Below are 178,941 nucleotides of genomic sequence, written 5' to 3'. Positions count from 1 at the left end.
CAAAAGCATAAAGCCCTTGCTGCGCGGGATAACAAATTGATCGCTCAACCTGTTTCCTGAAATTTCAAGGAAAAAACTTGTTTTTTGACACAGTACCTATGAGTAGTTGCGTGGGTTAGCACTTAACTTTGCAAGTACACACCAAACTGAAAATCCGCGAGGATTTTCAGAAGTAGGCGAGAACAAGCAATTACTTATAGCCATTGTTGGCTGTCAGGCTTTATTTACTTTTACCTTTAAATTCAGTTTCAAGAAATTTTTGTTTCCATTCTCCATTTTCATAAACTCCTACAATGAAGTCGTATGTTTTTTCATCTTTATAAATCCACATTTCCGTAACAAATGTTCCTCCGTAATCATACATGTATTTCAAGTTTTTTTCTTCGCTCTCCACAGTTCCTTCTGTTAGATTGCCAAAAACATCGAACTCCCAAAACCTTATTTTTTTTAATTTCTCGTCATATTGTCTGATTCCGTGATTTCTTAAACCGAACTCAGTTTGTTCTTTATTCGTGAATCCCAAGGATTCAACTATAACTATTTTGTTGTCTAATGAAAATTTCAAACTTATCTCTTGTTTGAATTTGCTTCCATCTCCCCAAGTTCCTTCTGCTTTCCAAGTGTAATTTTCCAATGATTTAAAAATTGTCAAAGAATTATCTTGTGCCATTAATACAACTGGCATAAGAAAAAGTAAAAGGATTAAATTTTTCATAATGTTCTTTCAATTGTTTCAGCTTGCAGCCAACGGTCATGTGTATGATTAGTTGCGGACTTTTCCAACGGAAAATGTCCGCCTGACTATAAAGATAATTGATTGCAGGAAATTCACTTGTTGAATTTCCGACCGCAATTAATTATACACTGTGTTGTGTGCTGTATTTTCTAGTCCAAGATATGCTCAAACTTCAGTTCGTTTTTTGATTTCGAAATGCTGACAATCTTGTAGGTTGGTGTATATCCCTGTCCATTCGGATAAAATATTTCCTTTCGGTACTCTCTTTCCGTCTGATAATTTACTTTCAATGTGTCTCCCTCATACCTATTTTCCGCCTCACTTGGCAGATATCTATATTCCTGAATTGAATCGGTGTAATCGGTTGAAGATTTTATTTGGTCAATTAACCTCTCCTTGTCCTTTCCACTAATTTCAAGACTAAAAGTGTGATAATAGTCCATAAGTCCACCATCTTCATTAGATAAAATTTTAAATCCGTCCACGAGTTCAATGTCCATTTCCGCCAAATTTTTTCTCGCATCCGATTTAAAGAATAAATAGTCATCGAAAATATATGCTAGTATTAAAAGCACAAATCCGGTGGCTAAAATTCCAGCGATGACTTTTCCTAGTTTTTTGTTACCACGTCTTTTTGGAATCCAATAACCCAGCCAAACAATTCCAGCCATTATTAGTAAAACGACAATCAATATGAGGATATAGAAGAAGAAAATGTCCATTCAGAAATTTCGGCGTTGTCAATATAGCACACAACGCAGGGCTATGTGAAGTCGTGCGTTTGGATTTTTGTTTGTCGTACCGAAAGGTACGTAAAAAGGAAAAATACAAGTGAGCACACCAGATTGCATATAGCTGTTGATCTGTACAGTTTTCCTCGATGGCGCCTGAAGGTGATAAAAATATGATGGTCCCTTATCCTACGGCCCTTGCAATCTGACATGGCCCTGCGATGATGCACGTTTCCCAAAGGGCGGGAATTGGAGCCTGGCGACAATGAAGCGATTTGGGTTCACCTTTAGGTGAATTGTGCATCATCGGCTGGCGGGTATGTACAGTTTTTGCAGGGCGGTGGCATTAAAGCTTGCTTTGAATGACAGGGAGCCCGAAAAAGCTGTCAAAGAAAAAAGCCCACAATTGCAAAGGGTTTTAGCCCTGCAGAAATTGTATATAACCGCTGATGTCTGCAGTACTTTTTCATACAAAACGAGATAATAATAACGAATTGGTAAATACAAAACTTTATATTATGAAATTTTTTAAATCAGATGAACAGGAAATAAGATTTTACATTGTTGTTATGATAGTGTCATTATCCATTCAATTAATTCTTTCAATCCTAAAATAGCAGCTGTTAAAGCTCCAAACCTTGCAATCCATTTAGTTTTTGGGTATTCTTTAAGCATTTGTTTGGCAAGTTGATACTCGACTATTTTTTTGTCTTTTTCTATGCCATCTAAGAGTGTTGTTTCTACCTCTCTAATACGTTCTTTTTCTTTGTGATTTGCCCAGCCACCGTTTTCGATTATTTCAATACCTAAATCGGTTAACCTGTAGGTGGAATCGCTTTCGTACTTTATTATTCCTTTGTCCGCTAAAAAAACAATTGTTTTAGTGTATTTAAAAAAGTCATCCTCGTTCTCAAAATTGTGATGACTTTGAAGAGTATGAAATGATGTTCTGTTTATGTTGTTAAGAAACTTAATTATTTCTTCATCCATAATAAAATATTTTAGTCGCCATCGCAGATGGTGCAAGGGCTTTTTTCTTTGAGTACCCGCCAGCCGATGTCGGCAACTACAAAACAGGAGAAACGTCAGTTTCGTTTTGTATGCGAGACCTCGTAACCGACTTGAAAAATTTTAGCGAAGCGAGGCAGAAATTTTTCAACAAAGGTTGAGGTTGAGGTATTGCCGACATCACGTAAATATATACAACTTTCTTTTAGTGAGTTAAAAACCCATTTTTTTGAAAGTATCACAAAATCAGGTGTTTATTAAATTTTAGTATTTGGCAATCTGTATATCAAATTATTATATTAGCAATTCTGATATACAAATTACCTAATATGAATTTTTCAAAATATTCTTTCAAACCCGACATTCATCGAGATAAAAGAATAATTCTTATCAAGTTTAAATATAACAAATTACTCCAAGAACAATTGCGCCAAAGGTTTCCGTCAGCAAGGTGGAGCAAGACTAAAAAAGCTTGGTATCTACCCGATTTACCCGTGATTCGAAGGGAGTTGAATATCGACCAAAAAAATAGTATTACAATAAAATCGGACAACATCAATATTGTAAATCGAGAGGCGTACATTCGATTACATGAACACTTACAATTAAAAGGGTATAGTCAAAACACGGTTCGCATCTATTTGGCTGAATTCAATCATCTGTTGAGTCTTTTAAAAAATTACCCGGTAGACAAGCTCGACGCTAAAAAGTTAAAAGACTATTTCTTGTACTGTTTAAAAACAGAGGGTATGGGAGAACGAAAAATAAACGGAAAAATAAATGCTATCAAGTGTTATTTTGAACAGGTTATACACCGTCCGAAAATGTTTTTCGATATTCCCCGGCCAAAGAAACCCTTGACACTGCCCAAAATGTTGGATAAATCAGAGGTGAAAAAAATATTGCAGGTTACAAAAAACCAAAAACATGCAATGGCACTGCAACTCTGTTATGGCATGGGCCTAAGAGTGTCAGAAGTGGTAAACCTAAAGGTCGAAGATATCGATAGCCAGCGAATGGTAGTGCATATAACCTCGGCCAAAGGAAAAAAAGACAGGTATGTGCCCTTGCCGGCCAGCGTACTGCCCAAACTCAGAGAATATTATTTAAAGTATAGACCCAAAGATTACCTATTAGAGGGGCAATATGGTGGGCGCTATTCCATAGGTAGTGTTCAACAAGTGTTTAAGACGGCGATGAAGAAGGCGGGTGTAAATAAACGAATAGGGGTTCATGGCCTACGGCACAGTTATGCGACTCACTTGCTAAAGGCAGGCGCCGATATGCGTTTTATTCAAGAGCTTTTAGGCCACAATAGTATTAAGACTACACAGGTTTATACCAAGGTAACCCCCAGAAGCTTGTCTAATATAAAGAGTCCGATAGACTCTTTATAAAGTATGTTGAATGAGTTGGGCAAAATTGTAACTGGCAAATTCTAAATTGGCAAAACTTTTTTTCATAGCCTGCTCTAAGGTCGAAATTCCCTTTATTATCGATGCTGCATAAACTATGCCCAGTTCGTTTTGTTGCGCTTGGGTGATGGCTACCGAACCGCAGAAAGCCGCCACCGGTATACCGTGTTTCGCTGCAGAGCTAACAACGCCATCTATTGTCTTTCCCGATAGGGTCTGCCCGTCGAGCTGCCCTTCACCGGTGATGATCCAATCGGCCCCCTCGATAACCTGATCAAAGTTGGCCAACTTTTTGACCAGTTCGATACCCGATTCCAATTCAGCATTCAAAAAAACCATCGCTCCGCCACCGATTCCACCAGCGGCCCCAGCACCTTTAATAGTTTGTAGGTCTGTTTTGTAAATTTCCTTGATCAGCTTCGAAAAATTTTGCAGGCCCTTGTCCAAATGAACAATATCTTCTGGTGAGGCTCCTTTTTGGGCACCATATACTTTGGCGGCTCCGTCATCCCCATAAAACACATTGGTAACATCACAGGCTATTTTAATAGCCGCTTTGGCGATTAGCGGATTCATCTTTGAGCTGTCTATGCTCTTGACCTTTATGAGATTACTTCCTACGGGCGATAACTCTTGGCCATTCGCATCTAAAAAACGGTATCCTAAGGCCGCGGCCATTCCCAGGCCACCATCGTTGGTAGCGCTTCCTCCTATGCCTAAAATAATTTCCCGTGCTCCGATATCCAATGCATCGGCAATAAGCTGCCCGGTACCAAAAGTTGTAGTGCGCATGCAATCACGTTCGCCACTAGATAGAAGTTTAAGGCCTGAAATTTCGGCCATTTCAATATAGGCGACCTTATTCTGCTCAGAAAAGAGGTATGAGGTTTCCAGGGGCCTGAATAGTGGGTCTTGGGCAGTTAGGGTAATGATTTCACCTTTAATATAATGTCGAACCACTTCCATCGTACCATCACCACCGTCGGCCAATGGCATTTTAATGATTTCTGCAGTATCGAGTACCGAATGTATACCATTGGCCACTGCATCGCAGAATTCAAAACCGGTCAACGAATCTTTAAACTTATCTGGGGCAACTATGAATTTCATCAAATTAGAGGTGTTCTGTGGTTAGTTTACTAGGTAAATATCGACCTGTTTAACTATTTTTTCTACGTTGAAATGCCAAAATTAAGCGTTCAACTACCAATTTTAACATAATTTAAGTGAAATTAGGCTTAAACCTATGAATTTTTATTAAGTACCAGTGAGCAGGTTTTAGTGAACTTTGTCGTCAGATATTAACCCCTAATCGAATTATTATGAAAAATTCGCTAACCTACAATGTGTTTTTCGCATTAGCAATTACCTGTTGCTTCAGTACGGCAACAGCACAGTACTCTACCAAATCAAATACTGTGGCCGACCGTCAAATCGAGAGAAAGATGGAACACTACAGAATTTTGAAGGATCAAGGCTACACAGACCAAGAGATTTTTGAAGACTTGGGCAATGCCAACTTTCTAAATGAGAATTATACGGCTGCCTCTTTTTGGTACGGGCAGTTGAAAGAATCTAAAAAGGGCGAGCCCCTGAGTAAGAGTTATCAAAAACGATACGACTTCGCCTTAAAGAAGTCGAACCAAACAGCTGATACGGCTTCGTTAGAAAGCAACGATTGGCTGGCCGAAGTTAAAAGTGACTATCAGATCAAAAAGAGAACAGTCGAAACTTTTCTAGATAGGCCGATTTCAGAACGATATAGAGAGCTTGATTTTCAGAGCTCGAACGGGTCTTTTGTGGTCGACGATCAAAAAGTGGCCGAACAAGGTCTTAAATCGATTATCGGAGATGATATCGACAAGAACCACCCCTATAAAATGCCTGTGGCGGTTACACCTGACGGAAACACGGCTTTCTTCAGCAAAACCGTAAGCGAGAAACCCTTGTATGGGTTATTTTCTAAAAAAGAGCAAATACACAAAATTTACCGTGCCGAACGAGTAAACGGAAAATGGACGAATATAGAAGAGGTTGCAGCTGCACCAAACCATTCATCGGCCAAACATCCGGCTATTTCCGCCGACGGTAGACGTTTGTTTTTTGCCTCTAATATGCCTGGCAGTTTCGGTGAGTTCGATATCTATGTATCAGAGATATTGAGCGATGGTAGCTTGGGCGTTGCCAAGAACCTAGGTAAAAAGGTAAATACCGAAAAGAACGACCTATACCCGAACGTAGTGGGTAACAAGACTTTGTTTTTCGCTTCTGAAGGAAGAAGGGGTTATGGTGGTCTTGACGTATATATGACCCAAGTTGATAATAGAAAAGTAGATTTAGCTATGAACCTGGGTAGCGAAATCAATAGCGACGATGATGATTTTGCCATTGCGTTCACCAGTCAGAGCGGTAAGGCCTATGTTATGTCGAATCGTGGCAAGAATAAAGGTGGTGTTGAACGTATAGCGTTCACATACGCTGATCAAGAAGAACCTTCGTACGATAAGAACGAATATAAATTGATGGAGGCTTTGAATTCAGAAAGCCAAATTCGATATACCTCTTCAATGTTTGAAGATGAATAAGCAAATGGGTCAATAGAGTAGGTCGTTCGGTTACCACCTGCGGCCTACATATTAAACTATGACCATTTGTAGGGCCTTGAACGCCCACCCCTTTAAATCCCAAATACTACTACCATGAGCTACAATAGTAATACTACCAAAAGATTTGGCCTACTTTTTTTGTTCTGTGCCATGTTGGGCTTTCAGATGAGCTACGGCCAAGAAGCACCGATTACCGAAATCAATTCAAAAAGCACCTATCACAACCAATTGTTTTATAATCGCTTTTTGATCAACCCGACCTTTTCGTTGGTGAGAGAAAACAAGTCATATATCAATATTCTGCATAGAAATCAATATGCAACTTTTGAAGATAACGATCAGAACTACTTTCTAGGCTTCAGTAATAAGCTGAACGAGAGTACCGCCTTGGGTATTAGTGTATATAGTCAATGGTCTGGTGTAGTTCAAGAGTTCGGTTTTAACGCCAACTATGCCACAGCGGTAAAGTTAGGTGATAAGAACAAGCTTACTTTTGGTACTAATCTTACCTATTATAATGAAGGGTTGGATCGCAATCGAATTGTAGCTGTGGAAAATGATAATAAAATACTTGACTCGAAAAAAGAAAGTAAAGTGGCAATTCAGCCAGGGGTAACCCTTTCATTGGGTAGTTTTGATTTTGGTCTATATGCGACCGATCTATTCAAATACAATCAGACCGCCAATACCTTTTTGACCAATATGAGTACGAAGAGTGTTAAGGCTTCTGTACAGTACAGTCACCAGTTTATGGCCAATCGCGGTATTTTTGCCGACGCAAGGTTGATGCCAATGGTACAAGTGGGCCAAAACGAAGATGGTAGTTTAGATTATGTGGGCTCTATGGTACTAGACCTACCGACCTTCGGCTGGTTTCAGGCAAATTATGATGATACCTATGGGCTGAGCACCGGTCTAGGGTTCAACTTGAGCAAAAGAATGTCTATTGGGTACCTATTGGAGAAAGACTTGAATCAAGACGATGCCGATTTAGGGTGGAACCATGAAGTTTCATTGGCCTATAATTTTCAAGACCATGGCTCAAAGGTCAATAGCCTGGTAGATGCTTCGAACGATGCACAGATAGATCGTATCGTTAGAAACTACGAAGAGCAGATATTGAGGTTGACCGCCGAGAACGAAAAGGCAATGAACAAAGAAAGAAAATCATTTAAAAAACAAGCGATAGAAGCAAATTCGGCCCTAGATGATCCTAATTCTTTGGCGTACGAGAACCGTTTGATACTAGATGAGATGATTTTAAGACAAGATTCTATCGATGCCGCCAGGGATGCTGCTTTTCAATCACGCTTAGAGAGTTTGGTAGATGTATTAAAGCAAGAAATACGTCAGTCTAAAGAAGCCGACGCTGAAATTAAGAAAGAGAAGACACCTAAGTTCAATACCGGCTTGGCCGAGAACGGTACAACAAAGACTGCAATCGCTAAAAAAGAGCTGGCCGTTGTTGAAGAAAGCCCTAAAGTTTCAGATAAAGAGGATGCTAACATAAGCTTGACTGCGGATGTCGACAACCAAGTAGCGGATGCGACCGTAGATAACGAAATACACAAATCAGTAGACACATTCTTCAACAAGAGAGAAGAGGCCATACAACGTCAAAGAGAGCACCGTGTGGCACAGGCGGAAGCTAAACCGGTGACCGGAAGCAACAACGATGTCTCAAAGATAAAAGAAGAAGTGAATCTGCCTATTCGAGTGCTGAACCAGGCCAATATCGTGGGAGCTCAATCAGGCTATTTCGTAATTGCAAATGTGTATAGCAACAAAAAATATATGAACGCCTTTATGGAGAGCTTGAAAAAGAAAGGTCTTAAAGCAGGGCAGTTCTATAACAAAGAAAACGGATTATACTACGTCTACTTGGCAGACTATAGCTTCAAACAAGATGCAAAAGATGCATATGTAACCAACTTAGATGGTAAGTACCAAGATGAAAAATGGATCATGCAGGTAGATGATCATTCTGCAATCGTTGATAATATGTACAACGACTATTAAAATATTAACTTATGGTTAGTGGGACCTGATTTTTTTGGTAGAAAATTAGGCAAAACAGCAGGGGAGGCCCTGCTGTTTTTTTTGTTTTTAGCCCTTTCAAACTAAAATTTCGTAGGTAATCATCAGGTTAAAACTGCTAAAAAAAGATATCGATTAAATACAAAAATGCCGATTAAATGCATTAAAATTGGGCTGTTTGGTGTAGTTTGACGAAAATGGGACGCAATAAAAGAGACGTGAAATAAAAATTATTATGTTTACTGAACCAAATCGAATTAACCTATTTATGAATCCCCAAAATCCCATGACCATGAATCATTTCCTACATCAATTCCGTAAAAGACGTGGCTGTAAAAACTCTAAAAAGAGTTTACATTATCTCAACTTCTGAGAAATAAAAAATTAAGCGTCATTTTGATTTTGATACACATCGGTATCGATATCTAAAAATTCACCCAGCGTAAAAGAATAACTGTTGCTTTTTTTGAGCAAAGACTTTCGGGAGTACCCTCCCTAGTGCCGTCTATGCCCTTAAGCAGAGTTTAATTGTGATACTTCTAGACCTAACCATCTAAGAAGAAGCACCTTTCTACGCCAAATTTTAAATAATTGCTTACCGGCAATACGATTAAAAACAAAAATTCAGTCCCAAATTTAACCTAGATATATTTCTGACAATTAAGTGGTTAGAAAATATATCGTTAATACCCACTACCATGAATACCACGTTACCAAAGATTATTGTGATCGATAATGATCGATTTTTACACGAGGCTTACCAAAAGTATTTTGAATCGTATCTCGAATATTCCCTTGGTGGAATTTACAGTACTATTTCTGAAGCTGTAGCCGAATTTGATGAAGTTAAGCCCGACATTATTTTTTCTGAAGTTGAATTGCCCGATACTTCTGGTATTGAGGGCATTCAGCTTTTCAGAAAAAAAGACCCCAACGTCAAAATTATCATGCTCAGTGAGAATAAAGAATATGAGCTGGTAAAAAAAGCGTTCAAGAAAACGGCCAATGGCTACCTTTCAAAACCGATTAACGAGCGAAAATTGTACAATGCCTTAGACTCCATCAAGAATGAAGGATCCACTATGAGCAATGATATCGTGAGTCAGATTATTTCAAAATTCCAACGAAAATCGAACGATTATTTTTCAGAAAGAGAAAATCAGGTCATCGAATACCTTTGCCAAGGGGCTACGTACAAGACTATTGCTGAGAAATTGTTCGTAACGGCAAGTGCCATTAATTTTCACATTCAAAACATCTATTTAAAGCTGAACGTGAATTCTAAATCAGAAGCATTGAGAAAGTTGCAAGAAATGGAAATTTCGCGTGCATTGATATAATATTAAAATATGATTTGGCTGGGCTTCACGAGGTGAAGACCTTACTCCTGTAAAGAGACCGTCAGTACTGGCGGTCTCTTTCTTATTTAATAGGGTCGATTTGCTAAAGCTTAAGCCCCCATTGCTTAGCTAAGAAATAAATTCGGGTTATTTTTGTTTCCCTACAATTAAAACCATCCTTTTCTAGGAAATTGGTTTTGGTTAGGTTTTCAAATTGACAGTAAGAATTGATCATGGCGAATACGATTAAGAACTTAGAATGGCGGTATGCAGTTAAGAAATTTGATGCTGACCGATTGCTTCCCGATGAAAAAATAGGGTGTTTAAAAAAGGCCTTTAACTTAACGGCAACTTCTTACGGTCTTCAGCCGATTACATTGTTGGTCATCCAAAATAAAGAAATTCAAGCACGCTTAGTACCGCATTCGTATCAACAAAAACAGGTGGCCCAAGCTTCTCATTTGTTGGTAATATGTACCCAGATCGCAATTGACGAAAAGTACATTCAAAAATATTTTGAACAGGTGAAGAGGGTGAGGGGCACTGCCGATGAAATACTAGACCCTTTTAAAAAGGCACTGATAAGTGATTTTTCAGTAAAAAAATTAGAAGAAGTACAGATTTGGACTAAAAATCAAGCCTATTTGGCCCTGGGAAATCTATTGGCCGTCTGCGCTATGGAAAAGATTGATTCTTGCCCCATGGAAGGTTTTATTCCTTCAGCTTATGATGAGGTGTTAAATTTAGCAGATATGGGGTTGACCTCTGCACTCGTCTTACCGGTGGGGTATCGTGCTGGGGACGATATGTTTTCGGAACTGAAAAAAGTGCGTAAGAATTTAGAAGACAGTATAATAGAATTCAACTAATAAACTCAAATAGAATACATGCCAGGATTCGAGCTTTTCGGGGATCGAGAGAGAGCCCAAGTACAAGATGTGATGGATTCCGGAGTGCTGATGCGCTACGGTTTTGACGGAATGAGAAATGGTCATTACAAGGCCTTGGAACTTGAAAAGGTCTTGGCCGAGAAAATGCAGGTCAAACATGCCCAATTGGTCAGTAGTGGTACGGCTGCCCTGACCGTTGCTTTGGCTAGTGCCGGTATTGGGGCAGGCGACGAGGTAATCATGCCCACATTTACTTTTGTCGCAAGTTTTGAATCGATTTTAGCGTTAGGCGCCATTCCCGTTTTGGTAGATGTAGATGACACTTTGACCTTGAGCCCAGAAGCAGTGGAAAAGGCAATTACCCAGCGTACAAAAGTAGTGATGCCCGTACATATGTGCGGTTCTATGGCCGATTTGAAAAAGTTAAAAACAATTTGTGACAAGCATGATCTATTGCTTTTTGAGGATGCATGCCAAGCCATCGGAGGCACTTTTGAAGGTAAACCGTTAGGCAGCTATGGTGACTTAGGTTGTTTTTCTTTTGATTATGTAAAAACGGTTACATGCGGTGAAGGCGGTGCGGTAATAACGAACAACGACCAATTCAAGTTGAATGCCGACCATTATTCAGATCATGGTCATGATCATGTGGGTAATGATAGGGGGGCGGAGACCCATCCGTTTATGGGGTATAATTTTCGAATATCCGAATTGCATGCCGCGGTCGGTCTGGCCCAAATTCAGCGATTGGATGAATTTCTATCGATTCAGAAAAGAAATTATATGATTATCAGGGAAGCATTAGCTTCCATCGAAGGATTGACATTTAGAAAAGTTCCTGACGGCGGAGTTGAGAGCTATGCTTTTTTGAGTTTCTTTTTACCGGATAGTGAAACGGCCAAGAGGGTACATGGGGCACTGGGTACAGCTGGCGTAGACGCTTGTTTTTACTGGTTTGACAATAATTGGCACTATTATCGTAAGTGGGAGCATTTATCGGCTAAAAAGTCACTTCCTAAAGTGTCATGGGAGGTCAATGAGCTTTTACGTGACTATTCGACCGTTGATTTTTCACAGTCAGACCATTGGGTGGGCCGTAATATTTCGTGTTTGATCAAATTGGGTTGGGCAGAAGATGAGGTTAGGGCTAGGGCCGATAAAATGGTAGCGGTTATTTCGAAATCCATCTAAAATAAATCAAACCCTAACCGACTTGATTTAATTATTTATATTTATTTCCGAATTAGTAATAGAACTTAAACAAACTATAAAATGAAACTGATTAAACTACCGATTCTTCTAATGACCTTTGTTTTCGCGGCTCAAATACAAGCACAAACAAAGTATACAAGTGTTCCTCCTGAAGAATCTCCAATGCCCATGAAACCTGAAATGACCGAAATTTGGGAACCCGAGGTCGAAGTAGTAACGCCGGCCAAGAAATTGGGCGACGCCCCTTCCGATGCCATTATTTTATTTGATGGTTCAACTTTAGACCAATGGGTAAGCCAAAAGGATCCCTCAAAACCGGCCCCATGGAAAATTGTTGATAATGACCATATGGAGGTGGTACCAGGTTCAGGTGGGATCAGTACAAAAATGAAGTTTGGCGATTGCCAGCTTCATGTAGAATTCAGCGCACCTGATAAGGTCGAGAGCGAAAGTCAGGGTAGAGGTAATAGTGGTGTATTTCTTCAAAACCGCTATGAGCTACAAGTTTTAGACTCGTACAATAACCGAACCTATCGAAATGGGCAGGCAGGTAGTATTTATAAAGACCATGCACCATTGGTGAATGCTATGAGAGGTCCGTTAGAATGGAATACCTATGACGTTATCTATAGAGCGCCTCGTTTTAAGGAAAATGGGGAAATCGATACCAAAGCGACCATTACCGTTTTGCATAATGGCGTCCTGGTTCAAAATAATGTAGCTATAAACGGAACCACTTTCTATATCGGACTTCATAACTACCCAGAAGCTCATGGTGATGATGTGATTTCGCTTCAGGATCATGGTAATAAGACCCAGTTTAGAAATATTTGGTTGAGAAAGCTTTAAGGTTTACCTACTTAGGCACACGAACCAAAAAAAAGGTGCAAGTTCTAAACTTGCACCTTTTTTTTATTTCCTGTATTTATAAACCAAGGTATTTAATATCCCACGTATTCGACAATTTCGAGTCCGTAACCTACGATACCCACACGCTTGGTTTCCGGTGAATTGGAAAGTACCTTCATCTTCACAATTCCTAAATCATGAAGTATTTGAGCTCCGATACCGAAGTCCTTAGAATCCATATCAATTTTTGGAGCTTTGTAAACTCCCTGTCTTTGTAGCTCTTTAAGCTCTGACAATCGTGCCAATAGATTCAAAGCTTTGGGGTTCTGGTTAATGAAAACGATGGCCCCTTTTTCTTCTTTATTAATGGCGTTGAACATATCTTCTAACTTTGCATCGACATTGTTCGTTAGCGTACCTAAAATATCATTGTTGACCATAGTCGAGTTGATGCGAGTCAATACTTTTTCATCTTTGTTCCAAGTTCCCTTGGTTAAGGCTAAATGTACATGGTCATTGGTAGTTTGTTGATAGGCGCGTAATCTGAAATTGCCAAAACGTGTGGTTATCTCAAAATCTTCTTTTTTGATAATAAGACTATCATGATCCATGCGATAGGCGACCAAGTCTTCAATTGAAACAATCTTTAGGTCAAACTTTTTCGCAACCTCATAGAGTTCTGGTAGGCGTGCCATAGAACCATCGTCGTTCATAATCTCTACGATAATACCGGCCGGTTTTAAACCCGCTAGGCGCGCAAAATCTATGGCGGCCTCGGTGTGCCCCGTTCTGCGTAAAACGCCACCTTCTTTGGCAATCAATGGAAAAATATGACCCGGCCGTGCCAAATCATGGGGTTTCGTTGCAGGGTCGACCAATGAACGAACCGTTTTTGACCTGTCCGAAGCGGAAATCCCCGTGGTGACTCCCTTGCCCCTTAAATCTACCGATACGGTAAAAGCCGTTTCCAAGGGGTCTGTGTTGTTGGTGACCATCATGTGAAGCCCAAGTTGTTTGCATCGACCTTCGGTCAACGGGGCACAAATCAATCCTTTACCATGAGTAGCCATAAAATTTACGGTCTCAGGTGTGGCCAGTTCCGCTGCGGCCAAAAAATCTCCTTCATTCTCACGGTTCTCATCATCGACCACTATAATGACCTTGCCGTTCTTTATGTCTTCTATAGCTTCTTCAATTGTGTTCAATTGAATTGTATTGTCAGTATCGGTAACTTTCATTCCTCTGATTTAGCCTTTTTTATAAAGAGTCTCTTTATTTTATCTATTCCGTTGCCAAAGCTCATCATACCTCTGTCAGCCGTAGCGCGTTGGGTCAAATAGACCCCCAAAGGTAACATTATCATTGAAGAAACCCATGCCCCGACAATAGGGTGAATATTGCCTTTATAGGAATAATTCTCGGCGAAAACCCCTATAAAGTAATAGGCCAAAAATAGTAAGATGGCGATTACCATAGGCAGGCCTATACCGCCTTTTCTAATAATTGCGCCTAATGGGGCACCTACGAAAAATAGAATTATGCATGAAAGTGCCAGGGCATATTTGTCGTGTAGAGAAAATATGTGCCTTCTGTGTATTTCATAGCGCTTGTCTAGTTCGTTCTTTTTACCATCGACCGAGGTCATAATGTTCGATACTGAATTTTTCGCCGCATTAATGATTTGACCTTGTTGGTAGTCTTTAAACAGCTCCATAATATCACCCGTAAAAGGTTCGGCAATTTTCGCTTCGGTATTTGAGTTTAAAGAATTACCTTCAGTAGTGTCAAGAACAGTATTTTCATCGATTACTTCTTTTGTAGATGGCACTACATGTGGTTTTTCTTCTGCTCTATTTGTAATGGATGAATCAATTTTCGGCAGTACCGCAAATGCTCCCATACGTTGAACGATATTCTTTGAAAAGGCGGTTACGATACGTTTATTGTCCTGCTCAATCGAGTCCATATCCTTTATAAGTCGAGACACGTTTTTCATCTTTTCCCGATTCGAAACATTCTCTTCTTCCAGGTCTTGGTCCATTTCCGGTACTTCGATATTCATTCTGTATATATCAAAATCAGATTTGGCAAAGGGGTATTTTCTTTTGGTGCTATTGTCTTTGTTTTCTACATCCCTGTAATAATGTCCATCTCTAAGAACCAATTGTATAAGCTCCGATTCTTCACTACTGATCAGTTCGCCCGTTTTAGCTTTGATTACTGTACTGTTGACATTGGCATCTGTTTTTTGGTGGATGATTACATTTTTCAAAAAACGGTCTTTTTCACCATATTTATCATCTACTTTTATGCTCATACCCTCAAAATCGCTAAAAACCCCTTTTTCAATAGCTGCGGCAGGCTTTACTTTAGCTATGTTCCGACGCATATTATAAATTTTTTGCTCGGATGCTGGTATTACATTATTGGCGAAATAAAAAGTAACTCCACCCAAAAGCACCATGAAAATTATCAAACTAAGCATAGAGCGCTGCAGCGATATACCCGAAGCTTTCATAGCAGCAAACTCGTAATTTTCAGCAAATGTTCCGAAAGTAAGAATAGAGGCCAAAAGCACGGTCAAAGGCAAAACTTTCTCTGTAAGGCTGGGCATCATATAGAAAAAGAACTTCCCTATAATCATGATATCTAGGCCTTTACCTGCGAAATCGTCAATGAATAGCCATATCGTTTGAAAGATGAATATGAACATCAGTATAACGAACGAACTCAGAAAATTATAAAGAAATCGCGATAAAATATATCGGTCTAGAATTCTCAAGGTAGCTTACTTAGTTTCTTACAATGTAGTAGCCGTCGTTTTTGTATTTGGCCTCGTCAAAAGTAAACAAGGTTTTTGACAATGGCTGATTCGTTTTGAAAGTATTAACTGTAATAGTGGTCGTTGTACCGTTATTTCCGGTCTCGATGACCTTATAGATATGTTTGGTCTCGGCATCGATACCTAGAAGTATATTCTTGATTTCAGAATCGGTATCAATGGGAGTCAACTTTATAAATTGAATTTTTCTTCCGTTTACATTCTGAAGAATATCCATTTCGTAATTGTGGCCTTCACGATAAAAAGTCAACATTTTATCAGGGGTAAGAGCATTGGAGTCCTCAGATTTATCTTCAATAGTAACTTCTTCATTTTCAGGAACTATAGTATATACCTTTGAACCATCATAAAGTTGTGTAGCCCCGAAAAAATTACCGATATATTTTTTACCTTCTAAGGTTACTTCACCACGGGTTTCTTGGTTGATGCCCGCCTCGGCGTTGTTCAATACATATTTGAAATCTACTTGTATATTGTCATAACTTTTAACTTTGCTGTACACATCTTCTAAAAGCGCTTTGGCCTTATCTGAATTTTGGGCACTCAACATATTTAAACCCACGAAAAGGGTAAGTAAAAAAGTAATTTTTTTCATTTTTAATTTAATTATGGCCCGTTATTTAGAGCCTTCGTTGCTTAATAATTGATCTAAGGCCAACAGGTCGGGCACCAATACCTGACGGGCCTTACTACCTTCAAACGGACCGACAATACCGGCAGCTTCAAGCTGGTCGACAATTCTGCCCGCTCTGTTATAACCTAATTTAAGTTTTCTCTGGATGAGGGAAGCCGAACCTTGTTGTGCCGTTACAATGACTTCTGCAGCATCGCGGAACATGGCATCTCTATCCGCTATTTCATAATCAATACTTGTGCCAGACTCTTCACCGGAATACTCAGGAAGCTCATGTGCATTCGGATAGGCCCTTTGCGAACCGATATATTCGGTTATTTTATCTACTTCAGGGGTGTCTACAAATGCACACTGAATACGGGTAACATCGTTACCTTGAGTGTAAAGCATATCACCACGCCCAATCAACTGATCCGCACCTTGGGCATCTAAAATGGTTCGAGAATCAATTTTCGAGGTTACCCGAAAAGCGATACGTGCCGGAAAGTTGGCTTTGATAATACCTGTAATAACGTTTACCGAAGGTCGCTGGGTAGCAATGATAAGATGAATACCAATAGCCCTGGCCAACTGTGCCAAACGGGCAATTGGGGTTTCTACCTCTTTACCCGCGGTCATGATCAAATCGGCAAATTCATCAATGACCAATACAATATATGGTAAGTACTTATGCCCATCGTTGGGGTTCAATTTACGCGCCTTGAACTTCGCATTGTATTCCTTTAAATTTCTGACCATAGCCGTTTTCAATAACTCGTAACGGTTATCCATCTCGATACAGAGGGAGTTCAAGGTATTGATAACCTTAGCGTTGTCGGTTATGATTGCCTCTTCTGAATCGGGCAATTTCGCCAGAAAGTGGCGTTCGATTTTATTGTAGATCGATAATTCTACCTTTTTAGGGTCGACCAATATAAATTTTACTTCGGCCGGGTGTTTTTTATACAATAGCGAGGTTAGTACCGCATTCAAACCTACCGATTTACCCTGGCCTGTGGCACCCGCCATCAAAAGGTGGGGCATTTTGGCAAGGTCGACAACAAAAGTCTCGTTGCTAATGGTCTTACCAAAGGCAATGGGCAATTGCATTTCCGCTTTCTGAAACTTGCTCGAAGCGATTACCGATCGCATGGAAACAATGGTCGCATTCTTGTTGGGCACTTCAATACCGATCGTACCCTTGCCCGGTATTGGGGCTATGATACGAATACCCAAGGCCGCTAATGATAAGGCTATATCGTCTTCTAGGTTTTTGATTTTTGAAATTCGTATACCGGCTTCCGGAACAATTTCATACAGGGTTACCGTTGGCCCAATAGTAGCCTTGATTTGTGAGATCCCGATTTTGTAATTCTTGAGGGTCTCGACAATTTTGTTCTTGTTTTCCTCAAGTTCCTCTTGATTGATGGTAATACCACCGGTTACCCCGTGGGGGTCTAAAAGCTCGATTGTAGGAAATTTGTAGTTGCCCAATTCAAGGGTAGGGTCGAACTCTCCGAAATCTTCTACTAGCTTATCGGCAATATTATCTGTTTCTTCTTTTTCCTCAACGATTTTTTCTACTTCCATAGAAAGACTATCCTCGGTCTCTTCCTCCACAGGAACATTCACCTCGAAATCGTCTTTAACCTCTTCTTTTTCTATAGATGGAATATCTTTCTTGTGGGTATAGGTATCAATTACAACGGGTGCCTCGTCTTCCTTTACTTCTATCACATCCGTAGAAGCTTTGGATTCCGTTGTATTGGCGTCTTTTTCTTTCTTAGATGTTGTCTTCCCCTTTCTAGAGAAAAACTGAATGATACTGTCCGGGGTAAAATTAAATAAGCGAACAAGAATCAGTACAAGACCGAACAGTAGAATAAGCACAACACCTATAGCACCTGTATAGTCTTTTAAAAAATCATTCATTTCATAGCCGACCAATCCGCCCAACAAAGGATGTGTTTCTGCGGCGAAACCTAATGCTATTGAAATCCACACCATGAAAATTAAGCCCCAGATCCACTTTCTTAAAAGCCCCTTTTTATCAAGGTTTAGAAAAAGGTAGAGTCCGGTGATACAGAGTAAAATGGTAAAAATTAGTGTAGCTATTCCAAAGCCCTTATATACAAAGAAATGGCTGACCGAAGCTCCGAACTTGTTCAGCAAATTTTTGGCTTCTTCGTTTCTGTCGCTAAATTCGGTAAGAAGGCTTTGGTCATCTTGCCAAGTAAAATAGAACGAAACAAAAGAAAAGAAAAGAGCCATGCTGAACAATATCAGCAAACTGCCCAATATAATTGTATTCTGTTTAGATGGCTTTAAGCTCACCTTTTTAGAAGCCGTCTTTTTTTTTGTAGTTGTTTTCTTTTTCGCCATTACATTTTTCAGCTGTGTGCAAAAATACGTATTACGAACTTTTCGACACGATGAATACTAAAAGTCTTTTCGTTTTGATACTAATTAAATCAGGGTAAATATTAGATTTCTAATTTAATTAACTGTTAATCAATAACTTATTTGAAATTGATGTAGTGCTCACTCAATTAAACACGATAATGAAATGATTATTGTTTAGTATTATGGGTGATTTGGCAAATGCTACGAGTTTGTAGACTAGGGTAAGTAGGCTTCGGAGAAGTTAAAATATTTTAGGCAAATAAATTATAAGCCCTACGATAATGGCACCTATGGAAACAAGCATTACGGCACCGGCAGAGACATCTTTGATAAAACCAATTCGCTTGTCAAATTCTGGGTGTATAAAATCGCACAATTTTTCAATAGCGGTATTTGCGCCTTCAATACCTACTACCAACGATATGGCCAATACTTGAAGAATCCACTCGGTATTCGATATTTCAAAATAAAAGCCTGCAAGGGTCACCAATATGGCCAAAGCCACTTGAATTTTGATACTGGCCTCGGTACGAATCAGAAGAAGGGCCCCGCGAAAAGCGAAGCCCACACTTTTAATTCTATTTTCAAGAAACGATTCTTTACGCATCGGCCAAGGCTTCAAGAGCAGCCTTATAATTAGGTTCGTCAACGGTCTCGGCAACTTGCTCTGAATAAATTACGTTGCCAGATTCATCGATTACTACAACAGATCTCGAGAGCAAAGGCATTAATGGTCCGTCGCTGAACGATACGTTGTATGCCTCACCAAAGCTACCGTCTCTAAAATCGGAAAGCATTTCGACATTATCGATTCCTTCGGCACCACAAAATCTAGCTTGGGCAAAAGGTAAATCTTTAGAGATACAAAGAACCACTGTATTTTCTAATTCAGCAGCCTCTTCGTTGAATTGGCGTACCGATTGGGCACAGGTGCCCGTATCCACACTGGGAAAAACATTTAAGATGACCCTTTTACCTGCAAAATCAGATAATGATGCACTCGAGAGGTCACTTTTGGTCAATGTAAAGTCAGGTGCCTTTCTTCCGTTTGCGGGAAGGCTTCCTACGGTATGTATTTCATTTCCTTTTAAGGTAACTGTAGCCATTTTTAAAAGATATTTAGATTAGGGGTGAAATTAAAAAAATTAATAATGAAAACTTGCATCCATAGACCATAAAAAAGAACTGGTTAGCTTCTTTTTGTATAAAATTAGCTAACCAGTCGTCACAGATGGTATTCTATAAATACCATCGATAATTAAATAAAAAAATTATTTGTCAATTGACCCCATCACTCTTTGCATAAACTCATTTAACGCCTCTTTCTGGGGCTTACCGTCTTTTATCGATTTGATGACCTCCACGGCACCGTACATATTAGAGATAAGTTCTCCGATCACATCCAACTCCTCATCTTTTAAAGAAGGTACTTCAGTCAAGGCCTCAAGGGTCTCAATGGTCTCGATGACATAGTCTTCGTCGTTCTCTTGTATAAAATTCGTAAGGTGTTTAATTACTGGCAACTTCATTGATCAAGTCTTTTAGAACATCATATTTGTTGGTCTGTACCTGATTTTTGAATGCTCCGTTCGAGAAGGATGCAAAAGTAGGAAGGTTATCGACCGTAGCCATTTTTCTGCTCTCAGGATATTTCTCCGCATCGGCAATTACAAAGGTGATATCTTCGTGAGTCGAGGCCTCTTTCTTAAATTTTGGCTTCATGATGCGACAATTGCCACACCAACCAGCAGAATATTGAACCACCACGTTTTTGTTCTCGGCAATAATTTCTTTGAGGTTGTCTTTTTCTAATTCTAATACCATAATCTTTTGTTTAAAGTGAAACAAAGTGCGTTTTGCCCAAAGGTAAAAACGCACTGTTTCAATTAATGGTTAAATCTTTTAGTTCGCGTGAACTGAAAGGTAATTTGCAACACCTTTTCTGTCAGCGGTCATCGCTTCTTTGCCTTCTTCCCAGTTCGCAGGGCAAACTTCACCTTTTTCTTGTACGTGCGTATAAGCATCGATCAATCGAAGATATTCGTTTACGTTTCTACCTAATGGCATATGGTTTATACCTTCATGAAAAACAGTACCTTCTTCATCGATCAAATAAGTGGCACGGTAAGTAACATTGTCACCTTCTACGGTAATTACACCAGTTTGTTCGTCATATTCTTCATTGGTGATGTCTAAAATACCCAAGGTAGAGGCCAAGTTTCTATTGCTATCAGCTAATAGGGGATAAGTAACACCTTCAATACCACCATTATCTTTATCTGTGCTTAACCAAGCAAAGTGTACTTCAGCAGTATCGCACGAAGCACCAATGACTAGCGTGTTTCTTTTTTCGAATTCACCTAATGCAGCCTGAAAAGCATGAAGCTCTGTCGGGCAAACAAAAGTGAAATCTTTAGGGTACCAAAAAAGTACCACTTTCTTATTGTTTTTTTGGGCTTCTTCCAATACGTTCAATTTGAAAGTGTCACCCAAGTCGTTCATTGCGTTTACACTAAGATTTGGGAATTTTTTTCCTACTAAGGCCATAATTTATCTGATTTTGTGATTTCTATTTGAATGTAAAATTACGTTCTTATCCCTCGTTTTATGCAGTAGTAGATTTAAAAAATCTATTGGCCGATAACTATTGCGAATGCTTGAGATGGTAAGTTAAAGAAGTTGTGATTGCCGTAAATTCGAGATTGCAATTTTGGCTTTTCAATAAGAAAGTCGAAGTCAAATTCCGAAATCGATAAAACAGTTTTTCAACTAAAATTTCAGTCTACTGTTTATTTATTTTTTTTCGAAACCAAATGTTTGATTTTGATATGCAATGCTGCAAAAACAAGAGTGGTTATGGGGCTGAGCCAGTTAAAAATGGCAAAGAAGGCATATTCCGCCGTACCGACGCCTAAAACACCACTGTGATAGGCACCACAGGTGTTCCAGGGTATTAAGACCGAAGTTACGGTACCGGAGTCTTCCAGCGTTCTACTCAAATTTTCAGGAGCTAACCCTTTATCTTCGTAAGCCTTACTGAACATCTTTCCGGGCACTACAATGGCCAAATACTGATCGGAAGCCGTGATGTTCAACGCCAAACAACTACCAACCGTACTGGCAAACAGTCCGAAAGTAGACTGCGCCATATTCAACAGTGATTTGGTAATGCGATCTAAGGCTCCTATACCATCCATTATACCTCCAAAGACCATGGCGCAAACGATTAGCCAGATAGTGCCCAACATGCCGGCCATACCACTGGCTGAGAAAAGATCGTTCAGCGCCTCATTATCTGTGGGCACTGCGGTATCGACTGTTATAGCCTTTAAAATTCCCTTATAACCATTTTCGAATGTCAACGTTCTTGATTCGGTTATACCTGCAACGATTTCCGGTTGAAAAATTAGAGCGAACAATGCACCTAACAAAGTACCGATTAAAAGAGCTCCTAGAGGGGGAGTTTTCTTAACGATGAGAAAGATTACGATTGCCGGAACGATAAAAAGCCATCCGTTGATCGTGAATGTAGCATCAATAGATGTTAACAGCGATCCTATTTCAGCGGAGCCACTGGTATCGATGTTCAGTCCAATTATGATAAAGACTATTAAGGTGACGCTAATTGTCGGTACAGTAGTGTAGAGCATGTAGCGAATATGTTCGAACAATTCACCGCCGGCCATTGCCGGGGCCAAGTTCGTAGTATCACTTAGTGGAGAGAGCTTATCTCCAAAATAAGCGCCCGAGAGTACGGCACCAGCGGTCATTCCCAAAGAAACGCCCAAAGCTTCGCCGATTCCGATAAGGGCAATACCTACAGTGGCAGAGGTCGTCCAGCTACTGCCGGTGGCGACGGATATAATGGCGCATATGATGACACAGGCGGCCAAGAAAATAGTGGGATTTAAAATCTGCAGCCCGTAATAAATCATGGCGGGTATAATGCCACTGATCAGCCATGTACCTGCCAAAGCCCCGACCATCAATAAGATCAATAAGGCTCCTGTAGTCGATTTAATGTTCTCGGAAACCTCTCCGATCATCTTTTTGTAGGAGACCTTGTTGCGAAAACCGACTATTGCGGCTACCGCGCCGCCAAGAAGAAGTATGAACTGGTTTGAACCGCTAAGGGCATCGTCTCCGAAAACATAAACATTATAGGCTAACATGGCCACCAAAGCAATAACGGGTATGAGTGCCTCAAAAATGTTTAACTCTCTGTTCTCTACGATATTTTCATCTTCTCGGTGCTCTCCTCCCTGTGAACTTTGCATAAAATCTGTGTTAGCTAATGCGTAATATTACAATTTTAGCCTGCTTTGTGCAACTCCTTTGTATAAATGGTAGAACGGTTCGCTAAAACAGAAATTAGTATTAATTTTGTATTTCAATTCAAAGAGAAATTTATGAGTCAATATGATGTGGCCGTTATCGGCTCTGGTCCTGGAGGATATGTAGCTGCAATTCGTTGCGCCCAATTGGGAATGAAAACGGCAATAATCGAAAAATATAGCACCCTTGGGGGTACTTGCCTTAATGTAGGCTGTATACCTTCGAAAGCTTTGTTAGATTCTTCCCATCACTATGAAGATGCCGTAAAGCATTTTGATACCCACGGAATCGAAATACCGGGCGACGTGAAGGTGAATCTTGAGAAAATGATTGCACGTAAGCAGGGGGTAGTTGATCAGACCACAAAAGGAATCGAGTTCTTGATGGACAAAAATAAAATCAATGTTTATGAGGGATTAGGAAGTTTTAAAGATGCCACACATATCGATATCAAAAAAAATGACGGTAAGTCGGAAACGATTGAGGCTAAGAATATTATCATCGCTACCGGAAGTAAGCCTTCAACACTTCCTTTTATAGAAATCGATAAGGAAAGAATCATAACTTCAACGGAAGCCTTAAAGTTGAAAGAAATACCGAAACACCTTATTGTTATTGGTGGAGGGGTAATTGGTCTCGAATTGGGCCAGGTGTACAAGCGATTGGGTGCCGAGGTAACGGTCGTTGAATATATGGACCGGATCATACCGACTATGGATGCTTCCCTTTCGAAGGAGCTTACCAAAGTGATGAAAAAGCAAAAGGTGAAATTCAACCTTTCGCACAAAGTGAAATCAGTAGAAAGAAGTGGAGACGAAGTAATCGTTAAAGCAGATGACAAGATAGGTCAAGAAATAGAGCTTAAAGGTGATTACTGCCTGGTTTCCGTTGGTCGTCGTCCGTATACAGATGGATTGAATGCAGAAGCTGCCGGAGTTAAAATTGATGAGCGCGGAAAAATTGAGGTCAACGACCATTTACAAACGTCAACTTCGAACATTTATGCCATCGGTGATGTGATACGAGGTGCAATGCTGGCGCATAAAGCTGAGGAAGAGGGTACTTTGGTTGCTGAGCAGTTAGCGGGTCAAAAACCGCACATCGATTATAACTTGATTCCAGGTGTCGTTTACACATGGCCGGAGGTTGCCGCTGTAGGCAAAACCGAGGAAGAACTAAAAGAAGCCGGGGTTGCTTACAAAACGGGACAGTTTCCTATGCGCGCTTTAGGCCGTTCACGTGCGAGTATGGATCTTGACGGATTTGTAAAGATATTGGCCGATAAAGAAACCGACGAAGTACTTGGGGTACATATGATCGGTGCACGTTGTGCCGATTTGATCGCCGAGGCGGTTACCGCAATGGAGTTCAGGGCCTCTGCTGAAGATATTTCAAGAATGAGCCATGCACACCCAACTTTTGCCGAGGCGGTAAAAGAGGCGGCATTGGCTGCTACCGATGACCGCGCTTTACATATTTAGAAAAAAAAGGTTTAAGCAAATTATAAAAGACTCGATAAAAATTTATCGGGTCTTTTTTTTAGTTGTTATGTGAACCGTCGCAATAGGGTGGAGTGTTGGTTTCTTTACAAGTGCATAACCAAGCTTCACGGTCTTCTTTAACCTCAAAAACCATGGGAGGGGTGGCCTTGTTGGCTTTGTGCGAACCATCGCAGAATGGTTGCTCATTACTAAAACTGCAGGTACACCAAGAGTAGCGTCTATCAGTTTTTAAATCGACTTGAATGGGATTGTAATTTTTATCGCTCATAGTATCTGTTCTGTTTTACCTTTAAGATACTAAATAATGGTGGTATTTAGTTTTTTACCAACCCGAACCTTCGAAGAAATCGAATAAAACGTGGTTTTGCCATTTCATATGCGGCAATAGCAAGAGTTTCGACTGAAGAGAAAACGAATTTGACTACGGTTGTTATATGTAGCTTTATTTCCTCTTTGTGTTGTTCGTAGCGCAGTGCAAAATAGGTGCTGAAGAACATAAATAATAACGCTCCTGGAATAGCGATATAGGAGTTTAAGGAGTGATGCAAGAAGCGATAAAGGCCCAATCCCGTAAAACTTCCATAGAGAATAATAAAATGAACTACGTAAATTGATAGCGTGCTTTGGCCAATTTTTAAGACCGTACTGTTTTTCATAAGGCCCCGTAACAACATAAAAACGGCGAACACTATAAAAACATCTCCTAAACGAATAAAGAGGTAGTTGTTAAAAAAGATATCGGCAAATAATTGAATGCCCGTAAATTTTGAAAACGCAAGAAATACATCCGAAGAGAAGTATATTAAAGAAAACCCTAAACTTGCAGCAGTGGTAATAGCAATCGGATAAAAGAACCTGATTTCTTTAAACCGTGTAAAAACCAATGACAAAGAGGCCCCAATGGCGGCATAACCGAACCATGGTATAATTGTAAAGACCGACCCGTTGGCCTTGGTCAGGTAGTTGGCAAAAGCGTTGGGTAAAAAAGAAAAGCCCCACTGTTTATACATAGGCTCAAAGAGAAAAAGTACTATTGCAATGCTGGCAAGGCTGATAGTAAAGACATGTTTTTTCTTCTGATAGGTGAGTAAATAGATACCAATGATTCCCAATAAGGATAGTCCGATGCAGTGTAATACATCTACCATGAAAAATGAATCATAGAGCTGCCCACTAAAAAGGCCTAACAAATTAGTTCGTAATAGGTATCCTATAAAAAGAAGTTCAAGTCCACGTTTGATACCTTTTTTAACTCTCGGATTTTTAAAACCAAGATTCTTGCCCCGAACCAATAGATAGGTGAAAATAAATCCGGATACGGTAAAGAAAACAGGTGCCGTGATGCCTCTGAAATATTTCCAAACATTAAAAACTGCATTCGAACTATCACGAAAGGCCGTATCAAGAAGTCCATCGATAAAATGACCCTGAAGCATCATGAGAATTGCCCATGCCCTCATTGCATCAATAAAATATAATCTGGTAGAAGAGTTGCTCACTGGTTGTTTTTTGATTTGATGACCTCTAGCCTATATACTTGTAAAACAAGGGTTTTGGATTTCTTTCGGGGCAAAATTAGATAAATTACTCGCAAATCAATTGTATTTGATATATTTTCGCTGAAACACTTAAATAAACTTACTATGGCTAAGATATTGGCATTTGCTGGCAGCAATTCTTCAAAATCTATCAATTATGAATTGGTGAAACATACGGTTTCGACCATTGAGGGCCATGAGGTACAGGTGTTGAATATGGCAAATTTTCCCTTTCCGATGTATAGTGAAGACCATGAGAGAGAAAATGGTTATTCAAATTCAATGATTGAACTGAAGAACGATATTTCCGAAGCCGATGGGGTGATTATATCTGTAAACGAACACAACAGTAATCCTTCAGCCTATTTTAAGAACCTTTTAGATTGGTTGTCTAGACTCGAACGCAATTTCTTGCAAGATAAACCGGTGCTGTTAATGTCGACCTCTAAAGGTAAGAGAGGTGCTGCCGGGGCAATTGGGGTGGTAGAGGCTTTACTGCCACGTTTTGGGGCTAAAGTGGTCGGTACTTTTTCGCTCCCAAATTTCTTGGATAATTTGGGTAGTGGCCAATCGATTGTAGATGCTGACTTAGCCCAGGCACATAGCACAGCCGTACAAAATTTTCTATCTAGAATCTAATTTTACTTGTTTGCGGGTTACCCAATTGTTTTCAGTTTCAGATATACCGCGTTTTAAGACCGATCTGCTGTCTTGGGCGCAACAATATGATGAAACCGTTTGGCTCGATAGTAATGGTCACCACGATAAGTATGGTACTTTTGAGGGGCTATTGGCAGTCGACGGATTAACCAGCATTCAAACAGACCATCACAATGCCTTTGATGAGCTAAAGGAGTACCGGAATCAAACGAATGATTATATCTTCGGATATCTTACTTATGATTTGAAGAATGATCTTGAAAAACTTTCGTCTAAAAACCATGACGGACTGGAATTTCCGGAACTGTATTTTTTTCAGCCCAAAAAAATAATTAAGATTATTGATGGCTCAGTAGAGTTCAGCTATATGAAAATGGTAGATGATGAGATAGAAGACGATTTCAAGTCTATCACTGAAGGAAATTCACCTGCTTTTCATGACTATGACCACTCCAAAGACATTCGCATAAAACTTCGTACGTTCAAAGATGAGTATTTTAAGCAAGTAAATTCATTATTGGCGCATATACAGCATGGAGATATTTATGAGGCCAATTTCTGTCAAGAATTTTATGCTCAGGATACTGAAATTAATCCCTATAAAACATACCAAAAACTGAATGCTATCTCTAGGGCACCTTTTGCTACCTATTTAAGAATATGGGATAAGCATCTTTTATGCGCTTCACCGGAACGATACTTGAGAAAAACCGGCAAGAAGGTGATTTCCCAACCGATTAAGGGTACGGCCAAAAGGGCTGAGGATGTGATAGAAGATACCGGATTGAAAAATAGCTTAGAGCAAGATGTAAAAGAACGGGCCGAAAATATTATGATTGTCGACCTGGTTCGTAACGACCTTTCTAAAAGTGCCTTAAAAGGAGGGGTAAAGGTCGAGGAACTTTGCAAAGTCTATTCCTTCGCACAAGTGCACCAAATGATTTCGACAGTTTCGGCTCAGGTAGCCGAAAACAAAAACCCAGTAGATATTATAAAGGAGACTTTTCCTATGGGGAGTATGACCGGAGCTCCGAAAATTTCGGCCATGCAACTTATTGAAAAGCATGAAAGTTTTAAACGGGGCCTTTATAGTGGTGCGGTTGGGTATTTTAGTCCTGATGGTGATTTTGATTTCAATGTGGTCATTCGAAGTATTTTGTATAATTCCACAAAGAAATATGTTTCCTTTTCGGTCGGCAGTGCAATTACAGCCAAGGCAGTACCGGAAAAAGAATATGAAGAATGTTTGCTCAAGGCCAAGGCTATGCGCGAGGTGCTTGAAAAATTGGGGTAGGTTACTGTCGGTTTATCGTGATTGTACCTCGGGCTACTTCCTTACCTTTGCAGCGTGTTAGCAAATTTCAAAAAACATATCGAAGATAACTTTCCTAATCTATTGCAGGAAAAATTTATAGTAGCCGCTAGCGGAGGGGTAGATAGTATGGTTATGATGGACCTATGTGCTACCCTTAAACTCGATTTTGCCGTAGCCCATTGTAATTTTAGGCTCAGGGGTGCCGAAAGTGATGCCGATGAAAAATTGGTGTCTGATGTTGCTGCCAGCAACAATAAATTTTTGTTCGTAACTCATTTTGATACAATAGGTTATTTGAATAAGAATAAACTTTCACTTCAAGTAGGGGCAAGGCAATTGCGGTATGAGTGGTTTGCTGATATTATGAGCGAAAGTGGTATCAATACCTTGGTTACCGCACATCATGCAGATGATAGCTTAGAAACGTTTTTAATCAATCTGTCTAGAGGTACCGGTATTGATGGTCTTTCAGGTATACCTGAAAAAACAGATTTTATTTCAAGACCCCTACTTCAATTTTCACGGCAACAAATTTTGGATCATGCTAAGGAAAGGGGTTTGCAATGGAGGGAAGACGCCAGTAATAAAGATACGAAGTACTTAAGAAACAAAATACGTCATCAATTAGTTCCAACTTTAAAAGAGTTGAGCCCAAATTTCTTGGATAATTTTAAATCTACCCAAAAATATTTATCTCAAACAGCTGAAATTGTTAAAGAAAGAGTTGCTTATCTAAAGAACAACTTATTTGTAAAAAAAAATGGCGTTGTACATATTTCAATTGAGGAATTGGATAAACTTCACCCTTTAGAGGGCTATCTATATGCACTTTTTCAAGAATACGGTTTTACGGAAATTAAGGATTTGGTTCAGCTAACAAAAACAATTAGCGGAAAAGAACTCATTTCTAAAACACATCGGTTAATAAAAGATAGGGGTGAGCTGCTCTTGACTGAAATGACTATTGAGAATAATGTCGAATATTCGCTAGAGGCCGACCAATTCGAGCTGTCAAATCCGATTTCATTGACTATTAAAGAGGTGGAAGAACTAGACGAAATAGGTGAACACATACTTTATGTAGATAAAGATGCGTTAAATTATCCCTTGACGATAAGAAACTGGCAAAATGGCGACTATTTTCATCCCCTGGGTATGAGAGGCAAGAAGAAGCTTTCAAAGTATTTTAAAGATGAGAAGGTCGATATTCTTACCAAAGAACAGCAATGGTTACTGTGCTCTCAAAACGAAATCGTTTGGGTAATCGGCAGACGTGCCGATGAGCGTTTTAAAGTTACTGATAAGACTAAAAAAATATTAAAATTTATATTGAATTAATGAAGCAGATAATTCTATCTATATCATTATTATTAAGTTTTTTACAGGCTTATTCGCAAAGCGATGAAGACCCTGTTCTTTTCACTACGAAGGTAGAAGAAATATCTGCTACGGAGTACCAGCTCATTATTTCGGCAGCTATTTATGAGGGCTGGCATGTTTATTCTCAATTCACTGCTGAAGGTGGCTCATTGCCCAGTGAGTTCAATTTTAAGAATGCGGGAGAAGACTATGAATTGATTGGTGAGACCACCGAGAGCGAAACGATTACCGAGTACAGCGATATTTTTGAGGTCGACGAAACGTTTTTTAAAGAGAAAGCGATTTTTACGCAACGAATAAAGTTGCTTAATCCTGATATTAATCAGATAAATGTCAATCTCTTTTATCAAGTCTGTAAAGAGGTTTGTATACCGGTAGATGTTGATTTTTCCTTTGTTTTAGATGGTAGTGAAGCGGTAAAGACTGAGCAGACTATTGATGAAAAGAGCGCGGCTAGGGCCAATTCTTTAAAATTGAACCTTAAGAACAAACAGCTACTTAAAAGCTCGGAAGAAACGGTAGGTGCCGGTTCAGAATTATGGATGATTTTTGGCCTTGGTTTCTTAGGCGGATTGATAGCCTTATTGACACCTTGCGTATTTCCGATGATACCATTGACCGTATCATTCTTTACAAAACATTCGAAACAGAAGGCCAAGGGTATAGCGAACGCCCTTTTGTATGGCTTCTTTATCGTGCTAATTTACTTCTTGCTAAGTCTACCTTTTCATTTATTCGATTCGGTTGATTCACAAATACTTAATACTATTGCAACGAATATATTGTTGAACATCGTTTTCTTCGTGGTGTTCGTGTTTTTTGCCTTTTCGTTCTTTGGTTATTACGAACTCACACTACCTAGTTCTTGGGCCAATAAAATGGATGCCGCTTCGGCGAAAGTTGGTGGGGGAATAGGTATTTTCTTCATGGCGGTGACCTTGGCGATAGTTTCGTTTTCGTGTACCGGTCCTATTTTAGGTGGACTCTTGGGCAGTACGGTCTTAGAAGAAGGTGATGTAGCGACCAATTTAAGTGCGGGCATGACTGGCTTTGGTCTAGCATTGGCCTTACCATTTGCACTTTTTGCACTATTTCCGGCGTGGTTGAATTCGCTTCCTAAATCTGGCGGATGGATGAACACGGTAAAAGTGGTTCTCGGCTTTTTAGAATTGGCCCTAGCCCTTAAGTTTCTTTCCAATGCGGATATGGTCGGTAATTGGGGCATCTTGAAAAGAGAAATTTTCTTGGGTATATGGATAGTTCTTTTTCTTCTTCTTGCCTTGTATTTGTTCGGTATATTCCGATTTCCTCACGATGGCCCCAACCAAAAACTATCTACAGGGCGAAAGGTAACGGGACTTATGAGTGTCGGATTATCCCTTTATTTAATTTTAGGTCTTTTTAATATCTCAAGTTTAAAGCTTCTTAGTGGCTTTCCGCCTCCTGCATTTTATAGTGTATTCGAGACGGAGAGCGATTGTCCCCTAGGCTTAAATTGCTTTAAAGATTTTGATGAAGGTGTAGTATATGCTAAAAAGGTGAATAAGCCCATTTTACTCGATTTTACCGGATGGGCTTGTGTTAACTGCCGTAAGATGGAAGAAAATGTTTGGAGCGAAGCTGAGATTTATTCGATTCTAAAGGAAGAATATGTGCTGATTTCACTTTATATCGATGATAGAAAAGAACTTCCTGAAGCAGAGCAGTTTGATTACAAGTTCGATTCAGGGCGGGTCAAGAGCATAGAGACCATAGGGGAGAAGTGGGGTACCTTTCAGACTATTAACTTTAACGCCGCCTCACAGCCTTACTATGTGCTGCTATCCCCAGAACTGGAAATTTTGAACAACGCTGTGCAGTATACTGATAGCGACACATATCTCGAATGGTTGAGACAAGGGCTTTCGAACTTTCAGAGTGAACAAGAAATAGTTTACAAAAGAGAAAAAGGCCGCCTAACGACAGGCGACCTTTAGCATAAAAGATTATAGTTCAACAGATTTTAAAGAATTGAATCTTCGATAATCAAGTCAAGTGTAGAAATGAAGGCGTCATGAACCTCTTGTTGACTCAAGATATGCCCTTTTTTCTTAGTGTTGTTTGCCAAGTTATAACCAGCTTTGGCCGCAGCTAGACGTTGCGCAGGAGTGCCGTGATGACCATCGCTCTCAAAGCCACAGTCTCCTATGAAATAGAAGGCCGATAGAAAGTCTTCTACGCGCTTCCAATTGTAAGTGGCACCGCGTTTGTGGGTCAAATAGTAGCCAGTTATAAAATCGGCCTCCAATTCAGTCATTCGAGTCGATTCCGGCGTATTATTAAATGCCGGTACGGGGTATTCCCACGAGCCAAAATTTAAAAACTGAATTTGATGCCCCCACTCATGGGCCAAAATACTTGACCATACCACTTTTGGGTCAAGTCCGGCCTCTTCAAGAAAGGTCACAATACCATCGCCAATGACTATGGTTCTATCAAAAGTGGCGAAGCCATCGGATGCAAAAAATGGATTTTCCGGAATTTGGTCACTATTTGAATTGAAATGTTCGGCTATTGCCATAATGTTTTCAATGTCTTCAGGAGTGGCATCAGAATAAACTTCGTAAATGTATTGTATGAAATCGAGGTCCTCTAAGGTAGCCGTGTGTTGACCGTTCACCTGTATCAGGTTAGACATTTCCCAGAACTTCTCCAAGCTTCTTACGTTTTTCTTCATAAAATTGGTGTACTCACCATTTGCTCCAAAATAATCGGTATTGTTGTTTTCTGTGGTGGCAGCAATTTGATTGATTACGAAGTAATCGCCGAGAATTATATCAATGGCTTCAGGGTTTCCGTCCCAAACGGAAATGAAGCTGTCGATCAATAAATTGTTGTAATAGGTAGCGACTTCATTGAAGGGGGTCGGACCGCACTCACTTGGTTCTACGGCCTCGGATAACTTTAATTTGAGGTCGAAATCATTGATCAGGCGTTCGGTGTCCAAATCAAAACGACTTGTCGGTTCGATGCTCAGTTCTTGTGAAGTTTGGGCACGAACTGCCGTTGTGGTCTTAACATCTTCTTGAACTATTTGTTCATCTGAACATGAACCTAGAATCAATCCGAAGGTTAGACTTAGGGGTAACAGTTTTGTAAATTTAATTTTCATATAGGTATTTGAATTTATTAGTTTCGATGAAAATATTAAGAAATATTAACAAGAAATGTTAAAATTGTAACAAATAATGTGGGAAAAAGTTTTTTAATTAATCTCAAAATAAAAAGGCTTATTTTTTTTATTTCGCCATTAAAACTATCTTGACCTTAACAATTATAAATTTCGACTGAATTGAAGAAGGTACTGTGGTGGTTTATTGGTCTGGTTATTTTAATCGTTATTTCTGGTTTATTGTTTGTAAACAGCATGAGGCCCGATTACCATGGACAGGTCAAATTAAAAAATCTTGATTCAAAGGTTAAGGCCTATTACGATCCTTACGGAATTCCTCATATCTACGGAGAAAATGATAAAGACGCTTTTAAAGCCCTGGGGTATGTGCATGCGCAAGACAGACTGTGGCAAATGGAGCTTTTGCGTCGAATAGGTAAAGGTAACCTATCGGAACTGTTTGGAAAAGAACTACTTCGAACCGATAAATTTTTTCTAGCCTTGGGCATCGATGAAGCCTCTGAAAAAACCGTAGCGAGCCTGAATTCTAAAGATCCCGGGGTGCAACTCACTCAAGCCTATCTTGATGGTATCAATGAGTTTATTGAACAGGGGCCAACACCAATTGAGTTCTATCTCACCGGAATCGATAAAGAACCTTTTGTTATAAAAGATGTGTATAATGTAATGGGTTATATGGCCTTTAGTTTTGCAATGGCTCATAAAACAGACCCATTGCTGACCAAAATTAAAGAAGAGCTAGGTGACGAATATTTGAAAGACCTAGCAATACCAAGCGATACGACAACGGTTTGGTTAAAGAACCATTCAAATAATAAGAACGATTCGGTAAATGATGAGTTAACCGCTGGAATTTTCAATGTTCTTCAAAAATATCATATTCCACAATTTGAAGGAAGCAATAGCTGGGTCTTAGGCGCAGAAAAAACGAAAAATGGAAAAGTGATTTTTGCAAACGACCCACATATTGGCTTTTCACAACCATCCGTTTGGTATGAGGCGCATGTAAGTACTCCTACCTATGAAAATTATGGTTATCATTTGGCCGGTGTCCCATATCCTATTTTAGGGCACAACCGTAAACTAGCCTATGGTATGACGATGTTCGAGAATGATGACGTCGATTTTTATTATGAGGATGTAAATCCAGATAACAACTTAGAATATAGAACTGCAATGGGTTGGCAAAATTTTGAAACTGTGACCAAAACCATAAAGGTCAAAGATTCTGGGAATATCGATTTCTCTTACCGAAAAACAAATCGAGGCCCAGTTTTAAACGGAATTGCAGATGGGGTAGAAGGAGAAAGGCCTATTTCTATATGGTGGATCTATACCCAGGAGGAAAATAGGGTTATGGATGCACTTTACGGTATGTCACATGCCGAAAATTTAGATGAGTTTGCTTCTTTTCTACAAGATGTTCATGCACCAGGGTTGAACATAATGTATGGTGACGCCGAAGGAAATGTGGCTTGGTGGGCTACGGCCAAGCTCTATCATATACCAGATAGTATAAATACCAAATTGGTTTATGAAAAAGATAATGTTTTGTCGGCTCAAAAAGAGTATTTAGATTTTTCTCAAAATCCGCACGCAATAAACCCACCATCGAATTTTGTTTATTCGGCTAACAATCAACCAGATTCAATTGCCGGTATGCTCTATCCGGGGTACTATTTGCCCGAAAACCGTGCAAAGCGTATCGTTCAGTTGCTCGAACCAAAAAATGATTGGGATAAAGAGTCTGTAGGCACTATGCTGAACGATGTTACTTCATCCGTAGATGTCGAAATTGTTAAGAACCTACTCAAACACATTGATACGGTAGGTTTGAACGATGAACAATTAGAACTTTTGGATAAGTTAATGAATTGGAACGGTACTTATAACCTGAACAGTACTGAAGCCACACTGTACCACAAGTGGGTCTATCTTCTCTTAAAAGATGCATTTATAGATGAGTTGGACCATGAAGTTTTCGACCAATTACTAAGTACTCATTTAATTAAGCGAACCATAGCGCCCCTTTTTGCCAATACAGAATCTATTTGGTGGGATAATATTAAGACTGATGATAAAATTGAAACATTAAAAGAACTGGTCAATTCGGCTTTTCGAAATGCATTTGACAATTTAAAAGAATCTTTAGATGATGATACTTCAAAATGGACATGGAATCGAGTTCATACTCTTGAGCACGGGCACCCTATTGGGCAGGTAGAGGCCTTACGTGATTTTTTCAATGTAGGTCCTTTTCCTGTTATTGGATCCCGTGAAGTAATCAATAATATGTTCTTTCCGTATTCAGATGATGGGGAGTATAAAGTAAGTTCGGGTCCGTCAACAAGACGTTTAGTAGATTTTTCAGATGTTGAAAATAGTATAAGTATTCTACCAACAGGGCAATCGGGCAATCCGTTTAGTAAGCATTATAAAGATCAGGCTCAAATGTATATTGATGGGAAGTTTAGAAAAATGATGTTGAACAAGACAGAAATAGAATCCACCTCAAAATCATTGCTCATATTTGAACCTAAATGATAGCACGGATCTCGTGAAAATGACAGTTAACCATTAAAATATGCTTAAGAAAGTTTACGGAAGTGCCGTATTTGGTGTCGAAGCGACGACCATAACTTGTGAAGTAAATGTAGATACGGGTGTTGGATACCACTTAGTGGGTCTACCCGACAATGCCATTAAAGAAAGTAATTATCGTATCGCTGCTGCACTATTGAATAATGGCTATCGCATTCCAGGCAAAAAGATTACGTTGAACCTTGCTCCGGCAGATTTACGAAAAGAGGGTTCAGCTTATGATCTGACAATGGCGCTAGGCATACTTGCCGCCTCGGGGCAAATTAAATCTGAGAATATTGAAAAGTTTATTATCATGGGCGAGCTGTCTTTAGACGGAAGCCTACATGCGATAAAGGGTGCTCTACCTATTGCCATCAAGGCAAGGGAAGAAGGTTTTAAAGGCTTTATACTTCCCAAAGAAAACGCCAAAGAAGCCGCGATTGTCTCTGATTTGAAAGTGTACGGAGTTGAAAATATCAGTGAGGTAATCGGCTATTTTGATAAAGGGGAAACGCTCGAACAAACCATTATCGACACTCGGGAAGAGTTTTATAAAAATTTAGATTTTCCAGAGTTTGATTTTTCTGATGTGAAAGGTCAGGAGAGTATAAAACGTTGTATGGAAATCGCTGCTGCCGGCGGACATAATATTATTCTAATCGGTCCTCCAGGAGCCGGTAAAACAATGTTGGCCAAACGTTTACCGTCGATTTTGCCACCAATGACATTGCATGAAGCGTTGGAGACAACAAAAATTCATAGCGTTGTAGGTAAAATAAAAAATATGGGTTTAATGAGTCAACGCCCTTTCCGTTCGCCCCATCACACAATTTCAGATGTCGCCCTTGTCGGTGGGGGTGCCTACCCGCAACCAGGTGAAATTTCGCTGTCACATAATGGGGTTTTATTTTTAGATGAGCTCCCAGAATTTAAGAGAGGGGTACTAGAGGTTATGCGGCAGCCTTTAGAAGATCGAGAAGTTACTATTTCAAGAGCACGTTTTACCGTCACATACCCGAGTAGTTTTATGTTGGTTGCCAGTATGAACCCAAGCCCCGGTGGTTATTTTAATGAACCCGATGCCCCGGTGACCTCTTCGCCGGCCGAAATGCAACGGTATTTAAGTAAAATTTCCGGTCCTTTATTGGATCGTATCGATATTCATATTGAAGTGACACCGGTGCCGTTCGAAAAATTATCGGAAGATAGAAAAGGAGAGAGTAGTGTTGAGATACGCAAACGGGTAACGGTAGCCCGCCAGTTACAGACAAAACGGTTTGCAGAACTTGAAAATGTGCATTATAATGCCCAAATGAACACCAAACAAATTCGTGAGTACTGTAAGTTAGATGATGCCTCGAAGGAATTGTTGAAGAATGCTATGGAAAGGCTCAATCTTTCCGCGCGGGCCTATGATCGTATTTTAAAGGTGGCTCGTACTATTGCAGATTTGGATAAATCAGAATCGGTAAACGGAAGTCATATAGGCGAGGCCATCCAATATAGAAGTCTTGATAGAGAAGGGTGGTTAGGGTGATTTAAAATAGTATAGTATATAAAACTAAAAAAGGCCCTGCTAAGTAAACAGGGCCTTTTTCGATTTTTAACGTTTTGTCTAACGTTCAATATCTTTCATTATTCTTAAGAACAATTGTCTTTCTTCTTCAAGTCTTTTCAATGCAAGTAGAATTACTTTCATGATACCGGGGTTAAATGAGGTTTCTATAGGTTCTAGGCAAATATATACTTTTAAGGCTATCGAGTAGACGAAATGCACTTTTTTTCGATGAAATACACTTATATTTTAAGTGATACCATAAAAAAACCACAACTATTAGTTGTGGTTTTTACCTTAAAGAAAAGCTACGATGGCATTTAAAAGTTTCTGTTTCACCCTACACTAGGTGCGATTGAGAACCAAAAAATGCTACCGCCAATTTTGTTTTTAGAAAGGATAACTATAAATCAAAAAAATAGTCATCGCAATTATAAATACAATGTTGAAGGCCACATAGATGTAGGTAAGTTTATCTTTAAATTTCATAATTAATGTGTCTCTTATACACTAACGAATTTAAAGACTAGATTAAAATACAACACCTAGAAAAACCCCAAAATTTTGAGGGAATAATCTTAAAATAGTTGGGGTTTTTCTTATTGAAGGTTTTTCAATTTGAACTCACGCTAGCCAGGTAGGCACTAAATTTTGATTAAGTTATTGGCGGCTGCAGATTTATAGACTGCTTCTACTACGCGAATATCTCTCAATCCTTCTTCTCCCGGTACCATTAATTCGGTCTTGTTCATAATTGCTGCCGCATCATCGTCCATTTGTCGAGCTTGTTGGTTCTCTATAGGAAAATTGATTTCAGTTCCGTTAGACATAACACCTTTATTTCCGTTGTAAGAAGAGTGTGGTTCCATTTGTAACCATCCTTTTTCATAGTTGATTTTTAGATAGTTCATCGAGATGCCAAAACTGGTATGGCAAGCAGCTCTTGCACCACTGGGAAATTCGAGCTGAAACATTGCGGTTTCTTCAACTTCGTGATAAATTTCCGGTCGATTGGTAAACGTCTGGGCCAATACCGAAATAGGTTCTTCTCCTGTGGCCAAACGAGCCCCTTGTATGGCATAAACTCCCATATCGCCCATTGCGCCACCACCCAAGGCTTTTTTCTGTTTCCAATGGTCGGTGCGGCCGTCAAAGTAGCCAGCTGCCGATGTAACCATATCGACCTTCCCGAAAGTTTTGTCCTTAGCGGCTTTCATATATGCCTGAATGTTGGGGTCATGCTGACATCGATACCCGATTGCCAATTTAACTTTATTATCATTACATGCCTTTATCATGGCTTCGCATTCTGCTACGGATGGTGCCATAGGTTTTTCGCACCAGACATGTTTTCCTAGATTGGCTGCCTTAATTACATATTCGGCATGCATTGATGGTGGTAAAACAATATAAATAACATCGATTTCATCATTCTTGGCGATGTCGTCAAAAGTATCATAGCTGTAAACGTTCTTATCGGCTATATTATACTTCTCTTGCCAAACTGGAATTTTTTCTGGACTACCGGTTACAATGGCTTTTAGCTCGCAGTTTTTTGTTAATTGTAGCGCAGGCGCCAAGAGGTCGGTACTATAGTAGCCTAAACCTACTAGGGCTACACCAAGTTTATCTTTTTGAGCGTTTGTCGCTGCCCATAGGGCATTTGGTGCAAAGGCGGTAGAGGCAGCGATAATGCCCGTTTTTTGTAAAAATGCTCGTCTCTTGTTCGTTTTCATATTGAATTTCTGATATAAGTTGAATTTAAGGTTAGAAATTACAATAAGAATTCGAATAAATCAATATTGGAATGTTGAAGCCTGCTTTTAATACTTTCTACGGGGTCATTCTAAAGAAAATTACATATAGAGACCAGAAGAAGCAAACGGCACAAAATATATAGATCAAATAATCATTAATAGTAGTTTTTTGTTTCATAAGATCAGGGTTTATTATAAAACGGAGATAGGTAATCAGTTTCGACTTTAGATCGTGCAACGGGCATTTAATTCGATTGTCTACCTAAATGTAGATTAACGGCAACTTTACTCCTTAAAGTAGATGTTCTTTCATTGTTAATCATCCTGAAAAACAGTGTTTTACCTTTTTTGTCTGAGTGCTACAGAAGTATAATTCTTAAGGCAAACATGCCAATCGTACAAAATAGATTACAATCTATACAAGTATCACTATTTAGTAAATCGAATTCATATACTTTAGAAGTAGACATTACTTTCATATTCTCATCAACTTTTAAAGATTCAACAATGAGAGATCAAAAAGAAATTCACTATTGCAACCTACCCAAAATGCCCGAGCCTGCATTTGACAGCCCAGTGGGGCCTATGAGAATGGAGGCCATAATAATCATGGCCAAAAAATGGGTGAACGGTACAAAATTGAAATATTCATTTTTTGAGAGAGATTCTTTTTTTACACCAGTTACCGATGCCAGTGGAAATCAATCTAAACTCTTTTGGAAAGGTACTAATGATGAAAAAGAAGCTGTAAGAAATGCATTTGCAACGTGGAAAAGCCATGAAATAGGACTGGAGTTTGAAGAGACCGATGATCACTTAGAGGCTTTGATACGGATAGGTTTCGCCAAAGGAGAAGGTTCTTGGTCTTATGTAGGTCGAGATGCTTGGGACATACCTAAAGAAGAGCGCACGATGAATTTTGGGTGGGATATTGTTTCCGATGAAGATACCATTCTCCATGAAATAGGGCACGCCATGGGTTTTCCCCATGAACATCAAAACCCTAAGGCTGGTATTGTTTGGGATGAGGAGGCCGTTTACAGTGCTTTGGCGGCAGCACCTAACTTTTGGTCACGTGAGCAAACTTTTCATAACATCATAAGAAAAATTTCACCAGATGATGTTCAGGGATCAAGTTGGGATCCAAATTCTATTATGCATTATCCATTTGGGGCCAATATGATAATAGCACCACCAAAGTATAAAGACGGGCTTTCACCGGAAGATGGTCTTTCTAATCGAGATATTTCTTGGGTAAAACAATTTTATCCGAAAATCGATAAACGAACTTTTGTAGCGTTAAAGCCTTTTCATTCGGAAATCATTTCAATCAATGCCGGTAATCAGATTAATTTAGAATTTTCACCAGAAGAGTCAAGGTATTACACGATTCGAACTTTCGGTAATATGGATACCGTTATGGTGTTATCGGAAGTGGTCAATGATGAAAATATATATCTCTCTGGAGATGACGATAGCGGAGAAGATAGAAATTCAGTGATTAAAGAAAAACTACTGAAAGGTAAAAAGTATGTTATTAATATTAGGTTGTACTATAAGACGAGTGCAGGCGATACCTGTGTAATGGCCTACTAAGGTAGCTTAAAGTAGAAACTCTTCGTTATTTCGGTCGTTGTTCTCGATTTTGTTCGAAGTAAAGATATCTTTTAAGATATACGCCGCAATAATGGTTACACCGAATACCAATAACGGAATAGCAAATTTCCAATTCATAACATTTAATAGGCTTCCGGTGATGATAGCCAATGCTCCGACGACCATAGCAAAATTCCAGATGACTTGAATTTTATGATTTTTGACTCTGCGATCTTCATCAAGAAAGTATGCTGTACCTTCCATAACGAACCAAGTAACAAAAGAGAGTCCGACTAAAATTTGAAGTATTAAGGTATAGGAAAGATCTAAGGTGGTAAGAACTCCGTTAATCGTCCAACTTAAAACTAAGACTAGTTTCACAAAATCGATGAATTTTTTATCCTTTTTATTGCCAAATCTAAAAAGGTACAGAATACCGGTATTGGCAAAACCAAAAAGAATGACTTCTGTTGCGTAGGGCCACTCAAGAATATTTAATAGCATACCTAAGAGTACGATAGTAATTGAAACTCTTAAGGGAACTTTCAGAATATTGTCTTTTTTGGGCATGATGAAAGCTTTTAAGTTAGATGGCCTTTATGTGTACACGAAGCCCTTCCATGATTCCAAGAATGTTATTAACGGTTTCTTTTAGATAATATTTTATGAGCACATGGGGTATTCGTATAGTTGTAAATCCGTTTTTAAAAGAATGCATAGCTTCCTCTAGATCATTAATGGCCTGTTCGTGGGTCATCATGTGATATTCACTATCGATTTCTATATTGAGTTTAACTCTTGAAATTGCGATATCAATAGATTTTGTTCCATCCCACCATTCTAGCATAGCGGTTACACCTGCCTCCTTGAGACCATAATAAAGCTGAATAGCCTCTTTTGGGGTGTTATGGCTCTTCATTAATTTAATCATTCGTTTGTAATGTGAGCTGCAAAGCTCAACACCTAAAGAATCAATACTCCTTTTATTTTCAGAGTAATCGAGTTGTTTGTTACATTCTGCACAAGCCATATAAGTAGGTCAATTTTATCCGGGGGGTTAAAGACCGGTTTGTTCGATTTGGAAATATAATAACCCTCTATTTTTTGTAATAGTATATATACTCGATGTACGGCACTCTACTTTTAGACGAACTGCATTTTTTTAGATAAACGGCAAGTTAAAATGTTAAAATTGTGGTGAAAACCTTTGCTTTCATTAAGGTTGCTGAAAGAAAGTTCTTGCATTCACTTTAAGTTTTTTTCATTGATGTTGTTTGTTTTTAAGCCCACCAATTATTTTTATCTTTCAGCGAGATACTTGAATTAAAATTAGAATTAAAATGATCGAAATCAATTGCGATGCAGGTGAAAGTAGTGCAGGTGAAGAACGTTTGTTTCCGTTGATAACATCATGTAGTATAGCTTGTGGGGGGCATATTGGTGACCAAGTTTCGATGGAGAAGACTGTTCGACTCGCTAAACAGTATCAAGTAAAAGTTGGGGCACACCCTTCATACCCAGACCCCGATAATTTCGGGCGGGTTTCTATAGATATTTCTGAAAAGAAGCTAGTCAAAAGCATAAAGGAACAAATACGTACTCTAATTGATATTATAGAAAATGAAGACGTGCAATTAGACCATATCAAAGCCCATGGGGCTCTATATAATGATATGAATAAAAATAGCCATCTGGCCAAGTTATTTTTGAGCGCAATAGTTGAACATAAATCAACGACTCATTTATTGGTGCCCTATGGCTCTGAAATCGAAAATGAAGCGATAGAACAAGGTTTTCAAATCAAATATGAAGCTTTTGCCGACAGAAATTATAATGCTGACCTGTCTTTAGTGGCTCGTAGCAATTCAAATGCGTTGATTAAAAATCCGCAGAAAGTTTTAGAACATATACTACTTATTAAAAATAAAGGTCAAGTAAAAACTATTAATGGCGAATTGAAAGAAATAAAGGCAGATACCTTTTGTATTCATGGTGATACTTCGGCGGCATTTGAAATAGTGTCGTATATTAGGCAACAGTTTCCAAACCCTAATCCCAGAATCAAGTGAGTGCCTTTGAAATTTCAATACGGCCTTTTGGTGTGCATGCAATATTAATCGAATGGCCTTCACAAGTCGAAGAAGTAATTCTAGATGATATTCTTAGGTTTACCAGATATTTGAACGAGGCCAGTTTAAAAGATGAAAATTGGGAAGTAGTGCCTGCCTATAATTCGGTCACCCTTATTCAGAGAGAATACCCCATTGACTTCAATGAGTTTGAAATAAAATTAAAAAAGTGGTATGGTGAAGCCAAAGAGATGGCAACCCATAAAAAATACCTTTGGCGTTTACCGGTCTGTTATGATTCCGAATTTGCCATAGATTTACCAGAAGTGGCAAGTTATCTTAACCTGTCGGAGAGTGAAGTTATCCAGTTGCATACATCACATATTTACACACTATATTGCATCGGCTTTTTACCTGGCTTTATGTATTTGGGTGGATTGCCAAAAGACTTGGAAATACCCCGAAGACCACAACCAAGAGGCAGAGTCTTAAAGGGAGCTGTGGGTCTTGCAGGGAAACAGACAGGAATTTATCCTCAACAGTCTCCCGGAGGTTGGAATATTATAGGCAATTGCTCGGTACCCATGTTCGACCCTAAAAAAGAGGAGCCTTGTTTTATAAGTGTTGGAGATAAGGTGCAGTTTTATAGTATCGAAAAAGCGGAGTACGATTTACATAAAATAGAAGGGGAAGTAGGTATATATAAGTTAGAAAAAATAGAATTGGATGCTTAAAGTTTTAAAGGCCGGGCTTTTTACCACCATTCAAGATCAGGGGCGCTATGGTTTTCTGAACAAAGGGGTACCCGTAGCGGGCTATATGGATACGTTTTCAGCTACCAAAATTAACGCCTTGTTAGAGAATAAAAAGGAAGATGCGGTTATGGAAATGACCATGACCGGGCCAACCTTGCAATTTGAGCGTGCTACCTTTATTGCCATAGGTGGTGCAAATATTTCAGCAACCTTAAATAATAACGAAGTAGCTAATTATAAGGTTCTAAAAATAGGTAAGGGTGATATTCTGTCTTTTGGTAAGTTAGAAAGCGGATTTAGGGGATATCTAGCCGTAAAAAATGGTTTTCAAGCTCCAATAGTCTTGGGCAGTCGTTCCTTTTTTTCGAGTATCACAAAAAAAAATCATTTACAAGATAGAGATGTTGTCGACTACATTGAGACCGCAGTTTTCAACCCAAAAATTACCGAATTACGCTTAGATTCGTTTTTAGGAGAAAATCTTTTAAAAGTTTCGGCTGGTCCGGAATACGAATTGTTAAATGACAAACAACTTGAATGGTTGTTCTCTAAAGAATTTACCGTTTCTAATGAAAATAACCGAATGGCCTATCAATTGGAAGAAAAAATACCTGGGCATGAAATATCGATGCTTACCTCGGCTACTTTGCCTGGTACGGTTCAGTTAACTCCTTCAGGCAAGATAATGGTGCTCATGAAAGATGGCCAGACAACAGGTGGATACCCTAGAATCTTGCAACTTTCAGATAAAGCCATTTCAATAATGGCCCAGAAAAAATATGGAGATAAAGTGAGATTCAAGTTGAAGTAAAATAGATGTAGTAAACATTTATTCTTGATGACTCTTTGAAGAGTTTCATATTTTATATAATATTGTTCTTATGATTAGCAAATATCTTAAAGTCGTACTGGTCTTGGTCATTCCTATAGAGGGGTGATATAGAATTCTATTGACTTTAGAGGCCTGTATCAAACTCATATTGATACAGGCCTTTTATGTTTTTTTCGATATATACGTGCATAGTTTTTATTTAAATATAGGGTATGATAGTTTAGAGATGAATTGAATATGATAAAATATTGCACCTAAATTGTTGAATATAAGCGATTTAATCTGTATTATTTATTATTGGATTTAGATACATATGCTGCCCGTCAGATACAAAATTATATAAAACTATACCTTTGAATAACAACCGTTAGTATACATTTAAGAACAACCAATTTTTTATTGATAAATGAATTTGAAGAAATTTAGTCACAGCGTAACACAAGATCCTACTTTACCGGCAGCCCAGGCCATGCTTCATGCTATTGGTCTAACAGATGACGATTTAAAAAAACCTCTGATAGGTATAGCAAGTACTGGTTACGAGGGCAATCCTTGTAATATGCACCTTAATGATTTGGCATTGCAAGTAAAAAAAGGTACTCAGCAAGCCGATTTGGTTGGTTTGATTTTTAATACCATCGGGGTTAGTGATGGTATTTCTAACGGTACACCGGGTATGCGATTTTCTTTACCATCTAGAGACATTATTGCCGATTCAATGGAGACCGTTGTTGAAGCTATGGGCTACGATGGTCTTGTTACGGTAGTTGGTTGCGATAAGAACATGCCGGGTGCTTTAATGGCACAGCTGAGGTTAAATCGACCTTCAGTTTTGGTTTATGGTGGCACCATCGCTTCTGGTTGCCATGATGGAAAGAAATTGGATATTATATCAGCTTTCGAGGCTTTTGGTCAGAAAGTTGCCGGTAAAATAGATGAAAAGGAATATAAAGAGGTCATTCATAAAGCTTGCCCAGGTGCTGGTGCTTGCGGTGGAATGTATACGGCAAACACTATGGCTTCTGCAATAGAGGCCTTAGGTATGTCATTACCGTTCAATTCTTCCAATCCGGCGGTTAGTGATGGAAACCTAAAAGAGGCGGAATGTATCAAAGCTGGTGAAGCTTTAAGATTGTTGCTCGAAAAAGATATTAAACCTTCGGATATTGTTACCAAAAAATCTTTGGAGAATGCTATTCGATTGGTCACGATTTTAGGAGGGTCTACCAACGCGGTACTTCACTTCTTGGCCATAGCAAAAGCGGCTAAAATTGAATTTACATTAGCTGATTTCCAGAGAATAAGTGATTCTACTCCGTTATTGGCAGATTTGAAACCTAGCGGTCGCTATTCGATGGAAGATTTACATGGGGTAGGTGGCGTGCCCGGTGTCTTAAAGTACATGTTGGCACAAGGCATGTTACATGGCGACTGTTTAACGGTTACAGGTAAGACACTTGCTGAAAATTTAGCAGATGCTCCAGAGTTAGATGAGGGGCAAGATATTATACGTACCGTTGAAAAACCGATAAAAGAATCGGGTCATATTAGAATTCTTTTTGGCAACTTGGCGACTGAGGGTGCAGTAGCTAAAATAACCGGCAAAGAAGGATTGTCTTTTACGGGCCCTGCAAATGTTTTTGACAGTGAAATTGCGGTCAATGAAGGTATAAAAAGTGGTAAAGTGAAAAAGGGTGATGTGGTTATCATTCGTTATGAGGGACCAAAAGGTGCGCCTGGTATGCCAGAGATGTTAAAACCTACTTCTTCAATCATGGGGGCAGGCTTAGGTAAAGATGTTGCCCTTATAACCGACGGAAGATTTTCTGGTGGTTCGCACGGTTTCGTAGTAGGCCATGTAGCTCCGGAAGCTCAAGTAGGAGGAAATATCGCCTTGATAGAGAATGGGGATACCATTGTTATAGATGCCGTAAAAAATACTATAGATATTGATATTAGTGATGAAGTCTTAGAGGAGCGAAGAAGAAAGTGGAAAGCACCTAAGCTCAAGTTCGATAGGGGTGTGCTCTATAAGTATGCTAAAACGGTTTCTTCGGCCTCTAAAGGTTGCGTTACCGATGAGTTTTAAGATTGAAAAGTTATAAAAAGAAATTAAATTTCTTATTGTTTAAATACGTGTCCGGTTAGTCTGCATTTCAAAGACTAAAAGCACTAATACTTGAACGTAAAGATGGAAATAGTTAAGATGAAGACCGAAGAGCCTCAAAATAAAACTAAACTTAAAATAACGGGTGCAGAAGCCATTATTCATTGTTTATTGGCTGAAGGCGTCGATATATTATATGGTTATCCCGGTGGGGCGATAATGCCTGTTTACGATGAACTCTACAAGTTTCAAGACAAACTTACGCATATATTGACTCGTCATGAACAAGGCGCTACGCATGCTGCTCAAGGGTATGCTCGAGTTTCCGGCAGAGTGGGTGTGGCCATGGCCACATCTGGTCCTGGAGCGACCAATTTGGTTACGGGTTTGGCAGATGCACAAATTGATTCGACTCCAATGGTTTGTATCACAGGCCAGGTGACGCGCGCCCTTTTAGGTTCTGATGCCTTTCAGGAGACGGACATTATTGGTATTTCAACTCCGGTCACAAAATGGAACTATCAAATTACAAAGGCAGAGGAAATACCTGAGATAATGGCCAAGGCCTTTTATATCGCGAAGACCGGTAGACCAGGTCCGGTATTGGTCGATATAACCAAGAATGCTCAAATTGATGAATTTGAGTTTATCTATGAGAAATGCACGGCGGTCCGTAGTTATAATCCAGTTCCTAAACCAGATGTAAAAGCGATTGAGGCTGCTGCAGACCTTATAAATAGCGCTAAAAAGCCAATGATAGTATGGGGGCAAGGTGTTATTTTGGGCAAGGCAGAAGAAGAGTTGAAAGCTTTTGTTGAAAAAACAGGTATACCTGCAGCGTGGACAATTATGGGGGCTTCCGCTATTGATTCTGACCACCCTCTGAATGTAGGTATGGTGGGTATGCATGGTAATTATGGCCCAAATGTGTTGACCAATGAGTGCGACCTTTTGATTGCTATAGGAATGCGTTTTGATGACCGTGTTACAGGAAATCTTGATACCTACGCAAAACAAGCAAAGGTTATTCATTTTGAAATAGACAAGGCAGAAGTCAATAAAAATGTACGTGCAGATGTTGCCGTGTTAGGAAATTCTAAAGAAACCTTAGACCTAATATTACCATTGGTAAACGAAAATAGCCATGAAGAGTGGCACAATGAGTTCAAGAAGAAGTATGAGGTAGAATTTGAGGCGGTTATCAAAAATGATATACACCCAACGAAAGAAGGGTTGACCATGGGCGAAGTTATCGAGCAAATCAATATAGCTTCTGGAAATAAAGCGGTTATTGTAACCGATGTGGGTCAGCACCAAATGATAGGTTGTAGGTACGCTAAATTTAAAGAATCGAAAAGTAATATTACCTCCGGCGGTTTAGGTACGATGGGGTTTGCTCTTCCTGCGGCTATCGGTGCCAAAATGGGTGCTATGGATCGCGAAGTTGTGGCAATAATCGGTGACGGAGGTTATCAAATGACCATTCAAGAATTGGGGGTGATTTTTCAACATAACGTTCCTGTAAAAATTGTGGTTTTGAACAATGACCACTTGGGTATGGTACGACAATGGCAAGAGCTGTTTTTTGATAGAAGATATGCATCTACAGTTATGGTGAATCCTGATTTTGTAAAAATTGCGGAGGGCTACCATATCGAATCAAAGCGAATTAGTAAAAGAGAAGACTTGCAATCGACTATCGAAGAAATGATAGCTTCTAAAAACCCTTACTTTCTAGAGGTAAAAGTTGAAAAAGAAGATAATGTTTTCCCAATGATACCTTCGGGTGCTTCGGTATCCGATGTCCGTCTAAAATAATCCTCGTAGAATTTTTGGTAAAAATTTAGGTATACGGTCATGGTAGATTCAAACATTCTAGACATTCCGAAAAGTTATAAAGCAATGGTGCGAAAATCGAAGGAAATCGGTTTTACGATGCCTTCAGATATCTATATAGGTACTTTTCTGAAAACTTTGGTCGCTTCAAAACCTGGCGGAGATTTTTTAGAGCTAGGTACGGGTATCGGTTTAAGTTTGGCTTGGATGTTAGATGGTATGAATACCGAATCGCTATTAACATCAGTAGATAATGATGAAAAACTGATTGCTATTGCTGAAGAGTATTTTGGTAGGGATACCAGATTAAGACTTATTTGTGCCGATGGTGCTCAGTGGATAAAAAACAATTCTGATCGTAAATTCGATTTAATATTTGCCGACGCCTGGCCCGGAAAATATAGTGAGATAGACGAGATTTTAGATATGGTCAATGTGGGCGGATTTTATATTATTGACGATATGGTTGCCCAACCCAATTGGCCTAACGGACATCATGAAAACGTATCTAGATTAGTCGATTATTTAGAGAAGAAAGAAAATTTCACCTTGACCAAAATGAACTGGTCTACAGGGTTGATAATTGCGGTAAGAAACAAATAGGGTGACTTTATCTGTAGCCTTTAAAAATTAAACATGACCGCTCGAGCGCAGTCGAGCGGTTTTATAAAATTAATTAATCGACTGCGCTCGACCGATTATATGCAGTAAGTGATGAAAAAACAATGGTTTACAATATCGGTTTATTCCGAGAACAACGTTGGCCTATTAAATAGGATATCCGGTATATTTTTAAAGCGTCATATCAATATTGAGAGTCTGAACGTCTCAAAATCTGAAATCGATGGGGTTTCAAAGTTTACCATTGTCGTGAATACCACCGACAAATGGGTACGTAATATAGTAGGTCAGATTGAGAAGCAAATTGAGGTAATCAAGGCTTTTTACCATACGGATGAGGAGACGATATATCAAGAGTCGGCCCTTTTCAAAATTGCTTCGAACCTATTGTTCGACGAGAGAAGAATCCAAAATATTATAAAAGAGAACAATTCGCAGATTGTTACTGTGGCCCGTGACTTTTTCGTTATTGCGAAGTCGGGTAGAAGAAACGAGATCGATGATATGTACGAACAGTTGAAACCGTTTGGTATAATGCAATTTGTGCGATCTGGTCGTATCTCGGTATCTAAAGAAGAAATGCAAATTACCGCCTTGCTTAAAGAATTTTATGAAGAGGTATAAGTAAATCAAGAAATTTTCTATTAATATGTATATTTTCGTTCGGCGAAAACTATAATAACCAATAAATGAACGTTTTCCTGTGGTACAGGATGAAAAGAAAAATTATTTATCTATGGCAAATTACTTCAATACACTATCGTTAAGAGATCAACTGACCCAGCTGGGAAAATGTAGATTTATGGAAGCTTCGGAGTTTTCCGATGGTGTATCCGCTTTAAAGGGAAAAAAAATAGTAATCGTGGGTTGCGGTGCCCAAGGTTTGAATCAAGGGTTGAACATGCGTGATTCAGGATTGGATATTTCTTATACCCTTCGTGAGGGTGCAATCAAAGAAAAGCGTCAATCTTTTATCAATGCGACCGAAAATGGTTTTAATGTCGGTACTTATGACGAATTGGTGCCATCGGCCGATTTGGTAATTAACTTGACTCCTGATAAGCAGCATACTAGCGTTATAAAAGCAGTTATGCCATTAATGAAAGAAGGGGCTACACTTTCCTATTCCCACGGGTTTAATATAGTTGAAGAAGGCATGCAAATTCGTGAAGATCTAACAGTGATCATGGTAGCGCCTAAGTGCCCTGGTTCAGAAGTACGTGAAGAGTATAAAAGAGGTTTCGGTGTACCGACCTTAATAGCAGTACACCCAGATAACGATCCACAAGGTAAAGGTTTGGAACAAGCGAAAGCGTATGCAGTTGCTACTGGTGGTCACAGAGCAGGTGTACTTGAGTCTTCTTTTGTTGCCGAGGTAAAGTCCGATTTAATGGGAGAACAGACCATCTTATGCGGATTGTTACAAACAGGTAGCATTTTGTGTTTCGATAAAATGATCGAGAAAGGCGTTGATGCCGGCTATGCTTCAAAACTTATTCAGTACGGGTGGGAAACCATTACCGAAGGTATGAAGTACGGGGGTATCACCAATATGATGGATCGCCTTTCAAACCCAGCAAAAATAAAGGCATTCGAACTTTCCGAAGAACTGAAAGAAATCATGCGTCCTCTTTTTCAAAAGCATATGGACGATATCATGACCGGCCATTTTTCAAAAACAATGATGGAAGATTGGGCCAATGATGATAAGAACTTATTGGGCTGGAGAGCCGAGACCGGTGAAACTTCGTTTGAAAAAACACCTGCCGGTGATGTGGAAATTTCTGAACAAGAGTTTTATGACAATGGGGTATTAATGATTGCTATGGTTAGAGCTGGTGTTGAGTTGGCTTATGAGAGTATGACAGAATCAGGTATTATTGGTGAGTCTGCTTACTACGAGTCATTACACGAAACGCCACTTATTGCAAATACAATCGCAAGAAAGAAATTGTTCGAAATGAACCGTGTTATTTCTGATACGGCTGAATATGGTTGTTATTTGTTCGATCATGCCTGTAAACCTTTATTGGCCGATTTTATGAAAAAAATCGATACCGATGTAATCGGAACTTCATATGCAGAAGGCAAAGGTCTTGGTGTAGATAACGCAAAATTGATTGCGGTAAACAAAGTATTACGTGAGCATCCGGTAGAAGTGGTTGGTTCGAGGTTACGTGCTTCGATGACCGCCATGAAGCCCATTGTATAATTTAAAATAGACCCTGTCCGGTTTTGGGCTACCATTTTGGTGCCATCTTTCGGACAGGGTTTTTTAATATGTCATACTTTCCTAATATAGCCGACATCCGCAGTGCCGCGGAAACTATTGGCCAAGTGGCAACACAAACACCATTGACTTCGAGTATACGCCTGTCCAACGTTTATGGTGCCAATGTTTTGCTTAAGCGAGAAGACCTGCACAGGGTGAGGTCGTACAAAATTCGTGGTGCGTTCAATAAAATCAGTTCGCTCACTGAAAAGGAAAGAAAGAACGGTATTGTTTGTGCCAGTGCTGGTAACCATGCTCAAGGTGTGGCGTTCGCATGTCGTCATTTGGGTATTCAAGGCACAATTTACATGCCATCGGTAACTCCTAAACAAAAAATCGAGCAAACTAAAATGTTCGGTGGGCAGTGGGTCGATGTGGTTTTAGTGGGAGATACTTTTGATGATTCTTTTAATAGTGCGACGGAGTTTTGCATTGCTCATCAAAAAACTTTTATCCATCCGTTCGATGACCCCAAGGTTATAGAGGGGCAAGGTACCGTCGGTCTTGAATTGTTGCAACAGTTTCAAAAACCTATCGATTATATTTTTGTAGCCGTTGGGGGAGGTGGGCTCGCATCGGGTCTTATCGCGGTATTCAAGCAGTTGGCACCTCAAGCCAAAATCATAGGAGTGGAGCCGGAAGGTGCACCATCCATGAAAACATCCATAGAAAAAGGTATAAATACCAAACTTTCGGCAATCGATAAATTTATCGATGGGGCCGCGGTACAAAAAGTAGGTGACCTGACTTTTGAAATATGTAAAAATGGCCTTACAGATATGGTTACCGTGCCAGAGGGCAAGGTGTGTCAGGTCATATTAGACCTTTACAACCGTGATGCTATTGTGGTTGAGCCTGCAGGAGCTTTAACTATTGCTGCTCTAGATTATTTTGCACCACAAATTCAAGGTAAAAATGTGGTTTGTATTCTGAGCGGTAGCAATAATGATATCACTAGAACTGCAGAAATTAAAGAAAGGGCCCTGCTCTATGCAGAGTTGAAGCACTACTTTATAGTTCGTTTTCCGCAACGTCCGGGTGCTTTGAAGCAATTTGTTGCCGAAATTTTAGGTCCAGAAGATGACATTACACATTTTGAATACTCAAAAAAATCAAGTCGGGAAAATGCTCCCGCCATTGTCGGTATTGAGTTGAAACGACCAGAAGATTTAAGGCCATTGATCGAGCGAATGAAAGCAAATAACTTTTACGGCGATTATTTAAATGATAAGCCTGATCTTTTTCAGTACCTGATATAAGAAAAATTTGCTGTTCTGTGATATTGATAAAAGCACAACGATTTAATAATATTTTCAGCCTTTTCTGTTTTTTTTATTCCGTATTTTCGTTTTAGCACAAGAGAATTGTACAACACACCTATATATCATAAAATGAATAGTATTCCTGAAGAGTTTCAGATAAACGAGTTTATAGAACAGAAGAAATATTTGATCAATGGAGAATTAAAAACTTGGAGTGGTAATACCACCGAGGTTTTTTCTACCATTTCTTCTACGGAAGATTACAAACCTACCGTTTTAGGCAGCATTCCTGATATGGGCGAGCCAGAAGCCATGGCGGCCCTAGATGCCGCAATGGGAGCTTATGGTAGAGGTCAAGGTGTTTGGCCGACCATGCACGTGAAGGATCGTATTGAATGTATGGAAAATTTTGTCGGGCAGATGGAAGCTAAGCGTGATAAAATCGTGAAATTGTTGATGTGGGAAATCGGGAAGTCATTGCCCGATTCACAAAAAGAATTTGATCGTACCGTAGAGTATATTTATGATACCATCGAAGAATATAAAGAATTAGATCGTAATTCGGCCAAATTTCAAAAGCACGATGGGGTTTATGCCCATATTAAAAGAGGGCCATTAGGCGTCGTTCTCTGTCTAGGGCCCTATAATTATCCTTTAAATGAAACTTTTGCCCTTTTGATTCCCGCAATTATTATGGGTAATACCACCATTTTTAAGCCTGCCAAGCATGGGGTGCTTTTAATTACGCCGTTATTGGAAGCTTTTCAAAGTTCTTTTCCGAAAGGAGTGGTAAATATATTGTTCGGCAGGGGTAGAGCTGTAGCGGCTCCTATTATGCAGACCGGTAAAGTTGATGTTCTAGCCTTAATAGGTAATAGTAAATCTGCCAACGCCTTACAAGAGCAACACCCTAAAAGCAATCGATTACGATTGGTATTGGGCTTAGAGGCTAAAAACCCCGCTATAATTTTACCTGATGCAGATTTAGATTTAACGATTGATGAGTGTATTGCGGGTACCTTGTCGTTTAATGGCCAGCGATGTACTGCTTTAAAGGTAATTTACGTTCATGAAGACATCAAGACCGAATTCTTGAAACGATATTCTAAAAAAGTAGACGACTTAAAATTTGGTAATCCGTGGGATAATGGGGTAAAATTGACCCCTTTACCTGAACCGAGCAAGCCAGCTTACATTCAAGAATTAATTGACGATGCGGTAGCTAAAGGAGCTAAAATTAAAAATAAAAAAGGGGGAGAACATTTCGACAATTACATTTGGCCGGCCGTTCTTTATCCGGTAACCAAAGATATGCGGGTCTATCAAGAAGAGCAATTCGGCCCTATAGTGCCAGTACTTTCTTTTTCTGATATTGAAGAACCACTGAACGATATGGCCGAGAGTAACTATGGGCAACAAGTAAGTTTGTTCGGTAAAGATGTTTATACACTCTCACCTTTGATAGACACCTTAGTAAACTTGGTCTGTAGGGTTAATTTAAATAGCTCTTGCCAAAGAGGCCCAGATGTGTATCCGTTTACAGGAAGAAAAGATTCTGCTCAAGCAACCTTGAGCGTTCATGATGCCTTGCGTTCATTTTCTATTCGAACATTTGTCGCTTTTAAAGACAATGAGTTGAACAATGAGACCATTCAACAATTATTAGAGGCGAAATTGTCAAATTTCGTTAGTACGGATTACATTTTATAAAGAATTAGTCTTCTAGTATACTTATCTACATCTCCACAGGACTATGACCTGATGGAGTTTTTTTATGACGTGAAGTTTAGGAATCCCCTGTTGTTTTAAAAATATAGATATAGCGTCTTGAATATAAGCTAATTGATACCTAAAAGGTTCTCTAAAGTTAGACTTGTGTTAAATTTTAACACGTTATTATACCTTGTGTTGATATGGCTGGTAATATAGCATAGATATTGGATAAATACGTAAATCGATTTCTTATCCATGCATAGTACTTTTGTAGTGTAGAAATTAATAGTATTCCTGAGTTAAGTTTAATTGATGTTTCGGGAGTACACATTAACAGTACAAATACAAAGAATATGGAAACAAAGATATCTAACAAAAAAGCCCTGATTGCGTTGGCCGTAGGCGGCTTTGGCATAGGGTTGACCGAGTTCGTTATTATGGGTATTCTACCCGATGTGGCGAAAGGTCTTAACATAACAATTCCTGAGGCAGGTCACTTTATAGCGGCTTATGCCTTAGGTGTAGTAGTAGGTGCACCATTATTGACCAGATTCAGCTCAAAAATGGATTCTCGTATGATTCTATTATTACTGATGGGATGGTTCACCTTATTTAACACTCTTTCCGGTTTTGCTACAAATTATAGCACATTATTGGTCACCCGATTTCTTTCTGGTCTGCCCCACGGTGCTTTCTTCGGAATAGGTGCGGTAGTGGCCGGTAAGTTGGCAAAAGAAGGTAAGGCGGCTCGAGCAATAGCGGTAATGTTTACAGGTTTAACAATTGCCAATGTGATTGGGGTACCGATTGGAACCTATATTGGGCACCATTACGATTGGAGTATTTCGTTTTTCATGGTCGGTATCGTCGGCGTGCTTGCAGTTTTAAGTGTGTTTTTGTGGATGCCTCAACTTGAATCTGAAAAGCCCAAACCGTATTCAAAAGAGAATAAAGGACTGAAAAATGGGGAACTTTGGGCAATGATATTACTAACAACTATTGGTACTGGAGGTTTCTTTGCCTGGTACAGTTATATCGCACCGTTAATCACTGATATTGCCGGTTGGGGTGAGTATATGGTTGGCTACGCAATGATACTAGCAGGCTTAGGTATGGTCTTTGGCAACTTTATTGGGGCAAAAATGGCTGAAATATTTTCTCCTATTAAGGCTGTAGCAATAAGTCTATCGATAATGGTCGTTCTATTGTTAATCAATTCAGTACTTGCATTTAACCCGTATATTGTATTGGGTATGACATTTTTTGTGGGTATGGCGGCCTTTACGGTATCAACTCCGATACAAATGGCTATTATCAATACCTCAAAAGGCAACGAAATGTTAGGTTCTTCTATGAATCAAAGTGCTTTTAATATGGGTAATGCCTCAGGGGCCTATTTGGCCGGTTTGCCTATGACCTTTGGGTTTAGTGTGGTCTATGCGGGGGTCGTTGGAGCTTTTCTTGCGGGCATGGGAGTATTAATGGCAGTAGGTATAATAGTGTACAGAAGACATAAAGCTGGATATAGCTTCAGGAAGATGGCCTTCAACAATTAAACTGTTACCATAGAATAAAATATATTAACCCCAAGTTCAAAATGAGCTTGGGGTTTTTTGTGTTTTATAGGTGGTTGTCAAAATGGATTATATATTCTTTTTAGAAGAACTATTTACAATTTCTGATAGGGTGTCGAATAATTCGTCAGGATTAAATGGTTTACTTATCAGTCCATTAATACCATAATCAATTAAATCATTTTTTACTGATGCTCTGGTCGATGCAGAAAGCGCATAAATTGGCATAGTTTGATTATGTAGGTTGTCTGAGGCTCTAATTGCCATACTGGCATCATAACCATTCATGATTGGCATTTGCAAATCCATAAGAATAAGGTCATATTCTTTTTGAAAGGCTTTTTTAACGGCTATTTTACCATTCATGGCAACATCATACTCAACTCCCCACTTTTTTAGAAATTTTTCAACTACAAGTAGATTGATCCTATTGTCATCTACCACAAGAATTTTTCGACCACGTAAACCTGAATGCTCAATCGAAATTTTTTCATGAATATCATCCTCAAAAATAGAGGCAATTGGGTTTCCTTTTTTCAGATCAATAGAAAAACTAAAGGAAGAACCAACTTGATAGGTACTTTCTACTTTAAGGGTAGTACCCATCATTTCCAATAATCTTTGGCAAATTGCAAGACCTAAGCCGGTACCCCCATATAGTCTTGTTGTGCTTGGGTTTGCTTGAGCGAACGAATCGAATATCTTATCTATTTTATCACTTTGTATACCGATACCTGAATCTATGACCGTAAATAATAGATTAGAATTATCTTCGGTTTCGGTAACTACTTTTACGTCTAACAGCACTATACCTTCTTCGGTAAATTTTATGGCATTACTGACCAAATTGGTCAAAACCTGTGACAATCGTGTACTATCACCAATTAACGTGTCTTGTAAAAGAGCATCTTTCTTAATTTTAAATCGAATTCCCTTTTTTAAAGCTTTATTACTAAAAATACTTTCTACGGTAGTCAAAACTTGTTTTAAGCTGAAACTGGCTTCTTCTAATTCTAAAGAACCAGAAGCTATTTTATTATAATCTAAAATGTCATTTACCACCCCCAGTAAATGTTCCGACGAATATTTTAAAGTGCTCAAATTTTCAATTTGTTCTTTTCTAGGGTTTTCAATTAAAAGGAGATGGGCAATACCGATTACAGCGTTCAATGGCGTTCTTATTTCATGAGACATGGTCGATAAAAACTCTCCCTTCGCTTTATTTGCCTTAACCTCTTTTTCTCTGGCTCTTATCAATTGAAGCTCGGTTCGCTTTAAGTTTGTAATGTTCACAATGGTACCTATATAACCTTCAATTGTTCCCTTCGATGATTTTATGCTTTTTATGGTAAAATCTAACCAAACTCGTTTACCGTCTTTATCTAAAGATTCTAGAGTTTTACTAAAGTTGTTCGATTCTGGGTTCTCGATGTCTAATAGGTTAATGAAAGATTTACCTTTAGTATTTACCAAAAACTGGCCGAGAGGCTTGCCCAAGGTTTCAGTAACAGGTCTACCGGTTAGTTCTTCCCAGGCCGAATTTAGGTATGACCAATTGCCTTTTAAGTCAATTTCGAAAATAACATCCTTAATATTGCCCGCAACTTTTGTTAATTGACCGGTAACTTTCTTCACACTATTTTTTAACTCCAAATTTCTTAGAAATAACTCTTTGGAGCTTTCTTCTAAAATGGTCTCAGCATGTTGTATGTCAGCGTCTAACTCTCTATAGCTTTGATCCACCATTTCAAGAAAAGGAGTAATCTGATCTAAATCATTCTGATTTAGACCTGATTTCTTTAACTGTCTCTGTAATTTTCTATGGTACTTCATATTTCAGAAAATGTTGTAATACACATGGTCAGGTTATGAAGAGAGGTCTTCGAAAAACCAAAAAAGGGAGATATTTCTCCGTAAGAATAAAATCCTATGGTTTCAGTATTTTTAGGAAACTGGTCGGTCACTGCCTCAATTTCTTCAGATACTAATTCGCCCATAACCTTTCTTCTTCCTGAACAACTGATTAATATGGCTAATTGATGGTTGTGATTACTCTGTTCCGCAATAATTTTTGCGCTATTTTCGGCACCATTGATGAGTCGGTCTATATTTCCCTTCATGAGACGCACGTAGGATCCAATGGGAATATCTTCTGACATTATTAAGCTCTGCTCTTCTTCATCTATAGCTAAGAGCGCGCGCATAACTGGGTTAGAGTGGTCTTCATTGCGAACTTTCATTGGATAATTGAAACCATCATCACCAATGTTTTCCAAAACTTTTGGATCTACGTGATTTTGATAGAAATGAAGAGCTGGTTGCTCATCGATTTCGAGTATGCGATTCTCTTTTGATTTAGTGACCAAACATTCAACACCGTAACTGTCCCATCCACCTTGAGCATTATAACTCACTTGTAACGAATCTCCATACATGGCAAGAGCAATTACACAATTTTGTTTTATTATACCATTATCGATAATAAAATTGGAATCTGTAAATGAATTTCTACTGGCTAGGCCACCTGTTACGCTAATACTTGGTTTAAGCTGATTATTCATGCCTTTCAGTAGATTGGCAGCACTCAAAGTTTGTGCATCGGAAAGTAGAAATATATGTTCTAAATTTTCTTGATCTATTTTTTTGGCAAATATCTCTCCGGAAGAATAACCGGTAGATGAGTCAGAAGATAGGTTGCCGGAATAGAGTTTGAGTTTGGTTTTATGAAACTTTACGGCGGCTAGAACAATAGTACCATCAATAACTTCTTGGTCAATTATTTCACCAGATGTTGTTCCTCCTATTATTATTGATTTTTCATATTTGGCTTTAATTTCTTTAATAGCACTTTCTACTTCTTTGAAATTTAAAGAAATAAAAAGGAAAATTACCTCCGGGTTGAAACCTATATCTAGATTTAAAATATCTTTCTTAGACTCAATTTTACGTTTAAAAACCTCCATAATACAGATGTAAGAAAAAGTTTACACATTAATGGAACGACAAAAGTGATCAAATCATATATATAAAATTAAATGTTCGACGAAAATGACAAAAAATTAACTTTATACGAGAAAAGGGTCATTTTCAACAGAAAATGACCCTTTGATTTGTTAAGCTATTTATGTGAATTATAGCTATTTGTATATTCTAAAGATTTTCGGCCAACCAATTGCCTACTTCACTTGTTTTATAAGATTTGCCACCTTCGGAAAGGTCTTCGGTAACCACGCCCTCGGCTAAAGATTTGTTCACCACACGGCGAATATCGTCTGCTTCTTGCTGTAAACCAAAATCTTCGAAAAGCATAGCGGCAGATAATACAGTGGCTAGTGGATTTGCAATATCTTTACCAGCTGCCTGGGGATACGAACCATGAATCGGTTCATAAAGTTTAGTCTTTTCACCCACGGAAGCTGAAGGCATCAACCCCATAGAGCCTGAAATAACAGAAGCCTCATCGGTTAAGATGTCTCCGAACAGGTTTTCTGTAATAATTACGTCATATGCCTTTGGCCATTGTACCAAACGCATGGCAACAGCATCTACAAATTCATAAGAAACTTCTACCTCCGGGTAATCTTTCTCCATAGCTTGAACGGTTTCTCTCCACAGACGAGAAGATTCCAATACATTGGCTTTGTCTACGCAGCACAGTTTTTTTGAACGGGCCATGGCCATTTCAAAACCTTTTTTCGCCAATCGCTGAATTTCGGCTCGAGTATAGGTCATCGTATCGTAAGCCGTATTACCGTTGTCTTCTCTTCCTCTTTTGCCAAAATAGACACCACCGGTCAATTCTCTTAGAATTATTAAATCAGTTCCTTCGATTCTATCTCTTTTTAATGGAGATTTATCGATTAAAGAAGGAAAGGTAAAAGTTGGTCTTACATTAGCGAACAAACCTAACTTTTGACGCATTTTCAATAAACCCTGTTCCGGGCGAACTTTAGCCGAAGGGTCATTATCAAAACGCGGATGCCCGATTGCACCGAAAAGAACGGCATCGGCATTGGCACAAACTTCATGGGTATCGTCTGGGTAGGGTTCTCCTACAGCGTCAATGGCAGCAGCGCCTGTTAATGCCGGTTTCCAACTAATTTGGTGATTATATTTTTTCGCAATGGCATCAGATACTTTTACGGCTTGATCGATTACTTCCGGTCCGATTCCGTCTCCGGCCAATAAGGCTATGTTTAATTTCATTTTTTAAGGATATTATAGGTATATGTTGCACAGCACTAATTAATAGTGATGTACGTCTTATTAATTAAATTATATTCAGCATTTTTTCAGTGGCTTTGATAGCCGAAACAGTCTGGTCAGAATCTAAGCCACGAGATGTAAATTCTTTTCCTTCGGCATTCCATGTGATTATGGTTTCACACAAGGCATCAGAATTGCTGCCAGGTGGTATTCGAACTGCATAATCCACTAATTTGGGAAGTTGCATTTTTCGAGTAGTATAGATTTTGCGTAGGGCATTCATAAAAGCATCATATTGCCCGTCTCCAGAGGCATTCTCTTCATACGTTTTACCATCGATTTCTAGCAGCAGGGTAGTAGAGGGGCGTAGTCCTTTAGAATGGGTAAGCACATACGACTTTACGAAAACCTTTTGTTGGTAATCGGTATCAAGAACATCGGAAATAATATATGGTAAATCTTCTTTGGTTACCTTTTCCTTTTTATCACCCAACTCGATAATTCGAGCGGTAACTTTTTTAAGTTCTTCATCATTTAAGGTCAGCCCAAGCTCTTGAAGATTTTTTTGAATATTGGCCTTACCTGACATTTTTCCTAAGGCATACTTTCGTTTTCTACCAAAACGCTCAGGCATTAAATCACTAAAGTAAAGATTGTTCTTACTGTCGCCATCAGCATGTATGCCAGCAGTTTGTGTAAAAACATTATCGCCCACAATAGGTTTGTTCGCAGGTATACCGAAGCCCGTGAATGCCGATACCAGCTTACTTACTCTGTACAATGCTTTTTCGTCAACATTGATTTTTACCTCTGGCAAAAAGTCATTGATTACGGCAATGGCACTGGCCATTGGGGCATTACCTGCACGTTCGCCCATACCGTTCACGGTAAGGTGTAGACCATGACAACCCGCTTGCACAGCTTCCATTATATTGGCGACGCCAAGATCATAATCGTTATGCCCGTGAAAATCGAAATGCAAGTCAGGAAAACGTTCAACAATTTCCTTGATATACTCTCGCGTCTCACTATATGTTAGAATGCCTAAAGTGTCGGGCAACAGTACTCGTTTTATAGGCTGGGTAGACAAGAATTGTAGAAATTCAAAGACATACTCTTTAGAATTTCGCATTCCGTTACTCCAATCTTCCAAATAAATATTGTTGATAAAACCTTTCTCGGTAGCTTTTGAGAAAATATCGGCAATCTCTTTAAAATGCTGTTGCGGTGTTTTTCTTAGCTGATGCTTCAAATGGTTCATTGAACCTTTGGTGAGCAGGTTCTGTGATTTTGCACCAGCTTTTTCCATCCACTCTAAAGAAATTCCACCATCAACAAAGGTGAGTACTTCTACTCGATCTAAATAGTTCTGTTCAGCTGCCCATTTGGTAATTTGTTGCACAGCTTCGAGCTCCCCTTCAGAAACTCTTGCCGAAGCTACTTCAATTCGGTCCACTTCAAGCTCATCGAGCAACAGTTTGGCCAAGGTGAGTTTTTCGGAGGCGGTAAATGAGACACCAGATGTCTGCTCGCCATCGCGCAGCGTAGTGTCCATAATTTCCAAGTGTCTCTTCATTTTCTACCTAGCGGTCTTCAGATGTAAAAGTTGATTTTGTTTTTCGAAAGCGATTAGAACGGTCTTTTCTGAGCGAAAGTTTTGATGTCTTCTTTGATGTTCAAAAGATAATCGATATCATCGAAGCCGTTGGTCATGTTGTCTTTTTTGTAGGTGTTGATATCAAACCCTTCGCTTTCGCCAGTGGCCAAAATGGTCACTTTTTGCTCAGGAAGATTCACTTCGAATTCCGCTTTAGGGTCTTTTTCAATTTCAGTAAAAATTTTCTGAAGAAAATCTGCACTTACCTGAACGGGTAAAACCCCAATGTTCAGGCAATTACCTCTAAATATATCGGCGAAAAAGCTTGAAATAACACAACGGAAACCATAATCGTACACAGCCCAAGCAGCGTGCTCGCGAGAAGAACCGGAACCAAAATTTTTGCCGCCCACCAAAATTTGACCACTGTAGATCGGGTTGTTCAAAATGAAATCTTTCTTCGGTGTATTGTCTTGATTGTAACGCCAATCGCGGAAAAGATTATCGCCAAAGCCCTTTCTTTCTGTCGCTTTTAAAAAACGTGCAGGTATGATTTGATCTGTATCGACATTCTCTATAGGAAGCGGGACTGCCGTTGAAGTTAATTTTGTGAATTTATCGTATGCCATGGTTTATTTTTTTTGATGATGTTGCCAATATTTAGCCTGCAACTTCTTCTTGCATTAGTTCTCTAGGGTCGGTAACCTTACCGGTAACCGCTGCTGCCGCCGCTACTAACGGACTGGCGAGAAGGGTTCTAGAGCCTGGACCTTGTCGCCCTTCGAAGTTTCTGTTCGATGTACTTACGGCCAATTTTCCCGGGGGCACTTTATCGTCGTTCATAGCCAAACAAGCGGAACAACCGGGCTCACGAAGCGCAAAGCCGGCTTCGGTCAAAATATCCAACAGGCCTTCTTCTTTGATTGCAGCTTCTACTTTGTGGCTTCCGGGTACTAACCAAGCCGTTACATTATCCGCTTTTTTTCTTCCCTTGATAACAGAAGTAAAAGCTCTAAAATCTTCTATTCTTCCATTCGTACAACTTCCCAAGAAAACAAAATCAATAGGCTTACCGATCATCTTGTCGCCTTCGCCGAATTTCATGTACTGCAAAGACTTTTTATAAGTAGTGGCACCGCCTTGGGCCACATCAAAAGTAGGAATATCATTGCTGATACCCATACCCATACCCGGGTTGGTACCATAAGTAATCATTGGTTCTATCGATGAACCATCAAATGACAACTCTTTATCAAAAATGGCATCATCGTCAGTATAAAGAGTTTCCCAATATTCCATAGCTGTATCCCAAGCTTCACCCTTAGGGGTGAATTCACGACCTTTTATGTAATCAAAAGTGGTTTCATCGGGAGCGATCATACCGCCACGGGCACCCATCTCGATACTAAGGTTACAAACAGTCATACGACCTTCCATCGTCATGTTCTTGAATACATCACCTGCATATTCTACAAAGTAGCCGGTGGCACCAGAAGTTGTTAATTGAGATATAATGAAAAGTGCGACATCTTTTGGCGTAACCCCAAATTGAAGGTCACCTGTAATATTGATGCGCATTCTTTTTGGTTTGGGCTGCATAATGCATTGAGTGGCCAATACCATTTCAACTTCCGAAGTACCGATACCGAAAGCAATAGCACCAAAAGCACCATGGGTAGAGGTATGCGAATCACCACACACGATGGTCGCACCGGGAACGGTAATACCATATTCAGGCCCAACAACGTGTACAATACCATTTTTCTCATGACCAAGGCCCCAATAAGAAATACCATGCTCATTAGCATTTTCTTCTAACATTTTAAGCTGGTTGGCAGATAATGGGTCGGCCACTGGCAAATGTTGGTTGATGGTAGGGGTGTTATGGTCTGCCGTAGCAAAGGTTTTTTCAGGATGTAACACTGGAATACTCCTATTCTTTAAACCTAAAAAAGCCACGGGGCTGGTTACTTCATGAACCATGTGACGGTCTATAAACAGTACGTCTGGTCCGTTTTCTATTTGGTGGACCACATGCGAGTCCCACACTTTATCGAACAATGTCTTTTTTGCACTCATATTCTTTCAATTCTAAGCAAACAAATCTAGTGAAACATAGTATTTTTAAGAAATTATTACGATTGAAAATTACGATGTTCAAACCAGCATCGGTGTCACATAATTGGTGATAAGCATTCACATATATTTACGATTACCTCGTTTACAACTGAAACCTCTAACGAATGAAAGACCTTCTGCTGGCCCATATTAACCGACATATTAGTTTAACAAATGTTGAAGAAGAAGAATTTAAGGGCATTATCGCTGAAAAGAAAGTGTTTAGAAAGAGCTTTCTTATTGAATCTGGGGTTATGGTCAATGAGCTCTATTATGTCGTCGAAGGTTGTTTGAAGGCTTATTATGTCGACGATTTGGGCAACAAACATATTTTACAATTTGCCATAGAAGACTGGTGGATAACTGATTTTAATGCCTTACATAATAATATACCCGCTGAATTATATATAGAAGCCATTGAAAATTGCACGGTATTAGCCATTAGTACTGTGGCTTTGGAAGAATTATATATTCGGATTCCGAAGTTTGAACGATTTTTTAGAATCCTCTATACCAATGCCTTCATTGCTTTAAGAAAAAGGGTAATGTCTTCTTTGCACCGTACAAATTCGATAAGGTATTTGGAGTTTTTTGAACGATATCCGAATATCGAACGACGGGTAACTAATTATCACATCGCAAACTACTTGGGTATTACGGCCGAAAGCCTCTGCAGAATCCGTCGTGATTTAGGTATGTGATTTTAACTAAATTTAACATTTTTCATTAACTTAAGTCAATGAAAATCAGAGTATGATATTATATTTTTGATTTTAAAGGGCAAGAAATTCTTGTCAAAAATATTTTAACGAATACGTATGATTTTATGAATATAACATTAAAACAGGCTCAAGACATTGTTGAAGCGGCTAAAAGTAAAGCTGAAGAAATTGATACTAAGATGAATATTTCAGTGGTTGATTCTGGGGCTAATCAAGTTGCTTTTATCAGAATGGATGGCGCTTGGCTAGGCTCGGCAGATATTGCTTTAAAAAAGGCTAAAACGGCTCGGTTCTTCGATATGAACACGGGTAGTATCGGAGTGCTTTCTCAACCTTCAAGACCATTATTCAACATCGAGCACTCCAATAACGGATTGATTACGTTTCCAGGAGGTGTACCCATTACCGACAGCGATGGTAACATAATTGGGGCTATAGGCGTTAGTGGAAGTACTGTCGAAAATGACCATGATGTTGCAATGGCCGGTCTTGGCGCATTATAGTAAAGTATCAACTAATCGGGTCAACTAATATAGTTCCAGATGTTCTTGTGTTTTACAAGTTGAATATAGGTATGTCTGATGACCAAATTTTCGGGCTTTTCTAGCTTTGCATCATCTTTTAGCAACTGAATGGCATAATGTCTAGCGGTTTTCAAAATGTCGTTATCTTTAACAATGTCGGCAATCTTCAAATTGAGCACGCCGCTTTGTTGGGTGCCCATAAGATCTCCCGGTCCGCGTAGCTTAAGATCAACTTCGGCAATTTCAAATCCGTCATTGGTCTGAACCATGGTTTGTAAACGGGTTTTTGCCTCCGAGGATAGTTTATGGCCGGTCATTAGTACACAAAAACTCTGATCAGCACCGCGACCAACACGTCCGCGCAACTGATGCAGCTGAGACAGACCGAAACGTTCGGCACTTTCAATGATCATTACCGATGCGTTAGGTACGTTTACGCCGACTTCAATAACTGTGGTAGCGACCATAATTTGAGTTTCTCCACGTACAAAGCGGTCCATTTCATAATCTTTGTCAGCAGGTTTCATTTGACCGTGCACAATGGATATCTGAAATTCGGGAAGCGGAAAGTCCCGGGCAATACTTTCATAACCATCCATTAAATCTTTATAATCCAAAGCCTCGGATTCCTGTATCAGCGGATAAACAATATAAATCTGTCGGCCTTTTTTAATTTCATCTCGAATAAACTGAAAAACCTTTAGTCGGTTTGAATCGAATCGGTGAACGGTTTTAATAGGTTTTCGCCCAGGAGGAAGCTCATCGATAACAGAAATATCTAAATCGCCATAAAGGCTCATGGCTAGTGTACGTGGTATTGGGGTTGCGGTCATCACAAGAATATGTGGCGGTATGTCGTTTTTGTGCCACAATTTCGAGCGCTGGCCAACCCCGAAGCGGTGTTGCTCGTCAATAATGGCCAAGCCCAAATTTTGAAATTGCACCTTGTCTTCCAAAAGGGCATGAGTGCCGATCAGAATGTTCAACTCTCCATTTTCTAGTGATTCATGAATGATGTTTCGCTCTGATTTTTTTGTGGAACCCGTCAGTAACGAACAATTCACGTTAATATTGGAAAGCAATTCTTTTATACCTGTATAATGTTGATTGGCCAATATTTCTGTGGGCGCCATTAAACAAGCTTGAAAACCATTATCTATAGCCAATAGCATGGTCATAACCGCAACTATAGTCTTGCCAGAGCCCACGTCACCTTGCAATAGACGGTTCATTTGGGCATTACTGCCTAGATCCGCCCTTACCTCTTTGATAACTCTCTTTTGTGCTCCGGTTAGTTCAAACGGAAGGTATTCCTTATAAAATTCATTGAAAAGTTTGCCTACTCGATCAAAAGGGAATCCTTTTATTTTTTGTTTTCGAAGGGCCTTTTTAGTGAGTAATTGCAGCTGAATGTAAAATAGTTCTTCAAACTTTAATCTGAATTGGGCTTTAGCCAACAATTCTTGATTTTTAGGAAAGTGGATATTAAAAAGCGATTCAGCCTTTGGTAAAAGTTTCAGTTCATACATCAGTTTGTCGGATAGCGTTTCGGCGAATCTTCCATTGGTTTCTAGAAATAACTGTTGAACCATTTTACTAATTACCCTATTGGTTATACCCTTATTGCTCAGTTTTTCGGTGGAGGGATAAATGGGTTGCATCACAATTTTGTGACCCTGTTGGTGTTCTTTCAGCAGTTCCATATCAGGGTGTGGCATAGAGAACTTACCATTGAACCAGTTGCACTTGCCGAAAATTACATATGGGGTATTGAGCTTCAGGTTTTCCCTGATCCATTTTTGACCTCTGAACCATACGAGCTCCATATCTCCGGTATCGTCAACAAAGGTTGCTACCAATCGTTTCCCCCTTTTTTGCTCTACCGTTTTGATATTAATGATCTTACCGATAATTTGAACATCGGCATTACTTCGTTGCAATTGCCCAATTTTGTAGTACTGTGTCTTATCTAGATACCGATTGGGATAAAGATTGAGTAAATCTTGAAATGTTTTGATACCAAGCTCGCTCTGAAGGGTTTCGGCACGGTTAGGGCCTACACCTTTCAGGTATACAATCGGCGTTTGCATGAAATTGGCATTCATGCGACTAAATTAGCGGTTAGGTCTAATAGGCACAAACTAAAACCTTAAATTTGGTGTACTCTTTGTTTGCATAACTTCATGAGAAACGTTTTCCTATTTATTTTTTCGAGTATTTTCTTGCTTTCATACGGTCAACATCAAGATAAGGTCGATTTTCTCCATGCTGAAATTGAAGTCGATTTGTTTCCTGAAACTGAAAAGGTAGTTGGTAGTATCAATTATGAGTTTACGGTACTTCAAGATGTAGATTCCGTTTTTCTAGATGCCCATAATATGGTATTTGAAAAAGTGGAAATTGATAATAAGAAGATTTCATATAACAATAATAATAGATATATTACCGCATATGGAAAGTTTCTAAAAGGAGTGAACTATCAGCTTTCATTAAGCTATTCTTGCCAGCCCAAACAAACTGTCTATTTCTTAGGATGGAATGATGCCATCGAATATAATGAACAAATTTGGACCCAAGGTCAGGGGAAGTATACCAGTCATTGGCTGCCGAGTTTTGATGACATGCAAGAAAAGGTGGAGTTTGATATGAACATTACCGCCCACAAAGACTACAAGGTCTTTGGTAATGGGTTATTTAAACAAAAAATGAAGACTTCAGAAAATAAAGTTCGCTGGTCGTTCGATATGCAAAAGCCCATGAGCAGTTATTTATTGGCATTTGTAGTAGGCAACTATAGCGAGCAAAAATTAAGTTCAAAAAGCGGAGTGCCAATAATAAATTACTACTACCCTCAAGATACTTTAAAAGCAGAACCTACTTATCGGTATACGAAACGGATTTTCGATTTGTTTGAAGAGGAAATCGGGGTTTCTTACCCGTGGCAAAATTATAAACAGATTCCCGTTCGGGACTTCCTGTATGCTGGAATGGAAAATACCGGCACCACCATTTACTCCGATGGCTATGTAATCGATTCTACAGCATTTATAGATAAGAATTATGTGAATGTTAATGCCCATGAAATGGCTCATCAGTGGTTCGGAAATCTCGTTACCGAAAAAGATGGGCGCCATCATTGGCTTCATGAAGGCTTCGCCACTTATTATGCGTATATAGCAGAAAAAGAAATTTTTGGGGAGGAGCATTTTTATTGGCACCTCTACAAAACCTTACTGGATTTAAAGCAAGCTGAGAATAGGGGAGAAGGGCAAAGTGTTTTAAACCCAAAAGCAAGTAGTCTTACATTTTATGAAAAAGGCGCTTGGGCCCTTTTTGCCTTGCGTGAACATCTAGGTGATGCCGAATTTAAGGCAGGTATAAAAAATTACTTGGCCAAACATGCCTTTAAAAATGTAACTGTCACAGACTTTTTACATGAGATGAAAAAGGCCAGTGGCAAAAATTTATCAGAATATAAGAAGCGATGGTTAGAGAGTTCTTCAATCGATACATCAAAAGCATATGAACTTCTAGCTGACAAATCGAAATCACTTAAAATTTTGTTCGATTTACAGGGTAAAATAAAAAATGGTGAAATAACTACGGAAGATTACAAATGGCATTGGCAAAACAGTAATTCTACCTATTTAAAGAGACACCTTTTAGAAGCCTATTCTAATGAATTGCCTAAAAAAATAATAGAAGAGGTGTTTACTTCCTCAGATATAAAACTAAGGCAAGTTTTATCAGAAAAAGTTGAGGAAATTCCTCTAGAACTTAAATCCGATTTTGAATCGCTCTTGAATGATGATAGTTATATAACCATTGAAAATACATTGGTCAAACTTTGGTCATCATACCCTAACGAGCGCAAGAAATATTTAGATACGACCAAGAATATGGTGGGGCTGCCGAATATGAACATACGGTTGTTGTGGCTTACTTTAGCTCTTTTCACTGAAGGTTACGAGACTGAAAAAAATCAAGATTACTTGTATGAACTTAGTGAGTACACTTCTGCCTCATTTTCGTGGGAGGTTCGATTGAAGGCTTTTCAATATCTGACAGAAACCAGTTTTACCGATGAAGCTCTTCAAAATCTTATTCTGGCAACAGAACACCATAGTTGGCAATTCAAAAAATACGCCCGTAATTTGATAGAAAGCTTTTTACAAAATGACGAACAAAAAAATCGGATACACGAACTTTACAAAGAACTAAAACTTAATGATTTTCGTTATATGAATATTAAATTAGGCATAGAATGAGAGCGTTGGTTATTTCAGGAGGAGGTAGTAAAGGTGCTTTTGCAGGCGGTGTCGCTCAATACTTAATGCAAGAGCTGAATCATAAGTATGATTTATTTCTAGGTACCTCTACAGGTAGTTTGCTGATATCGCACCTGGCACTTCAGAAAATAGATAAAATAAAAGAAATTTATACCTCGGTCAATCAAGACAGTATTTTTAGTAACTGCCCATTCACCATAGAGAAGAAGTATGGAGTTCATAGCATAGGAATCAACCATTGGAACGTACTTCGAAATTTTTATCGAGGAAGAAAAACTTTTGGAGAGAGCAGAAACCTACTGAAGCTCATTCAGAACACCTTAACTCGTGAAGAGTTTGAAGTATTAAAAAAAGGCCCGATGGAAATTATTTCTACGGTCTCTAACCTTTCGCTCAATCAGGTAGAATATAAATCTATTAACGATTATAGCTATGAAGATTTTTGTGAATGGATATGGATATCTTGCAATTATACTCCATTTATGAGCTTGGTTCGTAAAAATGGATGTGAATACGCCGATGGCGGACTAGGAAACATGGTGCCTATTGAAGAAGCGGTCAAACGAGGTGCCAAAGAAATAGATGTAATCGTTCTACAAACAGAAGTAAATCATCTCAACCGACTACCGTCTAAGAATGCGTTTTCACTATTGACTACTATGTTCGAATTCATGTTAGACCGTATCGAAATGCAGAATATTAAAATAGGTAAGTTCGCCGCCAATACGAATGATGCCATTATCAATTTTTATTATACCCCAACCGTATTGACCACCAATTCGCTAGTTTTTGATAAAGAAAAGATGACTGCTTGGTGGCAGAGTGGTTATAATTTTGCCAAATACAAAAACAATGAGCTCAATCAAATAGAACCAGAAAAGGGCGAAGTATTGTAGTCATACTTGCCCTTTTTCATATTGTTTTAAACGTTTTAGTTTACCAGAGTTCCCCGATTTCTTTTTTCACAAATGAAAGTGCAGTAGCAGAAGGTGATTCTTTATCCATGGTTTCGGTCAAAATATCTTCACGCAGTTTATCGGCAGAATCAGTTTCGCTCATTGCTGCTTTTCGAATCATTTGAACCGTAGCGCTTTTGGCAGCTTTAATAATGTTCCAGCACTCATCTGTCATATATATTTGCTGAGAAAGATTATGATCAAACTCATTTTCAATAGTTTTGATCAATAGCGATTCATAATCGTTTTTATCGGAAGATTTTGGGGCTACCCTCACCACCAAACTAGGTATGGCCATACGTTCTAAAAATAAAGCCATTCTTTCGTAGGCCTGAAGGCGAATCGGTAAGGTGTTTTTTTGCGAGTCTTTCTGCAACAAAAATCTTCTGCGCCCTTCTTCATTACGGGTGTGAAGTTTGAAAAAATAAAATGCCACGATACCCGTGACAACAGCCGGCAATAAAAAACCGAAAAATTGTAAAATAGTTTCTCCTGACATTTTTTTGGTGGTTTGTGACCGAGTCTTTATGGTTTTCTCGGTATAATGTTATGATAAGAAAACGAAGTTTTTTTTAAAAAAGTATGGTTTTGTACTAGTTCTTCGAGAAGATTTAAAATTGGATGGTTGAGCTATTGACTACACATAAATAAGTTCATTCCAGTAGATAAAATTGTAAACGTTAAGATTACAACTACTTTAAGAATAAGATTTACTTTAAATAGGGAATTCAAAGGCCTCAATTTTATCTTTTTATTTGGTATAAGTACAATTCTTCTTCTTTCTGAGGTAACTTAGTTATACCAATTTTGTGTAACCCTAATTTTTTTAGAAGGCATTGTGAACCAATATTGTCTTTCGAAGTAATAGCACTGATAACATCTATTTCAAAAATTTCAAATGCCGCGTTCAAGACAGAGCGTGATGCCTCGTAACCATAGCCCATACCCTCATAAGCGGGCAATAGACCAAAGCCAATATCTATGCCGTCTAACCCCTCCCTGTCATAAAGGCCGCAGGTACCGATTTTTTTATTTTCTGATTTGGTTATTAATGTATAGCTCGAATAGCCCAAGTTTTTTAATTGGGGCAGCATATTTTCAGCAATATATCGCTTTGCAACTTTAATGGAACTGATACCTCTATCACCCACAAATTTTAAAAATTTAGGAGTATTCATTAATTGAAATATCAATTCAGCATCTATTTCTTCCGTCGGCCGCAAATAAAGCCTTTCAGTTTCAAGTGTGGAATGCAAGCTCATAAACAAGTGTTTACCTGACTTATTATCAGTGTTTTAAAACTAATTAAACTTTTGTATTATATTCTAACGAATTTTAGTTTGTAAATGTTAATAATAGTTATCCTCTTGATTTCATTCGTAAGTCGTGATGGTAATTTAAGACTAGGTAGCTGCGACGATTATATGAATTCGATAGAAATGATGGATTTTTAGTGCATCCATCATAATCAGAAACGATTCTTTAAATCTTAAAGAATCTTGATGAGATAACTAGAAAGTAAGTAATCTAATGTTGATTGTAGTACATATAAAAGCTGCCGAGAATAAAATTGATTTTATTCTCGGCAGCTTTTTAAATTAAATCTTAAAGAATAGTTTATGCTTTAATTCTTCATTTCCTCTCGAACCATCAAATAAAAATCAGTGAAAGAAGGGTGAATACCCACCTGAACACCTTCTTTTAAATTACCGTCTCTGCCCAAGCTTACGATTCGTTCTCCCTCAATACCCAATTGCTTCAATTGAGCAGCGACAGATAAAGCTTGTTGCGCAGGTATATTCAAATCACCCGTCATGCTAAGACCTTCTATAGTCACTGAAGTTTTAGGGTTGGCCTTTAAGATATTGGCAATTTTTTCGACCCATCCTTCTGCTTCCGAGGTAAGTTTATCTCCGGTGTCATTGCCGAATAGGCTGTTTAAGTCAGAAGAAATGACAACCGTACCTTCGTTTACGCCAATTTTGGCATTTTCGCCCATAGTTTGTTTGGCATTGGTCAAGATGACTATGGTAGTAGAGTCGTTGGTCGCAATGGCATCCTTAATAGATTTTAACTGCTTTTCTTTAGCTTCTAAACTCTCCATGGCGCTGGTTACGATACTTGAGTTTTTATTCGAAACTTCAGCAAAACTTTTCATGTTCTGCATTAGGGTATTGTTCGCATCTTGTAGTTCGGTAACTTGGCTTTCATAAGAAGCCGATTTAGCACTAGCGATGCGCTCTGTTTTTTTAGACTCCAATAATTCTGAATTAATTGAATCTAATTGCGATTTCAAAGCATCGATTTCAGCAATTAAATCACTCTTACGTTGTGCCTGAACAGATAGCATAGTAAACACAAGTAAACAAAGGGTCAATAATTTATGTTTCATTTATAGGATTTAAAAATGTTTTATAAGTAGGGAACGTATTTTAAGGCATAAAAATATAGTATTCTTGCTTCTTGCAAAAATACCATTGAAATTAAAATGCAAAGAAATACTTCGGATGGGTTACTTTTCAAGGTAGTCTAAACTCATTTCAGTCAAAGTTTTTACACCGAGTAGTAGTCCGCTATCATCAATTTTGAAGTCTGGGGTATGATGCGGAAAAGTTTCGGTCGTGCCAGGGGCCATTCCTCCAAGAAAGAAAAAGAATCCCGGCACTTCATTTTGAAAATAAGAAAAATCTTCCCCACCGGTAACCGCCTTTTGTTGCTGCACTTTTTCAGCTCCCGCAACCTTGATTAACGAAGGTATCATTTGGTCGGTTAGGTCAGGGTCGTTAAAGGTAATATCAGTTTGGTCTCTGATTTCAATGGTAGCATCACCACCATAGGCACGGGCGATAGCCGGCACCATTTCTTTCATACGACGTGTAATTTGTTCTTTCATGTCATAATCGAGGCTACGAACCGTTCCGATCATTTCGGCACTTTCGGGTATAATATTAAAACGTACGCCACTAGTGATTTTGCCGACAGTAATTACCGCAGCTTCGTTGGTTAGTTCCATTTCACGGCTTATAATGGTCTGCAAGCCATCGATAATCTTGGCACTTATTAAAATAGGGTCGATTCCTGACCAAGGTTGTGAACCATGGCTTTGCTTCCCTTTTACATTTATAGTAAAACTTTGTACCGCCGCCATGGTACCACCTGATTTGTAACGAATGACACCAACTGGAGTTTCAGAATTAATGTGAAGTCCGAAAATTGCGTCCACTTCTGGGTTTTGAAGTACTCCCTCTTTGATCATAAGTAGGGCTCCACCTTCTTCACCCGGTGGCGGACCTTCTTCTGCGGGTTGAAAAACAAATTTGATGGTTCCATTTATTTTATCGGTATGTTTTGATAGTATTTCAGCAACACCCATAAGAATAGCCACATGGGTGTCATGACCACAGGCGTGCATCACGGGTACAGTTTCCCCTTTAAATTCTGCGGTTACAGTAGATTTATAAGGTAGGTCGTTACGTTCGGGTACAGGTAGGGCATCCATATCCGCCCGAAGGGCGATAACCTTACCCTTTTTCTTTCCTTTTAAAATACCAACAACTCCGGTATGAGCGACACCCGTTTGCACCTCGATACCGAGCGATGTTAAATGAGCGGCTATTTTTTCAGCGGTTTTAAATTCCCGATTTGAAAGCTCGGGATTTTGATGAATTTCTCGGCGCCAATCAATTACTTTCTTCTCAATTGCGGCGTAATCCTTATCAAATCGCAGATCTTGAGCTATGGTAGAATAGCTGAGAAACAATAGGCTTATAAATAACAATCTGTGCATAACTATTTAAGTTTGTTAAATATAATCAATAGCATAGAGAACTATATAAGCGTTGGGCAATACTTCTATCAAAAGAATATCTTTGTATTCCTTATATACATTTTAGCATAAGGGTAATTATGGCTAAATTCACATCGCTAAAAAAGAAGATTTGGAGAATTTTATTGACGGATTGAACGATGCTCAAAAAGCACCGGTATTGCATAAAGACGGACCATTAATGGTGATTGCTGGTGCGGGGTCGGGCAAAACCCGTGTACTTACCTTTCGTATTGCACATTTGATGGCACAAGGCGTAGATTCATTCAATATTTTGGCACTTACATTTACCAATAAGGCGGCCCGTGAAATGAAGGCGCGTATTGCAACAATTGTGGGTAATTCGGAAGCCAAAAACCTTTGGATGGGTACTTTTCACTCCGTATTCGCCAAGTTATTACGTTTTGATGGCGATAAATTGGGTTTTCCCAGCAATTTTACCATATACGATACCCAAGATTCACAGCGATTGTTAGCATCCATAATCAAAGAAATGGGGCTAGACAAGGATATTTACAAGTACAAACAGGTACAGAATCGCATATCATCTTACAAAAACAGTCTGATCACCGTCAAAGCCTATTTTCAAAATCCTGAGTTGGTCGAAGCCGACGCAATGGCCAAACGGCCTAGAATGGGAGAGATATATCAAAATTATGTCGACCGTTGTTTCAAGGCCGGTGCGATGGATTTTGATGACCTTTTACTTCGAACCAATGAGCTCTTAAATCGTTTTCCAGAGGTGTTGATGAAGTACCAAGAGCGGTTCAAATATATATTGGTAGATGAGTATCAAGATACCAATCATTCCCAATACCTTATTGTGAAGGCATTGGCGGATAGGTATCATAATATATGTGTAGTAGGTGATGATGCACAGAGTATTTATTCGTTTAGAGGTGCAAATATTAGTAATATTCTCAATTTTCAACGTGATTATGAGAACGTGGCCATGTATCGATTGGAACAAAATTATCGCTCTACCAAGAATATTGTAAATGCCGCGAACTCGATAATCGCTAAAAACAAAAACCAACTTGAAAAGGTAGTTTGGACGGATAATGATGATGGACCATTGATTAAAGTTCATCGCAGCACTACCGATGCAGAAGAAGGTAGGTATGTAGCAGGTTCAATTTGGGATACGCAGATGAACGAACACTTACCTAACGGACATTTTGCCGTTCTATACCGGACCAACTCACAGTCCCGTTCCATAGAAGATGCACTGAGAAAGAGAGATATTCCCTATCGCATATATGGTGGACTTTCGTTTTACCAAAGAAAGGAAATAAAAGATGTTTTAAGTTACCTTAGGTTAGTCATTAACCCCAAAGATGAGGAAGCCTTAAAGCGTGTGATTAATTTTCCTGCCAGAGGTATCGGTAATACTACTTTAGATAAATTAACCGTTGCCGCCAATCATTATAACCGTTCGATTTTTGAGGTAATGGATAATTTAGATAAAATCGACCTCAAAATTAATTCGGGTACCCGAAGAAAGTTACAAGATTTCGTGACCATGATCAAGAGCTTTCAGATCATGAACGAAGGCACAGATGCTTTTACCCTAGCTGAGCATGTAGCCAAGAAAACAGGTGTTCTTCTTGAATTTAAGAAAGATGGAACACCAGAGGGTATTGCTCGTATGGAAAATATCGAAGAACTCTTGAACGGTATCAAAGATTTCGTTGAGGGGCAAAAAGAAGTGGTCGATGCAACCGGTAATATTAGTGAGTTTTTAGAAGATGTGGCCTTAGCGACTGATTTAGATAAAGATACCGGTGATGACGACCGTGTGGCACTGATGACCATTCACTTGGCCAAGGGTCTAGAGTTTCCGTATGTATATATTGTAGGTATGGAAGAAGATCTTTTTCCTTCGGCCATGAGTATGAATACCAGAAGTGAATTGGAAGAAGAACGTAGGCTTTTTTATGTGGCCTTGACCCGAGCGGAGAAACAAGCCTATCTTACCTATACCCAAAACCGTTATCGATGGGGGAAGCTCATAGATGCCGAGCCCAGTCGATTTTTAGAAGAAATCGATGAAAAATTTATTGAGAATCTGACACCCATAGGTACGGGGTATCGCTACAAGCCATTGGTAGATGCCGATATTTTTGGGGAAGTCGATAAAAGCAGGTTAAGACAAAATAAACCTACAAGTGGCACGCCGCCGAGCCATAAGAAGCCCAACGAAAGCCAACTCAGAAAGTTACGTAAGCTTAAGCCGGAACTTTCGAACCCTGTGGGTAACACCAACGTAATCGACCCAAATTTGGCAGAGGGCTCTTTGGTAAACCACACACGCTTCGGGCGAGGTAAAATTCTAAAAATTGAAGGTGTCGGTAATGACAAAAAAGCGGAAATTCAGTTCGATAAGGGTGACATCAAAAAGCTTTTATTGCGGTTTGCTAAGTTGGAGGTTGTAGGATAAATTACTGAATGCTAGTGTGTTTGTCCCTATCTAAATACTTGACAACAAATGGTATGATAGGTGATGTGAATTAATCAAAAAACGTTTAATTTATAGGGTGGTTTTATCCATTTAGAAAATATGTCCGAATTAATAAGAATATACGAGGAAAACCCTAACCCCAAAGAAATCAATAAGGTTGTACAGGTGTTACGGAAAGGAGGATTGGTCATTTACCCCACAGATACGGTATATGGCTTGGGTTGCGACATTACCAACTCAAGAGCTTTAGAAAAAATAGCCCGAATCAAGGGTATAAAGTTGGCCAAGGCCAACTGGTCTTTTATATGTGCCGATTTAAGCAACCTTTCCGACTATGTGCGACAAATAGATACGGCTACGTTCAAAATATTGAAACGGGCCTTACCAGGGCCGTATACCTTTATCTTACCTGGAAATAACAATTTGCCCAAAGACTTTAAAAAGAAAAAAACGGTAGGTATTCGAGTACCCGATAATGCTATTGCAAAAGCATTGGTCGAAGGTTTGGGCAACCCAATTGTATCTACTTCCATTCGCGATGAAGACGAGCTGTTGGAGTATACGACAGATCCTGAACTTATTTACGAGAAGTGGCAAAACCTTATTGATATCGTAATTGATGGCGGATACGGAGACAACATGGCCTCTACGGTTATCGATCTTTCTGAGGGAGAGCCAGAAATTATACGTGAGGGTAAAGGCGACTTGAATATTTTTAGTTAGCTACCAAGGCTTTCAGCTCTTAGACTAAATAAATAATTTCTAAAAAAATGAAGTATAAAAAAGCCGCTACTCAATGAGTAGCGGCTTTTAAAATTTTTGCTAAGGGATTAGATTAACCTTAATTATTGATTGCTGGATCATCCATTCCTTCTTCGATCATGCTATAGAACTGATCGATTTTTGGAAGAACAACGATACGGGTTCTTCTGTTCTTAGACTTCTCGGTTTGAGAAACAGGAACGTACTCTGATCTACCGGCAGCGGTCATACGCTTAGGGTCAACGCTAAAGTCATTCTGAAGAATTCTAACGACAGCTGTAGCACGTTTTACACTCAAATCCCAGTTATCTAAAAGATTACCGTGTTTTCCGTAAGGTACATCATCGGTGTGACCTTCTACCATAAACTCAAAATCAGGCTTGTTGTTTACCACTTGTGCTACTTTACCTAGAACTTCTCTAGCTCTTCTAGTAACATTATAGCTTCCACTGCTAAATAATAACTTATCAGATATAGAAACGAAAACTACACCTTTCTCAACACTGATTTCGATATCTTCATCATCCAGGTTACCCAAAACTCCTTTTAAGCTTTGAACCAAAGATAAGTTTACAGAATCTCTTCTAGTGATAGCATCTTGAAGCTTACGAATAGTTAAGTCTTTTTCCTTTAAGCTTTCTAAAGACTTTTCTAAGTTCTCTGCTCCTTTAGAGGTTAGGGTAGTTAGGTTGCCCATGTTGTTGATCAACTCTTGATTGTTTGCTTTCAAGAACGCATTTTGATCTGACAACGTTTTGTTTTTTGAATCTGCGGTCGCCTTCTCTTCTAAACAGTCATTCAGCTTAACTGTAGCAGAATTCAATAAATCTTGTGCTTCTTTGTGCTTTGCCTCTAAATCAGCAAATTTTTTCTGTGATACACAAGATCCTAAAAGTAGGGTTGCTCCTAAACAACCTAAAATTATTTTTTTCATAATGTGATGTGGGTTACTAAGTATTAATTGTTGTTATTTGTTTTTGAATCTTTGACAATAAGGGACAAAATTATATAAACGCCAAATTAAGTTTTTGCAAAATTAGTTAATCTTTTACTAAAACGTTAAAATTCTTTATATGATGTACGAAATGGGACCAAACAATGGATTTTGTTTGGTAATAATTTAATACAAAATTAGCTTTCTCTCTTTTTCTATACATCTTCCTGAAGTTTTTGTAAAAACTTAGATGGGCCCAAAAAATAGCCCAACAATGTTTGAACTTTAACTGGAATACAAATCTGATGGCGGCAACTGCGTCTAGTAATAACCGAATAAAGATGATTGGAAACGCTTTTCTTCTTGGAAGGTTTTTTGTAATTGAGAAGAGTGAGTTTCTAAAATTCAGAAAAGTTTTCTTCGGATTCATATTACTCAATGTCGATCCCCCTAAATGATATACATGTGAGTCGCCTACATAAAACACTTTATGACCTTTATTTTTGGCACGCCAACAAAGATCTACTTCTTCCTGATGCGCAAAATAACTCTCATCGAAACCATCTACTTCCCAAAAGACGTCACTTCTAATAAACATACATGCCCCCGTTGCCCAAAAAATCTCTAGTGTATCGTTATATTGCCCATTGTCTATCTCTAAAGACTGAAAAATACGACCTCTGCAAAACGGGTAGCCTAGCCGGTCGATGAAACCTCCTGCAGCACCAGCATATTCAAAGTGGTCTTTTCGCATTAAATCCAGAATCTTAGGCTGTACTATGGCAGCTTTTGAATTCTCTGCGAATAATTTTTTAATGGGTAATATCCAATTCTGAGAGACTTCAACATCTGAATTGAGAAGACAGTATATATCGGCATCTACGTGTTTTAGACCATGGTTGTAACCCTTGACAAAGCCACCATTTTCAGAATTTCGAATTACTTTAATTGTGGGATAATTTTTCTCAACAAATATGACGGAGTCGTCTGTTGAAGCGTTATCAATTACATAAATGTCTGCATCCTGTGAATATTTCACAACAGAGGGTAGGTACCTTTCTAAAAGTACCTCACCGTTCCAATTAAGTATGACGACAGCTATACGCAAAACGAGGGCAAATTAACGGCTAAAATCAGGAATATCCTTTAGAAACTGATATTTTTCTGATTGAAAATCCATTTTACAATAAAAATGTTCCAATCCGTTAGTGACCATTAAATATGAAGCTCGTAATAGGAGGTTGTAACGAGCAATTTGATCAAAAGTTGTCTGGTCGATTTTTATTTTAGGCGCTTTGCATTCGACTAGAATATCGATTTCACCGAGAGAATTAAATACGACGATATCATAACGTTTGGTAAGGCCATTGAAAGTCAACTGTTTTTCTACATTAATTAGACTCTGAGGATACTTTTTGTCTTCAATTAAATAATTGACCACATGTTGCCTGACCCATTCTTCAGGTTGTAACACCACAAATTTTTTGCGTATAACATCAAAAATCAAGATGTTATTTTCCCTATTTTTGAATCGGAAATTGTACTTGGGTAGATTCAACGGTTGCATTGAGTACTGGCTAGTTTTTCTATTTCTTATCTCAAAAATAGGGTAATAAAATTCGAACTCTATTATGGTAACCAATTGTTCTCAAAAAATCATTTAAGTTTTAATGGAGGAAGTAAGAAATATAATCAAAGACATAAAAAACGGTACGATAAGGCCTATTTATTTTCTTTTTGGGGAGGAGCCATATTATATCGATGCCATATCTTCTTACATTGAAAAAAATGTTCTTGCCGAAGAAGAAAAAGGTTTTAACCAAATGGTTCTTTATGGCAAAGATGTGAGTATAGACGACATTGTCGGTAATGCAAAGCGGTACCCGATGATGGCCGAAAGACAAGTAGTCATCGTTAAAGAAGCTCAGCATCTATCTCGAACTATTGAGCAGTTGGTCGATTATGCGAATAATCCTCAACCTACCACAGTCTTGGTCGTTTGTTACAAGTATAAAAAATTGGATAAAAGAAAAAAACTCTATAAAGCAATCAAGGCGAGTGGAATTCTTTTCGAAAGTAAGAAACTTTATGAAAACCAAGTTTCTGAATGGATTCGCAAGAACCTACAAAGTAGAGGCTATAGTATTTCTCATAAGGGTGCAATTTTGCTGACCGAATATCTGGGAACTGATTTGAGCCGAATCAATAACGAGCTTGAGAAATTGCAATTTGTATTGCCCGAAAAATCAGAAATTACTCCCGCAGATATCGAAACACATATTGGTATCAGCAAAGATTACAACAACTTTGAGCTAAAGAAGGCTATCGGAGAGCGTAATGTGCTAAAAGCAACAAGAATTATAAACTATTTTGCACAGAACCCTAAAGATAATCCATTGGTGCTGACCGTTTCTTTGTTGAACGCATTCTTCACTCAACTGCTACAGTACCACGGTTTGAATGACCACACTCCGAAAAGTGTGGCCAGTGCTCTGAAAATAAGTCCTTATTTTGTGGGTGAGTTTCAGACCGCCGCTCGTAACTACCCTATGAGAAAGGTCAGTGGTATCGTATCTCATCTTCGCGAGATGGACCTTAAAGGTAAGGGCGTCGGATCGAACGCCATTTCACATGCAGATTTATTAAAAGAATTGCTGGTGAAAATAATTTAATTAGCGCCTGTCGACACTAAATTTTCCTGGCCCCACCAAAGCTATAACGACAAAAATGGTTAAGTACAATAATGCCATTTCCTTCTTTTGAAATGGGTCAGCACCATGTGCAATAAAAGCGGCAACAGCCATTGTAATTGCGGTTGGTATAGCTGCCCAGCGAGTTTTAAATCCGAAAATGATTAAGATGGGGCAGACAAACTCACCGATAACCGCTAAGAAAAGAGAAGGTGTTGAACCAATACCGATAGGGTTACCGAATTCAGCTCCATTAATTAGCATTTGTAACTTTCCGTATCCGTGGGTAAGCATCATTGCCGAAGCAGCAATTCTCAAAATGGCCAAACCGATGTCTCTCATAAGTGTATTTTGCATTTTTTGGTTGTTTAAATCTGTATAAATGTATTCATTTTTTTGATGAATAGTTCAATACGATTCACATCGCCACTGCTAAAATAGCACAATCGGTATAATTGTGGCAAGTGTTCATTTCCCTTTTATGGGGCGATTTCGGGGTCGTCCTAAATAGATGAGTTTACTTTTGATTTATATTCAATTGACTTTCAGTTTTCTAACTGCTTTATGCATGAACATGTATTTGATTGAAGTAATTATCTTCCAAACCATTGGGAATTAATTAAGAACCACTGTTTAAATATAAATACGATTGAATGAGGAACTGAAAATCTTCCTGTCATCTTAGTTTAGGATAATTTTCAGGATCACTTTCGTGAATCATAGCATAGACCTTTTCAAAAATATCTTCGGCATTGGGCTTAGAGAAATAGTCTCCGTCACTACCGTAAGCTGGTCTATGTGCTTGGGCACTCAATGTTTGTGGCGTACTGTCGAGATACATGTAGCCTTTTTGATTCTCTACGATTTCGTTTAAAATATATGCAGAACATCCACCGGGAACATCCTCGTCGATAACGAGTAATCTATTGGTTTTTTGAACGCTTTTCACAGTATCGTGGCGAATGTCGAAAGGTAAAAGGGTTTGTGCATCAATAACCTCGGCATCGATACCCACCTGTTTCAATTCTTTTGCAGCCTGTTCGACTATACGTAAGGTTGAACCATACGAAACCAATGTAATGTCTGAACCTTTTTTTACAGTTTCAACGACCCCGATCGGCGTGCAGAATTCCCCAAGATTTTCAGGTTTCCTTTCTTTAAGTCGGTAGCCGTTCAAACTTTCAATTATCAGGGCGGGTTCATCGCTCTTCATCAAAGTGTTGTAAAAACCTGCTGCCTGGGTCATATTTCGTGGGGAAAGTATATACATGCCCCTTAGTGAATGAATAAGTGATGCCATTGGCGAGCCTGAATGCCAAATACCCTCAAGGCGATGTCCCCGGGTTCTAACGATCAAGGGTGCTTTTTGTTTTCCGAAGGTTCGATACCTCAAACATGCAACATCATCAGTGAGAGTTGCTAAAGCGTAAAAGATGTAATCTAAATATTGAATTTCAGCAATTGGGCGAAGGCCACGAAGTGCCATTCCGGTACCCTGACCGATAATAGTTGTTTCTCTTATTCCTGTATCTGCAATTCTTAATTTTCCGAATTTTTCCTGAAGGCCTTCCAATCCTTGATTAACATCTCCGATAGCACCGGTATCTTCTCCAAATACCAATGCATTGGGATTGTTCTCGAACAATTTCTCGAAATTGTCTCGCAAAATTAAGCGACCATCGACCATTTCAGGGCTTTCGCCATAAGTGGGTTTAACTTCTGAAATGTTAGTTGCACGATTTGGTCCTTCATTATAGAGGTCTGCACTATACTTAGGTTGAGTTTCTGCCAAAAACTCACTGGTCCATTTGAGAAGGTCGTTTTTTTCTTGAAAATCTTCTCCTATTAAATACCGTAAGGCTTTGCGTGCACCAATGGCCAAATCTTTTTTCAAGGGCTCATCGGTAGCGATCAGGTCATTTTTTATTTTGGTTATAAAATTTTTGTTTGCACTTTTACTTGCAGCATTATCAAGAAGAGTTACAAGTTTCTTCTTATGTGGTTGATGCGTTGTCAAATATTCGGCCCAAGCTTCTTTTTTAGCCTTTCTTACTTGTTTTAAAATATCCTTTTCTAAAGCGCCCAACTCCTCTTCAGTAGTAATTCCTGTTTCAAGAATCCATTCTCTAAAACGTTTGTTGCAGTCGTTCTCTTTTTCCCAATTTAACCGTTCTTGACTTTTATATCTTTCATGTGACCCCGAAGAAGAATGGCCTTGTGGTTGAGTGAGTTCGGTGACATGAATAATTACCGGCACATGTTCTTCTCGAGCAATGTCAGAAGCATTTTCGTAAGCATGCATGAGAGCAGTGTAATCCCACCCCTTAACTTTTAGCATCTCAAAACCTGCCTTTTCTTCGGTTCTTTTGAACCCTGATAGCATTTCAGAGATGTCTTCTTTGGTGGCGTGGTACTCGGCAGGTACCGAAATGCCATAATCATCGTCCCAAATACTGATAACCATTGGCACCTGAAGTACACCGGCGGCATTTATAGTTTCAAGAAACATGCCTTCGCTAGTGCTTGCGTTACCAATAGTGCCCCATGCAACTTCATCACCTTGATTTGAAAATTTTGAGGCATCTATATTTTTCAGATTTCGATACATTTTAGAGGCTTGGGCCAAACCTAATAATCGAGGCATTTGCCCCGCAGTGCAAGAAATATCGGCACTGCTATTCTTCTGTTTTGTAAGATCTTTCCAACTGCCATCTTCATTTAAACTATAAGTTACATAATGGCCTCCCATTTGTCGACCGGCACTCATAGGTTCTTTTTCTATATCTGTAGTAGCATATAATGCGTGAAACAAGTCTTTAGGTGTCAACAGACCCAGTGCCATCATAAAGGTTTGGTCGCGATAGTATCCACTACGAAAATCACCGTTTTTAAATGATCGGGCCATTGCCAATTGTGGCAATTCCTTTCCATCTCCAAAAATTCCGAATTTCGCTTTACCGGTTAAAACCTCTTTACGCCCCATCAAACTACAGGTTCGACTAAGTACGGCTATTTTATAATCAGTTAAGATTTGTGTCTTAAAATCATCGAAAGAAATATCGTTACTAGTCTTAGGCGAAATATCCATTGAAGTTTTTTGATTTTCCACAAAAGTAGCAAATCAAATGCATTTTTACAATATCATAAAAATGCGGAAATTTTTATTAATTTCCAATTTAAATCCTTTATTGATGAAAAAAATCAAATAAAAGTCAAAAAAACCAGAATTTATTGAGGATGTATTAGCTAGGCTAAAACCATTTACGGTTGAAAAGACCAATAAGTGTTTTCGGACTCACGGTAACGATAAACCTAATTTTTTCACCATAATTAGGCTGGGAAACCTCCCAACCATTATTGGAATATACCGGAAAATAGAGTTCAAAATAATCGGTAAGTAAATTAAGACGGACACCTGAATCATATACAAATTTACCAGACACTTCCTTATTCTTAACATAACCCATATCACCATATACTTCAATCCAGCGCCAAAGGTTCACACTGGTGTTCACGGTGGCCATCCAATCATTGGCAAAACGAAATTGCTCTGGCATGAACGATTTAAAACCACCTTCGGCAATTATAATTTGCTGACTGTAAAGCCCTGAATCTTCTGAGCGCCCCAAGTATCCATAGTCAAAAAGATAATCTGTAGGGCGATCTAAGGCAAAACTAAAAAAGTTGGGGTTTCTGTAATCTGTAGTTTTATTTCTCAAGAACTTACCGGCAAAGAATCTTAAATTAAACTGCCTATTGTTCTCGAACAATTGTCGGTATTCAAGTTCAAAAGCTACTTTGCTAAAGTCTTTGGCGTGTTGTGCATCTGCGAACCAAGAAAGATAATTGATAATGCCCGGATTATGGTTTGTATACCTTGCGTTCAATACACTATAATCTGGCGGAGTTTCGAAATCGGCAAGATTGTCGGCTTTGTTTCGCAGTACGTTTACATATCGGAAACTCAGAAACTCTTTTTTGTTCGATCTTAAATTCTCTGGTCGCCAACCAAAAGATAAAGAGGGGGTGATTTTAGTATATCTGGAGTTTTCTTGAAAGTGATATGTAGACCCCCCTAGGCTATAGTTAGCTACATAAAGGCCGGTCTTGCTCAAATATTTTCTATAGCTGAACCTTCCTGATCCTACGAGAGATTTTTCACGGAATGAATAGGCGGGGGCAAAATCGTATACAAATGGTCGTTCAAGAAAAGTTTTATTATAGAGCCTTAAACCGGGGGTCCACCCGTCATAAATATTAAAATTAAGTATCGGCACGTAGAATACTTGATTGTAATATGGGTTTTCAGAATCGCGAAAGAAGGTAAATTTCAGTTTTTTGTTACCGGATAAAAACCCACCTAACGATTTCCAGTTGTCTCGCTGGTTAAACTCCGGTATTTTCTGGTCGTAATTGAGAACGAGTCTTTCCTCTTCATGTCTAGGTATGACCACTCTTTTAATAGTCTCAATATCTGAAAACCAATATTTAGAAACTACCGAATCATTTTTCAATCCGAATAAAGAAATGGGCACATTTGTACCTTTTTTATTTTTTAAGGTGACATATAAAGAGTCTTCGGTTTTTTCAACTTTCTTTATTTTAAAGTCTATTTTTCTATCTGTAGAGACATAGTCTTGAAAGAACCAGTCGATATTTTTATTGGTCATTCGCTTTAATATAGACTCGAAATCAAGTGTTTTTACCTGACTGAGCTTATAATGCTTATAGAAAGTTTTTATGCCCTTGTCAACTTTGTCTTTACCAACATAACTCGCTAAATAAGAGAGACCAAGACCAGCTTTGTATTTGTTGGCAATTTTTTGATTGAACTTGATCAGTGAGTCGTTGGAAGTCAATAGGGGTTGGTCAAGATTTCTGCGGGAAGTCAGCATATATAGAAAAGGGTACTGCTCATTAAAATCCATCTTGGCCAAGTTAAAACTTCGTACCCCCCAAATTTTTGAAAGTTTACCCAAAAGCTTTTGATCGGGATAGTACTCATCGACATAGGCTATCATGAGATAATTAGCGATTGCATCACTTAGCCACTGCTCTTTTCTTGGGTCGAGAAATAAAGTTTCTTCTAGAATGTTGATCAATGCGGTTTTTAAGAACTTCATTTCATATTGAAACTGTTCTTCATAGGGCCTAATAAAAGAAGGCAATTGATTAATGCCGTAAAGAGGATTCTTATTATAGTCGATTGTACTGACCAATAATTGGGAATGTGGATAGTCACCTAAGTTATCTTTTATAAATTTTGTGACCCTATTAATAGATATGCCCCTTGCAATTTCACTGTATTTAGCCGATTCTATGTCGGTTATAATGGTCATTTCTGGGGTTACATGGGTCATGAACTTTTTCTCTGGAGTGAGTATAAGTTCACAGTTTTTCTGTTGGGTAGCCGTAAGCTGCGCTAATTGACCATTAGAGAACTGACTGTTGCCTAGAACTTGAAAGTTTGAAACTAAATTCAGCCCTCTAGGGTAGGTAAAGTTGACCGTTGTACTTGTAACTCCAGTGTAAAGATCTTCTAAATTTTTGTTGGAATATAAATGCCATGAACCATCAAAATAGGCCGGAGTCAAATACCAGTCTTTTAAATAATAGTTATTCTTATTATCATAACCATAAGGTGTAAATTTGTTTTCAGGTAGTTTAACCGAATAAGTGAGAAAAAGCTTTGCCGATTCTCCGGGGCGAAGAGGGGTATTTAGCTCAATTCTTATAATGTCATCGCCAGTGGTACGCTTCCAGTTCAGGCCCCTATAATTATCATCAACAGCACTTAAGATAGTGGTATACCCCCGTTCATTCTGTTTGGCAAGATGAAGGCTTCGCTTAAACTCTTCGGCAAAACGTTTTGCGAGACCGGTATTTTTATTGGAGTACGCATGTGCCCAATCATTAAAATAAAGCACATTTAAGATAACATCGGAGTTGTTCTCATAAATGAACTCTTGCTGAACGGCTATTGCATTACTGTCGTCATCAAGTGTGGCAGTCAGTATGTTATTATGTTGAGCATTGCACACACTATACCCAAACAGGGAAAAAATGATACCAAAAAGGCACGATATGGGAAACTTTGCTCTCAAGTACAGGCGTTAAAAATTAGGGCTGAGGGTATGCCCTTTGTAAAACGCGTCAATAATATCTACCACTTCTTCTTCTGTATCGACGATTTTGATAAGGTCTAAATCATGCGGGCTGATATTTTTAACTTCGAGCATGGTGTTCTTTACCCAATCCATCAGACCTGTCCAAAATTCGGTACCGACTAGAATAATCGGAAACTTTTCTATTTTGTTGGTTTGGATCAAGGTTATTGCCTCAAATAATTCATCTAAGGTGCCAAATCCACCGGGCATTACGACAAACCCTTGAGAATATTTGACGAACATAACTTTTCTAACAAAGAAATAATCAAAATCAAGGCTTTTATCAGAATCAATGTAAGGATTGTCGTGTTGTTCAAAGGGCAAATCAATATTTAGTCCCACTGAAGTTCCACCGGCCAAATGGGCTCCTTTGTTACCAGCTTCCATAATACCTGGTCCGCCACCTGTGATAACTCCGTATCCGGCTTCGGCAATTTTCTTTGCGATATTAACTGCCAATTCATAGTAGGTATCACCTTCTTTGGTACGTGCCGACCCAAAAATTGAAACGCATGGGCCTATGGTGCCCATTTTTTCAAAACCATTGACAAATTCACCCATTATCTTAAAAAGGGCCCAAGAATCATTGGTCTTAATTTCATTCCAACCTTTATGGTGTTGTTCTTTGCGCATATTTAGTTTATTTTTTTGTCGGCGAAGCCGAAAATAAGATTTATTTTAAACATGTAAAGGCAAGAATATGTGCCTTAACGTGGATTTTAGCTCAATTCTTTCTTTAAGAATTTTGCCGTATAACTCTTTTTATCTTTGGCAACTTTCTCAGGGCTACCCTTTGCAACTACCATGCCACCACCACGACCACCTTCGTACCCGATATCGATAATGTAATCTACCATTTTTATGACATCCATATTATGCTCGATTACCAATATCGTATTTCCTTTGTCTACCAGACGGTTTAAAACTTCCATTAATACCCTGATATCTTCAAAATGGAGCCCAGTCGTGGGTTCGTCCAAGATATAAAACGTATTTCCGGTATCACGTTTTGATAGTTCAGTGGCCAGCTTTATACGTTGAGCTTCACCACCGGACAAAGTAGTTGATTGCTGGCCTAAAGAAATATACCCCAAACCTACGTCCTGAATGGTTTTTAATTTACGGTATATCTTAGGTATCAGTTCAAAAAAATCAACGGCCTCATTGATCGTCATTTCTAAAACATCGGCAATCGATTTGCCTTTGTAGCGAATTTCTAAAGTCTCTCTATTGAATCGTTTACCATTGCATGTCTCACAATCTACGTAAACATCGGGCAAGAAGTTCATTTCTATGACCCGTAATCCGCCTCCTTGGCAGGTTTCACATCGACCGCCTTTAACATTAAAACTAAAACGGCCAGGCTTATAGCCACGTATAGCGGCTTCAGGTGTTTTGGTGAAAAGTGAACGAATTTCACTAAATACTCCCGTATAAGTAGCAGGATTAGATCTTGGTGTTCGACCAATGGGTGATTGATTTATATCGATTACCTTATCGATATGTTCTAGACCCTTGATGCTTTTATAGGGCATCGGTTTTTTGACACCATTAAAATAATGGGCGTTCATGATAGGGTAGAGGGTCTCGTTAATCAATGTGGATTTACCGCTACCTGATACGCCGGTTACGCCTATCATTTGACCTAAAGGTATCTCGATGGTCACATTTTTTAAGTTATTACCGGTACAACCCGCCAACGTAATTTTTTTACCATTTCCTTTTCTACGTTCTTGGGGTACTGCTATTTGTCTCTTTCCGGTAATGTAGCCAGCTGTGAGAGTGTCGTGTAGTTTGAGTTCTTCAGGCGTTCCCTCAGAAATAATCTCGCCACCGTGTTTGCCGGCTTTTGGGCCTATATCGATTACATGGTCTGCGCGTTCTATCATATCTCGATCATGCTCTACAACGATAACAGAATTGCCTATATCGCGAAGCGATTCAAGTGATTTTATCAATCTCGAATTATCTCGTTGGTGAAGGCCGATACTGGGTTCGTCTAAAATATAGAGTACCCCGACCAATTGCGACCCGATTTGAGTAGCCAATCGAATACGTTGGGCTTCACCACCCGATAGTGATTTAGAGCTTCGATTCAATGATAAATAGTCTAAGCCGACATCTAGTAGAAAACGAATACGGGTACGAATTTCTTTAATGATTTCTTCTGCAATTTTGAGCTGATTGCCTTCAAGCTGTTTTTCCAACCCTTCGAAAAAGATAGCGAGCTCGGCGATGTCAAGATGGGCCAATTCGGCAATATTTCTTTCATCAATCTTGAAATTCAACGATTCTTTGCGTAGGCGAGACCCTTCACATACAGGGCAGGTCACCTTATCCATGAAATCTTTCGCCCAGCGCTTAAGAGAAGTAGTGCCGGCTTCTTCGTACTGATTTTTTATAAAGTTTGAAATGCCTTCATAATCAATTTTATAATTACGTTTTACACCTAAAGTTTTAGAATCTACCTCAAAAGTTTCGTTACCACCATAAAGTAGCACTTTAATGGCTTCGTCAGAAATATTTTGAATAGGGTCGGTCAACTCAAAATTATATCGTTGACCGATGGTTTCAATTTGTTTAAAGGCCCATGATTTTTTATAATCACCAAGGGGAGCAATACCTCCGGACTTGATCGATAATTTTTTATTCGGAAATATTTTGTTTTCGTTAACCTCGTAAACATGGCCCAATCCGTTACAGTGGTTGCACATTCCTTTCGGGGAATTGAAAGAAAAGGTATTCGGTTCCGGAACGGGATAAGATATTCCCGTAGTCGGGCACATCAGGTCACGGCTAAAGTAGCGGGCTTCACTCTCACCTTCCTCCAAGACCATTAAAACATTCTCACCGCTGTACATTGCGGTATTGATTGTTTCTGTAAGCCTCTTATCCAACTCTTCGGAACTGGAGACCTTTAAACGGTCGATTACAATTTCGATATCATGGGTCTTGTATCGGTCGACCTTCATGCCTTTGACAATGTCTTTTACCTCGCCATCGACCCTGACCTTCACAAAACCCTGTTTGCCGATTTGCTCGAAAAGTTCCCGATAATGTCCTTTTCTAGACTTTATAACCGGGGCTAATATGTTTATTTTTTTGTTTAGGTAATCTTCTTTGATCAGCTCTTTGATTTGCTCATCACTATAGCTCACCATTTTTTCACCCGTGTTGTAGCTATAAGCATCGCCCGCCCTTGCAAAAAGTAGACGTAGAAAATCATAAATTTCGGTAATGGTGCCTACCGTTGAACGTGGTGATTTTGAGGTCGTTTTTTGTTCTATGGCGATTACCGGTGAGAGGCCATCAATTTTGTCGACATCAGGTCGCTCTAAGCCACCTAAAAATTGACGTGCATAGGCAGAGAACGTTTCTATGTACCGACGCTGACCTTCAGCGTAAATCGTATCAAAGGCCAAAGATGATTTTCCGCTACCGGAAAGGCCGGTAATCACTACTAATTTCTCTCTGGGTATGGTAACATCTATATTTTTGAGGTTGTGTACGCGAGCGCCCTGTACCTCTATATTTTCCTCGTAGTTTATCATTTTCTATAGCAAAGCCGCAAAGGTACGTTTTTGAGCACTAACCGAGAAGTGAGAGCGTTTAATTGTATAGTGAAGATTAACAGATTACGCTTAACTATTAGCTCATTAAGATTTCAATATTCGACCCAATCAAATTGCCTGCTTTTTCTCGCTTAAATATTTCCAATATCTTTTTGGCACATGTTGCGTGTGTAATTTCAGATTGATTCGAGATTTAATATTGGTACTCTTAAAATAATTGTTCCATAAATCTTGATAGTCATATTCATTAGCAGTCATTTTATGACTTTTATGAATACTATTGCTATGAATTTCGAACAAATCGAGCGAAACTATTTCCACTTTTTCCAAATCATAATAGATACCATACTTACGTTTAACGTCATAAATCAACCAATACTGGTCGGCATATCTAGACCTGAAATGTTTTGAAATTAGGGGCAACACATCAAAATCGGGTTCAATATTGGCAAAGTAAATACCATCTTTGGTCAATTGAAAACGAACAAATGCCTCCATACGATGTTTTTCGCGTCCTACCGATTTTGCTAGTTGACTAATTTTTAGCACCACACCATCTGAATAATCATAAGCAATAGATGTTTCATGAGTAAATAATTTACAGATGTATCGATAAAGTAATAATTCTACATCTTGACTTTCACTTTGAAAAGCAAAATAAATATTCTTTAAAGCTGAATTACTTTTTTTCTGAATACCGTTCCATACCCGTTTTGCTTTATCCACCTGTGTTAAAACCGTCTGTGTCTCAGAAAATAATCCGCTTTGACAAACCGTTTCTTTCTGAATTTGTGACACGGTAACTTTTTCTTCAAAAGCAACGAATATTGAGGTTAGAAAACCATTGAAACTTCCGTCGTAGATTAAAACTTTAGAATTGTTCATAGCATTATTTTTAAATACTTAAACTGCTTTTGTATTGAATAGCTCTAACTGAGTACTATACTCCTTTCTAAATTTACCAGCAGAGTTCTGTATAATCATTCCTTTAATTTTATCGGCATCCAAGTCTCGATGAACCCATTTATTGGAATCACATAAAATGAAATATTTTGCACGATTTAGGGCTATTCCTATTTTTTTGAGATGCTCCCAATTTAAATTTCTGAACCTTCTAGCATTCAAAATTTTATGAACCGATTTCAAACCTATACCCGGTACTCTGGCCAGCATTAATTTATCGGCTTTATTGATGTCGATAGGAAAATGATGAAGGTTTCGTAAAGCCCAACCTAGCTTCGGGTCTATATCAATATCGAGGTTTGGGTGATTATTGTTTAAAATCTCTTGCACATTAAAGCCATAAAACCTCAAAAGCCAATCGGTTTGATAAAGCCTATTCTCTCTCAACATCGGTACTTGGGTGCCTATAGCCGGTAATCGGCTATCTTCGGCTACAGGTACGTAACCGGAGTAGTATACCCGTTTCATATTATAATTTTTGTAATAGTGAGTTGCGGAATACATGATGTCTTTATCCGATTCTCCGGTAGCACCAATTATCATTTGAGTACTTTGACCGGCAGGGGCATATTTAGGTGTACTGCGAATCAATTTTTTTTCGGACTTGTACTGTATAATCTCATTTTTGACCTTAAGCATGGGCTTGGTGAAATCTTCATGCTTTTTATCCGGTGCTAACAATTTTAGACCTGAAATGGTGGGTACTTCTATGTTCACTGAAAGGCGGTCGGCATATAAACCTGCTTCTCGCATGAGCTCATCGCTCGCACCTGGTATCGACTTTAAATGAATATACCCATTGAAATTCTCTTCTTCACGGAGTTTTTTCGCTACGGCAATCAGACGCTCCATTGTATAATCAGGACTTTTAAATATACCGGAACTAAGAAAAAGGCCTTCGATATAATTTCTACGATAAAAATTGATGGTCAAATCAACCACCTCCTGAATTTTAAAAGCCGCCCTTTTGATGTCATTGCTTTTACGGGTAACACAGTATGCGCAATCGAAAATGCAATAATTGGTCATTAAGATTTTCAAAAGCGATACACAGCGTCCATCTTCGGTATAACTATGGCAAATTCCCATTCCAGTACTATCTCCAAGCCCCTTGTTGGTATTAGTACGTTTGCTGCCGCTGCTTGAACAGCTCACATCGTATTTAGCGGCATCCGCCAGAATATTCAATTTTTCCTTTATTCGGTCAAAATCCATATCTTGAATGTAATTATTCCAAAATTATGGAATAAATCCTAATTATGGAAATAATCCAAAAAATATATTGGAATATATCCAAAAGGTGTATATTTGAAATTATTCAGTGTTTATTGGAACGAACGAAGATTAGAATTAGAGTGATATGGAAAATGAACTGACCTTAAAACGTTTTACGGATTTGCGGAGAGAATTGGGCCATACCCAAGTTGAATTTGCAAAGATGATAGGTGCTGGAAATACTACGGCCGATATTGAGCGGGGTAGAACAAAACTTTCGGGTAAAGTGGTTTCTGAATTATTAAAGCAGTTCAAAATCAATCCGCTCTGGCTATTTGGTGAGAGTGAGAATAAATATTTAGAAACCTCGAATACGAGTGTAATCCCTAAGGTGGTTACCGTTGATTCCGATGATCGTGAAAATATGGTGCTTGTGAACGCAAAGGCTGCTGCCGGATATCCTCAAAATATTCAAGATACGAGCTGGTATCGCCAATTGCCCGCTTTTGACTTACCTATTCCGGAATTTCGAAATGCTACTTATAGGGGTTTTCAGGTCGAGGGAGATAGTATGTTACCCAACTTAAAACCAGGGGAATGGGTTTTGGCCAAAGCTGTTGAACATATCGATGATGTAAGCTCAAACAAAATGTATGTTGTGGTATTACAGGATGCCGTACTGGTGAAAAAAATAGAAAGAAGACCTAATTCGAACAACATTACCTTGGTTTCGTTGAACGAAACATATCCTCCCTACGAAATCAAACCCTTTCAGATTCAAGAAATATGGCAAGTGAGCAGCCGTATAACCTTTGGAGAAGATGCAAGCACCGAAAAAGGATTGCTTAAGCAGTTGCAAGAATCGATGGAAGAACTCAAAGGGCAATTACAACACGTGAAAAAAGTCTAAGGTCTATTTTCTGAAATTCAGATTATAAACACCACTTTCACGAATGGTAAAGCCCAAGCTTTTATAGAGGTTGATAGCTGCCGTTCGATGATGCCCTGTGAACAAGAGAATTTCATCAACACCTTTTCTTTTAGCTTCTTCCAAAAGGTTTTCCATCAATTTTCGGCCTATTCCTTGTCCTCGGTAGGCTTCGTCTACCACAACATCTTCAACCAAACCTCTAAAACCTGACACCACCTTATAGGTGGCCATAAGGGCAATACCTACAATCTCTTCTTTATCATTTTTACAGACCATAAAAATCACATGATTGTCTTCTTGCAAAACTTGATGTAATGGCCTTGGAACAATGATGGAATTCAATTGTTTATATAGAGCCAGAATACGGGCTATATTATCATCGTTCAATTCAAATTTGTGCAATACTTGAATGGTCATAGTCAATTATAATTTCAAAGATTTAAATACTATATACATCGAAAATCAGATGAACGGGCAATCTAAAATCCGACAGCGGTATCATCCCCTCTTTTGTCAGCTCCTCCTTCTAATTTTCCGTTGTCCAATACCCGAATAGCATCAACCTTGCCGATAATAGGGGTGCGCTCTTCGTTTATATGGTAACCTTTTGTCTTTAGGTCTGTTTTTAGTTCTTTAGAAAAACCTTGAGGCTCAAAAATAACAACATCGGGCAGCCATTGATGATGAAAGCGGGGAGCATTTACCGCTTTTTGCATACTCATATTAAATTCGTAACTGTTCAGTATGGTTTGGGCCACAGCAGTTATAATAGTCGAACCTCCTGGAGTGCCAACGACCATCCAAAGTTTATTGTTTTTTTCTACGATAGTAGGGGTCATGCTGCTTAGCATTCTTTTTTCGGGCGCTATACTATTGGCTTCTGCTCCAATGAGTCCGAACATATTCGGTACACCCGCCTTGGCACTAAAATCATCCATTTCATTGTTCAAGAAAAAACCCAATTCATCACAATAGAGTTTACTTCCGTAGGCACCGTTCAATGTTGTCGTGACAGAAACCGCATTTCCTTCTTTATCTACGATAGAGTAGTGGGTAGTTTCCATGCTCTCTGCCATTTGTATATTTCCTTCTTTTATTTTGGAGGATTCGCTAGCAGCATCAAAAGAAAAATCACTCATTCTCTCGTTAATATAATCACTACTTAAAAGCACATCCACCGGAATATCAATAAAATCTGGGTCTCCTAAGTAATAGTTGCGGTCTGCATAAGCTCTGCGGGCTGCCTCTGTAAATAGTTGAATGGCTTTCTCTGAATTATGGCCATACTTACCTATGTCATATGGCTCGATCATCTTAAAAATCTGATTAATAGTAACGCCACCACTGCTGGGCGGACTCATTGAAATTATGCGAAGATCTTTATAATTGAAAGTTATAGGCTGTCTCCACTTAGCTTCGTATTTCGCTAAATCTTCTTCAGTTATAAAGCCCCCTTTTTCTTGAATAAAGCGGGCCAAGGTTTCGGCAATTTTTCCTTTATAAAAGCCATCATGACCATCTTCGGCAATACGTTTTAACGTATTAGCCAAAGCGGGGTATTTCACCATGTCGTTAACCTTAGAGTCGATAGGAAAAGTTGTTACACTATCGTTCACTTCTAGAATTCTATCACGTACCGCAGCAAACCTATTCGCTTGATTTGCGGTAACCACAATACCATTTTCCGCCAGCCTGATTACCGGGGCCAAGATTTCTTCTAACGGCAGTGAACCAAATTTTTCGTGCACTGCAATAATGCCCGCAACCGTACCGGGCACGCCTACCGCAGTTGCTCCTTTGGTGCTCATGTCAGGTACAACATTTCCCAATGAATCAAGATACATGTCACGATGTGCGGCCAAGGGTGCTTTTTCACGATAATCGAGCGCGCCTACATCTCCATCGGCTTTTCTGTAGACCATAAAACCACCACCACCGAGATTACCGGCGAAAGGGTAGGCCACTACAAGAGCCATTTCGGTAGTTACCATGGCATCAAAGGCATTACCGCCATTTTTCATGATTTCTACACCAATTTTAGAAGCTTCTTCACGTGCCGAGACCACCATGGCATTCTCGGTCACCAAACCAGTAGGCTCTGCAGGTAGTGTTTTGCAATTAACGAATAGAAATAGGGCGGGGAGGAGGCATACTAAAGGGTTGGTACTCGGTCTTTTCATATTGGAATCAGTTGTTGTCGGAATTTAATGAAATGTATTTTTGTTTCGAAAAAGTCATTAGCTCTTCGAAAAAGTCGGTAAACTCTTTTTCAAAAGCCTCATAGTGCCGCTCTAGATCTAGAATGGCGAAATTCATTTTCGACTTATTGTTGGTGCGACGGTTCATACCGTTGAGTACTTTGGCAATTCCATCCATTTTTGAGTAATTGAAAATCCAGTTATCGGCAATCATATAGGGCATCATTCGCTGTACGCCGACCGGTAAAATGGTATAATGGTCTTCAAGTAGGTCATAAAAATTATCAACAAAGGTGTCGAGCGGTGTATCACAATATAACTTCCAATTTTTGGCTAAAAAATGATCGTAGAAGATATCGACTATAACCCTACTATAGTGACTGTAGTTTTCATGCAGTCGTTTACTGCTCATTTTAGGTATCGGGTGAGAATCGGTAAAGGTATCGATTTCACGATGCAGTAAAATACCTTTTTGAACACGTAGCGGTAGATGTTTGAATTTATTCCCGCGAATGCTGTCGGCAATAAAATTACCCAAAGTGATTTCGTCGTCGTTGTATGATAGATAAATATGGGCCAAAAAGTTCATGGGCTCGAATTTACAAATTGCTTACATAGTTTTTGCTACATACCTGTATATTTGCCAAAACATTTAGAAAAATATGACACTGATCAAATCTATTTCTGGAATAAGAGGAACCATTGGGGGCAACCCAGGAGACAATTTAACCCCAATAGATGCTGTTAAGTTTGCAGCAGCTTACGGTATTTGGCTAAAAGATTATTCTAATAAAGAGAAGTTGAAAGTTGTCATTGGTCGTGATGCACGTCTTTCTGGTGAGATGATTCAAAATTTGGTAGTTTCAACGCTAGTCGGTTTAGGTATCGACGTGATAGATTTAAATCTGTCAACAACACCCACAGTGGAAATTGCCGTACCCTTAGAGGAAGCCGATGGGGGAATAATTCTTACTGCCAGCCATAATCCGAAACAATGGAACGCACTAAAACTGCTTAACGAAAAAGGAGAGTTCTTAGATGCGGCACAAGGTGCTAAAATTCTCGAGATTGCCGAGAAAGAAGATTTTCAATTTTCTGAAGTGGATGATTTGGGTGAAATTATTCGTAACGATTCATATATAGATATTCATATTGATGAAGTGTTAGATTTGTCTTTGGTGGATGCCGATACTATTCGCAAAGCAAAGTTTAAAGTTGTTGTAGACGGGGTAAATTCTACGGGAGGTATTGCCATACCCAAGCTGTTGGAAGAACTTGGGGTAGAAGTAGTGAAACTTTATTGTGATCCTACGGGTCATTTTCCGCATAACCCTGAACCTCTAAAGGAGCACCTGGGCGATATTTGTGCCTTGGTCGTAGAGGAGAAGGCGGATTTCGGAATTGTAGTAGATCCCGATGTCGATAGATTGGCATTTATTGACAATAAAGGTGAAATGTTTGGTGAAGAATATACTTTGGTTGCGTGTGCAGATTATGTTTTGGGTAAAACCAAAGGTAATACGGTTTCAAACCTATCATCTTCGCGAGCGCTTCGAGATATTACCCAAAAACACGGTGGCACATATGAAGCCTCAGCAGTCGGGGAGGTCAATGTGGTAACGAAAATGAAGGCTAATAATGCTATTATTGGAGGTGAAGGTAATGGAGGTATAATCTATCCTGAAAGTCACTATGGCCGAGACTCTTTGGTCGGTACGGCGTTATTTTTAATGTTGATGGCCGAAAAAGGGGGTACAGTTGCAGAATTAAAGGCAAGCTATCCATCTTATTTCATGAGTAAAAAGAAAATCCAACTAACTCCAGAACTCGATGTTGACGCTATTCTGAAAGCAATGGCCGAAAAATATCAAAACGAAGAAATATCGACAATTGATGGGGTGAAAATAGACTTTGCCGACAATTGGGTGCATTTAAGAAAATCGAATACCGAGCCTATTATTAGAATTTATACGGAAGCGGCAAGTCAGCAAGCAGCTGATGAATTGGCAGACCGCATTATTGGTGAAATCAAGAGGGTAGCCGGAATATGATATGTAAGGCAGAAAAGAACTTAGGGGGTGTTGTGGTTCTTTTGTATATTTTCCTGTTTCTGGTTGAAACCCATGCCCAAGATACCCTTAGGGTTATGAGTTTTAATATATTACATGGAGCAACGGTGAAAAATGATTTTAATTTAGATTCACTAGCTGGAATCATAAAATCGTACGATCCACATTTGGTAGCCTTACAGGAAGTGGATTTTAAGACCAAACGTGCCAACTCTTACGATTTGCCTACAGAGCTAGGTTATCGTACCCAGCTAGCTCCGTTATTTGCCCGGGCCATGTATTATGATGGCGGTGAGTATGGTGAAGGTATTCTATCTAAATTCAGCTTTGTCGCTACAGATAAATTGGCCTTACCACATTTACCCGATTCTGAACCTAGGGCTGCCGCTATTGTAAAGGTAGAAACAGCCAATAAGAATATCGTTCAGTTTGTGGGTACACATTTAGACCATCAAAAAAACGGTAAGGATAGGGAAATGCAGGCAAGGGCTTTGGTAGAGCACTTTAGCAACGATTCAATACCAACCTTATTGTTGGGAGATTTAAACGCCCAGCCCGATAGTGAGACCATTGCCATTCTTAAACGTGAATTTACCCAAAGTACGGTAGAGGGGGCAAGACAACCTACATATCCTTCCAAAAAACCCAACATAAAGATTGATTATATCTTATTCAACCAGCCGAATTTATGGAAAGTTATTGATTATCAGGTTTTGTGTGAAAATTATGCCAGTGATTACTGCATTGTTATGGCTACTTTGGTTCTTACACCGTAATTTTTTGAGCGTCAAAATATTCCTTTCTTACCACTTTGGAAGTCTTATGGTCACCCGTGTGATGCCAACCCGGAGGCATAAAAATGTACATACACTTAGCTTTAATGCTAGGGGCATTCCAAACATCCTTTCCTAGCGCAACAAATTCACCAAAATAAACATCCATAAAATTACCGGAATCCATTTCTCGGGTAATTCCATACTTGATTTTTTCTCCGTCCTGTTCTTCTTGGTAAGTACCAAAAGCCCGGTCCCATACATTTAAGAGATTACAAAAATTGGTGTCCATATATAATGGATTTTTAGCGTGGTGTACCCTATGATGTGAGGGCGTAAGAATATATTTTCCTAATCTACCAAACTTGCCTTTTTTCATTACGTTTTCCCCGGCATGTATAAATGCACCGTAGGTACCATCAATAAACATGATTGCAAAGAGCATTTCGGGTTGTACTCCCGCTAAAATGCAAATAGTTGTTCTAATCGTATCTGCGTAGGGGGCCTCTAAAAAGAAATGCGCGTAGGTAACAGAGAGATTCATGTCTTCAGGAGCATGATGGGTAGAATGTAAGCACCAGAACAACCGTACCTTGTGGCCAAGGTAATGGTATATAAAATGCGCAAACTCCCAAATGACATAGGCATAGATAAACCAATACCAAGTTGCGCTGGTTTTAAACGGGGCCAAAGGTTGAAACCACCCTATACAAAGGGTGACCATGGCAATGGCTATAAACCTTCCGACAAATCTGTTGAAAACATATATTAGAAAATTAACTTTATAGACCCTTGTTTGCTGTTTTTTATAGATCAGGCCCAATGTCAGTTCCAACAAGACTAGCAAAGGAATAATGGGGATGATAAAAGATGTGATGCCTTCGTAAGTGCGCAAGGCACTATAATTACCGGTTTTGAGAATTTCCCAAGCTTGGGAAATCCCTAAAAAACCTATGATTTCCTCATAGATAATTTCTAGAACTTCCATGTATTCTTAAATTTTTGGTTGTAAAAATGGTTTGGTACGGAAATATAAAAAGAACTAATTAAAATCCTATAAAAATTCTTCTGGAGCACTATTTCTATGCTTCCATCTGCGGTGAGTCCACAGATAATGTTCTGGCCTTTCCTTAATCTGTTGTTCGGCGAGACGTAGAAAGGTGTCCGTAATTTCGTTCTTTTCTGTATTGGCTCCTGAGGTTGTTATGGGTATGAATTCCGCCTCATAAAAACCTCTTTTCACTTTAGATACTTTGAGAAAAACTACAGCGAGATCCATTCTTCGGGCCATAATTTCGGCTCCGTTCACAACGGGAACCTTAATACCCATGAAATTGGTCCAATAATGGGCTAAATGTTTCTGGGGCGATTGATCGCTCACCATACCAAAAATACCCGTAATGTTGTTTTTATGGTTTCTAACCACTGTTGGCACCACCTGTTTCTGGGTGATTAAAGTGGTATTCCACCGCGCACGTACATTTTTAACCCATTGATCAAAATATTTGTTGCTTATTTTCTGGTAAACGGCATAACCTTTGGCTTGAACATAATTATTGATGCTCACGTTCCATTCCCAATTGGCATAATGGGAGCATACGACCAATACACTTTTAGATTTTTCAATTTCTAAAAGTAAATCAATGTTTTGTACTGCATATTGCTTTTTGACGGCCTCTTTAGACAAATTCATGGTTTTCACCATTTCTAAAAAAGTGTCGCATAAGTGTTTGTAGAACTTTACTTCGATTGATTTTAATTCCGATTCCGATTTATGTGGTAAAGCTAACCGTAGATTTGAGCGGACAACTTCTTTTCGATAGCCAACAATTCGATAGACAATAAAAAAAACAAAATCTGAAAAACCATAAAATAGTCGATGTGGCAGTCTAGAAATTACCCAGAGCAAAGGAAAAGCCAATACAAAAACGAGCCACTGCATGCTTAATTTTTAATGGGCAAATATAGCTATATTTGGCACGAAAATATCTTACCGCATGTACAATATAGATTTGGCCACCATAGTGGTCATCGCAGCGAATATTCTGGTTTCCCTAAAAGGCTTCAACGATGTTTCGTTCTTTGAAAGATATAAATTCAATATCTCGGCCATTGGTGCCGGCCAAAAGGAAAGAATGCTCACTTCTGGGTTTCTACATGTCGATTGGGCACATCTTTTCTTTAATATGTTCACCTTATATTTTTTTGCGCCTGTAGTGATCAGTTGGTTCGGTCCTGGTAAGTTTCTAATCGTATATTTTGTGAGCTTGGTCGCGGGTAGTTTATTGGCAATGTTTTTTCATAAGAATGAACCTTATTATAGTGCTGTCGGCGCTAGCGGGGCGGTTACAGGTGTATTATATGCCGCCATTTTGCTACAGCCCAATATGCAGTTAGGTATTATGTTTATTCCCATTCCCTTACCAGCTTACGTGTTTGGTATCGGTTACTTGTTGTATTCTATCTATGGAATGAAAAGCCGTATTGGAAATATAGGACATACCGCACACTTTGGCGGTGCCGTAGGTGGCTATGTAATGACTTTGCTGTTTTTCCCCGATTTGCTGGTTACGGAAACTTTAATGGTGTTTTTATTGGCCTTGCCCATAATAGTTCTCTTTATAATGGAAAAGATGGGTAAGATATAACCGATCAGATTTTTACTTAAAAATTACCTTTTATCGATACAAAGTTGCTATCTACTTGCAATTATATACCGTTTATCGAAAAATTTAATCGAAAATATACACTTCGATTAATTTTGACGTTTGATTAGAACCCAAATCTAATTGCATTAAACCTACTAATGATGAAAAGAGTTTCCCTATCCGCTTTGGCGGTACTCATGTTCGCTGCCTCTTGTAGTGATGAGACGACGGTCTACAGCGACCCTTCAGAAGATGTTTCTATTGAAAAAAGTGAATCGGTTTTAGAAAGCAGTATACTTTTCGATGATGCCGGTGTTCTAGATATTGCTAGTGAAGCCGCATTAACGGGTAAAACTGCCAAAGGAGCCGAAGAAATGGCTGGTGATTATCCCTTGACCTTAGTGGCACGTGTAGACCCACCATCTTATAGTGGTGCAGAGAACTTGACTGCCGCCCACGTACATTTAGATGGCGATTACGCCTATGTTGCCTATAATACGGTAGAAGATGGTTATGCCGGGGGTATAGACATTGTTAATGTCAATGATCCGAACAACCCTCAAGTCACTTCTAGATTATATTATTCTAACGCTGATATTAACGCGATAGAATATAATGATGGATATATATATGCCGTTGGCGGTGTGGATGCCGAAAAATCAGTTAGAGCTACTTCTAATTCATTTGTAGTGAAAATTCTTGTGTCAGGAGGCCGAATGGATACTGGTGCTGGCCTAACCTATGGTTTTCAAGAAGGGTTTAATGCTACCGATGTAGAAGTTACAGGTAATACGGTTTACGTTACAAGTGGTAAAGACGGTTTGTTAACCGCATATAATAAATCTGACCTTAGCATTCAGAACGACGCATCTTACGCTGATTTGAGGTCTGTAGCCCATCATGATGAAACGATTGCAGTTTTAGATGCCAGTACAGGAGTAGTTCTTATGGATGAAGGCTTGAACGTAACTAAAGAAATTGCTATTGATTCCGATTTTGGTGATTTCAGTAAACGAACACTTGATATTTCAGACGACAGAATTGTTGTTTCAGAAGGTTCAAAAGGTGCCGGAATCTACAATCGTTCTTCTGGGTCTCTTATCGAATACGTACCTATCTTGATTAATCCGGACGGAGTGGATCAAAGCAATATTGTAACCAATGCGGTTGCCACCAACGAAGAAATATTGCTAATGGCAAATGGTGGTGCCGGACTTTGTTTATCTGAAGCGCAAGATGATAATACCGATTTAGTAGGTGTTATCGATCTTAACGGATCAATAAACTACGTAGAGACCAAGGGTGATTATGCATTCGCTGCATCAGGTAAGGCAGGCTTACAAATCATTAAATTAAATAGACCTAATGAAAGTTTAGAAGCTCGCTGTGAAGATTTACCGAGTTATAACGGTAGCTATAATCTATCTGTCAATGAAGGTGAAGAAAAGGCCTACCGAGGTTCAAAAAGGCTGAACAGGGTAACAGTCAATGGTTCTTTGCTTCTTTGCGGTACTTGGACGGCCTATAGCAATTCTTATGTGAATAGTAACGGACTATTTGAATTGAGTGGCTCATTTGCTGTCGGTAGAAATAATAGATCAAGAAGTATAACTGTAAATCAAGGTGCTACATTTAGGGTTGAAGGTGACCTGACCATCTATGGTGACTTGATCTTAAATGAAGGAGCTACACTTGAGTTTGTTGGTAGCGAATCGAGAGTTAATGTATTTGGAAGCGTCAAGAAACTAGGTAATGTAACCATTACCGGTGAGTTTGAAGATGTACAGAACAAATTCTAAAATATTCAAATAATAGAAAAACCCTCGAGCAGAACTGCTCGAGGGTTTTTTATTTGGTAACGCTGTACTTTAATTCAAAAGCTCAGCTACTTTCTCTTCAAGTGCCGGTCCTCTTAAGTTTTTGGCAACAATTACCCCATTCTCATCTAAAAGAAATGCTGCAGGTATCGCATTAACATTGTAGAGTTTTGCAATTGGGTCATTAAAATAGGAAACATGCGAAACATGGTTCCAAACCAGACCATCATCTTCGATGGCTTTCTTCCATGCGTCAGCTGTTCGATCTAAAGAAACTCCTAAGATATTCAATCCCTTATCATGATATTTGTTGTAAACAGCAAGTACGTTCGGGTTTTCAGCTCTACAAGGTTTACACCAGGCGGCCCAAAAATCGACAAGGGTAACTTTGCCCAAAACATCTTCAAGAGCTAAGTCTTTACCTTCAGGGTCAGGAGCTGTAAAATTCGGGGCTTTTGCACCAATAGAAGTGTTCTTCTCATTGGCTTCGGCCTGCTTTTGGGCCTCTAATTTCTCCGAAATTGTTTTGGCCGTTTTGGTTTCTTTTATTTCAGGTGATAGAGCGTCATACATTTCTTGAGCTTCTTCGGCAGTAACCGTACGAGTGCCCAAAGCTCTATCGATAAGTAATGCCGAAATCAAGGCTTCAGGGTGACTTTTTATATAGTCGAGCTCAAAATTCTTATATGACTCTTGTAATTCGTTCATCTCATCACGCAGAGAGATAGCAGTAGCCGTATCTCGACTTATATTGGCTTGCTGCATATCTTGCTGAATTGATTGGGCCTGTTGGGTCAATTCTTTTGATTTTTCCACGTAATCTGCGAAAATATCGTTTTGAAGTGTTCCTTTTACTTGCGCCATGCCCAAGCTATCTTTTTGTGCAGTAAGCTGAATTTCACCGTTTTCGATAATAACGGCGGTGTATCCCATTAACTGATCCACAAATACATAATGCATTTCAGGAGTTTCGGCTTGCCCCGTAAAAACAAATTTTCCGTTTTCTACAGTGGTGGTATCGACATCTACGGGTTGGCCATTTTCACCAACTGCTCTTAAATAGACATTGGTGCCGTTTGCGACTTCTCCGGTCAAATTACCCTGAAATGTATATCCTTCAGGTTTTTGGTTACAGGCCGCCAAGCCTATTAAAATGCATAATGACGCTAGTATTTTTCTCATTGCTTTGTTTTATGATGAGCAAAAATAGTCATAACGCACAAAACAAAAAAGCCCTTAACATTAAGTGGTTAAGAGCTTTGATTATAAAGTTATTCGTAGTCTAGAACTGATATCGAACTCCGAGTGCAATGTCGAAATCGAACCCATTGTCAAAGTCACTATATCCTATCAAACCCAGTTCAGGTCTAAAGTCCAATGAAATTAATAGGGGTATGTCAAAATTATATTCTATACCGACATCACCTGCAGCAAATACAAAAAGACCCCCGTCAGGTTGAAAAGGTTGATTACTATTGTTTAGGCGAGGTTCAAAGTCAACGTTACCCAATCCTCCTCCGACGCCATAATACCATAGTAGGCCTCTATCGATATTGTGAACCCATTGGTAAAGTCCGGCCAATTTAAAGGCGTCATACTCACGGCTATCGCGCCAACCTAAATCGAGTTCCACCCTCGTATACCTTCCTATTGATTTTTGATAGGAGATTTCGGCACCAAAACCATCACTGTCACCAAGTCTCAATCCGAGAGCGTGATCGGCAATTTCTTGTGAATACAAATTGGAGAATACTCCAAATAAAGTTAGGCAAAGAAGTAATTTTAAATTTTTCATCATCATGTTCATTTTTGTTTTAAAAACAGTTTTCCACTGTCCCTTTCAAGCATAAAAACTTAATTTAGCGGTCAAAATTGTTTTCAGTTGAATAAAAATTTACTTCTTGACCTCGGCAACTTACTTGAAGGGCAATTATTATCCGACAAGTTGACCAAAGCACTGTACGCTACCGATGCTTCGGTATATAGAAAAATACCCTTGGCTGTAATATACCCGAAAACGGTCGATGACATCAAAAAAGTTATTGGTTTTGCCAATGAGCATAAAGTTGGTCTTATTCCGCGAACAGCTGGTACATCTTTGGCCGGTCAATGTGTGGGCGAAGGTATTGTTGTAGATGTTTCACGGCACTTCAATCAAATTCTATCGTTTGATGAGAAGCGAAAACAGATTACCGTACAACCGGGAGTTGTTCGTGATGAGCTGAATCAATATCTGGCACCATACGGACTTTTTTTCGGGCCTAATACATCTACCGCTAACCGCTGTATGATCGGTGGCATGGTGGGCAATAATTCTTCGGGCACCACATCGATACAGTATGGTGTTACCAGAGATCATGTGGTCTCTATGAAAACTATTCTTTCAAATGGTAGTGAGGCAGAATTTGGGTCACTCTCCGAAGAAGAATTTAATTTAAAACTGAAAGGAAATAGCTTTGAATCTAAAGTTTATAAAAACATATTTAATGAGCTATCTAACAATCAGATACGAGATAATATAATTTCAGAATTTCCGAAACCGGAAATACATCGAAGAAATACAGGTTATGCCGTAGATGAGCTTTTGCATAATTCAGTTTTTGGCACGCTCGAGGAAGACTTTAACATGTGCAAGCTGCTTAGCGGAAGTGAAGGAACTTTAGCTTTTACCACTGAAATCACATTACAATTGCACGATTTACCGCCATCTTTTTCGGCGATGGTAATTACCCATTATAACACGCTTGAAGACTGCCTTTCTGATGTGGCGCCCGTGATGGAGCATTCGTTACATCTTTGTGAAATGATGGATAAAGTGATTTTAGACTGTACCAAAAATAATCGGGAACAGCTGAAAAACCGCTTCTTTGTAGAGGGTGATCCAGCTGCTTTGTTGATGTTGGAATTAAAAGCGGATACAGAGGCGGACTTAAATAATCAAATTGCTACATTGCAGACCACAATAGCCAATTCAGGATTGAGTTATGCCAACCCGGTGCTCTATGGCAATGATATTAACAAGGCAATCGAGCTGAGAAAGGCCGGTCTCGGACTTTTAGGCAATATGGTCGGGGATAAGAAAGCTGTTGCCTGTATCGAAGATACCGCTGTGGCCGTTGAAGACTTGAGTGATTTTATTGCAGAGTTCAGTAAAATTATGAAGGGCTACGGGCAAAGTGCAGTGTACTATGCACATGCTGGTGCGGGAGAGCTTCACCTAAGACCGATTCTAAATCTGAAAAAGTCAGAGGATGTCGGTATGTTTAGAGGTATTACTACCGATGTAGCTAAATTGACCAAAAAATACAAAGGCTCTTTTAGTGGGGAGCATGGTGACGGTATTGTTCGAGCAGAGTTTATTCCCTTAATGATAGGTGAGAAAAACTATGAATTGCTCAAAAGGGTGAAGTCTTATTTTGACCCTAACAATATCTTCAATCCTGGTAAAATAGTAGATGCTTATCCTATGGATGAGTCATTGCGATACAAAATTGACCGTTCAGAGCCTCAAATTGAAACCTTTTTTGATTTTTCAGACAGTGAGGGTATTTTAAAGGCTGCCGAAAAGTGCAATGGAAGTGGCGATTGTAGAAAAACCGAGAATATGAAGGGGGCGATGTGCCCTAGTTACCATGCAACTAGAAACGAAAAAGACACAACTAGGGGGCGAGCAAATGCATTACGGGAATTTTTGACTACCTCTGACAAAAAAAATAGGTTTGATCAGAAAGAGCTTAAAGAGGTTTTTGATTATTGTCTAAGTTGTAAAGCCTGTTCTAGTGAATGCCCAAGTAATGTCGACGTTGCCACTTTAAAGGCTGAATTTTTATACCAATATCAAGAAGCGAACGGGTATTCTCTGCGCAGCAAGCTCTTTGCCCATAATACGAAATTGAATCGTCTGGGCAGTAAGGTCGCGGGTCTGACCAATGCTGTTTACGATTCTAGTTTGTTCGGTGGTTTGCTAAAAAAATCGGCAAATGTAGCGACCGAAAGAAGCTTGCCAAAAGTTTATAGTTTTAATTTTGATAAATATCTTCAACAATTTAAAAATCAATACAAAACACCTAAAAGAAAGGTTGTCTTATATATTGATGAGTTCAGTCAGTTTTTAGATGTTGATTTGGGTAAAGATGCTATTGAATTGCTAACGCGTTTGGGGTATGATGTACAACTTTTTTATGGTGAAAGCGGTAGAACCTACCTTTCAAAAGGCTTCTTGAAACAGGCGAAAAAATTAGCGTTGAAAAATATCGAAGAGCTGAAAAAATTCATGAAGCAGAACCTGCCGGTCATTGGTTTAGAGCCTTCGGCAATTTTGACATTTCGTGATGAATACAAACGATTTTCCAATGATTCTGAAGCGACCAATGCAATTGCCCTAAATTCATTTCTATTGGAAGAGTTTTTGTCACAAGAAATTCAAAAGGGTGAATTAACTTCCGAGGTTTTTACCAAAGAGGCCAAAACAGTAAAAATTCACAGTCATTGCCACCAAAAGGCATTGAGCAATCAAAAAGTCACTTTCGATGTGCTCAATTTGCCCGAGAACTATACGGTGTCTATCATCAGTTCGGGCTGTTGCGGTATGGCCGGCTCTTTTGGTTATGAAAAAGAACATTATGATGTGAGTATGAAAATTGGTGAGTTGAAACTTTTTCCTGCAGTTAGAAAAAGTGCTGAAGACACTATTATTTCAGCGAACGGTACGAGTTGTAGGCATCAAATTTACGATGGCACAAAAAGAAAGGCACTTCACCCGGTCACTATTTTGAAAAACGCTTTAGTTTAAACTGAGTGTTCTCCGATTAGCGTTGCGATTTCCGGTTCTTTCGCTGTTGCTTCTCCTCTTTTTGGGCCGCAATAGCTTCAACAAGCTCTTGCATATCCATTTGCTTCAATTCCTCATCCATAAAAAAAGGGGAAAGTTTGTCATGATTATAACGGTAAACTTTCCAACGTTTCAATGAATATTCCAAAGCAGTCAGGTTCTCCGTCCAGTCACCGGAATTCAAATAGGTACAACTTCCTTTTTTTGTAGTGTGCTTCTCTTTTTTTGATAAATGCAAGTGACCGCATATTACATAATCATACCCTTTTTCGATGGCCATATCGACCGCAGATCTTTCAAAACCTCTAATGTGTTTGGTGGCGTTTGTATCTTTTTTTATTTTCTGGGAAAGTGAGTATTTTTCTCTTCCTAATTTATTGAATAACCAACTATTGAGTTTGTTTATATTAATTAATAATTTATACCCTTTTGAACCAAATTTTGCTAAAGATTTTGCATTTCGAAGCGTAGTGTCGAAAACATCACCGTGAAAGAACCAAGCTTTTTTTCCATCCATCTCAAGCACCAATTTGTCTACAATATGCAAATTGCCCATCGATGTGCCGCTTAGTTTTCGAAGTATGTCGTCGTGATTTCCCGTCACATAATAAACTTGTGTTCCTTTCGATGCCATGGCCAAAATTTTACGAATGACTTTCATGTGGTTTGGCGGAAAGTAATTCTTATGAAATTCACCTACGTCGACAATATCTCCGTTTAAGACTAATTGCTTGGGCTGAATACTGTTCAAATAGGTGATAAGTTCGTCAGCATGACTGGCCAAAGTGCCCAAATGCACATCTGAGATTACGGCAACTTCTAATTTGCGTTTTTTCAAGGGATAGGAATTTGATACCTAATAAAGCAAAACCATATAAATTAAAAGTAAAGGGTTTATCAAGAATCTATTATCATATGTTAAATAAGGGGTATCGATAACTTTGCAAGACTGTTAATTAAGATTTAACTTTGAGCACAAGAAGATAGGCGAATCATAAATTCTGAAAGACGGTATTAAAAACGAAGTTCAGCTTCTTATTGGCCCTTTTACAAACAACTGATTTAACCAATTTTTATGGCAGGCAATACTTTCGGGAATATTTTTAAGCTCTCTACATTCGGTGAATCGCACGGAGCAGCTATTGGAGGGGTTTTAGATGGATGCCCTTCTGGAATACAATTAGACCTCGAAGCGATACAAACAGACCTTAACCGTAGAAAACCTGGTCAATCGGCAATTGTTACCCAACGTAAAGAACCTGATACGGTAGAGTTTTACTCCGGCATTTTCGAAGGAAAAACCACTGGTACACCTATCGGTTTTGCGATATACAACACCAACCAAAAATCGAAAGATTATTCGCATATAAAAGATTCATACCGACCATCGCACGCCGATTATGTGTATGATAAAAAATATGGGTTTCGCGATTATCGAGGTGGCGGACGAAGTTCGGCTCGTGAAACGGCAAGTAGGGTAGTGGCCGGGGCTATTGCCAAACAGTTTCTTGCGGACATTAAAATAAATGCCTTCGTGTCTCAGGTCGGAACATTAAAAATGGACAAGCCCTATCAAGAGCTTGACTTTTCAAAAATAGAATCGAATCCCGTAAGGTGCCCAGACCAAGAAATGGCCGCCAAAATGGAAGAGTATATAAAAGAGGTACGCGGTGAAGGTGACACCATCGGAGGCATTATTACCTGTGTTGCCCAAAATGTACCGGTAGGTCTGGGCGAACCCGTTTTCGATAAACTTCATGCCGAGTTGGGTAAGGCCATGCTCAGTATCAATGCCGTAAAGGGGTTTGAATATGGCAGTGGTTTCGAAGGTGTGCAAATGAAGGGCAGTGCGCATAACGACCAGTTCAATAGTGACGGTAGCACCCAATCGAACCATAGTGGCGGAATTCAAGGTGGTATCAGCAATGGTATGGATATCTACTTTAATGTGGCCTTTAAGCCTGTGGCCACAATAATTCAGCCGTACGAGACCATTGATAAAGAGGGCAACAAAGTACAGACCAAAGGTAAAGGTAGGCACGATCCTTGTGTGGTGCCCAGGGCAGTACCTATCGTAGAGGCTATGACCGCTTTGGTTTTAGCAGATTATACCTTGCTTAATCGAACTATAAAGGGAAATTTATAGTACTTTTTTAGGAAATCGATATTTTCTCGCTACAGAGGATGCTGTTTTTCGGCTTTCGATGCAAAAACAGTATATTACCTGCATAAACTTACATATACATGCGAAAACTGGAATTACATTGGAAGATCCTTATAGGAATGGTATTAGGTATTCTTTTTGGCTTTTTAATGACCATTTTCGAATGGGGACCTGAATTTGTTCAAGATTGGATAAATCCCTTCGGAAGTATTTTCGTTAAGCTCTTAAAGCTCATTGCAATTCCGTTGATTCTTGCCTCTTTGGTCAAGGGTATTTCCGATTTAAAGGATATTTCAAAGTTCAGAAATATTGGGCTTAGAACTATCGCCATTTATATCGGCACAACCGTTGTGGCCATTACCATTGGCCTTCTATTGGTCAACGTATTGCAACCGGGTAATGGAATTTCTGAAGAAACCATAGCCCAGTTGACCGAAACATATTCCAATGATAGTGGTGTTACCTCTAAATTGGAGGAGGCTTCGAGACAGAAAGATAGTGGACCGTTACAATTTATGGAAGACATGGTTCCCGATAATGCCTTTAATGCTTTGGGAGACAACAGTGCTATGCTACAAGTGATATTTTTCACCATTTTCTTGGGCATCTCTATGCTGTTGATTGGGGAGAAAAAAGCAAAACCGTTAAAAAAATTCTTTGATGCCCTGAACGATGTAGTCTTGAAAATGGTCGATTTGATAATGCTAACGGCGCCCATTGCGGTATTCGCATTGTTGGCCAATGTTGTGGTTTCTTCAGGTGATCCCGATATATTGTTAGCCTTATTGAAATATGCAGGTGTAGTGGTTCTTGGGCTTTTATTAATGATTGTCTTTTACAGTTTAGTGGTGGCTACCTTTACACGATACAACCCTTGGACTTTTCTGCAAAAGATAAGTCCTGCCCAATTATTGGCATTTAGCACCAGTTCAAGTGCCGCAACATTACCTGTTACCATGGAAAGGGTAGAGGAGCATATTGGGGTAGACAAGGAGATTTCCAGTTTTGTACTCCCGGTCGGTGCGACCATTAATATGGACGGTACCAGCCTTTATCAAGGTGTGGCCGCCGTTTTTATTGCTCAAGCCTTGGGGTTCGATTTAACCTTTGGTGGTCAACTGACCATTGTACTAACGGCCTTATTGGCCTCAATTGGTTCCGCAGCCGTACCGGGTGCCGGAATGGTGATGTTGGTGATTGTGTTGGAAGCCATAGGCTTTCCTGCCGATAAACTCGCCATTGGCCTGGCATTGATTTTTGCGGTGGATAGGCCGTTAGATATGCTACGGACGGTAGTAAATATTACCGGAGATGCCTGTGTTTCTATGATGGTGGCCAAATCCGTTGGTAAGACCATCAAGCCAAAAGTCAAAAATTGGGATGATAATTTAGAGGAGGTAAAATAAGCTTTCTAACCATCAAATTTGCGGTATCGGGCATGTGCGAACATGTAAATACCGTAACAGACCAATCCCGCAGCTACGAGGCCCATTAACCATGGGCCTGAAGAGTTGTCTTGAAGAAATGAAAATGCTTCTTCGGTACCTTTCATAGATTCAGAACCGCCAGAAAAGGAAAAACCGGCCTTTAGAAAGAAATACGAAATAATACAGGTCATGATACCCCGTGAAATAAGTCCGCTATACCCAAATGTTTTGATGGCCTTTTTCTTTTTCGAGTCGGAGATAGAGCCAATATGAAACTTTTTTAGAAAATCGCCTTTGTAGGCCTTTATAAATTGGTAAATACCCTTACCTGCCAAAGCAAGCCCTACGGCTATAAAAGCGTATATTTTTAATTGTGGACCTAAAAATGAGCTTCCACCACCTCCCGAACCGGAATTGGGTTCGTAAAAAATATCGACTATCGCGAATATGCCCAAACCTAGGTAGACAAGCCCACTAATAAAAAAGGAAACCCTTTTTACGATTCCTTTTTTGCTCGAACCTATATTTTCAGGGTCTTGCACGCTTTGTATAAACCTCCAAATCGCATAACAGACTAAACCGGTACCCAATACGGCCAAGAGTACTTTACCGAAAGGCTGCTTTTCTAAAAATTCTATGATTTGAAATTTACCGGCTTTTGAGCCTCCTAAATTAAAAGCGGCCAAAAAAGCCAAAATACCGGTTATGGTATATACAGCACCCTTGGCCGCAAAACCGGCATAAGCTACATTTTTTATTTTCTTATCCATTGTTTCTGTTGATTGAACAATGGTAACCATTTAATCGACCTATGGTTAACTCTTTAAAGTTGAGTTTTGGGCTATTAAAGATTGAATCAAAGAAATTTTGATTGCAGTTCTGGGTTGGGCACCATACATTGGTCTTTTCTACCGTACCATTTGTATCGGTGCTTGGCTATAAAATCATATACGATATCGCGCAAATTACTGGGAATGCCCGAGAGTATCGATGAAATGGTACGATACCCTTTCAAACCCTTACCAATTTCAAGTGCAGCGGTAGATTTGGTGTAGTAGGCGGTGCCGGGATCGATTAATATAATGGAGTCTACCGTAGATGTATCAATGCCACGCTCTTTGGTCAATTGCTGACCCACCTCACTTTGCAGGGCGGCATAGCGAAACACATCATTTTTGTCTCTTTTGATAACAAACTGTACGGCATTATTGCAAAGATTGCAAACCCCGTCAAAAAGAATGATTTTTTTATTGCTTTCCACTTCGTAAAGATACGATGGAAAAGATTGTGTGAAAAAATTAAAACATGAATTGAAATATAGTTATTTCTTTCTTTCCACCAATTCTAATTGGTCTACACTTACATTTGTGGTGAACATACCGTAGTTGACAATGGCCTTGCCTTTTTCTAAAGAATCTATACTGCCTACGGCCTTGCCGTCTTGCATACGTACACGGTCTCCCACCTTAAAAACAGGTCTAGGTTTGTTCTTTTCTTTTTGAACGGCTTTCTGTTTCTCTACCTTTTTCTTTTCGCGAATGACCTTGACCTCCTTTTGTACTTCTTGGGCTACCTGTGCTTTTTTGGTACGTTCCGCCTTAGCTTCTTTGGCCGTTCTCTTTTTACGCTTACTGTTTTCAGTTTCAACGATTCGGAGCATTTCCGACACTAATGGGCGCTTTTTCTTATCTCTAAAATACTTATCCGCTGCTTTGTTCACCTTATTGCCCAATTGGATCATGCGCTGATCATGATCATAGAGTTCTTGATAGTTTTCCAGTTTGCTCTTGATTTTGGCATTTAATTTCTCCAATCGTGCCGCTTCTTCTTTAGCCTTACTTTCCTCTTCTTGCAGCCTAGAACCCGTTCGGGCCATTTTACTGCGCTCTTTTTGTAGTTTGGCTATAGTCGCATCAAAGCGCACCTTGCCCCGCTCGATTTTTTTCTTGGCCTTATTGATCAAGGAGTAGGGGATGCCGTTTTTTTGGGCCACTTCAAACGTAAAGGAGCTTCCCGCTTCTCCCAAGACCAATTGAAAAGTAGGCTCTAGGGTGCGGCCATCGAAAAGCATGTTGGCATTGGTAGCATATGGAAGTTCATTGGCCAAAGCCTTTAAATTTGCATAGTGGGTAGTAATTACTCCATAGGCCTTTCTTTCATAGAACACCTCTAAAAAGGCTTCTGCAAGTGCACCGCCCAGCTCGGGGTCACTACCCGTACCGAATTCATCGATCAAGAACAAGGTATTGTCATTGCACAATCGTAAAAAGTTGTTCATGTTCTTTAAACGATAGCTGTACGTACTTAAATGATTTTCTATAGATTGATTATCACCAATATCTGTCAAAATCATATCAAAAAAGAAGACCGAACTTCTTTCGTGAACGGGTATTAAAAGCCCTGATTGAAGCATTACTTGAAGTAATCCGATAGTCTTTAAAGTGATACTTTTACCCCCTGCATTAGGACCGGAAATTACGATAATTCGATTTTCGTCATGCAATTCTATAGTCTGCGGGTAGGTCTTTTCCTTTTTTAAGGTATTGCTTAAAAATAAGAGCGGATGATAGGCGTCTCTAAGATACAGTCGCTTTTCCGAATTGATTTCAGGAAGCAATGAATTCGTGTCCGAAGCATATTTGGCTTTTGCCGAGGTGATATCAACGTGGGCTAAAAAAGATTGGTATACGGCCAATTGAGGGGCAAATGGCCGTATACGGTCCGTTAGTTCTTTAAGTATACGCTGCACTTCCTCTTTTTCATCAAACTCGAGGTTATTTAGTTCTCTACTATATTTTAGAGTGGCTTCCGGTTCGATGTATACAATGCTTCCCGTTTTAGAAGTGCCCATAACGGTACCCTTCACTTTTCTGCGGTACATGGCTTTTACTGCCAAAACACGCCTGTTCTCTACAACGGATTCTCGAATATCATCTAGATAATCGGAACCATTGTAAGTATTCAAGGCAGAGGCAAAGCTTTGTCCGATTTTACCCTTAACTTGAAGCATCTGCCTACGAATCGTGAAAAGCTTGTCAGAAGCCTTGTCATGTACTTCACCAAAACGGTCGATGACGGTGTCTATATAACTAGGTATTTCGGTATTGGCGTCAACCGATTCCGATGACGCGAACAGAAGGGGATAATATTCCTTGAATTTTTTGAGGAATTTTTTTAATTCGTTTACTGTTAGACAGATACTGCCAATTTTACGAAAACTGCCAATTTCCATGGCTGTATTCTCGATGCCCAATAGCTGAAGTTCTTTATCTATACCTTCAAAACCGTGAGGTGGAATGCGATTTTCGCTCACAAAAGAAGAAAGGTACTCGGCGGTTTGGCCCAACTGCTCTAAAATGAACTCTTTTTCCGTAAATGGGGAAAGCTCTAAAGCTTTTTCTTTACCCATTTCCGTAGTACAGCGAGCAGCCACCTGTTGGAGTACCGTTGGAAATTCTAAATCTTGTAATGTTTTGGGGTGAATACCTGCCATATTGCTTAAAATCGGAGGCAAAGGTAAGGATTGAAGCTGAAAAGTAGGGTTTTCTTTAAGAATTGGGGAGTGAAAGACTTATCTTAGTATCGTTCGGGTCTTCTGTTATAAATTAATACATGTCCCGCCCTGCGGGCACCCCTTCAAAGGGGGGATATCAATTGTCCCCTTGAGGGGACAGTAAAAACCAAAACGGTTTTTACAGGGGTGTTTTTTTGTTGCTTTCTACTCATTATAAATCCTTGCCTTTACCTTTTGTACTGTTGGTACGGGCGTGACGCTTGCGCTAGTGGGGGGCAGCCTAAAACCTTCCTGAAACTCCGATTACATTGCCAAATTGACCTGTTTCCGGGTCAAACTCCCTTGTTTCCGTATTATCCCATGCAAAATGAATATCTACTGCCATCTTTTTTTCATTTTCTTTTTTATACCACCAAATATTTTCAAAGCTTCCCTCTTTATCTTCTCCAAAAGGATTTAAAGCATTTTTTCTGGCTTGATCTGAGATTAATTCAGGCACGCTGATTACCTGCTTTTCTTCTCCATTGGCATAAAATACCACCAGGTTATTTGGGTGTGTATGGTACTCCGATTTTCTATCGAACAGGACGACCATATATTTCATGTTTGGGGAAGGGTACGCAAATAGATTATTTTCTTTTTCAAAAATCTCCACTTTATTTAAATCTCCATTTTCTTTTTGATATTCCCAACTAACACCTTGTATATCATTAATTAAAGGATGGGAAATGAATCCCCCTTCACTGGATAATCCTAGATAACTAATTAATGGTTTTCCTTCTTCAAAATTCCCATTTTCAATATACTCTTTATTGGAGTACTTGATATTTTTAATTTCCATCAGTTTAGGTTAAAGGTTTCGACACTATTTTCATCAAAATAGTTTTTCCAATTGCCATTACCTAAGTCTTCCAAAAACTCAATCTGTTCAGCACCACCATTGAAAGTCTCTTTGGTCATTTGATCATATTGTTCCCCTGCTGGCACGAGCATCCTTGCTCGTGCCCTATATTAATTCTTTTATCAATCATTATTCCAAATATTCTCAGATTCAAAAAAATTCAACTTCTATAATAGAGCAACATTGTACGAATCTATAGTTTACCGTGCCATCATCTAAGATATATATAACAGCTAATTTCATTTTCTATTATATCAACAACTTGTGCTATCATTCTAAAATCAATTCCTCGATTTTTAAGTAATTTTAGGCTCAGAATTTCAATATAGAAAACGAAAAACAACCAATGGCCGTCACCATAGAAGAAAGTTGGAAACAACAATTGCAAACCGAGTTTGAAAAACCGTATTTTAAAAACTTGTCTCAATTCATTAAAGCGGAATATGCCCTGCACACTTGCTACCCTAAGGGAAAGGATGTTTTTGCGGCTTTTGACCATAGTTCGTTCGATAAAACAAAAGTGGTCATTATTGGTCAAGACCCGTATCACGGTCCGGGCCAGGCGAACGGACTCTGTTTTTCCGTAAAGGATGGTATCGCGCATCCGCCGTCCCTAATTAATATTTTTAAGGAAATAGAAACCGATCTGGGCAAGCCCTATCCTCAAAGTGGCAATTTGGAACGGTGGGCAGAGCAGGGGGTATTGCTACTTAATGCCACGCTAACCGTAAGGGCACATGAAGCGGGAAGCCATCAAAAAAGGGGCTGGGAAACCTTTACGGATGCGGTGATTAAAAAACTGTCGGATAAAAGAGAGGGGCTAATATTTCTGCTTTGGGGTGGTTTTGCCAAAAAGAAGGCGGCATTGATCGACAAACAAAAACATCATATACTAACTTCTGGGCATCCTTCTCCCTTAAGTGCCAACCGAGGTTATTGGTTCGGGAACAAGCACTTTAGCAAGGCAAATGAAATTCTTAAACAAAACGGAGAAGCACCTATAAATTGGTAAATTAATTTTTATATTTATTTAATTGATTTATAACATTTTAAGCTATTAAAACTCCATTCTTAGTTCAAGGGATTAAATTTGATTTTTAAATAGAGTTTACTTGCTTTAATACCATTCTAAGCAAAGGATTTAAGTATTTTTTCATTCGAAACCTTTTCAGGAATCAGGTCAAGGGAGTGTAAGGTGTTCTGTACCTCGTTAACGGTCATGCTATCGATTTGAGCTTGGGTCCAATGGGTCATGGCAAGCCATTCTTTAATATCCTCAGTTTTTTGGTCGTAGCGATTGGCCAATGTTCGGTCTATACTTGGTATTTGTTTAAATTCCCCCGTATAGCCGTTAATGGTGTTCAAGATATGTTTAAGTGTACCTTCTTGTTCTGTAATGAATTTATCGGTTGCCGCTATAACAAAACAAGGCCATGGGGTAGGGCAATCGCCCAGTCTTCTAAAGGTGCCGTTATCGACCAAAGGTTTAGTGGTAAAATGCTCCCACATGAAGTAATCGGCCTTTCCGGTAGTCAACGCTTCAATCGCCCCATCGAGGTTATTGATGACCTCGAATGAAAGGTTAGATGCATCCCACCCCTCATTTCGGGCATTTACGACCGCCATCAGGTGGCTTCCACTACCAAATCTGCTGATAGCCGCCGAAGCACAGTTAAGTTGTGAGATGGATTGAAAATCGCTTTGGGCGCCAACGTGAATTCCCCAGTACAAAGGAGTAGCGATATAACCTTGAACGATTTTTGCGGCATTGCCCTCGACAATGCTTTTCACGATACCTTCAGTAAGAATTATGGCCAGATCGGTTTCTTCGTTCTGCAGCATTTGACACATTTTACCAGTTCCTTCGGGAACCTCCGTCCATTGCAAATCGATACCTTTATCTTCAAAAGCCCCTTCTTCGATAGCCATATGCCATGGTAGATTAAAGTGTTCGGGAACGCCAACTATTCTAACTTTTTTCATGAAAACAATAAAATTTGATAAATACTAACTTTATTAAAGTAAACTACATCAAAGATAAACGAAAGATGAAGTAAATGGAATCGAATATCAATTGAATAGCTAACGCATTGCGTATAAATTTAAATATTAAATCGTATACGATTATTCGATAACCCTCTATTTTATATATATAGAATCAGGATTTCGATTTTAAATAATGGTAGATAGCATACTGTGACCTTAATTCTTCGTTCCCCTGACTTACATAAACATTGGATTCTTCTTCGTTCACCAATCTCGCCTTTACATTATCGGAAAATTGTAGGTCGAGAATATGGCCCAACTCTTCAAAAATGTCATCATCGTATATGGGCGTGAGCACTTCGATACGGCGGTCAAGGTTTCGGGTCATCCAATCCGCTGATCCGATATACATTTTTGGTTTTCCAGCATTTTCAAAACGATAGATACGACCGTGTTCTAAAAAGCGATCGACAACGCTAGTGATTTTTATGTTTTCGGAAATACCTTGGGTGCCCATATCCAGACAGCAAAAACCACGTACCATTAATCGTATCTGAACCCCTGCGCGAGCAGCTTGATAAAGTTTATCGATTATTCTTTGATCTTGTAAACTGTTCATTTTGGCCTGAATGCTTGCGAAGAGTCCCTTTTTGGCATTATTGATTTCACCATCAATAAGTTCCGTAAAACTTGTTCTAGTGGAGAATGGAGAGACCATCAAATGTTTGTTGACCGGCGCTAAGCGTTTACGCTCCAGCACCTCGAAAACATGGGCAAGTTCGGTGGTTATTTTGCTGTGCGCAGTAAAAAGTCCGTGGTCCGCATAAATTTTTGAGGTCTTTCGATTGAAGTTTCCCGTACTGATATACGCATAAGATATTACCTTATCGTTCTCAAGCCGATTGACCATCATAATTTTGCTGTGCACCTTAATTTCAAGGTCACTATGGTACACCTTTGCACCTTCTTTCTTCAATTTTTTGCTCCAATCAAGATTATTGGCTTCATCAAAACGCGCTTTTGGTTCCACGAACACCATCACCTCTTTACCGTTTTTAAGCGCTTTAAGCAACGAGTGTGCAAGCAATGAGTCTTTGGCGATACGGTACAACGAAATCTTGATAGAACTTACCTTTGGGTCATTTGCGGCAGTTTCAAGAAAGTCGAGCACAGGCTCGAAGCTGTGATAAGGAAAATGAAGTAACTGATCTCTTTCTTTAATTTTCTTAAAGAAATCTTTCGGTTCACTTAAAACAGGGTGGGGCAAGGGGGGCAAGGGGTCAAAATGCAACGCCTCATTATTTGTAGGGTCAGGAAAACCCATAAAATCACTGTAATTATGATATTTTCCACCAGGGAACATGTCTACCTTACCCAATTCTAGAAGTTCCCGTAGGCTTCTTTTGGCTTCCTCATCCATACGAAAATCATAGAGTAGGCGAGTGGGTTGGCCGATTTGCCGTTGTGATAGCGAGTCTTCGATTTGTTGGGCTATATCGCCATCGAAGTTATCTTCCCAATAAAGCTCGGCATCACGTGAAAGTTTTACTTCAAAAAAAGATGCTATATCTTTATTTTTGAACAAGTTATGCAACTCGTTCGCGATTATATCATCTAAAAAAGTGATGTATCTCGATTCACCTTTTGAGGAGAGTGTTACAAAACGGTCAATTTTATTGGTTGGAATGGAAACAAAGCTGCTTGAGGCATCCGTAAAGCGAACATAAAAGTAAAGTTCATTGTTGACCAGAAAAGGAATCTCTCCGAATTTCGATTCTATAATTTCCAATTTATCGAACACTTGGTCTTTAAAATAGGTATGCATCTCGTTTTCTTGGTCCGCATCGTAATCTTCCTTTCCTATTAAATAAATTTGATTATTCTTAAGTTCAGGAACGATTTGGTTCTTGAAAATGTCACCAAACAGCTCTTGTTGCCTCTCTACCGTAGAAATTATATGTTTGAGGGTTTTGGTCGGTTTAAGTTTGAGCTTTTTACGAATGGATTTATCGACTTTTTTGATCTGTCGTAGTTTGGAGACCCTAACTCTAAAGAATTCATCAAGATTTGATGAAAATATAGCCAAAAACTTGATGCGTTCGTAAAGTGGATTCCTGAGGTCTTGGGCTTCTTGTAGCACTCGACCATTAAAACTCAACCAGCTTATGTCTCGATGCTTATACAATTTGTCATTCATAGAATGGCAAAAATAACGAATGTGGCATTTATAAATTTAAATTAATAGTTAAGTAATTTAAGAAACTAGCTGGTTCAAGGTGTATTGAATAAGCCCGTCTACACTCGAACCGGGATTTTTACTGAACTTACCTGTAGCACGGTTGGCAAGAATACAGTTCATCGAAACCGCTCGATGCCCAAGCAATTTAGAAAGGCCATAAATACCAGAAGTTTCCATCTCAAGATTGGTAATTTTGTAATTTCTATAGTTGAAAGAACGAAGTTTCTCTTTCAACGCGACATTATCGACAGGTATGCGAAGTACTCGCCCTTGAGGGCCGTAAAATCCTATATTTGTTACCGTAACCCCTAATCGTATACGATTTGAAAATAATTTTTCTCCTAAACTTTTGTCATAACCTACCACATACGGAATTGATTTTCGAGAGGGCCAGTTGGTGTGGTTTATAAACGCATCGGAAAACTCTTGATGCTGTACGTGTTGGCTTTCATAAAAGTGAAGCAATCCATCGAAACCCATAGCGTATTCGCTCATTAAGAACGAATCGATAGGTATTTCAGGTTGAATGGCACCAGAGGTACCGATTCTTATAATATCTAAGGATGTTTTTTGTGCTTTTATCGTTCGTTGGTCAAAATCGATATTCGCTAAAGCGTCAAGTTCGTTGAGAACGATATCAATATTATCAGTACCGATTCCTGTGGAAATTACCGTAATTCTTTTGCCTTTAAAGGTGCCGGTATGGGTATGAAACTCCCGCTTTCCTTTTTTTAGTTCAACGGTATCAAAATGCTTTGACACATCGGAAACCCTGTCTGGGTCGCCCACCGTAATAATAGTCTCTGCGATATCTTCGGGCAATAAATTGAGGTGGTAAATGCTCTTGTCAGCATTTAATATAAGCTCAGAAGGCTCTAATTGCATACTATTAGAGCTTTAAAATTCTGCTCGAATCGGTATTGTATAGAAAATTATATTTTAAGGCGCCCCCTAAATAGACATCGGTATCTTGAATACGGGCATAATAACTGGTTTTATTATCCAGAATTTCTTTGCCTTTTCTACTTAACCTCACCGGGTTAAAGGCCGTGAAGAGGGGTTTCATTCGCGTAAGGGCACGATCGTATTGAGAATCACCAAAACCTAAGAAACCTTGATCTTGTAGGATTTCGGAAATAAATGCTTTTTTAGATGTAGGTTTTTTATCCCTGCCTATTTTCAGAATATTGTTTTCCATGGCATTAAGTCCGTTCTTAATACTGGGAAAGCGCTGTAGATGGGCCTGTAATGCCTCAGGTAAATACTCAAATTGGTAATCAGAGAAATCAGAGAGGTTTTCTAGACGAATAGGGTTGTCACTGCAATACAACTGCCAAACGTAATCGGCGTATTCGATATCGTCTTGCGTAAGTTCAATTTTATTTTTGTAAAGTTCAAGTAGTTTTTCGTCACTAAGTTCACCAAGCCCGAACAACTTATCGGAACCATCTTCTTTACCGCTGCATACCAATGAAATTTGGGCGTATTTACGATTTGCCTTTAGCCAACTGAGCACAGCAATCATATTTACTTGACAAAAAAGATCGTACTCGAACCAGAGTACGATCTCGTCTTGTTGTTTATGGTTACAAAGGGATCGGTATTCTTTTAAGGTTTTTTCAATAAACCAAGACTTCGAAACCTTATAATTTTTGTTCAAGAATTCAAATCGTGCTTTCCAAAAAGATTCGCTTCCGACATTGGTCAAGGTTTTGCCCTCGCAAAGCATCTCACGCCAAGTGATGATATCTCCTTTTAGTTTGAGCGATTTCAGTTTCTCCGTAAAGCTATCTCCGTTGGTGATGTGCAAAAGGGAACTCATGAATAGGGTGGATTAGAAATTGATTAATAAAAGTAACATTTAATCAAAAAAAACAAAAAATAATTAACAGAAATCATTTTTTATAACTGAAACGTTTGCGTTAGTACCAAATTGACGTGCTTAACCTCCTACACGTTTTACCGAAAAACCCTTTTCCTTTAAAATGTCCATGATTTTATCACGGTAATCTCCTTGAATTATAATTTGATCGTTCTTAAACGACCCCCCGACACTGAGTTTTGTCTTAATTTCTTTGGCCAACTTTTTAAAGTCGCTATCTGCGCCATTGTATCCTTCTAAAATAGTCGTCGGTTTACCTTTTCGTTTTTCGTACTTGCAAATTATGGGGTCGTCTTGCAACCAGATATCACTTTTCTTCTCTTTAGAAGGCTTGTCTTCAGAAGGTTCGTGGTCTGGAAAGAGATTTTTAAGTTGATCTTGCAAATCCATATTTAGGCTTTTATCAATCCTAACTCGATCAACCTTTCGTGCAAAAATTCACCTGCCGTGATATCGGTAAACTGCTTGGGGTTGTCTTTGTCTACACAATTATCCAAGCAATTTAAGGGCATTTCGCTTATCGGATGCATGAAAAACGGAATCGAATATCTAGAGGTGCCCCAGAGTTCTTTCGGTGGGTTCACCACCTGATGTATGGTCGATTTTAATTTGTTGTTGGTCAAACGAGATAGCATATCGCCCACGTTGATCATCAACTGGTCGGGTTTTGCAATGGCATCTACCCATTCCCCTTCATGGTTTTTTACTTGGAGTCCTCGACCGTGGGCACCCATCAATAACGTAATCAAGTTAATGTCGCCATGTGCGGCGGCTCTTACGGCATTTTTAGGTTCAGAAGTAATGGGCGGGTAATGAATGGGGCGTAGAATCGAATTCCCGTTTTTAATATAATCATCAAAATAAGTTTCTTCGAGATTCAGGTGTATCGCTAATGCCCGTAATACATATTTAGCTGTTTTTTCAAGCATTTTATAAGTCTCTTTACCTACTTCATTAAAGTTCGGAAGCTCGTCTACCGATACGTTGTCCGGATACTCCTCTTCTAATTTTGCATCATCCTCTACATATTGACCAAAATGCCAAAACTCCTTTAAATCACCTTCTTTTCTTCCTTTGGCATGTTCTTTACCAAAAGAAGTATACCCGCGCTGACCGCCTATTCCCTCAATTTCATATTTGTCTTTCGTCGCTTGCGGCAACTCAAAGAACTTTTTGATTTCTGCATACAGGTTTTCTACCAGTTCGTCCGACAAGAAATGTCCGCTCAGGGCAACAAAACCGATATTCTCAAAAGCAGCCCCAATTTCTTTAATGAACTTTTCTTTTTTCTGTGGGTCGGACGAAACAAAATCCTGTAAATCTACACTAGGTATGGCACTCATAGCTACTTTTTGAAGTTTCGTCAAAGTTAATAAATTAAAGCTAAAATTATCACTATGGGTAATGGTGGGAAGAGCGTAGGTTTTTTTATTTTTACTATACCATTTAGTCCCAAAATCTAAATATGCACTTCACAAAACATGGTATAAGCAATCAGACCTTAATTGAGCTCTATCAGCGCATGTTAATGCCGCGGATGATAGAAGAGCGAATGTTGGTATTGTTACGCCAAGGGAAAATTTCTAAATGGTTCAGCGGTGTTGGGCAAGAAGCCATTTCGGTAGGCGTGGCAAGTGCTCTTTTACCAGAAGAATATATTTTGCCGATGCACCGTAATCTCGGGGTTTTCACTACCCGCGATGTACCCTTGTATCGTCTGTTCGCACAGTGGCAGGGCAAATCTAGCGGTTTTACCAAAGGGCGCGATCGTAGTTTTCACTTCGGCACCCAAAAATTCAATATTATCGGTATGATTTCCCATTTAGGTCCGCAATTGGGGGTTGCCGATGGCATAGCATTGGCCGATATTCTAAATAAACGGGAATATGTCACCGCTGTTTTTTCTGGGGATGGGGGAACTAGCGAAGGTGATTTTCACGAAGCGCTGAACATTGCATCGGTGTGGGATTTGCCCGTACTGTTCTGTATTGAAAATAATGGATATGGACTCTCAACCCCAACAAATGAACAATACCGTTGCGAAAAGCTTTCGGATAGGGGAGTTGGTTACGGAATTGAATCGTATACGATTGACGGGAACAACATTTTAGAAGTTTACAGTAAGGTAAAGACCCTTTGTAAAGAAATGAGAACAAGACCAAGACCGATATTGCTTGAATTTGTTACATTTCGAATGCGCGGGCATGAAGAAGCTAGTGGAACGAAATATGTACCCGATGATTTGCTGGAAACTTGGGGACAAAAAGACCCCATTAGCAACTATGAAGCCTTTTTGTTGAAAGAAGGTTTTCTCGATAATTACCAAATTGAGAGTTTAAAATCTAATATTGAGGAAGAAATTAATCAACATCTACAAATAGCCTTCGATGAAGAAATTATCGATAGCACTGAAAGTCAAGAGTTGAACGATGTCTTTAAACCTTTCGATTACGAGGAAATTGCACCTATCGAAAAGAACGAAAACATACGTTTGGTCGACGCCATATCACAAGGGTTGTTTCAATCGATGGAAAAACATTCGAATCTTGTTCTCATGGGGCAAGATATTGCAGAGTATGGGGGTGTATTTAAAATCACTGAAGGCTTTGTAGAAGCATTTGGCAAAGAAAGGGTGCGAAACACTCCGATTTGTGAATCTGGTATTGTCTCTGCAGCCATGGGGCTGTCTATCAACGGGATGAAATCAGTGGTAGAAATGCAGTTCGCCGACTTTGTGAGTAGTGGTTTCAATCCACTTGTTAATTATTTGGCTAAATCGCATTACCGTTGGGGGCAACATGCAGATGTGGTCATACGTATGCCCTGTGGAGGCGATGTTGGTGCGGGCCCCTTTCATTCCCAGACCAACGAAGCATGGTTTACGAAAACCCCAGGCCTGAAAGTGGTATATCCAGCGTTTCCTTATGACGCCAAAGGCCTATTGGCGACAGCGATCAACGACCCTAATCCCATTCTCTTTTTTGAGCATAAGGCCCTATACCGAAGTGTGTATCAAGATGTGCCCTCAGATTACTATACGCTGCCATTTGGTAAAGCCTCCCTACTAAAAGAAGGAAATGATATTTCTATTGTTGCCTTTGGTGCGGCGGTACATTGGGCGCTGAAAACATTGGAAGAGAACCCTGATATTGAGGCGGACCTTCTGGATTTGCGGACATTAGTTCCTTTGGATATTGATTCCGTTTATGCATCGGTAGAAAAAACTGGGAAACTGATCATTTTACAAGAAGACAGCTTGTTCGGTGGTGTGGCCAGTGATATTTCTGCTCTGGTTACCGAAAATAGGTTCGAATACTTGGATGCGCCCATTAAAAGGGTAGCCAGTTTAGAAACTCCTATTCCGTTTGCCAAGACCCTTGAAGACAAGTATTTGCCGAAAAAGCGTTTTCTGAAGGAACTTATTGACCTTCTGAATTATTGACGTTGTATTTGCGTCAAGAAGCCCATCACTGACAACGGGCTTTCTCAAAAACTATTATTTTAACTTTAAGGCAGTATTACTTATACCTGCTATTGACCTTTTGGGCCATTTTACTCGTGATATATTTAAGATGTTTGGCCTTGATAATTTCATTGGCCTTATGGTTCTTACCAAATTTGACACCACCGAAACCAGTTTGAGCAATAATGGCCCCATCTTCAGCATCGACAACCGTCCATAGATACATGCTATGTTGATGTGACCAAATAATCTTAACATAGGTCTTCCCTTTTTCTTTGTTAAGAATTACATTTTGGTATTTTTCAACATCTACAAGCTCGAAATCATACTCATAGTAAGAGTTCATTTTTTCCAAATCCTTGTCTTTGAAAAAAGCTTTAGGTAGTATTAATTGCGAGTTTTGATTTTTTTCAATGTTGCGCTCTATACTGTAATATTCTTTTTGTGGCACCTCTTTAGCGGCACTATCAATTAAATGTGTCAGTTGCTGGCAAAGAAATAGATAGTCAATCTTTGACAGTTCGCCGTTCGCGAAACCGATTTGGGTTACTGATTCCGGTTTCTTTTTGGTACCTATTATTTCAAGATTGTAACTATAATAAGCAAAGGTGAAGGCTACCCGTTGATAGCTTATTGATTTTGTCGGTGCATTTACGCCCATACCGAAACTTCTACCGAAAGTTGTCGAGTTTGGATCAGTTGAGATATGGTTCATTCGTGTTTCCTTAAGTAAGCCCTCATCATGGGTCAAATAGGCATATTTTGAATCCTTGGACGCTTTCAATTTCTCGATTTCGGTTTTGGAAAGGAAAACTACTTCGGTCAATTTCCAGTTCTCTTCAAAAATTTGTTGAACAGCGGCGTTGGCACTTTTTCCGAATGCATCGTCATCGTTCAATAATTGAACGGCCAAAGTGCTTTGCAATACAATATCCGCATTCTTCTTTTCCGGATACTCATATTGGGCAAATAGAGATAAACTAAAAAAGAGGATTGCTAGCGATAGTAGGTTTTTCATTATAAAAATCTTGATAAGTTTTCAGTAATATTACGATATGTTCCCATGTTCAAAAAGGACATTCGACAAAGCTGCAATAAACTTGGTCAATGGACACTTTAGGTATAAGGGGTCGAATAAGTGCTCTCCGCCCCCTTTAGCAATAGAGCAAATTTCTACTTTTTTAACATCCACACTTCTTATTTTAAACTTCCATCTTGCACCCTATTAACGAGAGATTAACAATAACTCGAAAACATTTGATCGGCCCTCTCGTAAATAGACAAATAATTAAATGATAGATTATGATGAAGAATAGTATGGTGCTTGGCGCACTTTTTCTTTTGTTGTTTTCATGTTCACTTTCTAAAGAGGTAAGAGAGCAACGTAAAACGATAAATGGCACTTGGACGTTGCAAAATGTCTCCTATGCAGATGCTGAGGGAGATTTTAAAGCGAAACTGTTCGATGATGCAGATGCCTTTTGTTTTGAAGGCAGTACATGGTATTTCTTGGAGAATAATAGTACCGGAAGCTACACTATTAATAGCAATACGGCGGCTTGCCCAGCCGGAACAAGAAATATTCGCTGGTCGGTAGCGGAAGACCCTTCGGGTGACGATAGACTTCAATTCAAGTATATCGATGAGAAGAAAAAAGATATTTATGGCAGAACGGGTTATGGTATGGATATTAAATCGCTTACCAGTTCACAGATGACATTGCAGTCAAGGGTAACCGTCGATGGTGCTCCAGTATCCGTGATGTATGAATTCACTAAACAATAAAAAATAGAAGATGAAGAAGTTAATTATAAAGTCAGTATACCTATGTATGGCGATGTCTTTGATCGTTAGTTGCAAAACCATACAAAATGCGAACAACAAACAAAAAGGAGCCACAATAGGTGCCGGTAGTGGTGCAGCCATTGGCGGTGTTATTGGTAATAATGTCGGAAGCGGTAACAATACGGTTTTAGGTGCAATTTTAGGTGCTGCTATCGGAGGTGTTGCCGGTGGGTACATCGGTGATCGAATGGACAGGCAAGCGGAAAAAATCGAAGAGGAAATTCCAGGTGCGGAAGTTACCCGTGTCGGCGAAGGTATCAACGTAACCTTTAACGAAGATGCCGGTGTTTATTTTGACACCAATAAATCTGATGTAAAAGGTACTTCGCAGACCACCTTGAATAGTTTGGCCGAAATTTTAAAAGAGTATCCAAAATCTAATGTGTTGGTCGAAGGACATACGGACAGTGCCGGGCCTGATGATTATAACATGACGCTATCAAAATCGAGAGCAACATCGGTGAGTAATTACCTAATGGCCCAAGGCATCGATAAAAGTAGGTTGACAACTAAGTGGTATGGTGAAAACCAACCGGTTGCCGATAATGAAACTACAGAAGGTAAAGCGAAAAATCGTCGTGTAGAATTGGCAATTGTGGCGAGTGAGGCCTTAAAGGAAGAAGCAAAGCAAAAAGTAAAAGGATAAATCTTGTACTACATTTAGAAAATTTCTCCAAAGAATCCCGTCAATAATTGAACGGGATTCTTTTTATTAAATACTTATCTTCAAGAAGTGAAATACGATTACGATGTGGTAATTATCGGAGGAGGCTTGGCAGGATTGACTGCTGCATTGCATTTAGCAAAAAATAAGTACAATGTACTCGTCATCGAGAAAAATCAATACCCGAACCATAAGGTCTGTGGCGAATATGTTTCCAATGAAGTGGTACCCTATTTAGATAGTCTCGGCATAGCTTTACCCTCCGCAGGAGCAGCGTCTATCAATCATCTTCTGTTGAGTACTACAGATGGAAATCACCTTAAGGCTGAATTACCTTTAGGCGGACAAGGTATTAGCAGGTATACGCTAGACGATATACTCTACAATGAAGCTTTGAGCAATGAGGTGGATTTTCTATTTGAGGACGCTGCTCAAGTATTATTTAAATATTCATTTTTTGAGGTGGTTACGGGATTTAGTAAAAGTATTACTTCAAGAATAGTAATAGGTGCATATGGTAAGAGAAGTACACTTGATAAGAAATTGAATCGAAGGTTCATCGCCACAAAATCATCTTGGATGGCGGTAAAATCGCATTATGAATATTCGGACTTTCCTAAGAGTCAAGTGGCCCTGCATAATTTTCAAGGGGGTTATGGCGGTTTATCAAAAACTGAAAGTGGCGCCGTTAATTTTTGTTATTTGGCGAGCTATGAGAGTTTTAAGAAGGAAAAAAATATAGAGAGTTTCAATTCCCATGTCGTGGCTCAAAATCCTTTTTTGAAAGAGTTTTTGGCGAATGCAAAACCTTTATTCGAACAACCTTTGACAATAGCCCAGATTTCTTTTGAACCGAAATCCATTGTCGAAAATCATCTGTTGATGTGCGGTGATTCTGCGGGGTTGATACATCCGCTTTGCGGCAACGGTATGGCTATGGCCATTCATAGTGCTAAAATTGCAGCCGAATGTATTCATGATTTTTTTACAAACGGATCTGAAAATAGACAGGTACTTGAACGACGATATTTAAAACAATGGCAAAAGGCCTTTAAAAAACGGCTTTGGTATGGCCGGCAGCTTCAACGTTTACTTTTGCTACCCAAATTATCAAGCTATGCGCTATCATTAATCATAAAGTATCCCGCAATTATCAATAAAATTATTAAAGCTACCCATGGTCAACCTCTATAAATGCTGAATTTCCCGATACGAAATACTGACCCCGAGTTAATGGACAATCCCAATGTCGATGAATTGGTCTTGGAAAAGGTTTTTCAAGACATCAACAAAAGCAATCGGCTATTAGGGGGTATACAAAGTACCATAAAGGCGTTAGAATCTGTAATAGATGTCTATCCAAAAGAATCGTATACGATACTAGATATGGGTTCAGGGGATGGTGAAACACTTCGACAAGTGGTTTTATGGGCTAGAAGGAAGGGTCTAATTATAGAATGTTTTGGTGTCGATTTGAGTGAAAAGGGATTGGAGATTGCCGCTGAACTATCAAGTGATTTTCCTGAAATACAATATCTAAAATGTGATATTCTATCATTGCACGATGATGTAATCACCTGTGATGTATTGTTATGTTCTCTTACTATGCATCATTTTTCGAATCATCAGATTCCGATATTTTTAGAGCGGTTTACACAGTTGGCCCATGTAGCCGTAATTATTAATGACCTAGAGCGCAGCGTTTTGGCCTTTTATCTTTTTAAAGCATTTAGCGCTATTTTTATAAAAACCGAAATTGCTAGGAATGATGGGGCAATTTCGATCAAAAGTGGTTTTACCAAAGCGGAACTCCATGCGTTTTCAAAAAATATAACAACAATGAAACATGATATTCAGTGGAAATGGGCCTTTCGATATGTATGGGTCATGACCCCAAAAACGGCTAACCAAAATTTATGAATGAAGTTCGAGTAGCGGCAGTGGCCAAAGAATTGCCTCCGTATAGCCGCAAAACTGAAGATATTATTCCCCTGGTCGAAACTTGGTTGGGCGATCAAGATGAGAGATATAGAAGAAAGGTCATAAAGATTTTTGAAGGGGCCGCTGTTGATGAACGTTATAGTATTATGAGTCCGGAAGAGGTTTTTACGATGACCTCCTTTGAAGATAAAAACGCTATTTATGTTCGAGAGGCCAAAAAATTGGGAAAATCGGTTTTGCAAAAAGCATTGACCAAGAGCGATTGGTCGGCTGTTTCTTTGGATTATATTATTACCGTAAGTTGTACCGGCATCATGATACCTTCTTTAGATGCCTATTTAATAGAAGATTTAGGGCTCAAACAGGATGTCGTAAGACTTCCGGTAACTGAGATGGGATGCGCTGCAGGGGTATCTGGGCTCATTTATGCCCATAATTTCTTAAAATCCAATCCTGGAAAGCGTGCTGCGGTAGTGGCGGTCGAAAGCCCAACGGCCACTTTTCAGCTTAACGATTTTTCGATGGCCAATATGGTCAGTGCGGCTATTTTTGGTGACGGAGCGGCCTGTGTGCTCTTATCATCCGAAGAAATTAGTAACGGCCCTAAAATTATCGGAGGTGGAATGTATCATTTTCCAGAAGCTACCCACATGATGGGTTTTGATTTGACCAATCACGGACTCAAGATGGTCTTGGATATTGCCGTGCCCGAAACTATTTCAGAACATTTTCCTGATATCGTTCATCCCTTCTTGGAAAAATATGGAACTTCCATAGATAAAATCGAGCATTTGATTTTTCACCCAGGGGGTCGTAAAATTGTGCAGACGGTGGAAGCGTTATTCGGTACCATGGACAAAAATATAGATGATACCCGCGAAGTGCTTAGGGCATATGGCAACATGAGTAGCGCTACAGTATTGTATGTGCTAGAACGTTTTTTAGAAAAGGAAATCAAAGAGGGGGAGCAGGGCCTTGTTCTAAGTTTCGGACCCGGTTTTTCTGCGCAACGGGTTTTATTGGAGTGGTAGACGTTTTAAGAATTTAGTGTTCTGTTATTTGTATGGATGTAAAGAAGAAAAATGAATGGGCCCTGATATTGGGCGGTAGCAGTGGCCTGGGCTTGGCTACGGCTAAAAAGCTTGCGAAACACGGGTTTCATATATTGATTGTTCACCGGGATAGAAAGGCTGATTTTAAAGAGATTACGAACGACTTTAAAGAAATTACTTCAAATGATGTTCGTTTCGAACATTACAACATCGATGTGACCCATATCGAGAAAAGAACCCAGACGATTCAGGCCATAAAACAGTTGATTACTCCCGAAGGTTTTATTAAGGTTTTAGTGCATAGCATTGCTAAAGGAAGCCTTAAACCGATGTATTCGCCCGAGGAAAATGTTTTAGATCTACAAGATTTTCAAATCACTTTAAACGCCATGGCTCTAAGCCTTTATGATTGGACGAAGGCCTTATTACGCGAAGGTCTGTTCGCTGATGATACAAGAATCATATCGTTTACCAGTGAGGGCAATACGCGTGCCTGGCAAGGGTATAGTGCAGTTTCCGCTGCTAAAGTAACACTAGAGGCTTTAACCCGTAATATTGCCTTGGAATTTGCTCCTTTGGGTATAAAAGCAAACTGTGTTCAGGCGGGTACCACTGAAACCAAGGCATTTCAAATGATACCGGGGCATGATACGATTAAAAAAAACGCCTTAAAACGCAATCCGAATGGTAGGTTAACGGTTCCTGAAGATGTGGCGAATGCCGTTTATCTGTTGACCACAGACGAAGCCCGTTGGATTACAGGAACGATTATCAAAGTTGATGGTGGCGAAAGTTTACAGTAATGCTCACAAGCATTAAACTTTATGAACAAATGAACGACATACTAGAAAAGCTCCCTTATAATAAGCCTTTTTTATTTGTAGATCAATTATTTAAGGTGAACGATAACGAGGTCGAGGGCATCTATACTTTTGATACGGAATCCGATTTTTATAAAGGCCATTTTAAAAACAATCCTGTTACACCGGGAGTGATTCTTACCGAGTGCTGTGCACAGATAGGAGTAGTTTGCTTAGGAATTCATTTAATGGATAAAGAAAGTACAAGTGAGAGTGCTGAATTGCAAATTGGTCTCAGTAGTTCTGAAATGGAATTTTTAGTACCCGTACTTCCGGGTGAAACGGTGAAGGTTGTTTCTAAAAAAGTATACTTTCGGTTTCATAAATTAAAATGCGAGGTGAAAATGTACAACTCTACTCAACAACTGGTCTGTAAGGGCACCATTGCCGGAATGATAAACCCTGTACAACATGTCTAGGCGGGTCGTCGTTACAGGTTTGGGCGTTTGCGCCCCTAACGGAATTGGTTTAAAGGAATTCGGTGATGCCATGATTCACGGCAAAAGCGGAATCCGGTTTATTCCTAAACTGAAAGAATTGAAATTCGGTTGTCAAATAGCTGGGGAACCCCAAATTTCCGAGGCACTATTACAAAATTATTTTACGCCTTTACAATTGAGGGGACTCAAAGCCTCGGGAATCATTTATGGAGTAATTGCCGGTACCGATGCTTGGGCCGATGCCGGATTAAAAAAGGCTCCCGATGACCGACCCGATTGGGATAGTGGCATTATATTCGGGTCTGGCACCTTGGGTATTGCAAAATTTCATGAAGCTATGCTTCAAGTAGATGAGGGGCAGGTGCGTCGATTGGGTAGCACAACGGTGATTCAGACCATGGCTTCAGGTATCAGCGCCTATTTAGGTGGAATTTTGGGTTGTGGTAATCAAGTTACGACCAATTCTTCGGCCTGTACCACGGGTACCGAAGGTGTTTTAATGGGCTATGAACGGATTAAAGCCGGTCAAGCGGAAAGAATGTTGGTGGGCAGTTGCAGCGATAGCGGCCCCTATGTATGGGGCGGATTCGATGCCATGCGCATTTTGCCCAGAAATTTTAACGATAATCCAGAAAAGGCAAGCAGGCCCATGAGCGCCTCGGCGGCTGGATTTGTGCCGGGTAGTGGGGCAGGGGCTCTGGTCTTGGAATCTTTGGAGAGTGCGAGGGCTAGAGGGGCTAAAATATATGCAGAGGTACTCGGTGGCGCCATTAACAGTGGTGGTCAACGTGGAGAAGGCTCCATGACTGCACCCAACTCAGAAGCGGTGCAACGTTGTATTACGGCCGCAGTTCGGCAAGCGGGTATTCAAATATCCGATATAGATAGTATCAACGGTCATTTAACGGCTACCGCCAAAGATGCGCTTGAGATAGAAAACTGGAGCCAAGCTCTAGAAAGAAATGGTAAAGATTTTCCGATAATCAATTCTTTTAAAGGGCTTTTCGGGCACTGTTTATCGGCAGCGGGCAGTATTGAGTGTGTGGCTTCAGTATTACAGTTTCAATTGAATAAGGTATTCGGAAACGCCAATTGTGAAGACCTACATCCCGATATTGAAAAACTATTACCTACGGGGCGAATTCCTAAAAGTACCATAGATTATAGACCAAATATTCTGGCCAAAGCCAGTTTTGGTTTTGGTGATGTAAATGCTTGTGTTATTTTTAAGCGAGTTAATTAATACTGAGGGCACAGCCCATAAGCGGATGGACGAGAATATCAAATACGAAAAATTACGTAATATAATTAAATTGTATCTACCTGAAGATGTGTCGGTTGATTACATAGATATAAAGAGTCACTTGATAAATGACTTGAATATAAATTCTGCCAATCTTGTCGATATTGTACTTGATGTTGAAGACGAATTTGACATCATGTTAGAGAACGATGATATGGATACTATGCAAACCGTAGAAGATGCTCTACAAATTATAGACTCCAAAATTGCCAATAAGAACTCATGAACGAATATTTGTCTTGGGCCAAGGCCAAATTTCAGGTCGATAGGCGACTGATTTTTACTTACTGTACTGTTTATTTTCTATGGGGATTGGGTATGAACTGGTTCGGTGCCACTGTTGAAATTGCCAAATTCACGTTTTGGTGGCAGGTAATCACCTGCTACATTTTGTATATGGTGCCCATTTCACTCTTGCTACGCAATCTTCCTTTTCATATGCAATATGCCTACGGATTGATTGCTATGGGGCTCTTGGAGTTCGGTGGATACTGGTTCGAAACTTCATATGCTTACCCTAACAATTTATTGGACCAGTTTTTCGGAATCCGAAATTTTGCTTTGGGAATGGCCCTTTTTTTTGCCCTCTATTTTCCGTTAGGCAATTGGGCGGTCAATAAGATTTACAAGAGTTTTAGTAGTAACAAGTAGTTCATTAACTCTCTTTGTTAGCCTGTTGCTGTAAACGGACCGGAAATTCGGTCTCTCCACCATAGAGTTTGATTTCATGAATATCGGCCGGCATATAATACCCCGCATCCTCTAGGGCTTCCTTGACGTTTCTCACCACATTTCCTTTCGTAATCAAGGCCATACGCCTAAAGTCCTTAGTATCTACCCAAAAGAAGACCTTTAGGTTTACGGTACTTGTGGCCAACTCATCCTCTATAACAAAATTTTCATGCTCTTCATCTTCAATGACCCCCGGTTCTTTTCGCAATGCCTCTAAAACGGTTTTCTTCGCACCTTCGATATTGTCTTCGTAAGCGATACCCAGAACAAAATCCCATCGGAAAAAACCATCTTCGGTAAAATTGGTTACGGGTTCGGTAAGCACGTCACTATTGGGAATATAAACATCTTTACCATCGAAGGTTTTCAATTTGGTGTACCTGAACTCCAATGCTTTTACCTTACCAAAATTGCTGCCAATCTCTACGGTGTCGTTCACATCAAAGGGTCGGCTAAAAGCGAGGATAATTCCGGCAATAAAGTTTTCACCGATATCTTTAAAGGCAAAACCCAATACCACTGCACTAGCACCTGCAGCGGTTAGAATACCTGCCGCTATGCCTCCAAGACCAGCTGCGTTCAAGGCCAGCATAATCGCTATAACAATTGAAGTATATTTGATGGCCTTACCTAAAAAACGACTCATTAAGGGGTCATCGGTTTTTGCCGATAATCGCCTTCGTGCGAACCGGCCTAACCAAGACCCCAATAAAAGGCCCAGTATAATGATAAGAATACCCATGCCGATGCCCGGCAATTGCTCTATAAATCGGTCGTAAAATGAGACCAGTGATTCGGTAATTGTAGTGTCCGTTTTTTGCATAATTGAATGTTACAATTCAAGAATGCTAAAATTAGGGCTAGTAGAAAGACCTTATGACCTCAATGAAAAAGAAAACTGGCTTTATCTATCTGATAATCAAATAATCTCTTCCTCTTTCTGTGGCAGGAAAAGTGAAGCCAGAATGCCAGCAAGTAACGATACCGCTATTACAGTAAGTGAAACCCACTCTGGTAACTCTATCTGATGTGAGAACAGCATTTTCAACCCTACAAATGCTAAAATGACCACCAAACTGTAGTTGATATAACGGAATTTTTCGAGCATGCGCGAAATTAAGAAATACATCGACCTCAAACCGAGAATGGCCAAAATGTTCGAACTGAATACGATAAACGGGTCGGCGGTAATGGCTAAAATAGCGGGAATACTGTCTAAAGCGAACAGAACATCGGTCAACTCGATAACGATAAGTGCCATAAAAAGGGGAGTGGCAGCATTGACGCCCATCCGTTTCACGAAGAAATCATGACCATGAAGTGTTCCCGTAATAGGAAATATTTTCTTTACCTGCCTAAAAACCCAAGAGTTCTTAGGGTCAAAGTCGCTATCATCGGATTTCAGCATTTTATAGGCAGTGTACAATAGAAAAACTCCGAATACATATATAATCCATTCGAACTTGGTAATCAGGGCGACCCCAAAGACAATCATCAATCCGCGAAAAACAATAGCGCCCAAAATGCCCCAGAACAATACCCGATGCTGGTATAATGCCGGTATGTTGAATGAGGTGAATATCACGGCAATTACAAAAACGTTGTCAATACTTAGGGACAATTCTATCAAATAGCCGGTAATGTATTTGAGTACGGCATTGTTCGGGGTAAGGCCTGTCGGGTTCTCGACCAAACCACTTGAAAAAAGCCAATAGATGACTCCACTGAAGCCCAGCGCCACGGAAACCCAAACGGCCGTCCAAATACCGGCCTCCTTACTTTTGATTACGTGTTCATTTTTGTGAAAAACACCAAGGTCTAATGCCAAGAAAAATATGACCAATGCAATAAAGAGAATCCACACCCACATAAGTTCGATTTTGAAGCGGCGAAGTTAGCAATTTCTAGCATTTTCATTGACCCATTTGATACGGTAATAGACCCAAATGATTGTATTCTGAATCCATCAAAAAACAAATGTGTAGCGTTAAACAATTCTTCTGTTCAGATGTAATTTAGAGCAAATTGCTAATGAAAAATTTTTGAGATATGAACGAGATAGAACAAATTGCCCTAGACAAAATCGCGGGCAACGATTATGAAATATACGCGCTTTTAAAACAGCGGTACAGTCCGAGAGTTTTTGACGAAAAACCCATTGACGATGCTAACTTAAAACGGCTTTTCGAAGCGGTTCGATGGTCTGCCAGTTCAAGTAATCTTCAACCATGGCGATTTATTTACGCCCACAAGGGCAGTGATGGTTATGACAAAATCTTAAACTGTTTAAGCGATTTTAATCAAACTTGGGCCAGTAATGCACCTGTTTTAATGCTAACGGCCTATAAGGAGAACAAACCCGATGGGGAAGAAAATTTTCATGCCCTTCACGATTTAGGTCTTGGTATGGGAAGCTTGTCGGTACAAGCACAATATATGGGCATTGCCGTACATCATATGGCCGGTGTCGATTGGAAGAAAGCACAAGAAGTCTTCGAAGTACCCGAGGGATATCACGTGACCACTGCGGTGGCCATAGGTTATTACGGTGGGGAACTGGAAAAACTTTCCGATGAACTGCAAGAGCAGGAAACAGCGGATAGAACACGAGAACCGCAACACAAGTTCGTATTTGAGAATGCGTGGAACCATCCACAGGAAAAATAAAAAAATGAAAAAGAATTCGACATTTTGGGCATTACTATTTTCAGGAGTTGGTATTGTAGCGAACCTTCGAGGGCAAGATACTTACTTTCAAGAGGGAAACCGAAACAGTGAGGCATGGGCAAAATCTTTGACCCAGGCCTACCAACCTGAGTTGGTCATGAGCGGCAATCAGACCTTGCTATTTCAAAAGAAGCTGCAAGAATTTCTGACTCGTGAAAACAAAATTCAACGTTCAGAAATGAGCCCTGAGGATAAGTTGCATTTGCTGTCGCAATTGGCACAGCAGCAACGTGCCGAAATGGCGAATATTTTAACGAGACCCCAATTGAAGCGGTATATCAAAGTAAAACAAGATATACAACCGGTTTCGATAGTGGTCGATACTATTAATCATTAAAATTTATATATGCTATTACCTAGAAAAGAAGTACCCCAATTAGAACTTAATTTAATCAATGATACCAAGTGGAAACTAAGCGCCCAAGATAGTGATACGTTCACCATGATTGTTTTTTATCGTGGCATACATTGCCCTATCTGCAAAATTCAGCTCGAAGAATTGGCCGGTAAATTAGATAAGTTTAAAGAACGCGGGGTAAACGTTATAGCCGTTAGTTCAAATACGGAAGAACTCGCTAAAAAAACTGCGGAAGAATGGAAAATTCCGGAATTGCCCTTGGCTTATGGGCTCACCATGGAACAAGCACGCGAGTGGGGCTTGTTCATATCTGAAGGAATTTCCGAAAAAGAGCCTGAACAATTCTCAGAACCAGGAATTTTCTTTGTAAAACCCGATAATACCTTATATGCATCATCTATTCAGACCATGCCATTTGCAAGACCTGGTTTCGATGATATTTTGAAAATGATCGATTATGTCAAGAAAGAAGATTATCCTGCGAGGGGAGAATCTGAAGTGTTGTTAGAAGAAGCGATAGCCTAAATTGGCACTGCAATTTCAAAGGTTGAAAAGAGATATAAATCATCCGTAAGACGGAATAAAATAATTGAAAAATGAAAATAGGAATAATTGGAAGTGGAAATATCGGAGGAACCTTGGGCAAGCATTGGGCCCAGGCCGGGCACGAAGTGCTTTTTAGCTCACGTCACCCCGAAGAATTGGGCGATATCGTGCGTGAAGCCGGTGATAAAGCCAAAGCGGTAAGTGTGGCCGAGGCTTTTGAGGCCAACGCCGATGCGTACCTTTTAGCTACACCTTTTAAGGCCATAAACGAGACGGCCGAGGTGTTTGCCGGTGAATACGGTAATAAAGTAATAATCGATGCGACAAACCCGTATCCGGAAACGGATGGGGAAATTGCTCAAGACGTACGTGACGATAATAGAAATGCTTCGGAGTATACCGCGTTGAAATTTTCAACGGCCTTTACGGCAAAAGCTTTCAATACGATTCATGCGAAAGATTTAAAAGAACGCGCTTTTGACGATTCGAACCCCATGGCGGTACCTTTTGCGGCCCAAGATGCCAAGAGTAGAGAGGTCACCGACAAGCTGATTCGCGATATCGGCTTCATACCCATATACGTGGGCGATTTAGGTAGCACCAAGGCTATGGAAGTCGATGAGAAAGTATATGGCGTAAGTACCGATCAGCAAGAGTTACGATCCATGCTGAATATTTCGTAGTTAAAGCATTAGTTTTAGGGTAACGAGTACCTTGTTTTCTTCCCTTTGATTTTTAATATGGATGTCATAATCGGAAGTAAATAGGGTGGTGGTACCTAGAAGCCGATTATCTTTTCGTTCAATGCGAAAGGTAATCGGCTTTTCTATTCCTTTAATCGTAAGGTTTCCGTTAACGGAATAACTGCCATCATCCATTTTAACAATTTCGGTACTTTCAAACGATAGCCGCGGGTGTGAATCGGCATCGAAATATTTGTTGCCCTTGAGGGACCAATCTCGAATGAAATTTCCTGTTTTTAGGGTTTCAACGGCTACCGAACCCACGAATTTCGAATTTTCGATATGTGCCAAGTCAATATTCGAGCTAGACTTAAAGCCGGAAATACTGCCATCAACATTCTTAGAGATAAAGGTAAAAGTGATATCCGCAGAAGAAATATCCGTCGTATTCTGGGCATAGGTATTCTGTAAGATGAAGCAAATTACAAGGAGGAGTACGCCATTTCTACACATAAGCACAGCTTGAAAGGCAAAGTACGGGATAATATTTCATTTTGTCGAATTGTTTTGCCGTTCGACCAGATATTATACGATGCCCTGAAAGAATAATCGAATAATTCATAAATTAGCATAGAGACTATATGAAACCCCCTATGAAAAAATCACTTTTAAAGGGTATATGCCTGGCATTGGCATGTACTGCTGCAAGCACTACGTTACAGGCACAAGAAAAAAAGCAGTCGCACGAAGTAACCAAGTATACGGTTATGGAACGGTTTGAGCCACAAATGATATTATCTCCGGAAGAACGGGTAGATTTAAAGGAAGAACGAATGGCCGAAATACAGCGTACTCGTGAAATTGTTGATACCTTGGATATTTCAGAAAGGAGAAGAGAGCGACTCTTAAACGATATTTTGCAAAAACCCTATTCGGCACGGCTGTCGAAAACAATGGCCAAGCTCGAATTTGAAGACGACGAAAGCGAACAATAAAAAAAGCCACCGATTAGGTGGCTTTTTCATTTAAATTATTTGAGAATCTTATATGAACGATTCGTCTTTAGTCGTTGACGAAGTGGTAGGGGAGTCGCCCAAATTCTTTTTTTCCAATCCTGCGGAATCGACCCCGAAAAACTTCAAGACCTGAGATCTACCGGTGACTTGCATAAAGTTTTTACCCTTTATGGCAATCGGGTTCTGCAAAAGTGACGGATTTTTATCAATCAACTTCAACCAATCATCGGTATCAAAAGAATTACTACTCTCAATATCCAAGGTTTCGGTATTGTCTAAGGAAAAAAGTTCTCCTAAATCTTTGTTTAATCCATCTGCCAAGGTTACCCATACCGCGTGGCCCAGATTGGTCTCGGCGATATCGATGGTACGCAGATGTTCACCTGCCCCTTGCACATAGCCCAAAACCTGCTTGCCCAAGTGTGAAGTGGAACTGTACACCAAGGTCAGTAATTTTTCATCAGTTGTTAGAACACTCATATCGTTCATAGTTTAGTGTGATTTTAGTTCTTCTTTTCTCTTTTTTAACTGTCGTTCTAGACTAGACACCGATTCTTTGATGGAAGCTTCAAAACTCTCATTACTCGATTCGGCGAACAATCGTGGGCCGGGAGCGCTTAGGCGTATGTTACAGACCAATCCGGTTTCTGGTGTTGACGTATTTTCTTTTTTAAAAAATACATCGGCTCGTACCAAGAAATCGAATTTATCAACTAGTTTATTGATCTTATTTGTGGCCAACTCTTCTAAGCGTTCACTGGCACTTACGTTATCGTACTCAAAAATTATTTCCATACTGCAAGTTACCAGTGGAAGTAAGCGCTTTGGTGCCGAAAAGAATTATTTATTGCCACAGCTACAAATCGAAGGAATAAATTATTGTTAAAACTTGAAAATTCCTACTCATACGAAAACGTTGTAGATGTATTTTTTGTAGCTTTAAGAAGTAACCTTGTTAAAATCCTACAGTTTGACCCCTAAATCTATGCGCCATGGAAAAATTCAAAAAAAATCTTCATCATCTCCGCGAGGGAGATAGCAATGCCCTAATCGTCAGGCTTGAACGTAACCAACGTAATTTATCTCAAATGCGCAGTCAGTTGCGGTCATACCGTTGTGAGCCCAAAACCTATAATCTGTTTGAAAGAATAGAGGCTCTAAAAAATACGATGGACCGTTGTAGCAAAAACCACAAAGAAGTTATTCACGCACTTAAGGGAGACGAAAATAGCATGGGTGAATATGTTAGCGAAGCTAAAAAACAACTCTCGGAATTTAGAAAATTGCATGAGAATATAGAGGACTATTTGTCGAATTGTGAATAAAACTTAAACTCTCAGTTTAAGAAAAAGCTTACTTAATAAGTCAATTTAACATATTTTAAGCTTTATTTTGGCGTTTCAGTAAATAGGTTGTGAATTTTAAGTTAAAAAACCGTTAGCACAAACATTTATAGGAAGTTACGAATACATTTGTATAGAATTTGACTGCTTTAACTACAACGTTTGAAATGACTGTTTACGAGAATACGACTACAAAGGCACAATTTACCAATGATAAAAATGTGCAACTTAAACGCTTGGATAGAAATCAACGTGATATTGATCAGTTTTCGCGTAAACTTTCATCTTACTTGTGCGAGCCCAAAACCTATCATCAATTCGTTAGATTTAATGAGTTGAAGGAGAATGTTTCGGAATTGGCTCATTCGAACGAAAATATCATCACCGAGCTGCGCAGTGACGAAAATGCATCGGCACGCTGCTCTGGTATGCTACAGAAACATCTAGACCGGTTTCAGAATTTTGCCAGTGAAGTGGTGGAATATCTTCGGGATGTAAAAGTTACCGAAACTACCATAGCCTAATAGAAGCGCTGCTTTTTGAGATTTATTTCTATAACGGAGGAGAAGGTCTACAATATTCAATGTTACGTACGAGAGCTTTTGAATTATCCTGTAGGTGATTTTACTTTGTAGGCTAGCCGAGGTGTTGGACTTAGCAGCACGATAGTTAATGCCAGCGCGCCATCCCGCACAAAATTCTAAAGATTCTCAATCTTAAGAATTAATGCCGTATTTGACATACGCGAGCTTTTGAATTACCCTGTGGATGATTTAAAAATCGGCGAGATGGTGTTGATGGACTTTCAAGCAAGATATTTCATTTGGTGTAAAATATGGTGATAGTGGGCTTCTAATTATTCTATTTTACATACGCGAGCTTTTGAATTATCCTGTGGATGATTTAAAAGTCGGCGAGATGATGCTGAAGGACTTTCTAAGCAAGATATTTCATTTGGTGTAAAATATGGTGATAGTGGGCTTTTAATTATCCTATTTTACATAATATAAATTATAGTACAATCTGGTTAATCTGTAAAACGACGCATACCGTGTATTTGATATAATATCAGATATGAGGCCTTTAGGTTCATATCGTCAGATATTATGTCAAAGCTGTTTTACTGAAATGTTCAAAACATCAGTAGCTATAATTATTCACGATGCTCATATATTGTTTTTTATAGGAGTTCATCGGCGCTTCGCGGGTCTATGATGTAAAATATCCCTCAAGCTTTGAGAATTGATCAAAACTCACAACAGGGTCATCAACCTTTCCAATTTACGTAGCTTCAAATTTTCCACACAGAAAAAACTTTTTAGAGAATTTCAATTTCGTAGAAACTCCAGCGAGAAACATTCCGTCTGTACTCATAATTAGTCGTGCCGCCTGTGCTGAGCGAAGCCGAAGCATAAAATTGCCGCACACCAATCGTTCGATTGCTTTTAAAACACAAATGCAAAGCATTCATGAGCTCCTTTAAAAAAAATAAATATCAGCGAATAACTTGCCAACGCTTGCCAACGCCACGACATAAATTTCAAAGATTGAGAATCTTTGAAATTTTGTGCGAGTTGATGCTGATGGCATTTCTGGCAGAAAGATCAATAAATTTTTCACAGGCATTCTCGGTAGCTTGCCGCAACAGCTAACGGAAGTATTTTTGAAGGTCTGGTAGACCTTTAGAAATATGAGCGAGATGGTGCGCCGGCAGAGCGAGATAATTTCTAAGCACTTGCTAACCTCTCATCTTGTTTGAAGTTTTTTTTGAACGTGTTCCTAACATTATTTAAAATAGACCTTCGGTATTGTAACTGAAGCCCTCATTTTCATGCTTTGTAGAGCAATCAAATCCATTGGCTTGAAAAATATTTCAGATTGAATGCCATTTGCCATTAGAATCTGTGACAACAAAATCAACTCCTTCCCGGTCATTTTCTTTTATTGAGAATCTTTTTATTTTTGAACGGGTTGACTTCATAAATATACAATTAAAGTTAAAAGCAAGCCTCACAATAGATATTAGATAAATTATAAAATAACTAACCTATTTAGGATTAATTTTTTAACTTAGAATTCTTAAGTATCTCCCCCTAAGTTTATTTTGTAAAAGTTTAATATAATCGTTGATTTCCCTCAAAACGCAATAGGTCATTTTTATTAATATTGTTCATTGGTATGGGAAAAAAATTACCAAAAATTGGGGCTACTATAATTTTACTTCTTGTCGGATTGAGCAGATGTACGGATAATGTTCTTATAAACGCATGTAAAAAATCTACAACAAAGAGCTTTAAAAAAATTCCGAAAAGTTTAAATAATAAAATAGATGATGCGGCTAAGGTTTCCGATAAATTTTTAGAAAGCACATATAAATCTGCTGACAATAGTAATTTCGAAAAGAGTGTTTTCGACAATGTTAATTTAACTCAAGGTGAAAAGAAACTCCTGATTAAATCAATTAAGAACTCCAATTCATATTCTTGGAAACACTTCAGTAAGGAAGTAAGCGGGTTTTTAAACGATATTGATGAATTAAGTAGTGATTTCGGTGCCGAAAGTACAATTACAAATGAATTTAAAAATAACTTTTTAAGGTTTAAAAATCTAAAATATGCGAAATATCGAATCGTTCCAGAAGATTTACGACACCTCCCCATTCAAAGTAATAAACATGAGTTATTTGGACTATTAAAGGGAATGTCACTAAATGAAAAACAAGCAAAAACTCTTTCAAAACTAACAAACAGAAGAATTACGGCTACCCCTAAAAGATATGAAAGTTATGTTCTTGTCAAATCAATAGACGAAAATTCCGTAATTATAAATACTACCCGAGGAACTAGACAGAATTCTCATACTAACCCTTTAAACGGGATTGGTCTTCAGAAAAATTCTAAGATTATATTAAATGCACCTTTAAGCAAAAAGTTAGTTCACTCTTTATCAAATAAAGGAGTGAAATTTATTAGAACTTACAAATCCTTCTTAACGGATATAGATGTTGAACCAGAGAAAATTAAGTTTATTTATGTCGCCTCTAAAAATAAAACGAAACTGAAATCATTGTTTAACATTTCTGATGAACAGACGAATGAGATATATAGAACAGTGGAAAAAATAGGTGAGAATAATTTTAATTTAATTGTTGAAAACGAAAATGAATTGATTTTTGCTCTGAACAAAGCAAAAAGAAACAAAGACTCACCAGTTGTCATTTTTAACAATGTAGACAATTCCTTATTTGGTCAACAACCTGCCCATTATGGTATTTCTGATTATATAACTTGTAACAGTCATAATCTAAAAAGCTTAGAGACCGGCGGTCACATTACGACAGATTTTGTGAATTTTGATGATATAGTTGAATCCATCAAAACCGCTAAATCTATGAATTTGTCAAATAGTGACGAGTTCTGGCTTGAAACAATAAATGAATACAATTTAAAATTAACGCAAAGATTAAAAACAAAATTAGTAGTTACGGCTATAGCCGGGGTTACAGGCGGAGGTGCCGTTGGCGGAAGTGGATTCTTAATTTATCATAATATTAAATCAAAAAAATAAATTATCATGGTTAAGTTATTTGGTACAACAGTCAAAGAGACATTAAATGCGATAAATCCGAATCCAGTACATTTAGGAGATAACAACCCGTCCTCCGCGAACGAAAATGATAAAATAAAAGCGATAGGGAGAATAATTGTAACAGTCGTGCTACTTGGATTCTCTATTTATCTTTCTCTTTATTCGGATAACTCGGAACTTGGTAGTACAATGATTGGAGGGATTATTGGTTACTGGCTCAAATAAACTCGCCTTAACCATTACCAAAAACAATTTTGAGAATAAGGAACCTTCTCATGATACTATTTCCCTGTATTCCTATTATCTGTATGTGGCATTTATAAATGACTTTAAATTTGAGGTTTACAGATAATTTTGGAAACAATGTACGGGTCGTTCGCTAAATTTTAGGATCCATTGTAACTCTTAAGACTTCATTAAGATAAAACAACCAATACAGACGTCAACAATTATGGTAACCAGCCCCCTAAAATTCTTAAAGCTCCTCTCCCCTATTGTTTTAGCCAAACCGACGAAGGAGGTTCATGAATACCTTTAAGAAATAATAAGCAAGCCATGAACTAAAATTCTCTTAGGCCAAAAAAACTAAGCTTCCCATATTATACTGATTATAGTTTTATACTGCATGGTAGGAATGCAATACTCCATAAAATCAGAATCTTCTTGATTTTCGTACAATTTAAACCAAGTGGAACGGTCTATTTCTTGAGCTTTTTCATCTCCTTTATAGATAAAATCATAATCGGAGTCAATATATTCTTTTGCAACGGAATCCTCGGGTGGAGAAAGCTTGGTAAGATCTTTTAGCCAACCTTTCAAATCTGGGGATTTTCTCCAATATCTTACTAATCCATCAGAAATGAAAACAACTAATAATGGAAACACATCTAAAGTTATTAATCTATAAACTACAGACGTTAAGCTGGTATGAAATCTATCAGATATTTCCTTTATTAAAGAAGGACTAAAAGGTTTATGCTTGATAAATTGACGAAAAACCTTTTCAGGCATTAATAATTCTGAAGCAAAATCATTCGCTTCAAATTCCTGTAATCCCCTTTTTGCTTGGTCTTCTACTTTGAACCAGTTTAGTGTTTTAGAATTGTCCGTGTGGATTTCCAATTTTTCATGTAAAAAATAATGTCCTAATTCGTGTGCAACTACGTAGCGTATTCTTTGTGGATAAGGTATTAACGAGTTTACTTTTATTATGGTCTTGGTTTTACCTCTTATGATTTTTCCATCGGCATTTTTTAAGGGTTCAGCAATAAAAAGTATACCAAAACCACTAACTAAATCTGAATTTGTAAGCTCTGTTATTTCATCAAAACCAATTTCATTTAGGACCTCTTTAGCCTTATTTTTCCCTTTACTGTTCGTTTTCAAGTAACTCAATTATTTCAATCAAATTTTGGTCTTTAATGATTTCTTTTATTTCATCGGAGCTTAACTTGTCCAAATTGTTATACTGCACTAACAATTGATTCTCTTTAATCAGGTTATTCAAATAAGCAATTGGTTTTTCTAGCCCCTTATTTATAGCTTCTTGAAATGATTCTGTTGCCTTAAGCAAAAGGTTTTCATTTTTTTCTTTGTATATAGATGAACGAAGTTTAAACTTTAATTGTTTAATCAGCTTGTTTTGACGCTGCCTATTATCATCTAAATTGACTCCATAATCAGATAAACTTTTGCGAATATCATTTATATCTCCAAAAAGATAGTTCTCGGTAAAACCTTTATCTACGATTTTTTTAAGCTTATCCATTTTTCTTTTAACTTAATAGTTTTTCTAGAAAGTCTTTTGACAGTATTATTTACTTCTGTGGTATCTATGTTACACAAGTCAGCTATTTCTTTTGGCTTATAATAACCAGCTAGCCAACATTCAAACACTTCTATTTCCAATTTGTCTGCTCCTTGTTCCCTCAATGATTTCAGAGCGTCTTCGCATATATCTTTAAAATCTATATCTGGAGGTTCATCTTCAGCTTCAACTTCATCTAGTTCAACAAAGTCATTTATTTCAATTAAGTATATTTCTTGCTCTGTGGTTTGCAAATTTCCCTCTTCATTCTTCTTATTTTTTTGTTTTCTAAAGAAGTTAAATAAATCACTTCTTAAAGATCCGAAAATAAAATTATCAAAAGAAGTCTTTTCCTTATCCCAATTTCTAACTCCTGTTGAAGCTTTGACTAGAACATTATAACAAAAATCAAGGTAATCAAACCCTTCTCGTTCTTTCTCAGATTTATTATAAAAACGAGTTCGGACGTAGTTCTCCATCCTATCCAAAAGTTCATTCAAATCAATGGAATCTAGGTGCTCAAGAATTTCTTTTTTACTCGCTAAAGCCATATTTCAATAGAATATGCTCATCCATATTAAAAAATATCCGCCCAAATGGCAAAAAAACAAAGTTCATGAGCATATACAATTGTAAGACAGTATAATAGATTACTCACTGTTTTGATTGGTAATGGCAAAATATGAAAAAATGTGAGCATATACTTATAATTAGATAAATATTAATCTTATAAAAAACAAAAAAGTGGCTAAAAATCCACCCATAGGAGACAACGCAAGAAAAGGAGCTGTAAAAGGCCGTTCCCAAGTATTAAACCCGAAAACAAAACTCTTTGTAAAGAGAGATACTGAAACGGGAAGATTTATGGATGTAAAAACTACTGGCGGCAAATTCAAAGGCGTTAGAAAAGAAAAGTAAGCTCAGGATTTCTAGAGCTTTATGTGAGAGTATTTATGATAATAACTGAAAATAATTAACCTATGGATAGATTTAATCTTAGATACTTGAAACCCGAAAGCTTTATTCCGTTGTGTATTGCGCTAGGACTACTCCTCTATTTTACTAATGTTTACATCTCCAGTCATTGGGGTATGTCTTTTTCCATATTTGCATTAACGTCGTTTTTATTCGCTTTAATAAACAAATACCTCTGGAATGTCAGACCATTTAGTTGGCTGTACAGTGTTCCCGATTTTTCTGGCACATATACAGGAACTTTGTTATTCGAGTTTACTGATGAAAAGTGTCAAAAAGTCAAAGATGAATTGGAACATATCAAAGTAATTACTCAGAATGGTTCGGACATAGTAGTTAATTCATGGACCAAAAGGAAAGATGGTACAATGTCCTCTTTGTCCAGAAGTATAGAGGCTAGCATAATAAAAGAAAAAGATGGAACCTTCTCCATACTCTACAATTATTTGAACGAGGGAAATTTTGAACTTGATTTTTGCCCGCATTTTGGAACCGAGATGCTAAAAGCGGTCGAGAATAAAGATGGAAAGCATTTAATAGGGAAATACTACACCGAAAGGCTTCCATATCAGACCAAAGGTAAAATAGACTTGAAATTTCAAAGTAAGAACACTAACCATATTAAATAATGAAAAATGGCAAATTGTAATGAACACTTTAAAGAGTTTAATGGGAAAATTAAGCTCACGGATTTTCGAAAAAAAGAATTAAAAAAATCAAGGAAAGACCTAAGAAAAAAAGTCAGAAATTGGTTCAAAGAAAATCAACCGGAAAATGAAAAGCCTAAATTTGACGGGCAGGGTTCTATGTCAACCGACACCATTGTGAACCCAATTCCGAGAAAAATAATAGTTGAAGGAACCGAAAAAACTATTTTGAAATATGATGTCGATGATGGTATCTACTTTATTGGCGATAAATCACCTAGTGATAGGCCCTCTACCGCAACATACCACTCGTGGATTTGTCAAGCGGTCGATGGCCATACTAGCACGCCCCCAATAGATAAAAATACTTGCGTAAGAACAGTATTTTCCGATGGTCATCATATTGATCAGCCAATATATTACAAGCAGGGCAACTCACCCGAATTGGCACATAAAAGAGATGGGTATATAAAAAGTGATCCACTTGAATATACAAATTGGTTCAATGATAAAGCTGATGAAACCCCACAACTTAGGCAATTAGTTAGATACGGCAAAAGCTGGATTGATTTTAGGCATTTTAGCAATTCTACCAAAAAGATGCCAAGCGGTCTCATTTTGACTATACTAATTACTGAGAACCTGGTTTCACGGAAGGATAGAGATGATATCGCCTTGAAGGAGACTCTTATTAATATCCAAGCTAAACTTGACGCCAGTTTTTCATGCTATCGTCCTACTACCCCTTCAGATGAAAATCTTTTGGAAGATTACAAGGACAAAGAGTATTTTTTACAATGCTTAAGCAATTTTATAAATGATTCGAAGGAGGCGCTTAAAGAGAAGAATTATAAAAAGTCGACAGAATATTGGAGAAATCATTTAGGAGATAGATTTCCATTAGGAGATGATAAGGACGATACTTCAAGCAGTTCGGGCGGCTTAGGGGCTATAATTCCTCCAACTACAAAACCATATCGCAAAGAATGATTAGTAGCCAATTTGAAAAAGATATTTTAGAAATACCCCAACATTATGATAAGTTAGAAGTAGTAACCCAGAATGGAGAGAAATTTCTTTCTGGAGAAATCGAAATTAAAGATGGGGAGGGAAAAATTTGGGAAACATATAGTGTGTTAATAAAAGGAAGTCGGCAATATCCTAATATGTTTCCAATTTTATTTGAAACTGGAAATGCATTTCCAAAGATTGCTGATTGGCATGTAAATATCGACGAATCATGCTGCATCGACGTACCGGAAAGTGAAATGATTATATGTAAAAAGGGACTACGTGTAAAAGAATTCATTAAAACATATGCGATTCCTTACCTAGCTAACCAAAAATATAGGGAATTGGAAGGCTACTATTTATATGGGGAATATTCTCATGGAATATTTGGCAAAATTGAATTCTACCAAAGTAAACTTAAAGCTAGTTCTCCTTTACAAATGGTACAAATGTTTGATTTCATTTTAAAAGGACGAATTTTAAATCGAACGGCTAAATGTCCTTTTTGTCATAAAAAGAAGTTTCGTAACTGTCATAAAAATGCATTCGAAGAACTATCTTTAATAAAACCATATATTTATTTTGATGGTAAGGAGCAATTAATTCCTTTCTTTAAACAAAATCCCAACTATATTTTACCCAAGCTGTAAACCAAATATCTTCGATTTCATTCCACACACATTACACTCCCCTCCTTCCGTCGGTTCGCATAATAAGTGTTCCATTACCTTTTAAGAGGAAACTTTTAGAAGAAAAATTTGAAGAAAGTGTAGTGAGGAAAACTTTGCTTTACCCAAGCAAAGTTACATAACGCAGAACATTATAGTACACGCGACAATATGGAAAGCCTGGTCGGCTTTTTATAGTGGCGGCGAGACCAGTGCGGCTGGCAATGCGTAAAACAGCGCAAAACTTCAGTATAGGAAAGATGTTCGTTTTCTTCGAGAAAGCAAAGAGATATTCATACCCCTTACGGGCTTGCAAACTTTCCTAAATGGAAGTTTAAATGATAAATTAGTTGGGTTCTATTACCTCTTGAATATATTCGGCGTTGGTAAAGATTCCATCGCGAATTTCCATAATTTCATTTGATTCAATGTCCAATAAATCCATACTGAAAGTACCCGATACCATTTGGTTCTCCTCATTGATCTCTATGATTTGAAAATGGTAAAATAGGTCTTCATTAAATTTTGCGGTTAAAAGAACTTCGTTCTCGGGTATTCTAACCAGACTATCTTCATATGCTCCAGAAATATTTAAATCTTCAAAATTCGATTCAGCGGAGCTGACAGTAATACCTTCAACAATAAAATCGGAATCGGCAGAAGAAAAACTTGTGCTGAATCCCCATCTCTCGAGGTCATCATTGGAATCGGCCCCAGAAATGCCAAAGGCATACTCCTTGCCGTTTTCAGTAGTAATTTCAATAAAAGCAGCAAAAGGCTTACCGGCACGAGTAGTTCTAGTTTCACCGTTTATGGTAAAAGAGAGCAAACTCTCATTCTCTACTTCTTCAACGATTTCTTCTTCTTTTGATGCTGCATCCAAGGGTTGTTCTTCTACATTTTCACTAGAGCAAGAAGCCAAGAACCATAATATGCAGGCAAAACTAGAAATGTATGTGGTTTTTAAACAAGACATTAAAGAAGATTTAGTTGTTACACATCATTAAAACCCATAAATATAAAACATTCAACCTACAACTCTCTCAACTTCATATTGCGAAACTTCGATTCAAAATACCAGTTCTGTAGGGCTATTTTACCTTTGGTGGCTTTTCCGAAATGGGGTCGGTCCTTAAAGTTGGATTGGGCTACCAATTTTGACCACTCGGGAGAATTGAAATCGGCTTCGGCGGTCTTTTTACCATTGAGGTAAAAGGTTATTTTGCCATCTTGCTGTACAATCTTGGTCTGGTTCCACTGCCCTACCGGGTTGGCTTCTACCTCCGTTATTTGCGGAGCAAGCCCCCAAAGGCATCCAGGTCTTTTAAGAGGGGTTTTGGTATCCATATGGGAAGGCTCCAACAATTGGTATTCCGGTCCCGTTTCATAAGTGGTCTTAAATTGGGGAGTCTCCTGTACATTCACAAAAACCCCACCATTGCCTCTCAGGCCCATTTGCCATTCAAAAACAAGTTCGTAGTTCTCATAATCGGTATCGGTCACCAAATCACCATATACCCTGCTTTCATCCGTTGCATTACAGAAAATAAATCCATCCCGTACTTCCCAAGCAGAAAGTTGGGTAGAATCCGGATTGTTGAACAGGTGCCATCCGTTAAGGGTTTCCCCATCAAAAAGTAACTTCCACCCCTGCTCTTTTTCAATAGCCAACAGTTGGTTGTGTACCTTGTTCTTTGCAGCCAGTTCTTTGGAGCGTTTTAATTCAAAGTTCTTCTTTTTCTCATCTTTACAGGAAACGCTGATGAACAAACAGAGCAATAGCATAAAAGGGAAGTTTCGTAACATACAATTGGCTTAGGTCGTTTGATTGTAGGAACAGTTGAAGTTCTACTCTCAAAATTTCCCTAAATATATTAAGTTTATCAAAAACAGACCGTACCTAAATACCGAGGCTATAACCGTTGAAGTACTAGGGGAAACATATATAACTTAGAATCAGCCCTTATTTGGTAGATTCTCTTTTTATCAATTCCGTTTCAAGGGTAATTACCTTGGGAGCAATGGGTTTGTTCTTTTTAATGGCCTTAATTTCCCTATACAACCTTTTAAAGGCGGCTTTGCCCATTTGTACTCCTGGCTGGTTGATCGTAGTTAAAGTTGGAGATATAACTGAAGACATGAACCAGTTGCTAAAGCCAACTATGGCAATATCTTCCGGAACGTTTACGCCCTGCTTGTTAAATTCGGTCATGGCCCCAATGGCCACCAAATCGGTATTGATAAAGATACCGTCCACATCATTATGATCTTTTAAAAGTTGCCGGGCATTTTCCTGTCCCTCTTCAAAGCTTCGGTCGTCACATTCACATATATACACCAAAGAGGGATCGTACGGTAGCCCATTGTCTAACAAGGCCTTTTTATACCCTAAAAATCGGTCGATAGAATTTTGTGGTAAAAGCGCGCCCCTAAAATGCGCAATGCGTGTACAGCGGGTATCTATCAAATGCTGGGTGGCGAGATAAGCGGCCTTTCTATCATCTATGACCACCTTTGAACAGGGAACGATCTTAGCGATCTTATCGAACATAACCAGGGGTTTCCCCATTTCTAAAACGTGCTTTAAATGCGTAAAATCTGCAGTGCCGTTGGCCAAGGATATGATGATGCCATCTACTCGCTGATTCAATAAAAGATCGATCTGTTTTTTTTCCAGTTCGTAAGATTCATTGGACTGAAGGATGATGACCAGGTATCCCTTTTTTTCTGCCTGCGCCACAATACCTTTAATGACATTGGAGAAGAAGTGATGAACAATTACCGGTATGACCAAACCTATGGTCTTAGATTCTCTGGTACGCAGATTGACCGCAAAAGTATTGGGTTTATAGTTTAAGGTTCTTGCAAGTTCTTTTACCAAAGCCTTGGTCTTCTTACTTACATCAGGATAGTCTTTAAGAGCTTTTGATACAGTAGCAACGGAAATATTCAATTCTTCAGCTATCTGCTTTAGGGTTACGGGATTCATAAAAATCGGATTATAAAGTTCAATTTAAACTAAAAAATAGAAATCGAAATGGTTTTCGGTGATTTCGAAAACCATTTCGATTCTTTTATTCACAATTTGAATGCACTATAAAAATAGATTCGTGAAGAATTAAGTATTGAAATTATTGAATAATTAAAATGAAGACCAATGAGTTTAATTAAAAACAATGCGATTTTATTGATTTTGTTATTGCTTTCGGGGGGTGTGGCAACTGCACAATCTATATCCGGTACGGTAACAGACGAGGCAGAAGTGCCCTTGGGCGGAGTAAACATTATTATAGACGGTACTACCAACGGTACGGTTACCGATTTTGACGGTAATTATTCCATAACCGATTTAGAGGATGGTACCTATACCTTGACCGCTTCTTACCTAGGGTTTAAAAAGATGTCTAAAACCATTGAAATCAATGGCGCCGACCAAACCTTGAATTTCAGTATGCAAGAAGATGCGGAATCTCTTGACGAAGTAGTGATTACCGGGGTGGTCAACCCCAAATCAAAGTTAGAATCGAGTATCTCGGTTTCTACGATGGGTGCCAAGCGAATTGAAAATGCGGCGCCTAGAAGTGCGGGTGAACTTTTTAGAAACATACCGGGTATTCGTGCAGAATCTTCAGGTGGTGAAGGTAACGCTAACTTTAACGTTCGTGGGGTGCCTGTATCTTCTGGTGGTTCTAGGTATTTTCAGATTCAGGAAGATGGACTACCTCTCAACTTATTCGGTGATACCTCTTTCGGAAATGCCGATAACTTCTTGCGAATCGATTCCAATATTGGCCGAGTAGAGGCCATTCGAGGGGGGTCTGCATCGACTCAAACTTCTAACGGACCTGCCGGTATCATCAACATGATCAGTAAGACTGGTAAAACTGAAGGAGGTTCATTGGCAACAACCTTCGGATTGGATTATCAAACCAGTAGACTTGATTTTGAATATGGTTCTCCCATCGGTAACGGACTCACCTTTCATATGGGAGGTTTTATGAGAACCGGTGAAGGACCAAGGGATATCGGGTACCAAGGAAACAAAGGTGGGCAGTTCAAAGCGAACATCACCAAAGAATTCAATAGCGGCTACGTGCGTGTTTATGCCAAATTCTTGAATGATAGATCGGTCATGTACCTACCTATGCCTATGTTGTTGGAAGGGAACAATGACGACCCTACCTACTCCAATTTACCTGGTTTCGATATTACCGGAGACGCAACCCAATCGGCCTACTTACAGCAAAGTGCGGGAACCAATCCTTTTGATGGTGGCGGTAGACATGTGAACGATGTTAGAAATGGTAACAACCCTATTTCTAAAGCATTGGGTGCAGAATTTTCATTTGATTTAGGTAACGATTGGAAAATAGCCGGAAAGGCAAGATACTCAAATAATAGCGGGCAATGGGTAGCTCCGTTCACCGCCGCTGTGGGCACGGTGGCCGAAATTGATGCTACGGCAAGGGCTGCCGCCGGAGCCGGAACTGAGGCCTTGGTATATTCCGATGGAGCTAGGGAGGCATTTAATCCGGAAAACGGATTGGCACAGATCATACACATGTTCGATGTTACCGTAGATGATTTGAGCAATTTCTTTAGCGATACAAAGATTACCAAAAAGCTAGGTGATAATATTGGGCTTACCGCTGGTTTGTTTACGGCAACGCAGAACACCAAAATAGGATGGCAATGGAGCTCTTTTATCTCTGAGGTCAAGGGAGATGGAGAAGCCAGATTGGCTGATTTTGACGGATTTTCAAGAAATGGACAATATTCCTACGGAACCCCGGTCTGGGGCAACTGCTGCCAGCGTAAATACAATACGGTACATAACGTGAACTCTCCTTATGTTGGTATCGATGCCGGTATTACCGAAAAATTGAACTTTGATGGTAGTGTACGTTTTGAGAACGTAAATGTTAACGGAACAATTCAAGCTGGTCCAACTAGTCAAGGTTCTTATGACTATGATGGTGATGGTGTTATTCAAGGAATTGAACAAGTTGTACCCATAATTGCTGGTAATGCAGGACAAATCGTTAATGATAGCTACAATTTTGTATCCTACTCCGCAGGTCTTAACTATAAAATCAACGATGGTGCGGCGGTATTTACAAGATATAGTAAAGGTGCATCAGGTAGGGCTGCCGATAGAAATACCTATGGTGCAGATGGTTTGGCCGATGTTCAATTCGACGAGCTTTCGCAACTTGAAGTAGGTGTCAAGAAAAGACTTAATAACGGAAGTCTCAATCTTACCGGTTTTATAAGTAATACTGATGAAGGTATTAGCAATGAATTGAATAGAACGGTAGGCAATCCGTTTAAGGCCCTGGGTATTGAAGCGGAAACCGCTCTAGCCTTTGGAGAGAACTTTTCCGTGAACGGTTCCCTCACTTGGACCAAAGCTGAAATCGATGGTGGAGACAATGAAGGTAACACGCCTAGAAGACAAGCAGATTTTGTGTATAACCTTTCTCCTTCCTACAACTTTGGAGCTACCAAGCAACATGCAGTTGTGTTGAGCGTATTGGGTACCTCTAAGTCGTATGCCCAAGATGACAATGATTTGGTCATACCTGGCTATGCATACTTTAACCTTATTGGAAGGGCAGGATTGACCAAAGGACTTTCATTGGTATTGAGTGTGAACAACCTTTTTGATACCGTTGGTATAACAGAGGTAGAAGGAAATGGTGACGGTGCTTTTGGTGCAGACCGTTTGGTAAGGGCAAGATCGATCAGTGGTAGATCTTCCACTTTATCGCTACAATACAAGTTCTAAATAATATAGCGTTTAAGTTTTGTTGATGAAAAGAGTTGGGAATTGTTAAAGGACCAACTCTTTTTTCTTAAACATGAAAGATTAAAGATGAAAGATTTTCTAATTACCTGTTGCTTGACCCTATTTTTAAGTGTAAGCTGTTTAGGCCAAGAGGTGACACTTGATAATGAACAGGATTCAACATCAAAAACAAATGCTGAAAGCATTATTATCTATGGAAGTGATACCTGCCACTTTTGTTTAGACACCAAGTCGTTTCTTACCAGCAAACAAATAGAGTTCACATACTATGACGTAGATATAAACATTGTAAAACAACGGGAAATGTTGATCAAGGTTCAAAAAGCAGGATTATCAACCGATCAAATAGCGTTACCGGTGATTGATAAAAATGGACAACTATTTATGAACGATAGCGATTTTGAGGCCTTCTTAAATAAGATTGCAAACTAGACCTTAAACGATGCTTAAAAAACCTAAACTTAGTTTTTGGCAGATACTGAACATGAATGTCGGCTTTTTTGGCATTCAATACAGCTTTGGTCTTCAGCAAAGTGCAGTTACACCTATTTACGACTTTCTAGGGGCAAGTCCGGATCAAATTCCCATTTTACACCTTGCAGGTCCGGTGACAGGTCTATTGGTGCAACCCATTATTGGCGCCCTTAGTGATAAAACATGGAGTCCAAAATTTGGTAGGCGAAAGCCTTATTTTCTTATTGGCGCCATTCTATGTAGCCTCACCTTATTTGCATTCCCATATAGCAGCACTCTTTGGATGGCGGCCGGTCTATTATGGATTTTAGACGTAGGAAATAACACGGCCATGGAGCCTTATAGAGCCCTTATAGCCGATAAGCTGGATATAGAACAGCAGCCTTTGGGCTTTCAGATGCAAAGTTTTTTTACGGGATTGGGCCAGGTACTTGCCAATGTATCGCTGTTTATATTCCCACTTATTATTATTGGCACTACAGGTTCTCTACCCACTTGGGTATACGCCTCCTTTTTCCTAGGTGCCGTCTGCTCTATAGCCACCATATTGTGGAGCATGAGCAAGACCAAAGAAATACCACCAACAGCAGAAGAATTAAAACGTATTAGGGAGAGCAAGAGTATTTTGGAGCCTTTGATAGAAATTTTTAGGGCAGTTAAGGAAATGCCCAAAGTAATGTGGCAATTGGCCTTGGTTTACCTTTTTCAATGGTATGCCCTATTCTGCTATTGGCAAAACTCATCTAAAAGTGTGGCCCTATCCGTTTGGAAGGCTACCCCTGAAAATACCCAGGCTTATAGTGAAGCGGTAAGTTGGACAGGTTTGGTAAATGGGTGGTATAACGTTGTTACTTTTTTGGTAGCATTCGCCCTAGTTGGTTTAGCCAAAAAATATAGCGCAAAAAAGGTACATGCCTTTTGCCTTGTCATTGCCGCCGTTGGGTTTTTGGCATTTCCGCATATAGAAAATAAAAACCTGCTATTCTTTGCTATAACAGGTTTTGGTATTGGTTGGGCAAGTATGATGGGTATTCCCTACCTTATGGTAGTAGCCGCTATACCCAAAGAACGTTATGGCGTTTATATGGGTATTATCAATATGATGATCGTGATACCCATGATCATACAAACATTGTCTTTTGGCTTTATTTTGAAGAACATGCTAGACAATGACCCTAGAAATGCCATTACTTTTTCAGGTGTACTGTTGCTCATAAGCGCGGTCTGTACGCTTTTGATCAAAGAAAACAAAAAAAATTATAGTTCCTTATTTTAAAAAAGTAAAAGTGTTGAGCAACAAGATAGATATTTTAAGTGTAGGAGAGGTCCTTATTGATTTTATTGGTCACCAACAGGGCGTACTTATAAATAATACCAGAGATTACCATAGATACTTAGGAGGTTCAGCTACCAATGTGGCCATGAATTGTGCCCGATTAGGCCTTCGTTCTTCATTGGTGGCCACTGTAGGAAACGATGGTTTTGGAGAATATATAATCAAGAGACTGGATGAGGCCCAAATCGAAACGGATAATATTTGTGAGCTGGAGGAAGCATCTACCAGTGTAATCTTTGTATCCCGGTCGGAAAGCACTCCCGATTTTATCCCTTACAGACAAGCAGATAATTGCATTGTAGATTCGCAAATAACCAAAGAAACACTCTCCAATACTAGAATATACCACACGACCTGCTTTGCCCTAAGCAAAGAACCGGCCCAGAGCACCATTTTAAAAAAAGCCAAGGAAGCCTTTGACCTCGGTTGTAAATTGAGCATTGATGTAAATTATGCCAAAAAGCTGTGGTCTAGCCAACAACAGGCGCTTCAGGTCATAAAAGCGTATTGTAAATTCAATCCGCTTATAAAGATTAGTGAAGATGATATGCTGCGCTTGTTTGAAAAAAAACTGCCCCACAATGAAATTTTCGAGTTCTTTCATTCAGAAGGAGCGGAAATTGTTTGTTTAACTCTGGGGAGTAAAGGCGTAAAACTGTCACAAAAAGAGAAAGAAATTATAACATTACCTGCAATTAAAGTAGAAAAAGTACAAGATACTACCGGAGCGGGAGATGCGTTTTGGTCCGGTTTTCTTTTCGCCTATATTAAAGAAAAAACAATCGAAGAATGTCTTGAAGTGGCATTGAAGTTGGCAGCCTTAAAATTACAGAATGTTGGGCGATTGCCAGATAATATCGATATTTTGTCAAAACTATTATAACCATTGTCAAGCACAGTTATGAAACCAAACAATACTATTTTAAATGGCGTAATGTTCAATGCCTACCCAGACAGTATCGGTAGTAATCTTAGCGATACGGTTACCATGCTTAGAATGCCCGAGTTTAAAGAGGTATTTTCCTTATTTTATGTGTTACCTACCTTTTTTAATAGTGACCTCGATAGAGGTTTTTCGATTATTGACTATAACATTAACGAAGAACTAGTTTCTAAAGATGATTTAAAGGCTTTAGAAGAACTGGGCATTATGTTGAAGTTCGATATTGTTCTTAACCATTTATCGGTGGCATCACCACAATTCAAAGACTTGATTCAAAATGGGGAACACTCTAAATACAAAGATTTTTTTATCAATTGGAATACTTTCTGGAAAGGTCACGGAGAATTGAACGATAAGGGCATAATCATACCAAAGAAAGAGTATTTAGATAAACTCTTCATGAGAAAAGCAGGATTGCCCATTTTGAATGTTCCTTTCCCCGACGGTAGCCAACAACCCTATTGGAATACCTTTTATCAAAAAATAGATAATGAGAACAATAGTATTTTGGGCCAGATGGATGTTAATGCCAAGTCTCAATTAGTTTGGGACTTTTATGAAGAAACATTGGCCAAGGTAAAAAGCTATGGCTGTTCTATTCTGCGTTTAGATGCTTTTGCCTATTTGCATAAAGAGATCGGTAAATCAAACTTTTTTAATAAACCCGGTACGTGGGATTATTTAAAGAGGATCAACCAAATAGCAACGAAAAATGGATTGACCCTTTTGCCGGAAATACATGCCGAGTATGGTCTTCATTTACATGATGAAGTAGCGGATGAAGGGTATCAGATATATGATTTTTTCCTGCCCGGATTAATGATACACACTTTGGAAACTTCAGACCATAGTGCACTGTTCACTTGGGCAAGGGAGATTGTAGAAAAGGGATATAGAACGGTAAATATGTTGGGCTGCCATGACGGTATACCGGTCTTGGATCTAAAAGGAAAGGAAATCTCCGGAACATACCAAAAAGGCCTGCTAAAAGATAAGGAGATTGAAACCATAATGAGCACTATTATGGAGAGAGGAGGTCGGGTAAAGAATCTATATGGGCCATCAGGGGAAAAAATATCCTATTACCAAGTAAACGCCACATTTTTCAGTGCTTTGGGCGAAAACGAGCAAAAGTTGCTATTGGCCAGGGCCATTCAAATGTTTATGCCAGGTATACCCCAAGTTTGGTATTTGGATATTTTTGCAGGTAAGAATGATTATGATGCTGCGGATAATGCGGGCAGTGGCGGACATAAAGAAATCAACAGAACTACATTGACCATGGAAGCGGTAACCGCTGGACTTCAAAAGAAAATCGTTCTAAACCAGCTAAATATCATGAGATTGCGTAATACATGTGATGCGTTCAATGGCAGCATGAAAATTAATGATTCCGCTAAAAATGAAATAGATATTATTTGGGAGAATGGCAGCGATTTCGCACATTTAAAAGCCAATTTAAATACTTTTAAATTTTCAATACGATATACTCAAGCCGGTAGCACTAAGCAAACGGTATACTAAGTAACGCTAACACTACTAAATTGATGGGCATACAGAACAGAAAGTATCTCTAAAGTAAAATGTCTACGCGCAATAGTACTAAATAAGTAAGGTTTCTACTATTGGAGAGTGTCTGGGCATTATTTTAGAGTTTACCAATTTTCATGAAAATACGTTCATTTTTTAGCTAATTGAATACTTCAATCTAAAAGGCATATTCTATTTTTGCCCAAAATTAATTATATGGCTTCCGGGTTTTTCGCAATTTTAGATGATGTAGCAACCTTGTTAGATGATGTTGCTTCAATGAGCAAAATAGCCACCAAGAAAACCGCAGGAATCTTAGGTGATGATTTGGCGGTAAATGCGGAGAAAGCTTCCGGCTTTGTATCTAAAAGAGAACTACCGGTACTATGGGCCATTACCAAAGGCTCTTTGCTCAACAAAATCATTATTTTACCCGTTGCTTTTCTCTTAAGTGCCTTTTTGCCAGTGGCTGTAACCATTATCCTCATTCTTGGTGGACTCTACCTGGCCTATGAAGGTGCCGAAAAAATCTATGAGTATTTTGTGCCGCATGACCATGAGCAACCACATGCCAAAACCGAAGCGCCATCCAAAGAAGATATTCTGGAACTTGAAAAGGAAAAGATAAAATCTGCCATTCTTACGGATTTTATACTTTCGGTTGAAATTGTAATCATAGCCTTGGGTACTGTTATTGAAGCACCTTTGGTCAATCAGATCATGGTAGTATCTGTGGTGGCCCTGTTGGCTACCGTAGGTGTATATGGGATCGTTGCCCTAATTGTTCGCATGGATGAATTCGGGGTCAAACTGATCAACCTCAATGAAGAAGATAACAGCTTTTCAGATAAGGTGGGACGTTTTTTTGTGAATGCCCTTCCCATAGTAATAAAATCGTTGGGGTTTATTGGTACCATAGCCCTATTACTGGTTTCCGGCGGAATCTTTTCACACAATGTTCCTTTTTTACATCACTTGTTTCCCTCTTTACCTGCTATGTTGGTGGAGTTTCTATTGGGTCTTGTTGTGGGCTTTGTTGTATTACTTATAGTTAAAGGCGTTAAAAAAATCTTCCAGAAATAAGGCTATTAGTAGGTGTTTTAATCCTTACGTAGCCTGTAAATAGGCCTCGCTTCGTCTAGCCGACAACAATTTACTGCGTGGGTCACACCTATTTGCTTGCGCATTTCACCAAAAATTTTCTTAGGGCCTAAAGTTTGTCTCAAAAACCAACATTTTAATAAACTAAATTTGAATAGCGTATTGTTCAGTTGCCATTATATACTTTATCCGTAACGGGCTGAAACCACTGTGCAGGTCCTTTCTCCCGGTCGGATATGGCAATATGTGCAAATTCCGAATTGGAGCTTGCCCCATGCCAATGTTTTATGTTGGGTAAGCATTTTATAGTTTCGCCTTGGCGAAGCACGCGTTTACTTTCTCCTTCTTCTTGGTAATAGCCTTCACCTTTGGTAGCAATGAGAATTTGCCCAGTGGGATGCGAATGCCAATTGGTTCGTGCCCCAGGTTCAAAAGTGACCAAACCCGCGTACATGGCATTTAAACTATCCGGTGTGGCCAACATATATAGCCAGGCGGTGCCCGTAAATTTATCATTGGTGATTTTTTCGCCTTTCGAAAATAGGGCAGCATCCTCATGAATTTCTTTTGGCTCATAACAACCCATTAAAAGGGCCAACATAAAAAATGTCATATAAAGGGGTGGTATCTTCATCTCGGCATCAGTATTCTTATCGATTGTCAAGTACTTTATAAAGTACCGTTTTGGCTGTCTTATTACTTTCTTCAGTTGTAGTTTCATCTAAAATCTTGATGAATTCATGCAATTGACCGGGCTGCCAGCCCACATTTAAACATAGGTTGAAATGGCTTGCAAGCATAGGCTCTAAATTACCTAAACTGGCTATTACGGAAATGGTGAGCAGTTCACGCTCTTTATGGTTGAGTACATCACGCTCAAAAATATCTGCGAACAAATGTTCTTTTAAGAAACGGTCCATTTCCGGTGAAAATTCTTGATAGGCAGGTTTTGGGCCATCCAATGAGCGGCCTACCAAGGTTTCCAAGATTTCCTTTCCGCGTTCATACTTACTGCGCGTATCGGTAATTGGAGATGCTTCAACTCCCCTCTCGTCCATTTTTCCGGTATTCTTCCGGTCTTCCAATACTTGTAAAAGGGTCTGTAAACCGCGTATACTTCTGGGAAAACCGGCGTAAGCATACAGATGCACCAAAACCTCCTTGGTTTGGTTAATGGTTAATCCGTTGTTTAGCCCATCGTTCAAAGCCGTTTTCAATCGTAACAAATCACCTTGCGCCGTATAACTCGCAATTTTTATGATGCTTTTTTCCTGTGAGGATAAGGAATCTTTAGTGCTGCTTAAGTCTTGAGCTCCTAAGAAATTACCAAATACCAGTAACAAATAAAACATCAACCTTACTTTCATACTCTAATTTAAAATGTGTGCAGTCTCTGATGGCTAGCCTATAATTTGTTTTTCGGTAACAAAAGGCTGTCGATAATGCCGTTGTCCCGTCGCCTTATAAAGCGCATTGGCCAAGGCTCCAAAAATCGGTGGAAAGGGTGGTTCTCCCAATCCTGTTGGGTCGATTTCGTTCTGTACAAAATGCACCTCAATCGTTTTTGGTGCCTCGCTGAACCTGATCATACGATAGGTGTCAAAGTTTTTATGGTCGGGCACTCCATTCGTGAATGACATTTCACCGAACATGGCGTTCCCAATACCATCTACAATACCACCTTCGGCCATATTGGTCGCAAAATCGGGGTTTATGACAATACCACAATCAATCGCGGCCGTTACTTTTTCCATTTTTGGCATTTCACCTTCCATAGACAATTCCAAGACTTGCGCCACATAACTGTTGTGGCAAAAATAGGCGGAAACCCCTCTATGTATTCCTGGTTTTTCGCTCTGGTTCCAACCCGATTTCTCCTTGACCAATTTCAGCACACCGGCATAACGCTCAGCCTCGTAGTCGTTGTTCTCGCCTACGGGGTTTTTCATGGCCCTATCGAGCAGTTCTAACCTAAAATCAATAGGGTCTTTGCCCATGGTCTCTGCTAGCTCATCTAAAAAGGATTGTTCGGCACCGGCAATAAAGTTGGAACGTGGTGCCCTGAATGCTCCTATGGTTATATTAGATTCCAAAGCCCATCCCTCGGCCAAATAATTATCGATAGCTCCAGCAGGAAAACGGTTGGCCGCGACGGGATGCTCCGGTATACCACCCCCACGTACATGAAAACCGATGACATTATTATCCTTGTCCAAGGCAGCCCTGTAGGTTGCTGTATAGGTCGGTCTGTAGATACCATAGCTCATATCATCTTCACGAGTATAGACCAATTTTACGGGAGCATTTATTTTTTGGGAGATTACCGCTGCTTCTACCAAATGGTGGCCATAAGCCCTCTGACCAAAACCGCCCCCCATTCGGGTCAGGTTTACATGAATGTTTTCCTCAGGAAGTCCTAACCTAGCGGCCAGGGTGCCAGAAATAAGCTCAGGAGCTTGAATCGGTGCGTGAAGTACGGCCTCATTTTCGGTCACGTCGGCAAAGCAGTTGACGGGCTCCATACAGTTATGGGCCAAATAGGGTGCCGTATAAGTTCGTTCTAGAATCTTCTCCGCATTTTGGAACGCCTCTTCCGGATTACCGTCCCTTCTAAGAACATTCCCTCTTTTCAAAGACATCTCCTGCATTTTTGCATTATGTTTCTCGGTACTTTCAAGCCCAGCGGGCACTTTAATCGTGGTTTTACCTCGAAAACCGGCCATTACAAATTCAGAATCCGAAATTTCTTCCCATTCCATACGTAGGGCTTTTTTTGCCTGCATTACTTCCCATGTACTGTTTCCTACCACAACGGCTATTTTGGTATGGGTAGTGGTATCAAAAAAGTTGCGCTCATAATCATCCTGTAAAGTTTGTATGGTAAATACATCTTTGATGCCGGGCATAGATTTGGCGACCGAGTCATCTACGGATTTAATTTTCATACCAAAAGGTGGAAGGGCAATCATGGCGACCAACATGCCATCCTCTTGCAAATCCATAGTAAAAAGTGGTTTTCCTGTGATAATATTTTTGGTATCCACATTTTTTTTGGAAACACCGACTATTTTAAAGTCGCTCACATCTTTTAAAGGTACATCTTGCTCCTCGGGTAGGGTAATGTCTTTGGCCAAAGAAGCCAATTCACCGTAACCTATTTCTTGCTCAGTCGTTTTATGATAGACCGTTCCGTTATTTGTGGTCAATTCTGAAACGGGTACGTTCCACTTTTGGGACGCTGCCATAAGCAACATTTGGCGTGCGGTGGCACCAGCTAACCGAAGCCCTGGCCACCCTGTGCGAACGCCCTGACTACCTCCCGTAAATTGGCGATCGAATTTTTCAGGATGGAAATTCGCCTGTTCTATCAAGACCATTTTCCAATCTACATCCAATTCCTCGGCCAATATCATGGGCAATGATGTTTTTACATTGGAACCGAATTCCGGATTGGGTGCCATCAAAGTCACCGCACCATTTTCTCCAATTTTGATATAGCTATTAAACTCTGACCATTCCTTTGGCATTTCCAAGGCCATCTCCATTTCCTTTTCAGGTACTGCCTTGGGCTTACAGGAATTCAACCAACTGAAACCAATGATCAATCCTCCACTGGCCAAACCAGTATTTTTTAGAAATGCTCTTCTCCCTATTTGTGTTTTTACGTGTGTCATGGTGCTATATTTTTTGAATTAGGAGTCTGCTTCGATTGTTGCCGCCATTTTTACTGCTTTTTTTATTCGAGTATAGGTGCCACAGCGACAGATATTGCCGTTCATGGCGGTTTCGATTTCTGGGTCAGAAGGATTCGGATTCTGTTTCAACAAGGCCGAGGCGGTCATGATCTGTCCCGCTTGGCAATAGCCACATTGGGGAACATCGACCTCTAACCATGCTTTTTGTACGGGATGGTCGGCATTTTCCGATAGTCCCTCGATGGTCGTGATTTTCTGTTCGCCTACCACTGAAACCGGTAATTGACAAGATCGTACGGCATTGTCTCCTAAATGAACGGTACATGCCCCACATTGTGCAATACCGCAACCATATTTGGTACCGACCAATTTGAGGTGGTCTCGCAATACCCAGAGCATGGGTGTATTAGGATCAACATCTACCTCCTTATTTTTTCCGTTGATGTTTAGTGTGAAGTTTGCCATGATGTTTTTGTTTATAGAGACTGCTTTAAAGTTACTGATTTAATGAGATTTAGGATATTATAATCCGATACTGTTCTGTTAATTTATGTTGTTTCAATGCTATTAGTACAACTTCATTGCATATTTATCTTCTTGAAGATGGTAGCCATAGTCTTTTTGTCAATCGCCTCCATATCAACTAATCGCAATGATTTTACCATAGGGAGCGTGGACTTTTTATAATGTCTGAAATGAGGGGTAAGCAGATGCGATTCGTAAGCGGCTTTGTCTACATAGATTTCCAACAATCGAATTTGGGCCGGATTTTCTTTTTCGAACATGGGATATATACAGATGACACCGGGCTCTAAGCGGACAGAGGCTGCTGCTTCCTCTTTTAAAATAGAAATATATTCATCAAGGTAATCCGCTTCCACTTCAACTTCGGCGATACGTACCATCATATTTTCCAAGAGGTTTTCATCACCATAAGGCCCTTTTTCCTGTGCAAAAGTCATAGCGAAAATCATACTATAAATTGCCGTCAACCAAACTCTATGTAACCCAAGATCTATCATGTTTTCGTTGTTATCGAATTCTGCTTCTTTAATGTGCGGTATTTTAATTCTTTACAACCATTATTCGATGCAGCCATTTTTGTACTGCCTCCCTGACCTCTATTTCGCGTTTTCCTACCATCACAAAATAAATTCCATCCCTTTCCACTCCCCCCTTAACCGAGAATTCATCTAGAATGGTACTATCGGGGCTTAGTTTCTGAATTGTTTTTAAACTACTGCCCAATCCGTAACCAGCATTGGTATTAAATGGAATTATTGCCTTTCCTTCCAAGTCATTTTCAGTTAAAAAACTTTTCATGGGCGGCGGCAGTTGCATGCCCCAAGTCGGAAACCCAAAGAAGATAGTATCATATTGACCCATATCTACCTTCGTTTTTAAAGGAGGTAAAAATCCACTTGCATTTTCCTCTGCTACTTGTCTTACCATGGTATCATAGTTCTCTGGATAGGGATTCTGCAATTCTACCGCTACCAAATCACCGCCGAACTCATTGTGTATCATCTCTGCAACAGCCTTGGTGTTATTGGTGCGCGACAAATAAACAATCAAGATGCTATTCGATGTTTGCCGCTGTTCAGTACCCGCCCCGTTTTGGAAACAGAAAGAAAAAAGGATGAAAAACAGCAACGATTTATTCATTTCGTTTTTATTGATCTATCAATGCGGTTTCAGGCCCTCTGACACCGACCAAGGGTATTTTTTCTAACACCTCCCCAAATTCCTTTAATTCCGTATCCGAAAAAGTAATACTCAAAGCTCCTTGATTCTCCTTCACATGATGCAATTTGGTAGTACCTGGTATCGGTACAATAAAGGGTTTTTGACTTAACAACCAAGCTAATGAGATTTGGGCAGGGGTCGCATTTTTCTTTCTGCCCCATTCTCGAACAAACTGCAAAACTTTCATATGTGCCTTTATGGCCTCTGGGGTAAAATAAGGAACCGCTGCAAAACGGGAATCTTCGGAAAAACGACTGTATTCGTTGAACTTATCGCCTAAAAAGCCTCTACACACAGGACCCCAAGGCACAAAACCGATACCCAGTTCCCCGCACGTGTCAATGACCTCATTTTCGAGGGCACGTTGTATAAGTGAATATTCACTTTGCAATGCCGAAACTGTTTGTTCCTCATGAGCCTTTCTGATGGTTGTAGGTGATACTTCTGAAAGACCAAAATGCAAGGCCTTACCTTCCCTTATCAAGTCCTTGACCGTTCCGGCAACTTCCTCAACGGGAACGTTGGGATCCAGCCGATGCAGGTACAATAAATCGATGCGGTCTGTTTTTAATCGTTTCAACATGCCTTCTACCGCATTGCGAACATGTTCAGGGCGACTATTACGGCCCGCTCTTTCACCATTTTCAAAACTAAATCCGAATTTACTGGCAATTACAACTTTATCCCTTACCGGTGCCAATGCCTTGCCAACAAGCTTTTCATCGGTAAACGGACCATAAACCTCTGCGGTATCAAAAAATGTAACCCCTAAATCTACCGCACCACGAATTACAGGTATCATGTCTTTATTTTCCAAGGGAGGGTTATAACTACCACTCTTCATACTCATGCAACCCAAACCTATGGGGGAAACTTCAAGGCTGCCCAACATTCTTTTACCCTGTTTTTTGATCGTATTTTGTAATGAGGTTTTTTCTGAAATTCTATTTGGGTTCGCAAAAGCCAACGGTGCTGCTGCCATACCTGCACCCAAAAGAGCGGATTTTGAAAGAAATCCTCTTCTTCCTGATGTTGTTTTTTTATTTTTTTCCATAGTTTTTTAAGTCTTATTAAAAAATTAGGCCGTTACCATAACATCAAATATTTATTTACTACCTCCATATTTCAAATGCCAGAACGTACTCAATCAAAGGTAATTAAGAGCATTAGTCATTAAACTACCTATATTACAGATTTAGCTACCCATTTTACAGGAAGAATTGAATAAGAGTTTCTCTTTTAGATGTAACTGTATTTAGAAGTGATACTTTAATCTCTTGTCATTAGTTTGCTAAAAGTCAGATTGGCCAATTTCCAACTATTATCCTCCTTTACATAAACTTCCGTCACCATAAATGGCGTGGTTACATCCCGTTCGCCAACGACTGCCAATAAGGTGATTTGGTTCCATAAAATTACGGTATTGTCGTTCAACACTTCAACCATTACCTCATGTACATCTGCCTTTTTGTAGTGAATGAATCCGCCTCTAATAATATCTACCTCTCGGTCTTTACCCCAAGTACCGCCCATATGAACAAATTTGGCCTTGTTGTGAAAAAGCACGGCAAGGCTATCGGCATTCTTATCGGCCATCCATTGCCATTTTTGGGTGGAAAGTTCCTTGATATCCTTTTCAACATCCATGGATTGTGCCATGGCCATTGGTATGCCCAAAAAAGCAATCAGTACGAATAAAATCCTTTTTTTGTTCATCATTCTGTTCTTTAATTTTAGTGTTCAATTTTATGGGTATCTCGTACACTGCTAAAGGTAAGGTCGAGCAATTTCCAATCGTTGCCATCCCTTTTATAGAATTCGGTCACCGTAAACTCATTTTCAACATCATTTCCCCTTACATGTGCCGTCAGTGTAATGCGGTTCCAAAGTACTGCGGTGTCGTCGCCAAATGTTTCTACGGCCACGTCATGCACATCGGCGTTTTTGTACCAAATACTTCCCGATTCGATGATTTCAAGTTCCCTATCCTTTTTCCAAGATCCGCTCATGTGTACGAATTTAGATTTATCGTGGAAAAGCGTTGCAAGCTTATCCACATCCTTATCGGCCATCCATTGCCATTTGGCTTTGGAAAGTTCTTTGATTTCTTTTTCAAAAGTTACATTTTGCGCGAAGGATGTTGAGCTAAATAGCACTATAAACATTGTAATAATAAGTGTTCTCATTTGTATGATTTTAAAATTATATACTTGCTTCTTCAAAAATACCATCATTAAAAGCAATAGGCGTACCCCAATTACGGATGTTCATACCACTATTACAGATGTGATAATGTCGATTTGATTTGCTTGAACACAATACATTATCTTTAGCTAACAATCATTTCAAGTATGAAAAATATTTTGGACATCAATTCAGTCGGCGATTATCTCAATTTACGAAACCAAGAGATTTTACATCCTTTGGTGGGTTTGGTAGATTTTGAGAAGGTAGGTGATGAAAGTAAGGTCATTAAAAAATATGATGCGTTAAATTTTAATTGTTATGCCCTGTTTCTTAAGGATGCCAAAGGGTGTAAAATGAAGTACGGGGGAAAGGCCTACGATTATGATAAAGGAACTTTGGTCTTTGTGGCACCGGAGCAAATGGTTGGTTTATCGTATGACGACCCCAATTTTCGTCCAAAAGGGTACGCACTCCTTTTTCACCCCGATTTACTTCTGGGTACCGAGCTGGCACGTAAAATTGAGGATTTTAGTTTTTTCTCTTATTCCGTTAAGGAAGCACTGCACCTATCGGCTAAAGAACGAACGGTTATTTTGAGCCTGTTAGATAAAATTCAGTATGAGTTGGAACAGAACTTTGACAAGCATAGCAAAAAATTGATCGTGTCAAATATTGAACTGCTTTTAGAGTATTGCATGCGATTCTACGACCGTCAGTTTTTGACCCGTGAAGTGGAGAACCTGACTTTCATGACTAAATTCAATGAATTGTTGAACGAGTATTTCAAATCTGATAAGCCCCAAAAACACGGCACGCCCTCGGTAGGTTATTTTGCCGATCAGTTATACCTATCTTCCAATTATTTCGGGGATCTTGTAAAAAAGGAGACTGGAAAATCAGCTCAAGAGTACATTCAGAACAAACTTATCGAAGTAGCCAAAGAAAGGGTATTTGACCCTGCCAAATCGGTGAGTGAGATTGCCTACGAACTAGGGTTTAAATACCCCCAACATTTTAGTCGCTTGTTCAAGCAAAAAGTGGGGCATTCCCCAAAGGAATTTAGGGCCTCTAGGAACTAATTGAGATTAGAATCATTTGAGACCATGAACTCGGTAGTTTAAAGGCTTAATAATACAACCTGAAATCAAGTAATTTACAGACATTGTAATGTCTCTGGTGTAGCTCTTCAACTACCTCGAACATATCATCATCTTCTTTAAATAAGTGAAAGAATACCTTATCTAGATTGGCACTGCTAATTCCGTTATATGCATTTCCGTAGCCAGAAATCGCTTTTGCATTGGTGACATCTAAAAAATACTGCGCTTCGTCTTCATCCAAATCTAAAATTTTTGCATTAGAAAAGTGTAAGATCTTTCCCTTTAATCGGCCTTCAAACAGTTCTGCGATTTCCTGTAAATTATAGTAATAGCCATTTAGGCAAATGCTATTGGCTTCACCGGCCATGACCAGATAAATAATTTCGTAATCCTTGAAATTATGATCATCTAAGACAAGGGCATTTAAGCTGTCTTCTAATCCTTCAATAGTATCGCATGTTTTATAAATGCTTGCAATACCAAATTTCATGGCCAATTGCTCCAAATTTTGTTGTGCTTCGGTAACCTTGTCCGTCTCTATTTCTTCAACCCCTTCTAAACAATAAATGAAGTAATCTTCTTCTATAAATTGTTCTTGGGGCAATTGTCGTCTTTTCTCTAGCAAGCTTCTAAAATTGTGTCAAGTAAATGAGCCACAAAATTAATAGAACGCTTTTAATCAATTCAGCGTTTATAAGTTATATGTTATTATAGAATCATTTTTAAAGATGAAAGTCCGAAATGGTAAGTAAAGTGTTGATTAGAATTAGCGCAATAATCAGGGCAGAAAATGCCTTAATCTTGCCTTAATTTGGAAATTACCGTACCCACGTTTTTTTCTTCGAAACGGCCCATCATACGAAGTATAAAGGAAACTATTTTAGATTTTGGCGATGTGATAACTCTTCCCAAACCTAGTACTGCCAAATCCATTTGGTTGATGGCATCGTTTTGATGTCCGGTACCTAATCCCCATAAAAGATTGGCATTGTACCATGATAATTCCCTGGCCTTCTGTAAACTAAAATTGATTACTTTTTCATCTGAATTTTTACCCACAAGGTCCAATAAGAACAACATGGGCGATACGCGACTCAATCGGTCTTGCATTTCGTTCACCATGTTAAAGAGTATGGTATTTACCTTATTGAAATCGTTTTGAATGTCGACTATCTCCTGCCCTTGCATGGCAGCACTTGCCGCCAAACCTAAATCAAGATTAATATGCGTATTGATACCGAGTAAAATATGCTGTAGAATAGTCAAAGGTTCGTTTTTAGATTTAAAAGCAAAATCCCAAGACTTACTTATTTTCAGGTTATTTAGGTGACCGCTATAAGCGTCTAAATAATAGTTGGCGAACGCAACATCAAAGATTTCCATTCGTTCGTTGTCTTCAAAGTTTCCCAATTGAACTTCATTCAGTATTTCGGCAGTAACCCTTCTGTACAAATAAGCAAAAAAGCCCAGACGGTCGTTATTTGCGATGGCATCATCTATAATGCGATCCAGTTCATGAAGCACTTCTTGTATGTGGGTCGGTCGGCTAATATTGCTCGATTTTATTATTCGTTATGCAATGAAATTCGAGTACTCTTTGAAGTATTGCTAATTAGAAGCCCTTCTATACCAGGTACTTTCGATACTTCACCAAACTTGCATTTAAAGATACTTATAAAACCCATACTCAGGTTATTTGGAGGCACTAAGTTATTTGCTCTCAGATATTTAATCGGTCATCTTCATTAATAGGGGCAACTTAAAAGCCATATCAATAGATTCTTGGTATATTCGGCCGCATGGAGAAAAGGCATGAAGAAAGAGCGCAAAAAGAAGGTTTTGTCGCCATTAGTGGCGCAAGACAACATAATCTCAAAGATGTAAGTCTAGAAATTCCGCGTGATGCACTGGTGGTATTTACCGGCATTTCGGGTTCTGGCAAGTCCTCTCTTGCTTTTGGCACTCTATATGCCGAGGCGCAACGAAGATATCTCGAGTCCGTGTCACCTTATGCCCGTCGTCTATTTCATCAAATGCCCATACCTGAAGTTGATGAGATTGAAGGTTTGCCCCCTGCGGTTGCCTTACAGCAGCAACGCGGTTCGGGAACTACCCGCTCCTCTGTTGGTTCCGTGACTACCTTGTCGAATCTGTTGCGCATGTTGTATTCTCGTGCAGGCGATTATCCGCCGAATCAGCCCATTTTGTATGCAGATTCATTTTCGACCAATACTCCGGAAGGCGTTTGCCCCGAATGTCACGGGCTTGGTAGGGTCTACCAAGTTACCGAAAAGAGTATGGTGCTTGATGACACCTTAACTATTAGGGAAGGTGCTATAGACTCATGGCCCAAGGCTTGGCAGGGTAAAAATCTACGGGATATTTTAGTGACACTGGGTTATGATGTAGATACCCCCTGGAAAGACCTTCCACAGAAAGATCGTGACTGGATTTTATTTACAGACGAACAACCAAAAGTGCCGATATATCGAAACTTAAATAGAGAAGAACTTCAATTTGCCATCGAAAACAAACACGAACCCAGTTATATGGGTACCTATTCGGGTGCAAAAAAACTGGTGTTGCACACCTTTGCCAATACGCAAAGTTCTTTAATGAAAAAGCGTGTTTCTAAATACATGATTAGTAGCGAGTGCCCTACCTGTCATGGCAAACGCCTACGCCCAGAGTCCCTTTCCGTGACTTTTGCTGGCTATGATATTGCCGATATTTCTAGGTTACCGTTGAAAAAACTACTTGCCATCTTCACTCCTTATGGAAATGGTTCTGCGCCGGGCCTAACTGAATTGGCTAAAAGTCACAAAGAGAAAACGCTGGTGGCACAGCGTATTGCCGAAGACCTGGTGGCAAGATTGGATGTTTTGCTGGAACTGGGGCTAGGATATTTATCATTGGAACGAAGCACACCTACCCTATCTGCCGGTGAACACCAACGTCTACGGTTAGCGACCCAGGTACGTAGTAATCTATTTGGTGTGGTTTATGTGCTAGATGAGCCTTCTGCGGGATTGCATCCTGCGGATACCGAGGCCTTGTTAAAAACATTGGACCGACTGAAAGCAAGCGGTAATTCCCTTTTTGTTGTGGAGCACGAATTAGATGTGGTACGCCATGCGGATTGGTTGGTAGATGTAGGTCCCGATGCGGGCGAAGGTGGTGGAGAGATTCTTTATAGCGGACCTCCTGCCGGGTTGCAAAATGTTTCAAAATCGAAAACTAGGGAGCATCTTTTTAAAGACCTTCCTTTTAAAAAATCAAAAACTCGAAAGCCAACAGGATGGCTGACCTTAAACGGAATCACCAAAAACAACTTAAACAATCTTGAGGCCTCCTTCCCTTTGGGCGTGATGACATGTGTTACCGGTATTTCAGGTTCAGGGAAAAGTAGTTTGGTAAGTCAGGTCTTGGTAGAATTGATGTCCGCTCAACTAGGAAACACTATTGCTACTGAAAAAGAGGAAGAAGGGGATGACCCACTTTCACCGGAAGTAACAGCAATACAAGGCGGAGAAATCACCGCAGGTTCAAAACATCTAAAACGCATGGTCGTAGTCAACCAAAAACCGATCGGTAGAACACCACGATCCAACTTGGCCACCTACACCGGCTTGTTCGATGTAGTAAGAAAATTGTTCTCCACTACAAAATTGGCCAAATCACGTAAGTATAAAGCCGGGCGTTTTTCTTTTAATGTAGGAAAAGGACGGTGTCCCAATTGTGAAGGCGAAGGCGCTGTCATGGTAGAGCTCTTATTTCTGCCCAGCGTGTACGCGCCTTGCCCAGTTTGTGAGGGCACACGTTATAACCCCGAGACTTTAGAGGTTACCTATAACAAAAAAAATATTGCTCAGGTTCTAGGTCTGACCGTAAACGAAGCCGCAGATTTTTTTAATGAGGAAGAACGGGTAATGCGCCCCCTCAAAGTACTGCAAGAAGTAGGGTTGGGTTATTTACGCCTAGGGCAACCCGCCACGGAACTCTCCGGTGGTGAAGCCCAGCGTATAAAATTGGCAAAAGAACTGCAGCGTCTAAATCGAGGAAAAACACTCTATATTCTAGACGAGCCAACAACAGGCTTACACCCAACTGATGTAGAAAAATTACAACTTCAATTAGCCAGATTGGTCGATGCCGGCAATACCGTAATTGTGGTGGAACATGATATGCAAGTCATTGCGGAAAGCGATTGGGTCATAGATATGGGGCCTGGCGCTGGTGAAGAAGGAGGAAATATCGTAGTAGCGGACATACCGGAAAATGTGGCGAAAAACAAACAGAGCAAAACTGCACATTATCTAACGAAAATATTGAACGGTCACTCGTAACGGATAAGATTCTTTCGCTCTTAAGGTTTTTGAAAAATGCTTTACCAATATTTTTAATATGGTAGGTATCAGAACACTTTTTTAGATAAAATGTATTTAGGTTTCTTTTTTAGTTGGCATCGAAGGAAAATCTAGAATATTATTTACTTTTACTGCCACGAGTGAAAATCGTCAAGCACAATATAGCCTTGTTTTACGTTGCCTTAATTCTCTTGTTCAAGGTTGCGGGCCTGCATGCGCTTACCCATCATACCGATGAACCCGACATTCAACATTGTGAGGTTTGTGATATTACCACTGCGGTCAATTTCATTCCTCTTCTAGAAGCGGAGCATCCGGTTATACCGCAAAAGGAAACCTTTTTTTACGAGAAAAAAATTAGCCAGAATACATCATATGTTTTTCTTGGCAACAGACACCTAGAAAGTTACCTCTTTACTAGGCCTCCTCCATCATTATTATAGTCCATATTTTAGGTTGTACTATCCCGTATTCAAGGGATACTACACCTCGTACTCAAGTTATTTTGACTTGAAAGGTCTCTAATCGTATTTAGAGATTTTCAAGACATGGCTTGTGTATAGCTACGCTATGGGCACCAACCCTACTCCAAGGGTTATTTTTCAATAGAGCCAAATACGCATTTATCGTAAACAACATCGATGAATAGCAGTATTTGCAATACTATCATCCACTAATAATTCATATTATTTTCATGCTAAAAGCAGTAAACATCACCAAATCATATAATGGAAAAGCGGCTTTGAAAGACGTTTCTTTTGAAGTTTCAAAAGGCGAAATTTTTTGCCTATTGGGCCAGAACGGTGCGGGTAAGACCACCACCATCAATATCTTTTTAGGATTTATTAAAAAGGATGGCGGCCAAGCCTTCGTAGGCGATAAAGAAGTAGGCAAAGACGACACCAATAAGCTAACGGCCTATATACCCGAAACAGTACAATTGTACGGAAATCTGACCGGTATAGAAAACCTTGATTTCTTTAGCCGCTTAGCCGGTTTTACGTATTCAGTACCGGAGTTAGAACACTTTCTTACTAAAACCGGATTACAGGAAGATGCACAGCATAAAAGGCTCTCTTCGTATTCTAAGGGTATGCGTCAAAAGGTTGGTATTGCCGTTGCACTTGCCAAGAACGCGGAAGTCATTTTTATGGATGAGCCCACTTCTGGCCTAGACCCTAAAGCGACAGCTGAATTCACTAAAATTTGTAAAGAACTGGCCGTAATGGGCAAGGTCATCTTCATGGCTACCCATGATATTTTCAATGCGGTAGAATTGGGTACCACCATTGGTATTATGAAAGAAGGGGTCTTGGCCCAGCAGCTAAAGGCCAGTGAGATTGACGCTAACGAACTTAACCAACTTTATTTAGAAACTATTTAAAACAGATGAAAAACTATATAAAAGTCATACTGATGCTATTGGTATGCAATGTAACATTTGCCCAAATTTCAATAAAAGGTAAAGTCACGGATAACGACGGTGCCCCAATTTTGGGCGCAACCCTCTCCTATTCCGATAAAAATTCTGGTACAAAAGGAGGTACGATTACAGAGGAAAACGGAAATTTCAGTTGGGCTCTTGCATCTACCGGAAACTACCAGATCACCGTAAGTTATATCGGTATGAAATCGCTCAGTTTTCAAAAATCGTTCAATCAATTGAAAGATTATGATTTGGGTACTTTAAAACTTCAAGAAAATGTAGAGCAACTACAGTCTGTTGAAGTAATCGGCAGGGCGAGAAACGATTACAATAGCGATTATTCTTTTTCGGCGACCAAAGTAGCGATCAAGAACAAAGAACTACCACAAGCGATTTCTACGGTTACCAAAGAACTTATTGCCGATCGGCAGGCATTTAAACTAGCGGATGCGGTAAAAGTGGTGAGCGGTGTTACTCCTTCCAGCGTGTATAACCAATACAATATTCGGGGCATTAGCCAAAACGAAGAAGGGCAAATCATTAATGGATTACGTACCAGGCAGTTCTATTTTCTTCAACCGTTAACCACCAATATTGAAAAAGTAGAGGTGATAAAAGGGCCTGCCAGTGCTAGTTTTGCAAGTGTCGACCCAGGCGGAAGCATCAACTTGGTTACTAAAAAACCGCTAAAGGAAGACCGCAAAGAGGTCTCTTTTGCCGTTGGCAGTTTTAGCACCATTCGCGGGGCATTAGATTTCACAGGCCCTTTGAACGAAGATAATACGTTGCTGTATCGTTTTAATGCAGCATATGAAGAGGCGGGCTCGTATCGCGATCTGATACAAAATAAATCTATTCTAATTTCTCCTTCTTTCAGCTATTTGCCCAATGACAAAACGGCCATAAATGTTGAAATGATCTATAACGACATGAATGGCTTTTTAGATCGTGGCCAACCCATTTTTGGGGCTATAGACGGGGTCACCTCTTTAACCAGTACGCCTATTAGTCTCAATCTTGGTGCACCGAACGATTATTTCAATTCAAAAGAATTTATGCTGACCGGAAGTTTATCTCACAAGTTTACAGATGCCATCAGTTTCAATACGGCATACATGAAACAAACGTGGAAAGAAGATTTGGAAGAACACCGGTCCGTTTCGGCATTTGGGGTAGATATCGATGGAAACGAAATTCCCAGTTTGGCGGCTATGCGCTTCGTACAACGTAAGCAAAATTGGATGATAGACAATCTAAATGCCTACTTCAATTTTGATTTTGAGACAGGTAGTTTATCCCATAAATTCTTGGTCGGCTACGATTTACACTATTGGAAAAAACAAGTTGGCGGCGGTCAAAACTCCGCAAGAGGTTATTTGTTGAACGACGGAAGCGTTACCAATTCTTTTGATGCGACCAACGCGGCAGCCTATCAGACTACTACATATTACGGACTTACCATTCCTTTACCCAACGTGCCGCATTTTAATTTGGAAAATCCGGATTATGCCATTCGAATTTCCGAAGATTACACGTTTAATTCTTTGTTCGCCATTCCCCCGGCATTGACCACCAGTAATGCCGTGTATGTTCAAGAGCAACTAAAATGGAAAAAAATCAGCCTGATTTTGGGCTTGCGCAGCGAGTGGTTTGAAGACATCACGAATTATGATACGAACAATGAATTGACATTTACCAATTCTAAAGTAATACCAAGAATTGGTTTGACGTATGAGATAAATGATGCCGTAAACGTATACGGAACTTATTTGGAAGGGTTTCAACCACAATCGAACACGGTTACCTTATTACCGAGTACAGGGCAATTTTTTTGGTCCGACGATTCTGCCTCACAGTTTGACCCACTTCTTTCTGACCTAACGGAGTTGGGTGTAAAGGCCGACTTGTTCAAAAAGCACATCAAGCTGAATATGGCGGTTTATGAAATCAACCAGAAGAATATTTTGATGAGCGCGAACGATCCTGCAAACCCTGATTTACTTACGCAGCGCGGCGCTGACCGTTCTCGTGGCTTTGAGATGGATATTGCCGGCTATTTACTTCCCAATTGGCAAATAAACGCCTCTTACAGTTATATCGATGCAGAGATAATCAGTGATGCCGATGCAGCATTGATAGGTCTACGTAAAGAGAATACCCCCAAACATAGTGGAAATATTTGGACACGCTACAACTTTAAACAAGGCACTACTTTAAGAGATTGGGGCATCGGCTTTGGCGTGCAGTCCCAAGGCAGTAAAATACCATGGTTCACTAGGGCTTTTGAGGTGCCTGGCTTCACCATTTTTGATGCAGCGGTTTATTACACTCCCACTGCCAGTAACCTTCAAATCGCTTTGAACGCAGGCAACCTTTTTGATAAAACCTATTGGCTAGGGGCGCAGACCTATTTGCGTTTGTTTCCTGGGGCACCTAGAAACTTTACCCTCTCGGCCACCTATAAATTTTAAGTATGAGAAAAAATGTAATCAAATTGTTGGCACGCCAATTATGGCAAAATGCCTTTCGGTCTAAGGTTATGCTGATAGCATCTATTTTGATGTTATGCCTTCTTCTCTTTTCTGCGTACAGCGGATGGGTGAATTATCACGACCAAAACTTTACCAGAGATGAAATTCAAGATGAAGTGAAGGAAAGTTGGGAAAACAACCCCGATAAGCATCCACACCGTATGGCGCACTATGGGTCATTTGCCCTAAGGTTAAAGCACGTGTTGAGTGTGTTTGATCTGGGAATGGAAAACTTTGTAGGTAATGCCGTTTTCTTGGAAGCGCACAAGCAGAACACCGTCAACTTTTCCGAAGCCAGTATGTCTACAGGTTTACTACGTTTTGGTGAAGTCAGCCTGGCGATGTTGTTAAAAGTAATCGTACCACTTTTAATTTTCTATTTAGGGTTTGCTACCATTGCTCAGGAACGGGAAAATGGAACCTTAAAATTGTTAATTGGCCAAGGCATTACGAGAAAAGAAATTGTATTCGGAAAATGGTTGGGTCTATGGTGTCTGTCTCTAATTTTTCTAGGTGCCATATTTCTAGTACTTCTATTTTTTGTATTGATAGAATCTCACGATACCATGCATGCCGATAGTATATTCAGATATGTTGTACTGTTGCTGGCATACCTACTGTTCTTCGGTGTCTTGAGTGCCATTACCATTTTGGTTTCCGCTTTTAGTGGTACTGCCAAGGGGGCCCTGGTAAAACTATTGGGCATTTGGCTCTTGTTCGTAATCATTGTTCCAAAATCATTACAGGCAATTGGTTTCTACCTTTACCCTACCCCGTCTAAAATAGAAATGGAAACTGCAGTCGAGCACGATTTGGCTCAGTTAGGCGATAGTCATGACCCTAATGATCCGCACTTTAAGGCCTTAAAAGATTCGGTTTTACGTGTACATAACGTGGAAAAAGTTGAAGATCTTCCTTTTAATTATGGTGGTTTTGTCATGTCTCAGGGTGAAGCAATGAGCACAAAAGTATATTTAAAACATCAAGAAGATTTGTATGAGGTATACGGAAAGCAGAATAATCTAGAGCGCTATTCTGCCTTTGTAAATCCGTATACGGCCATCAAGAATTTATCGATGGCTTTCTCCGGAACCGATTTTCAATCTTTCCTTCATTTTAAGGATAAGGCCGAAGCGTATCGATTTAAGCTGGCACAAGATATGAACCAATTGCAAATGAATTTAATTCCGTATAAAGGAAAAGCAGGTCCTGATACTATTTCAAATGAATATTGGAAAGAATTCCCTCCTTTTGAATATCATTTTTTGAGCATTTCCGATATTTTCAAAAATGAGCTCATGTCCTTGTTAGCTTTAGTGCTTTGGGGAGGGCTAGCCCTATTCGGACTGTTACGATTGTCTACCAACCTAAAAGCCATATAGATGTATAGTTTATTATTTAAATCATTTTTTCGAACGAAAATTTTCTTGGTCAGTTTGGCTCTCTTGTTAACAGTTGGGGTGATAAGCATCTTCATTGGAAAGCAGTATTTGGTAAAGCAAGAAAAGACAATTGCAGCAGCACAGGTA

161 protein-coding genes (1 of these 161 running past the window's edge) are annotated in these 178,941 nt (G+C 39.3%); 79 read left to right on the top strand and 82 right to left on the bottom strand.

Translation table 11 applies throughout. From position 1 onward, the window contains the following. Positions 1 to 220: 220 nt before the first annotated feature. From IV512_RS03620 to IV512_RS03610, 3 genes are all read right to left on the bottom strand, one after another. Positions 221 to 715: a hypothetical protein gene (locus tag IV512_RS03620; protein WP_209400661.1), complete on the bottom strand. Its 495-nt coding sequence runs from the start codon at positions 713 to 715 to the stop codon at positions 221 to 223. A 170-nt stretch (positions 716 to 885) separates the two neighbouring features. Next, entirely contained in the window at positions 886 to 1,407 is a 522-nt protein-coding gene (locus IV512_RS03615) for a hypothetical protein (protein ID WP_209400659.1), read from the bottom strand. 627 nt (positions 1,408 to 2,034) lie between these two features. Continuing rightward, positions 2,035 to 2,457 carry a hypothetical protein gene (locus tag IV512_RS03610; protein ID WP_209400657.1) on the bottom strand — a complete coding sequence of 141 codons (423 nt, stop codon included), beginning with the start codon at positions 2,455 to 2,457 and terminating at the stop codon, positions 2,035 to 2,037. A 347-nt stretch (positions 2,458 to 2,804) separates the two neighbouring features. Here IV512_RS03610 and IV512_RS03605 point away from each other — a divergent pair, with 347 nt between their 5' ends. Beyond that, positions 2,805 to 3,872, top strand: coding sequence for a tyrosine-type recombinase/integrase (locus IV512_RS03605; protein ID WP_209400655.1), 1,068 nt, complete (start codon positions 2,805 to 2,807; stop codon positions 3,870 to 3,872). On the opposite strand, the gene IV512_RS03600 is transcribed toward IV512_RS03605, so the two are convergent. After that, positions 3,867 to 5,000, bottom strand: a complete 1,134-nt coding sequence (locus IV512_RS03600) for a glycerate kinase (protein ID WP_209400653.1) — start codon at positions 4,998 to 5,000, stop codon at positions 3,867 to 3,869. The two genes, IV512_RS03605 and IV512_RS03600, sit on opposite strands and share 6 nt — an antisense overlap. Positions 5,001 to 5,212: 212 nt before the next feature. On the opposite strand from IV512_RS03600, the gene IV512_RS03595 reads away from it, so the two are divergent. The 6 genes from IV512_RS03595 (at position 5,213) to IV512_RS03570 (ending at position 12,824) form a co-directional block, all read left to right on the top strand. Then, positions 5,213 to 6,475: a PD40 domain-containing protein gene (locus tag IV512_RS03595; RefSeq protein WP_209400652.1), complete on the top strand. Its 1,263-nt coding sequence runs from the start codon at positions 5,213 to 5,215 to the stop codon at positions 6,473 to 6,475. A gap of 114 nt (positions 6,476 to 6,589) precedes the next feature. Then, positions 6,590 to 8,515 carry a PorP/SprF family type IX secretion system membrane protein gene (locus IV512_RS03590; RefSeq protein WP_209400651.1) on the top strand — a complete coding sequence of 642 codons (1,926 nt, stop codon included), beginning with the start codon at positions 6,590 to 6,592 and terminating at the stop codon, positions 8,513 to 8,515. Positions 8,516 to 9,231: 716 nt separating this feature from the next. After that, a complete protein-coding gene (locus tag IV512_RS03585; RefSeq protein ID WP_209400650.1) occupies positions 9,232 to 9,873 on the top strand; it encodes a response regulator transcription factor in 642 nt (213 codons plus the stop codon). Positions 9,874 to 10,106: 233 nt separating this feature from the next. Beyond that, complete coding sequence (locus tag IV512_RS03580) at positions 10,107 to 10,742, top strand: NAD(P)H-dependent oxidoreductase (RefSeq protein WP_209400649.1); 636 nt, start codon at positions 10,107 to 10,109, stop codon at positions 10,740 to 10,742. Positions 10,743 to 10,760: 18 nt separating this feature from the next. Then, entirely contained in the window at positions 10,761 to 11,954 is a 1,194-nt protein-coding gene (locus tag IV512_RS03575; protein ID WP_209400648.1) for a DegT/DnrJ/EryC1/StrS aminotransferase family protein, read from the top strand. 81 nt (positions 11,955 to 12,035) lie between these two features. Then, positions 12,036 to 12,824 carry a DUF1080 domain-containing protein gene (locus IV512_RS03570; protein ID WP_209400647.1) on the top strand — a complete coding sequence of 263 codons (789 nt, stop codon included), beginning with the start codon at positions 12,036 to 12,038 and terminating at the stop codon, positions 12,822 to 12,824. A gap of 92 nt (positions 12,825 to 12,916) precedes the next feature. Here the strand turns inward: IV512_RS03570 and ribB are convergent, their stop codons facing one another. The 10 genes from ribB to nhaC form a co-directional block, all read right to left on the bottom strand. After that, the gene (gene ribB / locus IV512_RS03565; RefSeq protein WP_209400645.1) at positions 12,917 to 14,062 is read right to left on the bottom strand and encodes a 3,4-dihydroxy-2-butanone-4-phosphate synthase; all 1,146 of its coding nucleotides are present in this window, start codon (positions 14,060 to 14,062) and stop codon (positions 12,917 to 12,919) included. Next, positions 14,059 to 15,537, bottom strand: coding sequence for an LptF/LptG family permease (locus tag IV512_RS03560; protein ID WP_245224654.1), 1,479 nt, complete (start codon positions 15,535 to 15,537; stop codon positions 14,059 to 14,061). Before IV512_RS03560 ends, ribB begins: the two co-directional genes overlap by 4 nt. Positions 15,538 to 15,616: 79 nt before the next feature. Then, the gene (locus tag IV512_RS03555) at positions 15,617 to 16,261 is read right to left on the bottom strand and encodes an outer membrane lipoprotein carrier protein LolA (protein ID WP_100871998.1); all 645 of its coding nucleotides are present in this window, start codon (positions 16,259 to 16,261) and stop codon (positions 15,617 to 15,619) included. A 21-nt stretch (positions 16,262 to 16,282) separates the two neighbouring features. Next, on the bottom strand, positions 16,283 to 18,661 hold the full coding sequence (locus IV512_RS03550; protein ID WP_209400643.1) for a DNA translocase FtsK: 2,379 nt from the start codon (positions 18,659 to 18,661) through the stop codon (positions 16,283 to 16,285). Positions 18,662 to 18,923: 262 nt separating this feature from the next. Then, the gene (locus IV512_RS03545) at positions 18,924 to 19,289 is read right to left on the bottom strand and encodes a diacylglycerol kinase family protein (protein WP_100872000.1); all 366 of its coding nucleotides are present in this window, start codon (positions 19,287 to 19,289) and stop codon (positions 18,924 to 18,926) included. After that, entirely contained in the window at positions 19,282 to 19,788 is a 507-nt protein-coding gene (gene tpx / locus IV512_RS03540) for a thiol peroxidase (protein ID WP_209400642.1), read from the bottom strand. Before tpx ends, IV512_RS03545 begins: the two co-directional genes overlap by 8 nt. 165 nt (positions 19,789 to 19,953) lie before the next feature. Further along, a complete protein-coding gene (locus IV512_RS03535; RefSeq protein WP_209400641.1) occupies positions 19,954 to 20,211 on the bottom strand; it encodes a hypothetical protein in 258 nt (85 codons plus the stop codon). Continuing rightward, entirely contained in the window at positions 20,192 to 20,506 is a 315-nt protein-coding gene (locus IV512_RS03530) for a co-chaperone YbbN (RefSeq protein ID WP_100872003.1), read from the bottom strand. Before IV512_RS03530 ends, IV512_RS03535 begins: the two co-directional genes overlap by 20 nt. Before the next feature lie 78 nt (positions 20,507 to 20,584). Next, complete coding sequence (locus IV512_RS03525) at positions 20,585 to 21,229, bottom strand: peroxiredoxin (RefSeq protein WP_100872004.1); 645 nt, start codon at positions 21,227 to 21,229, stop codon at positions 20,585 to 20,587. A gap of 242 nt (positions 21,230 to 21,471) precedes the next feature. Then, positions 21,472 to 22,959 (bottom strand): Na+/H+ antiporter NhaC, encoded by a 1,488-nt coding sequence (gene nhaC, locus IV512_RS03520; protein ID WP_209400640.1) that lies wholly within the window; start codon positions 22,957 to 22,959, stop codon positions 21,472 to 21,474. Between the two features lie 132 nt (positions 22,960 to 23,091). Between nhaC and lpdA the strand changes: the two genes are divergently transcribed. Continuing rightward, complete coding sequence (gene lpdA, locus IV512_RS03515; protein ID WP_209400717.1) at positions 23,092 to 24,498, top strand: dihydrolipoyl dehydrogenase; 1,407 nt, start codon at positions 23,092 to 23,094, stop codon at positions 24,496 to 24,498. A gap of 58 nt (positions 24,499 to 24,556) precedes the next feature. Here the strand turns inward: lpdA and IV512_RS03510 are convergent, their stop codons facing one another. Beyond that, on the bottom strand, positions 24,557 to 24,787 hold the full coding sequence (locus IV512_RS03510) for a CDGSH iron-sulfur domain-containing protein (RefSeq protein ID WP_209400639.1): 231 nt from the start codon (positions 24,785 to 24,787) through the stop codon (positions 24,557 to 24,559). A gap of 46 nt (positions 24,788 to 24,833) precedes the next feature. Further along, positions 24,834 to 26,018: a heparan-alpha-glucosaminide N-acetyltransferase domain-containing protein gene (locus IV512_RS03505; RefSeq protein ID WP_209400638.1), complete on the bottom strand. Its 1,185-nt coding sequence runs from the start codon at positions 26,016 to 26,018 to the stop codon at positions 24,834 to 24,836. Between the two features lie 144 nt (positions 26,019 to 26,162). Between IV512_RS03505 and IV512_RS03500 the strand changes: the two genes are divergently transcribed. The 4 genes from IV512_RS03500 to IV512_RS03485 are packed head-to-tail and all read left to right on the top strand — an operon-like array spanning position 26,163 to position 31,388. Further along, positions 26,163 to 26,696 (top strand): NADPH-dependent FMN reductase, encoded by a 534-nt coding sequence (locus IV512_RS03500; RefSeq protein ID WP_209400635.1) that lies wholly within the window; start codon positions 26,163 to 26,165, stop codon positions 26,694 to 26,696. A gap of 10 nt (positions 26,697 to 26,706) precedes the next feature. Beyond that, a complete protein-coding gene (locus IV512_RS03495; RefSeq protein WP_209400633.1) occupies positions 26,707 to 28,011 on the top strand; it encodes an anthranilate synthase component I family protein in 1,305 nt (434 codons plus the stop codon). A gap of 54 nt (positions 28,012 to 28,065) precedes the next feature. Then, the gene (tilS, locus tag IV512_RS03490) at positions 28,066 to 29,370 is read left to right on the top strand and encodes a tRNA lysidine(34) synthetase TilS (RefSeq protein ID WP_209400631.1); all 1,305 of its coding nucleotides are present in this window, start codon (positions 28,066 to 28,068) and stop codon (positions 29,368 to 29,370) included. Beyond that, the gene (locus tag IV512_RS03485; protein WP_209400629.1) at positions 29,370 to 31,388 is read left to right on the top strand and encodes a thioredoxin family protein; all 2,019 of its coding nucleotides are present in this window, start codon (positions 29,370 to 29,372) and stop codon (positions 31,386 to 31,388) included. Before tilS ends, IV512_RS03485 begins: the two co-directional genes overlap by 1 nt. Before the next feature lie 26 nt (positions 31,389 to 31,414). Here IV512_RS03485 and IV512_RS03480 read toward each other — a convergent pair whose 3' ends face one another. After that, positions 31,415 to 32,563 carry a hypothetical protein gene (locus tag IV512_RS03480; protein ID WP_209400627.1) on the bottom strand — a complete coding sequence of 383 codons (1,149 nt, stop codon included), beginning with the start codon at positions 32,561 to 32,563 and terminating at the stop codon, positions 31,415 to 31,417. A 180-nt stretch (positions 32,564 to 32,743) separates the two neighbouring features. On the opposite strand from IV512_RS03480, the gene IV512_RS03475 reads away from it, so the two are divergent. Further along, positions 32,744 to 35,128: a penicillin acylase family protein gene (locus tag IV512_RS03475; RefSeq protein ID WP_371743251.1), complete on the top strand. Its 2,385-nt coding sequence runs from the start codon at positions 32,744 to 32,746 to the stop codon at positions 35,126 to 35,128. Between the two features lie 40 nt (positions 35,129 to 35,168). Further along, positions 35,169 to 36,704, top strand: a complete 1,536-nt coding sequence (locus IV512_RS03470; protein ID WP_209400625.1) for a YifB family Mg chelatase-like AAA ATPase — start codon at positions 35,169 to 35,171, stop codon at positions 36,702 to 36,704. A 662-nt stretch (positions 36,705 to 37,366) separates the two neighbouring features. Here IV512_RS03470 and IV512_RS03465 read toward each other — a convergent pair. Then, positions 37,367 to 38,458 (bottom strand): Gfo/Idh/MocA family protein, encoded by a 1,092-nt coding sequence (locus tag IV512_RS03465; protein WP_209400623.1) that lies wholly within the window; start codon positions 38,456 to 38,458, stop codon positions 37,367 to 37,369. A 528-nt stretch (positions 38,459 to 38,986) separates the two neighbouring features. Here IV512_RS03465 and IV512_RS03460 point away from each other — a divergent pair. Continuing rightward, positions 38,987 to 40,075 carry a M12 family metallopeptidase gene (locus IV512_RS03460; protein WP_209400621.1) on the top strand — a complete coding sequence of 363 codons (1,089 nt, stop codon included), beginning with the start codon at positions 38,987 to 38,989 and terminating at the stop codon, positions 40,073 to 40,075. A gap of 6 nt (positions 40,076 to 40,081) precedes the next feature. Here the strand turns inward: IV512_RS03460 and IV512_RS03455 are convergent, their stop codons facing one another. Then, entirely contained in the window at positions 40,082 to 40,645 is a 564-nt protein-coding gene (locus IV512_RS03455; RefSeq protein WP_209400619.1) for a hypothetical protein, read from the bottom strand. Positions 40,646 to 40,661: 16 nt separating this feature from the next. Next, positions 40,662 to 41,105 carry a hypothetical protein gene (locus IV512_RS03450; protein ID WP_209400617.1) on the bottom strand — a complete coding sequence of 148 codons (444 nt, stop codon included), beginning with the start codon at positions 41,103 to 41,105 and terminating at the stop codon, positions 40,662 to 40,664. A gap of 310 nt (positions 41,106 to 41,415) precedes the next feature. On the opposite strand from IV512_RS03450, the gene pxpA reads away from it, so the two are divergent. The 11 genes from pxpA to IV512_RS03395 all read left to right on the top strand — a co-directional run bounded on the left by pxpA (position 41,416) and on the right by IV512_RS03395 (position 55,098). Further along, on the top strand, positions 41,416 to 42,144 hold the full coding sequence (pxpA, locus tag IV512_RS03445) for a 5-oxoprolinase subunit PxpA (protein WP_209400615.1): 729 nt from the start codon (positions 41,416 to 41,418) through the stop codon (positions 42,142 to 42,144). Then, positions 42,141 to 42,878 carry a 5-oxoprolinase subunit PxpB gene (gene pxpB, locus IV512_RS03440; protein WP_209400613.1) on the top strand — a complete coding sequence of 246 codons (738 nt, stop codon included), beginning with the start codon at positions 42,141 to 42,143 and terminating at the stop codon, positions 42,876 to 42,878. Before pxpA ends, pxpB begins: the two co-directional genes overlap by 4 nt. Then, positions 42,871 to 43,710 carry a biotin-dependent carboxyltransferase family protein gene (locus IV512_RS03435; protein WP_209400611.1) on the top strand — a complete coding sequence of 280 codons (840 nt, stop codon included), beginning with the start codon at positions 42,871 to 42,873 and terminating at the stop codon, positions 43,708 to 43,710. The genes pxpB and IV512_RS03435 overlap by 8 nt, the downstream gene beginning before the upstream one ends. Positions 43,711 to 44,137: 427 nt before the next feature. Then, entirely contained in the window at positions 44,138 to 45,820 is a 1,683-nt protein-coding gene (ilvD, locus tag IV512_RS03430) for a dihydroxy-acid dehydratase (RefSeq protein ID WP_209400609.1), read from the top strand. Positions 45,821 to 45,922: 102 nt separating this feature from the next. Further along, positions 45,923 to 47,656 (top strand): biosynthetic-type acetolactate synthase large subunit, encoded by a 1,734-nt coding sequence (gene ilvB, locus IV512_RS03425; protein ID WP_209400606.1) that lies wholly within the window; start codon positions 45,923 to 45,925, stop codon positions 47,654 to 47,656. A 39-nt stretch (positions 47,657 to 47,695) separates the two neighbouring features. Further along, entirely contained in the window at positions 47,696 to 48,277 is a 582-nt protein-coding gene (locus IV512_RS03420) for an O-methyltransferase (protein WP_209400604.1), read from the top strand. A gap of 111 nt (positions 48,278 to 48,388) precedes the next feature. Continuing rightward, positions 48,389 to 48,919 (top strand): acetolactate synthase small subunit, encoded by a 531-nt coding sequence (gene ilvN, locus IV512_RS03415; RefSeq protein ID WP_209400602.1) that lies wholly within the window; start codon positions 48,389 to 48,391, stop codon positions 48,917 to 48,919. Positions 48,920 to 49,031: 112 nt separating this feature from the next. Next, a complete protein-coding gene (gene ilvC, locus IV512_RS03410; RefSeq protein WP_209400600.1) occupies positions 49,032 to 50,507 on the top strand; it encodes a ketol-acid reductoisomerase in 1,476 nt (491 codons plus the stop codon). Positions 50,508 to 50,575: 68 nt separating this feature from the next. Next, entirely contained in the window at positions 50,576 to 51,826 is a 1,251-nt protein-coding gene (gene ilvA, locus IV512_RS03405; protein ID WP_209400598.1) for a threonine ammonia-lyase IlvA, read from the top strand. Positions 51,827 to 51,958: 132 nt separating this feature from the next. Then, on the top strand, positions 51,959 to 53,539 hold the full coding sequence (locus tag IV512_RS03400) for an NADP-dependent glyceraldehyde-3-phosphate dehydrogenase (RefSeq protein ID WP_209400596.1): 1,581 nt from the start codon (positions 51,959 to 51,961) through the stop codon (positions 53,537 to 53,539). 356 nt (positions 53,540 to 53,895) lie between these two features. After that, complete coding sequence (locus IV512_RS03395; RefSeq protein ID WP_209400594.1) at positions 53,896 to 55,098, top strand: MFS transporter; 1,203 nt, start codon at positions 53,896 to 53,898, stop codon at positions 55,096 to 55,098. 87 nt (positions 55,099 to 55,185) lie between these two features. On the opposite strand, the gene IV512_RS03390 is transcribed toward IV512_RS03395, so the two are convergent. From IV512_RS03390 to leuC, 6 genes are all read right to left on the bottom strand, one after another. Then, positions 55,186 to 56,949 (bottom strand): ATP-binding protein, encoded by a 1,764-nt coding sequence (locus IV512_RS03390; protein ID WP_209400592.1) that lies wholly within the window; start codon positions 56,947 to 56,949, stop codon positions 55,186 to 55,188. Further along, positions 56,946 to 58,079 (bottom strand): FIST signal transduction protein, encoded by a 1,134-nt coding sequence (locus IV512_RS03385; protein WP_209400589.1) that lies wholly within the window; start codon positions 58,077 to 58,079, stop codon positions 56,946 to 56,948. Before IV512_RS03385 ends, IV512_RS03390 begins: the two co-directional genes overlap by 4 nt. A 187-nt stretch (positions 58,080 to 58,266) precedes the next feature. Continuing rightward, entirely contained in the window at positions 58,267 to 59,322 is a 1,056-nt protein-coding gene (leuB, locus tag IV512_RS03380; protein ID WP_100872032.1) for a 3-isopropylmalate dehydrogenase, read from the bottom strand. A gap of 64 nt (positions 59,323 to 59,386) precedes the next feature. Beyond that, positions 59,387 to 60,898, bottom strand: a complete 1,512-nt coding sequence (locus tag IV512_RS03375) for an alpha-isopropylmalate synthase regulatory domain-containing protein (RefSeq protein ID WP_209400587.1) — start codon at positions 60,896 to 60,898, stop codon at positions 59,387 to 59,389. A gap of 53 nt (positions 60,899 to 60,951) precedes the next feature. Continuing rightward, positions 60,952 to 61,548 carry a 3-isopropylmalate dehydratase small subunit gene (gene leuD / locus IV512_RS03370; RefSeq protein ID WP_100872034.1) on the bottom strand — a complete coding sequence of 199 codons (597 nt, stop codon included), beginning with the start codon at positions 61,546 to 61,548 and terminating at the stop codon, positions 60,952 to 60,954. Between the two features lie 31 nt (positions 61,549 to 61,579). Next, positions 61,580 to 62,998 (bottom strand): 3-isopropylmalate dehydratase large subunit, encoded by a 1,419-nt coding sequence (gene leuC / locus IV512_RS03365; RefSeq protein ID WP_209400585.1) that lies wholly within the window; start codon positions 62,996 to 62,998, stop codon positions 61,580 to 61,582. Between the two features lie 164 nt (positions 62,999 to 63,162). Here leuC and IV512_RS03360 point away from each other — a divergent pair, with 164 nt between their 5' ends. Together IV512_RS03360 and IV512_RS03355 are read left to right on the top strand one after the other, a co-directional pair. Beyond that, positions 63,163 to 63,738, top strand: coding sequence for a Crp/Fnr family transcriptional regulator (locus IV512_RS03360; protein ID WP_209400583.1), 576 nt, complete (start codon positions 63,163 to 63,165; stop codon positions 63,736 to 63,738). Between the two features lie 125 nt (positions 63,739 to 63,863). Further along, complete coding sequence (locus tag IV512_RS03355; protein ID WP_209400579.1) at positions 63,864 to 64,262, top strand: heme-binding protein; 399 nt, start codon at positions 63,864 to 63,866, stop codon at positions 64,260 to 64,262. Positions 64,263 to 64,282: 20 nt separating this feature from the next. Here the strand turns inward: IV512_RS03355 and recG are convergent, their stop codons facing one another. Continuing rightward, the gene (gene recG / locus IV512_RS03350; protein ID WP_209400577.1) at positions 64,283 to 66,388 is read right to left on the bottom strand and encodes an ATP-dependent DNA helicase RecG; all 2,106 of its coding nucleotides are present in this window, start codon (positions 66,386 to 66,388) and stop codon (positions 64,283 to 64,285) included. 78 nt (positions 66,389 to 66,466) lie between these two features. Between recG and IV512_RS03345 the strand changes: the two genes are divergently transcribed. Together IV512_RS03345 and IV512_RS03340 are read left to right on the top strand one after the other, a co-directional pair. After that, entirely contained in the window at positions 66,467 to 68,551 is a 2,085-nt protein-coding gene (locus IV512_RS03345) for a M1 family metallopeptidase (protein WP_209400574.1), read from the top strand. Beyond that, positions 68,548 to 69,468 carry a patatin family protein gene (locus tag IV512_RS03340; RefSeq protein WP_209400572.1) on the top strand — a complete coding sequence of 307 codons (921 nt, stop codon included), beginning with the start codon at positions 68,548 to 68,550 and terminating at the stop codon, positions 69,466 to 69,468. Before IV512_RS03345 ends, IV512_RS03340 begins: the two co-directional genes overlap by 4 nt. Positions 69,469 to 69,508: 40 nt before the next feature. Here IV512_RS03340 and IV512_RS03335 read toward each other — a convergent pair whose 3' ends face one another. The 4 genes from IV512_RS03335 to IV512_RS03320 all read right to left on the bottom strand — a co-directional run bounded on the left by IV512_RS03335 (position 69,509) and on the right by IV512_RS03320 (position 73,315). After that, positions 69,509 to 70,027 carry a hypothetical protein gene (locus tag IV512_RS03335; RefSeq protein ID WP_209400570.1) on the bottom strand — a complete coding sequence of 173 codons (519 nt, stop codon included), beginning with the start codon at positions 70,025 to 70,027 and terminating at the stop codon, positions 69,509 to 69,511. Between the two features lie 244 nt (positions 70,028 to 70,271). Continuing rightward, entirely contained in the window at positions 70,272 to 70,790 is a 519-nt protein-coding gene (locus IV512_RS03330; RefSeq protein WP_245224653.1) for a GNAT family N-acetyltransferase, read from the bottom strand. 362 nt (positions 70,791 to 71,152) lie between these two features. Next, positions 71,153 to 71,920 (bottom strand): hypothetical protein, encoded by a 768-nt coding sequence (locus tag IV512_RS03325; RefSeq protein WP_209400568.1) that lies wholly within the window; start codon positions 71,918 to 71,920, stop codon positions 71,153 to 71,155. Positions 71,921 to 72,040: 120 nt separating this feature from the next. Further along, complete coding sequence (locus tag IV512_RS03320; RefSeq protein ID WP_209400566.1) at positions 72,041 to 73,315, bottom strand: amidohydrolase; 1,275 nt, start codon at positions 73,313 to 73,315, stop codon at positions 72,041 to 72,043. Positions 73,316 to 73,466: 151 nt separating this feature from the next. Between IV512_RS03320 and IV512_RS03315 the strand changes: the two genes are divergently transcribed. Together IV512_RS03315 and IV512_RS03310 are read left to right on the top strand one after the other, a co-directional pair. Next, positions 73,467 to 75,794: an ATP-dependent helicase gene (locus IV512_RS03315; RefSeq protein WP_209400564.1), complete on the top strand. Its 2,328-nt coding sequence runs from the start codon at positions 73,467 to 73,469 to the stop codon at positions 75,792 to 75,794. Positions 75,795 to 75,914: 120 nt separating this feature from the next. Further along, on the top strand, positions 75,915 to 76,538 hold the full coding sequence (locus IV512_RS03310) for an L-threonylcarbamoyladenylate synthase (RefSeq protein WP_209400562.1): 624 nt from the start codon (positions 75,915 to 75,917) through the stop codon (positions 76,536 to 76,538). Positions 76,539 to 76,656: 118 nt separating this feature from the next. Here the strand turns inward: IV512_RS03310 and IV512_RS03305 are convergent, their stop codons facing one another. The 3 genes from IV512_RS03305 to IV512_RS03295 all read right to left on the bottom strand — a co-directional run bounded on the left by IV512_RS03305 (position 76,657) and on the right by IV512_RS03295 (position 79,078). Further along, a complete protein-coding gene (locus IV512_RS03305; protein ID WP_209400560.1) occupies positions 76,657 to 77,511 on the bottom strand; it encodes an OmpA family protein in 855 nt (284 codons plus the stop codon). Positions 77,512 to 77,617: 106 nt separating this feature from the next. Further along, on the bottom strand, positions 77,618 to 78,619 hold the full coding sequence (locus IV512_RS03300; RefSeq protein WP_209400557.1) for a glycosyltransferase family 2 protein: 1,002 nt from the start codon (positions 78,617 to 78,619) through the stop codon (positions 77,618 to 77,620). A gap of 12 nt (positions 78,620 to 78,631) precedes the next feature. Beyond that, on the bottom strand, positions 78,632 to 79,078 hold the full coding sequence (locus IV512_RS03295; RefSeq protein WP_209400555.1) for a type I restriction enzyme HsdR N-terminal domain-containing protein: 447 nt from the start codon (positions 79,076 to 79,078) through the stop codon (positions 78,632 to 78,634). A 103-nt stretch (positions 79,079 to 79,181) separates the two neighbouring features. Here IV512_RS03295 and holA point away from each other — a divergent pair, with 103 nt between their 5' ends. Next, positions 79,182 to 80,183 (top strand): DNA polymerase III subunit delta, encoded by a 1,002-nt coding sequence (holA, locus tag IV512_RS03290; protein WP_209400553.1) that lies wholly within the window; start codon positions 79,182 to 79,184, stop codon positions 80,181 to 80,183. Here holA and IV512_RS03285 read toward each other — a convergent pair whose 3' ends face one another. From IV512_RS03285 to IV512_RS03255, 7 genes are all read right to left on the bottom strand, one after another. Next, positions 80,184 to 80,558, bottom strand: coding sequence for a DoxX family protein (locus IV512_RS03285; RefSeq protein WP_209400551.1), 375 nt, complete (start codon positions 80,556 to 80,558; stop codon positions 80,184 to 80,186). It lies immediately after the preceding gene. A 319-nt stretch (positions 80,559 to 80,877) separates the two neighbouring features. Beyond that, positions 80,878 to 83,289 (bottom strand): thiamine pyrophosphate-dependent enzyme, encoded by a 2,412-nt coding sequence (locus IV512_RS03280; RefSeq protein WP_209400549.1) that lies wholly within the window; start codon positions 83,287 to 83,289, stop codon positions 80,878 to 80,880. A gap of 163 nt (positions 83,290 to 83,452) precedes the next feature. Beyond that, positions 83,453 to 86,305 (bottom strand): metalloprotease, encoded by a 2,853-nt coding sequence (locus tag IV512_RS03275; RefSeq protein WP_371743250.1) that lies wholly within the window; start codon positions 86,303 to 86,305, stop codon positions 83,453 to 83,455. A gap of 9 nt (positions 86,306 to 86,314) precedes the next feature. After that, entirely contained in the window at positions 86,315 to 87,001 is a 687-nt protein-coding gene (locus IV512_RS03270; protein ID WP_209400547.1) for a TIGR00730 family Rossman fold protein, read from the bottom strand. A gap of 86 nt (positions 87,002 to 87,087) precedes the next feature. Next, positions 87,088 to 89,919 (bottom strand): excinuclease ABC subunit UvrA, encoded by a 2,832-nt coding sequence (gene uvrA / locus IV512_RS03265; protein WP_209400545.1) that lies wholly within the window; start codon positions 89,917 to 89,919, stop codon positions 87,088 to 87,090. Between the two features lie 129 nt (positions 89,920 to 90,048). Continuing rightward, the gene (locus IV512_RS03260) at positions 90,049 to 90,825 is read right to left on the bottom strand and encodes a TIGR03915 family putative DNA repair protein (RefSeq protein WP_209400543.1); all 777 of its coding nucleotides are present in this window, start codon (positions 90,823 to 90,825) and stop codon (positions 90,049 to 90,051) included. A gap of 18 nt (positions 90,826 to 90,843) precedes the next feature. Continuing rightward, entirely contained in the window at positions 90,844 to 92,118 is a 1,275-nt protein-coding gene (locus IV512_RS03255; protein WP_209400541.1) for a putative DNA modification/repair radical SAM protein, read from the bottom strand. Positions 92,119 to 92,263: 145 nt separating this feature from the next. Here IV512_RS03255 and IV512_RS03250 point away from each other — a divergent pair, with 145 nt between their 5' ends. Continuing rightward, entirely contained in the window at positions 92,264 to 93,028 is a 765-nt protein-coding gene (locus IV512_RS03250) for an XRE family transcriptional regulator (RefSeq protein ID WP_209400540.1), read from the top strand. Positions 93,029 to 93,031: 3 nt separating this feature from the next. Here IV512_RS03250 and IV512_RS03245 read toward each other — a convergent pair whose 3' ends face one another. The 3 genes from IV512_RS03245 to IV512_RS03235 form a co-directional block, all read right to left on the bottom strand. Then, on the bottom strand, positions 93,032 to 93,466 hold the full coding sequence (locus IV512_RS03245) for a GNAT family N-acetyltransferase (protein ID WP_100872055.1): 435 nt from the start codon (positions 93,464 to 93,466) through the stop codon (positions 93,032 to 93,034). 62 nt (positions 93,467 to 93,528) lie between these two features. Continuing rightward, positions 93,529 to 95,229: a gamma-glutamyltransferase gene (gene ggt / locus IV512_RS03240; RefSeq protein ID WP_209400539.1), complete on the bottom strand. Its 1,701-nt coding sequence runs from the start codon at positions 95,227 to 95,229 to the stop codon at positions 93,529 to 93,531. A 7-nt stretch (positions 95,230 to 95,236) separates the two neighbouring features. Further along, a complete protein-coding gene (locus IV512_RS03235) occupies positions 95,237 to 95,836 on the bottom strand; it encodes an ACP phosphodiesterase (protein ID WP_209400538.1) in 600 nt (199 codons plus the stop codon). Positions 95,837 to 95,909: 73 nt separating this feature from the next. Here IV512_RS03235 and glmM point away from each other — a divergent pair, with 73 nt between their 5' ends. After that, positions 95,910 to 97,298: a phosphoglucosamine mutase gene (gene glmM, locus IV512_RS03230; protein ID WP_209400537.1), complete on the top strand. Its 1,389-nt coding sequence runs from the start codon at positions 95,910 to 95,912 to the stop codon at positions 97,296 to 97,298. Positions 97,299 to 97,393: 95 nt separating this feature from the next. After that, positions 97,394 to 98,092 (top strand): endonuclease/exonuclease/phosphatase family protein, encoded by a 699-nt coding sequence (locus IV512_RS03225; RefSeq protein WP_245224652.1) that lies wholly within the window; start codon positions 97,394 to 97,396, stop codon positions 98,090 to 98,092. Here the strand turns inward: IV512_RS03225 and IV512_RS03220 are convergent. Both IV512_RS03220 and IV512_RS03215 read right to left on the bottom strand, forming a co-directional pair. Continuing rightward, on the bottom strand, positions 98,082 to 99,077 hold the full coding sequence (locus tag IV512_RS03220; protein WP_209400534.1) for a sterol desaturase family protein: 996 nt from the start codon (positions 99,075 to 99,077) through the stop codon (positions 98,082 to 98,084). The genes IV512_RS03225 and IV512_RS03220 overlap by 11 nt on opposite strands. 66 nt (positions 99,078 to 99,143) lie before the next feature. Then, on the bottom strand, positions 99,144 to 100,031 hold the full coding sequence (locus IV512_RS03215; RefSeq protein ID WP_209400532.1) for a lysophospholipid acyltransferase family protein: 888 nt from the start codon (positions 100,029 to 100,031) through the stop codon (positions 99,144 to 99,146). A 55-nt stretch (positions 100,032 to 100,086) separates the two neighbouring features. On the opposite strand from IV512_RS03215, the gene IV512_RS03210 reads away from it, so the two are divergent. Both IV512_RS03210 and IV512_RS03205 read left to right on the top strand, forming a co-directional pair. Further along, the gene (locus tag IV512_RS03210) at positions 100,087 to 100,737 is read left to right on the top strand and encodes a rhomboid family intramembrane serine protease (protein WP_209400530.1); all 651 of its coding nucleotides are present in this window, start codon (positions 100,087 to 100,089) and stop codon (positions 100,735 to 100,737) included. 161 nt (positions 100,738 to 100,898) lie between these two features. Beyond that, positions 100,899 to 102,536 carry a hypothetical protein gene (locus IV512_RS03205; protein ID WP_209400528.1) on the top strand — a complete coding sequence of 546 codons (1,638 nt, stop codon included), beginning with the start codon at positions 100,899 to 100,901 and terminating at the stop codon, positions 102,534 to 102,536. Positions 102,537 to 102,605: 69 nt separating this feature from the next. On the opposite strand, the gene IV512_RS03200 is transcribed toward IV512_RS03205, so the two are convergent. Both IV512_RS03200 and IV512_RS03195 read right to left on the bottom strand, forming a co-directional pair. Continuing rightward, the gene (locus IV512_RS03200) at positions 102,606 to 103,736 is read right to left on the bottom strand and encodes a TlpA disulfide reductase family protein (protein WP_209400526.1); all 1,131 of its coding nucleotides are present in this window, start codon (positions 103,734 to 103,736) and stop codon (positions 102,606 to 102,608) included. A 100-nt stretch (positions 103,737 to 103,836) separates the two neighbouring features. Next, the gene (locus tag IV512_RS03195; RefSeq protein ID WP_209400524.1) at positions 103,837 to 104,349 is read right to left on the bottom strand and encodes a hypothetical protein; all 513 of its coding nucleotides are present in this window, start codon (positions 104,347 to 104,349) and stop codon (positions 103,837 to 103,839) included. An 87-nt stretch (positions 104,350 to 104,436) separates the two neighbouring features. On the opposite strand from IV512_RS03195, the gene IV512_RS03190 reads away from it, so the two are divergent. Then, complete coding sequence (locus IV512_RS03190; RefSeq protein ID WP_209400522.1) at positions 104,437 to 107,346, top strand: FAD-binding and (Fe-S)-binding domain-containing protein; 2,910 nt, start codon at positions 104,437 to 104,439, stop codon at positions 107,344 to 107,346. Between the two features lie 16 nt (positions 107,347 to 107,362). On the opposite strand, the gene IV512_RS03185 is transcribed toward IV512_RS03190, so the two are convergent. Next, the gene (locus IV512_RS03185) at positions 107,363 to 108,223 is read right to left on the bottom strand and encodes a UDP-2,3-diacylglucosamine diphosphatase (protein ID WP_209400520.1); all 861 of its coding nucleotides are present in this window, start codon (positions 108,221 to 108,223) and stop codon (positions 107,363 to 107,365) included. 237 nt (positions 108,224 to 108,460) lie between these two features. Between IV512_RS03185 and aroC the strand changes: the two genes are divergently transcribed. Next, positions 108,461 to 109,531, top strand: coding sequence for a chorismate synthase (gene aroC / locus IV512_RS03180; protein ID WP_209400518.1), 1,071 nt, complete (start codon positions 108,461 to 108,463; stop codon positions 109,529 to 109,531). A 98-nt stretch (positions 109,532 to 109,629) separates the two neighbouring features. Beyond that, positions 109,630 to 110,955 (top strand): dicarboxylate/amino acid:cation symporter, encoded by a 1,326-nt coding sequence (locus tag IV512_RS03175; protein ID WP_209400516.1) that lies wholly within the window; start codon positions 109,630 to 109,632, stop codon positions 110,953 to 110,955. 5 nt (positions 110,956 to 110,960) lie between these two features. On the opposite strand, the gene IV512_RS03170 is transcribed toward IV512_RS03175, so the two are convergent. From IV512_RS03170 to IV512_RS03155, 4 genes are all read right to left on the bottom strand, one after another. Further along, on the bottom strand, positions 110,961 to 111,746 hold the full coding sequence (locus IV512_RS03170) for a DUF1206 domain-containing protein (RefSeq protein ID WP_209400514.1): 786 nt from the start codon (positions 111,744 to 111,746) through the stop codon (positions 110,961 to 110,963). A gap of 86 nt (positions 111,747 to 111,832) precedes the next feature. Continuing rightward, a complete protein-coding gene (locus tag IV512_RS03165) occupies positions 111,833 to 112,237 on the bottom strand; it encodes a thiol-disulfide oxidoreductase DCC family protein (protein ID WP_209400513.1) in 405 nt (134 codons plus the stop codon). Positions 112,238 to 112,297: 60 nt separating this feature from the next. Next, entirely contained in the window at positions 112,298 to 114,469 is a 2,172-nt protein-coding gene (locus IV512_RS03160; RefSeq protein WP_209400512.1) for a DNA mismatch repair protein MutS, read from the bottom strand. 301 nt (positions 114,470 to 114,770) lie between these two features. Then, positions 114,771 to 115,331, bottom strand: coding sequence for a hypothetical protein (locus tag IV512_RS03155; protein WP_209400511.1), 561 nt, complete (start codon positions 115,329 to 115,331; stop codon positions 114,771 to 114,773). A 406-nt stretch (positions 115,332 to 115,737) separates the two neighbouring features. On the opposite strand from IV512_RS03155, the gene ung reads away from it, so the two are divergent. Continuing rightward, on the top strand, positions 115,738 to 116,403 hold the full coding sequence (ung, locus tag IV512_RS03150; RefSeq protein ID WP_209400510.1) for a uracil-DNA glycosylase: 666 nt from the start codon (positions 115,738 to 115,740) through the stop codon (positions 116,401 to 116,403). Between the two features lie 116 nt (positions 116,404 to 116,519). Here the strand turns inward: ung and IV512_RS03145 are convergent, their stop codons facing one another. The 6 genes from IV512_RS03145 to IV512_RS03120 form a co-directional block, all read right to left on the bottom strand. Beyond that, positions 116,520 to 117,374 carry a substrate-binding domain-containing protein gene (locus tag IV512_RS03145; RefSeq protein ID WP_209400509.1) on the bottom strand — a complete coding sequence of 285 codons (855 nt, stop codon included), beginning with the start codon at positions 117,372 to 117,374 and terminating at the stop codon, positions 116,520 to 116,522. Between the two features lie 175 nt (positions 117,375 to 117,549). Then, positions 117,550 to 119,574 carry a polyphosphate kinase 1 gene (gene ppk1 / locus IV512_RS03140; RefSeq protein WP_209400508.1) on the bottom strand — a complete coding sequence of 675 codons (2,025 nt, stop codon included), beginning with the start codon at positions 119,572 to 119,574 and terminating at the stop codon, positions 117,550 to 117,552. A 57-nt stretch (positions 119,575 to 119,631) separates the two neighbouring features. Continuing rightward, a complete protein-coding gene (locus tag IV512_RS03135; protein ID WP_209400507.1) occupies positions 119,632 to 120,501 on the bottom strand; it encodes a nucleoside phosphorylase in 870 nt (289 codons plus the stop codon). Between the two features lie 4 nt (positions 120,502 to 120,505). Continuing rightward, positions 120,506 to 121,438, bottom strand: a complete 933-nt coding sequence (locus IV512_RS03130; protein WP_209400505.1) for a DUF1835 domain-containing protein — start codon at positions 121,436 to 121,438, stop codon at positions 120,506 to 120,508. A 120-nt stretch (positions 121,439 to 121,558) separates the two neighbouring features. After that, the gene (locus IV512_RS03125; RefSeq protein WP_209400504.1) at positions 121,559 to 121,888 is read right to left on the bottom strand and encodes a translation initiation factor; all 330 of its coding nucleotides are present in this window, start codon (positions 121,886 to 121,888) and stop codon (positions 121,559 to 121,561) included. 2 nt (positions 121,889 to 121,890) lie between these two features. After that, on the bottom strand, positions 121,891 to 122,841 hold the full coding sequence (locus IV512_RS03120) for an isopenicillin N synthase family oxygenase (RefSeq protein WP_209400710.1): 951 nt from the start codon (positions 122,839 to 122,841) through the stop codon (positions 121,891 to 121,893). A 122-nt stretch (positions 122,842 to 122,963) separates the two neighbouring features. On the opposite strand from IV512_RS03120, the gene IV512_RS03115 reads away from it, so the two are divergent. Continuing rightward, positions 122,964 to 124,940, top strand: coding sequence for a thiamine pyrophosphate-dependent enzyme (locus IV512_RS03115; RefSeq protein ID WP_209400503.1), 1,977 nt, complete (start codon positions 122,964 to 122,966; stop codon positions 124,938 to 124,940). A 76-nt stretch (positions 124,941 to 125,016) separates the two neighbouring features. Here IV512_RS03115 and IV512_RS03110 read toward each other — a convergent pair whose 3' ends face one another. Next, positions 125,017 to 125,979, bottom strand: coding sequence for a hypothetical protein (locus IV512_RS03110; RefSeq protein WP_209400502.1), 963 nt, complete (start codon positions 125,977 to 125,979; stop codon positions 125,017 to 125,019). Between the two features lie 284 nt (positions 125,980 to 126,263). Here IV512_RS03110 and IV512_RS03105 point away from each other — a divergent pair, with 284 nt between their 5' ends. From IV512_RS03105 to IV512_RS03060, 10 genes are all read left to right on the top strand, one after another. After that, positions 126,264 to 126,746, top strand: a complete 483-nt coding sequence (locus tag IV512_RS03105; protein WP_245224651.1) for a lipocalin family protein — start codon at positions 126,264 to 126,266, stop codon at positions 126,744 to 126,746. Positions 126,747 to 126,756: 10 nt separating this feature from the next. Then, on the top strand, positions 126,757 to 127,452 hold the full coding sequence (locus tag IV512_RS03100) for an OmpA family protein (protein ID WP_209400500.1): 696 nt from the start codon (positions 126,757 to 126,759) through the stop codon (positions 127,450 to 127,452). Positions 127,453 to 127,539: 87 nt separating this feature from the next. Further along, positions 127,540 to 128,664: an NAD(P)/FAD-dependent oxidoreductase gene (locus tag IV512_RS03095; RefSeq protein WP_209400498.1), complete on the top strand. Its 1,125-nt coding sequence runs from the start codon at positions 127,540 to 127,542 to the stop codon at positions 128,662 to 128,664. Further along, positions 128,665 to 129,390, top strand: a complete 726-nt coding sequence (locus IV512_RS03090) for a methyltransferase domain-containing protein (RefSeq protein WP_209400496.1) — start codon at positions 128,665 to 128,667, stop codon at positions 129,388 to 129,390. Beyond that, on the top strand, positions 129,387 to 130,442 hold the full coding sequence (locus tag IV512_RS03085; RefSeq protein WP_209400494.1) for a type III polyketide synthase: 1,056 nt from the start codon (positions 129,387 to 129,389) through the stop codon (positions 130,440 to 130,442). Before IV512_RS03090 ends, IV512_RS03085 begins: the two co-directional genes overlap by 4 nt. A 32-nt stretch (positions 130,443 to 130,474) precedes the next feature. Then, complete coding sequence (locus IV512_RS03080; RefSeq protein ID WP_209400492.1) at positions 130,475 to 131,266, top strand: SDR family oxidoreductase; 792 nt, start codon at positions 130,475 to 130,477, stop codon at positions 131,264 to 131,266. Positions 131,267 to 131,295: 29 nt separating this feature from the next. Next, positions 131,296 to 131,742 (top strand): 3-hydroxyacyl-ACP dehydratase FabZ family protein, encoded by a 447-nt coding sequence (locus IV512_RS03075; protein WP_209400490.1) that lies wholly within the window; start codon positions 131,296 to 131,298, stop codon positions 131,740 to 131,742. Then, positions 131,735 to 133,006, top strand: coding sequence for a beta-ketoacyl synthase (locus tag IV512_RS03070; protein ID WP_209400487.1), 1,272 nt, complete (start codon positions 131,735 to 131,737; stop codon positions 133,004 to 133,006). The genes IV512_RS03075 and IV512_RS03070 overlap by 8 nt, the downstream gene beginning before the upstream one ends. Before the next feature lie 25 nt (positions 133,007 to 133,031). Then, positions 133,032 to 133,292 (top strand): phosphopantetheine-binding protein, encoded by a 261-nt coding sequence (locus IV512_RS03065; RefSeq protein ID WP_209400484.1) that lies wholly within the window; start codon positions 133,032 to 133,034, stop codon positions 133,290 to 133,292. Beyond that, the gene (locus tag IV512_RS03060; RefSeq protein ID WP_209400482.1) at positions 133,289 to 133,717 is read left to right on the top strand and encodes a hypothetical protein; all 429 of its coding nucleotides are present in this window, start codon (positions 133,289 to 133,291) and stop codon (positions 133,715 to 133,717) included. The genes IV512_RS03065 and IV512_RS03060 overlap by 4 nt, the downstream gene beginning before the upstream one ends. A gap of 4 nt (positions 133,718 to 133,721) precedes the next feature. Here IV512_RS03060 and IV512_RS03055 read toward each other — a convergent pair whose 3' ends face one another. Together IV512_RS03055 and IV512_RS03050 are read right to left on the bottom strand one after the other, a co-directional pair. After that, positions 133,722 to 134,621 (bottom strand): mechanosensitive ion channel family protein, encoded by a 900-nt coding sequence (locus tag IV512_RS03055; RefSeq protein WP_209400480.1) that lies wholly within the window; start codon positions 134,619 to 134,621, stop codon positions 133,722 to 133,724. Between the two features lie 96 nt (positions 134,622 to 134,717). Continuing rightward, positions 134,718 to 135,668, bottom strand: a complete 951-nt coding sequence (locus IV512_RS03050) for a TerC family protein (RefSeq protein ID WP_209400478.1) — start codon at positions 135,666 to 135,668, stop codon at positions 134,718 to 134,720. Between the two features lie 179 nt (positions 135,669 to 135,847). Here IV512_RS03050 and IV512_RS03045 point away from each other — a divergent pair, with 179 nt between their 5' ends. The 4 genes from IV512_RS03045 (at position 135,848) to IV512_RS03030 (ending at position 138,112) form a co-directional block, all read left to right on the top strand. After that, entirely contained in the window at positions 135,848 to 136,465 is a 618-nt protein-coding gene (locus IV512_RS03045; protein WP_209400476.1) for a nitroreductase family protein, read from the top strand. A gap of 4 nt (positions 136,466 to 136,469) precedes the next feature. Continuing rightward, positions 136,470 to 136,862, top strand: a complete 393-nt coding sequence (locus tag IV512_RS03040) for a hypothetical protein (RefSeq protein WP_209400474.1) — start codon at positions 136,470 to 136,472, stop codon at positions 136,860 to 136,862. 9 nt (positions 136,863 to 136,871) lie between these two features. Continuing rightward, on the top strand, positions 136,872 to 137,408 hold the full coding sequence (locus IV512_RS03035) for a peroxiredoxin-like family protein (protein WP_209400471.1): 537 nt from the start codon (positions 136,872 to 136,874) through the stop codon (positions 137,406 to 137,408). Between the two features lie 71 nt (positions 137,409 to 137,479). After that, a complete protein-coding gene (locus IV512_RS03030) occupies positions 137,480 to 138,112 on the top strand; it encodes an NADPH-dependent F420 reductase (RefSeq protein ID WP_209400469.1) in 633 nt (210 codons plus the stop codon). On the opposite strand, the gene IV512_RS03025 is transcribed toward IV512_RS03030, so the two are convergent. Next, positions 138,113 to 138,625 (bottom strand): YceI family protein, encoded by a 513-nt coding sequence (locus IV512_RS03025; protein WP_209400467.1) that lies wholly within the window; start codon positions 138,623 to 138,625, stop codon positions 138,113 to 138,115. Positions 138,626 to 138,765: 140 nt separating this feature from the next. Here IV512_RS03025 and IV512_RS03020 point away from each other — a divergent pair, with 140 nt between their 5' ends. Further along, positions 138,766 to 139,107, top strand: a complete 342-nt coding sequence (locus IV512_RS03020) for a hypothetical protein (protein WP_209400465.1) — start codon at positions 138,766 to 138,768, stop codon at positions 139,105 to 139,107. 48 nt (positions 139,108 to 139,155) lie between these two features. On the opposite strand, the gene IV512_RS03015 is transcribed toward IV512_RS03020, so the two are convergent. Then, positions 139,156 to 139,608, bottom strand: a complete 453-nt coding sequence (locus IV512_RS03015) for an arsenate reductase family protein (RefSeq protein ID WP_157813274.1) — start codon at positions 139,606 to 139,608, stop codon at positions 139,156 to 139,158. 12 nt (positions 139,609 to 139,620) lie between these two features. Next, a complete protein-coding gene (gene hpf / locus IV512_RS03010) occupies positions 139,621 to 139,923 on the bottom strand; it encodes a ribosome hibernation-promoting factor, HPF/YfiA family (RefSeq protein WP_209400463.1) in 303 nt (100 codons plus the stop codon). 197 nt (positions 139,924 to 140,120) lie between these two features. Between hpf and IV512_RS03005 the strand changes: the two genes are divergently transcribed. From IV512_RS03005 to IV512_RS02990, 4 genes are all read left to right on the top strand, one after another. Continuing rightward, complete coding sequence (locus IV512_RS03005) at positions 140,121 to 140,453, top strand: hypothetical protein (protein ID WP_209400461.1); 333 nt, start codon at positions 140,121 to 140,123, stop codon at positions 140,451 to 140,453. 185 nt (positions 140,454 to 140,638) lie between these two features. Next, positions 140,639 to 140,995 carry a hypothetical protein gene (locus IV512_RS03000; protein WP_209400459.1) on the top strand — a complete coding sequence of 119 codons (357 nt, stop codon included), beginning with the start codon at positions 140,639 to 140,641 and terminating at the stop codon, positions 140,993 to 140,995. Between the two features lie 1,654 nt (positions 140,996 to 142,649). Then, a complete protein-coding gene (locus tag IV512_RS02995) occupies positions 142,650 to 144,038 on the top strand; it encodes a hypothetical protein (protein ID WP_209400457.1) in 1,389 nt (462 codons plus the stop codon). A 6-nt stretch (positions 144,039 to 144,044) separates the two neighbouring features. Further along, positions 144,045 to 144,284, top strand: coding sequence for a hypothetical protein (locus IV512_RS02990; protein WP_209400455.1), 240 nt, complete (start codon positions 144,045 to 144,047; stop codon positions 144,282 to 144,284). A 360-nt stretch (positions 144,285 to 144,644) separates the two neighbouring features. Here the strand turns inward: IV512_RS02990 and IV512_RS02985 are convergent, their stop codons facing one another. From IV512_RS02985 to IV512_RS02975, 3 genes are read right to left on the bottom strand one after another with little or no spacing between them, the layout of a single operon-like run. After that, positions 144,645 to 145,445, bottom strand: coding sequence for an ImmA/IrrE family metallo-endopeptidase (locus tag IV512_RS02985; protein WP_209400453.1), 801 nt, complete (start codon positions 145,443 to 145,445; stop codon positions 144,645 to 144,647). Continuing rightward, positions 145,429 to 145,827 (bottom strand): hypothetical protein, encoded by a 399-nt coding sequence (locus IV512_RS02980; protein ID WP_209400451.1) that lies wholly within the window; start codon positions 145,825 to 145,827, stop codon positions 145,429 to 145,431. Before IV512_RS02980 ends, IV512_RS02985 begins: the two co-directional genes overlap by 17 nt. Continuing rightward, a complete protein-coding gene (locus IV512_RS02975; protein WP_209400449.1) occupies positions 145,803 to 146,417 on the bottom strand; it encodes a hypothetical protein in 615 nt (204 codons plus the stop codon). Before IV512_RS02975 ends, IV512_RS02980 begins: the two co-directional genes overlap by 25 nt. 193 nt (positions 146,418 to 146,610) lie before the next feature. Between IV512_RS02975 and IV512_RS02970 the strand changes: the two genes are divergently transcribed. The 4 genes from IV512_RS02970 to IV512_RS02955 all read left to right on the top strand — a co-directional run bounded on the left by IV512_RS02970 (position 146,611) and on the right by IV512_RS02955 (position 149,149). Further along, positions 146,611 to 146,784 carry a hypothetical protein gene (locus IV512_RS02970; protein WP_209400447.1) on the top strand — a complete coding sequence of 58 codons (174 nt, stop codon included), beginning with the start codon at positions 146,611 to 146,613 and terminating at the stop codon, positions 146,782 to 146,784. A gap of 62 nt (positions 146,785 to 146,846) precedes the next feature. Further along, the gene (locus tag IV512_RS02965) at positions 146,847 to 147,470 is read left to right on the top strand and encodes a hypothetical protein (protein WP_209400445.1); all 624 of its coding nucleotides are present in this window, start codon (positions 146,847 to 146,849) and stop codon (positions 147,468 to 147,470) included. Positions 147,471 to 147,476: 6 nt separating this feature from the next. Continuing rightward, positions 147,477 to 148,478 carry a cyclic GMP-AMP synthase DncV-like nucleotidyltransferase gene (locus IV512_RS02960; protein ID WP_209400443.1) on the top strand — a complete coding sequence of 334 codons (1,002 nt, stop codon included), beginning with the start codon at positions 147,477 to 147,479 and terminating at the stop codon, positions 148,476 to 148,478. Next, positions 148,475 to 149,149: a hypothetical protein gene (locus IV512_RS02955; RefSeq protein WP_209400441.1), complete on the top strand. Its 675-nt coding sequence runs from the start codon at positions 148,475 to 148,477 to the stop codon at positions 149,147 to 149,149. Before IV512_RS02960 ends, IV512_RS02955 begins: the two co-directional genes overlap by 4 nt. 364 nt (positions 149,150 to 149,513) lie before the next feature. Here IV512_RS02955 and IV512_RS02950 read toward each other — a convergent pair whose 3' ends face one another. The 3 genes from IV512_RS02950 to IV512_RS02940 all read right to left on the bottom strand — a co-directional run bounded on the left by IV512_RS02950 (position 149,514) and on the right by IV512_RS02940 (position 152,156). Continuing rightward, a complete protein-coding gene (locus IV512_RS02950) occupies positions 149,514 to 150,143 on the bottom strand; it encodes a hypothetical protein (RefSeq protein WP_209400439.1) in 630 nt (209 codons plus the stop codon). Positions 150,144 to 150,199: 56 nt separating this feature from the next. Next, positions 150,200 to 150,973 carry a DUF1080 domain-containing protein gene (locus IV512_RS02945; RefSeq protein ID WP_209400437.1) on the bottom strand — a complete coding sequence of 258 codons (774 nt, stop codon included), beginning with the start codon at positions 150,971 to 150,973 and terminating at the stop codon, positions 150,200 to 150,202. Positions 150,974 to 151,130: 157 nt separating this feature from the next. Then, positions 151,131 to 152,156 (bottom strand): LacI family DNA-binding transcriptional regulator, encoded by a 1,026-nt coding sequence (locus IV512_RS02940; RefSeq protein ID WP_209400435.1) that lies wholly within the window; start codon positions 152,154 to 152,156, stop codon positions 151,131 to 151,133. A 168-nt stretch (positions 152,157 to 152,324) separates the two neighbouring features. Here IV512_RS02940 and IV512_RS02935 point away from each other — a divergent pair, with 168 nt between their 5' ends. The 6 genes from IV512_RS02935 to IV512_RS02910 all read left to right on the top strand — a co-directional run bounded on the left by IV512_RS02935 (position 152,325) and on the right by IV512_RS02910 (position 160,342). Then, the gene (locus IV512_RS02935; protein ID WP_209400433.1) at positions 152,325 to 154,955 is read left to right on the top strand and encodes a TonB-dependent receptor; all 2,631 of its coding nucleotides are present in this window, start codon (positions 152,325 to 152,327) and stop codon (positions 154,953 to 154,955) included. An 87-nt stretch (positions 154,956 to 155,042) separates the two neighbouring features. After that, positions 155,043 to 155,408 carry a glutaredoxin domain-containing protein gene (locus IV512_RS02930; protein WP_209400431.1) on the top strand — a complete coding sequence of 122 codons (366 nt, stop codon included), beginning with the start codon at positions 155,043 to 155,045 and terminating at the stop codon, positions 155,406 to 155,408. 10 nt (positions 155,409 to 155,418) lie between these two features. Further along, the gene (locus tag IV512_RS02925) at positions 155,419 to 156,726 is read left to right on the top strand and encodes an MFS transporter (RefSeq protein ID WP_209400429.1); all 1,308 of its coding nucleotides are present in this window, start codon (positions 155,419 to 155,421) and stop codon (positions 156,724 to 156,726) included. Positions 156,727 to 156,736: 10 nt separating this feature from the next. Beyond that, positions 156,737 to 157,669, top strand: coding sequence for a PfkB family carbohydrate kinase (locus IV512_RS02920; RefSeq protein ID WP_209400426.1), 933 nt, complete (start codon positions 156,737 to 156,739; stop codon positions 157,667 to 157,669). A gap of 18 nt (positions 157,670 to 157,687) precedes the next feature. Then, positions 157,688 to 159,253 (top strand): sucrose phosphorylase, encoded by a 1,566-nt coding sequence (gene gtfA / locus IV512_RS02915; RefSeq protein ID WP_209400424.1) that lies wholly within the window; start codon positions 157,688 to 157,690, stop codon positions 159,251 to 159,253. A 222-nt stretch (positions 159,254 to 159,475) separates the two neighbouring features. After that, positions 159,476 to 160,342 carry a DUF808 domain-containing protein gene (locus IV512_RS02910; RefSeq protein WP_209400422.1) on the top strand — a complete coding sequence of 289 codons (867 nt, stop codon included), beginning with the start codon at positions 159,476 to 159,478 and terminating at the stop codon, positions 160,340 to 160,342. A gap of 184 nt (positions 160,343 to 160,526) precedes the next feature. On the opposite strand, the gene IV512_RS02905 is transcribed toward IV512_RS02910, so the two are convergent. From IV512_RS02905 to IV512_RS02865, 9 genes are all read right to left on the bottom strand, one after another. Then, on the bottom strand, positions 160,527 to 160,994 hold the full coding sequence (locus IV512_RS02905) for a cupin domain-containing protein (RefSeq protein ID WP_209400420.1): 468 nt from the start codon (positions 160,992 to 160,994) through the stop codon (positions 160,527 to 160,529). A gap of 16 nt (positions 160,995 to 161,010) precedes the next feature. After that, complete coding sequence (locus tag IV512_RS02900; RefSeq protein ID WP_209400418.1) at positions 161,011 to 161,727, bottom strand: carboxymuconolactone decarboxylase family protein; 717 nt, start codon at positions 161,725 to 161,727, stop codon at positions 161,011 to 161,013. Positions 161,728 to 161,760: 33 nt separating this feature from the next. Next, positions 161,761 to 164,034, bottom strand: coding sequence for a xanthine dehydrogenase family protein molybdopterin-binding subunit (locus IV512_RS02895; RefSeq protein WP_209400416.1), 2,274 nt, complete (start codon positions 164,032 to 164,034; stop codon positions 161,761 to 161,763). A gap of 18 nt (positions 164,035 to 164,052) precedes the next feature. Beyond that, positions 164,053 to 164,520: a (2Fe-2S)-binding protein gene (locus IV512_RS02890; protein ID WP_209400414.1), complete on the bottom strand. Its 468-nt coding sequence runs from the start codon at positions 164,518 to 164,520 to the stop codon at positions 164,053 to 164,055. A 113-nt stretch (positions 164,521 to 164,633) separates the two neighbouring features. Then, positions 164,634 to 165,077 carry a putative quinol monooxygenase gene (locus IV512_RS02885; RefSeq protein ID WP_245224649.1) on the bottom strand — a complete coding sequence of 148 codons (444 nt, stop codon included), beginning with the start codon at positions 165,075 to 165,077 and terminating at the stop codon, positions 164,634 to 164,636. Positions 165,078 to 165,120: 43 nt separating this feature from the next. Further along, on the bottom strand, positions 165,121 to 165,720 hold the full coding sequence (locus IV512_RS02880) for a flavodoxin (protein WP_209400413.1): 600 nt from the start codon (positions 165,718 to 165,720) through the stop codon (positions 165,121 to 165,123). Positions 165,721 to 165,727: 7 nt separating this feature from the next. Next, complete coding sequence (locus IV512_RS02875; protein WP_209400412.1) at positions 165,728 to 166,855, bottom strand: aldo/keto reductase; 1,128 nt, start codon at positions 166,853 to 166,855, stop codon at positions 165,728 to 165,730. A 215-nt stretch (positions 166,856 to 167,070) separates the two neighbouring features. Next, a complete protein-coding gene (locus IV512_RS02870) occupies positions 167,071 to 167,520 on the bottom strand; it encodes a nuclear transport factor 2 family protein (protein WP_245224648.1) in 450 nt (149 codons plus the stop codon). Positions 167,521 to 167,534: 14 nt separating this feature from the next. Further along, positions 167,535 to 167,987: a nuclear transport factor 2 family protein gene (locus tag IV512_RS02865; protein ID WP_209400411.1), complete on the bottom strand. Its 453-nt coding sequence runs from the start codon at positions 167,985 to 167,987 to the stop codon at positions 167,535 to 167,537. A gap of 165 nt (positions 167,988 to 168,152) precedes the next feature. Between IV512_RS02865 and IV512_RS02860 the strand changes: the two genes are divergently transcribed. After that, entirely contained in the window at positions 168,153 to 169,067 is a 915-nt protein-coding gene (locus tag IV512_RS02860; protein WP_209400410.1) for an AraC family transcriptional regulator, read from the top strand. A gap of 46 nt (positions 169,068 to 169,113) precedes the next feature. Here IV512_RS02860 and IV512_RS02855 read toward each other — a convergent pair whose 3' ends face one another. After that, complete coding sequence (locus IV512_RS02855; protein WP_209400409.1) at positions 169,114 to 169,713, bottom strand: DUF6642 family protein; 600 nt, start codon at positions 169,711 to 169,713, stop codon at positions 169,114 to 169,116. A gap of 170 nt (positions 169,714 to 169,883) precedes the next feature. Continuing rightward, positions 169,884 to 170,612 (bottom strand): DUF5995 family protein, encoded by a 729-nt coding sequence (locus IV512_RS02850; RefSeq protein ID WP_209400407.1) that lies wholly within the window; start codon positions 170,610 to 170,612, stop codon positions 169,884 to 169,886. 275 nt (positions 170,613 to 170,887) lie between these two features. On the opposite strand from IV512_RS02850, the gene uvrA (IV512_RS02845) reads away from it, so the two are divergent. From uvrA (IV512_RS02845) to IV512_RS02820, 6 genes are all read left to right on the top strand, one after another. After that, on the top strand, positions 170,888 to 173,434 hold the full coding sequence (uvrA, locus tag IV512_RS02845; RefSeq protein ID WP_209400405.1) for an excinuclease ABC subunit UvrA: 2,547 nt from the start codon (positions 170,888 to 170,890) through the stop codon (positions 173,432 to 173,434). Positions 173,435 to 173,595: 161 nt separating this feature from the next. After that, positions 173,596 to 173,898 carry a hypothetical protein gene (locus tag IV512_RS02840; RefSeq protein WP_209400404.1) on the top strand — a complete coding sequence of 101 codons (303 nt, stop codon included), beginning with the start codon at positions 173,596 to 173,598 and terminating at the stop codon, positions 173,896 to 173,898. A gap of 251 nt (positions 173,899 to 174,149) precedes the next feature. Then, positions 174,150 to 174,839 carry an ABC transporter ATP-binding protein gene (locus tag IV512_RS02835; RefSeq protein WP_209400403.1) on the top strand — a complete coding sequence of 230 codons (690 nt, stop codon included), beginning with the start codon at positions 174,150 to 174,152 and terminating at the stop codon, positions 174,837 to 174,839. 5 nt (positions 174,840 to 174,844) lie between these two features. After that, the gene (locus IV512_RS02830; RefSeq protein WP_209400402.1) at positions 174,845 to 177,352 is read left to right on the top strand and encodes a TonB-dependent receptor; all 2,508 of its coding nucleotides are present in this window, start codon (positions 174,845 to 174,847) and stop codon (positions 177,350 to 177,352) included. A 2-nt stretch (positions 177,353 to 177,354) separates the two neighbouring features. Continuing rightward, positions 177,355 to 178,794 (top strand): DUF3526 domain-containing protein, encoded by a 1,440-nt coding sequence (locus tag IV512_RS02825; protein WP_209400401.1) that lies wholly within the window; start codon positions 177,355 to 177,357, stop codon positions 178,792 to 178,794. Then, a protein-coding gene (locus IV512_RS02820; RefSeq protein ID WP_209400399.1) for a DUF3526 domain-containing protein crosses the window boundary here: on the top strand, positions 178,795 to 178,941 show its 5' portion. 1,194 nt of this gene lie beyond the right edge of the window; 147 of the gene's 1,341 nt are visible here — the first part of the coding sequence; the start codon lies at positions 178,795 to 178,797; the stop codon falls past the right edge of the window.

The sequence above is a fragment of the Pseudozobellia sp. WGM2 genome, assembly GCF_017810075.1.
GTDB lineage: Bacteria > Bacteroidota > Bacteroidia > Flavobacteriales > Flavobacteriaceae > JADNYK01.
The sequence above is the reverse complement of the archived record's forward strand: the minus strand, read 5'-3'. Positions and strand labels throughout refer to the sequence as shown.

Bases quoted from the DNA above. Each gene is read 5' to 3' on its own strand.
- IV512_RS03030 (WP_209400469.1), top strand. From the start codon at position 137,480: ATGAAAATAGGAATAATTGGAAGTGGAAATATCGGAGGAACCTTGGGC.
- IV512_RS03325 (WP_209400568.1), bottom strand. From the start codon at position 71,920: ATGAAACATAAATTATTGACCCTTTGTTTACTTGTGTTTACTATGCTA.
- IV512_RS03000 (WP_209400459.1), top strand. From the start codon at position 140,639: ATGACTGTTTACGAGAATACGACTACAAAGGCACAATTTACCAATGAT.
- ilvC (WP_209400600.1), top strand. From the start codon at position 49,032: ATGGCAAATTACTTCAATACACTATCGTTAAGAGATCAACTGACCCAG.
- IV512_RS03435 (WP_209400611.1), top strand. From the start codon at position 42,871: ATGCTTAAAGTTTTAAAGGCCGGGCTTTTTACCACCATTCAAGATCAG.
- IV512_RS02945 (WP_209400437.1), bottom strand. From the start codon at position 150,973: ATGTTACGAAACTTCCCTTTTATGCTATTGCTCTGTTTGTTCATCAGC.
- IV512_RS03470 (WP_209400625.1), top strand. From the start codon at position 35,169: ATGCTTAAGAAAGTTTACGGAAGTGCCGTATTTGGTGTCGAAGCGACG.
- IV512_RS03210 (WP_209400530.1), top strand. From the start codon at position 100,087: ATGTACAATATAGATTTGGCCACCATAGTGGTCATCGCAGCGAATATT.
- IV512_RS03455 (WP_209400619.1), bottom strand. From the start codon at position 40,645: ATGCCCAAAAAAGACAATATTCTGAAAGTTCCCTTAAGAGTTTCAATT.
- IV512_RS03385 (WP_209400589.1), bottom strand. From the start codon at position 58,079: ATGGAGGTTTTTAAACGTAAAATTGAGTCTAAGAAAGATATTTTAAAT.
- IV512_RS03305 (WP_209400560.1), bottom strand. From the start codon at position 77,511: ATGAAAAAAATAATTTTAGGTTGTTTAGGAGCAACCCTACTTTTAGGA.
- uvrA (WP_209400405.1), top strand. From the start codon at position 170,888: ATGGAGAAAAGGCATGAAGAAAGAGCGCAAAAAGAAGGTTTTGTCGCC.
- IV512_RS03125 (WP_209400504.1), bottom strand. From the start codon at position 121,888: ATGGATTTGCAAGATCAACTTAAAAATCTCTTTCCAGACCACGAACCT.
- IV512_RS02935 (WP_209400433.1), top strand. From the start codon at position 152,325: ATGAGTTTAATTAAAAACAATGCGATTTTATTGATTTTGTTATTGCTT.
- IV512_RS03105 (WP_245224651.1), top strand. From the start codon at position 126,264: ATGATGAAGAATAGTATGGTGCTTGGCGCACTTTTTCTTTTGTTGTTT.
- IV512_RS03500 (WP_209400635.1), top strand. From the start codon at position 26,163: ATGGCTAAGATATTGGCATTTGCTGGCAGCAATTCTTCAAAATCTATC.
- IV512_RS03530 (WP_100872003.1), bottom strand. From the start codon at position 20,506: ATGGTATTAGAATTAGAAAAAGACAACCTCAAAGAAATTATTGCCGAG.
- IV512_RS03355 (WP_209400579.1), top strand. From the start codon at position 63,864: ATGAATATAACATTAAAACAGGCTCAAGACATTGTTGAAGCGGCTAAA.
- hpf (WP_209400463.1), bottom strand. From the start codon at position 139,923: ATGGAAATAATTTTTGAGTACGATAACGTAAGTGCCAGTGAACGCTTA.
- lpdA (WP_209400717.1), top strand. From the start codon at position 23,092: ATGAGTCAATATGATGTGGCCGTTATCGGCTCTGGTCCTGGAGGATAT.
- IV512_RS03560 (WP_245224654.1), bottom strand. From the start codon at position 15,537: ATGTTCATATTCATCTTTCAAACGATATGGCTATTCATTGACGATTTC.
- IV512_RS03450 (WP_209400617.1), bottom strand. From the start codon at position 41,105: ATGGCTTGTGCAGAATGTAACAAACAACTCGATTACTCTGAAAATAAA.
- ilvA (WP_209400598.1), top strand. From the start codon at position 50,576: ATGTCATACTTTCCTAATATAGCCGACATCCGCAGTGCCGCGGAAACT.
- IV512_RS03020 (WP_209400465.1), top strand. From the start codon at position 138,766: ATGAAAAAATCACTTTTAAAGGGTATATGCCTGGCATTGGCATGTACT.
- IV512_RS03205 (WP_209400528.1), top strand. From the start codon at position 100,899: ATGAAAAGAGTTTCCCTATCCGCTTTGGCGGTACTCATGTTCGCTGCC.
- IV512_RS03250 (WP_209400540.1), top strand. From the start codon at position 92,264: ATGGAAAATGAACTGACCTTAAAACGTTTTACGGATTTGCGGAGAGAA.
- nhaC (WP_209400640.1), bottom strand. From the start codon at position 22,959: ATGCAAAGTTCACAGGGAGGAGAGCACCGAGAAGATGAAAATATCGTA.
- IV512_RS03160 (WP_209400512.1), bottom strand. From the start codon at position 114,469: ATGGCAGGTATTCACCCCAAAACATTACAAGATTTAGAATTTCCAACG.
- IV512_RS03395 (WP_209400594.1), top strand. From the start codon at position 53,896: ATGGAAACAAAGATATCTAACAAAAAAGCCCTGATTGCGTTGGCCGTA.
- gtfA (WP_209400424.1), top strand. From the start codon at position 157,688: ATGAAACCAAACAATACTATTTTAAATGGCGTAATGTTCAATGCCTAC.
- IV512_RS02825 (WP_209400401.1), top strand. From the start codon at position 177,355: ATGAGAAAAAATGTAATCAAATTGTTGGCACGCCAATTATGGCAAAAT.
- IV512_RS03335 (WP_209400570.1), bottom strand. From the start codon at position 70,027: ATGTCAGGAGAAACTATTTTACAATTTTTCGGTTTTTTATTGCCGGCT.
- pxpA (WP_209400615.1), top strand. From the start codon at position 41,416: ATGATCGAAATCAATTGCGATGCAGGTGAAAGTAGTGCAGGTGAAGAA.
- IV512_RS03175 (WP_209400516.1), top strand. From the start codon at position 109,630: ATGCGAAAACTGGAATTACATTGGAAGATCCTTATAGGAATGGTATTA.
- leuC (WP_209400585.1), bottom strand. From the start codon at position 62,998: ATGAGTGCAAAAAAGACATTGTTCGATAAAGTGTGGGACTCGCATGTG.
- IV512_RS02930 (WP_209400431.1), top strand. From the start codon at position 155,043: ATGAAAGATTTTCTAATTACCTGTTGCTTGACCCTATTTTTAAGTGTA.
- IV512_RS03145 (WP_209400509.1), bottom strand. From the start codon at position 117,374: ATGAAAAAAGTTAGAATAGTTGGCGTTCCCGAACACTTTAATCTACCA.
- IV512_RS02890 (WP_209400414.1), bottom strand. From the start codon at position 164,520: ATGGCAAACTTCACACTAAACATCAACGGAAAAAATAAGGAGGTAGAT.
- IV512_RS03285 (WP_209400551.1), bottom strand. From the start codon at position 80,558: ATGCAAAATACACTTATGAGAGACATCGGTTTGGCCATTTTGAGAATT.
- IV512_RS03035 (WP_209400471.1), top strand. From the start codon at position 136,872: ATGCTATTACCTAGAAAAGAAGTACCCCAATTAGAACTTAATTTAATC.
- IV512_RS03070 (WP_209400487.1), top strand. From the start codon at position 131,735: ATGTCTAGGCGGGTCGTCGTTACAGGTTTGGGCGTTTGCGCCCCTAAC.
- IV512_RS03620 (WP_209400661.1), bottom strand. From the start codon at position 715: ATGAAAAATTTAATCCTTTTACTTTTTCTTATGCCAGTTGTATTAATG.
- IV512_RS02900 (WP_209400418.1), bottom strand. From the start codon at position 161,727: ATGAAAGTAAGGTTGATGTTTTATTTGTTACTGGTATTTGGTAATTTC.
- IV512_RS03195 (WP_209400524.1), bottom strand. From the start codon at position 104,349: ATGAAAAATTTAAAATTACTTCTTTGCCTAACTTTATTTGGAGTATTC.
- IV512_RS03485 (WP_209400629.1), top strand. From the start codon at position 29,370: ATGAAGCAGATAATTCTATCTATATCATTATTATTAAGTTTTTTACAG.
- IV512_RS02860 (WP_209400410.1), top strand. From the start codon at position 168,153: ATGAAAAATATTTTGGACATCAATTCAGTCGGCGATTATCTCAATTTA.
- glmM (WP_209400537.1), top strand. From the start codon at position 95,910: ATGACACTGATCAAATCTATTTCTGGAATAAGAGGAACCATTGGGGGC.
- IV512_RS03245 (WP_100872055.1), bottom strand. From the start codon at position 93,466: ATGACCATTCAAGTATTGCACAAATTTGAATTGAACGATGATAATATA.
- IV512_RS03255 (WP_209400541.1), bottom strand. From the start codon at position 92,118: ATGGATTTTGACCGAATAAAGGAAAAATTGAATATTCTGGCGGATGCC.
- IV512_RS03595 (WP_209400652.1), top strand. From the start codon at position 5,213: ATGAAAAATTCGCTAACCTACAATGTGTTTTTCGCATTAGCAATTACC.
- uvrA (WP_209400545.1), bottom strand. From the start codon at position 89,919: ATGATAAACTACGAGGAAAATATAGAGGTACAGGGCGCTCGCGTACAC.
- IV512_RS03005 (WP_209400461.1), top strand. From the start codon at position 140,121: ATGGAAAAATTCAAAAAAAATCTTCATCATCTCCGCGAGGGAGATAGC.
- IV512_RS03065 (WP_209400484.1), top strand. From the start codon at position 133,032: ATGGACGAGAATATCAAATACGAAAAATTACGTAATATAATTAAATTG.
- IV512_RS03220 (WP_209400534.1), bottom strand. From the start codon at position 99,077: ATGGAAGTTCTAGAAATTATCTATGAGGAAATCATAGGTTTTTTAGGG.
- IV512_RS03575 (WP_209400648.1), top strand. From the start codon at position 10,761: ATGCCAGGATTCGAGCTTTTCGGGGATCGAGAGAGAGCCCAAGTACAA.
- IV512_RS03340 (WP_209400572.1), top strand. From the start codon at position 68,548: ATGAGAGCGTTGGTTATTTCAGGAGGAGGTAGTAAAGGTGCTTTTGCA.
- IV512_RS03235 (WP_209400538.1), bottom strand. From the start codon at position 95,836: ATGAACTTTTTGGCCCATATTTATCTATCATACAACGACGACGAAATC.
- IV512_RS02965 (WP_209400445.1), top strand. From the start codon at position 146,847: ATGGATAGATTTAATCTTAGATACTTGAAACCCGAAAGCTTTATTCCG.
- IV512_RS03260 (WP_209400543.1), bottom strand. From the start codon at position 90,825: ATGAACAATTCTAAAGTTTTAATCTACGACGGAAGTTTCAATGGTTTT.
- IV512_RS02975 (WP_209400449.1), bottom strand. From the start codon at position 146,417: ATGGCTTTAGCGAGTAAAAAAGAAATTCTTGAGCACCTAGATTCCATT.
- IV512_RS03375 (WP_209400587.1), bottom strand. From the start codon at position 60,898: ATGAAGAGACACTTGGAAATTATGGACACTACGCTGCGCGATGGCGAG.
- IV512_RS03130 (WP_209400505.1), bottom strand. From the start codon at position 121,438: ATGAGTTCCCTTTTGCACATCACCAACGGAGATAGCTTTACGGAGAAA.
- IV512_RS03605 (WP_209400655.1), top strand. From the start codon at position 2,805: ATGAATTTTTCAAAATATTCTTTCAAACCCGACATTCATCGAGATAAA.
- IV512_RS02835 (WP_209400403.1), top strand. From the start codon at position 174,150: ATGCTAAAAGCAGTAAACATCACCAAATCATATAATGGAAAAGCGGCT.
- ilvD (WP_209400609.1), top strand. From the start codon at position 44,138: ATGAATTTGAAGAAATTTAGTCACAGCGTAACACAAGATCCTACTTTA.
- IV512_RS02925 (WP_209400429.1), top strand. From the start codon at position 155,419: ATGCTTAAAAAACCTAAACTTAGTTTTTGGCAGATACTGAACATGAAT.
- IV512_RS03085 (WP_209400494.1), top strand. From the start codon at position 129,387: ATGAATGAAGTTCGAGTAGCGGCAGTGGCCAAAGAATTGCCTCCGTAT.
- IV512_RS03480 (WP_209400627.1), bottom strand. From the start codon at position 32,563: ATGAAAATTAAATTTACAAAACTGTTACCCCTAAGTCTAACCTTCGGA.
- holA (WP_209400553.1), top strand. From the start codon at position 79,182: ATGGAGGAAGTAAGAAATATAATCAAAGACATAAAAAACGGTACGATA.
- IV512_RS02910 (WP_209400422.1), top strand. From the start codon at position 159,476: ATGGCTTCCGGGTTTTTCGCAATTTTAGATGATGTAGCAACCTTGTTA.
- IV512_RS03215 (WP_209400532.1), bottom strand. From the start codon at position 100,031: ATGCAGTGGCTCGTTTTTGTATTGGCTTTTCCTTTGCTCTGGGTAATT.
- IV512_RS03200 (WP_209400526.1), bottom strand. From the start codon at position 103,736: ATGAGAAAAATACTAGCGTCATTATGCATTTTAATAGGCTTGGCGGCC.
- IV512_RS02830 (WP_209400402.1), top strand. From the start codon at position 174,845: ATGAAAAACTATATAAAAGTCATACTGATGCTATTGGTATGCAATGTA.
- IV512_RS03585 (WP_209400650.1), top strand. From the start codon at position 9,232: ATGAATACCACGTTACCAAAGATTATTGTGATCGATAATGATCGATTT.
- ribB (WP_209400645.1), bottom strand. From the start codon at position 14,062: ATGAAAGTTACCGATACTGACAATACAATTCAATTGAACACAATTGAA.
- IV512_RS03390 (WP_209400592.1), bottom strand. From the start codon at position 56,949: ATGAAGTACCATAGAAAATTACAGAGACAGTTAAAGAAATCAGGTCTA.
- ung (WP_209400510.1), top strand. From the start codon at position 115,738: ATGGCCGTCACCATAGAAGAAAGTTGGAAACAACAATTGCAAACCGAG.
- IV512_RS03295 (WP_209400555.1), bottom strand. From the start codon at position 79,078: ATGCAACCGTTGAATCTACCCAAGTACAATTTCCGATTCAAAAATAGG.
- IV512_RS02885 (WP_245224649.1), bottom strand. From the start codon at position 165,077: ATGATAGATCTTGGGTTACATAGAGTTTGGTTGACGGCAATTTATAGT.
- IV512_RS03310 (WP_209400562.1), top strand. From the start codon at position 75,915: ATGTCCGAATTAATAAGAATATACGAGGAAAACCCTAACCCCAAAGAA.
- IV512_RS03135 (WP_209400507.1), bottom strand. From the start codon at position 120,501: ATGCAATTAGAGCCTTCTGAGCTTATATTAAATGCTGACAAGAGCATT.
- IV512_RS03155 (WP_209400511.1), bottom strand. From the start codon at position 115,331: ATGGAAATTAAAAATATCAAGTACTCCAATAAAGAGTATATTGAAAAT.
- IV512_RS03400 (WP_209400596.1), top strand. From the start codon at position 51,959: ATGAATAGTATTCCTGAAGAGTTTCAGATAAACGAGTTTATAGAACAG.
- IV512_RS03270 (WP_209400547.1), bottom strand. From the start codon at position 87,001: ATGCGCAAAGAACAACACCATAAAGGTTGGAATGAAATTAAGACCAAT.
- IV512_RS03100 (WP_209400500.1), top strand. From the start codon at position 126,757: ATGAAGAAGTTAATTATAAAGTCAGTATACCTATGTATGGCGATGTCT.
- IV512_RS03060 (WP_209400482.1), top strand. From the start codon at position 133,289: ATGAACGAATATTTGTCTTGGGCCAAGGCCAAATTTCAGGTCGATAGG.
- IV512_RS03610 (WP_209400657.1), bottom strand. From the start codon at position 2,457: ATGGATGAAGAAATAATTAAGTTTCTTAACAACATAAACAGAACATCA.
- IV512_RS03510 (WP_209400639.1), bottom strand. From the start codon at position 24,787: ATGAGCGATAAAAATTACAATCCCATTCAAGTCGATTTAAAAACTGAT.
- IV512_RS03110 (WP_209400502.1), bottom strand. From the start codon at position 125,979: ATGAAAAACCTACTATCGCTAGCAATCCTCTTTTTTAGTTTATCTCTA.
- IV512_RS02995 (WP_209400457.1), top strand. From the start codon at position 142,650: ATGGGAAAAAAATTACCAAAAATTGGGGCTACTATAATTTTACTTCTT.
- IV512_RS03115 (WP_209400503.1), top strand. From the start codon at position 122,964: ATGCACTTCACAAAACATGGTATAAGCAATCAGACCTTAATTGAGCTC.
- IV512_RS03535 (WP_209400641.1), bottom strand. From the start codon at position 20,211: ATGAAGTTGCCAGTAATTAAACACCTTACGAATTTTATACAAGAGAAC.
- leuB (WP_100872032.1), bottom strand. From the start codon at position 59,322: ATGAAATTAAACATAGCCTTATTGGCCGGAGACGGAATCGGACCGGAA.
- ppk1 (WP_209400508.1), bottom strand. From the start codon at position 119,574: ATGAATGACAAATTGTATAAGCATCGAGACATAAGCTGGTTGAGTTTT.
- IV512_RS03225 (WP_245224652.1), top strand. From the start codon at position 97,394: ATGAGTTTTAATATATTACATGGAGCAACGGTGAAAAATGATTTTAAT.
- IV512_RS03280 (WP_209400549.1), bottom strand. From the start codon at position 83,289: ATGGATATTTCGCCTAAGACTAGTAACGATATTTCTTTCGATGATTTT.
- aroC (WP_209400518.1), top strand. From the start codon at position 108,461: ATGGCAGGCAATACTTTCGGGAATATTTTTAAGCTCTCTACATTCGGT.
- IV512_RS03580 (WP_209400649.1), top strand. From the start codon at position 10,107: ATGGCGAATACGATTAAGAACTTAGAATGGCGGTATGCAGTTAAGAAA.
- IV512_RS03120 (WP_209400710.1), bottom strand. From the start codon at position 122,841: ATGAGTGCCATACCTAGTGTAGATTTACAGGATTTTGTTTCGTCCGAC.
- IV512_RS02880 (WP_209400413.1), bottom strand. From the start codon at position 165,720: ATGAATAAATCGTTGCTGTTTTTCATCCTTTTTTCTTTCTGTTTCCAA.
- IV512_RS02960 (WP_209400443.1), top strand. From the start codon at position 147,477: ATGGCAAATTGTAATGAACACTTTAAAGAGTTTAATGGGAAAATTAAG.
- IV512_RS03045 (WP_209400476.1), top strand. From the start codon at position 135,848: ATGAACGAGATAGAACAAATTGCCCTAGACAAAATCGCGGGCAACGAT.
- tpx (WP_209400642.1), bottom strand. From the start codon at position 19,788: ATGGCTACAGTTACCTTAAAAGGAAATGAAATACATACCGTAGGAAGC.
- IV512_RS03460 (WP_209400621.1), top strand. From the start codon at position 38,987: ATGAGAGATCAAAAAGAAATTCACTATTGCAACCTACCCAAAATGCCC.
- IV512_RS03025 (WP_209400467.1), bottom strand. From the start codon at position 138,625: ATGTGTAGAAATGGCGTACTCCTCCTTGTAATTTGCTTCATCTTACAG.
- IV512_RS03525 (WP_100872004.1), bottom strand. From the start codon at position 21,229: ATGGCCTTAGTAGGAAAAAAATTCCCAAATCTTAGTGTAAACGCAATG.
- IV512_RS03080 (WP_209400492.1), top strand. From the start codon at position 130,475: ATGGATGTAAAGAAGAAAAATGAATGGGCCCTGATATTGGGCGGTAGC.
- IV512_RS03040 (WP_209400474.1), top strand. From the start codon at position 136,470: ATGAAAAAGAATTCGACATTTTGGGCATTACTATTTTCAGGAGTTGGT.
- IV512_RS03055 (WP_209400480.1), bottom strand. From the start codon at position 134,621: ATGCAAAAAACGGACACTACAATTACCGAATCACTGGTCTCATTTTAC.
- IV512_RS03330 (WP_245224653.1), bottom strand. From the start codon at position 70,790: ATGAGCTTGCATTCCACACTTGAAACTGAAAGGCTTTATTTGCGGCCG.
- IV512_RS03015 (WP_157813274.1), bottom strand. From the start codon at position 139,608: ATGAGTGTTCTAACAACTGATGAAAAATTACTGACCTTGGTGTACAGT.
- IV512_RS03615 (WP_209400659.1), bottom strand. From the start codon at position 1,407: ATGGCTGGAATTGTTTGGCTGGGTTATTGGATTCCAAAAAGACGTGGT.
- IV512_RS03600 (WP_209400653.1), bottom strand. From the start codon at position 5,000: ATGAAATTCATAGTTGCCCCAGATAAGTTTAAAGATTCGTTGACCGGT.
- IV512_RS02955 (WP_209400441.1), top strand. From the start codon at position 148,475: ATGATTAGTAGCCAATTTGAAAAAGATATTTTAGAAATACCCCAACAT.
- ggt (WP_209400539.1), bottom strand. From the start codon at position 95,229: ATGAAAAGACCGAGTACCAACCCTTTAGTATGCCTCCTCCCCGCCCTA.
- IV512_RS02940 (WP_209400435.1), bottom strand. From the start codon at position 152,156: ATGAATCCCGTAACCCTAAAGCAGATAGCTGAAGAATTGAATATTTCC.
- IV512_RS02990 (WP_209400455.1), top strand. From the start codon at position 144,045: ATGGTTAAGTTATTTGGTACAACAGTCAAAGAGACATTAAATGCGATA.
- IV512_RS02875 (WP_209400412.1), bottom strand. From the start codon at position 166,855: ATGGAAAAAAATAAAAAAACAACATCAGGAAGAAGAGGATTTCTTTCA.
- IV512_RS02895 (WP_209400416.1), bottom strand. From the start codon at position 164,034: ATGACACACGTAAAAACACAAATAGGGAGAAGAGCATTTCTAAAAAAT.
- IV512_RS03050 (WP_209400478.1), bottom strand. From the start codon at position 135,668: ATGTGGGTGTGGATTCTCTTTATTGCATTGGTCATATTTTTCTTGGCA.
- IV512_RS03590 (WP_209400651.1), top strand. From the start codon at position 6,590: ATGAGCTACAATAGTAATACTACCAAAAGATTTGGCCTACTTTTTTTG.
- ilvB (WP_209400606.1), top strand. From the start codon at position 45,923: ATGGAAATAGTTAAGATGAAGACCGAAGAGCCTCAAAATAAAACTAAA.
- IV512_RS03320 (WP_209400566.1), bottom strand. From the start codon at position 73,315: ATGCACAGATTGTTATTTATAAGCCTATTGTTTCTCAGCTATTCTACC.
- IV512_RS03170 (WP_209400514.1), bottom strand. From the start codon at position 111,746: ATGGATAAGAAAATAAAAAATGTAGCTTATGCCGGTTTTGCGGCCAAG.
- IV512_RS03075 (WP_209400490.1), top strand. From the start codon at position 131,296: ATGAACGACATACTAGAAAAGCTCCCTTATAATAAGCCTTTTTTATTT.
- IV512_RS03420 (WP_209400604.1), top strand. From the start codon at position 47,696: ATGGTAGATTCAAACATTCTAGACATTCCGAAAAGTTATAAAGCAATG.
- leuD (WP_100872034.1), bottom strand. From the start codon at position 61,548: ATGGCATACGATAAATTCACAAAATTAACTTCAACGGCAGTCCCGCTT.
- IV512_RS02870 (WP_245224648.1), bottom strand. From the start codon at position 167,520: ATGATGAACAAAAAAAGGATTTTATTCGTACTGATTGCTTTTTTGGGC.
- IV512_RS03345 (WP_209400574.1), top strand. From the start codon at position 66,467: ATGAGAAACGTTTTCCTATTTATTTTTTCGAGTATTTTCTTGCTTTCA.
- IV512_RS02865 (WP_209400411.1), bottom strand. From the start codon at position 167,987: ATGAGAACACTTATTATTACAATGTTTATAGTGCTATTTAGCTCAACA.
- recG (WP_209400577.1), bottom strand. From the start codon at position 66,388: ATGAATGCCAATTTCATGCAAACGCCGATTGTATACCTGAAAGGTGTA.
- IV512_RS02950 (WP_209400439.1), bottom strand. From the start codon at position 150,143: ATGTCTTGTTTAAAAACCACATACATTTCTAGTTTTGCCTGCATATTA.
- IV512_RS03570 (WP_209400647.1), top strand. From the start codon at position 12,036: ATGAAACTGATTAAACTACCGATTCTTCTAATGACCTTTGTTTTCGCG.
- IV512_RS03545 (WP_100872000.1), bottom strand. From the start codon at position 19,289: ATGCGTAAAGAATCGTTTCTTGAAAATAGAATTAAAAGTGTGGGCTTC.
- IV512_RS03090 (WP_209400496.1), top strand. From the start codon at position 128,665: ATGCTGAATTTCCCGATACGAAATACTGACCCCGAGTTAATGGACAAT.
- IV512_RS03360 (WP_209400583.1), top strand. From the start codon at position 63,163: ATGAAAGACCTTCTGCTGGCCCATATTAACCGACATATTAGTTTAACA.
- IV512_RS02980 (WP_209400451.1), bottom strand. From the start codon at position 145,827: ATGGATAAGCTTAAAAAAATCGTAGATAAAGGTTTTACCGAGAACTAT.
- IV512_RS02905 (WP_209400420.1), bottom strand. From the start codon at position 160,994: ATGAAGATACCACCCCTTTATATGACATTTTTTATGTTGGCCCTTTTA.
- ilvN (WP_209400602.1), top strand. From the start codon at position 48,389: ATGAAAAAACAATGGTTTACAATATCGGTTTATTCCGAGAACAACGTT.
- IV512_RS03550 (WP_209400643.1), bottom strand. From the start codon at position 18,661: ATGGCGAAAAAGAAAACAACTACAAAAAAAAAGACGGCTTCTAAAAAG.
- IV512_RS03555 (WP_100871998.1), bottom strand. From the start codon at position 16,261: ATGAAAAAAATTACTTTTTTACTTACCCTTTTCGTGGGTTTAAATATG.
- IV512_RS03465 (WP_209400623.1), bottom strand. From the start codon at position 38,458: ATGAAAACGAACAAGAGACGAGCATTTTTACAAAAAACGGGCATTATC.